Source organism: Haemophilus parainfluenzae (assembly GCF_014931395.1).
Taxonomy (GTDB): domain Bacteria; phylum Pseudomonadota; class Gammaproteobacteria; order Enterobacterales; family Pasteurellaceae; genus Haemophilus_D.
The window spans coordinates 1,050,849-1,281,534 of sequence record NZ_CP063120.1 but is presented as its reverse complement, the minus strand read 5'-3'; the positions used below and the strand labels follow the sequence as shown (position 1 = coordinate 1,281,534).

General features: G+C 39.1%; 227 protein-coding genes, 18 tRNA genes, 1 other RNA gene, 4 pseudogenes and 2 other annotated features (2 of these 252 only partly in view). Of the genes and pseudogenes, 96 read left to right on the top strand and 154 right to left on the bottom strand.

The window, feature by feature from the left end; translation table 11 throughout:
- Window positions 1-740: the 5' portion of a DNA internalization-related competence protein ComEC/Rec2 gene (locus INP94_RS06390; RefSeq protein ID WP_197543039.1), read on the bottom strand. Its footprint begins 1,663 nt before the window's first position; 740 of the gene's 2,403 nt are visible here — the first part of the coding sequence; its start codon is at window positions 738-740; its stop codon lies off the left edge, out of view.
- 262 nt (window positions 741-1,002) lie between these two features.
- Between INP94_RS06390 and dksA the strand changes: the two genes are divergently transcribed.
- From dksA to folK, 3 genes are all read left to right on the top strand, one after another.
- Complete coding sequence (gene dksA / locus INP94_RS06385; protein ID WP_049384440.1) at window positions 1,003-1,440, top strand: RNA polymerase-binding protein DksA; 438 nt, start codon at window positions 1,003-1,005, stop codon at window positions 1,438-1,440.
- Window positions 1,441-1,773: 333 nt separating this feature from the next.
- Window positions 1,774-3,033 carry a polynucleotide adenylyltransferase PcnB gene (gene pcnB, locus INP94_RS06380; RefSeq protein WP_232087385.1) on the top strand — a complete coding sequence of 420 codons (1,260 nt, stop codon included), beginning with the start codon at window positions 1,774-1,776 and terminating at the stop codon, window positions 3,031-3,033.
- Complete coding sequence (gene folK / locus INP94_RS06375; RefSeq protein ID WP_197543038.1) at window positions 3,033-3,536, top strand: 2-amino-4-hydroxy-6-hydroxymethyldihydropteridine diphosphokinase; 504 nt, start codon at window positions 3,033-3,035, stop codon at window positions 3,534-3,536. Before pcnB ends, folK begins: the two co-directional genes overlap by 1 nt.
- 54 nt (window positions 3,537-3,590) lie before the next feature.
- Here the strand turns inward: folK and dcuC are convergent, their stop codons facing one another.
- The gene (gene dcuC, locus INP94_RS06370) at window positions 3,591-4,949 is read right to left on the bottom strand and encodes an anaerobic C4-dicarboxylate transporter DcuC (RefSeq protein WP_197543037.1); all 1,359 of its coding nucleotides are present in this window, start codon (window positions 4,947-4,949) and stop codon (window positions 3,591-3,593) included.
- Window positions 4,950-5,157: 208 nt separating this feature from the next.
- On the opposite strand from dcuC, the pseudogene INP94_RS06365 reads away from it, so the two are divergent.
- Window positions 5,158-5,474 (top strand): annotated as a pseudogene (locus tag INP94_RS06365) (integrase core domain-containing protein); the annotation flags it as partial.
- A 59-nt stretch (window positions 5,475-5,533) separates the two neighbouring features.
- Here INP94_RS06365 and INP94_RS06360 read toward each other — a convergent pair.
- The 4 genes from INP94_RS06360 to INP94_RS06345 form a co-directional block, all read right to left on the bottom strand.
- Window positions 5,534-6,058: a toxin-antitoxin system YwqK family antitoxin gene (locus tag INP94_RS06360; RefSeq protein ID WP_197543036.1), complete on the bottom strand. Its 525-nt coding sequence runs from the start codon at window positions 6,056-6,058 to the stop codon at window positions 5,534-5,536.
- A 104-nt stretch (window positions 6,059-6,162) separates the two neighbouring features.
- On the bottom strand, window positions 6,163-10,077 hold the full coding sequence (gene hrpA / locus INP94_RS06355) for an ATP-dependent RNA helicase HrpA (protein WP_197543035.1): 3,915 nt from the start codon (window positions 10,075-10,077) through the stop codon (window positions 6,163-6,165).
- A 2-nt stretch (window positions 10,078-10,079) separates the two neighbouring features.
- The gene (locus INP94_RS06350; protein ID WP_197543034.1) at window positions 10,080-10,463 is read right to left on the bottom strand and encodes a DUF423 domain-containing protein; all 384 of its coding nucleotides are present in this window, start codon (window positions 10,461-10,463) and stop codon (window positions 10,080-10,082) included.
- Window positions 10,464-10,916, bottom strand: coding sequence for a DUF441 domain-containing protein (locus INP94_RS06345; protein WP_197543033.1), 453 nt, complete (start codon window positions 10,914-10,916; stop codon window positions 10,464-10,466). It abuts the gene before it with no gap.
- A 167-nt stretch (window positions 10,917-11,083) separates the two neighbouring features.
- Here INP94_RS06345 and INP94_RS06340 point away from each other — a divergent pair, with 167 nt between their 5' ends.
- Window positions 11,084-12,988, top strand: a complete 1,905-nt coding sequence (locus INP94_RS06340) for a monovalent cation:proton antiporter-2 (CPA2) family protein (RefSeq protein ID WP_197543032.1) — start codon at window positions 11,084-11,086, stop codon at window positions 12,986-12,988.
- A gap of 36 nt (window positions 12,989-13,024) precedes the next feature.
- Here the strand turns inward: INP94_RS06340 and rlmKL are convergent, their stop codons facing one another.
- The 4 genes from rlmKL to mltA all read right to left on the bottom strand — a co-directional run bounded on the left by rlmKL (window position 13,025) and on the right by mltA (window position 18,315).
- On the bottom strand, window positions 13,025-15,160 hold the full coding sequence (gene rlmKL / locus INP94_RS06335) for a bifunctional 23S rRNA (guanine(2069)-N(7))-methyltransferase RlmK/23S rRNA (guanine(2445)-N(2))-methyltransferase RlmL (protein ID WP_197543031.1): 2,136 nt from the start codon (window positions 15,158-15,160) through the stop codon (window positions 13,025-13,027).
- A gap of 118 nt (window positions 15,161-15,278) precedes the next feature.
- Window positions 15,279-16,259, bottom strand: a complete 981-nt coding sequence (gene znuA / locus INP94_RS06330) for a zinc ABC transporter substrate-binding protein ZnuA (RefSeq protein WP_197543030.1) — start codon at window positions 16,257-16,259, stop codon at window positions 15,279-15,281.
- 167 nt (window positions 16,260-16,426) lie between these two features.
- Window positions 16,427-17,188, bottom strand: coding sequence for a tRNA cyclic N6-threonylcarbamoyladenosine(37) synthase TcdA (gene tcdA / locus INP94_RS06325; protein WP_197543029.1), 762 nt, complete (start codon window positions 17,186-17,188; stop codon window positions 16,427-16,429).
- Complete coding sequence (gene mltA, locus INP94_RS06320; RefSeq protein ID WP_197543028.1) at window positions 17,188-18,315, bottom strand: murein transglycosylase A; 1,128 nt, start codon at window positions 18,313-18,315, stop codon at window positions 17,188-17,190. The genes tcdA and mltA overlap by 1 nt, the downstream gene beginning before the upstream one ends.
- 191 nt (window positions 18,316-18,506) lie before the next feature.
- Between mltA and INP94_RS06315 the strand changes: the two genes are divergently transcribed.
- Window positions 18,507-18,583, top strand: a tRNA-Met gene (locus tag INP94_RS06315).
- A gap of 98 nt (window positions 18,584-18,681) precedes the next feature.
- Here INP94_RS06315 and INP94_RS06310 read toward each other — a convergent pair.
- The 3 genes from INP94_RS06310 to metC form a co-directional block, all read right to left on the bottom strand.
- Window positions 18,682-19,188 carry a DUF2301 domain-containing membrane protein gene (locus INP94_RS06310; protein WP_197543027.1) on the bottom strand — a complete coding sequence of 169 codons (507 nt, stop codon included), beginning with the start codon at window positions 19,186-19,188 and terminating at the stop codon, window positions 18,682-18,684.
- A 74-nt stretch (window positions 19,189-19,262) separates the two neighbouring features.
- A complete protein-coding gene (gene mpl / locus INP94_RS06305; RefSeq protein WP_197543026.1) occupies window positions 19,263-20,618 on the bottom strand; it encodes a UDP-N-acetylmuramate:L-alanyl-gamma-D-glutamyl-meso-diaminopimelate ligase in 1,356 nt (451 codons plus the stop codon).
- A gap of 91 nt (window positions 20,619-20,709) precedes the next feature.
- Window positions 20,710-21,900: a cystathionine beta-lyase gene (metC, locus tag INP94_RS06300; protein ID WP_197543025.1), complete on the bottom strand. Its 1,191-nt coding sequence runs from the start codon at window positions 21,898-21,900 to the stop codon at window positions 20,710-20,712.
- Between the two features lie 140 nt (window positions 21,901-22,040).
- Between metC and INP94_RS06295 the strand changes: the two genes are divergently transcribed.
- The 5 genes from INP94_RS06295 to INP94_RS06275 all read left to right on the top strand — a co-directional run bounded on the left by INP94_RS06295 (window position 22,041) and on the right by INP94_RS06275 (window position 23,707).
- Window positions 22,041-22,643, top strand: a complete 603-nt coding sequence (locus INP94_RS06295; protein ID WP_197543024.1) for a peroxiredoxin C — start codon at window positions 22,041-22,043, stop codon at window positions 22,641-22,643.
- A gap of 90 nt (window positions 22,644-22,733) precedes the next feature.
- Window positions 22,734-23,291: a CDP-diacylglycerol--glycerol-3-phosphate 3-phosphatidyltransferase gene (gene pgsA, locus INP94_RS06290; protein WP_049365349.1), complete on the top strand. Its 558-nt coding sequence runs from the start codon at window positions 22,734-22,736 to the stop codon at window positions 23,289-23,291.
- A 155-nt stretch (window positions 23,292-23,446) separates the two neighbouring features.
- Window positions 23,447-23,522 (top strand) — tRNA-Gly (locus INP94_RS06285).
- Window positions 23,523-23,526: 4 nt separating this feature from the next.
- Window positions 23,527-23,613, top strand: a tRNA-Leu gene (locus INP94_RS06280).
- Window positions 23,614-23,631: 18 nt separating this feature from the next.
- Window positions 23,632-23,707 (top strand) — tRNA-Lys (locus INP94_RS06275).
- A 135-nt stretch (window positions 23,708-23,842) separates the two neighbouring features.
- Here INP94_RS06275 and miaB read toward each other — a convergent pair.
- The 6 genes from miaB to INP94_RS06245 form a co-directional block, all read right to left on the bottom strand.
- The gene (miaB, locus tag INP94_RS06270; RefSeq protein ID WP_197543023.1) at window positions 23,843-25,267 is read right to left on the bottom strand and encodes a tRNA (N6-isopentenyl adenosine(37)-C2)-methylthiotransferase MiaB; all 1,425 of its coding nucleotides are present in this window, start codon (window positions 25,265-25,267) and stop codon (window positions 23,843-23,845) included.
- A 151-nt stretch (window positions 25,268-25,418) separates the two neighbouring features.
- Window positions 25,419-26,243 (bottom strand): 3',5'-cyclic-AMP phosphodiesterase, encoded by an 825-nt coding sequence (gene cpdA, locus INP94_RS06265; protein ID WP_197543022.1) that lies wholly within the window; start codon window positions 26,241-26,243, stop codon window positions 25,419-25,421.
- A gap of 7 nt (window positions 26,244-26,250) precedes the next feature.
- Complete coding sequence (gene nudF, locus INP94_RS06260; RefSeq protein WP_197544273.1) at window positions 26,251-26,874, bottom strand: ADP-ribose diphosphatase; 624 nt, start codon at window positions 26,872-26,874, stop codon at window positions 26,251-26,253.
- Window positions 26,875-27,034: 160 nt separating this feature from the next.
- A complete protein-coding gene (xseA, locus tag INP94_RS06255; protein ID WP_197543021.1) occupies window positions 27,035-28,354 on the bottom strand; it encodes an exodeoxyribonuclease VII large subunit in 1,320 nt (439 codons plus the stop codon).
- Window positions 28,354-29,565 carry a ribosomal protein uL16 3-hydroxylase gene (locus INP94_RS06250; protein ID WP_197543020.1) on the bottom strand — a complete coding sequence of 404 codons (1,212 nt, stop codon included), beginning with the start codon at window positions 29,563-29,565 and terminating at the stop codon, window positions 28,354-28,356. The genes xseA and INP94_RS06250 overlap by 1 nt, the downstream gene beginning before the upstream one ends.
- Before the next feature lie 3 nt (window positions 29,566-29,568).
- Entirely contained in the window at window positions 29,569-29,895 is a 327-nt protein-coding gene (locus INP94_RS06245) for an RnfH family protein (RefSeq protein ID WP_005696455.1), read from the bottom strand.
- Between the two features lie 81 nt (window positions 29,896-29,976).
- Here INP94_RS06245 and INP94_RS06240 point away from each other — a divergent pair, with 81 nt between their 5' ends.
- The 4 genes from INP94_RS06240 to tesB all read left to right on the top strand — a co-directional run bounded on the left by INP94_RS06240 (window position 29,977) and on the right by tesB (window position 33,115).
- Window positions 29,977-30,393 (top strand): EamA family transporter, encoded by a 417-nt coding sequence (locus tag INP94_RS06240; protein ID WP_049381608.1) that lies wholly within the window; start codon window positions 29,977-29,979, stop codon window positions 30,391-30,393.
- A 60-nt stretch (window positions 30,394-30,453) separates the two neighbouring features.
- A complete protein-coding gene (gene pth, locus INP94_RS06235; protein WP_014065080.1) occupies window positions 30,454-31,038 on the top strand; it encodes an aminoacyl-tRNA hydrolase in 585 nt (194 codons plus the stop codon).
- Window positions 31,039-31,105: 67 nt separating this feature from the next.
- The gene (gene ychF, locus INP94_RS06230) at window positions 31,106-32,197 is read left to right on the top strand and encodes a redox-regulated ATPase YchF (RefSeq protein WP_005698295.1); all 1,092 of its coding nucleotides are present in this window, start codon (window positions 31,106-31,108) and stop codon (window positions 32,195-32,197) included.
- Between the two features lie 57 nt (window positions 32,198-32,254).
- Window positions 32,255-33,115 carry an acyl-CoA thioesterase II gene (gene tesB / locus INP94_RS06225; RefSeq protein WP_197543019.1) on the top strand — a complete coding sequence of 287 codons (861 nt, stop codon included), beginning with the start codon at window positions 32,255-32,257 and terminating at the stop codon, window positions 33,113-33,115.
- A gap of 24 nt (window positions 33,116-33,139) precedes the next feature.
- Here tesB and rnhA read toward each other — a convergent pair whose 3' ends face one another.
- Window positions 33,140-33,601 (bottom strand): ribonuclease HI, encoded by a 462-nt coding sequence (gene rnhA / locus INP94_RS06220; RefSeq protein WP_005699219.1) that lies wholly within the window; start codon window positions 33,599-33,601, stop codon window positions 33,140-33,142.
- Between the two features lie 59 nt (window positions 33,602-33,660).
- Here rnhA and dnaQ point away from each other — a divergent pair, with 59 nt between their 5' ends.
- The 4 genes from dnaQ to der all read left to right on the top strand — a co-directional run bounded on the left by dnaQ (window position 33,661) and on the right by der (window position 36,322).
- Window positions 33,661-34,422: a DNA polymerase III subunit epsilon gene (dnaQ, locus tag INP94_RS06215; RefSeq protein WP_070775763.1), complete on the top strand. Its 762-nt coding sequence runs from the start codon at window positions 33,661-33,663 to the stop codon at window positions 34,420-34,422.
- Between the two features lie 87 nt (window positions 34,423-34,509).
- Window positions 34,510-34,586, top strand: a tRNA-Asp gene (locus tag INP94_RS06210).
- Between the two features lie 27 nt (window positions 34,587-34,613).
- Window positions 34,614-34,690: transfer RNA gene (locus INP94_RS06205), tRNA-Asp, on the top strand.
- Between the two features lie 111 nt (window positions 34,691-34,801).
- A complete protein-coding gene (gene der / locus INP94_RS06200; protein ID WP_197543018.1) occupies window positions 34,802-36,322 on the top strand; it encodes a ribosome biogenesis GTPase Der in 1,521 nt (506 codons plus the stop codon).
- 67 nt (window positions 36,323-36,389) lie between these two features.
- Here der and hpt read toward each other — a convergent pair whose 3' ends face one another.
- Window positions 36,390-36,929, bottom strand: coding sequence for a hypoxanthine phosphoribosyltransferase (gene hpt, locus INP94_RS06195; RefSeq protein ID WP_005696465.1), 540 nt, complete (start codon window positions 36,927-36,929; stop codon window positions 36,390-36,392).
- A gap of 203 nt (window positions 36,930-37,132) precedes the next feature.
- Window positions 37,133-38,488: a metalloprotease PmbA gene (gene pmbA / locus INP94_RS06190; RefSeq protein WP_197543017.1), complete on the bottom strand. Its 1,356-nt coding sequence runs from the start codon at window positions 38,486-38,488 to the stop codon at window positions 37,133-37,135.
- Window positions 38,489-38,576: 88 nt separating this feature from the next.
- On the opposite strand from pmbA, the gene yjgA reads away from it, so the two are divergent.
- The 6 genes from yjgA to rapZ all read left to right on the top strand — a co-directional run bounded on the left by yjgA (window position 38,577) and on the right by rapZ (window position 42,442).
- The gene (gene yjgA / locus INP94_RS06185) at window positions 38,577-39,113 is read left to right on the top strand and encodes a ribosome biogenesis factor YjgA (RefSeq protein WP_197543016.1); all 537 of its coding nucleotides are present in this window, start codon (window positions 38,577-38,579) and stop codon (window positions 39,111-39,113) included.
- An 81-nt stretch (window positions 39,114-39,194) separates the two neighbouring features.
- Window positions 39,195-39,803: an LPS export ABC transporter periplasmic protein LptC gene (lptC, locus tag INP94_RS06180; protein WP_197544272.1), complete on the top strand. Its 609-nt coding sequence runs from the start codon at window positions 39,195-39,197 to the stop codon at window positions 39,801-39,803.
- A complete protein-coding gene (gene lptA / locus INP94_RS06175; protein WP_005696469.1) occupies window positions 39,784-40,302 on the top strand; it encodes a lipopolysaccharide transport periplasmic protein LptA in 519 nt (172 codons plus the stop codon). The genes lptC and lptA overlap by 20 nt, the downstream gene beginning before the upstream one ends.
- 3 nt (window positions 40,303-40,305) lie before the next feature.
- Window positions 40,306-41,031, top strand: coding sequence for an LPS export ABC transporter ATP-binding protein (lptB, locus tag INP94_RS06170; protein WP_005696470.1), 726 nt, complete (start codon window positions 40,306-40,308; stop codon window positions 41,029-41,031).
- A 3-nt stretch (window positions 41,032-41,034) separates the two neighbouring features.
- A complete protein-coding gene (ptsN, locus tag INP94_RS06165; RefSeq protein ID WP_049370125.1) occupies window positions 41,035-41,553 on the top strand; it encodes a PTS IIA-like nitrogen regulatory protein PtsN in 519 nt (172 codons plus the stop codon).
- Between the two features lie 31 nt (window positions 41,554-41,584).
- A complete protein-coding gene (gene rapZ, locus INP94_RS06160) occupies window positions 41,585-42,442 on the top strand; it encodes an RNase adapter RapZ (protein WP_197543015.1) in 858 nt (285 codons plus the stop codon).
- Window positions 42,443-42,482: 40 nt separating this feature from the next.
- Here rapZ and INP94_RS06155 read toward each other — a convergent pair whose 3' ends face one another.
- The 11 genes from INP94_RS06155 to INP94_RS06105 form a co-directional block, all read right to left on the bottom strand.
- Entirely contained in the window at window positions 42,483-43,163 is a 681-nt protein-coding gene (locus INP94_RS06155) for a M15 family metallopeptidase (RefSeq protein ID WP_197543014.1), read from the bottom strand.
- A gap of 1 nt (window position 43,164) precedes the next feature.
- Window positions 43,165-44,298, bottom strand: coding sequence for a succinyl-diaminopimelate desuccinylase (dapE, locus tag INP94_RS06150; protein ID WP_197543013.1), 1,134 nt, complete (start codon window positions 44,296-44,298; stop codon window positions 43,165-43,167).
- Between the two features lie 118 nt (window positions 44,299-44,416).
- The gene (locus tag INP94_RS06145; RefSeq protein WP_197543012.1) at window positions 44,417-46,372 is read right to left on the bottom strand and encodes a TonB-dependent copper receptor; all 1,956 of its coding nucleotides are present in this window, start codon (window positions 46,370-46,372) and stop codon (window positions 44,417-44,419) included.
- Between the two features lie 178 nt (window positions 46,373-46,550).
- Entirely contained in the window at window positions 46,551-46,946 is a 396-nt protein-coding gene (locus tag INP94_RS06140; protein ID WP_070591340.1) for a hypothetical protein, read from the bottom strand.
- A gap of 86 nt (window positions 46,947-47,032) precedes the next feature.
- Complete coding sequence (locus INP94_RS06135) at window positions 47,033-47,482, bottom strand: hypothetical protein (protein WP_197543011.1); 450 nt, start codon at window positions 47,480-47,482, stop codon at window positions 47,033-47,035.
- A gap of 78 nt (window positions 47,483-47,560) precedes the next feature.
- On the bottom strand, window positions 47,561-47,905 hold the full coding sequence (locus tag INP94_RS06130) for an ArsC family reductase (RefSeq protein WP_102703779.1): 345 nt from the start codon (window positions 47,903-47,905) through the stop codon (window positions 47,561-47,563).
- A 155-nt stretch (window positions 47,906-48,060) separates the two neighbouring features.
- Window positions 48,061-48,579, bottom strand: coding sequence for an opacity family porin (locus INP94_RS06125; protein WP_178164573.1), 519 nt, complete (start codon window positions 48,577-48,579; stop codon window positions 48,061-48,063).
- Between the two features lie 50 nt (window positions 48,580-48,629).
- Window positions 48,630-49,145, bottom strand: coding sequence for a SprT family zinc-dependent metalloprotease (locus tag INP94_RS06120; RefSeq protein ID WP_197543010.1), 516 nt, complete (start codon window positions 49,143-49,145; stop codon window positions 48,630-48,632).
- A 56-nt stretch (window positions 49,146-49,201) separates the two neighbouring features.
- Window positions 49,202-50,356, bottom strand: coding sequence for a methionine adenosyltransferase (gene metK, locus INP94_RS06115; RefSeq protein WP_197543009.1), 1,155 nt, complete (start codon window positions 50,354-50,356; stop codon window positions 49,202-49,204).
- A gap of 187 nt (window positions 50,357-50,543) precedes the next feature.
- Entirely contained in the window at window positions 50,544-52,220 is a 1,677-nt protein-coding gene (recN, locus tag INP94_RS06110) for a DNA repair protein RecN (protein WP_197543008.1), read from the bottom strand.
- Between the two features lie 76 nt (window positions 52,221-52,296).
- Window positions 52,297-53,187: an NAD(+) kinase gene (locus INP94_RS06105; RefSeq protein WP_197543007.1), complete on the bottom strand. Its 891-nt coding sequence runs from the start codon at window positions 53,185-53,187 to the stop codon at window positions 52,297-52,299.
- Between the two features lie 130 nt (window positions 53,188-53,317).
- On the opposite strand from INP94_RS06105, the gene grpE reads away from it, so the two are divergent.
- The 9 genes from grpE (at window position 53,318) to cydC (ending at window position 65,608) form a co-directional block, all read left to right on the top strand.
- Window positions 53,318-53,893: a nucleotide exchange factor GrpE gene (gene grpE, locus INP94_RS06100; RefSeq protein ID WP_197543006.1), complete on the top strand. Its 576-nt coding sequence runs from the start codon at window positions 53,318-53,320 to the stop codon at window positions 53,891-53,893.
- A 267-nt stretch (window positions 53,894-54,160) separates the two neighbouring features.
- The gene (gene nrdD, locus INP94_RS06095; RefSeq protein WP_197543005.1) at window positions 54,161-56,287 is read left to right on the top strand and encodes an anaerobic ribonucleoside-triphosphate reductase; all 2,127 of its coding nucleotides are present in this window, start codon (window positions 54,161-54,163) and stop codon (window positions 56,285-56,287) included.
- A gap of 75 nt (window positions 56,288-56,362) precedes the next feature.
- A complete protein-coding gene (locus INP94_RS06090; RefSeq protein WP_197543004.1) occupies window positions 56,363-56,944 on the top strand; it encodes a uracil-DNA glycosylase family protein in 582 nt (193 codons plus the stop codon).
- A 164-nt stretch (window positions 56,945-57,108) separates the two neighbouring features.
- Window positions 57,109-58,506: a DASS family sodium-coupled anion symporter gene (locus tag INP94_RS06085; RefSeq protein ID WP_197543003.1), complete on the top strand. Its 1,398-nt coding sequence runs from the start codon at window positions 57,109-57,111 to the stop codon at window positions 58,504-58,506.
- Window positions 58,507-58,641: 135 nt separating this feature from the next.
- Entirely contained in the window at window positions 58,642-59,958 is a 1,317-nt protein-coding gene (locus INP94_RS06080; RefSeq protein WP_111328547.1) for a nucleobase:cation symporter-2 family protein, read from the top strand.
- Between the two features lie 113 nt (window positions 59,959-60,071).
- Window positions 60,072-60,929 (top strand): co-chaperone YbbN, encoded by an 858-nt coding sequence (locus INP94_RS06075; protein ID WP_197543002.1) that lies wholly within the window; start codon window positions 60,072-60,074, stop codon window positions 60,927-60,929.
- Window positions 60,930-61,018: 89 nt separating this feature from the next.
- A complete protein-coding gene (gene trxB, locus INP94_RS06070) occupies window positions 61,019-61,972 on the top strand; it encodes a thioredoxin-disulfide reductase (RefSeq protein ID WP_197543001.1) in 954 nt (317 codons plus the stop codon).
- A gap of 145 nt (window positions 61,973-62,117) precedes the next feature.
- Window positions 62,118-63,878: a heme ABC transporter permease/ATP-binding protein CydD gene (cydD, locus tag INP94_RS06065; protein ID WP_197543000.1), complete on the top strand. Its 1,761-nt coding sequence runs from the start codon at window positions 62,118-62,120 to the stop codon at window positions 63,876-63,878.
- Entirely contained in the window at window positions 63,878-65,608 is a 1,731-nt protein-coding gene (gene cydC / locus INP94_RS06060; protein ID WP_197542999.1) for a heme ABC transporter ATP-binding protein/permease CydC, read from the top strand. Before cydD ends, cydC begins: the two co-directional genes overlap by 1 nt.
- A gap of 26 nt (window positions 65,609-65,634) precedes the next feature.
- Here the strand turns inward: cydC and ffs are convergent.
- Window positions 65,635-65,733, bottom strand: an RNA gene (gene ffs / locus INP94_RS06055) — signal recognition particle sRNA small type.
- A gap of 127 nt (window positions 65,734-65,860) precedes the next feature.
- Here ffs and nrdG point away from each other — a divergent pair.
- Window positions 65,861-66,328 (top strand): anaerobic ribonucleoside-triphosphate reductase-activating protein, encoded by a 468-nt coding sequence (gene nrdG / locus INP94_RS06050; protein ID WP_197542998.1) that lies wholly within the window; start codon window positions 65,861-65,863, stop codon window positions 66,326-66,328.
- Here the strand turns inward: nrdG and INP94_RS06045 are convergent.
- On the bottom strand, window positions 66,325-67,113 hold the full coding sequence (locus INP94_RS06045) for a TatD family hydrolase (RefSeq protein ID WP_049366231.1): 789 nt from the start codon (window positions 67,111-67,113) through the stop codon (window positions 66,325-66,327). The genes nrdG and INP94_RS06045 overlap by 4 nt on opposite strands.
- A 58-nt stretch (window positions 67,114-67,171) precedes the next feature.
- A complete protein-coding gene (locus INP94_RS06040; protein WP_005699853.1) occupies window positions 67,172-67,681 on the bottom strand; it encodes a peptidylprolyl isomerase in 510 nt (169 codons plus the stop codon).
- Window positions 67,682-67,792: 111 nt separating this feature from the next.
- On the opposite strand from INP94_RS06040, the gene cysS reads away from it, so the two are divergent.
- The 7 genes and pseudogenes from cysS to INP94_RS06005 form a co-directional block, all read left to right on the top strand.
- Window positions 67,793-69,172 carry a cysteine--tRNA ligase gene (cysS, locus tag INP94_RS06035; RefSeq protein WP_065244317.1) on the top strand — a complete coding sequence of 460 codons (1,380 nt, stop codon included), beginning with the start codon at window positions 67,793-67,795 and terminating at the stop codon, window positions 69,170-69,172.
- Between the two features lie 71 nt (window positions 69,173-69,243).
- Window positions 69,244-69,480 (top strand): annotated as a pseudogene (locus INP94_RS06030) (integrase core domain-containing protein); the annotation flags it as partial.
- Between the two features lie 234 nt (window positions 69,481-69,714).
- Complete coding sequence (locus INP94_RS06025; protein WP_005699852.1) at window positions 69,715-70,155, top strand: HvfX family Cu-binding RiPP maturation protein; 441 nt, start codon at window positions 69,715-69,717, stop codon at window positions 70,153-70,155.
- A gap of 34 nt (window positions 70,156-70,189) precedes the next feature.
- The gene (gene hvfA, locus INP94_RS06020; RefSeq protein ID WP_005699875.1) at window positions 70,190-70,462 is read left to right on the top strand and encodes an oxazolone/thioamide-modified RiPP metallophore HvfA; all 273 of its coding nucleotides are present in this window, start codon (window positions 70,190-70,192) and stop codon (window positions 70,460-70,462) included.
- A 77-nt stretch (window positions 70,463-70,539) separates the two neighbouring features.
- A complete protein-coding gene (locus tag INP94_RS06015) occupies window positions 70,540-71,460 on the top strand; it encodes an HvfB family MNIO-type RiPP peptide maturase (RefSeq protein WP_009501044.1) in 921 nt (306 codons plus the stop codon).
- Window positions 71,450-72,163, top strand: a complete 714-nt coding sequence (locus tag INP94_RS06010) for an HvfC family RiPP maturation protein (RefSeq protein WP_014065046.1) — start codon at window positions 71,450-71,452, stop codon at window positions 72,161-72,163. Before INP94_RS06015 ends, INP94_RS06010 begins: the two co-directional genes overlap by 11 nt.
- Window positions 72,148-72,612 (top strand): annotated as a pseudogene (locus INP94_RS06005) (DALR domain-containing protein); the annotation flags it as partial. The gene INP94_RS06010 and the pseudogene INP94_RS06005, both read left to right, overlap by 16 nt.
- A 62-nt stretch (window positions 72,613-72,674) precedes the next feature.
- On the opposite strand, the gene INP94_RS06000 reads toward INP94_RS06005, so the two are convergent.
- Window positions 72,675-73,016 carry a hypothetical protein gene (locus tag INP94_RS06000; RefSeq protein WP_197542996.1) on the bottom strand — a complete coding sequence of 114 codons (342 nt, stop codon included), beginning with the start codon at window positions 73,014-73,016 and terminating at the stop codon, window positions 72,675-72,677.
- 112 nt (window positions 73,017-73,128) lie between these two features.
- On the opposite strand from INP94_RS06000, the gene INP94_RS05995 reads away from it, so the two are divergent.
- Window positions 73,129-73,677, top strand: a complete 549-nt coding sequence (locus INP94_RS05995; protein WP_197542995.1) for a sigma-70 family RNA polymerase sigma factor — start codon at window positions 73,129-73,131, stop codon at window positions 73,675-73,677.
- Window positions 73,678-73,688: 11 nt separating this feature from the next.
- Window positions 73,689-73,856, top strand: a complete 168-nt coding sequence (locus tag INP94_RS05990) for a zf-HC2 domain-containing protein (protein ID WP_049366225.1) — start codon at window positions 73,689-73,691, stop codon at window positions 73,854-73,856.
- A 33-nt stretch (window positions 73,857-73,889) separates the two neighbouring features.
- Here INP94_RS05990 and INP94_RS05985 read toward each other — a convergent pair whose 3' ends face one another.
- A complete protein-coding gene (locus INP94_RS05985; RefSeq protein ID WP_049366223.1) occupies window positions 73,890-74,450 on the bottom strand; it encodes a YtfJ family protein in 561 nt (186 codons plus the stop codon).
- A 110-nt stretch (window positions 74,451-74,560) separates the two neighbouring features.
- On the opposite strand from INP94_RS05985, the gene INP94_RS05980 reads away from it, so the two are divergent.
- Window positions 74,561-74,887: a zinc ribbon domain-containing protein YjdM gene (locus tag INP94_RS05980; RefSeq protein ID WP_049371882.1), complete on the top strand. Its 327-nt coding sequence runs from the start codon at window positions 74,561-74,563 to the stop codon at window positions 74,885-74,887.
- Between the two features lie 68 nt (window positions 74,888-74,955).
- Here the strand turns inward: INP94_RS05980 and pheA are convergent, their stop codons facing one another.
- The 19 genes from pheA to INP94_RS05885 all read right to left on the bottom strand — a co-directional run bounded on the left by pheA (window position 74,956) and on the right by INP94_RS05885 (window position 97,823).
- The gene (gene pheA, locus INP94_RS05975) at window positions 74,956-76,113 is read right to left on the bottom strand and encodes a prephenate dehydratase (RefSeq protein ID WP_070868835.1); all 1,158 of its coding nucleotides are present in this window, start codon (window positions 76,111-76,113) and stop codon (window positions 74,956-74,958) included.
- A gap of 8 nt (window positions 76,114-76,121) precedes the next feature.
- Window positions 76,122-77,762 carry a bifunctional UDP-sugar hydrolase/5'-nucleotidase UshA gene (gene ushA, locus INP94_RS05970; RefSeq protein WP_197542994.1) on the bottom strand — a complete coding sequence of 547 codons (1,641 nt, stop codon included), beginning with the start codon at window positions 77,760-77,762 and terminating at the stop codon, window positions 76,122-76,124.
- Window positions 77,763-77,882: 120 nt separating this feature from the next.
- Window positions 77,883-78,800, bottom strand: coding sequence for a UDP-3-O-acyl-N-acetylglucosamine deacetylase (gene lpxC, locus INP94_RS05965; protein ID WP_049384409.1), 918 nt, complete (start codon window positions 78,798-78,800; stop codon window positions 77,883-77,885).
- Between the two features lie 41 nt (window positions 78,801-78,841).
- The gene (gene ftsZ, locus INP94_RS05960; protein ID WP_005696524.1) at window positions 78,842-80,149 is read right to left on the bottom strand and encodes a cell division protein FtsZ; all 1,308 of its coding nucleotides are present in this window, start codon (window positions 80,147-80,149) and stop codon (window positions 78,842-78,844) included.
- Window positions 80,150-80,235: 86 nt separating this feature from the next.
- Window positions 80,236-81,510 carry a cell division protein FtsA gene (gene ftsA / locus INP94_RS05955; protein ID WP_005697680.1) on the bottom strand — a complete coding sequence of 425 codons (1,275 nt, stop codon included), beginning with the start codon at window positions 81,508-81,510 and terminating at the stop codon, window positions 80,236-80,238.
- A gap of 28 nt (window positions 81,511-81,538) precedes the next feature.
- Window positions 81,539-82,324, bottom strand: coding sequence for a cell division protein FtsQ/DivIB (locus tag INP94_RS05950; protein ID WP_197542993.1), 786 nt, complete (start codon window positions 82,322-82,324; stop codon window positions 81,539-81,541).
- A complete protein-coding gene (locus INP94_RS05945) occupies window positions 82,324-83,244 on the bottom strand; it encodes a D-alanine--D-alanine ligase (RefSeq protein WP_197542992.1) in 921 nt (306 codons plus the stop codon). Before INP94_RS05945 ends, INP94_RS05950 begins: the two co-directional genes overlap by 1 nt.
- A 58-nt stretch (window positions 83,245-83,302) precedes the next feature.
- Window positions 83,303-84,730 carry a UDP-N-acetylmuramate--L-alanine ligase gene (murC, locus tag INP94_RS05940; RefSeq protein ID WP_197542991.1) on the bottom strand — a complete coding sequence of 476 codons (1,428 nt, stop codon included), beginning with the start codon at window positions 84,728-84,730 and terminating at the stop codon, window positions 83,303-83,305.
- Between the two features lie 74 nt (window positions 84,731-84,804).
- Window positions 84,805-85,857, bottom strand: a complete 1,053-nt coding sequence (gene murG / locus INP94_RS05935) for an undecaprenyldiphospho-muramoylpentapeptide beta-N-acetylglucosaminyltransferase (RefSeq protein WP_197542990.1) — start codon at window positions 85,855-85,857, stop codon at window positions 84,805-84,807.
- Between the two features lie 8 nt (window positions 85,858-85,865).
- On the bottom strand, window positions 85,866-87,050 hold the full coding sequence (ftsW, locus tag INP94_RS05930; RefSeq protein WP_197542989.1) for a putative lipid II flippase FtsW: 1,185 nt from the start codon (window positions 87,048-87,050) through the stop codon (window positions 85,866-85,868).
- A 15-nt stretch (window positions 87,051-87,065) separates the two neighbouring features.
- Complete coding sequence (gene murD, locus INP94_RS05925) at window positions 87,066-88,379, bottom strand: UDP-N-acetylmuramoyl-L-alanine--D-glutamate ligase (RefSeq protein WP_197542988.1); 1,314 nt, start codon at window positions 88,377-88,379, stop codon at window positions 87,066-87,068.
- Window positions 88,380-88,440: 61 nt separating this feature from the next.
- Entirely contained in the window at window positions 88,441-89,523 is a 1,083-nt protein-coding gene (gene mraY / locus INP94_RS05920) for a phospho-N-acetylmuramoyl-pentapeptide-transferase (RefSeq protein ID WP_014065029.1), read from the bottom strand.
- Window positions 89,517-90,887 carry a UDP-N-acetylmuramoyl-tripeptide--D-alanyl-D-alanine ligase gene (gene murF / locus INP94_RS05915; protein WP_197542987.1) on the bottom strand — a complete coding sequence of 457 codons (1,371 nt, stop codon included), beginning with the start codon at window positions 90,885-90,887 and terminating at the stop codon, window positions 89,517-89,519. The genes mraY and murF overlap by 7 nt, the downstream gene beginning before the upstream one ends.
- A 7-nt stretch (window positions 90,888-90,894) precedes the next feature.
- Entirely contained in the window at window positions 90,895-92,364 is a 1,470-nt protein-coding gene (murE, locus tag INP94_RS05910; protein ID WP_197542986.1) for a UDP-N-acetylmuramoyl-L-alanyl-D-glutamate--2,6-diaminopimelate ligase, read from the bottom strand.
- A gap of 14 nt (window positions 92,365-92,378) precedes the next feature.
- Window positions 92,379-94,199, bottom strand: coding sequence for a penicillin-binding transpeptidase domain-containing protein (locus tag INP94_RS05905; RefSeq protein WP_197542985.1), 1,821 nt, complete (start codon window positions 94,197-94,199; stop codon window positions 92,379-92,381).
- 14 nt (window positions 94,200-94,213) lie between these two features.
- Window positions 94,214-94,534, bottom strand: coding sequence for a cell division protein FtsL (ftsL, locus tag INP94_RS05900; RefSeq protein ID WP_005696538.1), 321 nt, complete (start codon window positions 94,532-94,534; stop codon window positions 94,214-94,216).
- 1 nt (window position 94,535) lies between these two features.
- Window positions 94,536-95,504: a 16S rRNA (cytosine(1402)-N(4))-methyltransferase RsmH gene (gene rsmH / locus INP94_RS05895; protein ID WP_049375242.1), complete on the bottom strand. Its 969-nt coding sequence runs from the start codon at window positions 95,502-95,504 to the stop codon at window positions 94,536-94,538.
- Window positions 95,505-95,581: 77 nt separating this feature from the next.
- Window positions 95,582-96,040: a division/cell wall cluster transcriptional repressor MraZ gene (gene mraZ, locus INP94_RS05890; protein WP_005696540.1), complete on the bottom strand. Its 459-nt coding sequence runs from the start codon at window positions 96,038-96,040 to the stop codon at window positions 95,582-95,584.
- Window positions 96,041-96,248: 208 nt separating this feature from the next.
- A complete protein-coding gene (locus INP94_RS05885) occupies window positions 96,249-97,823 on the bottom strand; it encodes a carbon starvation CstA family protein (protein ID WP_054418168.1) in 1,575 nt (524 codons plus the stop codon).
- A gap of 202 nt (window positions 97,824-98,025) precedes the next feature.
- Here INP94_RS05885 and INP94_RS05880 point away from each other — a divergent pair, with 202 nt between their 5' ends.
- On the top strand, window positions 98,026-98,259 hold the full coding sequence (locus INP94_RS05880; RefSeq protein ID WP_054418169.1) for a zinc ribbon domain-containing protein: 234 nt from the start codon (window positions 98,026-98,028) through the stop codon (window positions 98,257-98,259).
- Window positions 98,260-98,302: 43 nt separating this feature from the next.
- On the opposite strand, the gene INP94_RS05875 is transcribed toward INP94_RS05880, so the two are convergent.
- From INP94_RS05875 to lpcA, 16 genes are all read right to left on the bottom strand, one after another.
- On the bottom strand, window positions 98,303-100,360 hold the full coding sequence (locus INP94_RS05875; RefSeq protein ID WP_197542984.1) for an AAA family ATPase: 2,058 nt from the start codon (window positions 100,358-100,360) through the stop codon (window positions 98,303-98,305).
- Window positions 100,361-100,423: 63 nt separating this feature from the next.
- Window positions 100,424-102,352, bottom strand: a complete 1,929-nt coding sequence (locus tag INP94_RS05870; RefSeq protein WP_197542983.1) for a DUF262 domain-containing protein — start codon at window positions 102,350-102,352, stop codon at window positions 100,424-100,426.
- On the bottom strand, window positions 102,339-103,640 hold the full coding sequence (locus INP94_RS05865) for a DUF262 domain-containing protein (RefSeq protein WP_197542982.1): 1,302 nt from the start codon (window positions 103,638-103,640) through the stop codon (window positions 102,339-102,341). Before INP94_RS05865 ends, INP94_RS05870 begins: the two co-directional genes overlap by 14 nt.
- Window positions 103,641-103,677: 37 nt before the next feature.
- Window positions 103,678-104,430, bottom strand: a complete 753-nt coding sequence (locus INP94_RS05860) for a PP2C family protein-serine/threonine phosphatase (RefSeq protein ID WP_197542981.1) — start codon at window positions 104,428-104,430, stop codon at window positions 103,678-103,680.
- Window positions 104,430-105,275, bottom strand: coding sequence for an SIR2 family NAD-dependent protein deacylase (locus tag INP94_RS05855; protein ID WP_197542980.1), 846 nt, complete (start codon window positions 105,273-105,275; stop codon window positions 104,430-104,432). Before INP94_RS05855 ends, INP94_RS05860 begins: the two co-directional genes overlap by 1 nt.
- Window positions 105,272-105,472 carry a DNA translocase FtsK gene (locus tag INP94_RS05850; protein WP_049370092.1) on the bottom strand — a complete coding sequence of 67 codons (201 nt, stop codon included), beginning with the start codon at window positions 105,470-105,472 and terminating at the stop codon, window positions 105,272-105,274. Before INP94_RS05850 ends, INP94_RS05855 begins: the two co-directional genes overlap by 4 nt.
- A gap of 314 nt (window positions 105,473-105,786) precedes the next feature.
- On the bottom strand, window positions 105,787-106,503 hold the full coding sequence (locus INP94_RS05845; RefSeq protein WP_054418178.1) for a hypothetical protein: 717 nt from the start codon (window positions 106,501-106,503) through the stop codon (window positions 105,787-105,789).
- 13 nt (window positions 106,504-106,516) lie between these two features.
- The gene (locus tag INP94_RS05840; RefSeq protein WP_054418180.1) at window positions 106,517-107,011 is read right to left on the bottom strand and encodes an opioid growth factor receptor-related protein; all 495 of its coding nucleotides are present in this window, start codon (window positions 107,009-107,011) and stop codon (window positions 106,517-106,519) included.
- 78 nt (window positions 107,012-107,089) lie between these two features.
- Complete coding sequence (locus INP94_RS05835; protein WP_054418183.1) at window positions 107,090-107,800, bottom strand: SIR2 family NAD-dependent protein deacylase; 711 nt, start codon at window positions 107,798-107,800, stop codon at window positions 107,090-107,092.
- Window positions 107,801-107,803: 3 nt separating this feature from the next.
- A complete protein-coding gene (locus INP94_RS05830) occupies window positions 107,804-108,694 on the bottom strand; it encodes a 5' nucleotidase, NT5C type (protein ID WP_054418185.1) in 891 nt (296 codons plus the stop codon).
- 58 nt (window positions 108,695-108,752) lie between these two features.
- A complete protein-coding gene (locus tag INP94_RS05825) occupies window positions 108,753-109,709 on the bottom strand; it encodes a helix-turn-helix transcriptional regulator (protein WP_196332328.1) in 957 nt (318 codons plus the stop codon).
- 89 nt (window positions 109,710-109,798) lie between these two features.
- On the bottom strand, window positions 109,799-110,482 hold the full coding sequence (gene artM, locus INP94_RS05820; RefSeq protein WP_054418188.1) for an arginine ABC transporter permease ArtM: 684 nt from the start codon (window positions 110,480-110,482) through the stop codon (window positions 109,799-109,801).
- The gene (gene artQ, locus INP94_RS05815) at window positions 110,482-111,153 is read right to left on the bottom strand and encodes an arginine ABC transporter permease ArtQ (RefSeq protein ID WP_049370085.1); all 672 of its coding nucleotides are present in this window, start codon (window positions 111,151-111,153) and stop codon (window positions 110,482-110,484) included. Before artQ ends, artM begins: the two co-directional genes overlap by 1 nt.
- A gap of 3 nt (window positions 111,154-111,156) precedes the next feature.
- Window positions 111,157-111,876 carry an arginine ABC transporter substrate-binding protein gene (locus INP94_RS05810; protein WP_049370084.1) on the bottom strand — a complete coding sequence of 240 codons (720 nt, stop codon included), beginning with the start codon at window positions 111,874-111,876 and terminating at the stop codon, window positions 111,157-111,159.
- Between the two features lie 11 nt (window positions 111,877-111,887).
- Complete coding sequence (gene artP, locus INP94_RS05805) at window positions 111,888-112,625, bottom strand: arginine ABC transporter ATP-binding protein ArtP (RefSeq protein ID WP_049370083.1); 738 nt, start codon at window positions 112,623-112,625, stop codon at window positions 111,888-111,890.
- Between the two features lie 149 nt (window positions 112,626-112,774).
- Window positions 112,775-113,359, bottom strand: coding sequence for a D-sedoheptulose 7-phosphate isomerase (gene lpcA / locus INP94_RS05800; protein WP_014065007.1), 585 nt, complete (start codon window positions 113,357-113,359; stop codon window positions 112,775-112,777).
- A gap of 200 nt (window positions 113,360-113,559) precedes the next feature.
- Here lpcA and INP94_RS05795 point away from each other — a divergent pair, with 200 nt between their 5' ends.
- Window positions 113,560-114,369, top strand: a complete 810-nt coding sequence (locus INP94_RS05795) for a DNA ligase (RefSeq protein WP_197542979.1) — start codon at window positions 113,560-113,562, stop codon at window positions 114,367-114,369.
- A gap of 52 nt (window positions 114,370-114,421) precedes the next feature.
- Here the strand turns inward: INP94_RS05795 and trxA are convergent, their stop codons facing one another.
- Together trxA and INP94_RS05785 are read right to left on the bottom strand one after the other, a co-directional pair.
- Window positions 114,422-114,745: a thioredoxin gene (gene trxA, locus INP94_RS05790; RefSeq protein WP_005696559.1), complete on the bottom strand. Its 324-nt coding sequence runs from the start codon at window positions 114,743-114,745 to the stop codon at window positions 114,422-114,424.
- Window positions 114,746-114,862: 117 nt separating this feature from the next.
- Complete coding sequence (locus INP94_RS05785) at window positions 114,863-115,972, bottom strand: methionine biosynthesis PLP-dependent protein (RefSeq protein WP_111326697.1); 1,110 nt, start codon at window positions 115,970-115,972, stop codon at window positions 114,863-114,865.
- A gap of 255 nt (window positions 115,973-116,227) precedes the next feature.
- Here INP94_RS05785 and INP94_RS05780 point away from each other — a divergent pair.
- The 3 genes from INP94_RS05780 to INP94_RS05770 all read left to right on the top strand — a co-directional run bounded on the left by INP94_RS05780 (window position 116,228) and on the right by INP94_RS05770 (window position 116,499).
- Window positions 116,228-116,303, top strand: a tRNA-Gly gene (locus INP94_RS05780).
- 7 nt (window positions 116,304-116,310) lie between these two features.
- Window positions 116,311-116,384: transfer RNA gene (locus tag INP94_RS05775), tRNA-Cys, on the top strand.
- Window positions 116,385-116,412: 28 nt separating this feature from the next.
- Window positions 116,413-116,499: transfer RNA gene (locus tag INP94_RS05770), tRNA-Leu, on the top strand.
- A 158-nt stretch (window positions 116,500-116,657) separates the two neighbouring features.
- Here the strand turns inward: INP94_RS05770 and INP94_RS05765 are convergent.
- The 7 genes and pseudogenes from INP94_RS05765 to thrA all read right to left on the bottom strand — a co-directional run bounded on the left by INP94_RS05765 (window position 116,658) and on the right by thrA (window position 126,146).
- A pseudogene (locus tag INP94_RS05765) lies at window positions 116,658-118,046 on the bottom strand (cytochrome-c peroxidase).
- Window positions 118,047-118,277: 231 nt separating this feature from the next.
- Window positions 118,278-119,165 carry a protease modulator HflC gene (gene hflC / locus INP94_RS05760; protein ID WP_197542978.1) on the bottom strand — a complete coding sequence of 296 codons (888 nt, stop codon included), beginning with the start codon at window positions 119,163-119,165 and terminating at the stop codon, window positions 118,278-118,280.
- Entirely contained in the window at window positions 119,165-120,406 is a 1,242-nt protein-coding gene (gene hflK, locus INP94_RS05755) for an FtsH protease activity modulator HflK (RefSeq protein WP_197542977.1), read from the bottom strand. The genes hflC and hflK overlap by 1 nt, the downstream gene beginning before the upstream one ends.
- Before the next feature lie 128 nt (window positions 120,407-120,534).
- Complete coding sequence (locus tag INP94_RS05750) at window positions 120,535-121,245, bottom strand: 4'-phosphopantetheinyl transferase family protein (protein ID WP_197542976.1); 711 nt, start codon at window positions 121,243-121,245, stop codon at window positions 120,535-120,537.
- A 144-nt stretch (window positions 121,246-121,389) separates the two neighbouring features.
- Complete coding sequence (gene thrC, locus INP94_RS05745) at window positions 121,390-122,664, bottom strand: threonine synthase (RefSeq protein ID WP_197542975.1); 1,275 nt, start codon at window positions 122,662-122,664, stop codon at window positions 121,390-121,392.
- Between the two features lie 77 nt (window positions 122,665-122,741).
- Window positions 122,742-123,686: a homoserine kinase gene (gene thrB / locus INP94_RS05740; protein ID WP_197542974.1), complete on the bottom strand. Its 945-nt coding sequence runs from the start codon at window positions 123,684-123,686 to the stop codon at window positions 122,742-122,744.
- 12 nt (window positions 123,687-123,698) lie between these two features.
- On the bottom strand, window positions 123,699-126,146 hold the full coding sequence (thrA, locus tag INP94_RS05735) for a bifunctional aspartate kinase/homoserine dehydrogenase I (RefSeq protein WP_197542973.1): 2,448 nt from the start codon (window positions 126,144-126,146) through the stop codon (window positions 123,699-123,701).
- A 31-nt stretch (window positions 126,147-126,177) separates the two neighbouring features.
- Window positions 126,178-126,293: a sequence feature (Thr leader region), on the bottom strand.
- Between the two features lie 163 nt (window positions 126,294-126,456).
- Here thrA and INP94_RS05730 point away from each other — a divergent pair.
- On the top strand, window positions 126,457-127,161 hold the full coding sequence (locus INP94_RS05730) for a YggS family pyridoxal phosphate-dependent enzyme (protein WP_197542972.1): 705 nt from the start codon (window positions 126,457-126,459) through the stop codon (window positions 127,159-127,161).
- 57 nt (window positions 127,162-127,218) lie between these two features.
- On the opposite strand, the gene murA is transcribed toward INP94_RS05730, so the two are convergent.
- The 12 genes from murA to galT all read right to left on the bottom strand — a co-directional run bounded on the left by murA (window position 127,219) and on the right by galT (window position 137,874).
- Window positions 127,219-128,499 carry a UDP-N-acetylglucosamine 1-carboxyvinyltransferase gene (gene murA / locus INP94_RS05725; protein ID WP_197542971.1) on the bottom strand — a complete coding sequence of 427 codons (1,281 nt, stop codon included), beginning with the start codon at window positions 128,497-128,499 and terminating at the stop codon, window positions 127,219-127,221.
- Between the two features lie 8 nt (window positions 128,500-128,507).
- The gene (locus INP94_RS05720; protein ID WP_049380103.1) at window positions 128,508-128,765 is read right to left on the bottom strand and encodes a BolA family protein; all 258 of its coding nucleotides are present in this window, start codon (window positions 128,763-128,765) and stop codon (window positions 128,508-128,510) included.
- Between the two features lie 13 nt (window positions 128,766-128,778).
- Window positions 128,779-129,114 carry an STAS domain-containing protein gene (locus INP94_RS05715; protein WP_197542970.1) on the bottom strand — a complete coding sequence of 112 codons (336 nt, stop codon included), beginning with the start codon at window positions 129,112-129,114 and terminating at the stop codon, window positions 128,779-128,781.
- 4 nt (window positions 129,115-129,118) lie between these two features.
- On the bottom strand, window positions 129,119-129,766 hold the full coding sequence (gene mlaC / locus INP94_RS05710; protein ID WP_049384365.1) for a phospholipid-binding protein MlaC: 648 nt from the start codon (window positions 129,764-129,766) through the stop codon (window positions 129,119-129,121).
- A 21-nt stretch (window positions 129,767-129,787) separates the two neighbouring features.
- Entirely contained in the window at window positions 129,788-130,294 is a 507-nt protein-coding gene (gene mlaD, locus INP94_RS05705) for an outer membrane lipid asymmetry maintenance protein MlaD (protein WP_005699261.1), read from the bottom strand.
- 12 nt (window positions 130,295-130,306) lie between these two features.
- The gene (gene mlaE / locus INP94_RS05700; protein WP_049355494.1) at window positions 130,307-131,092 is read right to left on the bottom strand and encodes a lipid asymmetry maintenance ABC transporter permease subunit MlaE; all 786 of its coding nucleotides are present in this window, start codon (window positions 131,090-131,092) and stop codon (window positions 130,307-130,309) included.
- Window positions 131,089-131,883 (bottom strand): phospholipid ABC transporter ATP-binding protein MlaF, encoded by a 795-nt coding sequence (mlaF, locus tag INP94_RS05695; protein ID WP_049369220.1) that lies wholly within the window; start codon window positions 131,881-131,883, stop codon window positions 131,089-131,091. The genes mlaE and mlaF overlap by 4 nt, the downstream gene beginning before the upstream one ends.
- A gap of 72 nt (window positions 131,884-131,955) precedes the next feature.
- Window positions 131,956-133,488, bottom strand: coding sequence for an apolipoprotein N-acyltransferase (gene lnt / locus INP94_RS05690; protein ID WP_197542969.1), 1,533 nt, complete (start codon window positions 133,486-133,488; stop codon window positions 131,956-131,958).
- Window positions 133,489-133,562: 74 nt separating this feature from the next.
- The gene (gene corC, locus INP94_RS05685; RefSeq protein ID WP_014064936.1) at window positions 133,563-134,459 is read right to left on the bottom strand and encodes a CNNM family magnesium/cobalt transport protein CorC; all 897 of its coding nucleotides are present in this window, start codon (window positions 134,457-134,459) and stop codon (window positions 133,563-133,565) included.
- A gap of 141 nt (window positions 134,460-134,600) precedes the next feature.
- Window positions 134,601-135,626: a galactose-1-epimerase gene (gene galM, locus INP94_RS05680; RefSeq protein ID WP_197542968.1), complete on the bottom strand. Its 1,026-nt coding sequence runs from the start codon at window positions 135,624-135,626 to the stop codon at window positions 134,601-134,603.
- Window positions 135,620-136,774, bottom strand: coding sequence for a galactokinase (galK, locus tag INP94_RS05675; RefSeq protein WP_197542967.1), 1,155 nt, complete (start codon window positions 136,772-136,774; stop codon window positions 135,620-135,622). The genes galM and galK overlap by 7 nt, the downstream gene beginning before the upstream one ends.
- Window positions 136,775-136,827: 53 nt before the next feature.
- On the bottom strand, window positions 136,828-137,874 hold the full coding sequence (gene galT, locus INP94_RS05670) for a galactose-1-phosphate uridylyltransferase (protein WP_049380413.1): 1,047 nt from the start codon (window positions 137,872-137,874) through the stop codon (window positions 136,828-136,830).
- Between the two features lie 215 nt (window positions 137,875-138,089).
- Between galT and INP94_RS05665 the strand changes: the two genes are divergently transcribed.
- The 4 genes from INP94_RS05665 to mglC all read left to right on the top strand — a co-directional run bounded on the left by INP94_RS05665 (window position 138,090) and on the right by mglC (window position 142,895).
- Window positions 138,090-139,097 carry a substrate-binding domain-containing protein gene (locus tag INP94_RS05665; protein ID WP_197542966.1) on the top strand — a complete coding sequence of 336 codons (1,008 nt, stop codon included), beginning with the start codon at window positions 138,090-138,092 and terminating at the stop codon, window positions 139,095-139,097.
- 180 nt (window positions 139,098-139,277) lie between these two features.
- Window positions 139,278-140,273 carry a galactose/glucose ABC transporter substrate-binding protein MglB gene (gene mglB / locus INP94_RS05660; protein ID WP_075915614.1) on the top strand — a complete coding sequence of 332 codons (996 nt, stop codon included), beginning with the start codon at window positions 139,278-139,280 and terminating at the stop codon, window positions 140,271-140,273.
- Between the two features lie 78 nt (window positions 140,274-140,351).
- Window positions 140,352-141,866 (top strand): galactose/methyl galactoside ABC transporter ATP-binding protein MglA, encoded by a 1,515-nt coding sequence (mglA, locus tag INP94_RS05655; protein ID WP_065244232.1) that lies wholly within the window; start codon window positions 140,352-140,354, stop codon window positions 141,864-141,866.
- Window positions 141,867-141,884: 18 nt separating this feature from the next.
- On the top strand, window positions 141,885-142,895 hold the full coding sequence (gene mglC / locus INP94_RS05650; RefSeq protein WP_049373959.1) for a galactose/methyl galactoside ABC transporter permease MglC: 1,011 nt from the start codon (window positions 141,885-141,887) through the stop codon (window positions 142,893-142,895).
- A 114-nt stretch (window positions 142,896-143,009) separates the two neighbouring features.
- On the opposite strand, the gene iscX is transcribed toward mglC, so the two are convergent.
- The 25 genes from iscX to INP94_RS05525 all read right to left on the bottom strand — a co-directional run bounded on the left by iscX (window position 143,010) and on the right by INP94_RS05525 (window position 159,592).
- On the bottom strand, window positions 143,010-143,204 hold the full coding sequence (iscX, locus tag INP94_RS05645) for a Fe-S cluster assembly protein IscX (RefSeq protein WP_197542965.1): 195 nt from the start codon (window positions 143,202-143,204) through the stop codon (window positions 143,010-143,012).
- On the bottom strand, window positions 143,204-143,545 hold the full coding sequence (gene fdx / locus INP94_RS05640; protein WP_197542964.1) for an ISC system 2Fe-2S type ferredoxin: 342 nt from the start codon (window positions 143,543-143,545) through the stop codon (window positions 143,204-143,206). Before fdx ends, iscX begins: the two co-directional genes overlap by 1 nt.
- A gap of 44 nt (window positions 143,546-143,589) precedes the next feature.
- The gene (hscA, locus tag INP94_RS05635; RefSeq protein ID WP_197542963.1) at window positions 143,590-145,446 is read right to left on the bottom strand and encodes a Fe-S protein assembly chaperone HscA; all 1,857 of its coding nucleotides are present in this window, start codon (window positions 145,444-145,446) and stop codon (window positions 143,590-143,592) included.
- A 38-nt stretch (window positions 145,447-145,484) separates the two neighbouring features.
- A complete protein-coding gene (locus INP94_RS05630) occupies window positions 145,485-146,171 on the bottom strand; it encodes a DUF2625 domain-containing protein (protein WP_197542962.1) in 687 nt (228 codons plus the stop codon).
- 74 nt (window positions 146,172-146,245) lie between these two features.
- Window positions 146,246-146,767, bottom strand: a complete 522-nt coding sequence (gene hscB, locus INP94_RS05625; RefSeq protein WP_197542961.1) for a Fe-S protein assembly co-chaperone HscB — start codon at window positions 146,765-146,767, stop codon at window positions 146,246-146,248.
- A 9-nt stretch (window positions 146,768-146,776) separates the two neighbouring features.
- Window positions 146,777-147,100, bottom strand: a complete 324-nt coding sequence (iscA, locus tag INP94_RS05620) for an iron-sulfur cluster assembly protein IscA (RefSeq protein ID WP_197542960.1) — start codon at window positions 147,098-147,100, stop codon at window positions 146,777-146,779.
- A 9-nt stretch (window positions 147,101-147,109) separates the two neighbouring features.
- The gene (locus INP94_RS05615) at window positions 147,110-147,577 is read right to left on the bottom strand and encodes a hypothetical protein (RefSeq protein ID WP_197542959.1); all 468 of its coding nucleotides are present in this window, start codon (window positions 147,575-147,577) and stop codon (window positions 147,110-147,112) included.
- Window positions 147,578-147,595: 18 nt separating this feature from the next.
- Complete coding sequence (locus INP94_RS05610; protein ID WP_197542958.1) at window positions 147,596-148,048, bottom strand: hypothetical protein; 453 nt, start codon at window positions 148,046-148,048, stop codon at window positions 147,596-147,598.
- Window positions 148,049-148,132: 84 nt separating this feature from the next.
- Entirely contained in the window at window positions 148,133-148,516 is a 384-nt protein-coding gene (iscU, locus tag INP94_RS05605) for a Fe-S cluster assembly scaffold IscU (protein ID WP_005696665.1), read from the bottom strand.
- Window positions 148,517-148,570: 54 nt separating this feature from the next.
- On the bottom strand, window positions 148,571-149,785 hold the full coding sequence (locus tag INP94_RS05600) for an IscS subfamily cysteine desulfurase (RefSeq protein ID WP_049366378.1): 1,215 nt from the start codon (window positions 149,783-149,785) through the stop codon (window positions 148,571-148,573).
- A gap of 62 nt (window positions 149,786-149,847) precedes the next feature.
- Window positions 149,848-150,303 (bottom strand): Fe-S cluster assembly transcriptional regulator IscR, encoded by a 456-nt coding sequence (gene iscR, locus INP94_RS05595; RefSeq protein WP_197542957.1) that lies wholly within the window; start codon window positions 150,301-150,303, stop codon window positions 149,848-149,850.
- Window positions 150,304-150,362: 59 nt separating this feature from the next.
- Window positions 150,363-151,082, bottom strand: coding sequence for a tRNA (cytosine(32)/uridine(32)-2'-O)-methyltransferase TrmJ (gene trmJ, locus INP94_RS05590; protein ID WP_197542956.1), 720 nt, complete (start codon window positions 151,080-151,082; stop codon window positions 150,363-150,365).
- Between the two features lie 121 nt (window positions 151,083-151,203).
- Window positions 151,204-151,279, bottom strand: a tRNA-Lys gene (locus INP94_RS05585).
- Window positions 151,280-151,309: 30 nt separating this feature from the next.
- Window positions 151,310-151,385 (bottom strand) — tRNA-Lys (locus INP94_RS05580).
- Between the two features lie 25 nt (window positions 151,386-151,410).
- Window positions 151,411-151,486, bottom strand: a tRNA-Lys gene (locus INP94_RS05575).
- Window positions 151,487-151,662: 176 nt separating this feature from the next.
- On the bottom strand, window positions 151,663-152,130 hold the full coding sequence (gene pal, locus INP94_RS05570) for a peptidoglycan-associated lipoprotein Pal (protein ID WP_005696669.1): 468 nt from the start codon (window positions 152,128-152,130) through the stop codon (window positions 151,663-151,665).
- Window positions 152,131-152,155: 25 nt separating this feature from the next.
- Window positions 152,156-153,439 (bottom strand): Tol-Pal system beta propeller repeat protein TolB, encoded by a 1,284-nt coding sequence (gene tolB, locus INP94_RS05565; RefSeq protein WP_197542955.1) that lies wholly within the window; start codon window positions 153,437-153,439, stop codon window positions 152,156-152,158.
- Between the two features lie 41 nt (window positions 153,440-153,480).
- Window positions 153,481-154,752 carry a cell envelope integrity protein TolA gene (gene tolA, locus INP94_RS05560; protein ID WP_197542954.1) on the bottom strand — a complete coding sequence of 424 codons (1,272 nt, stop codon included), beginning with the start codon at window positions 154,750-154,752 and terminating at the stop codon, window positions 153,481-153,483.
- 18 nt (window positions 154,753-154,770) lie between these two features.
- On the bottom strand, window positions 154,771-155,190 hold the full coding sequence (gene tolR, locus INP94_RS05555) for a colicin uptake protein TolR (RefSeq protein ID WP_032803822.1): 420 nt from the start codon (window positions 155,188-155,190) through the stop codon (window positions 154,771-154,773).
- Between the two features lie 75 nt (window positions 155,191-155,265).
- Entirely contained in the window at window positions 155,266-155,952 is a 687-nt protein-coding gene (gene tolQ, locus INP94_RS05550; protein WP_005696675.1) for a protein TolQ, read from the bottom strand.
- Between the two features lie 20 nt (window positions 155,953-155,972).
- Window positions 155,973-156,401, bottom strand: coding sequence for a tol-pal system-associated acyl-CoA thioesterase (gene ybgC / locus INP94_RS05545; protein ID WP_178162665.1), 429 nt, complete (start codon window positions 156,399-156,401; stop codon window positions 155,973-155,975).
- 71 nt (window positions 156,402-156,472) lie between these two features.
- A complete protein-coding gene (gene ybgE / locus INP94_RS05540) occupies window positions 156,473-156,760 on the bottom strand; it encodes a cyd operon protein YbgE (protein WP_197544271.1) in 288 nt (95 codons plus the stop codon).
- Window positions 156,761-156,762: 2 nt separating this feature from the next.
- Window positions 156,763-156,861, bottom strand: a complete 99-nt coding sequence (locus INP94_RS05535) for a cytochrome bd oxidase small subunit, CydX/CbdX family (RefSeq protein ID WP_101494276.1) — start codon at window positions 156,859-156,861, stop codon at window positions 156,763-156,765.
- Window positions 156,862-156,872: 11 nt separating this feature from the next.
- A complete protein-coding gene (cydB, locus tag INP94_RS05530; protein ID WP_197542953.1) occupies window positions 156,873-158,012 on the bottom strand; it encodes a cytochrome d ubiquinol oxidase subunit II in 1,140 nt (379 codons plus the stop codon).
- Window positions 158,013-158,026: 14 nt separating this feature from the next.
- Window positions 158,027-159,592, bottom strand: coding sequence for a cytochrome ubiquinol oxidase subunit I (locus tag INP94_RS05525; RefSeq protein ID WP_005696679.1), 1,566 nt, complete (start codon window positions 159,590-159,592; stop codon window positions 158,027-158,029).
- A 461-nt stretch (window positions 159,593-160,053) separates the two neighbouring features.
- Between INP94_RS05525 and INP94_RS05520 the strand changes: the two genes are divergently transcribed.
- A complete protein-coding gene (locus INP94_RS05520) occupies window positions 160,054-160,365 on the top strand; it encodes a DUF5339 domain-containing protein (RefSeq protein WP_005696680.1) in 312 nt (103 codons plus the stop codon).
- 55 nt (window positions 160,366-160,420) lie between these two features.
- On the opposite strand, the gene ruvB is transcribed toward INP94_RS05520, so the two are convergent.
- From ruvB to aspS, 9 genes are all read right to left on the bottom strand, one after another.
- Window positions 160,421-161,428: a Holliday junction branch migration DNA helicase RuvB gene (ruvB, locus tag INP94_RS05515; protein ID WP_197542952.1), complete on the bottom strand. Its 1,008-nt coding sequence runs from the start codon at window positions 161,426-161,428 to the stop codon at window positions 160,421-160,423.
- 13 nt (window positions 161,429-161,441) lie between these two features.
- The gene (ruvA, locus tag INP94_RS05510; protein ID WP_049366387.1) at window positions 161,442-162,053 is read right to left on the bottom strand and encodes a Holliday junction branch migration protein RuvA; all 612 of its coding nucleotides are present in this window, start codon (window positions 162,051-162,053) and stop codon (window positions 161,442-161,444) included.
- 58 nt (window positions 162,054-162,111) lie between these two features.
- Complete coding sequence (gene ruvC, locus INP94_RS05505) at window positions 162,112-162,684, bottom strand: crossover junction endodeoxyribonuclease RuvC (RefSeq protein ID WP_197542951.1); 573 nt, start codon at window positions 162,682-162,684, stop codon at window positions 162,112-162,114.
- Window positions 162,685-162,735: 51 nt separating this feature from the next.
- Complete coding sequence (locus tag INP94_RS05500; RefSeq protein WP_049376483.1) at window positions 162,736-163,170, bottom strand: ACP-like domain-containing protein; 435 nt, start codon at window positions 163,168-163,170, stop codon at window positions 162,736-162,738.
- Between the two features lie 30 nt (window positions 163,171-163,200).
- A complete protein-coding gene (locus tag INP94_RS05495) occupies window positions 163,201-163,623 on the bottom strand; it encodes an ACP-like domain-containing protein (protein WP_197542950.1) in 423 nt (140 codons plus the stop codon).
- Between the two features lie 18 nt (window positions 163,624-163,641).
- Window positions 163,642-164,382: a YebC/PmpR family DNA-binding transcriptional regulator gene (locus INP94_RS05490; protein WP_005696686.1), complete on the bottom strand. Its 741-nt coding sequence runs from the start codon at window positions 164,380-164,382 to the stop codon at window positions 163,642-163,644.
- Window positions 164,383-164,431: 49 nt separating this feature from the next.
- Window positions 164,432-164,890, bottom strand: coding sequence for a dihydroneopterin triphosphate diphosphatase (gene nudB, locus INP94_RS05485; RefSeq protein WP_197542949.1), 459 nt, complete (start codon window positions 164,888-164,890; stop codon window positions 164,432-164,434).
- Window positions 164,891-164,991: 101 nt separating this feature from the next.
- Window positions 164,992-166,260: an NRAMP family divalent metal transporter gene (locus tag INP94_RS05480; RefSeq protein ID WP_197542948.1), complete on the bottom strand. Its 1,269-nt coding sequence runs from the start codon at window positions 166,258-166,260 to the stop codon at window positions 164,992-164,994.
- A 269-nt stretch (window positions 166,261-166,529) separates the two neighbouring features.
- Complete coding sequence (gene aspS, locus INP94_RS05475) at window positions 166,530-168,296, bottom strand: aspartate--tRNA ligase (protein ID WP_197542947.1); 1,767 nt, start codon at window positions 168,294-168,296, stop codon at window positions 166,530-166,532.
- Window positions 168,297-168,480: 184 nt separating this feature from the next.
- Between aspS and cmoA the strand changes: the two genes are divergently transcribed.
- A complete protein-coding gene (gene cmoA, locus INP94_RS05470; protein WP_049381649.1) occupies window positions 168,481-169,206 on the top strand; it encodes a carboxy-S-adenosyl-L-methionine synthase CmoA in 726 nt (241 codons plus the stop codon).
- A 68-nt stretch (window positions 169,207-169,274) separates the two neighbouring features.
- Here the strand turns inward: cmoA and INP94_RS05465 are convergent, their stop codons facing one another.
- Window positions 169,275-171,902, bottom strand: coding sequence for a GDYXXLXY domain-containing protein (locus INP94_RS05465; RefSeq protein WP_197542946.1), 2,628 nt, complete (start codon window positions 171,900-171,902; stop codon window positions 169,275-169,277).
- Window positions 171,903-172,068: 166 nt separating this feature from the next.
- Here INP94_RS05465 and gloA point away from each other — a divergent pair, with 166 nt between their 5' ends.
- The 4 genes from gloA (at window position 172,069) to priC (ending at window position 175,498) form a co-directional block, all read left to right on the top strand.
- On the top strand, window positions 172,069-172,476 hold the full coding sequence (gene gloA, locus INP94_RS05460; RefSeq protein ID WP_197542945.1) for a lactoylglutathione lyase: 408 nt from the start codon (window positions 172,069-172,071) through the stop codon (window positions 172,474-172,476).
- A 10-nt stretch (window positions 172,477-172,486) separates the two neighbouring features.
- A complete protein-coding gene (gene rnt, locus INP94_RS05455) occupies window positions 172,487-173,176 on the top strand; it encodes a ribonuclease T (RefSeq protein WP_083327180.1) in 690 nt (229 codons plus the stop codon).
- A 117-nt stretch (window positions 173,177-173,293) separates the two neighbouring features.
- Window positions 173,294-173,421: a sequence feature (His leader region), on the top strand.
- Between the two features lie 103 nt (window positions 173,422-173,524).
- The gene (locus tag INP94_RS05450; protein ID WP_197542944.1) at window positions 173,525-174,877 is read left to right on the top strand and encodes a Na+/H+ antiporter family protein; all 1,353 of its coding nucleotides are present in this window, start codon (window positions 173,525-173,527) and stop codon (window positions 174,875-174,877) included.
- Window positions 174,878-174,916: 39 nt separating this feature from the next.
- Complete coding sequence (priC, locus tag INP94_RS05445) at window positions 174,917-175,498, top strand: primosomal replication protein PriC (RefSeq protein ID WP_197542943.1); 582 nt, start codon at window positions 174,917-174,919, stop codon at window positions 175,496-175,498.
- A gap of 68 nt (window positions 175,499-175,566) precedes the next feature.
- Here the strand turns inward: priC and INP94_RS05440 are convergent.
- Together INP94_RS05440 and rne are read right to left on the bottom strand one after the other, a co-directional pair.
- Window positions 175,567-175,656: transfer RNA gene (locus INP94_RS05440), tRNA-Ser, on the bottom strand.
- Between the two features lie 155 nt (window positions 175,657-175,811).
- Window positions 175,812-178,625 (bottom strand): ribonuclease E, encoded by a 2,814-nt coding sequence (gene rne, locus INP94_RS05435; RefSeq protein WP_197542942.1) that lies wholly within the window; start codon window positions 178,623-178,625, stop codon window positions 175,812-175,814.
- A 427-nt stretch (window positions 178,626-179,052) separates the two neighbouring features.
- Here rne and rluC point away from each other — a divergent pair, with 427 nt between their 5' ends.
- The 3 genes from rluC to hflX all read left to right on the top strand — a co-directional run bounded on the left by rluC (window position 179,053) and on the right by hflX (window position 181,769).
- On the top strand, window positions 179,053-180,033 hold the full coding sequence (rluC, locus tag INP94_RS05430) for a 23S rRNA pseudouridine(955/2504/2580) synthase RluC (protein ID WP_197542941.1): 981 nt from the start codon (window positions 179,053-179,055) through the stop codon (window positions 180,031-180,033).
- Window positions 180,034-180,119: 86 nt separating this feature from the next.
- Complete coding sequence (gene hfq / locus INP94_RS05425) at window positions 180,120-180,404, top strand: RNA chaperone Hfq (RefSeq protein ID WP_197541744.1); 285 nt, start codon at window positions 180,120-180,122, stop codon at window positions 180,402-180,404.
- A 9-nt stretch (window positions 180,405-180,413) separates the two neighbouring features.
- The gene (gene hflX / locus INP94_RS05420) at window positions 180,414-181,769 is read left to right on the top strand and encodes a ribosome rescue GTPase HflX (protein WP_197541743.1); all 1,356 of its coding nucleotides are present in this window, start codon (window positions 180,414-180,416) and stop codon (window positions 181,767-181,769) included.
- Here hflX and INP94_RS05415 read toward each other — a convergent pair.
- The 6 genes from INP94_RS05415 to mepM all read right to left on the bottom strand — a co-directional run bounded on the left by INP94_RS05415 (window position 181,759) and on the right by mepM (window position 188,019).
- The gene (locus INP94_RS05415; RefSeq protein ID WP_197541742.1) at window positions 181,759-182,709 is read right to left on the bottom strand and encodes a sigma 54-interacting transcriptional regulator; all 951 of its coding nucleotides are present in this window, start codon (window positions 182,707-182,709) and stop codon (window positions 181,759-181,761) included. The genes hflX and INP94_RS05415 overlap by 11 nt on opposite strands.
- A gap of 120 nt (window positions 182,710-182,829) precedes the next feature.
- Window positions 182,830-183,738, bottom strand: a complete 909-nt coding sequence (locus INP94_RS05410) for a siderophore ABC transporter substrate-binding protein (RefSeq protein ID WP_197541741.1) — start codon at window positions 183,736-183,738, stop codon at window positions 182,830-182,832.
- A 14-nt stretch (window positions 183,739-183,752) separates the two neighbouring features.
- Window positions 183,753-184,514 (bottom strand): iron ABC transporter ATP-binding protein, encoded by a 762-nt coding sequence (locus tag INP94_RS05405; RefSeq protein ID WP_197541740.1) that lies wholly within the window; start codon window positions 184,512-184,514, stop codon window positions 183,753-183,755.
- Entirely contained in the window at window positions 184,505-185,464 is a 960-nt protein-coding gene (locus INP94_RS05400; protein WP_197541739.1) for an iron chelate uptake ABC transporter family permease subunit, read from the bottom strand. The genes INP94_RS05405 and INP94_RS05400 overlap by 10 nt, the downstream gene beginning before the upstream one ends.
- The gene (locus tag INP94_RS05395; protein WP_269475093.1) at window positions 185,457-186,410 is read right to left on the bottom strand and encodes an ABC transporter permease; all 954 of its coding nucleotides are present in this window, start codon (window positions 186,408-186,410) and stop codon (window positions 185,457-185,459) included. Before INP94_RS05395 ends, INP94_RS05400 begins: the two co-directional genes overlap by 8 nt.
- Window positions 186,411-186,543: 133 nt before the next feature.
- Entirely contained in the window at window positions 186,544-188,019 is a 1,476-nt protein-coding gene (gene mepM, locus INP94_RS05390; protein WP_197541738.1) for a murein DD-endopeptidase MepM, read from the bottom strand.
- Between the two features lie 178 nt (window positions 188,020-188,197).
- Between mepM and znuC the strand changes: the two genes are divergently transcribed.
- The 5 genes from znuC (at window position 188,198) to tilS (ending at window position 193,096) form a co-directional block, all read left to right on the top strand.
- Window positions 188,198-188,992, top strand: a complete 795-nt coding sequence (gene znuC / locus INP94_RS05385; protein WP_070591540.1) for a zinc ABC transporter ATP-binding protein ZnuC — start codon at window positions 188,198-188,200, stop codon at window positions 188,990-188,992.
- Window positions 188,993-189,001: 9 nt separating this feature from the next.
- Window positions 189,002-189,787, top strand: coding sequence for a zinc ABC transporter permease subunit ZnuB (znuB, locus tag INP94_RS05380; protein ID WP_054418308.1), 786 nt, complete (start codon window positions 189,002-189,004; stop codon window positions 189,785-189,787).
- 87 nt (window positions 189,788-189,874) lie between these two features.
- Complete coding sequence (accA, locus tag INP94_RS05375; protein ID WP_049369151.1) at window positions 189,875-190,822, top strand: acetyl-CoA carboxylase carboxyl transferase subunit alpha; 948 nt, start codon at window positions 189,875-189,877, stop codon at window positions 190,820-190,822.
- A gap of 115 nt (window positions 190,823-190,937) precedes the next feature.
- Window positions 190,938-191,804: a pyridoxal kinase gene (pdxY, locus tag INP94_RS05370; RefSeq protein WP_054418311.1), complete on the top strand. Its 867-nt coding sequence runs from the start codon at window positions 190,938-190,940 to the stop codon at window positions 191,802-191,804.
- The gene (gene tilS, locus INP94_RS05365; RefSeq protein ID WP_197544243.1) at window positions 191,804-193,096 is read left to right on the top strand and encodes a tRNA lysidine(34) synthetase TilS; all 1,293 of its coding nucleotides are present in this window, start codon (window positions 191,804-191,806) and stop codon (window positions 193,094-193,096) included. The genes pdxY and tilS overlap by 1 nt, the downstream gene beginning before the upstream one ends.
- A gap of 16 nt (window positions 193,097-193,112) precedes the next feature.
- Here tilS and mutH read toward each other — a convergent pair whose 3' ends face one another.
- The 3 genes from mutH to INP94_RS05350 form a co-directional block, all read right to left on the bottom strand.
- Window positions 193,113-193,784, bottom strand: a complete 672-nt coding sequence (gene mutH, locus INP94_RS05360; RefSeq protein ID WP_197544242.1) for a DNA mismatch repair endonuclease MutH — start codon at window positions 193,782-193,784, stop codon at window positions 193,113-193,115.
- Window positions 193,781-194,320 carry a methylated-DNA--[protein]-cysteine S-methyltransferase gene (locus tag INP94_RS05355; protein WP_197544241.1) on the bottom strand — a complete coding sequence of 180 codons (540 nt, stop codon included), beginning with the start codon at window positions 194,318-194,320 and terminating at the stop codon, window positions 193,781-193,783. The genes mutH and INP94_RS05355 overlap by 4 nt, the downstream gene beginning before the upstream one ends.
- An 89-nt stretch (window positions 194,321-194,409) precedes the next feature.
- Complete coding sequence (locus INP94_RS05350; protein ID WP_197544240.1) at window positions 194,410-195,777, bottom strand: porin; 1,368 nt, start codon at window positions 195,775-195,777, stop codon at window positions 194,410-194,412.
- A 209-nt stretch (window positions 195,778-195,986) separates the two neighbouring features.
- Here INP94_RS05350 and INP94_RS05345 point away from each other — a divergent pair, with 209 nt between their 5' ends.
- From INP94_RS05345 to INP94_RS05285, 13 genes are all read left to right on the top strand, one after another.
- Entirely contained in the window at window positions 195,987-196,274 is a 288-nt protein-coding gene (locus tag INP94_RS05345) for a YfcZ/YiiS family protein (RefSeq protein ID WP_197544239.1), read from the top strand.
- Window positions 196,275-196,426: 152 nt separating this feature from the next.
- Window positions 196,427-197,464: a phosphoribosylformylglycinamidine cyclo-ligase gene (gene purM / locus INP94_RS05340; protein WP_197544238.1), complete on the top strand. Its 1,038-nt coding sequence runs from the start codon at window positions 196,427-196,429 to the stop codon at window positions 197,462-197,464.
- A 68-nt stretch (window positions 197,465-197,532) separates the two neighbouring features.
- Complete coding sequence (gene purN / locus INP94_RS05335) at window positions 197,533-198,171, top strand: phosphoribosylglycinamide formyltransferase (RefSeq protein WP_197544237.1); 639 nt, start codon at window positions 197,533-197,535, stop codon at window positions 198,169-198,171.
- A gap of 111 nt (window positions 198,172-198,282) precedes the next feature.
- On the top strand, window positions 198,283-199,062 hold the full coding sequence (locus INP94_RS05330) for a beta-methylgalactoside transporter (RefSeq protein WP_197544236.1): 780 nt from the start codon (window positions 198,283-198,285) through the stop codon (window positions 199,060-199,062).
- A gap of 1 nt (window position 199,063) precedes the next feature.
- Complete coding sequence (locus INP94_RS05325; RefSeq protein ID WP_197544235.1) at window positions 199,064-199,618, top strand: septation protein A; 555 nt, start codon at window positions 199,064-199,066, stop codon at window positions 199,616-199,618.
- Window positions 199,618-200,088, top strand: coding sequence for an acyl-CoA thioester hydrolase YciA (yciA, locus tag INP94_RS05320; protein WP_049368042.1), 471 nt, complete (start codon window positions 199,618-199,620; stop codon window positions 200,086-200,088). Before INP94_RS05325 ends, yciA begins: the two co-directional genes overlap by 1 nt.
- A gap of 11 nt (window positions 200,089-200,099) precedes the next feature.
- Window positions 200,100-200,396, top strand: coding sequence for a YciI family protein (locus INP94_RS05315; protein WP_197544234.1), 297 nt, complete (start codon window positions 200,100-200,102; stop codon window positions 200,394-200,396).
- Window positions 200,397-200,462: 66 nt separating this feature from the next.
- Window positions 200,463-202,655, top strand: coding sequence for a transglycosylase SLT domain-containing protein (locus tag INP94_RS05310; RefSeq protein WP_197544233.1), 2,193 nt, complete (start codon window positions 200,463-200,465; stop codon window positions 202,653-202,655).
- Between the two features lie 32 nt (window positions 202,656-202,687).
- On the top strand, window positions 202,688-202,996 hold the full coding sequence (trpR, locus tag INP94_RS05305) for a trp operon repressor (RefSeq protein WP_049366422.1): 309 nt from the start codon (window positions 202,688-202,690) through the stop codon (window positions 202,994-202,996).
- Window positions 202,974-203,720 carry a monofunctional biosynthetic peptidoglycan transglycosylase gene (gene mtgA / locus INP94_RS05300; RefSeq protein WP_005696740.1) on the top strand — a complete coding sequence of 249 codons (747 nt, stop codon included), beginning with the start codon at window positions 202,974-202,976 and terminating at the stop codon, window positions 203,718-203,720. Before trpR ends, mtgA begins: the two co-directional genes overlap by 23 nt.
- Window positions 203,721-204,304: 584 nt before the next feature.
- Window positions 204,305-204,517: a helix-turn-helix transcriptional regulator gene (locus tag INP94_RS05295; protein WP_010129411.1), complete on the top strand. Its 213-nt coding sequence runs from the start codon at window positions 204,305-204,307 to the stop codon at window positions 204,515-204,517.
- A complete protein-coding gene (locus tag INP94_RS05290; RefSeq protein WP_010129410.1) occupies window positions 204,510-204,788 on the top strand; it encodes a hypothetical protein in 279 nt (92 codons plus the stop codon). The genes INP94_RS05295 and INP94_RS05290 overlap by 8 nt, the downstream gene beginning before the upstream one ends.
- A gap of 40 nt (window positions 204,789-204,828) precedes the next feature.
- On the top strand, window positions 204,829-206,547 hold the full coding sequence (locus INP94_RS05285) for a hypothetical protein (protein ID WP_197544232.1): 1,719 nt from the start codon (window positions 204,829-204,831) through the stop codon (window positions 206,545-206,547).
- A gap of 42 nt (window positions 206,548-206,589) precedes the next feature.
- On the opposite strand, the gene INP94_RS05280 is transcribed toward INP94_RS05285, so the two are convergent.
- On the bottom strand, window positions 206,590-207,177 hold the full coding sequence (locus tag INP94_RS05280; RefSeq protein WP_005644465.1) for a hypothetical protein: 588 nt from the start codon (window positions 207,175-207,177) through the stop codon (window positions 206,590-206,592).
- Window positions 207,178-207,406: 229 nt separating this feature from the next.
- Between INP94_RS05280 and merR the strand changes: the two genes are divergently transcribed.
- The 4 genes from merR to INP94_RS05260 all read left to right on the top strand — a co-directional run bounded on the left by merR (window position 207,407) and on the right by INP94_RS05260 (window position 210,909).
- Window positions 207,407-207,799: a mercury resistance transcriptional regulator MerR gene (merR, locus tag INP94_RS05275; protein WP_005644354.1), complete on the top strand. Its 393-nt coding sequence runs from the start codon at window positions 207,407-207,409 to the stop codon at window positions 207,797-207,799.
- Between the two features lie 28 nt (window positions 207,800-207,827).
- Window positions 207,828-209,468, top strand: a complete 1,641-nt coding sequence (merA, locus tag INP94_RS05270; RefSeq protein ID WP_001031935.1) for a mercury(II) reductase — start codon at window positions 207,828-207,830, stop codon at window positions 209,466-209,468.
- 225 nt (window positions 209,469-209,693) lie between these two features.
- Window positions 209,694-210,617: an ISL3 family transposase gene (locus INP94_RS05265; RefSeq protein ID WP_005644441.1), complete on the top strand. Its 924-nt coding sequence runs from the start codon at window positions 209,694-209,696 to the stop codon at window positions 210,615-210,617.
- 31 nt (window positions 210,618-210,648) lie between these two features.
- Window positions 210,649-210,909, top strand: coding sequence for a hypothetical protein (locus INP94_RS05260; RefSeq protein WP_005644566.1), 261 nt, complete (start codon window positions 210,649-210,651; stop codon window positions 210,907-210,909).
- A 522-nt stretch (window positions 210,910-211,431) separates the two neighbouring features.
- Here the strand turns inward: INP94_RS05260 and INP94_RS05255 are convergent.
- The 3 genes from INP94_RS05255 to gltX form a co-directional block, all read right to left on the bottom strand.
- Window positions 211,432-212,631 carry a tyrosine-type recombinase/integrase gene (locus tag INP94_RS05255; RefSeq protein WP_005644386.1) on the bottom strand — a complete coding sequence of 400 codons (1,200 nt, stop codon included), beginning with the start codon at window positions 212,629-212,631 and terminating at the stop codon, window positions 211,432-211,434.
- Window positions 212,632-212,870: 239 nt separating this feature from the next.
- Window positions 212,871-212,946, bottom strand: a tRNA-Ala gene (locus INP94_RS05250).
- A gap of 80 nt (window positions 212,947-213,026) precedes the next feature.
- The gene (gene gltX, locus INP94_RS05245; protein ID WP_049366423.1) at window positions 213,027-214,469 is read right to left on the bottom strand and encodes a glutamate--tRNA ligase; all 1,443 of its coding nucleotides are present in this window, start codon (window positions 214,467-214,469) and stop codon (window positions 213,027-213,029) included.
- Window positions 214,470-214,641: 172 nt separating this feature from the next.
- On the opposite strand from gltX, the gene INP94_RS05240 reads away from it, so the two are divergent.
- The 4 genes from INP94_RS05240 to INP94_RS05225 all read left to right on the top strand — a co-directional run bounded on the left by INP94_RS05240 (window position 214,642) and on the right by INP94_RS05225 (window position 215,095).
- Window positions 214,642-214,717: transfer RNA gene (locus tag INP94_RS05240), tRNA-Val, on the top strand.
- A gap of 44 nt (window positions 214,718-214,761) precedes the next feature.
- A tRNA-Val gene (locus INP94_RS05235) sits at window positions 214,762-214,837 on the top strand.
- A gap of 59 nt (window positions 214,838-214,896) precedes the next feature.
- A tRNA-Val gene (locus INP94_RS05230) sits at window positions 214,897-214,972 on the top strand.
- Between the two features lie 47 nt (window positions 214,973-215,019).
- Window positions 215,020-215,095 (top strand) — tRNA-Val (locus INP94_RS05225).
- 118 nt (window positions 215,096-215,213) lie between these two features.
- Here the strand turns inward: INP94_RS05225 and INP94_RS05220 are convergent.
- The 3 genes from INP94_RS05220 to INP94_RS05210 all read right to left on the bottom strand — a co-directional run bounded on the left by INP94_RS05220 (window position 215,214) and on the right by INP94_RS05210 (window position 218,359).
- Window positions 215,214-216,206 (bottom strand): amidohydrolase family protein, encoded by a 993-nt coding sequence (locus INP94_RS05220; protein WP_005696743.1) that lies wholly within the window; start codon window positions 216,204-216,206, stop codon window positions 215,214-215,216.
- A gap of 190 nt (window positions 216,207-216,396) precedes the next feature.
- Window positions 216,397-218,139 (bottom strand): DUF3413 domain-containing protein, encoded by a 1,743-nt coding sequence (locus INP94_RS05215; RefSeq protein WP_197544231.1) that lies wholly within the window; start codon window positions 218,137-218,139, stop codon window positions 216,397-216,399.
- Window position 218,140: 1 nt separating this feature from the next.
- The gene (locus INP94_RS05210; RefSeq protein WP_005698664.1) at window positions 218,141-218,359 is read right to left on the bottom strand and encodes a YejL family protein; all 219 of its coding nucleotides are present in this window, start codon (window positions 218,357-218,359) and stop codon (window positions 218,141-218,143) included.
- A gap of 138 nt (window positions 218,360-218,497) precedes the next feature.
- Between INP94_RS05210 and yejK the strand changes: the two genes are divergently transcribed.
- The 4 genes from yejK to cpxA all read left to right on the top strand — a co-directional run bounded on the left by yejK (window position 218,498) and on the right by cpxA (window position 222,167).
- Complete coding sequence (yejK, locus tag INP94_RS05205; RefSeq protein ID WP_193451323.1) at window positions 218,498-219,514, top strand: nucleoid-associated protein YejK; 1,017 nt, start codon at window positions 218,498-218,500, stop codon at window positions 219,512-219,514.
- Window positions 219,515-219,576: 62 nt separating this feature from the next.
- The gene (bamE, locus tag INP94_RS05200; protein WP_049373200.1) at window positions 219,577-219,990 is read left to right on the top strand and encodes an outer membrane protein assembly factor BamE; all 414 of its coding nucleotides are present in this window, start codon (window positions 219,577-219,579) and stop codon (window positions 219,988-219,990) included.
- 63 nt (window positions 219,991-220,053) lie between these two features.
- Window positions 220,054-220,764: a response regulator gene (locus INP94_RS05195; RefSeq protein ID WP_197544230.1), complete on the top strand. Its 711-nt coding sequence runs from the start codon at window positions 220,054-220,056 to the stop codon at window positions 220,762-220,764.
- A complete protein-coding gene (cpxA, locus tag INP94_RS05190; RefSeq protein ID WP_197544229.1) occupies window positions 220,764-222,167 on the top strand; it encodes an envelope stress sensor histidine kinase CpxA in 1,404 nt (467 codons plus the stop codon). The genes INP94_RS05195 and cpxA overlap by 1 nt, the downstream gene beginning before the upstream one ends.
- Window positions 222,168-222,206: 39 nt before the next feature.
- Here the strand turns inward: cpxA and INP94_RS05185 are convergent, their stop codons facing one another.
- Together INP94_RS05185 and INP94_RS05180 are read right to left on the bottom strand one after the other, a co-directional pair.
- On the bottom strand, window positions 222,207-224,375 hold the full coding sequence (locus INP94_RS05185) for a heavy metal translocating P-type ATPase (RefSeq protein ID WP_197544228.1): 2,169 nt from the start codon (window positions 224,373-224,375) through the stop codon (window positions 222,207-222,209).
- Complete coding sequence (locus INP94_RS05180; RefSeq protein WP_197544227.1) at window positions 224,362-224,571, bottom strand: heavy-metal-associated domain-containing protein; 210 nt, start codon at window positions 224,569-224,571, stop codon at window positions 224,362-224,364. The genes INP94_RS05185 and INP94_RS05180 overlap by 14 nt, the downstream gene beginning before the upstream one ends.
- A gap of 80 nt (window positions 224,572-224,651) precedes the next feature.
- Between INP94_RS05180 and cueR the strand changes: the two genes are divergently transcribed.
- On the top strand, window positions 224,652-225,038 hold the full coding sequence (gene cueR, locus INP94_RS05175) for a Cu(I)-responsive transcriptional regulator (protein ID WP_005699815.1): 387 nt from the start codon (window positions 224,652-224,654) through the stop codon (window positions 225,036-225,038).
- Window positions 225,039-225,040: 2 nt separating this feature from the next.
- Here the strand turns inward: cueR and metJ are convergent, their stop codons facing one another.
- On the bottom strand, window positions 225,041-225,358 hold the full coding sequence (gene metJ / locus INP94_RS05170) for a met regulon transcriptional regulator MetJ (protein WP_005696757.1): 318 nt from the start codon (window positions 225,356-225,358) through the stop codon (window positions 225,041-225,043).
- 227 nt (window positions 225,359-225,585) lie between these two features.
- Here metJ and aqpZ point away from each other — a divergent pair, with 227 nt between their 5' ends.
- Window positions 225,586-226,275, top strand: coding sequence for an aquaporin Z (aqpZ, locus tag INP94_RS05165; RefSeq protein ID WP_197544226.1), 690 nt, complete (start codon window positions 225,586-225,588; stop codon window positions 226,273-226,275).
- A gap of 108 nt (window positions 226,276-226,383) precedes the next feature.
- Here aqpZ and galU read toward each other — a convergent pair whose 3' ends face one another.
- The 4 genes from galU to uspA form a co-directional block, all read right to left on the bottom strand.
- Window positions 226,384-227,271: a UTP--glucose-1-phosphate uridylyltransferase GalU gene (gene galU / locus INP94_RS05160; protein WP_193451318.1), complete on the bottom strand. Its 888-nt coding sequence runs from the start codon at window positions 227,269-227,271 to the stop codon at window positions 226,384-226,386.
- 221 nt (window positions 227,272-227,492) lie between these two features.
- On the bottom strand, window positions 227,493-227,684 hold the full coding sequence (gene csrA / locus INP94_RS05155; RefSeq protein WP_014064854.1) for a carbon storage regulator CsrA: 192 nt from the start codon (window positions 227,682-227,684) through the stop codon (window positions 227,493-227,495).
- 78 nt (window positions 227,685-227,762) lie between these two features.
- Window positions 227,763-230,387 (bottom strand): alanine--tRNA ligase, encoded by a 2,625-nt coding sequence (gene alaS, locus INP94_RS05150; protein ID WP_197544225.1) that lies wholly within the window; start codon window positions 230,385-230,387, stop codon window positions 227,763-227,765.
- A 187-nt stretch (window positions 230,388-230,574) separates the two neighbouring features.
- Window positions 230,575-230,686: the final stretch of a universal stress protein UspA gene (gene uspA / locus INP94_RS05145; RefSeq protein WP_005698692.1), read on the bottom strand. 314 nt of this gene lie beyond the right edge of the window; the window shows 112 of its 426 coding nt (coding positions 315-426); its start codon lies beyond the right edge, outside the window; its stop codon occupies window positions 230,575-230,577.

The following is a 230,686-nucleotide window of genomic DNA, read 5'->3' as shown; positions in this document are numbered from 1 at the left end:
GCTAAACCGATATGTAACCCTGAAATCGCAATCAAATGTGCTGTATTCGTTTGTTGATAAATCAACCACGTTGTATTATCCAGCCAAGCCCGCTCACCAAATGCCAATGCAATAAGCAAGCCTTGCAAAGAAAGCCCCTCTGTTTGCTTGAGGCTATTCTGTAGAAAATGTGTGCGGTAAGAAAAATCTTCACCAATTTTGACCGCACTTTTCACATATCCAACGGCAATAATCCTTTTGGGAAAATACCATTGCTGTCGATCAAATCCACCATGATTAAGTCTTGCAGAAATAGGGCGAAGTTTTACATCAGCCCGCCAAATTTCACCTACTTGTGGCTTTTCCGGCGCTTTCCAATTAATAAAAATCTGTTGTTCTTTCCCATCAAATAATGACGTTGTCGCAACCAACGTTTGATAATCTTGTTGATGAAGAATCTCTAAAATATGGAGATCTAAGGTGATGTTATTCGGTAAACTTGAAATCCTCTCTGCTTGTCCCAATAATGATAAGGCTGGTAAATGGGCATAAGCCAACGTAAGCAAAAACAAAATACTGCTTATGCAAAAATTTCTGGCTTTAAAATAATTGAACCAATGGAAACAAAGTGCGGTCATAACCAACATTAAAATGCTCAGCCCAGCCTGTTGCCAAGTGAACAGTAAAAAATCTGGCACGACAAGCAAGGATAAGGCCGAGACAATGAGCATCATGCACAGTTGAAATAGCGTGATTTTCATTTTAAGTGTGATTTATAGCAAGAAAGTAAGGCAAACTAGCCTTAACTTTACAAATAAGCAAGTAAACATACCGTTTTTTGCGATCACGATCGCAAATTCGAAATTTCTAGACTAAATTTATTTGCTAAATAGGCAAAGTTCTGCTATTTATATCGCCCTTAAAAAACAGGGTTCTTATGTCAGCTATTTTTTAGCTGATAAGAATCAATCAAAACAACAAGACAGGAAGTCGTAAAAATCTGTATTACATTAGGAGTTATCAATGTCTAAGGCATCTCTAAGTTTGCTAGATTTAGCCGGCGTTAAGCCTTATCAACCAAAGAAAGATGAAGAATACATGAATGAAGATCAGATTCTTCATTTCAGAAAAATTTTAACTGCGTGGCACGAGCAAATTGTGGAAGAAGCATCAAGAACGGTTGCTCATATGCAAGATGAAGCATCAAACTTCCCTGATCCGGCTGACCGTGCGACGCAAGAAGAAGAATTCAGTCTTGAATTACGCAACCGTGATCGCGAGCGTAAATTAATGAAAAAGATTGAATACACATTGAAAAAATTAGATACCGATGATTTCGGCTATTGCGATTCTTGTGGCGAAGAAATTGGCATTCGTCGTTTAGAAGCACGCCCTACTGCTGATCTTTGTATCGATTGCAAAACGCTTGCTGAAATTCGTGAAAAACAAGTCGCAGGTTAATTTATTCAAATAACCCAACCAAAAGTGCGGTCAAAAACAACCGCACTTTTCGTGTTTTTATCAAATGCGCATTGAACATCGAGAATGGAGTAAATTATTCTTACTTATATAAAAAATTTATTTGGTAAAAAAACTAAAAAAGAAACCGAAACCAATATAAATTCGCCTGTTCCAAAAACGGCGCCCAAAACCAAAAAATCAAACGTTTCAAAAACAGAGCGTTCACAACCCAAGATCGCCCCGTCCTCTTCTCACCATAAAAAAACCAACACTCAAGCATCTCGTTACGACAAACATAGCGTGAAAGCCTCTCATTTCGGCATTAATCCACGTATGTTTAGCCGTAATGCCATTACTGTGGTAGAAAAATTGCAACGCCAAGGTTATGAAGCTTATATCGTTGGGGGCTGTTTACGTGATTTATTATTAGGTAAAAACCCAAAAGATTTTGATGTAGCAACGAATGCACGTCCAGAGCAAATCCAGGCCGTATTCCAACGTCAGTGCCGTTTAGTCGGTCGTCGTTTCCGACTTGCGCATATTATGTTTGGTCGCGACGTAATCGAAGTAGCGACATTCCGTGCTAACCATTCGGATGCGCGCAGCGAAAATCAAGCGAAACAAAGCGATGAAGGAATGTTACTGCGTGATAACGTGTACGGCACCATTGAACAAGATGCCGAACGCCGTGACTTTACTGTAAATGCCCTTTACTACAATCCGCAAGATAATACATTGCGTGATTACTTCAACGGGATTGATGATCTGAAAAACGGAAAATTACGTCTTATTGGTGATCCAGTGACTCGTTATCAAGAAGATCCTGTGCGTATGCTACGTTCCGTGCGCTTTATGGCGAAATTGGATATGTTCTTGGAAAAACCAAGTGAACAGCCCATTCGTGAACTTGCACCACTGCTGAAAAATATTCCACCGGCGCGTTTATTCGATGAAAGCCTAAAATTATTGCAGTCTGGCAATGGTGTAAAAACCTATAAATTACTTCGCCAATATGGCTTATTTGAACAGCTTTTCCCAAGCTTAACGCCTTATTTCACCGAAAAAGAAGACAGCCTTGCAGAGCGCATGATTTTAACTTCGTTAAATTCAACCGATGAACGTATTACCGATAAATTGCGCATTAATCCTGCCTTTTTATTTGCGGCATTCTTCTGGTATCCATTACGCGAAAAAGTGGATGTGCTGAAAAATGAAGGTGGCTTAAACAATCACGATGCCTATGCCCTTGCGGCAAATGAAGTGCTTGATCAATTATGCCGATCATTAGCCGCACCTCGTCGTCATACATCCGTCATTCGTGATATTTGGATGTTGCAGTTACAACTGCTTAAACGCACGGGTTCTCACCCTGCTCGCACGATGGAACATCAAAAATTTCGTGCGGCCTTTGATTTATTGGCGATGCGTGCTGAAGTGGAAGGTGGCGACACCGTTGAATTGGCTAAATGGTGGCATGAGTACCAACTCAGCAATCAAGAACAACGTCGCCAGTTGGTTCAAGAGCAACAAAAATTGCATCCTGCACCGAAGAAAAAATATTACCGTAGACGTAAACCTAAGGCGGCTAACTAATGGTTCAAGTTTATATCGCCCTAGGCAGCAATTTAAATACGCCTACAGAACAATTAAATTCGGCATTAGAGGCAATTTCTGCGCTACCTAATACCGAATTAAAATCAGTGAGCGGATTTTATCAAAGCAAACCATTAGGCCCGCAGGATCAACCGGATTATGTAAATGCAGTGGCGATGATCGAAACCACTCGCCCACCTTTAGCTTTACTCGATGAATTGCAACGTATCGAAAATGAACAAGGTCGCGTGCGTTTACGTCGTTGGGGTGAGCGTACACTGGATTTGGACATTCTGCTTTATGGTGATCAAATCATTCAAAATGAACGCTTAACCGTGCCTCATTATGATATGAAAAACCGCGAATTTGTGATTGTGCCGCTTAATGATATCGCACAAGATTTGGTTTTACCGGAAGGCGAAAAAGTCGCTGATTTGGTAAAAGCGTTCGAAAATCATCAAATGTATAAAATCAAAAACAGCGAGAAAATTGACCGCACTTAACTCAAAATAAAAGGGCTGATATTTACTATCAGCCCTTCTTTTTTACCTATCAAATTAGGCAGCAACGGAAACAAAGATTTCTGTGCCGATAATCACACAAATAAAACCGACCAACATTGGGACAGACATACGTTTTACGATTTCAAATGGTGAGATTTTTCCCATACCTGATACAGCCACAACCACGCCAGAAACTGGTGATAAACCACGACCTAAGTTCGAGGCTTGTAACATTGGAATGGTTAAGAATGCTGGGTTGACGCCCATTTGAGTGGCTAATTTTGGAATTAATTCTGCAAAAGCATAGAACGCCGCGTTACCTGAACCTGTCGCCATGGTGGCTAAAATGGTAATCACCGCAAGCACTAACATCATAAAGAATGCTGAACCACCGAAGGTTTGTGCTGAGTCGATTAAATTAGTGATAAAGCCGATTGTACTTAAACTTTGTGCAAATACACCTGCAGCAACTAAAAGCATTACCACGCCCGCAAAGGCATCTGCCATACCGCGATATGCCACCACAAGATTATCAAAGGTTTGTTTTGCGTTAAAGCTACGTAAGAAATCTACCGCAGCAGTAATGATAAAGCAAAGCACCATCACGGTAACAATGTGTAAATTTGGTAAGCCCCATTTACCATCAAAAATCAATACGCCAATAATGGGTAATAATGGCAAAATCGCGTAGTAATTTGGTGCTGTGGTTTTAATTTCATCTGCATTCAAACGTTCTACTTGCACGCCTTCTTTTTTATCTAAATAACGCTGCCAGAAGAAGTGCGCGACAGCAATCCCTAGAATCGCAAAAATCGAAACCGGCAATGCAGTGCCAAAGGCAAACTCACCTAAAGGAATTTTTGAAATTTCAGCAGAAAGCACCACGTCGCCCGATGTTGGAGAAAGGATAATCGAAATTGGCGATGCACAAATTGCCGCTGCAGCCCCACGTGAAATCCCCACGTTGACCATAACAGGGAATAATGTTGCCATTAATAACACGCCTAAACCTGTTGCAGATGACACCGCAAAAGACATCAAACATGCAAGGAAATAAGCAAACACCATTAAAATATAAGGTGAACGGATATTTTTCAGTGGTTTTGAGACTAATTTTACCACCACATCGTTCGCGCCAAGATGAGTCATGTACACGGAGAAACCGCATAACACCATGATCATCAAGCCTAAGCCGCCACCACGATTACCGAGTAGATATTTCACATATTCTAAAATATCAAAATAGGTGGAACCGGTGCTTTTCACGCCTTCTGGTAAAATCGAATGTCCCATCAGCACTGAAATTAATAACAAGACCAAGCCCCCGAACATCAACACACCAGTCGCTGAGTAGCCTTTCACGATATAATATGCCACTAAGACAATGGCAATCAAACCTATAATCAGATCCATAACTTACCTCTTTATTAAAATAATAATATCAGCAAGATAGCGATTGAATTGGCAGTTGTAAATCAGTTCAATACGAAAATTTGAGATAGATCACAAAAAGATTTTGGGGAGAAAGTGCGGTTGGTTTTGGTGGTGTTTTAAACCTAAAAAATTAATAACGTTTCAAAAGAAAAATGATAGCGTAAGAATGACCTTACACCATCATAACAAAGTGGAAAATCACGATTATGAGCTTTATTTAACGATTAATGATATCGAACACACAAAGACGCAGGTCAAACATCCACAAACCGATGGCATCTACGAGCGTTTTCATAAAACGATTTGCAGGAATTTTATCAGGTTGCCTTTAGGACGCGAATTTATATAGATTTAAAGACAATACAAGCGGACTTAGATGAATGGATATTGTATTATAACCGTCGTCGTACCCATCAAGGTAAAATGTGTTGTGGAAGAACACCGATGGAAACATTACTTGATGGGAAACCTATTTGGGCAGAAAAGAATCTAAGCTCAAATTAATCTGACAACCCTAAGTTTTTAAACGGGAGACTGTCAGATTGGGTTTGATTTTCTACACATTATTCTGTTTGTTCTTTAACTTTTTTACCGTTATTCCATTCGATTACGCGGTAGGGGGTCGCAACACCGTTTTCATTCCGGAAAAACACTTCTTTACCATGTTTTACTTTACCGTTCATTTCTTGCATATGTACTTCTAGGTCATGCTTATATTGCCAAATAACAACTAGCTTACCACTTTCATCGTATTCGTAGGAAAAACCATCTGCTAAATTATTTTTATAGTCAATAGCCGCTTTTACTTTGCCATTTTCCCAGTAGTGCATAATTTTTCCGTGTATTTCACCTTGATCATTATAGCGCATGGTGCTTTTTAGTTTGCCGCTCGGATAGTAAATCGGAGATTCACCAATAACTCTGCCATTTGGACCAATAGTGAATACATTTTTAACCACATTTGAACCGTAATGATAAACGACACAACGTTGGTTGCCATGGTTATCAAATGTGCAGTCGCCTGTTGGATCAACTGCATAAACATTTCCAGCAATCGTTGCTAATGAAATTAACCACCATTTTTTCATAAATTTTCCTTTTAAAGAGAGAAATGAATTCGCTCCATTTTAACATAGTTTTCTAAAAGTTGAGTGAATTTCTATAGTATATTGAGATGACTTTTTATTATTGCCTATTTTATTTCAGTAATTACATTCAAAATCCGCTTATCCGACACCTGATACTTCGTGCCTAATTGCTGCGCAAATAAACTCACACGCAATTCTTCAATCATATAACGAATTTCCGCGACTTCATCAGAAATTGGTTTAGATTTCGGTAGTTTTGCGAGCAATTGTTGGTAAGCCTGTTGTACTTGTTCCACGCGTAACATAGCCGCACGATCGCGATTTACATCTTGAGCCAGTTTATCGATACGTTTATCAACGGCTTGCAGATAACGCTGTAAATCAGGTAGGCGATCATAACCGCTCTTTTGCACAAAACCTGGATAAATCAGCCCGCTTAATTGCGACTTAATATCAGAAAAAGCAAAGGCCATAGTGAAATCCATTTTGCCTTTTAAACGTTGGTTCAAGGCATGGTTAAGGGATAGGATTTGCTCTACTTTCTGCGCGATATCTACGGTCACTTCGTTAAGGTTTTCTCTCACGAAATCACGCAATTTCTCAAAGCCTGCTTCATCCCAAACAAAACCACCAAAATCGGCAATCAGTTTATCCACCGCACAAGCGATACAGTCATCAATCAAATCTAACACGCGACCGAACGGGGTAAAATACAGCCCCAATTTAGCTTTATTCGGCAATTTTTCATGCAGGTATTTAATCGGTGACGGCACATTGAGTAGCAACAATCGGCTCAAGCCTTGTTGCATCGCCACCGCTTGCTCAAACTCTGTTTCAAATAGCTTAATACCTACCGCATCTTTTTCATCCACAATAGCAGGGAACGCTTTGACGCTGAAACCGCGTTGTTTTTGTTCATAACATTGTGGCAGCTCTGCAAAGCTCCAAATATGCAATCCACTTTGCTCAATGCCATCATCTGCTACAGCAGAAATACTTTCCTGCACACGATCTTTTAAGTTGAATTTCAGCTCATCCAAATTCATCGATTCGGCAATTTTCTTACCGTTTTCATCCACCACACGGAACGTCATTTTCAAATGGCTTGGAATTTGTTCCCAATTCCAATGTTCCGCTTCTACAGTAACGCCCGTCATACGACGCAATTCATAAATCAGCGTATCTAATAACGGTTTTTCCAACGGCACGGCACGACTTAAAAAAGCTTGAGCATAATTAGGTGCTGGCACGAAGTTACGACGATAAGATTTCGGCAACGATTTAATCAACGCAATCACCAGCTCTTCACGCAAGCCTGGAATTTGCCAATCAAAGCCCGTCATTTCCACTTGGTTAAGCAATGGCAATGGAATATGCACGGTTACCCCGTCCGCATCAGTACCCGGTTCAAATTGATAAGTTAATTTGAGTTTTAAATTGCCTTGATGCCAGAAATTTGGGAAGTCCAGCTTGCTCACTTGCTCCGCATCATCGTTAATTAAGAATGAGCGTTCAAAATTAAGCAATTCAGGATCTTTTTGCTGCGCCTTTTTCCACCAGGTATCAAAATGTTTTTGGGAAACCACTTCCGTACCAATACGCTGATCGTAAAATTCAAAAAGCGTGCGATCATCCACCAAAATATCGCGGCGGCGGCTTTTGTGTTCCAACTCCTCTACTTCTCGAACAAGTCGTTGATTTTCTTTGAAGAATTTATGTTTGGTATTCCAATCCCCTTCCACTAAGGCAGATTGAATAAAGATCTCACGGCTTACCGTCGGATCAATAGCACCGTAATTCACTGGTCGCGCAGCCACAATCGGCACACCGTAAAGCGTGACTTTTTCATCGGCAATCACCGCCCCACGAGATTTCGACCAACGCGGTTCGGAATAGGATTTTTTAATTAAATGCTCGGTAAGTGGCTCAATCCATTCTGGCTCGATTTCCGCCACCATGCGCCCCCAAAGTTTGGAGGTTTCCACTAACTCTGCCGCCATCACCCATTTCGGTTGTTTTTTGAAAAGCACAGAATTGGGGAAAATCGCAAAATGGGCATTACGTGCGCCAAGATATTGCTGTTTTTCTGCTTCTTTTAAGCCTATATGAGAAAGCAAGCCGCTTAAAAGTGCGGTGTGAATTTGCTGATATTCTGCTTTTTCCGAATTAATCGGCAAGCCCATTTCACGCACGGTTAAACGAATTTGATGATAAATATCCTGCCATTCGCGAATACGTAAATAATTTAAGAAATCCTTTTGGCATTGACGACGGAATTGGTTTTTACTCAATTCTTTTTGTTGTTCTTGTAGATAACGCCAAAGATTGAGGAAAGCCAAGAAATCCGATTTTTTATCGGCAAAACGACGATGTTTTTCATCGGAAGCTTGCTGTTTTTCTTGTGGGCGCTCGCGCGGATCTTGAATGGATAACGCAGCGACAATAATCATCACTTCATGTAACGCACCTTGTGAGACAGCACTCAGCAACATCTTCGCCAAACGAGGATCCACAGGGAGTTGAGCTAATTGACGACCTACTGCGGTTAATTGACGTTTCTCACCCGCTTTGGTGCGAACCATTTCAAACGCACCTAATTCTTCCAACAGTTTTATCCCATCTTGAATATGGCGTTTATCTGGCGCATCCACAAACGGGAACGCTTCAATATCATCTAAGCCCAATGCCGTCATTTGCAAAATAACAGAGGCTAAATTGGTGCGTAGAATTTCAGGATCGGTAAACTCTGGACGAGAATTAAAATCCTCTTCCGAATATAAACGAATACAAATCCCTTCACTTACACGACCACAACGGCCTTTACGCTGGTTAGCAGATGCCTGTGAAATAGGTTCAATCGGTAAGCGTTGTACTTTAGTGCGATAGCTATAACGGGAAATGCGTGCGGTACCTGGGTCAATCACATATTTAATGCCCGGCACAGTCAATGAAGTTTCCGCGACGTTGGTCGCTAATACAATGCGATTTAAACCACTTGGATGGAAAATTTTATTCTGTTCTTGCGCAGACAAGCGTGCAAAGAGCGGTAGAATTTCCGTGTGTTTTAGATTTTGTTTTTGTAAAGCTTCGGCTGTATCACGAATTTCTCGCTCACCGTTCATAAAGATCAAAATATCGCCACGACCTTCTGCTTGCAGTTCATCCACCGCATTAAGAATGCCTTGTAGCTGATCTTGATCGTCTTCCTCCACTACGGGACGATAACGTACTTCAACGGGATAGGTTCTACCTGAGACTTCGATAATTGGGGCATTGTTGAAATGTTTGGAAAAACGTTCCACATCAATGGTCGCGGAGGTGATGATAAGTTTTAAATCACGACGACGTGGTAAAAGCTTTTTCAGATAACCAAGAATAAAATCGTTGTTTAGACTGCGTTCGTGGGCTTCATCGATAATCAAACAAGAATATTGATTGAGGAAACGATCGTTTTGAATTTCTGCTAGCAAAATCCCGTCGGTCATCAACTTGATTTGCGTATCATCACTGATTTGATCGTTAAAACGGACTTTATAACCGACTAAACCGCCAAGCTCTGTTTCCAGCTCTTCTGCAATACGCGCTGCCACCGAACGAGCGGCAATTCGACGAGGCTGAGTATGACCAATCATGCCTAAATTGCCAAAGCCCAGCTCCAAACACATTTTTGGCAGTTGGGTGGTTTTACCTGAACCGGTTTCACCTGCCACTACAATGACCTGATGTTCAGAAAGTAGTTTTTGAATTTCTGCTTTACGTTGGCTAACGGGCAAACTCTCTGGAAAAACAATCGGATTTTTAACCGCACTTTTACGATTTTCTACACGCAATTGAGCCTGTTCAATTTGCTGTTGGATTTCAGCAGCCACTGCTTGCTGAGCTTCTTGGCTTTTAATTTTTCCAATCCCATGAATACGGGCAGATAAACGACGTTGATCCACCAGCATGATATCCTTGAGTTTCGAAAAGAGAGATTGTTGTATCGGGTTTAATTCACGTTTGACTGATTTATTCTTCATATCTATTTACTTTTAAAACCACCGTAAGCCAAACAAAGCCAACCAATTAAAAATAACGTTCCGCCAATTGGCGTTACCCACACAAGGAACTTTCCCGCTCCAAGGGCAAGTGCATAAAGACTGCCGCTAAAAAGAAGAATACCGTACGCCCAAGCGCCTGCAACAAGATTAACTATTTTGTTTGCAACCAATACTTCACGGCACAATTGCAAAATGCCAATCGCAAAAATCGCAATGGTGTGGAACATTTGATATTTCACACCTGTTTCAATCCACGCTAATTCTTTAGGCTCTAAAACCTTGCTTAATCCATGAGCCGCAAAAGCACCAATCGACACACATAAAAAACCGCTTAATCCCGCGATAAATAACCATTTGTTTTTCATTTAAAATTTTCCTATTAATACAGCTAAAATACCTGCGGCGATTAGAGGTCCCACCGGAATACCACCTAAGAAAGACACACCTATAATCGTACCAATTAATAATCCTGTCACCAAAACAGGTTGTTCACTCATTAATGGCACCCCCTTCCCCGCAAGCCATGCGACGAATACTCCCGTTAAAATAGAGACCCCCATTTTCCAGTTTAAAAATGAACTGAGATCGGGCAGTTGAATTTTTCCCGACACTAACGGTGCTAGGACACCAATCGTTAAAATGATGATCCCGATTTTGACACCGTATTGTTCGAGTATGGGAATGTATTTGGATAATAAGGTTTGTTGCATGATTAACAGCACGGCGGCTGAGATGGTAATCGCGCTATTTTGGCTAATTAAACCTAAAACGATTAAGAAAACCAATAACAACGCGACCATATTGAATTGTAATGACATAATACCTCTAAAGTGCGGTCAGAAAAATGACCATTTTTGGCATGTAAAGTTTTTGTAAATTATACCAATTTCTTGCTTTTCTGTGTTTTTTATTTACCCAAAAAAAGCTAGAATACAAAAGAACTTACTTCTCATCCTCCCTGTTTTTACTAAGGTTCCTTTGCCCTATGTCGAATGTCGTCAGCCCTGAATTGATTAAAACTGTTGTTCTACTCGCCACCAGCGTAACCATCGTGCCGCTTTTTAAGCGTATTGGCTTAGGTAGCGTCTTAGGTTATTTAGTGGCGGGCTGTTTAATTGGTCCTTCGGTGTTCGGCGTAATAAAAGATGCAGAATCAGTTCTCCATATGGCTGAACTTGGCGTGGTGATGTTCTTATTCATTATCGGGTTGGAAATGCATCCTGAACGCTTATGGGCAATGAGAAAAGCAATCTTCGGGCGAGGTTTTCTACAAGTCGGGCTATGTGGTGCACTGCTTACCTTTGCCGGTATCTATATTTTAAATCTTCCTAAAGAAGTGGCGTTTATTGCAGGGATGGGTTTTACGCTCTCCTCTACGGCTATCGTAATGCAGGTATTAGAAGAACGCGGGATTACGAACACACCAAAAGGCCAACGGGTGATTTCAACCTTAATTTTTGAAGATTTATCCATTGTGCCATTATTGGCTTCTATTGCCTTTTTAACGCCTGAAACCAAACACATTGAACATCAAACTAACTGGACATCTATTGCTATTGCTCTCGGTGCCGTTGTCGGTTTAGTGGTTGCGGGCAAATGGTTAATGAACCCTATTTTCCGCTTAATTTCAAAAGCTCACATTCGTGAAATGATGACAGCTGCTGCCTTGCTTGTGGTATTAGGCGCAGCCTTAGCCATGGAAGCGAGTGGACTTTCAATGGCGATGGGCGCATTCGTCGCCGGTGTGATGCTTTCAGAATCTGCATTCCGTCACCAACTCGAAGCGGATATTGAACCGTTCCGTGGTCTATTACTCGGTCTTTTCTTTATGGGCGTAGGGATGTCACTTGATCTAAGCTTAGTCTTCAATGATGCGCTTTGGTTATTGGGTATCGTATGCCTTTATATCATTGGCAAAGCCCTAGCCGTTTACACTGTTGCACGTATTACGAAACTTGATCGAAAAGAATCTATTGGTCGTATGACGATTATGGCGCACGGTGGTGAATTTGCATTCGTACTCTTCTCTGCCGCGACTACGGCGGGCGTGATGACAAAAGATCAAAATGCGACCTTTACCGCCGCAGTAATTATCTCGATGTTATTCTCCCCATTAATTGGTTTATTAATGCGTAAAATTAGCCAACGTAAATCCGTGAATCAAGATGAAAAAGTCGATACCAGCGATCTTGATCCAATTGTGGATTTAGAAGATAGCGTACTCGTGATTGGTTTTGGTCGTTTCAGCCAAATCGTCTGTCAATCGCTTCTTGTTCGTGGTATTAATGTATCGGTGATTGACCGCAACATCGAAAATATCCGTGCGGCAGCCAAATTTGGTTTTAAAGTTTATTACGGTGATGGTATTCGTCTTGATGTGTTACGTGCTGCCGGTATCGAAAAAGCGAAATGTGTCGTCATCGGGATTAACGATACAGATCGTATTGAAAGCATTGTTCAGAACTTGAAAGATGCTTATCCTAAACTCCCTATTTTGGCGCGAACTTATGACCGTAAAACAACAGTAAGCCTGATTAAACGAGACGTAGACTTTATTGTACGTGAAACCTTTGAGTCTGCACTTACGCTCAGCCATGCAACATTAATGCAATTAGGTGTCAATAAAATCGAAGCTGATGAAGTGATTGCAGAAGTTCGTTACTTAGACCAAGAGCGCTTAAATGAAGAGGTTTTACACGGTTTTTCAACGGACATCATCCGAAAATATTGGATGCCTAAGCCCTTCATCAAACCTCATATTAATGCCGAAGCATTAAATGAAGAAACGGCTGAAATCTTAGAAAAAGAAGATGATATCAATGATGAAGCCGCCGTTGAAACGCTTCTTCATGATGATTCAGAAACTGAGAAACAAAAAGAAGTTGAATAACAAAAAAGCCCGATAAATCATTATCGGGCTTTTCTATTAGGCTTTCATTGTCACAATCCAGCAATTGTGGATTTGCTTATTCCGCTCAAAATCAAGTGGCAAGGTTTTAGCAGAAATTTCAACCGCACTTAATCCCAATTCATCTAACGCCTCAAAATCCATTTTAAAACCACGTTTATTGTTTGAGAACACGATGGTGCCGTTAGGATGTAAAATACGTTTAAGATTACGCATTAATTTGATGTGATCACGTTGTACATCCCAGCTGTCTTCCATACGTTTAGAATTCGAAAATGTTGGCGGATCCACAAAAATCAGATCAAACTGACGATCGCATTTCTCTAGCCATTGTAAGCAATCTGCTTGAATGAGCTTGTGCTGCTTACCTTCAATATCATTTAAAATCAGGTTTTGTTCTGCCCAGTTTAGATAGGTGTTTGACATATCCACGGTTGTTGTCGATTTTGCCCCACCTAATGCAGCATGCACTGTTGCAGAACCGGTATAAGCAAAAAGATTGAGGAAATCTTTGCCTTTTGCCATTTCACCAACCATTTTACGGGTTAAACGATGATCTAAGAATAACCCTGTATCCAAGTAATCCGTTAAATTCACCCAAAGCTGTGCGCCGTATTCATTTACATAGAAATATTCGCCTTTATTGGCCAATTTTTCATACTGATTGGTACCTTTTTGTTTTTGACGGACCTTCAAAATCAGTTTATTGGTTTCAATACCAGTGACTTGCAAGGTTGCAGTCACTGCATCCAATAAACGCTGACGGGCTTTATTTTCATCAATATTTTTCGGTGCAGCATACTCTTGCACCACAATATGATCGCCATAACGATCCACCGCCACATTGTATTCCGGTAAATCAGCATCATATAAACGATAGGCATCAAGGCCTTGCTGTTTCGCCCATTTTTCAATTTTCTTGATATTCTTCTGTAAGCGATTCGCAAAATCCACCGCGACCGTTGAAGTGCGGTCAAATTCAAGTGGATTTTCAGCCGCACTTTCTTTGCGTTCAGAAATTTGATAATTCTTCTGAACACAATCTAATGGGCCGTTTTTCGCTTTAAATTGACGATGAGAACGCATACGCAAGCAATCAAGCAAGGTTGATTCACTACTGAAAATTGACGCATTCCAACCACCAAATTCATTTTTAAGGCGTTGTCCAAAGACTGAATATAGTGCAATCAAAGCAGGCGTTGTGCCTAAACGTTCACCGTAAGGCGGGTTACAAATCACCGTTCCTACTTCATCTGGGCTTGGATTTTTTAATGCGGCGACATCACCTTGTTTCCACTGAATTAAGTGTGCTACGCCTGCATTTTGTGCATTCTTTTGCGCTTTTTTCAGCACACGATGATCGAGATCGAAACCATAAAAATGCGGTTTTGGATTTTGATTAAAATAAGTTTCCGCTTGTTGTACGGCTTCTGCTTTCACCTTATCCCAAGCATCTTGATTATGCCCTTTCCAGCAATCAAAGCCCCAATGTAAACGATGTAATTGCGGTGCAATTTGTGCTTCCATCTGTGCCGCTTCGATTAACAAGGTACCTGAACCGCACATTGGATCCACTAAAGGCGTCCCTTTTTTCCAACCTGAACGCAGCACTATCGCAGCGGCTAAGGTTTCACGTAAAGGCGCTTGGCCTGTATCTTCGCGATAACCTCGTAAATGTAATGCTTCGCCACTTAAATCGAGTGAAACGACGAGCTCTTCTTTATTCAAATAAACATGAATTCGCACATCTGGATAGTCTTTATCCACATTTGGACGTGCTTTCCCTTGGCGTTCAAAATAATCCACAATGGCATCTTTCACACGCATCGCACCAAATTGAGTGTGACGAATTTCTTGGTTTGTCCCGTTGAAATCAACAAAAAATGTGGCTTTCTCGTCAGAATAACTTAACCAATCTTGCCCTGTCACAATTGAATACAAGTCTAAATCACTGTATACCTTGCCATTTACAATAGGTAACAAAATACGTGAAGCTAAACGTGACCATAATAAGCTGCGATAAAGCGTTTCATCATCAGCTTGAAAATGTACACCGCCTTGTGCAATTTTACATTCCGTTGCACCAAGCTCTGTCAGTTCGACTTTTAAGAGTTCTTCAAAACCACGGGCAGTTGTGGCAAATAATTGTTTCATGCGTTTTCTCGATAGGGAAAAATTGGGCGGATTATAGCACGAAAGTGCGGTTAAATTTGGGGATATTTCAAGAATATTCCCCCTCTTTTGTAAAGAGGGGGCGAGGGGGAGATTTTAATTATTTACTTAAACATTGTGCATAGCTATCAGCGGTGGCTTGAAGGAAATTCGCATAAGAATTTGGACCAAGCTGTACGTTATCGCCAATAGGATCTAAACGACCAACATTAACTTTTGTACTTTGTGCAAGCGAATCAATCACTTTTGGTGTGAATTGAGGCTCAGCAAAAAGACAGTTCACATGGTGTTCTTCAATCTCTTCTTTGATGTGAGCAATGGTTTTTGCACCTGGTGCCACTAATGGATTAATGGTGAAATAACCGGTTTGATTTAAACCATAAGCATCATTGAAATAACTATAAGCATCATGGAACACAAAGAAACCTTTATCTTTAAGTGGCGCTAATTGTGCTTTGATCTTGTCGCTTTGCTCTGTCAAAGTGCGGTTAAAATCAGCTAAGTTTTTCGCAATGAGCTCTTTTTTATCTGGGTGTTGTTCTGTTAATTTATCCGCGACTTTCTGTGCCACAATTTGGCTAATGGCTGGTGAATACCATAAGTGCCAGTTTACACTTAACCCATTTTCATCAACATCGTGGTCGTGATGGTCATGACCATGCTCGTGTTTATGATCGTGTCCATGTTTGTGATCATGGCCGTGCTCGTGTTCATCGCCTTCATGATAATGCTCATGATGCACTTTGCTTAAAAGTGGTTTAATTTCTGGAATCTCCGAAATATTGATGACTTTTTTGCTATCAATTTGGCTAATTGGTTTTGCTAAGAAAGCATCAATATCTTCACCGACCCAAAGCACTAAATCTGCAGATTTTACTTTTTGCACATCTGAAAGTTTTAAGCTGTAATCGTGTGGGGAAGCACCTGCTGGCACTAAAATTTGCGTATCTGTTACACCATTAGCAATAGACGATGTAATAAAACCGAGCGGTTTCACGGATGCCAATACATCTGCATTTGCTATCATTGGAAGGGTTAAAAGTGCGGTAGAAATTGCACTCATTTTTAATACTTGTTTCATTTTGTTTCCTTACTTTTATTGGGAATTATTCTCAAAGCCAACATAGACTACGCCTTTTTGATAAAATTGCAACATTTCAAATTAAAAAAATGAAGTGATATTTCTTCATCTTATTGAATACTTTTATTCATAAAGAAAAAGCAACGTTTTCACGTTGCTTCATTTCTTTATTTTAATAACTTGTCTATTACCCTAGAAACGGCAAAAAATCCAAAGGTTGCGGTGATCATGGTTGCCGCACCAAAACCATTTGCACAATTCATGGTGGCTGATACTTCACAGCCCTCGCCCATTTTAGGGAAAATCAAAGGCTGGGTTGAAAACACCGCATCAACTGCAAATTTACGTTGTGGATTTTGGGTAAAATTAAAATCCTTACGTAAAACTGACCGCACTTTCGCCAATAATGGATCTTGAATCGTTTTGCTTAAATCAGCAATTTGGATTTTGGATGGATCTGTCTGACCACCTGCGCCACCAATAGTAATAATCTTGATTTTATTACGTTTGCAATAGGCAATCATGGCTGCTTTGGTTTTCACATTATCAATGGCATCAATGACATAATCATAACCACGATTTAAGTATTCGGCTTGATTATCCGGTGAAATGAAATCATCGATAATATTCACCACACATTCTGGATTAATCAGCTTAACGCGTTCTGCCATCACTTCCGTTTTAAGCTTGCCAATATTGCCGCTTAATGCAGGAAGCTGACGATTAATATTAGTGACACAAATATCATCCATATCAATCATAGTGATCTGCCCTACGCCACTTCGCGCAAGCGCTTCCACCACCCACGAACCTACGCCACCAATACCAATAACGCACACATGAGCCTGACGCAAACGCGCCAAGCCTTCTGGTGTATAAAGGCGACCAATGCCGCCAAAACGTTGTTCGTAGTTATCAACACGAGCCATTATTGTAGAACCCAAACGCGTCCATAATGTTTTGATAACCCCGCGATATGACCCGCTTGATCGCCAATACCACGGTATAAGTCAAAGTGATGACCATTTACTGCTCCGCCCACATCGAGTGCCACCATTAAGTATAATTTGTGTGTGCCCATCCAGTTACCCTCATTATCAATATCAGGTACTTCAACCAATAATACGGTTCCAGAAGGAATCACATTGCGATCAGAAGCAACAGCAGCCATTGGCACTAAAGGCACACCTGCAGAACCTTTCACTTTACCTGTTGGATCGTTTTTAAAGAAAACATAAGATGGATTACGTTCTAACAATTCTCGTACGCGAGATGGGTTTGCTTTCCCCCATTCACGAATCGCTTGAATGGACATTTTTTCTTTTGGAATTTCACCATCCTCTACTAACAAACGACCAACCGCTTGATATTTATAGCCATTTTGTCCCGCATAGGCTAAATAATTTAAATTGCCATCACCGTAATCAACATAGCCACTCCCCTGCACGCCTAATAGGAAGTTATCCATCATTGAATCACTGTAAGCGAGCTCTAAGCCTTGTCCTGCCAATGCACCATTATAAATTTCTGCACGGCTATAACGTTTATAGCTTGGCATCGCATAAATTGGATGTTGATATTGACCTTGTGCAGTACGGCGTGCATGAATCACTGGCGAATAATAACCTGTCATCAATACGTTTTGATAACCATCAAAACCTTTCATAATCTGAGGATTAATGCCGTATTGTGCTAATTCATTTACATTTGCTCCTGCAAGCACCCAGTTAGTGATTTTGCCATAATTCGCCGCAAAGCGATTTGTTAATGAATTTGAATAATCACGAACATTCGTCAACTGCGTTAAAAAATCACCTTGGTTAACGACCGCACCTTTGTTCTCCACGGAAGCCACTGGGCTTAAAATAGCTTGTTGATAAGTACGTCCACTATACTTTGCTCCGAATTTTTGTGGATCGTCGCCTGTCGCAGTACGCGGCAAGCTAGAATTATTTTTTGAAGAGACTTTACTTGGTGCCGAGCCACATGATGCAAGCACCGAAACAGCCGCCATCACAGAGAGAATTTTTACGGCGAGATTTTGACGAAATTTCATTCTTATTTTCCTAAATTAAACTAACTAATACAAAGTTGCATACGCTATCAAAAATTCCCTTTTAGGACTAGCACTATTTCATAAAATGATTAATTAATATTCACATTGTTTATTTTCTTAACAAACAGAAAGTCAAATTCAGTTTAAATCTTGCAATAATTTTTGAAACGAGTATATTACGCGCCATCAGACGCGGGGTGGAGCAGCTTGGTAGCTCGTCGGGCTCATAACCCGAAGGCCGTCGGTTCAAATCCGGCCCCCGCAACCAAATTATAAAGCACTGAAATTTCGGTGCTTTTTTCGTTTTTAGATCGAAATAAAAAGACACAATGTCCTGAAACATTATGCCTTTATCCATCAATCCTATTAGATTTGATACTTTGTCTTATCGCCAATATCAAAATGCAATGGCATTCGCCATTTTTGAACCGCAAGAATCAATAATAATCCACCGACGATCAACGATAAAATTCGGACAATCCAACCACCTTCAAATACCCAAGCAAACCAAAGTGCGGCGACAAATGCAGGTTGTAAATTTAACAATGGTACTCTAAAACAGAAGTATTCTTTAAAGCATAAACCGCCCAGTGTGACCAATGCACCACCTAACGCTAATTCATGCCAACCTAACAGCGCACATAAGAGTGCAAGCCACGTGGCAAATTGGAATGTTAAGCGGAAATGCTTTAAATAAATATGAAGGGATGATGCACAACAAGTTGCCGCAATCAACACGGCAATTTGAGCCTGTTGAGGATACCAAGTTAAAGCCAAGATGCTAAATGCCGCAATGACAAAGCCTGTGCGATAAATAATGACAGTGATTTTATCCCAAACATCCATTGGAGATTGAATATGTGGATCAGCCATGTAATTTCCTTATTTTTGATGATAAAAAGTGCGGTCAAAAATACGCTCATTTTTGACCGCACTTTACATTGAGATTATTTTAATCGATCTAAAATCTTTTGATGAATGCCGCCAAAGCTACCGTTTGACATCACAAGAATGTGATCTGTTGGTTTTGCTTCTGCCACAATCATATCGACTAATTTATCAACATTTCCTGTGTAATGTGCCGGTTGCACACATTGTCCTGCAATTTCAGCCACATCCCATGGAATATTATCTGGTTGTAGCATAAACACCGCATCAGCACGTCCAAGCGCTGGCGCAATTTCATCTTTATGCACGCCCATTTTCATGGTGTTTGAACGAGGTTCTAATACGGCAAGAATACGTACGCCACCGCCTACTTTGTCACGCAACGCAGTAAGTGTCGCAAGAATGGCTTCTGGATGGTGAGCGAAGTCATCATAAACTGTAATACCGTTTACTTCGCCCTTCACTTCTAAACGACGTTTTGCATTGATAAAGCTGCCTAATGCATGACATGCATCTTCAATTTTCACACCTGCATGGTAAGCCGCCGCAATCGCCATTAAAGCATTGTGCATATTGTGCTGCCCAACAATATTCCATTTCACTTCAGCCACTTTTTTACCATGATGGAATACGACAAATTGAGAGCAATCATTGGTAATACGTTCCGCAAACCATTCCTTATCTTTACCGATAAATTGCTGTTCTGACCAACATCCCATATTGAGGGTTTCTTTCACGCTCTGTTCATCTGCAAAAGAAAGAACGCGTCCTGTAGAAGGAATGGTGCGGATCATATGATGGAATTGACGCTGGATCGCGTGAAGATCATCGAAAATGTCCGCATGATCGAAGCTAATATTGTTAATGATCAAGGTTTTTGGATTGTAATGTACAAATTTAGAACGTTTATCAAAGAACGCTGTATCGTACTCATCCGCTTCAATCACGAAGAACTCACTTTCCCCTAAACGAGCTGACGTACCAAAATTCCCCGCAATACCACCGATTAGAAAACCGGGTTTTAATCCATTTTGTTCTAAAATCCAAGTTAACATGCCCGTTGTTGTGGTTTTACCATGTGTACCCGAAACCGCCAATACCCAACGATTACGCAACAAATGGTCGTGTAACCATTGCGGACCTGATGTGTAAGGCAAGGCATTATCTAAAACATATTCCACGCAAGGATTACCACGTTTCATGGCATTGCCAACAATCACCATATCGGGTTCAGGCTGAAGTTGAGCCACATCATAATTAGGAATAATTTCAATACCCTGCTCTTGTAAAAAAGTGCTCATTGGCGGGTAAACATTGGTATCGGAGCCTGTGACTTTATAACCCATTTGTTTGGCAATCATCGCGACACCGCCCATAAAGGTCCCGCAGATGCCTAAAATATGAATATGTTTCATTGTTCTTCTCTAGTTGCTAAAAATGCTGACTATGATAAATCAACTCAAAGATTGAGTAAATAAGGGCTGTTTACATAAACAGCCCTCTTTATTATTTGATTCGGTCAAAGCCTGCTTGAAGATCGGCTATTAATTCATCCGTGTCTTCAAATCCAATATGCAGACGAATTAATGAGCCTGTTAATTTACGTTCAATACCCGGGCGAATTTTCGCAATTTCTTCTGGTTGATTACATAAAATGAGCGATTCAAACCCACCCCAAGAATAAGCCATCGTAAACAGTTCAAAGTGATCCATAAAGGCTGAAAGCTCTTCGTCATTTAAACGCTTATGTAATTCAAAAGAGAATAAACCGCTTGCACCAGTAAAATCACGTTTAAAGTTTTCATGACCTGGACAGCTTGGTAACGCTGGATGATAAACTGCTTTCACTTGTGGTTGTTCACTTAACCATTTGGCCACTTTTAAACTACTTTCATGATGTTGTTTTAATCGCACACCTAAGGTACGAATACCACGAGCAGTTGTATAAGCAGAATCGGCATCAACCATTTGTCCCATTAAATAAGAATGTTCGCGCAATTTATCCCAAGTACGTGCATTAGCCACAGCAGTACCAATCATAATATCAGAATGCCCTACTAAATATTTGGTCCCAGCTTGAATAGAGATATCAATACCGTGTTCTAAAGCTTTGAACAGTACGCCTCCAGCCCATGTATTATCGATCATAATGACAATTTCTGGGCTTACAGCTCTAACCACTTTAACAATCGCGAGGATATCAGGCACTTCCATCGTTAAAGAGCTTGGCGACTCTAAAAATAAGACTTTCGTGTTTGGTTGCACGAGTTTGGCAACATCAGCACCTATCATGGGATCATAATAGGTCGTATCAATGTGCATTTTTTTCAAAATCACATTGCAAAAATCTTGTGTCGGCTCATAGGCAGCCCCTGTCACTAAAACGTGATCGCCCGTTTCAACAAATGATAAAATGGCATTGGTTACTGCTGCGGCACCACAAGGATAAAGATAACAGCCAGCGCCCCCTTCCATTTCACACATTAAATCTTGAAGCGCAAAATGCGTTAACGTGCCACGGCGTCCGTAGAAAAGCTCTCCCTTATAACGATTTTTTGTGCAATGTTTTTTATCTGCAATAGTGTCAAACACTAAAGAAGATGCACGTTGAACCACGGGGTTAACAGAGCCTTGACTAAAACGTTTTTTACGCCCGGCATGAACCAGTGTGGTCGATAAAGTATGATGTTCTGACATATATTTCACCTGTAACTTAGACAATATTAATTAATTCAATAGATAAAAACAGCTGTTAAAGTGCGGTTAATTTTTTTAAAATATTCTCCGCATTTTGCATCCGCAAAATTTTTATTAACATTCATATAGGAATTATGACTATGGTATTAGTAACTCGTCAAGCTCCAGATTTTACTTCCTCTGCAGTTTTAGGCAATGGTGAAATCGTTGATAACTTCAATTTCAAAAAACACATCGAAGGTAAAGCAGCGGTATTATTTTTCTACCCATTAGACTTCACTTTCGTTTGCCCATCTGAGTTAATCGCATTCGACCACCGTTATGAAGAATTCAAAAAACGTGGTGTTGAAGTGGTTGGTGTATCTATTGACTCTCAATTCACTCATAACGCATGGCGTAATACCCCAACTGAAAACGGCGGTATCGGTGCAGTTAAATATGCATTAGCAGCTGACGTTAAACACGACATCGCTAAAGCATACGGTATCGAACATCCAGAAGCTGGCGTTGCATTACGTGCTTCATTCTTAATCGACAAAAACGGTGTTGTTCGTCACCAAATCGTAAACGACTTACCATTAGGTCGTAACATCGATGAAATGTTACGTATGGTAGATGCGTTACAATTCCACGAAGAACACGGTGAAGTTTGCCCAGCTCAATGGGAAAAAGGCAAAGAAGGTATGAAAGACAGCCCTGAAGGTGTTGCTAAATACTTGAAACAAAACGCTGACAAACTTTAATTTTTAAGAAAAAGCCACATTAAGTGGCTTTTTTTATTTTTGTAGATCCTTTAAAATGAACGTATCTTTAACCAAAGTACGGTTATTTTTATGAAATATAATATTCCCATTTTCCTGACGATTCTCCGAGTGATTTTAATCCCATTCTTCGTCTTGGCGTTTTATCTCCCTATCCCTTCAGCGCCTTTTATTACCACTCTTATTTTCTTTATCGCGGGTGTCACTGACTGGTTTGATGGCTATCTTGCTCGAAAACTAAAACAAACAACTCGCTTCGGTGCTTTCCTTGATCCTGTAGCCGATAAAGTGATGGTGATTACCGCGCTTGTATTAATTGTGGAATATCAACATTCTTTCTGGATTACTATCCCCGCGATTATTATGATTTCACGTGAAATCATTATCTCTGCTTTACGTGAATGGATGGCTGAATTAGGCGAACGTAATAAAGTGGCTGTTTCATGGCTGGGAAAAGTAAAAACCACCTCTCAAATGCTAGCTTTAGGTGGATTACTCTGGCGATATAACGTTTATATGGAAACATTGGCAATCATACTACTCTACTTGGCGGCAATTTTAACAGTGTGGTCAATGCTCCAATACTTGAAAGCAGCGAAAGGTAGTTTGTTAGATAACATTGAATTATAGAATTGACTAAATTTTAAATAAAAGGTGCGGTTATTTTAATCGCACCTTTTGTTTTTGAATTATTTTTAACCAATCAAAAAATTTTTTTACGAATTTTATTTGACACAATAAGATAAATCCGTAAAATACGCCCCGTTGTTTGGCAACAAGCAAACGCGGGAATAGCTCAGTTGGTAGAGCACGACCTTGCCAAGGTCGGGGTCGCGAGTTCGAGCCTCGTTTCCCGCTCCAATTTGCCCGAGTGGTGGAATCGGTAGACACAAGGGATTTAAAATCCCTCGCCTTTCGAGGCGTGCCAGTTCAAGTCTGGCTTCGGGCACCATTTCAAAATCATACCAGTGGGTCGTTAGCTCAGTCGGTAGAGCAGCGGACTTTTAATCCGTTGGTCGAAGGTTCGAATCCTTCACGACCCACCACTTTAAATCAGCACCTTAACGGGTGTTTTTTTATGCCTAAAATTTAGGATAAAGACTTTCCTACTCTCTTTTCTAAAAAATACATAAAAAAATAACCGCACTTTCGTACGGTTACTTATCTATATTCTAAAATGATTAGCCGTGATAACGTCCTACGCCTAATTCATCTTCTTTACGAGTTCGGTTCATCACCTCTTGTGGTGATTGTGCAATACGTAATCCCATTTGATCTTCTGTACGCACTACTTCACCACGTAGAGAGTTAGTATAAACATCAGTAATCTTGATATCGACAAACTTACCAATCATATCTGGTGAGCCTTGGAAATTAACAATACGGTTGTTTTCAGTACGTCCTGTTAATTCCATAATATCTTTCTTAGACGGCCCTTCTACCAATACACGTTGCTCTGTACCAAGCATACGGCGACTATATTGTGCCGCTTGTTGGTTGATACGCTCTTGTAAAAGATAGAGACGTTGTTTTTTCTCTTCTTCAGTAACATCATCTGGCATATCGGCAGCAGGTGTACCTGGACGCGCGGAATAGATAAAGCTGAAGCTCATATCAAAGTTAACTTGCGCGATGAGATTCATTGTTTGTTCAAACTCTTCATTGGTTTCACCCGGGAAGCCAACAATGAAATCTGAGCTGATTTGAATATTTGGACGCACCGCACGTAATTTACGAATGATCGATTTATATTCTAACGCAGTATGACCCCGTTTCATCATGGTTAAAATACGGTCTGAACCAGCTTGTACTGGTAAGTGTACGAAGTCTACCAACTCAGGCGTATCACGATACACATCAATAATATCATCTGTAAATTCGATGGGGTGGCTGGTAGTAAAACGTAAACGGTCGATACCGTCAATAGATGCCACTAAACGTAATAATTCAGCAAATGTACAGATACCACCATCAAATGTCGGGCCGCGATACGCGTTTACGTTTTGGCCTAATAAATTAATTTCACGTACACCTTGCTCTGCCAACTGCGCAATTTCAAATAACACATCATCAACAGGACGGCTCACTTCTTCACCACGGGTATAAGGCACCACACAGTAAGTACAATATTTATTACAGCCTTCCATAATAGACACAAACGCGGTTGAACCTTCTGCTCGAGGCTCTGGTAAGCGGTCAAATTTCTCAATTTCTGGGAAACTCACATCCACCACCGAACTTTTACCGCCACGAATTTGGTTAATCATTTCTGGTAAGCGATGTAAAGTTTGCGGACCAAATACGATATCCACATAAGGTGCTCGATGACGAATATGCTCACCTTCTTGTGAAGCCACACAACCGCCCACACCAATCACTAAGTTTGGATTTTGTTTTTTTAATTCTTTCCAACGACCTAACTGATGGAACACTTTTTCTTGTGCTTTTTCACGGATAGAACAGGTGTTAAGAAGTAACACATCTGCTTCTTCTGGAATATCTGTCAATTCCAAACCATGTGTATTTAAGAGAAGATCGGCCATTTTTGATGAATCGTATTCATTCATCTGACAGCCCCATGTTTTAATATGTAATTTTTGCGTCATATTGCTTAAAAAATAAAGATTAGTAAAAAGATAAAATCGGTCGGCTATTGTACAGATTTGTGGGAATTCTGGCTAGTGTAAAATGGACTTTTACCTATTTCGGTATAGAAAAAGTGCGGTTAAAATCATCTAAATTTTAACCGCACTTTGTTTAGTATCCTTCTTCTTCCATATTGGGTAGGAATGTTTTTTGTTTGATTCGTTTTACTCTCGTTTCAATTCGTCCATCTGGGTGTAGCTCAATTTCACGCCAACCTGGTTGTAAGGTATCTAACGCAAAATGATTACTATCTGGCTTAAATTGAATACAAGTCGCTGGCGTTGCCATGGTTTGATACCCCTGCCAATAACCATCAACCTGTTGATGAATATGCCCGTATAAAATCCCTTTTACATTGTTGAATTGAGCAAGAACGGCTGAGAAGCTATGCGCATTACGCAAGTTATGCTGATCAAGCCATGCTGAATTCGTCGGTAATAAATGATGATGCAATACGACTAAGCTATGACGCGCTGGATTTTCTGCTAATTTTGTTTTTAACCAATCTAATTGGTAAGCACTTAATTCACCATGAGGCACACCGGATACTTGGCTATCTAACAAAATCACTTGCCAGTGTTTACCTAGAAGTAAATGTTTTGACGCATTAATAGGCGATTGGCTTAAATGCTCTGCCATTTTAGGTTGGAAATCATGATTACCCGGAAGCCAAAATACTGACTTATTTAACGGTTTAACCATTTCAACAAATCGTAGATAACCTTCATCGCTACTATCTTGTACCAAATCCCCTGTTGCAAGCACGACATCGTACTCAAAAGACTCCAACTGAATTTCTTTTAACACCTGAGAAAAACTTTCGTGCGTGTTGATACCTAATAACTCTTTGCTTGTATCTTTAAACAAATGAGGATCGGTGATTTGTAATAATTTGACGATTTCACTCGCGGGTTCGTATTCAAATCTATTGTTCATGGGACTCCTATTGCCAGCGTTGCTGCAATTGGGCGTAATTTAATTGGAGCCATTGCAAGCCCATTACTGCAATGCCATTATCAATTTTGCCATCACACATCCATTGATAGGCTTGCTCACGTTTCACCACATGAACACGGATGTCTTCATTCTCTTCAGCTAAACCATGAAGCCCTTTGGCTTGCGAACTCTGTACTCGTCCGACAAACAAATGAATACGTTCGACGACACCGCCCGGGCTATCCCACACGCTTAAACAATGTGTGAGATCTTGAACAGATACACCGGCTTCCTCTTCACTTTCACGCAAAGCCACTTCTTCAGGTTGTTCGCCTTCTTCGACCATCCCGGCGATCAATTCTAATAACCAAGGGGAACGAGCTGATTCAGGTTGATATGCACCAATACGTACTTGCTCAACTAAAACCACTGCATCTTCTTCCGGATCGTAAGCAATCACTGCAGAAGCGGCACCTTTGACTAATAATTCACGTGTCACAACGCCACTTTCGCCACCGGCAAAAAGCTTATGTTTAAACTGTACTTTCTTAAGTGTAAAAAAACCTTTATAAACAGTTTCTTCATTAAGAACTTCTATATCATGCTGACTAAACTGTTGAATTTCTGACATCATTACTCTCCTAGTATCGAGGTCGCATAATACTCCCATAAAAAAATAAAAAAAACTGAACCCTCTATTTTTTTGTCGAAACTTTGAAGCTGGTCACAAAAAAAGAAAACCTATGATGATTTCTTATTCATCATAGGTTTACATTAAAAATTTATTTAAATTAACAAACGCGACTGGTTATCTCCCCATCTGCTACCTTCGTTTTAATGGTGTCGCCTGTTTTGACTTGCTTCACACTCACAATGGCATGTCCTTTGTCATCCTCTGCAATGGAATATCCTCGTGCCAATACTTTTAATGGGCTTAATCCATCTAACTTGCCACACAATGTTGCCAATTTATTTTGACGTTCCGTGACTTGACGATTCGCCCCTAAATTTAACCGCACTTGTAACTGAGCTAAATATTGGGATTGTTTTTGCAAGCGATAAGGCAATGGATTTTGTTTTAAGCGCGCTGAAAGTGCGGTCAATTTTTGCTGCGTTTTATTCATTTGGCGCTGCATTGCCAAAACTAAACGATGATGTAATTGTTCTGTTCTGGCTTTTTGCATCAACAATTGATTTTGCGGATGCTGGTTTTGCAGGCGTAAACGTAACTGTTGTAAACGTTGTTGTTGATGACTAAAAATACGATCTAACGCCATCTCTAAACGCTGTTGTTTATAAGCTAACTGTTGAAGTAATTCCTGCTGATTGCGACTCACTAACTCCGCCGCTGCAGACGGTGTCGGCGCACGTAAATCAGCCACAAAATCGGCAATGGTGACATCTGTTTCATGACCGACCGCACTGATAATCGGTAAATTAGAACGAAAAATCGCACGTGCCACTTCTTCTTCGTTAAAGCACCAAAGATCTTCTAAGGAACCACCACCACGGCCGACGATCAATACATCCACTTCTTGACGCGCATTAGCGAGTTCAATCATTTGGACGATTTCAGCCGTTGCTTCTTTGCCCTGCACTGCCGTTGGATAAATCACCACTTTTAAACTGGGATCTCGGCGAGCCAAAATATGCAGAATATCTTGCAATGCGGCACCAGTCGAAGAGGTAACAATACCCACCGCTTTAGCAAAGTCCGGTAAGCTTTTCTTCAAGTTTTGTGCAAACAACCCTTCAGCCGCCAATTTCATTTTTAGCGCTTCAAATTGCTGTTGCAATAATCCTTCGCCAGCAGAGTGCATAGATTCAATAATCAGCTGATAATCACCGCGAGGTTCATATAAACTGACATTTGCCCGCACCAAGACCTGCATACCATTTTGCGGACGAAATCCCACCCGCAAATTTTTCATGCGGAACATCGCACCGCGAACTTGGGCATTCTCATCTTTTAAGGTCAAATACCAATGTCCCGACACCGGTTGGGTGAAATTGGAAATTTCACCGGTGAGCCAAATTTGTGAAAAATGCCCTTCCAGCATTTGCCGGGCTGCGCTGTTTAATTGGGAAACGGAGTAAATGTTTTCAGACATTATTCAATCAACACCCAACCGTCATCTAACCAGTTACAAATCGAATCGAGCAATAATTCCATTGTACTTTCAGGATCTTCTGTATCATTCACTAAATTATTTAAGAATGCCCAATCTAGCGCTTCACCATCGGAAAGACGTTTCAACACTTCCGCTTCAATAACATTCACTTCATCTAACCATTCGCCATTAGCATAAATGCGGAGCGGATTTTCGGTGTAAAGTAATTTGCAGTTATTGTCCTGCATTAATACACCTTGTTCCTCTTCTAAAATTGACCGCACTTCGTCAGGATCGGACATCTCATCCGATACTAACATTTCATAACGACGTGAACTCACTGTGCCTGCTACTGCTTGTTTGAACAAGGCATCAAAGGCTTCTGACTCAGCCAATTTCGCTAAGAATTGTTTTTTCATTGCCTGGATATTTTCATCTGCCAACTTGCCCGTGCTCTGCTCTGATTGCGTTAAGCGTAACGGTAATTGGAATTCGCTTAAATTCAATTCAGGATCTTGATGACAAAACGCTTTATTCACGTTATCGAGAATGTCCGCTAAATTCGGGTAACGCAAACCAAAAGAAAAGGTCAAACAATCATCTTCTGCCACACCGTAATGCGACATACGAGCCGGAATATAAAGAATATCGCCTGGATTCATCACTTCATCAATCACCAAATCGCCCATATCATCGAAAATACGAATCGGCTGATTCGGTTTGAATTCTGTGGAAGAATCACACCATTTGCCTAACTGCCAGCGACGATGGCCATAGCCTTGCACTAAGAACACATCATATTCGTCATAATGCTTACCTACGGAACCACCTTTAGGTGCATAGGACACCATAATATCGTCGCGTTGCCATTGTGGAATAAAGCCAAATTTATTCCAAAGCTGACCGAGTTCTGTACTCCATTGCTCTAAGTTTTGGACGAGCACTGACCATTTCTCCGGTACATCCGCAAAATCTTCTTCAGATAACGGACTGAAAAACACTTTCCAATTATCATCTGAAAAAGTTTTGACTAAACGCGCGGTCACATCTTCGCCTTGTGCTAATTCGATAATATCGTCAGGCTCGAATTGGCCGACAATTTCAGGTAAACCATTACGAATAATCAATGGTTTTTTCTGCCAATAATCACGCAGGAAAATTTCAGGGGTAATGCCCTCAGACAGACAATATTGGTTGGAAAGTGCGGTCATTTTTTACTCCTTTTCCTGTTTTTCTTGTTGGGCTTTTTCTTGTGCAGCTTTGGCTTGTTCTGCTGCACGTTTACGACGAATCTCTTTAGGATCCGCTAACAATGGACGGTAAATTTCAATACGATCCCCATCTTTTAACTGATCCGTTAATTTGGCTGGACGGGAATAAATCCCCACTTTATTCTCACGCAAATCAATCTCAGTAAACTGTTGCAAAATACCTGATTGTAAAATAGCCGTTTGGATCATCGTGCCTTCATCCACTTTGAAGGATTTTAAATAATAGCGATCCGGCAAGGCATAGGCGATTTCAATATTAATTTGGTTCATGTCTTATTCTGTCTTAATGAGTTTTCCGTTATTATAGCGGAAAAGTGCGGTCAATATTAACGATAAAATCAGGAGTTCATCATGAATTGGGTATTTTTTGCCATTGGTTCAGCCTTTTTCGCTGGGCTTACCGCTATTTTAGGAAAATTAGGGGTTGAAGGCATTAACAGCAATCTCGCGACCTTTATCCGTACGATTGTGGTTTTACTAGTCACGGCTGGCATCATTAGTGCCCGCAATGAATGGCAACTGCCACAACATATCGCAGCAAAACCACTCACCTTTTTAATTCTTTCTGGTGTTGCTACGGGCCTATCTTGGCTTTGTTATTATCGTGCTTTGCAAATGGCGCCCGCCTCTTGGGTTGCGCCCATTGATAAACTCAGTGTCGTGATTGCCATTATTTTAGGTGTGGTATTGTTAGGTGAACCTTTAAGTATGAAATTAGTTATGGGAAGTCTATTAATTCTCTCAGGCGTTTTAGTCTTAGCCTTATAGATTGAGAAATTAGCCCTTTTTCGCTACAATACGCCACTATTTTTATTCAAGCGGAAAACTATGTCTGAAATTAAACTCATCGTGGGGCTAGGAAACCCTGGCGATAAATATGCAGAAACCCGCCACAATGCAGGTGAATGGCTGATTGAGCGTTTGGCTCGTCGCTTTAATGTTTCGCTTAATGCAGAAAATAAATTCTTCGGTTATGTAGGAAAAACACTGATTAACGGCAAAGAAGTCCGTTTTTTAGTGCCAACGACGTTTATGAATTTAAGCGGAAAAGCCGTGGGTGCACTTGCTAATTTTTATCGCATCAAACCAGAAGAAATTTTAGTACTACACGATGAATTAGACTTACCGCCGGGCACCGTAAAACTCAAACAAGGTGGCGGACATGGCGGACACAATGGTTTAAAAGATATCGTGGCTCAGCTTGGTAACAGCAACAATTTCTATCGTTTACGCATTGGTATTGGTCATCCTGGACACCGTGATTTAGTTTCAGGTTTTGTGCTTAACAAACCTGCGCCTGCAGAAAGAGAAGCACTCGATAAAGCGTTAGACGAAGCCACCGATTGCATTGAATTGCTTTTCAAAGAAGGCATGGTGAAAGCCACCAATCGCTTAAACAGTTTTAAAATTTAACTCAAAAGTGCGGTGAAAAAACACCATAAACTTTAACAGCACTTACGCTCACAATAAGGAAAACATCATGGGATTTAAATGTGGTATCGTTGGTTTGCCAAACGTCGGTAAATCTACCCTTTTTAATGCATTAACCAAAGCAGGTATCGAAGCGGCAAACTATCCGTTCTGTACCATCGAACCGAATACTGGCGTGGTACCAATGCCGGATCCGCGTTTAGATGCGTTAGCGGAAATTGTTAAACCAGAACGTGTGTTGCCAACCACCATGGAGTTTGTGGATATTGCTGGTTTGGTTGCGGGTGCAAGTAAAGGTGAAGGCTTAGGGAATAAATTCTTAGCTAACATCCGTGAAACTGATGCAATTGGTCATGTTGTTCGTTGTTTTGAAAATGATGACATCGTGCACGTTGCAGGTAAGATCGATCCATTAAGTGATATCGAAACCATCAATACCGAATTAGCCCTTGCTGACTTAGACAGCTGTGAACGTGCAATCCAACGTTTACAAAAACGTGCTAAAGGTGGCGATAAAGACGCAAAATTTGAGCTATCTGTGATGGAAAAAATCCTTCCTGTACTTTCTGAAGCAGGCATGATTCGTTCTGTTCCTTTAGATAAAGATGAGTTATTAGCAATTAAAAGCTATAACTTCCTCACATTAAAACCAACCATGTACATTGCGAACGTGAATGAAGACGGTTTTGAAAATAACCCATATTTAGACAAAGTGCGGGAGTTTGCAGAAAAAGAAGGCTCTGTTGTGGTGCCTGTATGTGCAGCGATCGAAGCAGAAATTGCTGAACTTGATGACGATGAAAAAATCGAATTTTTACAAGATCTTGGGATTGAAGAACCTGGCTTAAACCGTGTAATTCGTGCAGGTTATGCCTTATTAAATCTTCAAACCTACTTCACTGCGGGTGTGAAAGAAGTTCGCGCATGGACGGTTTCTGTTGGCGCAACCGCCCCTAAAGCGGCCGCTGTCATCCACACAGACTTTGAAAAAGGCTTTATCCGTGCAGAAGTAATTGCTTACGATGACTTCATCCAATTCAAAGGTGAAAATGGTGCAAAAGAAGCAGGTAAATGGCGCTTAGAAGGTAAAGACTATATCGTCCAAGATGGTGATGTCATGCACTTCCGCTTTAACGTATAAAAACAATTCAGACCGCATAACTATGCGGTCTTTTTGTATTTCTAAAAGGAAAAAACAATGTCGGATAAATTAAATCAACTCATCGAATTGTTAAAATTAGAAAAAATTGATGATCTTATCTTTCGCGGAGCCTGTGAAGACTTAGGTTTTCGCCAAGTATTTGGCGGTCAGGTTGTGGCACAATCGCTTTCTGCCGCGATGCAAGTTGCCCCGCCTGAGCGCGTACTCCACTCTTGCCATGCTTACTTTTTGGCACCTGGCGACAGTCAATACCCGATTATTTATGACGTGGAAACTTTACGTGAAGGGCGCAATTTTTCTGCATTACGCGTAAAAGCTATTCAGCATAAAAATGTGATTTGTCACGTCACCGCCTCATTTCAAGTACCTGAAGAAGGCTTTGACCATCAATCCGTTATGCCGCAAGTGCCGGGGCCAGAACAATGTATTGATGAGCACGAAATCATGTTAAAAGTGGCGCAAACTTTGCCTGAAAGCTTGAGTGAAAAATTTGCCCAAGAACGACCATTTCAAATTCATAGCCGATATTTGAACAATCCATTTGATGGTCGAGAACTCCCCCCTGAACAATATGCTTGGTTTAAAACCAATGGAGAGGCACCATTAGATTTGCAAACTCAACAATGTCTCTTGGCCTATTTTTCTGATTTCCACTGTATTTTGACCGCACTTCACCCACATGGGAAAGGCTTTTTACAGAAAGGGATGAAAGTGGCCACAATCGACCACAGTATTTGGTTCCACCGCCCTTTCAATTTAAATAATTGGCACTTACATGCCATTGAAAGTAACAATGCTTTTGCCGGACGTGGTTTAGCGAGAGGACAAATTTTTGCTGCAGATGGCACACTAATTGCCACCACGCAGCAGGAAGGTTTAATTCGTTATCAAGAATAGCCGCACTTTAAAACCAGGTGCAGACTAGCCTTCGTAACCAATATCTTCGAAAGTTGGATTTTCTGCACCTTGTTTGGCTAATTCATCACAAATTTCATTTTCACGATGACCTGAATGGCCTTTCACCCACTGCCAATCAATGTTATGGGTTTGAATCGCCTGATCTAATGCAATCCATAAATCCTGATTTTTTACCGCTTTGCCCGTGCTGGCTTTCCAATTGTTTTTCTTCCAATTGTAAATCCATTGTGTGATGCCATTTTTCATATATTGGCTATCGCTATAAAGCGTTACATGGCAAGGCTCTTTCAAGCTATTTAAGGCCTCAATCACAGCTCGTAATTCCATGCGATTATTCGTGGTTTTGAAATACCCTTTTGAAATATGTTTTTCATGCTGTTTATAGCGAAGGACAATTCCTATGCCACCGGCTCCCGGATTGCCGAGGCAAGATCCATCCGTAAAAATTTCAATCTGTTTTTGCATAACTAATTCGAGCTTGTGTAAAATAGGCAGTATTTTAAAGGAAAGAGATAGGTAGAACAATGATAAATCCGGATCGCCAAATTGTACTGGATACTGAAACCACCGGTATGAACCAAATTGGTGCGCATTACGAAGGACATTGCATTATTGAAATTGGCGCGGTGGAAATGATCAACCGTAAATATACGGGCAATAATTTCCATATTTATATTAAGCCGGATCGTTTGGTTGATCCCGATGCCATTAAAGTTCACGGTATTACGGATGAAATGCTTGCAGATAAACCGGATTTCAAAACGATTGCACAAGACTTTATTGAATATATTCGTGGTGCTGAACTGCTGATTCACAACGCTCCCTTCGACGTGGGCTTTATGGACTATGAATTCCGTAAACTTGGGTTAGATATCAAAACGACCGACATTTGCCTCGTCACCGATACGTTGCAAATGGCGCGCCAAATGTATCCTGGGAAACGTAATAGCTTAGATGCGTTGTGTGATCGTTTAGGCATTGATAACAGCAAACGCACACTCCACGGCGCGTTACTGGATGCGGAGATTTTAGCCGACGTTTATTTATCCATGACAGGCGGTCAAACCAGCTTATTTGATGAAGAGCATGCGGATAGTTCGATTATCCAAACGACAGCCAATGTTCAAGATCTTCAAAGTGCGGTCAATTTTTCGCAAAATTTAAAAGTGTTACAACCCACTGATGATGAACTCCAAGCCCATTTAGATTTCCTTAAATTGGTCAATAAAAAAAGCGATGGCAAATGTTTTTGGTCTATTCGTACGGGGGATGAAACCTCACATTAATCGGTTATCTATTAATCAGATAAACATAAAAAAGAAAAAAAAGATTGACGGTTTTAACGTTCATCATTATTATACCCAGCACTTAGCGGAGTGGTAGTTCAGCTGGTTAGAATACCTGCCTGTCACGCAGGGGGTCGCGGGTTCGAGTCCCGTCCATTCCGCCAATTTAAAACTTGTCTTAATATGCTCACGGAGTGGTAGTTCAGCTGGTTAGAATACCTGCCTGTCACGCAGGGGGTCGCGGGTTCGAGTCCCGTCCATTCCGCCAATTAAGCCGAGATAATGAAGCACCTGAAGGTGCTTTTTTTATGCCCGAATTTTACCTGCCAGCCAACATTCGCTATAATTAACCAAATTTACACTTTACAGAGATATTTTTATGACAACTCCTGTCGTTGCCTTAGTGGGTCGCCCAAACGTAGGCAAATCCACCCTATTCAACCGTTTAACCCGTACTCGTGATGCGCTTGTCGCAGACTTCCCTGGTTTAACCCGAGATCGTAAATACGGTCATGCCAATATTTCTGGCTATGATTTCATTGTAATCGATACCGGCGGTATTGATGGCACTGAAAAAGGCGTTGAAGAAAAAATGGCGGAGCAATCCTTATTAGCGATTGAAGAAGCCGATGTGGTGCTTTTCTTAGTAGATGCGCGCGCAGGTTTAACGGCTGCAGACATTGGCATTGCCAATTACTTACGCCAACGCACTAATAAAACAACCGTAGTTGTAGCAAATAAAACTGACGGTATTGATGCAGACTCACACTGTGCGGAATTTTATCAATTAGGCTTAGGTGAAATTGAACAAATCGCCGCATCACAAGGCCGTGGCGTGACTCAATTAATGGAGCAAGTACTTGCCCCTTTAGCGGAAAAATTACAAGAAAACGAAGCAGAAAATGACCGCACTTCTGATGAAGAAGAAAAAGATGAATGGGATCACGAATTTGACTTCGATTCAGAAGACGATACATTATTAATTGATGAGGCATTAGACGAAGAGCTTGAAGAAGAACAAGATAAAAATATCAAAATTGCGATTGTAGGCCGTCCAAACGTCGGTAAATCCACATTAACCAATCGTATTTTAGGTGAAGATCGCGTGGTCGTTTACGACATGCCAGGCACAACGCGTGACAGTATCTATATTCCAATGGAACGCGATGGTCAGCAATACACCTTGATTGATACAGCAGGTGTGCGCAAACGTGGTAAAGTGCATTTAGCCGTTGAGAAATTCTCTGTCATCAAAACATTACAAGCAATTCAAGATGCAAACGTGGTATTACTCACAATTGATGCGCGTGAAAACATTTCAGACCAAGATCTCTCTCTACTTGGCTTTATCTTAAATGCAGGACGCTCACTCGTGATCGTCGTGAATAAATGGGATGGCTTAGATCAAGATGTGAAAGATCGCGTCAAATCTGAATTAGATCGCCGTCTTGATTTCATCGACTTTGCCCGTGTACATTTTATTTCTGCTTTACACGGTAGTGGCGTGGGTAATCTTTTTGATTCGATTAAAGAAGCTTATGCTTGTGCGACGCAAAAAATGACGACGTCCCTTCTCACCCGTATTTTACAAATGGCAACGGATGAGCATCAACCACCAATGATTGGCGGTCGTCGTATTAAATTAAAATATGCTCACCCAGGTGGTTATAACCCACCAATTATCGTGGTGCATGGTAACCAAATGGATAAATTACCGGATTCATACAAACGTTATTTATCTAATTATTATCGTAAGAGTTTGAAAATTATTGGTTCGCCAATTCGCTTGCTATTCCAAGAAGGTTCAAACCCATTCGCGGGTAGAAAAAATAAACTCACACCAAACCAATTACGTAAACGTAAACGCTTGATGAAGTTTATCAAAAAAGCAAAACGCTAATCTTAACAAACAAAGAGCGGTCAAAAATCACTGTGAATTTTGACCGCTCTTTTTATTGAAAAATAAATTATTCGTCTATAACCACTTTACCAATATAGCCTAGATTACGATAACGTTGAGCGTAATCAATACCATAGCCGACAACAAATTCATCCGGAATAGAAAAACCAATCCATTCAACAGGCACTTCAACTTCTCGACGAGAAGGTTTATCTAACAAGGTACAAATCGCCAAGCTTGCAGGATCGCGTAAATTTAAAATACCACGCACTTTTTCAAGGGTGTAACCCGTATCAATAATGTCCTCAACAATTAGCACGTGTTCATTACGAATATCCCCTTCAAGATCTTTCGTAATTTTCACATCGTGATTACTTGTCATTCCGCTACCATAGCTTGAAGTGGTCATAAACTCGACTTCTACCGGCAATTTTAATTCACGCACCAGATCGGCCATGAACATAAATGAACCACGTAAAAGACCGACAACAATCAGTTTATCAATGGCTTTTTGTTGATAAAAATGCGTAATTTCCGCGCCAAGTTCAGCTATGCGACTACGGACATCCGCTTCTGAAATCATAATATCGACGTGGTGTTTTTTCATGGTCTTTCCTTTTTAATTTAATCGTTTGCGTATTCTACAATAAAAAAGGCTGAAGTTTAAACCTTCAGCCTTTTTAACCCTAACGAATTTACTTTCTACTCTACCTGTTGAAGCAACCTGCAATCGCTACGAAACAGATGTGCGTATAGTAGCAGAAAGAAATCATCTGTCAATAAGAATTATTATCATTTTTATAAAATTTATTAATTCCCTGAAATTTTCATCTTGTCGAGTAAGATTGAACCAGTTTGGATATTGGATCGATGCTCAACATCATCTGCTACTGCCACAATATTTTTCAACATATCTTGTAATTGACCGGCAATGGTAATTTCAGCAACAGGATATTGGATTTCACCGTTTTCCACCCAGAAACCGGCTGCACCACGGGAATAATCACCGGTTACAATATTTACGCCTTGCCCCATGACATCGGTAGCCAATAAACCAGTGTCCATCTGACGTAAAAGTGCGGTCAATCCCCCCATTAAATTTGGTTTTACAAGCCAGTTGTGAATACCACCTGCATGACCAGTACTTTGCATGCCCATTTTTCTACCGCTGTAACTGGTGAGCAAATAGGTTTGCAACACGCCATCTTGAATAATCTCAAGATTCTGTGTGCGAACCCCTTCGCTATCAAAAGGCGTAGAGGCTAAACGTCTTAACAAATGAGGGCGCTCACTGATTTGGAACCAATCTGGCAATACTTGTTTTCCAAGATGATCGAGCAAGAAACTGGATTTACGATATAAGCTGCCGCCACTAATCGCCCCCGTTAAATGAGAAATTAATCCTGTTGCCACATCATTTAAGAAAATCACAGGTACTTCACGTGTTGTTAATTTTTGTGGATTTAAACGCGCAATCACTTTTTTCGCACAATTTTGCCCAACCCAATCCGGTGAAGAAAGCGCTTCAAACTCACGTGAAACCGTGTATTCGTAGTCATTTTCCAGTTGATCTAGCTCGCCACCAATCACCGAACAAGATAAAGAATAACGGCTAGATAAGTAACTTTGTAACATGCCGTGTGTATTGCCATAAACACGCACGCCTGTATGTGAATTAAAGCTTGCTCCATTACTATTCACGATTTTAGCATCGTATTCCAACGCTGATTTTTCAGCCTCTAAAGCTAATTTTGTAGCCTGTTCAACATCAACACTTGCCTCATGATAAAGTTCTAAATCGGGGGCTTCAAAAGCCATTAGTTCTTTATCTGCTAGCCCTGTGCAATCATCTGGCGAAGTATATTTTGCAATAGCGAGCGCGGCTTCGACGGTGTTTTTAATCGCTTCTTCACTTAAATCTGAGGTGGACGCATTGCCTTTTTGTTGGCCTAAATAAACAGAAATACCTAATGCCCCATCGTTAGTAAATTCAACATTTTCAATCTCTTGCAGACGGGTTGAAACCGATAAACCACTCACTTTTGTCACACCTACTTCAGCGGTGGCGCCCGCTTTCTGGGCGGTTTCAATAGCAAAACTGACTGCATCTCGCAATGTTTGCTCTTGAGATTTTAAAAGTGCGGTTAAATTTTCTGCTGTTTTCATGGTGATAATCCTATTAAAAATTTGCGCCATTTTATCTTATTTTGAAAGTTTATGCTAAAATGCACCAAATTTTTCATAAGGTAACAGAATGGCAAAACGTAAGAAAAAAGAAGCCTTTGATTGGGAAGATGAAGACCAAGAAGAGATTATTTGGGTAAGTAAAAGTGAAATCAAGCGCGACGCAGAGGATTTAAAACAGCTCGGCGAGAAATTGGTGAACTTAACCAAAGCAAATCTGACTAAGGTTCCACTAGACGATAGCTTAAAAAATGCCATTGAATTAGCGCAACGCCTACAAAAAGAGGCGCGTCGTCGCCAATTGCAATATATCGGTAAGCTCTTACGCTCAATTGATGCAGAGCCTATTCGTGAAGCTTTAGAAAAAATTGAAAATAAACATAATCAGCAGCAAGCGATGTTGCATAAATTGGAAATCTTACGTGATGAATTAGTTGCGAAAGGTGATGCAGCACTGACTGATTTGTTAAATGAACATCCTTCTGCGGATCGCCAACAATTACGTAATTTGATTCGTGCAGCACAGAAAGAGAAGGAACAAAATAAGCCGTCAAAAGCTTATAGAGAGATTTATCAGATCTTAAAAACACTTATTTTAGAAGACTAAAATACCGCTATTTTTGAGCGCACTTTGTGTCAAAAAAGTGCTATGATTGGCTACCCTTTTTATAAGGAAAAAACGTTATTTATGAATATTCGTTGGAATATTATTTTAGGTGTCATCGCTCTTGCTTTATTGGGCTGGTATTATTCGCTTAATCAAGATCATAGCGATTTACAAAGCCTCATTAAAAAGCCTGATAGCCCGGAATACGTCGGTAATAAAATGGAAACCACTGTATTCTCACCTGAAGGTAAAAAACAGTATCTCGCGATTTCCGACAAAGTGGAATATTACACACAAGACGGTCGTACGGATTTTATTTCGCCGTTAGTCTATCTTTTTGATGTCTCTTTGGACAATAAAGATAAAGAAGCGAAAACCGATAAAATTCAATTAGAAAAACAAAATTGGAAACTTAGCGCGAAAAAGGCAAAATTAACGAAAGATCAAATGCTCTATCTTGAAGGTGGTGTGGTTGCTGAGAGCCTTGATCCTTTATCTCGCCTACAACGTGTTGAGACTGAAGCCGCAGTAATTAATTTAAAAACACAAGACATTACTTCCGATACACAAGTAAAAATTAACGGATTAAACTTTAACTCTAGCGGATTGAAGCTCGTCGGAAATTTACGTCAGCAAGTTGCAACTCTAAAGGAACAGGTAAAAACATACTATGAAATCAACAAACAATAAAATTCTGCTTTTAACAGCGTTAATGATGACTTCTTTGTCTGCTTTTGCGTTAAAAGATGATACCAATAAACCGATTAATATTGTCTCAGATAATCAATCTTTAGATATGGAAAACAGCGTCGTAACCTTTACGGATAACGTTGTAATTACGCAAGGTTCCATTTTGATTAAAGCCAATAAAGTGGTTATTACTCGCCCACCAGAAAATTCAGGTAAAAAAGAAACTGTTGAAGCATTTGGTAGCCCTGTTACCTTCCACCAGCAACTTGATGATGGTAAACCTGTTGACGGTAGAGCGAATAAAGTTCACTACGATTTAGGCACTGAATTCTTAACATTGACCGGTAATGCTGAATTAAAACAATTAGATAGCAAAATTAACGGTGAACGCATCACTTATGATGTGAAAAAACAACAGTTAAAAGCCAATGGTAATGGAAAATCACGTGTGCAAACCGTCTTAATTCCGACCCAATTACAACAAAAAGGTAAAAAATAACCGATGTCTGTATTACAAGCTGAATTTCTCGCAAAAAGCTATAAGAGCCGAAAAGTGGTTTCTGATGTGAGTTTAACCGTAAACTCCAATGAAATTGTTGGTCTACTTGGTCCAAATGGTGCAGGTAAAACCACTACTTTCTACATGGTCGTCGGTTTAGTGCGTCACGATCAGGGAAAAATCACCATTGATGGCGATGATATTAGCGTATTGCCTATGCATGAACGTGCACGCAGAGGAATTGGCTATTTACCACAAGAAGCTTCTATCTTCCGTCGTTTAACGGTGTATGAAAATCTTATGGCGGTATTAGAAATTCGCAAAGATCTAACTGCAGAACAACGCAGAGAGAGAGCGGATGAGTTAATTGATGAATTCAATATTGGCCATATTCGTGATAGCCTGGGACAATCTCTTTCTGGTGGTGAACGTCGTCGTGTGGAAATTGCACGTGCCTTAGCGGCAAATCCTAAATTCATTTTATTAGATGAACCTTTTGCCGGTGTTGACCCAATTTCGGTCACGGATATTAAGAAAATAATCACGGATCTCCGTAATCGTGGTTTAGGCGTGTTAATTACCGACCATAACGTACGCGAAACCCTTGATGTTTGTGAACGAGCTTATATTGTTGGCGAAGGGAAAATTATCGCGACCGGCACACCGGAAGAAGTCATGAATGATGAGCACGTTAAACGTGTCTATTTAGGCGAACAATTTAAACTATAACCGATGAAATTTACGACATTGCTCTCCCCTGATGATATTCGTCAGGGGGTTGCTTTTTCTAGCAAGAAACGATTATTTGAATCTATTGCCGCTTTCGTTGTGGAAAAACTTCACTGCGAAAATGGTGAGCAGGCTTGTTTTGAATGTTTATTTGAACGGGAAAAATTAGGTAATTCAGGATTAGGTAATGGTGTCGCTATGCCTAAAGCCAAGTTACCTACTACCGTGTCAGATAAGATCCTAACGGTATTTATGCAATTAGAAACGCCTGTCGAATATGATGCTGCCGATAATAAACCAGTGGATATCGTTTTTGCTGTGCTCGTACCCGAAAATCACTGTCAAGAATATATTCCTGTTCTGGCAGAACTCAATGAAAAATTAACTGATAAAAACTTAATTAAGCAACTTCGTTCAGCACAAAGTGCGGATGAAATTTGGCAAATTTTTGAATGTGCCGATCATTCAGAGGAATCTGAAGACGACACAAATTTAGATAATATTGAACCTCAAGAGGTATAACCTAACCAACTAACCATAAGGAATCACGCAGATGGAAATTATTATTATCAGCGGTCGCTCCGGCGCGGGGAAATCTGTCGCATTACGAGCTTTGGAAGATATGGGCTATTATTGCGTGGATAATCTCCCTCTCGATTTACTTCCTCAACTCACCAATATTCTCGCCAAAACTCAAACGGCTGTTGCCATCAGTCTCGATATTCGAAATCTTCCCCATTCAAGTGCTGATTTAGACAAGATTCTGACAGATATTCAAGCCTCTTATTCTGTCAAAATCATCTTTCTGGACAGCGATCGTAGTACACTTATTCGTCGTTACAGCGATTCACGCCGTCTTCATCCCCTTTCAGCGCAAGATCTCCCACTTGAATCAGCGATTGATTTAGAATATCAGCAACTTGAGCCTCTAATTCAACATGCTAATTTTATTATTGATACCGCACCACTTTCTACTCATTCGTTATCTGAACGATTAAGAGAAGTTTTACGGGGTAATACGGATAAAGAACTTAAAATCGTGGTTGAGTCGTTTGGCTTTAAATATGGTATTCCGCTTGATGCCGATTATGTCTTCGATGTGCGTTTTCTACCTAACCCGCACTGGAATCCAGAACTTCGTCCAATGACGGGGCTTGATGAACCTGTTGCGCAATTTTTACTTGCGCATGATGAAGTGAATAATTTTATCTACCAAACGCGTAATTACATCGAAACATGGTTACCGATGTTAGAGCAAAATAACCGAAGCTATCTCACTATTGCCATCGGCTGTACAGGTGGTAAACATCGTTCTGTTTATATTGCTCAACAAATTGGTGAATATTTCCAAGCCAAAGGCAAGAATGTAAAAATTCAACATAAATCCTTGGAAAAGAATAAAAAGAATTAATCAAACCATAAAAAAACGCAGCGACTTGCTGCGTTTTTTGTTAAACCACATACTGCTCAAAAATCTCAGGCAAATGTGCAATTAACGTTTCTTTTCCCGCCACGGTTTCATGCTGCCAAACCTGCAATAGCACATCTGGCGTAAATAATCGTGATGCCTGCTCTGCCAACGGTAAATAGCTAATATGCCAAGGCTCTCGACCAACTTTTTTACCTTCAGGTTGGCTGATAAATGGCAAAACAAAATCAAAGTGCGGTAGATTTTCAGTAAGAAATTCACTAAGTTCAAAGAAATAACCACCCTTTTCATATTCCCAAGGTTCAAGTTGTAAAGATTGACCTTGAGGCAAAAGATCGGGATCAAAAATATCGATTTCTGTTCCCCAATGATGACGACTGCCACCTGGGAGCGCTGACCAACGTAAAATGGCCTGTGCTTTTTGCCAATCATCTAACGACGCTAAATCTAATGGATTTCCCGCATCATCATGAACCTTGCGTTCACCGTTAAATTTACCGTTCCAAATGAGTTGTTGACGCTCAAAATCACGAAAGCTACTCGCGGGCTGCAAATTAAAGCCATTTTTGACCGCTCTTTGCTGCAATCCTTGAAACGCTTTCATTGCCTCTGCTTGCAAAAAATGATTCGGAGAATGAGGGGCAGGCAAATTGATCAAATGTTCACGAGATTTGCCGGTTAACATTTCTGGCGTTAATTTCATCTTACTTGTCCAATAAATTCACTAACATTTGATGATAAATCTGATTGCACTTGGCAAGATCATCAACGTTTACACATTCATTCACTTTATGAATCGTTGCATTAAGCGGCCCAAATTCCACCACTTCAGCACCCATTAATGCAATAAAACGTCCATCAGAGGTGCCACCGCCTGTTTCTGCTTGTGGTGTAATGCAGGTTGTTTGCTCAATAGCCGTCGTTAATGCATCTAATAATTTACCTGGTTTAGTTAAAAATGGTTTACCCGATAAATTCCAATCAATACGGTATTTCAAGCCATGCTTTTCGAGCATTTCTGCCACTTTCTGCTTAATGCTTTCGTCTGTAACTTCCGTACAATAACGTAAATTGAATTGCACATAAAGCTCACCAGGGATGACATTATTACTCCCAGTGCCTGCATGAATATTTGCAATTTGCAAACTGGTCGGCGGGAAAAATTCGTTGCCATTATCCCATTGATAAGTGGTTAATTCCTGCAAGAAAGGTGCGGCTTTATGAATTGGATTTTCCGCTAAATGAGGATAAGCCACATGACCTTGAATACCTTGAATGTAGAGGTTACCTGTAATCGACCCCCGACGACCATTTTTGACTACATCGCCTAATGTTTTTGAACTAGATGGCTCCCCCACCATGCAATAAGTGATTTTCTCACCGCGCGCCATTAAGGTTTCGACAACACGTACGGTGCCATCTTTCGCGGCTGCCTCTTCGTCAGAAGTAATCAACAAAGCAATCGTTCCCTTATGATTCGGATTGGCTTTCACATATTCTTCTGCCGCCACAATCATTGCTGCTAATGAGCCTTTCATATCTGCCGCACCACGACCATAAAGCATATCATCTACAATTTCGGCAGAAAACGGCGGATAAGTCCATTGCGTTTCATCTCCCGTTGGCACCACATCGGTATGCCCTGCAAAGGTGATGACTGGCTCACCAACACCATGTTTTGCCCATAAATTTAACGTATCGTTGAAAGGCATCCATTCAATTTGAAAGCCAAGTTTTTCCAAACGCTCAGCGATTAGTTGCTGACAGCCCTCATCATTTGGGCTAATAGAGGGGCGACGAATTAATGCTTGTGCAAGCTCAATAGTTTTTTGTTTCATAATATTCAGTGACGACTAAAAGTGCGGTCTAATTTAACAAAATTTTCCTTTAATTTAAATCTGTTCAAATAAAAAACGGATAACCTCGTTATCCGTTTTTATTAGTTTATGAAGAATCCTAGAATTGAACTTGTAAACGTAACCAATATTGACGTCCTGGCTCGTTCACTCGAACAGTTTGAAGCCCCGCTGAAGGATCTGCGCCTTTACTCACAAATTCTGCATAGGATTTATTAAATAAGTTATCAATTCCGCCCTGCAAAGTGGCATATTTATTAATTTTCCACCCTGTATTAAAGGATAACGTTCCAAAGCCTGCTGAAGCACCGATGTCTTGCCCAATAATGTTGCCTTGTCCCGTTGCATAGCGTTTTTGTGCCGAAACCACTCGCCATAATACTCCCGCACTCAAGGCTTCATTATCCCAAGTTAATGCGTTTTTCCATTCTAATGGCGGTGTTTGAGCGAGTGGACGGTCGTCCGTGCGATTTTTACCATAGGTATAAGCGAGACTACTACCGATTTCCCAGTGACGTGCAAATTTCCATTTGCCTTCAATTTCGCCGCCTAATCGAGTTGCCTTGATATTACGAGCCGAGACATCTTTACCTACTCGTTCTAACATAATGAAATCGCGGACATCACTGCCAAATAGCGACACAGAAAAATCAAAGGTGTCATTCTTCCACATCAATCCCGTATCAATTTGACGGTTTTGCTCTTTATCTAAAACTTGGCTTGCACGGCGTTCCCAATAATCTGGCGCTCGCTCTGCAATCCCTACACCAGCATAATATTTAATGCCATTGATTTCTTCTTCCCAACGGAAGAAACCTGAATGTAAACCGTACGTATGGTGTTTATTTGGGTGATTTGCCATTAAAGTGTCGTATTCAGCTTTCACTTCATCATAACGATAACCAGAAATAAACTTACGACTATCGCTTGCCGTCCAGGTCCCCTCAACAAATCCGCCCCATTGAGTAAAGTTTTGCTGTGGTTGATAAGGCTTGTGTCTATAGCCCTCACCATTCATTTCCATGCGTGAAAGGTGTTTATCACGCATATAATCAATGCCTGTTTGCAAATTAATATCCGGCCAATCAAAGGTTGCTTTCAAATGCCCTGTATTGGTTTCACGTTTTGGATTCATTGCTTTTTTAACTTGATTTCCCATCATGCTTAAATAACGCATACTATAAGTATCCATCACGTGATCAATCTTGCTTTGACCGTAACGTAATTCAAGTTCAGTGAACCACGGTGTAATATTGCGTTGTACAAATCGAACATTCCACGCATCACGATCAAACTTACTCCCATCCATCATTCGATCTGCATAAGCTGCTTCGCCTCGACTACGTTCATAAGTTCCAGTCAATAAGGTGTTTTCTGTCGGTGTGAAACCGAGCTGTAACATTTGATTACGACGCTCAAAAGAGGAATGAACTCGATTGCCATCGCCATCTTTGTAATTACCCGCCTCATTGTGTGACATACTCGTACGTAAATAACCATATTTACCACCCGCCATCGCATCGAAATAAGCATCTCTACGTTTGTTTCCGCCAAGTGTGACACTGCCGTTTAAATAGGTATTTTGAGTATCAAATTCAGGCTCTTTACGCACAAAACGAACTGCGCCAGCCACCAAGCCAGAACCTTCAGTTACAGTTTGGGGACCTTTGGTCACCACCACTTCATCATAAGCTGATGGGAAAATATAAGCTGTAGGCGGATCCATTCGGTTGCTACACCCACCATAAATGAATTGGTCGTCTGCTTGAATATTCAAGCGAGAGCCCCCTAACCCGCGAAATAACGGATCGCCAGAACTCCCACCTTTACGAATCACGCTCATATTTGCCACAGATTGCAATAAATCTGCACCATCACCAGCAGGTAAAGGTTGAAGTGTTGTTTTAGGATTAAGTTTGACTGAATTGGTATTCGTCTGAGTAACACCTGTTACCACAATAGGATCCAGTAATGTTACAGACTGCGTATCCTCAGCAAAAGCATTAGATATAAAAAATGAAAGAGGAAGGAGGGCAAAATAAGATTTGTTATGCATAATCAATCCCTTGTTTTGGCACTTGAGTCATAAAAACCACAATTCAACCACATAAAATCTTTCAAACAAATACGCAACCGTTATGAAACATTTATCACATTAATGATTGAGATTGTAACAATACTGTAATGAATATTATTCTTATTAAGTGCAAAAGGCAAGGTTAAAAGATGGCTATTTACTTATGCATTTCTGGTAAACATACTACTGCCAGCACTAATTGAGCTAACGCCAAAATAGTGCAAGGAAGACCTAATAAAAAATAAGCTCCTATAATTGTATCAATAGTGCTATCCCAGTTTAAATCAACAAAATGCAAAGATAATCCGACGATAATAGGGATTAAAAAAGGCATAAAAAATGCCACCAATAAATACCGCCCATAGTAGCGACTTGCTTTTTCCCGAGTAACAAAAAAGATAAGTGTTGTCATCACCCCTGGTATAAATGAAATAAGAAAAGAAAGAAAAAATGCATCTCCAACAAACTCAGAAATAATGACTGCACATAATAATGCAATAAAAAAACTCCCAATAAAAAAACGTGGTATAGTCTTTTGTAATGCATTATTCATCTTTATATTTCCTTTCAAATAAAATTAATAACTCTAATAAGCAGATAAGAAAGCCTCCAGCTTTAATAAAGAACAAGGTTAAGAGGTTACTGTGTGTCCCATATTTTTATAAAACACGCTTGTGCTAACACCAGTTGAGCTACTCCCAATATACAAGCCAAAATACCGTGCGTTAGATAATACTCTACAAGCGTATCAATAGCATCATGCCAACTGTTTAAATAAATCAAATCGAATAATGTGGTCAGGATCGGAATTAAAAAGGGTGGCATCAAAAATGCCAGTAACAAATACCGCGAATAGTAGCTACTTGCTTTTTCCTGAGTGATGTAAAAAACAAACGTTGTAATCGCACTAGGTATAAATACGATAAAAAAAGTATAAAAAAATACCCATACCACGTCATCTGATGAGCTGCCATCCATTGAAGCAAGAAATAAATCAACGACGACTGCGCATAATAATGCAATAAAAAAACTCCCAATAAAAAAACGTCGTATGGCTTTTTGCTGTTCATTTTGTTGTTCATTATTCATTTTTATATTTCCTTTTAAACAAAATTAATAGCTCTAAGAAGTAGATAAACAAGTAAAAATAAATTCCCTACTTTAATACTACTTAAATGCTGCAATATATTCTTTTTCGTTGAAGCCAATCAATGCCTTACCATCTTGCAAAATAATCGGGCGTTTGATTAACGTCGGATTTTCAGCTAATACGGAAAGTGCAGTAGATTTCGAGAGTGTATTTTTCACATTTTCATCAAGATTACGCCAAGTCGTACTACGTTTATTGACTAAATTTTCCCAGCCAAATTGTGCTTCTGCTTGTTGTAAGAATTGAGTATCTAATCCATCTACACGGTAATCATGCAATTTATGTTCAATATTATGTTCAGCTAGCCACTTCAATGCTTTTTTCACCGTATCACAGTTTTTAATGCCATAAACGATAATCATATTCTCACCTCTAAAAATAAAAAATCCTCGATTTCATTTAGAACGAGGATTTTAACTGCTACATGAATTAATCACAAATAGATTAACACGATACAAACTTTTACATCCCACAAAAAAAGTGCGGTGAAAATCAACCGCACTTTTAAAAAGGGAAATTAGAATTCGTAACCTACGCCCACTTTAGCGCCATAGTTATTCACTTTAGTATCGTCAAAGCTACCTAAACGGTTATATTCTAAACCGCCATTTGCATACACTTTGTCTGCTAATTTATATTTAGCACCCGCGACCACACCATAACCCACTTTGGTTTCAGAAGAGCTTTTATAGCGTTGATCCGCACGTTCTTCAAATTTGAAACGGTTTGCCGCAAGACGAGCACCAACATAAGGTTCAATTTGAGAGTTGGTATCGAAGTCATAGAATACTGTCGCACCTAAACCTTGAACTTTAGTTCCTTGGAAGTTACCGTGATGAGTATAATCACCTGCTACACGCACATTACCTAATTTGTAGCCTACTGCAACACGAGGCTCAATTTTAGTTTTGCTTGAACCACCATTGCTTAATTTAGTTCTTGAAAGACCAAGATCACCTTCCGCATATAAACCTGCATTTGCAGTTGAAGCAACCGCTAATGCCCCGACAACGATAGCTAATAATGATTTTTTCATTGGATAACCCCTGTTATTTGATTGAAAACACTAGAAATATACCATACTGCTTATGAATTTTCACTATGAAAAACCAATTTTCCCTGACATTTTCGGCATAAATAGGCAATTTTATCTCGTTGAATACGATTATGCCGACGAATCGTTAAGTAATGGGTCTGACATTCACATTGATAAGCAAACATTTTGCCTTGCACATTCTCTACATCAAATTGATGACAAGTATCGGCAGGGAGATTAAACAACTGTGTCATCACTGCTTGCCATTCCTGTCCATGCGGTTTCACTCGACCAAATACTTGATACACAATAAGATGGGCTAATTCATGGGGAATGACCTGACGAATAAATTCATCTGAGTTCTCAAGTAGCAAAGTGCGGTTAAATTTAATCTCATTTTTCTGCAAATAAGCGACCCCAGCCTTTACACCCCGCAAATCATAACTGATTGTCGGAACAGGAAATTTCCGTTGAAAGTGATTTTCAGCGAGTTGTAATGTTTCTGCAAGCTTGCGTTGCACCTGCATTTTTAAATGCCGAAACTGAGTTTGAGATGACATCATCATACTAAGTAAACAAAAACCGCTAAATTAGCGGTTTTTATCATATACATGTAATTTACTTATTTTAGACCTGCTGCTGCACGTAACTCTTCAGCGCGCTCCACTTTTTCCCATGGGAACTGTTCACGGCCGAAGTGTCCATACGCGGCAGTTTGGCGATAGATTGGTTGAATTAAATTTAACATTTTAATTAAACCATAAGGACGTAAATCAAAGAATTCACGCACTAACTTAACCAATACTTCGTTTGATACTTTTCCTGTACCAAAGGTTTCTACCATGATAGAGGTTGGCTCAGCCACGCCAATAGCATAAGAAAGTTGAATTTCACAACGATCTGCAAGGCCTGCCGCAACGATATTTTTTGCCACATAACGTGCTGCATAAGCGGCTGAACGGTCTACTTTTGATGGATCTTTACCAGAAAATGCCCCACCACCATGACGAGCTGCACCGCCGTATGTATCGACAATGATTTTACGACCCGTTAAGCCACAGTCCCCCATTGGGCCACCAATCACAAAACGACCGGTTGGATTGATGAAATATTTTGTTTGTTGAGATAACCATTCACTTGGCAGAATTGGCTTGATGATTTCTTCCATCACGCCTTCATAAATTTCTTTTTGTGACACTTCTTCACTGTGTTGTGTAGAAAGAACAACGGCATCCACGCCCACGATTTTGTTATCTTCGTATTTTAAAGTGACTTGGCTTTTCGCATCAGGGCGTAACCATGCTAATTTGCCACTTTTACGCACTTCAGCTTGTTTTTCCATTAAACGATGCGCATAAGTAATCGCCGCAGGCATCAAAACTTCCGTTTCATTTGTCGCATAACCAAACATGATCCCTTGGTCACCCGCACCTTGATCTAATGGATTCTCACGATCCACACCTTGGTTAATATCAGATGATTGTTTACCAATCGCATTTAATACCGCACAAGAATTGCCATCAAAACCCATATCTGAGTGTTTGTAACCAATATCACAAATCACTTGGCGAGTGAGATTTTCAATATCAACCCATGCTGATGTCGTAATTTCACCACCGACTAACGCCATCCCTGTTTTTACATAGGTTTCGCAAGCCACGCGTGCTTTAGGATCTTGTTTTAAAATTTCATCAAGTACCGCATCAGAAATTTGATCGGCAATCTTATCTGGATGTCCTTCTGAAACCGATTCAGAAGTAAATAAATAGCTAGACATAAGTTCTCTTCTTTTGGATGTATTGACGTATTGACGTATAGACGTCTATAATACGCTTTTTTGACTAATAAGCAAGCATTCCTATCAAGTATTTTTGAAATGTGACAAGAAGAATCTAAGCTTTACGACAGAATTCAGCTCATTAATGCATTAAATGGGCGACAAGCTCCCATTTATTTACCTGATTTTAGTTCACTAAATCCAACATTTCTTGCGCATTCGCCAAAGCAAGCTCTGTAATTTCACTGCCACCCAGTAATCTTGCAAGAGCTGGAACTCTCTCTTCTTGAGAAAGTGCGGTCATTTTAGTTTCTGTTTTATCATCAACGGTAAATTTCTCAACATTAAATTGATGATGTCCATGGCATGCGACTTGTGGTAAATGGGTCACACAAAGCACTTGGCATTTATCGCCTAATTGGCGCAACAATTTACCCACTACACTCGCCGTTTTACCGCTAATACCAACATCAACTTCATCAAAAATTAACGTTGGAATCGCCGATTGATCGGACGTTAATACTTGGATCGCTAATGAAATACGAGAAAGCTCACCACCTGATGCCACTTTTGCTAGCGGTTGTGCCTGCTGTCCTAGATTACTGCGTAAAGTAAAGACGATATTATCTGCCCCATTTGCCGTCACTTTAGTTAAATCTGAATTCACTTCAATGAAAAACTCGGCATTCTCCATTGCAAGCCCTTTGATGGAATGTGTAACCTGTTGCGCTAATTTTCCTGCAGCTTGGCAACGACTTTCATGTAATTGTTTTGCCGTATGTTGCATTTTCTCAAAGGCAGCTTTTTCTTCTAAAATCAGGCGTTCTTCACTTTCTGAAAAATCTAAAAGTGCGGTCAATTCTGCTTTTAATTTTTGATGCCACTCCACTAACTCTTCAGGTTTCACATTGTGCTTACGTGCAAGTTGTAAAACTTGCCCAAAACGTTGTTCAATCTCTTGTAATAACATCGGATCTTGCTCAATGTGAGAAGCAAGATGCTGCACTTCACTTGTCGCCTCTTGCACTTGAATAAGTGCATCATTCAACATTGTTTGAACGGAAGCATAGCGAGGATCTAAGTCGCTTAATTCATCAATATACTGTGTAGCACGATAAAGCATCGAATCGATACTCACCGTCTCATTTTCACTGAGGAGCTGTAGGGCTGATTGTGATAACTGTGTCAGCTGCTCGCTATTTGATAGACGACGTTGATCCTCTTCTAATTCTAAATATTCATTTGGACGAAGCGCAAACTCATCCAACTCTTCTACCTGATATTGTAAAAGTTGTTTCTTCGCTTCATTTTCGGCAACTTTTTGTTGGAAGGTTTTAACTTGCGTTTGAAGATTTTTCCACGCGCGATAATCTTCTCGCATTTGAACGAGCAAATCATTGTGATGCGCAAATGTATCCACCAACTGAAGTTGGTAGTCATTTTTCAATAATAATTGTGAAGCGTGCTGCCCATTAATATGAATAAGATATTGTCCTATTTCTTTTAATTGGGAAGCCGATACGGGTGTTCTATTGATAAAGGCTTTAGAACGACCATCTGCATTAATGACACGACGTAGAATACAATCAGAAGGATTATCAGGATCTTGCAATTCTTGCTCTTGCAACCATTGATAAGCGGGGTTCGTTGGTTCAATAAAAAATGTGGCGCAAATTTCAGCTCTTTCCTGCCCTTCTCGAACCATAGACGTTTCAATACGCTGCCCCAAACATAATTCTAACGCATCAATAGCAATGGATTTCCCTGCACCGGTTTCCCCCGTGATCACAGACATTCCTTTCGCCAATTCAATCTCTAATTGACGAACAATTGCAAAATTATTGATGGTAAGTTGGGTTAGCATAAAAAATCTCCTTAACTGTATATTCATATATTATAACTGATATAATATACAGTAAAGAGATTTTTAACTTTTTGGATTAGAAATTTTTAAGCCAGCCTAATTTCGTGCTTAATACATTGTAATAATTATAATTTTTTAGATGTAATAAACGTAGCTTGTGCGGGCTTTTTTCAATATGAACAATATCATCAGGAGAAAAATCTAGCGCAATTTGACTATCACAGCCTAATTCCAGCTGTGAAGTGTTATGTTCTGCAAAGCGAATTGAAATTTTACTGTCGCCATCAATTACTAATGGTCGAGAAGAAAGCGTATGCGGGAACATCGGCACAAGGGCAATCGCATTTAAATTTGGCGTTAAAATCGGGCCACCTGCGGAAAGTGAATAAGCCGTTGAACCTGTTGGAGTGGAAACAATCAAACCGTCCGAACGTTGAGAGAAAGCAAATTTATCATTTATATAAACATGGAAATCAATCATGTGCGCAATTTTAGCTGGGTGAATCACCGCCTCATTTACGGCATTACTACTGGAGATAATTTCTCCGTTTCGTTCAATTTTAGCTTCCAATAAAAAACGCTCTTCTACAAAAAATTCACCATGTTCTAAACACGCTTCGAGCTGTGAATAAGCATTTTTCGGGTCAATATCGGTCAAAAAGCCTAAGTTGCCTCGGTTAATACCAATCATTGGAATATTATATTTAGCCAAAATGCGAGCACGCCCTAGCATATTGCCATCACCACCGATCACAATCACGAGTTGAGCTTGCTCTCCAATTTCTTCAACCGTTGCTAACACCTCTTCCGGTAAACCGAATTTTTCCCCCACTTCTTTTTCAACTAAAACTTGATATCCTCGCTCTTTCAGCCATTGATACAAGTTTTTATGCATTTGCAAATTAATGTCGCGACGTGGTTTTCCCATCAAGGCGATGGTTTTAAATGATTTGACTAATTCATCCATAACTATGATTGCTCCCAAGTACAGACTTCCTGATTTTTGACCGCACTTGAATTTAAAATTTTAGCCATTATATTACATAGCAATTCAGTTTTGCTAAAATAGCACTAATTTTTGATAAATGGAGAAAAAGATGTCAGAACAAGCACAAAACTTAAATGAAAATGAAGAACTTGTTGAAGAAGTTCAGCAGGAAACCACCGCAACGGAAGATCCGTTAGAAGAAGCGATTGCCCGTGTACAAGAACTTGAAGAACAATTAAAAGCACAAGTAGAAGAAACCTCTAAAAAAGAGCAAGATTTATTGCTCCGTACGCGTGCAGAAATTGATAATATGCGTCGTCGTAGCGAACAAGACATCGAAAAAGCACATAAATTTGCGCTCGAAAAATTCTCAAAAGACATTTTAAATACCATTGATAACTTAGAGCGTGCGCTTGCCACACCAGCCAATAAGGAAGATGAAAACATCAAAGCCCTATTCGATGGTGTCGAGCTGACTTTAAAAGAGTTACTCTCAACGGTTTCTCGCTTTGGTGTCGAGCCTGTTGGTGCAGTAGGTGATACCTTTAATCCGGATCTTCACCAAGCTATCTCTATGCAACCAGCTGAAGGGTTTGAAAGCAACCAAATCACCACTGTGTTACAAAAAGGTTATACCTTAAATGGTCGAGTGATTCGCCCAGCCATGGTAATGGTTGCAGCTTAATTTCTTTTCTATGACTTAAAGAGCGGACGATTTTTCGTCCGTTTTTTTATTGCCAAAAACCTTGATATAGATCAAATTTATTAAAAAAAATAATTTGAGAATAATTCTCAACAAAAATACATATTCTTTCCAGATTTAGCAAGGTTTCGACTCAATTTCAAGCATCAAAAAATACAAAATAACACTACATATTGTGTGTTGACTGAAAAAATAAAACTATATATAGTGCCTTCGTTTTTTTTAAGTTAGCTATATAGGAGTCATAAAATGAATGCTTTCTTCGTGATTAAGCGTGATGGTTCACGAATTGGGTTTGACCTACAACGCATTACTAATGCAATCAGAAAAGCGGCAAGTGCGGTCAATATTGTTGATGAAATTTATATCCATGATCTGAGCCAGCGAATTAATACCGAGATTTTTAGTCACTATCAGCATGAAATTGATATCAACCAGATTCAAAAAATCGTTGAAGATCACTTAATGACAAGCAAATATCCACAAATTGCACGTGCTTATATTGAATATCGTCACGATCGTGATCTTGCTCGTGAAAAACGCAGCCAATTAACCAAAGAAATTGAAGGGCTGATTGAGCAAAGCAACGTCGAATTGCTTAACGAAAATGCGAATAAAGATGCGAAAGTGATCCCGACCCAGCGGGATCTACTGGCAGGTATTGTGGCCAAACATTATGCTAAACGTCACATTCTGCCAAAAGATGTCGTGGAAGCTCACGAAAAAGGCGAAATCCATTATCATGACTTAGACTACGCGCCATTTTTCCCAATGTTTAACTGCATGCTGGTTGATCTAAAAGGCATGCTTTCACATGGCTTTAAAATGGGTAATGCTGAAATTGAACCACCGAAATCTATCGGCACAGCAACAGCGGTTACTGCACAAATTATTGCTCAAGTAGCCAGCCATATTTATGGCGGTACAACCATTAATCGCATTGATGAAGTGCTTGCGCCTTATGTTCAACTCAGTTTTGAAAAACATTTGAAAAACGCTGCACAATGGCAAATTCCAGATGCGGAAGGTTATGCAAAAGCACTAATTGAAAAAGAATGTTTTGATGCGTTTCAATCTCTTGAATATGAAGTTAATACACTTCATACGTCAAATGGCCAAACGCCATTTGTCACCTTTGGTTTTGGCCTAGGCACAAGTTGGCAAGAACGTTTAATTCAGCAATCAATTTTAAAAAACCGTATTCGTGGTTTGGGTAAAAATCATAAAACACCGGTCTTCCCTAAGCTGGTCTTTACGATTAAAAAAGGCGTGAACCAAAACGAACAAGATCCGAACTATGATATTAAAAAACTGGCATTAGAATGCGCATCAAAACGCATGTATCCGGATATTTTAAACTATGATCAAGTGGTTAAAGTTACAGGCTCATTCAAAGCCCCAATGGGTTGTCGTAGCTTCTTGGGTGCTTATGAAGAAAACGGTCATGAAGTGCATGATGGTCGCAATAATTTAGGCGTAGTGAGTTTGAATCTACCTCGTATTGCTCTTGAAGCACAAGGAAACGAAGAAAAATTCTACCGCACTTTAGATGAACGCTTAGCCCTTGCGAAGAAAGCCTTGCTTACACGTATCGCTCGCTTAGAAAATACCAAAGCTCGTGTCGCACCAATTCTCTATATGGAAGGTGCTTGTGGCGTTCGATTAAAAGCCGATGATAACGTTGCCGATATTTTCAAAAATGGCCGAGCATCAATTTCTTTAGGCTATATTGGCATTCACGAAACCATCAATGCGCTGTATAAAAAAGGACATATTTTTGACGATGAACAACTACGCGAAAAAGGCATCGCGATTGTGCGTCGTTTAAGCGAAGCGGTAAAACAATGGCAGAAAGAAACCGGCTATGCATTTAGTCTTTATTCCACACCAAGTGAAAACTTGTGCGATCGCTTCTGTCGTTTAGATACCAAACAATTTGGTGTGATTGAAGGCGTTACCGATAAAGGTTACTACACTAACAGCTATCACTTAGATGTAGAGAAAAAAGTGAATCCATATGATAAATTAGACTTTGAAATGCCTTATCCTGAATTAGCGAGTGGCGGCTTTATCTGTTATGGCGAATACCCTAACATTCAACATAACCTGAAAGCACTCGAAGATGTGTGGGATTATAGCTACGATCGCGTGCCTTATTACGGCACCAACACGCCAATTGATGAATGTTACGAATGTGGCTTTACGGGAGAGTTTAATTGCACAAGCAAAGGCTTTGTTTGTCCGAAATGTGGCAACCATGACAGTGCAAAAGTCTCTGTAACCCGACGGGTTTGTGGTTATCTCGGCAGTCCTGATGCTCGTCCATTCAACGCTGGCAAACAGGAAGAAGTAAAACGTCGAGTGAAACACCTATAATGTCGCAACATTGATTATGATAAAATAACTCATCAAAAGTGAGCTATTTTTATTTCAATAAATTAAGGAAGTACCATGCCAACACTTACACAAATCACGCAATCCATCATGCAAGATCCCGATAATCAATCGTTCGCAGCAAAAGGCATTGAACCGCTTTTTGCCGCACCAACCACGGCTCGTATTAATATTGTCGGACAAGCCCCGGGAATTAAAGCCCAAGAAAGTCGTTTATATTGGAATGATAAAAGCGGTGATCGCCTACGTGAATGGCTAGGTGTGGATCGCGATACCTTTTATCACTCGGGTATGTTTGCCGTGATTCCAATGGATTTTTATTATCCAGGCAAAGGAAAATCCGGTGATTTACCACCGCGCAAAGGTTTTGCGGAAAAATGGCATCCAGCAATTCTTGCTAATCTACCCAATATTGAGCTGACGATTCTGATTGGACAATATGCACAAAAATACTATTTGCCAGAAAATAACCTTAATGTAACGGAGACTGTTCATCATTTCCGTGATTTTCTCCCTCACTTTCTCCCGCTCGTTCACCCTTCTCCACGCAACCAAATTTGGCTCAAGAAAAATCCATGGTTTGAACAAGAAATAGTACCAACATTACAAAAACAAGTGAAAGCGATTTTATCCCGTTAAACAAATATTCCACGAATAAAGAGCGGTCAAAAATATCTGATTTTGACTGCTCTTTGCTTTAATACTAATCAATTTTTAGTACCTCCCTATTTTCTGATTAAACGCACTTATGCTAGAATCGCCAACTTCTTAAAATATATAGAAAAATATATAGGAAAAAATATATGCAACAAACCCCTATTACGGACTCGCAATCTAAAGCTTGGAATAAAAATGCAGTGGTATTCCTTGCTGATGTGATTCTCTTTTTTGTTTTATTAAACGTCCTTCCTTTTGAGCCTGCAGCCAATAAAGGCTTAGCATTATTGGCATTCGTGGCGATTTTATGGTTAACAGAAGCAGTAAACGTGACTATCACGGCGCTATTTGTTCCAATTTTGTCGGTATTACTCGGATTGGTAAATAGTCGTGAGGCGCTTGTTGCCTTTGCTGATCCTACCATTTTCTTATTCTTTGGTGGTTTTGCGATTGCTACCGCATTAAATGTGCAAAAGATCGACAAAATGATTTCTAATAAAATCATGCAATTAGCAAAAGGTCGTCTCTTTGTTGCGGTGCTTTACCTTTTCTTAGCGACGGCATTTTTATCCATGTGGATGAGTAATACAGCAACTGCAGCGATGATGATTCCACTTTCAATGACCATTTTGAGTCAATTAGATCAAAAAGAAGAACATAATACTTATGTATTTGTGCTTTTAGGGATCGCTTATAGTGCGACCATCGGTGGAATGGGAACGCTTGTGGGAAGCCCGCCTAATGCCATTGCCGCTTCACAGCTCCATTTAGACTTTGCTGACTGGTTAATGTATGGCACGCCAGTGATGTTAATTTTATTCCCGCTTATTATTGGTTGGTTATATCTTGTATTTAAACCTAAATTAGTCCTTCGTTTTGCTGCTGAATTTGAAAAAATTCACATGACTAAACAACGTATTTTAACGTTGGTTATTTTTATCACAGTGGCGATTCTTTGGATTTTTGGTGGCTACATTAACCCTATTCTTTCTCAATTATTAGGCTTACCAAAACCAATTGGTAGTTTTGACAGTATGGTTGCACTCTCCGCAGCAATTGTCATTTGTGTAACGGGGATCGCAAGTTGGAAACAAGTACAAGAAAATACAGAATGGGGCGTGCTGTTCCTCTTCGGTGGCGGTTTAACCTTAAGCTCGGTATTGACTCAGTCTGGTGCAAGTAAAATCATGGCGGATGGTATTGTCTTCATCATTGAAGGCGGTCACTACTATGTGATGGCATTAATTGTTGCAGCCTTTATTGTCTGCTTGACTGAATTTACGTCAAACACTGCAAGTGCGGCTTTACTGGTTCCAATCTTTATTTCCATCGCACAAGCACTGAATATGCCACCGCTTGGTTTTGCGATGATTATCGGCCTAGGGGCATCTTGTGCCTTTATGATGCCAGTTGGTACCCCACCAAATGCGATTGTATACTCGACAGGTTTTGTGAAACAATCCGAAATGATCCGCGTGGGTAAATTTATTGATTTAACCTGTATGCTAATTATCGGGACAATCGCTTATATTTTCTGGATGTAACCTTTAAAATCGAATAAGTGCGGTTAAAAACAAGATGATTTTTAACCGCACTTTTTTTATTTTATTTACGCAAACGTTTGCCTGAAATAAAAATTAACGTATAATTCGCACAATTTTTTTACTTAGGGAAACCAAATGAATAACAACCTGCTTTATACGGTGGAAGACAAACCACCTTTCGGATTGAGTTTACTCCTTGCCGCACAACATTTACTTGCTGCACTAGGGGGAATTATTGCCGTACCATTGGTCATTGGTAACGTCTTAAAATTACCGACCGAAGATACCATTACGTTAGTTAATGCGGCACTTTTAATTTCCGGCGTAGTGACCGTTATCCAATGTAAAGGCTTGGGGCCTATTGGTATTCGTTTACCAAGTGTAATGGGGACCAGTTTTACTTTCGTTGCTGCTGCTCTTGCCATTGGTTTCAGTGAATATGGCATCGCTGGTATATTAGGCTCTTCTCTCATTGGTTCCTTAGTGATGATTATCGGCAGCTTTTTCATGCCGTATATTCGTAAATTATTCCCACCACTTGTGACGGGAACTGTCGTTATGATGATCGGCTTAAGCCTTATTCCAGTTGCCGTTGACTGGTTTGCAGGTGGTCAACGTGGTGATGCAAATTATGCGACGCCAGAAAATTTAATGATGGCGAGCTTTGTATTAGTGATCGTGGTAGCCCTCGTACAATGGGGAAAAGGAATTTTCTCTGCAGCTGCGATCGTTATTGGGATGATGACTGGTTATATCGTTTGTTTAGCCATGGGCTGGGTAAGCTTTGAAGGCGTAAAACAAGCACAAACTTTTGCGATTCCACAACCTCTACACTTTGGTTTAGCCTTCCCTATTTCAGGGATTATCGGCATGTCCATTGCCTATTTAGTGACAATTGTTGAATCAAGCGGTAACTTCTTAGCACTAGGTAATGCCACCAAAACCGAAATTACTGGCAGACATTTACGAGGCGGGGTTTTAGCCGATGGTTTAGGATCAGCCTTAGCCGCCATTATGTCCACCACGCCATTCTCATCATTCTCACAAAACATTGGTGTCATTTCTCTAACTGGCGTGGCAAGCCGTCACGTGGTTGCGCTAACCGGTGTGCTTCTAGCACTAGCGGGCCTATTCCCTGTATTCGGTGCATTAATTGTATCAATTCCATTACCAGTATTAGGTGGTGCAGGCTTAATGATGTTCGCGATGATTATCGCTGCGGGTATTCAAATGTTGGATAAAGTCGCACGTAGTAAACGCAATGGTTTAATCATCGCCATTTCTATTGGCTGTGGCTTAGCGGTAACAACTCGTCCTGAATTGCTTGATAAATTACCGCACTTTTTCAAAGAAGTGCTCGGTTCAGGCATTACCGTAGGTTCATTACTTGCCTTAATTCTTAACCTCGTGCTTCCTGAAGATAAAGTGGAAGAAACAAAAGAATCAAAATAGATAGCGAATAAGGGCAGATTAACACTGCCCTTTTCTTTTCCTGTAAAACATTTCTAAAACTGACCGCACTTTGTTAAAATCATGCATCATTTTCCATTTATGAAGGAATAAAAATGGCAGATTTACCTTTCTTCGTTGAGCTCAACGAACAAAATCTTACTGAAACGTTGCAACGTTCTGTTGAAACCCCACTTGTCATTAACTTTTATGCACCAAGCCATAAAGAATCAGCTGATTTTGCCAAAGTTCTACAACGTGTTGCAGAACAACATCAAGGACAATTTATCCTCGGCTTAGTCAATTGTGAAACAGAGCAAATGATTGCTGCTCAATTTCGTATTCAAGCGTTACCAACAACCTATCTTTTCAAAGAGGCTCAAGCAATAGATGCGTTCCCTGGTGCATTAGATGAGGCCAGTTTATTGCAACGTTTGAGTGCAATTTTGCCAAAAGAAGAAGATTTAAAATTCCAAAAAGCCTTGGATTTTTTACAAGTAGAAGATTACAACTCAGCCCTTCCATTACTGAAAGAAGCCTGGGAACTTTCGGATAAGAAAAACAGCGATGTGGCATTACTTTATGCGGAAACCTATATCGCCATGAAAAAAACAGAACCTGCGGCAGATATTTTAGCGCAAATTCCTATTCAGGATCGCGACAGCCGTTGGCATGGATTACAAGCGCAGATCGAGCTTTTAATTAAAGCAGCTGACACGCCAGAAATTCAGCAATTACAAGCGGATTATGCAAAAAATCCAACGCCTGAAATTGCGTTGAAATTGGCAGTTCAGCTACATCAAGCCAATCGAAACGAAGAAGCATTGGATTTATTATTTAGCATTCTTAAACAAGATCTTTCTGCAGAAAATGGTGAAGTAAAACAACAGTTTTTATCTATTTTATCAGCCATTGGCAATGCAGATCCTATCACCAATAAATATCGCCGATTGCTGTATTCATTGCTTTACTAATACGATCAACTATTTTTTTATGCATGAAGGCTTTATAATGAACGAATTCCAAAAGCCTCATGCTTTATTTTATAAACAAAGGATTCTTTATGTCAGACGTTAAACACAGCAAATTATTAATTTTAGGTTCAGGCCCTGCAGGTTATACCGCCGCTATTTATGCCGCACGTGCAAACTTAAAACCTGTTTTAGTGACCGGTCTTCAACAAGGCGGGCAACTTACTACCACGGATGAAATTGAAAACTGGCCGGGTGATTTTGAAATGACAACTGGCACAGGTTTAATGCAACGTATGTTGCAACACGCTGAAAAATTTGAAACGGAAATCGTGTTTGATCATATTAATAAAGTCGATTTATCTTCTCGCCCGTTCAAACTTTATGGCGATATGCAAACCTTCACATGTGATGCATTAATCATCGCAACAGGGGCATCAGCACGTTATATCGGATTAGAATCTGAAACCGCTTATAAAGGCCGCGGCGTTTCAGCTTGTGCAACCTGTGATGGTTTCTTCTATCGCAATAAACCGGTTGCTGTTGTCGGTGGCGGAAATACCGCGGTTGAAGAAGCGCTTTATTTAGCTAATATTGCTTCTGAAGTGCACTTAATCCACCGTCGCGATAGCTTCCGTGCGGAAAAAATCTTAATCGATCGCTTATACAAAAAAGTCGAAGAAGGCAAAATCGTGCTTCATACTGACCGCACTTTGAATGAAGTGTTAGGTGATAACATGGGCGTAACCGGTGTACGTTTAGAAAACGTGAAAACCGGTGAAAAAGAAGACGTGAAATTAGACGGTTTATTTATTGCTATCGGTCATGCACCAAACACTGAAATCTTCCAAGGTCAGCTTGAACTTAATAATGGTTATATTGTGGTTAAATCAGGTCTTGAAGGCAACGCAACAGCAACCTCTGTGGAAGGCGTATTTGCTGCAGGTGATGTAATGGATCACAACTATCGCCAGGCGATTACTTCAGCAGGTACAGGCTGTATGGCGGCATTAGATGCTGAACGTTATTTAGATGCACAAGAATAAATAAATTTCCTTATTTATTTTCCCCTCTTTAACAAAGAGGGGTTAGGGGAGATTTTAAAGAATCAATTCTGTATGAATGAACTCGCCCTTCAAACTCCCTCTCAATTGAGAGGGAGAACTTTTTAAATACTAATTCTACAAATCTATGGACAAACTTCGCCAAAAATATTTACAAAAATGGCTTCGTGCGCAGCAACAACCTGTTAAAAAATTAATGCGCACCAATATTGCCCTTGCCACACTTTCCTCCTTAATTCTTGTGGCTCAAACCTATTTTCTTGCGACATTGCTCGACAAGCTCATTATGCAACATGTCGATCGCGCTGAACTGGTTCCCTATTTTATTGCATTAATCATTACTTTTGCGTTGCGTGCGGCCATTTTATGGCTACGCGAAAAAATTGGCTTTAAAGCAGGTCGATTACTACGCAATCATATGCGCCAAAAGATCTTAGATAAAATCCACCAAGTAGGACCTGCGACTATCAATAACAAACCTGCTGGAAGCTGGGCAAGTATCATGCTTGAACAAGTGGAAAATCTGCATAATTTCTATGCACGATTCTTACCACAACAAAGTTTGTCTGCCATTGTACCAATGGTGATTTTAATTGCCGTATTCCCGCTCAACTGGGCAGCTGGACTGATTTTGATGATCACTGCACCGCTTGTACCAATTTTTATGATTCTGGTAGGGATTGCCGCAGCAGATAGCAGCCAAAAAAATATGGCTACCCTTTCTCGCTTGAGTGCACAATTCTTGGATCGCTTACGCGGTTTAGAAACCTTGCGTCTTTTTAACCGCACTTCAGAACAAACTCAACATATTGAAAACACAACGGAAGACTTCCGTGAAACGACCATGACAGTACTTAAAATGGCGTTTCTCTCTTCTGCCGTGTTAGAGTTTTTCACCTCCATTTCCATTGCTTTAATGGCGGTGTACTTTGGTTTTAGCTATTTAGGCCAAGTCGAATTTGGTACTTATGGCACCACGCTGACCTTATTTACCGGCTTTTTCTGCTTAATTCTGGCGCCAGAGTTTTATCAACCATTGCGTGATCTCGGGACTTACTATCACGATCGTGCAGCTGGTATTGGTGCAGCTGATGCCATTGTCGATTTCTTAGAAGCAGATTATTTAATTGCACATCAAGGCAATGAACAAATTCCAGCACAAAGTGCGGTCGAGATTCAGGCTGAAAATTTAGTGGCGCTTTCTCCACAAGGTCAACCATTAACGAAACCGCTTTCATTTCATATTCCGAAAGAAAGCCATATTGCCCTTGTGGGCCAAAGTGGTGCAGGAAAAACCTCTTTAATCAATGTATTACTCGGTTTCTTACCTTATGAAGGCAGCTTAAAAATTAACGGTATGGAACTGAATCAAAGCCGCTTAAGCGACTGGCGTAAACAAATTGCATGGGTAGGTCAAAACCCATTACTACTACAAGGTAGCATCAAAGAAAATCTACTTTTAGGTGATATTCAAGCAACTGATGAGCAAATTGAGCAAGCCTTGATTTCTGCGCAAGCGAAAGAGTTTACCGAGAAATTAGGCTTGGATAGCGAAATTAAAGATGGTGGGATGGGTGTATCTGTAGGCCAAGCTCAACGCTTAGCTATCGCACGCGCTTTACTGCGCAAAGGCAATTTATTATTACTCGATGAGCCAACCGCTAGCCTTGATGCTCAATCTGAAAATCTGGTACTTGCTGCCCTTGCTGAAATGAGCTATAACCAAACCACCTTAATGATCACACACCGCATTGAAGATCTAAAACAATGCGATAACATTTTAGTGATGCAAGAAGGTGAAATTGTTCAACAAGGCCATTTCAACCAATTAAAAAATCAAGGCTTCTTTGCCGAATTATTGGCTCAACGAAAAGAGGATATTCAATAATGCATGCTTTACTTCCCTTTTTACGTTTATTTAAATTCGCCAAGTTGCCTTTATTTTTAGGCTTAGTTTTGATGATTACAGGCCTTGCATCTAGCATAGGCTTGCTGACCACATCTGGTTGGTTTTTAGCCGCAACAGCTATTGCAGGTCTTGGCACGTTATTTAATTTCTTCTATCCCTCTGCTTCTGTGCGTGGGCTTGCTATTAGCCGCACCCTTTTCCGCTATTTCGAAAAGTTGGTCACTCACGATGCGACTTTCCGCATCTTGGCTAAATTACGGGTACAAGTTTTTGAGAAGATTATTCCATTAAGCCCTGCGGTGTTAAATCGCTACCGTAACAGCGATTTATTAAACCGCTTAGTGTCTGATGTAGATACCCTCGATAGCCTTTATCTTCGCTTAATTGCGCCATTTATTACGGCTATTTTTGTGATTCTAGCTATGTGTATTGGCCTAAGTTTCGTCAATACTCCTTTAGCCTTAGGTTTAGGCATTAGCCTACTTTTATTGGTATTCGTTATTCCAACCGTTTTCTACCAACTGGGTAAAAAATTTGGCGACAAACTCGTGCATTCACGTGCACTTTACCGCACACAATTCCTAGAATTTATCCAAGCGCAAGCTGAATTATTGCTCTTTAATGCCGAAGATAAATTGAAAAATAACATGGCAAAAACCGAAACTAACTGGCAAGCAGACCAACAAAAAGAAGCCAATTTAAGCGGATTTTCAACCGCTCTTTCACTCTTCTTAAATGGTTTGATTATTGCCGCAATGTTGTGGTTTAGCTCACAAGCTGAGTTTGGTAACGATGAATACCGTATGGCGTTTATTGCGCTTTTCACTTTTGCTGCTTTAGCTTCATTTGAAATCTTAATGCCATTAGGCTCGGCATTCTTACATATCGGGCAAGTAATTGCTTCAGCTGAACGCGTGACAGATATTATCGAACAGCAACCATTAGTCGTTTTTAATGGTAAGACGGAGTTCGATCAAAATGCGACTACATTAATTGAAGCGAAAGATCTTTCTTTTACTTATCCTGAACGTCAAAATCGTGCTTTAGACAATTTGAATTTAACCATTCAAAAAGGTAAAAAAGTCGCGATTTTAGGTAAAACAGGTAGCGGGAAATCCACGTTATTACAGCTTTTAGTGCGTAATTATGATGCTAATCAAGGAGAATTAAGCCTTGCTGGTAAACCAATTTCTGATTATGCAGAAGATACATTACGCAGCCAATTCTGCTTTTTAACGCAACGTGTTCATGTATTTAGCGATACACTTCGTCAAAATCTGCAATTCGCAAGTGCGGTCAATATTTCAGATGAAAAAATGATCGAGGTGTTAAATCAGGTTGGTTTAGGCAAATTGTTGGAACAAGAACAAGGCCTAGATATTTGGCTAGGCGATGGCGGCCGTCCACTATCTGGTGGAGAACAACGTCGTTTAGGCTTAGCACGTATTTTGCTTAATGATGCGCCAATTTTATTATTAGATGAGCCAACCGAAGGTTTAGACCGCGAAACTGAACGCCAAATTCTGCGTTTAATTCTTGCCCATGCTGAAAATAAAACCTTAATTATGGTGACTCACCGCTTAACGGCGATTGAGCAATTTGATGAACTTTGTGTGATTGATGAAGCGAAGCTAATTGAAAAAGGCACTTATACAGAATTATTGCAATTAGAAAAAGGGTTCTTCAAACAATTAGTTGAGCGAGTGTAAAATAAGAAAGGATAAGTTGGGTGGAAATCTTCCCAGCTTATTCTCGGCACACAGAAATTCCGACTTTGGCTGCTTTCTTCCGAACCTGACCGAGTAAACCGGACACCGTTGCGAGAGACCGAGAAGATTTCCATTGATATCGCAATGCGATTAGGTGGGCTATTATGCAAGAATTGGCCCTGTATTGCAAAGGTTAATTTATCAATTCAGTGAATTTGACGAGAAAATCAACCGCACTTTTAAGGTAAAACCATGAACTATCTCCAATACTACCCTACCGATGTTGTAAATGGCGAAGGCACCCGTTGTACCCTTTTCGTTAGCGGCTGTACACATGGTTGCCGAGGTTGTTACAATCAAAAGAGTTGGTCTTTTGATAATGGCGTATTATTTGATCAGGCGATGGAACAACAAATCATCAATGATTTAAAAGATACGCGCATTAAACGTCAAGGGCTCACACTTTCTGGTGGGGATCCGATGCATCCACGTAATGTCGAAGCCTTACTTCCTTTTGTACAACGTGTAAAAAAAGAATGTCCCGATAAGGATATTTGGGTGTGGACGGGTTATAAACTGGATGAACTTGATGATTATCAACGTCAAATGTTGCCTTATATTGACGTGCTCATTGATGGAAAATTTATACAAGAACAGGCTGACCCAAGCTTGGTTTGGCGTGGTTCAGCCAATCAAGTGATTTATCGTTTTAAGGTTTAACCAAATAAGGTTAAGCTATTCTGCCAAGCCGTTTCTTTGATCACTTCAGCATTTTCACTTCTTAAACTACATAAAGCGTCAAAGGTGTGAACAATCCGCTCTGGTCGGTTAGGTTGCCCTTGAAAGCCAAATACGGGCATATCTGGTGTATCCGTTTCTAACACCAATGCCTCTAATGGTAACTTGGCAATCGCTTGACGCGTTTTATTCGCGCGTTCATAAGTAATTGTGCCGCCTACGCCAATTTTATAGCCTAAATCCACAAATCTTTTTGCTTGCTCATAACTTCCTGAAAAACCATGCACGACACCACATTTTGGCAAATTGGCTTGTTTTAAAAAGCGGAATAATTGCTCGTGGGATTTTCGACTATGTAAATTAACCGACAGATTGTACTTCTTCGCTAAATAAAGCTGGCTCTCCAAAAAGAGCTGTTGCTTTTGCCATAATTCATCCATCAATAACTCTGGAATCGCACACTCTAAACCAATTTCTGCTACGGCTGTACAATTTTGATCACGTACAGATAACGCCGCATCCAATTTCTCTAAATCATGCTCTTGATGTTCTTTGATATAAAGAGGGTGTAACCCAAGTCCACAATAAAGATGCTCAGGGAAAAGTGCGGTCATATTTTGGATTGTTTTAAAATCCGATTCTTTTACCGCCACAATCAAGATTTTCTGCACATCAGCTTGCTTAGCGTTCTCTACGAGCTGAGCTAATGGCTCTCCCGTGTCATGATGAAGATAATCGAGGTGGGTATGAGTATCGAAGAAAGGCATAACGTTATTTCACTTAAGAAAAAAGGTGTGTAGATTACGCATCCACACACCGAATTAATTATTCAACAGAAACGGATGTAATCACCACATCTTCGGTCGGAACATCTTGGTGGAAGCCTTTATTACCGGTTTTTACTTTTTTGATTTTATCAACCACATCCATGCCTTCAACCACTTCACCGAATACGGCATAGCCCCATTCTTGTACCACTTCACGGCCAAACATCTCTTTTGAACGGTAGTTTAAGAAGTCATTATCTGCCACGTTAATGAAGAATTGTGCCGTTGCAGAATGTGGATCAGAGGTACGCGCCATGGCGATTGTGCCACGTTTGTTACTTAAACGATTGTTAGCTTCATTTTGGATCGGTGCGTTTGTTGCTTTTTCACGCATTCCGCTTTCCATACCACCACCTTGAATCATAAATCCATCAATAACACGATGAAAAATTGTGTTATTATAGAAACCGTTTTTACAATAGTTTAAAAAGTTTTCTGCAGTGATTGGCGCTTTATCAAAATCAAGTTTAATTTTAATATCGCCAAAATTTGTGTGTAATGTAACCATTTTGTTTTCCTCTTGAAAATTAAGGCATTCATTATTCCACAAATGGCGAGAAAGTGCCACAAGGAGCAGAAAAAGTACGGTCGTTTTCCAACTAGTTTTAAGAGAAAAAATATGTTAAAGATTTTTAATACCCTCACTCGTGAAAAAGAAGTGTTCAAACCTATCCATAAAGGAAAAGTGGGTATGTATGTGTGCGGCGTGACCGTTTACGATTTATGCCATATTGGCCATGGTCGTACCTTTGTATGTTTTGATGTGATTGCCCGCTATTTACGTTCTTTAGGTTACGATTTAACTTATGTGCGTAATATCACTGATGTGGACGATAAAATCATTAAACGTGCATTAGAAAACAAAGAAACCTGCGATCAACTTGTAGATCGCATGGTGCAAGAAATGTATAAAGATTTTGATGCGTTAAACGTACTACGTCCAGATTTTGAGCCTCGTGCGACGCATCATATCCCTGAAATTATTGAGATTGTGGAAAAACTGATTGCACGTGGTCATGCTTATGTTGCAGACAATGGTGATGTCATGTTTGACGTGGAAAGCTTTAAAGAATACGGCAAATTATCGCGCCAAGATCTTGACCAATTACAAGCCGGTGCACGTATTGAAATTAATGAAATCAAGAAAAATCCAATGGATTTCGTGCTTTGGAAAATGTCGAAAGAAAACGAACCAAGCTGGCCATCGCCATGGGGTGCTGGTCGTCCAGGTTGGCACATTGAATGTTCAGCGATGAACTGTAAACAACTTGGTGAACATTTTGATATTCACGGCGGTGGTTCTGATTTAATGTTCCCGCACCACGAAAATGAAATTGCGCAATCTTGCTGTGCTCATGGTGGTCAATATGTGAATTATTGGATCCATTCTGGCATGATCATGGTAGATAAAGAAAAAATGTCGAAATCCCTCGGCAACTTCTTCACTATTCGTGATGTATTAAACCACTACAATGCAGAAGCGGTGCGTTATTTCTTACTAACAGCACACTATCGCAGCCAGCTCAACTACAGTGAAGAAAACCTGAATTTAGCACAAGGTGCATTAGAACGTTTGTACACCGCTTTACGTGGCACCGATCAAAGTGCGGTTGCTTTTGGTGGTGAAAATTTTGTGGAAGCCTTCCGTGAGGCAATGGATGATGATTTCAATACACCGAATGCCCTTTCTGTCTTATTTGAAATGGCGCGTGAAATCAATAAATTGAAAACTGAAGATGCAGAAAAAGCCAATGGTCTTGCTGCTCGTTTACGTGAATTAGCGGGTATCTTAGGTTTACTTCAACAAGATCCAGAAAAATTCTTACAAGCTGGTTCTGACGATGATGAAGTCGCAAAAATTGAAGCGCTTATCAAACAACGAAACGAAGCCCGTGCCGCTAAAGATTGGACTGCAGCAGATGCGGCACGTAATGAACTTACGGCAATGGGTATCGTGTTAGAAGATGGCGCCAACGGCACGACGTGGCGTAAACAATAATCTCGCAATTTTTCACATCAATTTTCCATTTTTTCAAACTCAAGGTGTAGCTATTCCGCTCAACCTTCATTCAGGTAACTCAAAGTATGAGTCGCCTAGGTAACTGTTGGGATAATGCTCCAATGGAGCGTTGGTTCCGCAGCTTTAAATATGAATGGATGCAAGAGGGCGACTATCTAACCTTGGGGCAAGCGATGGACGATGTGAGAGCTTATGTGATGTATTACAATTTTGTTCGCCCACATCGTTACAATCAAGGTTTGGCGCCTGTTTTAACAAAAAAAACCTATCGGGGACTGTTGAATTAGCTGATCACTACATTAATCAGTAAAAGATAAAAGGGCGAAGATTATTAGAATCTTTGCCCTTAATGTTATCTGCATTTTTACAAAAAATAATATTTTCAATTTTTTGAAAAAAAGTGTAAGAAAAAAGGCTTATCTCCGACTAATAGAATAACTAGGAAGCATTTCCTACCATAATGAACTAAATAGTTTCATAAAATAGGTAATCAATCAGAGGAAAAAATGAAAGATTGTAAGATGCAAGGTATCAGCAGCGGCGTGAGTTTATTGATTTTACGCTTTTTTCTTGCGTGGGAATTTTTAGAGGCAGGGTTAGAAAAATGGAATGGTCAAAATTGGTTTACTGAAATACAAGATCGTTTTCCTTTTCCATTTAATCTTATTCCAGCCGATATTAATTGGCACGTTGCAATGGGATCTGAATTAATTTTCCCATTCTTGCTGATATTTGGGGTGCTAACACGTTTTAGTGCATTAAGTTTAACGATTTTAATCTCTGTCGCGTGGTATAGCATTCACGCCGATTCAGGTTATAACGTTTGTGATAATGGTTATAAATTACCCTTAATTTATGTGGTAACTTTATTAATCTTAATTACGCAGGGAGCAGGGAAACTCTCTTTAGACACGCTTATTAAGAAGGTTTATCCAACTAAAAGCTGGTTGAAATTCCTCTAACTATATATTCAATATCAAATTCTAGGAGATTTAAATGAAAAAATTATCCACTTTAGCCGCATTAGCAGGAGCATTAACGATGACAGTAGCTACTGTTGCACACGCTGAGCCAAAATCAAGCAGTACAGATAAAGCTGCAACACCTTGTGTGGGTGATAAATGTGTGAAAACAAAAGCAGCAGAAGGTAAATGCGGAGAAGGCAAATGTGGTGCAAACGAAACGAAAGCCGCAGAAGGTAAATGTGGTGCGAGCAAACCAAAAGCTGCAGAAGGTAAATGTGGTGAAGGTAAATGTGGCTCTAAATAATCGTATTTTAATCTAGATGCCATCCATAACACTGGTGTAAATTTACATCAGTGTTGTATTAAAAGGAGTAAATAATTATGTTACAAGGTGCAGGATTAGGGTATCGTCGAGATTTAGCGGATGATTTTTTGAATTTATCATCAAATAATGCGATTCAGTTTATGGAAGTTGCTCCAGAAAATTGGGTAAAAATGGGAGGAGCTGCTCGTTATAAATTTGATCAAGCCGCTGAAAGATATCCACTTGCGGTACACGGACTATCACTTTCATTAGGCGGGCAAGCACCACTTGATCGCGAGTTATTAAAAAATACTAAAGCATTAATGACTCAATATAATTCGACATTTTTTTCTGAACATTTGAGTTATTGTGAATGTGAAGGGCATTTATATGATTTATTACCTATGCCATTTACTGAAGAAGCTGTAAAACACGTAGCACAGAGAATCCGCTATGTGCAAGATTTTTTAGGATTACAAATTTCATTAGAAAATACCTCTTATTATTTACACTCTCCCACCAGCACAATGAATGAAGTAGAATTTTTAAATGCTATTGCACAAGAAGCGGATTGTAGTATTCATTTAGATGTGAATAATATTTATGTAAATGGCATCAATCACGGTTTACTTGATCCTTATGTTTTTTTAGATCAAGTAGATGTGAAACGTGTCAATTACATTCATATAGCAGGACACGACGAAGAACATTCTGCCGCACAAGTTGTGGAGGATTTAGAAGGAGAATCATTTAATAAAATAAAAGGGGCATATCGCTATTTACCAGAGTTATTAATTGATACACACGGTGAGGCAGTAAAAGGTACTGTGTGGGATTTATTAGAATATGCCTATCAACGACTACCTGTCATTCCGCCAACATTATTAGAGCGTGATTTCAATTTCCCTCCATTTGCAGAACTTTATGCTGAAGTTGAACATATTGCACAACTACAGCAAAAATATGCTCAAAAAGAGGTAATATCCTATGCAGCCTAAACCTTCGCTTATTGAAACACAAAAAGCACTTGCCACAGCAGTTCGATTGGCTAATGCTCAACCTCTAAATGGTTATGCTCCGAATCGCCTTGCTGTTTATGCTCGTTTAGTTCGAAATAACATCTTTGGTTTTATTGACCGTTGTTTTGTTGAAGCGCCTAAACACGTTTCTGCTGAGAGTTGGTCTCAGACAAAAGAATTTTTTGTATTAAAAGGAAAATCACATTCGCCTTATTTTCAAGATATTGCTGGAGAATTTCTCTTATTTTGTCAAGAAAAAGAGAGTTTTGACGCCAATATACTGGCATTGATGGATTTTGAAAATACTCAATTACTTGCAGAAGTTTCTTTAGCAAAAGTACCTGAAAAATTTGAGTGGAATAAGTATAGCGTAATGCAGTTATCTGATGCAGCTTATTTAAAAAGCTATGAAGTCGATTTTTTATCAAGCGATTTTAAACAATTTGATGAAAACCCTATGCAAGCTGTTATATGGCGGGATAGCGATTTTAATATTCTGCAACAACGCTTATCTGAACTTGACTTTTGGCTATTAAGTTATATACAAGAACAACCTTCGTCTTTAGAAGAGGTATTATCTGCCTTAAATACAGTTGTTGAAGATAGCACTCCCTTAATTCCATTATTGGAAAACACCTGGGTGAATTGGATTAATGCTGAAGTGCTTTATCCCAAAGTATGAGTCGCCGAGGTAACTGTTGGGATAATGCCCCAATGGAGCGTTGGTTTCGCAGCTTTAAATATGAATGGATGCAAGAGGGCGACTATATAACCTTGGGGCAAGCGATGGACGATGATTTCAATACGCCGAACGCTCTTTCTGTCTTATTTGAAATGGCTCGTGAAATCAATAAATTGAAAACTGAAGATACAGAAAAAGCCAATGGTCTTGCTGCTCGTTTACGTGAATTAGCGGGTATCTTAGGTTTACTTCAACAAGATCCAGAAAAATTCTTACAAGCGGGCTCTGACGATGATGAAGTCGCAAAAATTGAAGCGCTCATCAAACAACGCAACGAAGCGCGTGCTGCTAAAGATTGGGCTGCTGCAGATGCGGCTCGTAATGAACTCACTGCAATGGGAATTGTGTTAGAAGACGGCCCTAACGGCACGACGTGGCGTAAACAATAATCTCACTTTGATACAAAAACTGCGGTCAAATTGACCGCAGTTTTTCTTTTAAGAAGAAAGCATTACATTTTCGGTTTTTCCATTGTTTTTGCTTTTTTCTTCATTTCTTTTGCTTTCATTTCTTTTGTTTTCATATCATCAGATTTCATTCCTTCTGATTTCATATTATCCATTTTCATGTCGTGAGATTTCATATCATGAGATTTCATCATCCCATCAGATGCCATTTTGTCATTTTGCATTGGCATAGCGTCTTTTGTCATCGGCATGGAATCTTTTGTCATCAGCATGGAATCTTTTGCCATCGACATTTCATTAGATTTCATATCGGTCGCATAAAGACTGGTTGCGAAGAAAAGTGCAGCAATAGCAGTAAAGGTTGTTTTTGAAGTAATATTTTTCATTTTGAATCTTCCTTAATTTGTGAATAATTAGCATTGGATGGAAAGGTTTCCCCTTTCATTATCATTAGACGAATGAGAAATCTATTTCTTACACTTTTTTCAAGGAAAAAATATGGACACTGGAATTTCCAATAAAGACTTGGCTCAAATTAGAGAGCAAATGCTGAAATTTGCCACATTACAGGTGGGCGATTCTGTATTAGCTGAAGATTTGGTGCAAGAGAGTTTTTTAAGTGCATTTAACCATCTTGAGCAATTTAAACGACAAGCGGCATTTAAGACCTGGGTCTTTGCTATCTTAAAAAATAAAATCATTGATTTTCTTCGCCAGAAAGGCAAATTAGTGCTAGAAACCGAAATTGAAGATGAAGAACAAACTAATCATTTCTTTGATGAAGGGGGCCACTGGAAAGCTGAACATTCTCCACTCGATCTCGAACTGAGCGAAAGTGCGGTCTATTCTGAAGAATTCTGGCTGATTTTTGAAACTTGCTTAACTTGCCTGCCAGCCAAACAAGCCAAGATTTTTATGATGAGAGAGTTTTTGGAATTATCTTCCGAAGAAATTTGCCAAGAAAATCAACTAAGCATAAGTAACTTGCACACGACACTCTATCGTGCTCGCTTACAACTTCAAAACTGCTTATCTCATAAACTTTAAGGAGTGATTTTATGAAATGTCGCCAAGCGACTCGACTCATTTCAGATGCGCAAGAACGCTCATTAATGACTAAAGAAAAAATTGGGCTCAATTTGCATCTTGCCATCTGTACACATTGCCGTAAATTTCAACGAAATTGTGGCACATTGAGAAAATTAATGAAGGATTTCAAAGGATAAAAAAGCGGAAGAGAACTTCCGCTTATTACTCTATTACTTCGCCATTAATGCTGTTGCACGTGAAATCACTTCTTTGACTTCATCATCCGTCAATTTACCTTCTTTCACAAATTGCACCTTGCCGGTTTTATCAAGCAAAATAATCACGCTGTCTTTTTCACGTAATCCCCACGCATTTTTAACCGCACTTTTATCATCTAAAATCACTTGGCTATGGGCATTTTCTTTTTTGCCTTTTTCTGCGCTACTTTTCACAAACATACCCGTGCCCACAACGGCATCATCAGCATTAATAATGGTCGTGGTTTGATATTTGGCTTGGTTAAAATGAGCTGCTTTGATGGCTTCGATCATCGCTTGATTTTTCTCTTTTGCCGCACTTCTGCCTGCAATATGCTGAATCACACGGACTTTGCCAGGTAATGCCGTTGAGCTCCACGATTTATACGCTACATCATTGCCATTTAAAGTGATTTCGCCTTTATCCGAAACCGTTACATTGGCTAAAAGTTGATTAGGTTGAATATTGTGAGCGAATGTATTGGCTGAGATTAAACTCCCCATCACAGCGCTCAAAAGCATGATTTTTTTCATAAATACCTCATAAATTCCGTGAAATGCCCATTTTTTGGCGAATAGTCACTTTTTTGTTATACTCCGTGCGCATTATACTTTGCTTAAATCAGATAAAGAAGGAAAAAGAAATGGATCAAATGCCAGCTTGCCCAAAATGTAAAGGTGAATATGTTTATCACGATTCTGTGAATTTTGTTTGCCCTGATTGCGGTAATGAATGGAATGGTAACGAAGCAGTTGAAGCCGATGAAGATCAACTGATTGTTAAAGACAGCAACGGTAATTTATTAGCCGATGGTGATGATGTACTTTTGATTAAAGATTTGAAATTAAAAGGTTCATCTGAAGTGTTGAAGAAAGGCACGAAATTCAAAAATATCCGTTTAGTTAACGGAGATCACAATGTCGATTGTGGCAAAATCATGTTGAAATCAGAGTTCTTGAAAAAAGCTTAAGAATTCTCAATAAAAAGAGCGGTCGATTTTAACGTTGTTTTAAATCGACCGCTCTTTTTTTATTTTCGTTATACCTTCGCAGGCTTCACTATTTCACTTGGATAACAACCAAGCACTTTCAGATAATTACTGAATTGCTTAAGCTCTTCCAAGGCAATTTGGGTATCTGGATGATGAATATTTCCTTCAATCTCCAAATAAAACATTTCCTCCCAAGGCTTGCCATAAATAGGACGAGATTCAAGCTTGGTCATATTAATACCGTGCTTTTTAAACACAAGTAAAGCATCCACCAAAGAACCCGCTTGTTGCGATGTTGTCATCAACAATAAAGTTTTCGTGTGAATTTGCGGTGAAACTTCTCGAGCTTGTTTTGCCACTACAATAAAACGAGTAATATTGTTTTCTTGATTCGCAATATTATGTTTTAACACATGTAAGCCGTAAAGCTTGCCGCCATCTTCATTGCCCAGTGCCGCAATATTCGGTTTATTCAAGCTTGATACAAGCTGCATTGCATGAGAGCTACTTTCGCAAAACTCAATATGAACACGCTCAAGGCTTTGAATAAATTGACTACACTGCTGGATTACCTGTGGATGGCTATAAAGCGTATCAATTTTGCTTAAATCATCTTGCTCATTCACTAAAACACAGTGCTTGATAGGATAAGCCAGCTCGCCTACCAAAGATAAGGTGGTATGTTGAAGCAAATCATAAACTTCATTAATTGCACCTGACGTAGTGTTTTCTAAAGGCAGTACACCATAATCAGCTTCTCCACTTTCAACCTTTTCAAAAATTTGAGCAAAGGAATCACAACTGATTTCAGCAAACTGCTGATTATAACGAGCCGCATAATTACGTGCAGCCAAATTAGAGTAAGAACCACGCTTGCCTAAAAAAGCAATATGTAACGTTTCTTCTCGTTGCTCATTGAGTTTTTTCTGCAAATACACTTGCTGTGTGAGCACAGAATCTTCAATGATTTTTTGGAAGACTGATGTAATATACTGTGGTTCAAGCTGATAATTTTGACTTTCAGCAAATTGCACAAGCTCTTGTAAGAGCTGTTGCTCACGCTCTAAATCGCGCAATGCTTTTTGCGTCACTTCTTTACTTCTTACTACATCATATGCCAGTCTATGGCGCTCTGAAAGCAGCTTTAACAAGCTGCGATCAATTTGCGTAATTTGCTGACGAATTTCTGATAAATCTAATGCCATTTCATTCCTTATTTAAAGGTTACTTCATTATGAGGGATGTATTTTTCAGCATTAATAGGTGAATTTTTCTCAAAAAATTCTTTTAAAACATCCGCATCAATAAAACCAGTGTTTACGAAAGTTGGATTTTTTGTCATGACTGGATAACCATCTCCACCCGCCGCATTATAACTTGGTAAAGAAATACGGTAAGTTTTATTTAAATCTAATGGTTTACCTTGAATTTTCACATTTTCAACTTTCTTATCTGCACGATTCACTGTCATGCTGATACCTGAATATTGCGCATAGGCACCAGAATCTACTTCTTTCAATGCCACCACATTTAAATAATCCAGTAATTCTTTACCGGTTAGTTCAAAATAACTCACAATATTACCAAATGGATGGATTTTTAAAATATCTTTATAAGTTACATCACCTTCTTGGATAGAATCACGAATACCACCTGAGTTCATGATACCAATGTCTGCTTTCGCTTTTTGACGTTGTGCTTCTGCAATTAAGTGACCAAGGTTAGTTTGTTCAAAACGAATAATGGTACGGTCGCCTTCTAACTTACCTTTTAGTTTACCCACTTTTTGGCTTAATAAAGCATCACCTTTATCTTGGTAAGATTTTAAAAGTTTTTCCATTTCTGGATCTTGTGGAATCTCTTCTGCGTAATTTACGTATTCCGTTTTACCGTCTTCTTTTTTCACTTTCTTCTTCAAGTTCACTGGAATTAATTGATAATTCACTAATTTTAATTCACCATTTTTGAACTCAAAGTCAGCTCGACCAACATATTTGCCCCATTCAAAGGCCTGCATAATCCAAGTACCATTTTGGAAATCTGGTTTACATGGCTGAGTAGGTTGATAATCTTTAATCCATACGCCTTTTTCATCCACGCAAATCGGATCATGGCTATGGCCACCGATAATCATATCGAATGCGCCTTTATCTAAATTACGTGCAAGGCTCACATCACCCGGCGCATTTGAACCATGTTTCGCATCATAATAATAGCCCATATGTGTTAAAGCGATTTTTACATCTGGCTTAACTTTTTCATTTAGCTCTTTTAATGTGGCTTTTGCTACCGTTGTTGGATCTTCAAACTTCACATTGTGAAGGTATTCTGGGTTACCTAATTTTGCAGTATCTTCTGTGGTTAAACCGACCACTGCAATTTTAAGATCTTGTTTATTTAAAATCGTATAAGGCTTAACTAAGGTTTTACCTGTTTTCGTATTAATCACGTTTGCAGATAAGAATGGGAAGTTTGCCCATTTTTCTTGCATATCAAGAATTTGTAGTGGATTATCAAACTCGTGGTTACCTAATACAGTTGCCTCATAGCCCATTGCGTTCATTGCTTTAATATCAGGTTCTGCTGTTTGCATATCTGACTCAGGTACACCAGTATTAAAATCACCTGCATTTAATAAAATGAGCGAGCCACCTTTTTGCTCGACTTCAGCTTTTACGCGATTAACAATTGTTTTGTGAGCAGGAAAGCCATATTCACCTTTTGCATTCGGCCAAAAATGTCCGTGCGTATCATTCGTGTGCAATATGGTAAATTGATAGGTTTTATCCTGTTCATATGCCATTGCCGCAGAAGTTGCTAGCACAAGAGGAAGCACGGTAAATAATTTTTTCATATAAAAATACCTCTATTTTTGACCGCTCTTTACCTTCGCATAAAACAAAAATAACAGAGCAAGATAGGAAATAAAAAAGCTATACTCCCGAAAGAAGTATAGCTTTTCAACAAAACATTGTTAGATGAGTACCTGTGCAGGTGCAACATAACCTTGTGGAACTTGTTTCTTATCTTCAAAGGTAACAAATTCCCACGCTTCCTGATCAGCTAGTACTGCACGGAGTAACTTATTATTTAAACCGTGACCCGATTTATAAGCTTTAAAATCACCGATGATGTTATAGCCACACATATAAAGATCACCAATTGCATCAAGCATCTTGTGACGAACTAATTCATCTCTGAAGCGTAATCCGTCTTCATTTAAGATTCGGTAATCATCTAATACGATAGCATTATCTAGGCTACCACCCAACGCAAGACCTTGAGATTGAAGATACTCAATATCTTTCATGAAACCAAAGGTTCTTGCACGACTGATTTGATGTACGAACGCTTGTGCAGAGAAATCCATCACATAATTACGTACATTTTTACTAATCGCTGGATGATTAAAGTCGATTGTGAAATCTAAACGGAAACCATTGTAAGGTTTAAATTCTGCCCATTTATCACCGTCTTCTACTCGTACATTTTTCTTAATACGAATAAATTTTTTCGGTGCATTTTGTTCTTCAATACCTGCGTCTAAGAGCAAGTAAATGAATGGGCTTGCACTACCGTCCATGATTGGAATTTCAGGTGCATCAACTTCAATAATAATATTATCGATACCTAAACCTGCTAATGCTGCGTTCAAGTGTTCTACGGTTGAAACACGCACACCTTGTTCATTCACAAGTGCAGTACAAAGCATCGTATCACGCACAGAATCCGCATTCGCAGGAAAAGTCACCGGCGGATTAAGATCAGTACGGCAATAAATCACACCAGTATTCGGCATAGCCGGGCGCAACGTTAATGTTACTTTTTTACCGCTATGTAAGCCTACACCTGTGACTTTAATGCTTTGTTTTAATGTTCTTTGTTTAATCATCTCTTTTACCTTATTGCTTCACAACAAGATTACTTCTACTCTTATTTCTCATCACGACCAAATGATGCCGGATTAAAGAAATTAGGATTATTTCTTAACTGTTCTAAACGGCTTGGATCAAGCGGTTTATTTAAGTTACCGTATTGCGGATTTTGTTCCTGTGCTGGTTCTGGCTGTGGATTATGTCTTAATGCATCTAAACCATGTAAACCAACTGGCGGTTGTGGTTGAATCGTTTCTTGTGCTACTGGTTGTTGAACTGGCGCTTGTTGTACTGCTGCTTGAGGACGAGCAATAACAACTGGCTCAGCCGCAACAACATCACCTAAACCTGTTGCAACGATCGTGACACGAATTTCATTGCTCATTTCAGGAACTAAACTGGTACCCACAACGATAGTTGCGTCTTCTGATGCAAAGCTACCTACTGTGTCACCCACCACGTTAAATTCGTCAAAGCCGAGATCCATACCTGAGGTAATATTAACAAGAATACCTTTAGCATTAGAAAGATCGACTTTCTCTAATAAATCATTTTTAATCGCAAGACGCGCCGCTTCTTCTGCACGACCTGCACCTGGTTCACTTTGAGCTGAACCGAAACCAATCATTGCTTGGCCCATTTCCGACATAACGGTTCTTACGTCTGCAAAGTCCACGTTGATTAAACCAGGAGAGGTAATCATATCGGAGATGCCCATAACAGAGTTACGTAATACGTCATTTGCAGCAGCAAAAGCATCAATTAACGTTGCATTTTTCGGGAGAACTTTTTGGATTTGTTGGTTAGGAATAATGATCATTGAATCCACGTATTGTGAAAGATCTTTAATCCCTAATTCAGCAAATTGCATACGTTTTTTGCCTTCAAAGCTAAATGGCTTAGTAACAACAGCAACAGTTAAAATACCTAATTCTTTCGCAACTTTAGCGACGATTGGTGCGGCACCAGTACCTGTACCACCGCCCATACCGGCAGCGATAAAGACCATGTCTGCACCTTCAAGCATTTTACGGATTTCTTCTTGGTCATCTTCAGCCGCTTTACGACCTACATTTGGGTTTGCCCCCGCTCCAAGACCTTTCGTTGTTGCTCCACCGATTTGTACAGTTTGTTGAACTTGGCTTTTGCGTAATGCTTGCGCATCGGTATTCACCGCATAGAATACGATTTTACCGTGTTCTTCGCTATCAATTGCACTTTCGCCCAAGAAATTACCATTGAATTCTTGTTGCACCATGTTAGCAACCATGTGGTTAACTGCGTTACCGCCGCCTCCACCGACACCGACAACCTTAATCAGTGCACCTGTTTGCTCTTCAAAATCACCATACTCTGGGTATAACATTTGCTGTTCTCCGTTACTGCTAATACTCTGCTAGCACATTAATAAAAGTTAAATTTTTTCTATTGTAAATGAAAAAGCCAAAATGATCAAAATTCTGATTTCACTTTATTGAAAATATTTTTAAGGCCTTTCCAGAATTTTTTGCCTAATGCTTCATCACCATAGTTACTATCCACAGGATCATTATCACTATTTTGATGATGGTATTGTAGTAATCCCACTACAGTTGAATATTGTGGGCGATTCACATAATCGGTTAACCCCGTAATATTTAATGGACTACCAATACGTACCTGACAACCAAATACACTTGATGCACAATCTTTTAAGTCTTCAATCTGTGCACCACCACCGGTGATAACAACACCCGCAATTAATTCAAATTTAATATGTTTGGTTTCTAAATCTGCTTTGAGCTTATCTAATTCGTCCTTAACAACGCCTAATAGTTCAATATATCTTGCTGAAGTGATTAAAGATAAATCACTTTTTGTTAAAGCGCGTGGTGCTCGACCACCAATGCTTGCCACTTCAATTTTCTTATCACCATGTAAACGTGCCGGATACAATGCACTCGCATAATTCACTTTAATGCGCTCTGCCTCTGCACGAGAAACGGTACATGCATGAGCAATATCGTTCGTTACAATATTTCCTGCGTAAGGAATAACCTTGCTGAAACGCAATGAGCCATTAGTGTAAACCATCATATTCATGGTGCCTGCACCGAAATCAACTAAGCAAACACCAAGATCTTTTTCATCTTCAGTTAAAACAGAATGTGTTGCTGCAAAGCCGGAGAACACAACTTTATCAACTTGTAATCCGCAACGCTCAACTGCTTTTTTCAAATTATTTTGCCAGTCTTGATGACAAGCAATTAAGTGTACGTTTGCTTTTAAACGAACACCTTGTAAACCTAATGGATTTTTAATATTAACTTGTTTATCTACGGCATATTCTTGTGGAATGATGTGTAATAAAGAAAGACCCTCAGGTAATTTCACTGAGCTCGCTGTATGTAAAGCATCATCAATTTCATCTTGAGTTACTTCATTTTCAGAAATAGCAACAAAGCCGCTCTCATTCAGGCTTTGAATATGTTCACCTGTAATCGCAAGAGTCACGCTCATAATTTGGCAATCGGCCATTGATTCAGCTGCTTCAATGGCACGTTGGATAGAATTAACAACGGCATCTAAATCAGTAATACTGCCACGATCAATCCCTTTTGATGGACAACTGCCCACGCCAAGTACATTTACTACGCCATCAGGAAGGACTTCCCCAACGACAGCAACAACTTTTGATGTACCAACTTCAAGACCTACAATTACTTTCGGTTCCAACTCTTTTGCCATTTTCTTATTACACCCAATGAATTATTTTTTATTTCTCTGTCAATCCAACCGCTGCTGATGCAGATGCATAGCGCAAATCTACATAATCAATTCGTTTACCTTCAGGCACTTCAATTTGTGGGTAAATCGTTACAAATCGATCTAATTTTGGTTTCCAATCTCCACGCCCAAGTTTCAATACTATATCATTATCTAGCGTAACTTGCCACGCACCGCGATCATCAATTCGAACACCTTTAACCACTAAATTTTTGGCTTTAAAATCGGCGAAAATTTGATTCCAAGCTTCTAATACTTTCAAGCTCTGATAATCTGGGCCACCTAAATAAGGTAAAGCTTTTTCTTTTAACTTATCCATTGGTAATTGGAAAACCGTTCCCTCTTTTGTGACGAACTCTGTTTTATTCCAAATTGCAACTGGCTGATATTCTGATAGCCAAATACTTAAACGATTTGGCCAAATTTTACGGACTACCGCACCTTTTACCCAAGGAATCGTTTCAAGCTGCTCTTGAATTTGCTTAACGTCTTGTCCCCAAAAGCCCTTGAGAGAGCCCATTTTGAGCAACACATCTTGCACATCCGGATAAGTGGTAAATTCATTTTGGCCCACTAATGCATAGGCAGTAATTTTTCTATCACCGTCTAAGCTTTCAAGCCAACTCTGCCAGTTTGAATAAACGAAATACCCTAGCCCCGCACAAAGTAACACCAAAGCAAGTTTAATCTGCAACATAAAACGGAATTTACTTTCTCCGTTAAATGAGCGACCAAATTGCGTTGGCGGTGTATTTTTGCGCTTAATTACATTCATTACGCACTCAACTCCAAAATTTTCACGACGAGTTGTTCAAATGAAATACCGACTGTTGACGCAGATTTAGGGAACAAACTGTGACTTGTCATGCCAGGGTTCGTATTTACTTCGACTAAACGGAAATTACCTAGTGCATCAGTCATCACATCAATGCGGCTCCAGCCACGACAACCCACGACGTCATAAGCTCGTTTAACTAATTTCGCTAATTCTTCTTCACCTTCAGCTGAAAGGCCGGCAGGACAAAAATATTGAGTATTATCTGAAATATATTTCGCATCGTAATCATAAAACTCACCTTCTGGCACAATGCGAACAGCAGGCAATACTTCGCCACCTAAAACAGGTACCGTTAATTCATCGCCAGCCAACCATTCTTCAATCAAAATGGTATTATCAAATTTAAGTGCATAATCGACCGCACTTTTTAATTCTTCGACTGCTTTTACTTTCGTTAAACCCACACTTGAACCTTCAAGAGATGGCTTAACCATCAAAGGTAAACCTAACTTTTCGACCACAGCTTGTGGGTTTAGTTCGTGAGCGTTTTCTTTGGTCACGATCTCCATATCGGCAACAGGTAAACCGAAGGCTTTCCATAACATTTTGGTACGCATTTTATCCATGGTTAACGCTGAAGCCATCACGCCACAACCAGTGTAAGGCAAACCGATTTGTTCTAATAAACCTTGCATGGTGCCATCTTCACCACCACGACCATGTAAAATGTTAAAGACACGATCAAAACCATCAGCCTTTAAATTCGCGACATTATATTCTTTAGGATCGATACCATGTGCATTATAACCTTGGCTCACTAATGCGTTTAACACGGCTGCGCCAGAATTAAGAGAAACTTCACGTTCAGCTGATGTGCCGCCTAACAACACAGCAATTTTTTCTTGTTTTAAATTCATTGTTTTATCCTGTTTTCTTTTTATTCTTCATCAAAAGTGCGGTTATTTTTCAGTGTATTTATGCTTTCCAACGCTCAGCTAAACCACGAGAAATTTTGCTTACACTTCCCGCACCTTGGGCAAGAATTAAATCACCATCTTGAATAATTTGATCTAATACATCGCCAAGTTGTTCCGTATCAGAAACTAAAATAGGATCGACTTTTCCTAGATTACGAATAGAACGACAAAGTGCTTTACTATCTGCACCGACAATCGGCGCTTCACCTGCCGCATAGACGTCTAACATAATCAATGCATCCACTTGGGATAATACTTGCACGAATTCATCAAATAAATCGCGAGTACGTGAATAACGGTGAGGCTGGAAGATCATGACTATACGTTTATCCCCCCAACCTTCGCGTGCCGCTTTAATTGTTACATCAACTTCTGTTGGGTGATGGCCATAATCATCTACTAAGCGTACTTTACCATTTGGACGAATAAACTCACCTAATTGGTCAAAACGTCTGCCCGCACCTTGGAAATCAGCAAGTGCTTCTAAAATCGCATCATTACCAATGCCTTCTTCTTTTGCTACTGCAAGTGCTGCCGTCGCATTTAACGCATTGTGTTTACCTGGCACATTCAATAATACATTGATGCGTTCACCACTTGGGCAAACTACGGTGTAATGGCCTTGGAAACCCGTTTGTTCATAATCTTCGATACGATAGTCTGCATGTTCACTGAAACCATAGGTTAACACTTGGCGTCCAACTTGAGGAACAAGTTCCATTAATACCGCATCATCTGCACACATAACCGCTAAACCGTAGAATGGTAAGTTATGTAAGAACTTCACGTAGGTGGCTTTCATTTTTTCAAAATCACCGCCGTACGTATCCATATGATCCGGTTCAATATTGGTTACCACAGAAACCATTGGTTGCAAGTGTAGGAAAGACGCATCACTTTCATCTGCTTCTGCGATTAAATAACGGCTTGCACCTAAATGCGCGTTTTTACCGGCAGATTTAACTAAACCACCATTAACGAAAGTTGGATCCAGTTTCGCTTGAGTATAAATCATCGAAATCATGGCTGTCGTTGTGGTTTTACCATGGGTACCAGCTACTGCAATACCATGACGGAAACGCATAATTTCAGCTAACATTTGTGCTCGCTGAATCACGGGAATACGATTTTGTTTAGCGGCAATTAATTCTGGATTATCTTCATGGATCGCGCTTGATACAACAACAACACTTGCCCCTTGCACATTTTCCGCTTGGTGACCAATGAAAATTTTTGCGCCAGCTTGAGCAAGACGCTGAGTCACGACACCATCTGCAATATCAGAACCAGAGATATCATAACCTTCATTTAATAAAATTTCGGCAATCCCACTCATACCGGCACCGCCGATACCAATGAAATGAATTTGTTGAACCCGACGCATCTCAGGAATAATTTTTCTAATCTCGTCCGAAATATGTTTCATATTATTTCACCTTTATTTTTAACCGCACTTTTAGGTTAAGGGTTTTTATTTACTATCCCTCAACTTCTCTGTTCTTATTTCGCATTCTCTACAATGACATCAGCTACACGTTTAGCCGCTAATGGTGCTGACATTTCTTTTGCCTTAATCGCCATCGCTAACAAGGTTTCACGATCTGTTTTTTCTAAGAAATCAACTAACACATCCGCATTTAATTCATTTTGCTGAACGATTTTTGCTGCACCGACATCGGCAAGATATTTTGCATTTAAATATTGTTGTTGATCTTTGTGCTGGAATGGCACAAAAATTGCTGGAGTCCCCACTGCAGCTAATTCACATACTGTTAAGGCACCAGAACGACAAATCACCACATCCGCCCACGCGTAAGCTTCTGCCATATCATCAATAAATTCTGTAATTTTGACCGAACCAGCGTGTTCACCATAAAGTGCGGTCACACTTTCAACTGAACCTTTACCCACTTGATGACGCACTTCTAATTTATCGGCTAAACGCGCAACCACTTGTGGAATCGTTTGATTGAGTACTCTAGCCCCTTGGCTTCCCCCCACGACGAGCACTCTCAATTTTCCACTTCTTTCTGAAAAACGCGCTTGTGGTGATGGCATTTCAAATAAATCTTGGCGAACCGGGTTTCCTACCACTTCAGCATCTTTGAATGCCGTTGGGAAAGCTTGTAAAACTCGGGTTGCAATTTTTGCTAACCATTCATTGGTTAAGCCAGCTACGGCATTTTGTTCATGTAAAATAACCGGCACACCACAAAGTTTTGCCGCGATGCCACCTGGGCCAGATACATACCCCCCCATACCTAATACGGCATTAGGTTGATATTCTTGAATAATTTTACGAGCTTGCAATACTGCTCTTAAAATAGCAAAAGGCGCGCCAAGTAATGCTTTAATGCCTTTACCACGCAACCCTGAAATTTGAATAAAACGAATTGGAATACCATGTTTTGGTACAAGTTGTGCTTCCATTCGATCTTTTGTGCCTAACCAGCAAATTTCCCAACCTTCTTTTTGTAAAGTTTGAGCAACCGCGATGGCGGGGAAAACATGTCCACCAGTACCACCCGCCATAACTAATAATTTTTTACTCATAAATATTCCTAATCATCTCTCAAACGAGCTTGACCACCTCGTTGTAATCTATTTTCATGGTCAATACGCAATAAAATCCCTACAGTCGCCGACATAATAATGATACTTGAACCACCGTAACTCACTAATGGGAAAGTTAAACCTTTTGTTGGTAACATCCCTAAGGCCATGCCTAGATTGACAAAACCTTGGAAGAAAATCCAGAAACTAATACCTAAAGCAAAAAAGCCACGGAAACGTTGTTCTAACATGAGTGATTCTCTTCCGATTTTCATCGCTCGGAAAATCAGTAACCCTAAGAGAATCACAACCACTAAAATACCAATAAAACCGAACTCTTCACCAATAATCGCCATGATAAAGTCAGTATGTGCTTCAGGAAGATAATCGAGTTTTTGAATCGAGTTACCGAGTCCTTCCCCACTAATTTCACCACGACCAAAGGCCATCAAAGAGTTAGTCAGCTGAAATCCTGTTCCGTAAGGATCTTTAAACGGCTCTAAGAAACCGGTAAAACGTTTTAAACGATAAGAGGCGGAAAGAACCAACCAAACAAAGAGAAGTATGCCTGTACCAATTAGCAAAATAAATTGCCAAAAATTTGCACCGACAATAAAAAGCATGCCAAAGGTAATAACGAAAAGTACAACAGTACTCCCTAAGTCTGGTTGAGCTAATAAGAATACCCCTAATACCCCCATCACAATGAAAGGCTTAGCTGCACTGAATTTTTTACCACGTACTTCATCATAACGACGCGTAAAATAGCTCGCGAGGAAACAGGTTAACGCTAACTTCGCAAATTCTGCGGGCTGGAAATTTAAAATCCCTAAAGAAATCCAACGTTTTGCCCCATTAACAGAAGTACCAATACCAAGAACCAGTATTAATAAAACAATGGCTAATAAGAAAATTTTAGCGTGCCACTTTTCCCATTGAGAGGAAGAAATTTGGAGCGTTAAATAGCAGGTTGCAAAAGAAAGCAAAACATAAACGGCATCACGTTTTGCAAAATAGAATGTATCATTAAATACGCGTGCACTGTAAGGCATCGAAGCAGAAGTTACCGCCACTAAACCAATCAGCAAGAGCACGACAAAAAGCCAAAACAATGCGCGATCGTAAAGTAATCCTTGAGGAGTCACTCTCGCCCATTGTTCATAATGTTGTTTAATTTTATTGATAAATTCCATTACTACCCTAATTCTTTAAGCTAATTTTGCTAAACGAGTAAACTCTTCGCCACGTTTTTCAAAAGAGGCAAATTGATCCAAACTTGCACAAGCAGGAGATAATAACACCATATCACCTGATTTTAAACGTGGTCGTAAAAATGAAATGGCTTGTTCCATGGTTTCAAACAAATGGCTTTGACTTGAAAGTGCTGCAAGTTGTTTACCATCACGACCAAAACAATATGTTGAAATATGAGGTTGATTGATTAAATCAGCGAGTTCAGAAAAATCTGCGCCTTTACCATCACCACCTAATAAAAGATGTAATGTTCCTTCAACATATAAACCAGCCAATGCCGCAACGGTACTGCCGACATTAGTCGCTTTAGAATCATTGATCCAACGAACACCATTCGCTTGATGGGCCAATTGGAAACGATGATCTAGGCCTTTAAATTGACGAAGTGCGGTTCGAATTGCCTCTAAATTTATGCCTACTGCTTGCGCTAATGCTGTTGCGGCTAAAATATTCATGTAATTATGACGACCAACTAAAGTGGCTTCACTACAAGGTAAAATCACTTCTTCTTTCGCCATTAAGTACTGTTTACCGTTTTCGGTTTTTAGCCAGTAATCAGCTTGATTTTCAGCAAAAGACACTACTTTCTTAGCTTGATTTTCACCTTCGCCAAAAGTGAGTTTGTCTTCTAAATTCACCACCGCAGTTTCTGCATTGTGGTAAATGCGTAATTTGGCTTGACGATAATCTTCTAAATCCACATAGCGATCCATGTGATCTTCAGTCACATTAAGCACAGTCGCTGCAGCCGCTTTCAAACTGTAAGTAGTTTCAAGTTGGAAACTGGAAAGCTCTAATACATAAAGATCGCAATCTTCATTTAATAATGACAACGCAGGGATGCCAATGTTTCCACCCATGCCCACTTTTATTCCCGCAGCTTTCGCCATTTCATAGACTAATGTTGTTACAGTGCTTTTACCGTTAGAGCCTGTAATCCCGACAATTGGCTTGGTGGCAGCTCGACAGAATAACTCAATATCCCCAATCACTTCCACACCCGCTGAAAGTGCGGTCTGAATTTCAGGTGTTTTTACTGCGAGCCCTGGGCTAATGACAATAATATCACTTTCAAGTAACCATTGTTGATTTAGGCTACCTGTATGTAAGGGAACATTTTTAGGTAATTTATCCGCACCTGCTGGATGTTGGCGTGTATCAATCACACGAATATTAGCTTGTTGAGATTGAAGATATTCAACGCAAGAAAGGCCTGTTTTTCCAAGGCCTATAATGGTGATAGTTTTATTTTGATATAGAGTTGTCATGTTGTTTTTCTTCTCTCGTATTCTGGGATCACGCAGGGTGCAACAAGTGCACCCTACAAAATTATCTTAGTTTGAGCGTTACAAGCCCCATCAACACCAACATCAAGGAAATAATCCAAAACCGGATAATCACTCTAGGTTCTGGCCAACCTTTTAATTCAAAGTGGTGATGAATTGGTGCCATTCTGAAAATACGTTGTTTTCTTAACTTGTAAGAACCTACTTGTAAAATTACAGACAAGGCTTCAACAACAAATACACCGCCCATAATCACTAATAAGAATTCTTGACGAACAAGGATGGCAACGACACCAAGTGCACCACCTAGTGCAAGAGAGCCGACATCGCCCATAAAGACTTGAGCCGGATAAGTATTAAACCATAAGAATCCTAAGCCTGCACCTACGATTGCGGTACAGAACACCACGACTTCTGAGCTATATTTGATATAAGGGATATGTAAGTATTCTGCGAAATTCACGTTACCGGTCGCCCATGCAATCAAAGCAAATGCACCAGCCACTAACGCTGTTGGCATAATTGCAAGACCATCCAAACCGTCGGTTAAGTTTACCGCATTCCCTGTGCCCACAATCACAAAGTAAGACAACACAATATAGAATAGACCTAATTGTGGCATGATATCTTTAAAGAATGGAATTACTAAACGAGTTGCATCGGTATCATGACCTAACCAATACAACCAAATGATCGCCACTAATGCCACCACTGACATCCAGAAATATTTCCAACGCGCAATTAAACCATCGGTATTTTTACGTGTAATTTTACGGAAATCATCCACAAAGCCAATGGCACCATAGCCAAACAATACAAATAAGCAAATCCAGACGTAAGGATTCGCTAAGTTAGCCCATAATAAAGTACTAACACCGATGGAGAATAAAATCATCACACCGCCCATGGTTGGCGTACCTTTTTTCGCAAAGTGACTTTCAGGACCGTCATTACGCACTTCTTGGCCAAATTTTAAAATTTGAAGGCGTTTGATCACTTTCGGACCAATCCATAAAGAAATAAAAAGTGCGGTTAATAATGCCAAAATCGCACGTACGGTAATATAGGAAATGGCATTGAATGCCGTTTCATAGCGAACTAAATATTCAGCAAGCCAAACTAACATAAGCTATCCTTTAATGAATAAATCGTCTCTTCCATTTTCATTGAGCGCGAGCCTTTCGCTAATACGACGACTTTTTGGTTTTCTTGTAATTTCTGTTTAATAATATCTAACGCATAAGCTGTCAATTCAGCTTTATCTGTAAAATGTTTTCCCAAAACAGCCTCAGAAATGACCGCACTTTCTGTTCCATAAGAAAGCACTAAATCTAATTTAGCTTGTTTTGCATGCTCGCCCACTTGTTGATGACATTTTAGGCTATCCTCGCCTAATTCTTTCATATCGCCCACAAGTAGAATACGGAAAGCATCGTAACCTTTTAAAACATCAATCGCCGCTTGTAAAGAATCCACATTTGCATTGTAAGTATCATCTAATAGCAACAGATTTTCATTCACTTGAATCGGGAATAAACGCCCTTTTACTTGAGAACGGTGTTCAAGTCCTTCTTTAACATCAGCAAGACTTGCGCCGACATTCATAGCAAGTGCGGTCGCTGCCAAGGCATTTTTTACATTATGCTCACCTAAATAAGGTAAATTAATTTCAATGCTGCCTTTGGGTGAAACTAGCGTAAACGTTGAGCCATTAGGTGAATGTTTGACATTTTCAGCTTTGTAATCGCCACCATTAAAATATTGAGTAGCATGTGAACCAATTTCTTTTTGCCACAATTCAATATAATTATGTTCACTGTTAATAATGGCTACACCATTTGGGGTTAAACCACGATAGATTTCCCCTTTCGCACGAGCAACACCTTCAATTGAACCAAAACCTTCTAAATGTGCGGCTGCTACATTATTCACTAATGCGGCTTCTGGTTGCGCAAGATGCGTGGTGTAATCAATTTCGCCTTGATGATTTGCACCTAACTCAATAACAGCAAATTTATGTTGTTCTGTTAAGCGTAATAACGTTAATGGTACGCCAATATCGTTGTTGAAATTACCGTTTGTGAATAACATAGCTTCAGGATTGCCTGCTGTTTGTTGCAGTATGGATGCTGTCATCTCTTTCACCGTAGTTTTACCCGATGAACCTGTCATCGCCACGGTACGAGGATTAATTTTTTCACGTAACCATTTTGCTAATTGACCAAGAGCTAAGCGCGTATCTGCAACAACTAATTGTGGCGTTGCAATTTCGGTGTTGGCTTGTTGCACAACTAAGGCTGTCGCACCTTGCTCAACGGCTTTATCTAAGTATTGATGTGCATCAAAATGCTCACCTTTTAATGCAAAGAAAAGCGAGTTGGATACCGCTTTACGCGTATCCGTATTGATATTTTCAACAACGACCTGCTCATCGCCAATAAGATCAGCATTTAAAATTTGGGTAAGTTGTTGGGTAGTAAGTTTAATCATTCTGTTTTTATTTTTTCGTTAAATAGGCTTCAGCCACTTCTTGATCAGAGAAATGAAGTGTTTTATCCCCAATGATCTGATAGTTTTCATGACCTTTACCCGCAATCACAATCACATCGTTTTCAACCGCATTCTCAATGGTAAATCTGATGGCTTCTTCGCGATCCGGAATCACACCAACATCTTCCATTCGACTAAAACCCGTAAGGATATCAGCTTCAATTTTATTTGGATCTTCTGTACGCGGATTATCTTGGGTTACGATCACTAAATCTGCAAACTGCTCAGCCGCTTTTGCCATCAACGGACGCTTGCCTGCATCACGATCACCGCCACACCCAAAGATACACCAAAGTTTACCTTTGCAGTGTTCACGCGAAGCATTTAATGCCTTTTCTAATGCATCCGGAGTATGGGCATAATCAACAATAACTGTTGGTTTTCCTGCTTTTTTAATCAATTCCATTCTTCCATTTACCCCTTTTAGCTGTGAAACCGTACGGATAAGATCGTCGAAAGAATAACCTAAAGCCAATAAAACAGCCGTGGCTAACAGCAGATTACTCACGTTAAAAGCACCAATTAATGGGCTATGTAATGTGCCATTCCCCCAACTTGAAGCAACATCAATCACCGCACCTTCGTGAGTAAAACGAATCTGTGTTGCATAAAGCCATTGTTTAGAAGTTGGATGGAAATCTGAGCGGCAGCTAACTGCAATACCATTTGGTAATTCGCTTAACCACGCAGCTCCAATTGGATCATCAGCATTAAGAATTTGTAATTCGGGCGCCAAATCAATGAAAAAGCGTTTTTTAGCTTCGGCATACTTTTCCATTGTCTCGTGATAATCCAAGTGATCTCGACTTAAATTGGTAAAAATAGCAGCCTTAAATTTAAGGGCTTCAACGCGATGTTGAACTAAACCATGTGAAGATACTTCGATAGAAGCAAAATCTGCCCCTTTCTCTACAAAATCAGCGAGGTTTTCTTGAACTTCAACGGCTGAACCTGTGGTGTTTTTTGCTTCTTTGACTTGACCTAATAAACCATTGCCAATGGTGCCCATGACAGCTGCTTTGTGGCCTAATAGCGTAGCCCATTGAGCTAATAATTGAGAAACCGTAGTTTTACCATTTGTTCCAGTGACACCAACTAAAGTCAATTTTTCGGAAGGATTGTCATAAAATTGACCTGCCAATGCAGAAAGATTGGCAGATAAATGATAATGATGAATCACAGGCACATTATTTTGCCATTGGATGTTCAAATGCTCGTTTTCTAAATCTGTTTCTAAAACGATCGCACTTGCACCAGAAGAAATGGCTTGAGGAACAAATTGACTCGCATCAAAACGATGCCCTTTTACTGCCACAAACAAATCACCTTGGGTAACCTTGCGGCTATCTAACACCATCGCCTTCACATTAATGTCTGAAAGCACCGGAAGATCAAAAAGTGCGGTCAATTTTTTCATTGTTTTGCCTTTTCTTAATTCATTTTTTCAAATTTTTGATCGCTTAAGCGAACAGTACGTCTTGCTGTTTTTTCTGTTGGTTCTGCATCTGGTGCAATACCGTTAGCACGTAAGGTATAACCCATAATGCTCGAGAATACTGGTGCTGATACCGCACCACCATAGTACTGCCCTGCTTTCGGATCGTTAATCAAAATAACTAATGCATAACGTGGATCGCTAATTGGTGCAATACCCGCTGTAAATGCCACATATTTCTTAACATAGTGACCATTTTCAATTTTACGCGCTGTACCTGTTTTCGCACCAACACGATAACCTTCAACCATCGCACGTTTATTTTTGATCGCGACTTTTTCTAACATACCCACTACGTCTTTCGTGATTTTCTCAGAGAATACACGTTGACCAATGACTGGCGGATCGACTTTTGTGATAGAAAGCGGACGATAAATCCCGAAGCTGCCTAAAGTGGCATAAGCGCGTGCAATTTGTAATGGTGTAGAAGTGATACCATAACCATAAGCCACAGTAGCACGTTCAATATCTGCCCAACGTTTACGGTTTGCATTTAATACACCACGTTGTTCACCAATTAAGCCTAACTCTGTATCTTTACCTAAGCCCGCATTTTGGTAAGTTTCCATTAATGCAGAAGGTGGCATACGTAACGCAAGACGACTCACACCACGGTTACTGGAGTTAATCAAAATTTCATCTAAGGTTTGTTGTGGGCGAGGTGCCACGTCGACAATTTCTTTACCACTTACGGTAAATGAACCTGTATTAATTACCTCATCACGTCTCACTGCGCCACGTTGAAGTGCGGTCAATACAACAAAAGGTTTTACGGTTGAACCGGGTTCAAAGGTATCGGTAATCGCACGGTTACGTTTTAATTCATCTTTGACATTAGCCAAATTATTTGGGTTATAAGAAGGTGCAGTTGCCATAGCTAATACTTCACCCGTACGTACATCCACCAATACGGCGGTGCCTGATTCTGCTTTGTTCTCTGTTACCGCTTTTTTGATTTCACGATACACCATGGATTGTAACTTTTCATCAATACTTAAGGTGACATCTTGTGCATCGTATTTTTTCTCATCAGCAATATGTTCAATCACGTTACCACGTTTGTCTTTACGTACAACACGCGCACCGTCTTTCCCCACTAACATTGAGTTGAAACTTGCCTCAACGCCTTCAATCCCTTTACCATCAATGTTGGTAAAGCCGATTAATTGAGCCGCTTCTTCTACACGTGGATAAAAACGACGTGGTTCAGTTTCTAATGAAATACCTTTAATTTTGAGATCGCGGATATAATTTGCTTTGCCCGCTTCTACTTGACGTGCTAAATACAAGAAACCTGATTTTGGATTTTTCTCAATTTTTTTCACCAACTCAGCAGGTGTCATATTTAATTCGTTAGCAAGCGCTTTGATACGTTCTTTATCCTCTAATGCATTTTCTTTTAACATTAAGCGAGGTTCAGCCACAATTGCACTCATCGGCACACTCACCGATAACAATTGGCCATTACGATCTAAAATTGAGCCACGAACAGAGAGGACATCATCTTTACGTAGTGAACGTTTGTCCGCTTCACCAGAAAGGGTTTCAGAATTAACAGATTGCACATAAGCAGCACGAGCCACTAATGCGCCTAAGCCTAAGAAAATAAAACTTGTCGCGATGAGATAACGACCACGAAGGAAGCATCTCTCAAACACCATCTTCGGTTTGTTTGGTTTTACTGACGCAGGTTGAGCCAATTTTCTAATTGTTTTCTTTGGCTTTCCTGGTTTCTTAGAGGAATTAAATCTAACCATTTTATTCAAAATCCCTATTCAAAAATAACTACTTCTTGTTCACTTTGAACACGTTGCATTTTTAATGTACCAATCGCAATGGATTCAACTCTTGTATTATCACTTTCGGTTGCTTCTTGTAATTGTAAATTGCGATATTCGTTTTCAAGGGCTTGGTGTTGTAATACCAACTGCCCGTTTTCAGAAATTAGGCCCCGTGTTTGATGCGTCATCCAAATTGTGCCCATTGCAGAAGCTAAAATTAATAAAAGTAAGACGACAATTAATTTATTAGAAGAAAAAATATCTTCCACGAGAATATGTTGTAAAGGATAACGTTCGCTATTTTCTAACATCTTATTTCACCCTTTCCGCAATACGTAAAACCGCACTTCTTGAGCGTGGATTTGCCGAAATTTCTGCCTCACTCGGCTGAATAGCTTTACCAATGATTTTTAATTTTTGATTACGTTGAATTTGATCTTCACGTAATGGTAAGCCTCTTGGAATATCCTCGCCTTTGCTTTGCTTACGCATGAAATGTTTTACCATTCTGTCTTCAAGTGAATGGAAACTGATAATCGATAAACGTCCTTCAGGGGCCAACATATCTAATGCAGAATTTAATACACTTTCTAACTCATCTAATTCCGCATTAATATAAATTCGAATTGCTTGGAAGCTACGAGTTGCTGGATGCTTATGTTTATCTTTAAATGGCACAGCTTGAGCAATTAACTCAGCGAGTTGAGAAGTACGACTTAAACATTCTGTGCCATTTTTGACCGCACTTTTATTAAATTCTACGATGGCAGTGGCAATTCGTTTTGCAAAACGCTCTTCGCCGAAGGTTTTTAACACCCAAGTTAAATCATCAACGGATACTTGTTTTAGCCACTCTGCTGCTGATAAACCTTGTGTGGTATCCATGCGCATATCTAACGGACCATCTTTCATAAAACTGAAACCACGCTCAGCTTCATCAAGCTGTGGAGATGACACCCCTAAATCCAGCAAAATGCCGTCAATTTTACCAACTAAATCGAGTTTTTGACAGATGTCTGGGATGTGAGAAAAGCTATTATGTTCAATATGAAAACGAGGGTCTTGAATTTTTTCGGCTTCAGCAATCGCACGCGGATCACGATCAACCGCAATTAAACGACCATTTTCAGAAAGTTGGGAGAGAATTAGACGAGAATGACCACCACGACCAAAGGTACCATCGATATAAATTCCATTTTCTTTCAACGCCAAACCATTCACCGCTTCGTGAAGCAAAACCGTGATATGTTCAGGTGCAGAAAAGGAATTTTGCATAGTCATAAGTAAACGTTAAATCAAAATCGATAAAGAGAAGATAGAGCGGCGCAAGCACCGCTTATCCTGCTAGTGCTGCTGTTCTATAATGACAGCATTTTTAGTTCTTCAGAAGCTCCGAATTCAGCACTTGAGCCAATTTCGATATCTTCATCAATTTGTGCATACCATTCGGTATCACTCCAAATTTCAAATTTATTCAACTGCCCTACCAACATTAAGCCTTTTTCTAATTTTGCGTGTTGACGTAATGGACCACTTAATAAGATACGACCTTGCGCATCCATTTCACATTCTGTGGCATAACCGAGCATTACACGTTGTAAGCGTCGTTGATTTGGGTCAAAGTTGGAAAGTGAAAGTAGTTTTTGTTCGATTTTTTCCCATTCATCTAAAGGATAAAGTAATAAACAAGGCTGACGAATATCAACGGTACAAACCATTTGGCCTTGGTTCTTTTCCATGATTTCAGCACGATAACGAGTAGGGATCGCTACACGACCCTTCGCATCTAAATTTACCGCTGCTGCACCACGAAACATTTCTCTACCTTTAAACGTCTATTTTTGTAAAAATTTGGCAGAATTTTCCACAAAATTCCACTTTTCACCACTTTGCGTAAGTTTATCGGTTGTAGCCTTAACTTGCAAGCAATTAAAACGTAAAGATTGGTAAATTTTGGCAATAAATAAACAAAAAAACCGTTTAAGGTTTCCCTCAAACGGTTTTTCAATTTTTAACTCAATTTAATTAGTTATTTACATACGCTTCTTCGTCACGATCACCTAATGGTTTAAGCTGTGTGAAGAATAAAACTAAACAAAGAACTGTTAAGCCTAAGCCGATATAAACAGATAATTGATAGTCTAAACCGAAACCGATTTTGTTGTATGCAAGATAAGTAAAACATACAGTACTGATAAATGCCGCAGGGATTGTACATACCCAGTGGAATTTATTATAACGGTATAAGTACGCTGCTGCAGTCCATAACATAACCATCGCAGTAGTTTGGTTCGCCCAAGTGAAGTAACGCCATAAGATAGAGAAATCCACTTTTGATACGATATAACCAACCACGAATAATGGCACAGCAATAATTAAACGTTTAGCTAAGGTTTTTTGTTCTAAATGGAAAAATTCTGCAATAACAAGGCGTGCTGCACGGAATGCCGTATCGCCTGATGTAATTGGAAGAACAACCACACCTAATACTGCAAAAATACCACCAACAAGACCTAAGAAGTGGATTGAAGAATCATAAACCACTTTAGAAGGCGAACCCGCTTTAATCGCAGCTAACAAATCTGGTAAAGAATCATAGAAACTTAAACCAACTGCACACCATACTAATGCAATCACACCTTCACCGATCATGGCACCGTAGAAAATGAAACGCCCTTCTTTTTCGTTTTCAGTACAACGCGCCATTAGCGGGCTTTGTGTTGCGTGGAAACCAGATAATGCACCACAAGAGATAGTTAAGAACAAGAGTGGCCATAATGGTAAATCTGCACGAGTTTCAAAGTTTTGGAAGAATTTCTCAAAAGACATACCGTCCACAGAACGATAGAAAGAAATTGGATCTGCTGAGCTAAGATCTGCACTTACTAAACCATATACCATACCTACAGACATAAAGAGTAATAATGCACCGAAGAATGGGTAGATACGACCGATGATTTTATCAACTGGAAGTAATGTCGCAAGAATATAGTAAATGAAGATGATACCAGTCCAAACACTGATAACTGTCGCTTTATCCATACCCCAAACTGTAATACCACCTGCTTCAGCTACTTGATGGATTTCTTCCGCATTGCTAATAGAAATGCTACCTGATGCGGCACCGAACACATCCATTGTAATCGTACCCATTAATTGAGCTGGACTTGCAACGAATACCACACCCACTAATAATAAAAGTACAACTGCTAGGATGTTAATAAATGCTTTAACTGGACGACCTAAGTATTTACCTGCTAGGTTAGGCATAGATGCACCGCCATTACGCACACTTAACATTCCGCAGAAATAATCGTGTACCGCACCAGCAAAGATACAACCCACTACAATCCAAAGCATTGCAACTGGTCCGTATAACGCACCAAGAATCGGACCAAAGATTGGACCTGTACCAGCAATGTTTAATAATTGAATTAACCAAATCTTAGTTTTAGACATTGGCATATAGTCAACGCCATCATTCATGGTATAAGCTGGCGTTTGACGGTTTGGATTGATCACAAAAATGCGCTCAATTACACGACTATAAATGAAATAACCTGCTAGCAATAACGCCACGCAGAAGAAAAACCACAACATAAAAAATACTCCTCAGGAATAAATGAATACCGAAATTTAGTCATATACTAGACTTCGTCGGCGGTATTCTAAGTGAAAATCATCAAAATCAAAATTTTAATTTTTACATTGTTTCAATTTTGTGATCCATGTCACGTTTATCATTCCGTTTTTTTCACTTACAATAGGCATATAAATTAAAATAATTAATAAAGGATCATCAATGGCTCTCACCCGCTGCCCTGAATGTCGTAAAAAAATCAGCGAATCTGCTCAATTTTGTCCAAATTGTGGGTTCTCTTTTAAAAAAGAAGATCTTGAAATTTACAAACAAAAACTCGAACAAAGACGCCAAAAAAATGCCGAAATTAATCGAAAAAGCACTAAACTTCACCTTATTTGGTTGGCTATTTTTACTATCGTTATCTTATTGGCAAGTTGGCTAACTGGAGAATAAAAAGTGCGGTCAAAAAACAATGAGAATTTTGACCGCGCTTTAATCAGAACCCTATCCGCCTTGTCGTTGCAGAAAACGCTGGTTTCACTTCACATTCACCTTGTAATGCGCTCAGCCAATCTTGCACCTTTTGAAAAGGAGAAAATTGATGACGACGAGCCACTGCAGCAAAATCTCCAGGTGTCAGCAGATTAAGCGATTCAATCTGAACTAAATCCTCTTCCGATAACAACGGCAATCCTAAAATTTCAGCCTGTTGTTTAGCAAAATCTAAACGTTGTTTCAGTGTTAAATAATCAAACTTCAATTTTAAATCAAAACGGCGTAAGGCTGCAGGATCGAGTACCTCAATTAAATTTGTCGATACCACCATTAAGCCCTCAAAGCGTTCAATCTGTGTCAACATTTCATTCACTTGTGAACGCTCCCAGCTTCGGTTTGCCCCTTCTCGAGAAAATAAGAAGGTATCCACTTCGTCCAGCACTAACAAACAATTATCACGCTTTGCTGATTCAAATGCCTCAGCAATATTTCGTTCCGTTCCACCTACATAAGGATCGAGCAAATCAGACCCTTTGCAAAGCAACAACGGCATATCTAACTGCTCGGCAAGCCAACCTGCCCAAGCGGTTTTCCCTGTGCCCGGCGGACCATAACAACAAATTCTGCCTTTTTTGGTTCGCATTAATCCTTCGGTGATTTTATGAATATTTTCATTGCAGGAAACCCACTCAAGCTGATAACTCAGTTTACTTTCCACCAACGGCTCAATTTTCTTTTTGCCTTGTGCCTGTAAGGCTTCATTAAAGAGCGTAAGCAAGACCTCAGGAAAAGCTTTTTTGCCGTTATCAACCGCATTTGCCACATTGAACACGCGCGTTAAAATCGCCGGCGAAAGTGACCGCACTTTGGCAAAATGTTGCACATATTCCGCCGTTAATTTACCGCCTGCCAACTGCGAAATTAACGCCGATTTATTTTTCAACGGCAAATCCGGCATTTCAAATACAAAATCAAAACGACGCAAAAAAGCCGCATCTATACTGTTTACAAAATTGGATAACCAAATCATCGGCACGTTATTGTTTTCCAACAACTGATTTGTCCACGCTTTATTTTTTTGTGCAACAGAACGCTCCATAAACGAGCCGTTAAACACATCTTCAATTTCATCAAAAATTAAAAGCGCCTGCTTCCCGTTCAATAGCGTTTGAGCAAGACGACTATAGTTCAGGCGTTGCTCTGCCTTCACAACATCTCCGTCAGAATCCATATAAGTAATGTTATACGCCGAAATCCCTAATGCCTGTGCAAGCAACCCGGCAAATTCGGTTTTACCGGTGCCGGGCACGCCATAAATTAAAAGATTCACGCCTTTCCGATGATGTTTTATTGCCTGTTGTAAATAGGTCAACATCATCTCTTTCATGCCGGCAATATGGGCAAAATCATCCAGTTCCAAACTTGGCACTTGAGCGACTTCCGTACAAGATTTTAATAGGACGTTTTCGTTTAATGGTTGTGTCACAAATTCATCAAAATCTAAGGTTTCGCCCCAATCTAAATAATCATGCACACTATCGGGGCGATAATCGCGATCAATCAGACCATAAGCATCGAGTTTACTGCCTTTCTTTAAGGCGGATAGAATCTGATTTTTCGGCTGCTTCAGTAAATCCGCCATGATCGCAGCCGTTCTTTGCAAATCCGATTTCGGCAAGTAGCCAAACAAATCTCGCATAGCTCCTTCACTGCGTAAATGCATGGCAAAGCGGAGAAGTTCCTGTTCAACGGGATTCAGTTGCAAAAATTCTGCCAACGTTACCAAATTTTCATACGCCTGTTTCCATAACTCCGGTAAAAGTGCGGTGGATTTTTGGAGTGTTTTATACCGCGCTTTTAAAAGCCGACGAGCAACCGTGCGTAGATTTTTATCATTCTCTAATTCTTCAGGCAGTCCAAACGCACTGGCAATTTCATCACTTCGCCAGCTACTCTCCCGAAACACTTCAGAAAAACCTTTATGCTCAAATAAAACTTTAAGCATCATATTTTCAGTATAAGAAGACACTGTTGGTGGATTTAATTTATATTCGGACATAAAAAATACTCCTTACTGGGTTGGTAAGGAGTATTTTAATGAGGGGTGCGACAAAAGGTGTCGTTAAGAATCAGTTTTGGATAAAGGTTGATTTAGAATTTCGAGCATTTCTTCTCCATGCTTTAATATCTCCTCGTTTTTCCAATTATTAAGCTCTTTTGTTTTTTCCATCATTAAAGCCTGTTTTAGGCTATCATAATTTTTATTCTTATAATAACTACATTTAGCTTCAGGTGTTAAATTGCTTAAACGAGAATTTTTACTTTGAGATAGCAAATATAAGTTTCCAAAATTATCTAGAATCTTTTTCTCTAATCTCTCTAATCCATATTCTTCAGATGGATGTTGGGGATAATGATGCTCAACAGAACTTCTAAAAGTAAATCGAAACTTAGGGTACTTTTCTTTATACTTTTTCCATAGTTGGTAATCTAATCGATTAAATACAAAGTTAGGAACCAGAACTCCATCATTCCATTTTTTATTATTTGAATAAAAATTAATTTTCTCTTCTCCTAAGATAATATCGGTAATATCTTTTTCTTGGCAATTATTACCAAAATAGAAGTTATCGCATAATTTCTCTAAAAATCTTATATAACTATTAAATCTAATTTTCTCCCTATGCGTATATAATGCTCGTAGCACTGCATATAGCCAGTTTTTATAAATACGAGATGGATTAGAAACATGAAACATTGAAAGTAACATTATTGCAGTTTTTGTTTGCTCATTACTTTCAGTGTCATTCGATTCATTATTATCACCACCAAAAGTATTTTTATAGTAATAATTATTTGAACTTCCTTTTACAATCTTCCATAAAGACCAATGCTCATCTTCTGAACGTAATGTGCTTGATTTAATAACATATTTATCAAATAAATATCTGCAAGATAACAATGTATCAATAAAGTCAATAACATTTTCTTTGCTCCAGTCTTTACCAAATGAATTTAATAGTTCTCTTTCATCTAAAGAAACATCTTTAAATCTACTGTCATCACAACGCAGTTCTAAATAAATTCTTAATACATGCATCAAGAAGTTAGGAAAGTCAATAACAGAGTTAAAGCTACCTTCAGAAAATTCGTTATTTTGTATAGGTTGAACGATTTGCTCGTTAGATTTATCAATTAAATCAAGAATCGATAATTGGCCTCCTGTACTATCTGCATCTTGTTGAACCTTTACCTTTTTATTAGTATTTTCAACATTAATCTTATAATCTTGAATAATGTCGTTAAATAATTTCGGAATGCCCTGCCAATCTTTACCAAAAATATTACTTCTAAGACCTGATTCTATTCCAATTAAAGCATACCGACTCATGTCAGAACAGGCATCCCAAATCTGGGCAAAAACAGAACGTTGGATTCCTTCAGGTAAAATCTCCAATAAACGAGCTTTAAGAATTTCATGTTTCTCCAATTGCTCTCCTCGTATATTCATAATCTCAAAATAATGATTGAGATCTGTATCCTTAGGTACTTCTGTTCTAATAATTTCAACTTTTTCAAGCAGAAAATAGGCTAAGTCTCTTTCTTTTCGCTCAGTAGCTTTTACTGCTATTTCCCAATGTTTTTTAATTAATTTTAAAGCATTTTTAAATATAAAAGGAATATTATCTGATTCTAAATATTCCAAAGCCAAATCAGAATCCTTTCTATGCTCGAAGTATACATTTCTAGCGAAATTAGTCTCGTGTAAATAATTCTTGCACAAATAGTACATAATCAACGTTAGAGTAGTTAATCGCTGCTGACCATCTATAACCTCAAAATCTCCATTTTCTCTTTTATAGACGACTAAACTACCAATATAATAATTTTCTTTAGATTTTTGGCAAGCATTACCAAGATCTTGAATAAGAAGGCTAATCTCTTTATCTTCCCATGCATAATTACGTTGATAAATAGGAATAATATATTTATCGTTATCTAAGAGTTCATTTATCTTTAACGGTTTTACATAATTATTATTTTTTCTCATCTCTAACTCCAAAAATTTCTTTTATTTTTCTATCTACATTATCAAATCTAACTCCATCTAATTTTGGAATAAATCGCAGAACTTGTACTGGTGTAATAGATTTTTCAATGTAAGATAGAAATCCATTACTATCGTGGGCCGCATCTTCTATTGTTTTAAAACTAATACGTTGATATTCAAAACGAAGACGATAAACCCAAAGAAAAGCTTTTGTCATAAACTCAGAAAAATTATTATCTCCAAACTTATCAAAATAGAATAAAAGTGTACATTCAAATAAATTTCTAAGGAATTTATCACCAACTCGATCACTATGTTCATAATTATTTAAAAAGCTTATTAAACCAGTTTCCAAATCAATACCATTAATTTCATTAAACCGTTCTAGAAAACCAGTCTCTTTTCTAAATAACTGCTCATAGATAACAGAATAATGTTGAATATAATCAAAAAAATACTTTCCATTAACTAATCTTTGATTAGCTTGAAATGGAGATATTGAACGATATAAGAAAGGATTCTCTGCAGACATTTTTTGTATCGCATTTGTAGCTAAAACACCATTCAAATAAGGGTATTCAACATTTTCACTAACACCTTTAAATGTATCCAATTCATTAGCCGAAAATACTTCAGCATGTTCTTGATAATGCCAACGGCGCAATCTAAATAGAATAAAGTTAATAATTTTATTTAAATTATTAATATCATCAGACATTGCTGCTCTTTCCCAGCATTCAACACACTGATGAATAATTTGGTCTGGCTTGTTTCTCATCTCTCTTAAATGGTATGCCTTTAAGAGATCATATGATTGAAGAGGTTTTCCTCTTGCATTTTGTGAATCAAAAAACTGAAAAGCCTCATCTAAATCATCAAGTTCAATACGAACCATTTCGCATATTTTTAAGATGTACTCCTCAAATCCTAAAGGAAATTTATAGCCATTAATAAATTTATAATTCTCTATAATATTAAATTTACTAATACTATGACTTAATTCTTCCTTCAAAAATAAAATATCTTTCCTACCTAATTTATGAAGCACTAACGATAATGTAGTAAGTCTCTGTTGCCCATCAACTATTTCATACTTGCCACCATTTTTATATAAAACAATTGTACCAATTCGATAAACTTTGCTATCACGGAAATGCGTAAGCAAATCATCTATAAGTTGCTGAACATTTTTCACAGTCCATTTGTATGGTCTTTGATAATCTGGAATACTCAAATTTAATTTGAATACATCATCAATCTTGAGTATTTTTGCTTTTTCTTCACTCATAATAATTAAGGTTCCTTAGAATATTTTTAAACATAAATCAAAACGTACAGATTATAACCGACAAATCATCATAAAACCTTTGTTTCTCAATTAATTTACGATATACCGTCAATCTAGATTTATCATTATCATATTGTTTCCAAATCTTTTCTCTTACTTCAGCAGAAAGCCCATCTGTTAATCCATCAGAACACAGTAATAAACTTTCCCCTTGCTGAATTTCAATTTCTTGATAAAAAATTTTATCTTGGAATTCAGAATAATCCGCGACTAAACAAGAAGAAACACCGCCATAAATCGTGGCAAAATCTTCTTCTTTTTTATCGGGGAAATCAGCTAACAATTCAGAAAGAATTGAATGATCTTGTGTGATTTGTTGCCATTTTCCTTGAGCGTCAATTAAATAAGCACGGCTATCGCCTACGCTGAGAATTTTGGCTTTACGGGTCATTTGATCAATTTCAGCCGCCACAAAAGTGGTTGCTGCGCCAAAATAATCCTCCGCTAATTCTGCTGATAAACTGGATTGTAAATCGTAGATCGTTTGACGACTTATACTTTCCATTTGGCTTAATAACTGCATAGCCAACTTGCTCGCTTTTTCAGGTCGGTTACTATTGGAAATACCGTCTGCCACGCCCACAATAAAGTGCGGTCGGTTTTCAAGGCGTTTTTCAGCCGTTTTGAGTTTATATTGAAACACCGCCTCGCCATTAAAAAGGGCATCTTGATTGTGTCGCTTGTTGCTGCCAATTTGTTGGCAGAAGGTAATTTCACAAAAATTTTCCATTATTCAACCGCTTGTTGAGAAGGATTTAGAAGGTTATCAATCGCTTTTAGCGCATCTAACGCCTTCATTTCTAGACTTAAAAAGTGCATTTTCGGCACGCCTGCATCTTGCGGGTTAATACGGATAAGTCCGCCCTTTTTTGCTTTCGCCGTACGCTCAGAAAATCGACGCACAGTTGGAATGGCTTTCCCTGCCCCCAGTTCGATGACGACGAGATTTTGCACTTCTTTTAGCCATAAATCGAGCTTATTTCGTTTTAAATTTTGATAATTACTGCTGTAAAAATAATCGTCAAACATAAGCACATTTTGTCTTGCCAAACGCTGACAATAAGGGCAACGAGGCGGCTCACTCAATAAGCGCAACTTTTCGTTATCCACCACAGGTTGAAATTCTTTTGCTGACCAACTTAAATCGCGGCAATTATGCGCACACTGCAAACGCTCTAGTGTGCCATGCACTTCATAAATGCGCCCTTCTTCAAACCCCGCCTTCTGAAAATGCCCATCTACATTACTTGTAAAAACAAAATAACCATGCGGTTTGCTTTCTGCCCAACGTTTTAAAATTTGGTAGCCCTCATGCGGGATTGTTGCGCGATATTGCAATAAACGATGCCCATAAAACCAATAAGCTAACTCTTGATGGGTTTCATAAGCCAATGGCGTCGCAATATCTTGGAAATTGATATTTTGCCCTTTAAACATTGGGTAAGCATTCCAAAACCCGCCGACACTTCTAAAATCCGGCAAACCTGAATCCACACTCATTCCTGCACCAGCAGTAATTAAAATGCCATCAGCCTTATGGATAAGTTCCACTGCATAATTTAAGTCATTTTTCATAATACTTTTCTCTGTCCATTTTTCATTGATGAAATAACGCCTGCTTCTTCTAGTTGTTCTACAATTCTCGCAGCTCGATTAAAGCCTAAACTAAATTTGCGTTGAATCCGTGAACCAGATGTAAATTTTTCTTGTTGCACGAATTTTTTTACATCCTCAAAAAGCGGATCTCGTTTAAAAGTGACTTTCATTGCCATAAGTTTTCTCCTGTGTTGTTTCTATAAAAAGGGCTTAAGCGTGTTGTAAGAGGTAAAAAACTCTCTTTTATGGAAAAATTATAGGGAGGAGAGCGACAATGCGTGTCGTTAGTGAATATTACAAGCGGTTATTTTTAGGACTGGTTCAGATAATATCTGCCTACACTTTAAAAATATTTTTAATAAAGCTAAGCTTGATGACTATTTAACTACCGAGGATTTCTCAGTAGTTTACCAAGATATGCACATACTTAAGAAAGATAAATAGCGACCAAAGTCGCTATTTATCTATCAACGTTAAACTTAAAAAAAAATTATTTACATAATTCTTTTACTGACTCCACTAATGCTTCCATTTTATCGTAAGAATTAATACCACTTGGGCCACCAAAAAATGGGCAAACACAAATTAAAGTATCATTATACTTGCGATAGAAGATATTAAATTCTTCCAATGCTTTAGTTTCATATAAAGCTTCTCCAGTAAAAAACTTAAAGAAGTTATCTTTTTCAGTGACTCCTGTGCAAATAATAACTTTAGGATTACATTCATCTATAAGTTGACGATAAAAAGCACCGCGATTTTGAACGCACCACTCTCTATATTCATCGAATGTTTCAAATCCAGTCATCTTAATAAATTGTTCATTCCATTTAATCGATGCTCTATTTTTAAAATTGATTGGTAACATATTTAACTTGAAACCAATACCTTGTGGGTAAAGCACATTGTATGTTCTAACAAAATGGTCCGTACTTTCTCCATTTTTCCAATCTAAATTGTAGTAGTACCACAAAAACCAACATATTTTCCGATTATATTGAGTAGTCCAACTACCATCAAAATCATCCTCTATCCAAGAATGCGGTATTAATTTCGGGCTTAAACTAAATTTCTCATAAAAATCATCAGGAGAAGCTTCATCACCAATTCCCCATTCTAGCCCGCAAAACCATACTTCAGACTTAGGATTTCCACCATCGCCCCCAGCAAAAGATACCGCTATTTTTCTAAATTCATCTGTTACCATTATTCTATCCTCATTATTTAAGTAGATTCGTCCAAATCCCTATGGTTTCTTCTTGAATTACACCTTTTTCTTGACCTAGTTTTATCGCCAGTTGTTGTAAACTTTTGGCTAGTTCTGGATGGCCGCAATAATTTAAACTACGAATGATGCGAGAAATTTTCTTACTTTCATGCCCAATATTCCGTAGCCAAACTTTTCGCTCCGTTAATTCTGATTTAGGGAAAATTTGATTGCATTCACGGTATAAACTGAAATAATCCAAAATAAAATCAATAGAATGTAAATATTTATTTTGAATTGCTTCATCTCCAATAAAAATAGCCAGATCTTCTTCATTAAAAACTGGTACTGAACGATTCCATTTGGAACTTTCAGTGACAGGTAAAAGCCAAGGAATATATAAATAAGCATCACCAATCATTCTTTTGGGCATTGCCCACATATCTTGCAAAGATAAATTATGCTGGCTTTTTCTTTGTTCTAAATAAAATTCAATTACTGGGTGCATATGTTTCCCGTTAATTCATCAGTTATGTAGTATAGCGATACAAAACTTATTATTTATGTAAAAAGTGCGGTCGATTTTCTATGATTTTTTAATTTTATCCAATAACTCGGCGACCACTTTCGGTACGCCCTCACCCGCTTTTTCTTTGATTGCAGTCACTTTCTTACGGACAAATCCTGTATTGGGATTAGGATCGATCAAATAGATAAGTGAACCATATGGAGCGAGATTTACCAATCCATTAGCAGGATAAACTTGTAATGAAGTGCCAATAACAATCACAATATCTGCCTTTTTCACTAACTTTTCTGCTTTAGGAAACATGGGTACATTTTCCCCAAAAAAGACTATATGTGGACGCATTGGATGACCGTGATTATCCTTATCCTCTAATAATTGATCGCCCAAACATGGAACAATGTAATCGGTATTAAAACTGCTGCGAGCTTTATTCAATTCACCATGTAAATGGAGTACGTTAGTACTTCCTGCTCGCTCATGTAAATCATCCACGTTTTGAGTGATTATATGAACTTCATAAAACGCTTCCAATTCAACCAAAGCCAAATGTGCTGCATTAGGTTCTGCCGCTTGAGCATTACGACGTCGTTCATTATAAAACTCTAATACTTTTGCTCGGTTTTTCTTTAAGGCTTCAGGTGTGCAAACTTCCTCTACTTTATGCCCAGCCCACAAGCCATCTTCCGCTCTAAAAGTAGGAATACCACTTTCGGCACTAATTCCTGCCCCAGTTAATACCACGCAAATTGGTTTATTTTTCGCCGTCATTTTTCAGGCTCCTTTTTCTTCTAAAATTTCATCAATCTGTCTATCTCTAGCCATCATGCCAAAAATATTCCCTGCTTTATAAAGGGGTTGATAAGCATAGCTTTCAATGTGCAAGAATGGCTTATCTGAAAGGCGTTGGAAATATTGTTTTAGCTGTGATTTTGAGCGTAATAACTCGTCATATTCGGCTTGAATATGGGCACTCATTGCTTCAATACGCATTTTAAATTCATCACTGAGATAAGGGCTGATAATTAAATAGACCGTTTTGTGTTCAGTTGCTGTTTCATCCGCATAAACACATGCCAAATTAAACACTTGCCATTTATAACGATCGGCAAAAGCACCAATGATTCGGCTTTGCTCCTCATTTTCAACTTGCACGAGGGCTGCTGGCTTTTTCAAGCAATCTTGCAAAATATCACTTGGCGTAAAAGGGCCACAGTCCAAATAAGATAGTACGCAGTTCCAGTTAGCAAATTGTTCAGTACCAAAATGTAAGTGTTTACCTTCGAATTTATCCGCCCCATTTTTAGTGCGATCATCAATTAAATAATCGCCTTGGTTTAAGTTTTTATGGTGAGATAAAATTAACCGCTTGTATAATGCTGAGCCTTTTTCTTCGCCGAAATAATGCTGGATCCATTTTACTTTATCGCTCCAAGCGGATGGATTATGCCAAGGAGCGGTAGAAAGTGCGTAAATATGATATTTCTTCATCAATTTATGGACGGCAGAAATCGCGTTTGGCATGGGTTCCATTAAGCTAAAAATGCCCTCAACCTCATCATATCGACCTTCATACTCTTGCTTGGTTTTCTCATCTAATTTTGCAATACCCGACGGAAAATCAACCATCACATTATCCATATCAATATAAACAATTTTCTTCATTTTAATGCCCTCTATGTTGATGGCTTAATGATAAAAGATGAAGCGACAATTCATGTCGTTAGGTATTTTTGTCTAAATAAGTGCGGTCAATTTCTTGGTAATCTTCACCAAAATGGGCAATCCACCACTCCAGCATGGCGCTCTCAATCACGGTCGCTGAAATTTCATATTCAGAGCCATAATCTTTTACTGTTTGATCAGTTGATAATGGCGTTTCTGTCAAAAATCTACCTGTTTCTTTATCAATACGGAAAGTTAGGCGAATTTTCTTACCCGAACTGAAACCAAAGTTTTGGCTTTCAATATGCATTTTTAGACTAAATTTCGGGCGTTCAAATTGCATCGTACTGACATTAACTGAAATAAATCGATGTAATGCAAGATGTCTAATCGCCCCACTCTCATATTGAACTACCAAATAAGTACTTGGTCCTTGTTGCACTAATGCAAGAGGTTTAACTTGAGCATCACGTATATTTCCATCATTCTTACGATAGCTCATGTTAATGTATTTATTATGATAAAGAGCAATACTTACTTTATTAAATACTTCAGGATCAATCTTTGCAGGTAATAATGGCTGGCTAGTTGGAGCAATCCCCGCTTTATTCAACCATTCAGAGGCTTCCTTTTTCTGATTTTTGCCATAAGCTAAATTATATTCTGCCTGTTTAAAAAAACCGTCCATCGACTGCATAATATTGGTTGGTAAAATACCGGTTAAATATTGTTTTGCCAGCATCAACACTAATGATTGCTGTTCATTTAAAATTGGCATATCCAACCCTTTTGCATCAGGCTTCCAACGATAGCTATAGGGTTTATCATTGGTATTGCAATCAATTTCAAACTGCTCACATAATGTATTCAATGCACGCTGAATACTGCGCAAATCACGCTCAATACCTAATGCGAGCAATTTTTCTCGCAGTTCTAATGAGCTGATGGAATAGTTTTTCGGAATTAAACGTAATAGTTCGAGGTGGAATTTTAGGGAAGATGATTCGGACATAATTGCCTCATAAATAGAAATATTTTCTTTAATCATATAAAAAATCGGGCAATTTTTAAACTGCCCGATTTGTCTCTATTTTTGACCGCACTTTATGCTTTGGCGGTATCAATACGTTCAAATGCTAACACTTTATTTTCTAACTGACGGAGTAATAAAGTGGCAATACCAGTAATGATGAGGTAAATACCGCCTGCGATACCATAGATAGTCAGTGCATCATATTCTGTTCCATAAAGTTGGCGTGCATATCCCATGATATCCATAATCGTAATCGTCGAAGCCAACGCTGTACCTTTAAATACCAAGATAATTTCATTGGTATAAGAAGGAAGTGCTCGCTTTAACGCATAAGGAATTAAGATTTTTAACGTCTGCATACGACTTAACCCTAATGCCGCACAGCTTTCCCATTGACCTTTAGAGATCGCTTTTACTGCCCCATGGAATAATTGGGTTGAATAAGCGGCACTATTCAATGCTAAAGCTAATGCTGCACAGAACCATGCGTTGGAGAATAATCCCCATAATGGACTGTCTACCAACCATTGGAATTGGCCAGGGCCTGCATAAATTAAGAAAAATTGCACTAAAAGCGGGGTCCCTGTAAATAAAACAAGGAATAAATTGACCGCACTTTTCACCAATTTATTGCCGATAGAAAGCAAGAAGGTTAGTCCCAATGCTAAGAAAAAGGCAATAAACAAAGATACGACTGTAAGCAACAGGCTAGTCGGAATGCCTTGAGCAATCACTGCTAAATACTCTTGAAACATTATTCGACTCCCCGTTCAAATCGAGTGAAACGTAATTCTAATTTGCGAATACCCGCTTGGCTGATCAACGTAATCACTAAATAAATCAACGCAGCAATACCATACCAAGTAAAAGGTTCATGAGTATTTGTATTAATGTATCCTGCCTGGCGCATTAAATCATCAACACCAATTAATGACACCAATGCCGTATCTTTTAATAACACGAGCCATTGATTGCTTAAGCCTGGTAAAGCGTGTCGCCATACTTGCGGCATAATCAAATGAATGAAAGTATAAGGTCGGCTTAATCCTAATGCTGCACCTGATTCCCACTGTCCTTTTGGAATAGCTTGGATCGCACCACGTAAGGTTTGTGAAGCATAAGAGGCAAAAATCAAAGACAATGCAAATACACCACAACCAAAGGCGCTGAATTCGATATACTCACCCGTCAGCATTTCCACAACTTGGGTTGAACCAAAATAAATCAGTAGAACCACCAAGATTTCCGGTAAACCACGCAATAAAGCGATCACAACAGAAACTGGTTTCGCAATAAAGACATATTTATTCGCTTCTAAAGCCGTAAAAATAATACTGAGCAATAAACCGACAATTAACGAGCAAATAGCAAGCCCTAAGGTCATTAGGGCTGCATGTCCAATTAATGTAAGATAATCATAAAACATAGATTATTTTGTCATCCATTTGTCATAGATTTTTTGGTATTCACCATTTGCTTTCACGGTTTCTAAACCTTTATTTAAGCTTTCTAGCAATTCTTTGCTTGATTTATTCACCGCGATACCTAAACCATTACCGAAATATTTTTTGTTAGTCACTTTCTCGCCAACAAATTGAATTTCAGGCTCTTTAGAAATCATATCAGACAATACGGCTGTATCACCGAAGATGATATCAATACGACCATTTTTTAAGTCTAAGATCGCATCTTGTAAGCTTGCATAAGATTTTGCATTATATTGCTTGGTTTCTGCTGCGGTATATTGTTGGAATGTTGTTCCGTTTTGAACACCAATTGTTTTTGCTGAAGCTAAATCTGCTTTGCCTTTTAAAGCGACATAACTTGCTGTGCTGTCATAATACGCATTAGAAAATGAAACTTGTTTTGCACGCGCTTCAGTAATATCCATTGCAGAAATCGCTGCATCAAAACGTTTTGCTTTCAAGCTTGGAATTAATGCATCAAAAGATTGGCTTTTGAAATGACAAGTCGCTTGGATTTCTTTACAAATTGCATTCGCTACATCCACATCAAAACCGATAATTTCACCTTTTTCATTTGTTGTTTCAAATGGCGGGTAGCTCGGCTCCATCGCGAAAGTGATTTCTTGTGCATTTGCAGCAAAAGCTGAGCCCATTAACATTGCGCTTAAAAGTAATTTTTTCATGTTGTGTTTCCTTATTCTGAGTGTGAAAGATATTGTTTAAATTGTTCGGTTTTTGGATTATCAAAGCAATCTGCACTGCCCATTTCAATAATCTTACCTTGTTCCATATAGACGACCTTGGTCGCCACTTTTTGTGCCACGTTCACTTCGTGGGTCACAATCACCTGAGTAATACCTGTTTGTTGAAGCTCTTTAATGATATCAACAACTTGAGCTGTAATTTCAGGATCCAGTGCTGCCGTTGGTTCATCAAACAGCAACACTTGTGGTTTCATCATTAATGCTCGAGCAATAGCAACACGTTGTTGCTGACCGCCTGATAAGTGAAGAGGAAAACGATCGGCATGCTCTTCCAAACGTAAACGTTTTAAAAGTTCTAATGCATCTTTTTTCGCTTCTTCTTCGCTAATGCCTAATACTTTTTGGGGCGCTTCAATTAGGTTTTCAATCACCGTTAAATGCGGCCAAAGATTGTATTGTTGAAATACCATGCCGACATCTTGACGAAGTTGACGAATGGCTTTCGGATTATTATTCGCTTGAGACAAATCAAAATGATTATTCGCAATATGCAATTCACCAGAGGTCGGCACTTCTAATAAATTTAATGTACGGATTAACGTACTTTTTCCTGCACCACTTGGTCCAAGTAACACCACGGTATCGCCTTCTTGTGCATCAAGATTGATATCAAACAATGCCTGTGATGAACCATAAAAGAAATTCAAATTTTTAACACTAATCGCCATACTAAGTTTACTGCTATCCTCTCTTGATTTCTAAGAATGAATAAATATTACTTTTTAATGATTAATTATGCAAGTGCTTTTGTAAAAAAATCCCAAAAAACTTTTTGGGATCTTTAAATCATTGAATTTTAAACCGCACTTATCGTGAATTAGGCCTCTTTCGCCATCTCAAATTCAACTAGCATCATCAAAATATGAATCACTTTGATGTGGATTTCTTGAATACGATCTGCATAACCGAAGTGTGGCACACGAATTTCAACATCCGCTAAGCCTGCCATTTTACCGCCATCTTTACCAGTCATCGCAATCACTTTCATGCCTTTTGCTTTCGCGGCTTCAATCGCATTTAAGATATTTTTAGAATTACCTGATGTCGATAATCCAAATAAAACGTCGCCTTCTTTACCCACTGCTTCAACAAAGCGAGAGAAAACATATTCATAACCAAAGTCATTACTTACACAGCTTAAATGACTCACATCTGAAATTGCAATCGCAGGATAACCTGGACGATTTTCACGATAACGACCAGTGAGTTCTTCTGCAAAGTGCATGGCATCACAGTGAGAACCACCATTACCGCAAGATAATACTTTACCGCCATTTTTAAAGCTTTCCGCTAACAATTTAGCTGCTTTTTCAATGAGTTTGATGTTGTTATCATCTGAAACAAACTTATTTAATACATCTTGCGCTTCCACAAGCTCAGCTTTAATTTGATCAAAATACATTTTATTCTCCTTAAAAATTAAAATTCGAAATAGCGTTGGCATTGTATAGCGTTCATTTCAAATAATCTAGCGCTCTTTCTTATCTATCTATTTTCCAGCCTACTTCTCATTATTTTGCGATATCTATCGCAAATCCAGTTAAAAACACTTCAAAAAATGACCACACTTTTTAAACTCAATAAATTTAAAAAGGAGAGATTATGCGAGTAGTTTATTTATTACTTTACCTTCTATTCAGCCAAATAACTTGGGCGAACGAGCGTGATTTAATGCTATTAGGCACTTATGAAAACCAAGATGTTCAAGGTTGGGTGATGTCTGAAAAATTAGATGGGATACGAGGTTATTGGGACGGCAAAACATTATTAAGTCGTCAAGGGCTGCCCTTGCCTGCGCCGACCTATTTTACCGCTCAATTTCCACCTTTTGCCATTGATGGCGAACTTTTTAGTGAACGTAATCAATTTGAAGAAATTGCTTCTATCACGAAATCCTTTAAAGGTGATAATTGGGCAAAATTAACACTTTATGTTTTTGATGTGCCTAATGCATCAGGCAATCTCTTTGAGCGTCTCAAAATCTTAGAAGATTATTTGAAAGATCATCCTACGCCTTATATCAAGGTTATTCCGCAAATTCCAATTCGAGATAAAACACATTTATTCGAGTATTTGCATGAAGTAGAATCGAAAAAAGGTGAAGGGATTGTGTTACGCAATCCTCATGCGCCTTACGAAAGAAAACGCAGTACACAAATTTTAAAGTTAAAAAGCACTTATGATGAAGAATGCACCGTGATAGCACATCACAAAGGGAAAGGACAATTTAAGAATATACTCGGCTCGCTCACCTGTGAAAATCATCGTGGGAAATTCAAAATTGGTTCAGGATTTAATCTGAGTGAGCGCGAAAATCCACCACCTATTGGCAGCACGATTACCTACAAATATCGTGGATTAACTAATTCTGGAAAACCTCGTTTTGCCACTTATTGGCGAGAGAAAAAATAAGAGCGGTCAAAACATCGCTATTTTTGACCGCTCTTTATATTTGATAACTCAATTATAGGTGTTGATTAATAAACGCCGCTAATTGATTTTTTGGTAATGCACCCACTTGTGTAGCAACAAGTTGGCCATTTTTGAAAAGTAGTAAAGTTGGGATACTACGTACACCAAATTGACCTGCCACTAATTGGTTGTCATCTACGTTGATTTTAACGATTTTTGCTTTACCTGCAAATTCAGGTGCGATTTCATCTAAAATTGGCGCAATCATTTTGCAAGGGCCACACCATGGCGCCCAGAAATCCACTAATACTGGAATATCAGATTGCACAACAGTAGTTTCAAAATCTGCATCATTAATATGTAATACTTCGCTCATTTTTGTTTCCTTATTTAATAAGGTGCTGACGAATCAACACCTAACGTTAATTAACGCTGTGCATAATAACACAAGGTATATTGGATTGCACAGATTAGTCCGATTGATAAAAACTAATTACTTAAGCTGTGCAAATGCCTGTAATAAATCGGCTTTGATGTCTTCTACATCTTCTAAGCCAACAGAAAAACGCAATAATGTGTTTGTAATACCACGAGCGACGCGTTCTGCTTCTGGAATATCCATATGGGTTTGGGTCGCAGGATAAGTAATAAAACTTTCTGTACCGCCTAAGCTTTCAGCAAAGGTAATCAACTTGATCGATTTTAAGAACGTATTTACCCAATTTTCATCTTTCAAACGGAAAGATAGCATTCCGCCTTTGTTTGGATATAACACGCTATCAATTTGTGGCTGTTCGCGTAAAAATTCTGCAATCGCCTTCGCATTATCTTGATGGCGTTTCATACGTAATGAAAGGGTTTTCATTCCACGCACGGTTAACCAAGAATCAAACGGCGAAAGTACGGCACCTGCACCATTTTGAATATAGGCGATACGATCACAAAGTTCTTGCCCTTTCGCAATAATCAAGCCCACTAAGCTATCATTATGACCCGCAATATATTTTGTACCGCTATGAATGACAATATCTGCGCCTAAATCTAATGGACGAGATAGTACAGGAGTTAAGAAAGTATTGTCTACAATCATTAACAAGTTGTGTTTTTTCGCTAATTTTGAAATTTCTACCACATCACACTCTTCCATTAATGGATTAGATGGAGTTTCAATAAAAATCGCTTTTGTATTCGCTGTAATCGCAGCTTCAATTTCAGCTAAAGAAGCTGTATTCACATAAACGGGTTTTACACTGTTGTTATTTTTATAGGCAAAATCCAATAAACGATAAGTCCCACCATATACATCACTTGACACAATCCATTCATCAGGGCCTTTAAATAGGTTCATTAACACTTGAATTGCCGCCATGCCGGAGGAAAAGGCAAAACCACGATCTCCATTTTCTAATTTTGCTACGGTATCTTCCAAAACACTACGCGTTGGGTTTTTCGTACGTGTATAATCAAACCCGGTACTTTCACCAATCCCGTGGTGGCCATAAGCCGTTGAAAGATAAATAGGTGTAGAAACCGCACCAGTGCGCTCATCACTGCGATTTCCCGCTTGGGCTAATAATGTATCGATAGAATATTGTTGTGTCATAATTTACCTCTAAAACATGCAAAAATTTGACCGCGCTTTTCTTGATTTAATGGCGAACAAAACGCTCCAATTTTGTCACAAACCCAATCACGATAAAAGTAGAAATTGAAAACTAAGCTAAAATTATATTCTTGTGTCAAATTTTGCTGTAATTTCAACCGAAACGAAGATTTTTTCAACATTTGAATTTTTTTTTAAGATCTTCGATTGACAGAATTTCAAATTCCCGTAAAATGCACCGCACTAACAGCGTATGCGGGAATAGCTCAGTTGGTAGAGCACGACCTTGCCAAGGTCGGGGTCGCGAGTTCGAGCCTCGTTTCCCGCTCCAAACTAACGGCGTGTTAGCAAAGCGGTTATGCACTGGATTGCAAATCCATGTAGCTCGGTTCGACTCCGGGACACGCCTCCATAACCACGCAGTTAGTTAATCACTCGATGCCCGAGTGGTGGAATCGGTAGACACAAGGGATTTAAAATCCCTCGCCTTTCGAGGCGTGCCAGTTCAAGTCTGGCTTCGGGCACCATTTTAAATATAAAAAGAAGATTGTCGCGTAAGCGGCTTTTTTTTATGCCTAAAATTTAGCTTTTCTGTTTTTTGACTAAGTCATTTATGATTTGTATCTAACTAAAACGCACAAAAAAACGACCGCACTTGCGGTCGTTTCTATTTACAGTTAAAGGATTATTTTAATTTTTCACCTTTAAATTCACCTGTTAAGCTTTCTAAGAAAGATGTGATATCTTCAATATCTTTTTGAGCTGGCTGTTTCACATTACTTTGGTATTTCAACATTGCACTAACCGCATCTTTTAATTCTTTTGCAGAAGCATCATGGAAATACGGTGCAGTAAGCACGACATTACGTAAAGTTGGCACTTTGAAGCGATGCATATCGAATGGATCTTTCGTTTGAGCAAAGCGACCTTCATCGGCATCAGTTAATGGCGTACCACGATCTTTAAAGTAATCGCCGTAGAGTCCCATGTACTCATAAGATTGTCCACCCATTGCTACACCTGTATGGCAAGTATCGCATTTATGCTGTTTGAATAACTCATAACCGCGAACTTGTTGCTCGGTTAAAGCTGTTTTATCCCCTTTTAAATAACGGTCGAAATCACTATTTGGCGTAATTAATGTTTTTTCATATTCACCAATCGCGTGAGTTAAGGTTTCTTTCGTCACTTGTGGATATTCTTTTAAGAATTCTTTTTTAAATTCTTCATCCATTTCAAAACGTGCAACGATGTCATCCCAAGAATGCGACCCCATCTCTACCGGATTTGTTGGAGGACCTTTAGCTTGATCCGCTAAATCTGCTGCACGGCCATCTCAGAATTGCACAAAGTTAAACGCAGCATTAAATACGGTTGGTGCGTTAATTGGACCTTTTTTACCTTCAATCCCTGTTGAGGTTTCAAGTCTATCCACACCACCTTTATCTAATTGGTGACAAGTGTGACATTGAATAGAACCATCGCCTGATAAACGACCATCAAAGAAAAGATCATGACCTAATGCAACCTTTGCTTCATCAGTCGCAATACTGTCTGGAATCGGTTGAACTAAACGATCGGCATCAACATTGGGTGTTTCTTTTGGTAAAGACATTTTACGTGCTTCACGAATCCAGTTAAGCAATGCCACTTTTTCTTGCTCATCTGGTTTACTTCCCCAGTGAAGATGTCTGAATTTAGCAATTGGCATTTCATTATTTTCAAGCACACGCTGTAGTTTTGCTAAATCAGCTTGGGATAATTTGCTCGGATCTTTTAAGCCTTCAAGTAAACGATCTAGGCGGAAAGCACGAAGCCCACTTTGAATATCCGATTGCATTTCATCACCCACAATCGGGAATTTTGAATAAAATGGAAGAGGTGTGTTTGGACTATGGCAATATTGGCAGCTATTATCAAATAAGGCTTTTGCCACTTTTTCTTGTTCGCCAGTATAGCGATTTTCCATTAAAAGTTGGGTCGCATTCTCTTTATCAAATTGGTGTAGATACCCCACAACGCCCAAATAACCTAAGATAGCAATGGCTGCACCGCCAATAATCAGTTTTTTCATCTAATAATCCTCCAAACGATCAATAAACATAAAAAAGAAACGTAAATCTTAAAGTAAGGTGATTATGCCAAAAAATTGACTTATATTTTGTATGGATTTAATTAACTTTGGCTATGGATTCGATTGATTGCATTAAAGACTGTTTTACTTTATAAATGAAAATTCCCTAAAAATTAAGCAATAAAAAATGCGGTTATTTCTAACCGCACTTTACTTTTCATTATCTCTTGTTTATTTCTTTGGCGCTTGCATAAAGCGGAAGAAATCACTGTCTGGTTTCAAAATCATCATATTATCTGAACCTTCAAAGCTGCTTTCATAGGCTTTTAAGCTACGAATAAAGCTATAAAACTGGGGTTCTTGTGCAAAAGCTTGAGAATACAATTTTGCTGCAGCTGCATCACCACTACCTCGTAATTCTTGTGCTGTTTTATTTGCATTCGCTAAGATCAAGGTGACTTTACGATCCACATCCGCTTGAATGAACGCCGCTTTTTCTTTACCTTGCGAACGATGTTCACGGGCAACCGCATCACGCTCTGCACGCATACGTTGGTAAATCGAAGAAGAGACTTCATCCGGTAAATTGATTTGTTTTACGCGAACATCAACGACTTCAATCCCTAATTCAGAGGTACTATCCTGCCCTGAATTTAGCGCTTTTTTCGCCCCCGCCATTAATTCACCACGCGTACCTGAAACGATATCTTTAATTGTACGAGTACCAATTTCTGAACGCAGACGGTCATTCACTTTACGGCTTAATAAGCTTGAAGCTTGGTTATAATCACCACCACCCGTTGCAGTATAGAAACGACCGAAATCGCTGATTCTCCATTTCACATAGGAATCCACCAACAAGTCTTTTTTCTCGACTGTCACAAAACGAGTAGCAGAGCCATCAAGGGTACGAATACGCGCATCAAGCACTTTAATGCTATCAATTAAAGGCAATTTAAAATGCAAACCTGGTTCATACACAACCACTTTGTTTTCTGCATCACGTTGTACTTTGTTAAAACGCAACATGATGCCACGAGTGCCTTCAGTTACAACCACCATGCTGGAATATAACACTGCAGCAATCACCACAATAATCGGAAGTAAGAATTTACGCATTAGTTAAATCTCCCTTGGCGAATGCCTTCATTTGGTTGAACCGGTTGAACCGCTTGTGTTTCTACACGACGTTCCTGTGTTGAAACAGGCGCAGAACTGACCGCACTTTCAGAAGTAGTGGTCACTGGCTTAGTCGTCTTTTTACCCATTAATTGCTCTAATGGCAATACGGTTAAATTGTTACCATTATTGCTATCTAGCATCACTTTAGGTGTATTTGCCATGACTTTTTCCATGGTTTGAATATAAAGACGCTCTTTTAACAAATCAGGCGCCGCTTTAAATTCAGGTAGAAGACGTTGTAAACGTTCTACTTCCCCTTGAGCATCAAGTACAACACGATCTTTATAAGCCGTTGCTTCTTCCACGATACGCTGAGCATCACCACGAGCGATTGGCTCTTTCTCACGAGCATAAGCTTCTGCTTCACGAATGTAACGTTGTTCGTCTTCCTGTGCTTTAATCGCATCATCGAAAGCATCTTTCACTTCTTCTGGTGGACGTGCAGATTGGAAGTTCACGTCAATCACTTCAAGTCCCATATCATAAGGTTTGATAATATCGTTCAAGGCTTTCCATGTATCTTCACGTACCACGGCACGACCAGTTGTCAGCACATCATTCATAGTCATATGACCAATCACATAACGAAGTGCACTGTCTGTCGCTTGCCCAAGGCTATTATCCGCATTGCTTACGCTAAACAGGTATTTTTCAGGATTTTGCACGCGATATTGTACGGTCATTTCCACTTTAACCATGTTTTCATCTTTGGTTAACATTGCACCTTGCGTTTTAAGCTCACGAACTTGTTCTACATTCACTGGAATCACTTTATCAATAAAGGTTGGTTTCCAGTTTAAACCGGGTTGAACGATAGAATGAAACTCGCCAAAACGTAACGTCACGCCACGTTCTGCTTCTTTAATAGTGTAAAAACCGCTTGCGCCCCAAATAATCCCTCCGATTACTGCGGCGATCGGTAAAATTTTACCTAAATTAAATGAAGGCATATTAGGCGAAGTATTATTTGAACCGCCTTTTTTATTGCCACCACCTAGTTTTTTCAACAGATTATTAAATACCTCTTCAATATCTGGCGGTGATTGCTCCTGATTCTTATTGTCTCGCGCGCCCCAGCCATTTTCATTTTGCTTATCTGATGAATTATCTGACTGTTTTGGACCGCTACTCTGTCCCGGTTTACCCCAAGGATCTTGATCTGGACCGTTTTGCGACATTACGTTCTCCATTTGTCTAAAATTTTTAATGAGTTTAACGAAATTAATGGGGTTAGTCTATGAAAATACAAGTGACAATGCAAATTTTACAAAATAAAAAATCCTTGAATATTTTCAAGGATTTTCTTTTATTCATTTACTTGGTAAATCAAGGATTTTTTTATATTTTTTTCTTCTAATTCTTTTCCATTCCATTGATAAAAGTGCGGTTGGATTTTTGACTGATTAATAAATGCCGCAAAGTAAAAAGGTAATTCATCGGTAAAAAGCAACTGCCCTTTCGGACAATAATCTGAAAAGATCTGTAACCGCGCTGGTAAATGTACCACACTTGAAAGTTTTACAATCCCAACACCTTGTGATTTCAATACCGCCTCACGCAAACACCAACAGCGATAAAAAGCCTGCTCCTCATTAAGTTGTTTAGCAAACCATTCTTGCTCTGCTTGTGGCGCAAAATGCGCCATGAGTGCAGAAAAATTTCGTTTTTGGGGAAATTCAATATCAATACTGACCGCACTTTTTTCTGATTTATTAATATGCAGCAATACAGCGACCCAATCGCCCGAGTGACTAATATTAAAATCAATATTCTCCACTGGAAATTGTGGTCTACCACTTTGCGTACGATAAATTTGCCCTAAAATTGCGGTTGATTTTCCCGCTTTTTTTAGCAACTTCCAAAGTAAAAAATGAGCCAATCGACGACATTGATGACGTTGCGTTATCCGAGAATTTCCCTGCGGTTCAGTACGCAAATTTTCAGGGACAAGATCCGTAGGGATTTCATCAAAAGGAAAAGGTTGTTGAATATTGGCATAGGCAATAAAAGTTGTCATAAAATAATGAATAAACACGCAAGTTTTCTTGCATTATAAAAGGAAATCCACCGCACGCCAACGGAACCCAAAAAGAAAGGGCGTTTATCCCGCCCTTTTGAGCAATAAAACAAAAGTGCGGTCAAAATCAACCGCACTTTTTTATTATTTCAACAAATATGCACGTAGTTGTGCAAAATCGTCATCCATTTCATCAGAAAGTAATGGCAATTTATTGTGTTTATCCAACGCTTCTGGCAATGGAAGATCGAGCGAAAGAATACGCTCAACAGACTCTTTAAATTTCGCTGGATGTGCCGTACATAAGAAAATACCGGTTTCATCCGCTTTAAGTTGATCTTTCAATACTTGATAGGCGATCGCGCCGTGTGGTTCACATAAATAACCTTTTGCATGCATCGCTTTTAAGGTTTCTTCTGTTTCGCTATCGCTTAACATACCAGAACCTAAATCACTTAAATTCCAACCGTTACGTTTAAATAACTCTTCGACACGAGGCCAGTTGTTCGGGCGACTAACATCCATCGCATTAGAAAGCGTCGCTACGGTCGCTTTAGGTGCCCAATTACCTGATTCTAAATAACGTGGCACGGTATCGTTCGCATTGGTTGATGCAATAAAGCGTTTAATCGGTAAACCCAATGTTTTTGCGATTAAACCTGCCGTTAAGTTACCGAAGTTACCACTTGGTACGGAAACCACGACATTATCACGTTTTTCTTGTGGTAACTGTGCGACCGCTTCAAAGTAATAACAAACTTGAGCCAATAAACGGCTGATATTGATGGAGTTCGCTGAGTTTAAACCAATCGCTTGACGCAGTTCTGCATCATCAAATGCTTGTTTGACTAACGCTTGGCACGCATCGAAATCGCCATTAATCGCCACAGTGCGAATATTGCCACCTAAAGTACAGAAGAGTTTTTCTTGTAATGGGCTGATTTTGCCTTTCGGATATAAAATCACCACATTGATATTTTCCAACCCGTAAAATGCGTGGGCAACCGCTGCGCCAGTATCACCAGATGTTGCCGTTAAAATGGTAATTTTGCCATCACCACGCACTGCAGCGAGCGCTTGCGCCATAAAACGACCGCCAAAGTCTTTAAATGCTAAAGTTGGACCATGGAATAATTCAAGCGCATAAATATTGTCTTCTACTTTTTCTAATGGTGCCGTAAAGGTGAACGCATTTTTCACCATTGCATCTAAAGTGGCTTTCGGTAATTCTTCACCGATTAATGCGCCAAGAATTTTTTGGCTACGTTCAACCAATGGTAAGGATAATAACTCGTCAATATTGGTTAAAGCGGGGATCGTTTCCGGAAAGAACAAACCTTGATCTTTGCCAAGTCCTTGACGTACTGCTTGCGCAAAATTCACTTGTTCTTCAGGGTGTTTGATGTTGTACAAATTCATTGTATATCCGTTAATTATAGAGTTTTAATAAAATGTTATTCCCCTCTTATAAAAGAGGGGATAAAGCGATTAGTTATTTAACCGAGCTCTCTCGCGCCATCATTATCGACCTTACAAACGTGCACAAAGCCTTCATTGTTTTGTAAATAATGATTTTCTAAATAAGTCGCCAGTTTTGTTGCCGTTTGTAAATCGGGTGCAATGGAGAAAATCGTTGGGCCTGAGCCTGAAATCCCCGTCGCTAACGCGCCTAAATCACGCGTAGCTTGTTTCACTTCTGCGAAGTTGGGTAATAAAGCCTCACGGTAAGGTTCTGCAATCACATCTTTCATCATCATCGCAGCAAGGTTTTCTTGATGCGTGTGACATGCGTGCACAAAGCCACCTAAATGACGACCATGAAAAATCACATCTTGACGCGTGTAGCTTTTCGGTAAAATTGCACGCGCTTCAGCAGTTGAAACCTCAATACCTGGATAAGCTAAGACCCAATACCAATTATCAAAAAATGGCAGTTTTTGGCAAATGTTACCGAGGGATTGTACCATAAATTGTACACCGCCTAAGTAACAAGGTGCCACATTATCATAATGGATAGAACCTGAAATACGACCTTCTAGCTCTCCCATCATTTCTAACAGTTCCATTTTTGAGAATGGTTCATCGTGGAATTTATTTAATGCCACTAATGCAGCCACGATAGAGCACGCACTTGACCCCAATCCCGAACCAATCGGCATATTTTTTTCAAGGGTTAAACGCAATGGTTTAACTCTCACATTGCGTAATTTTAATTGCTCACTAAACAGTACATAAGCCTGATACACGATATTTTTTTGCGGCTCTTTTGGCAATTTACGCACAAAATAGCCCGCACTTTCGAGCTCAAAACCACTTGGAATAGACTCAATCTGTACGACATCACCTAATAATGAACCATCAATCGGTGAAATGGCTGCACCTAATGTGTCAAACCCTACACTAATATTGGCACTCGATGCCGGAGCATAAATTCTTAACATGTTATGTCCTTCTTAGTGGTGTAATGTTCTTAAAATATCAGCAAAGATGCCCGCTGCAGTCACTGCATTACCCGCACCGTAACCACGTAATAACAATGGAATTGGTTGATAATAACGCGTGTAGAATGCAAGGGCGTTTTCACCGTCTTTCACCTTGTACAATGGATTATTTTGATCCACAGCGATGATTGATACCTTGCAGTGACCATCTTTAATTTGTCCTACGTAACGCAGTACTTTGCCTTCTGCTTTCGCCGCTTCAACGCGTGCTTTAAATTCCGCATCTAATTGTGGCAACATTGCCATAAATTCATCTGCAGATTTACCTTCAGAGAAGCCTTTTGGCAATACCCCTTCCACTTCCACATCGGAAAGCTCAAGTTCTAACCCTGCTTCACGCGCTAAAATAAGCAATTTACGTGCCACATCTTGCCCCGATAAATCATCACGAGGATCTGGCTCAGTAAAGCCTTTTTCACGTGCAAGTGCGGTCACTTCTGAAAGAGAAAGTCCTTCTTCTAATTTACCGAAGATGAAAGAAAGTGAGCCCGACAAAATGCCTTCGAAATACTCAAGCTCATCACCCGCTGCCAATAAATTCTGTAAGTTTTCGATAACCGGTAAGCCAGCGCCTACGTTGGTTTCGTACAGGAATTTATGTTGGCTTGCTTGTGCATTGCGACGTAATTCGTGGTAATAGGCTAATTCACGCGTATTCGCTTTTTTATTTGGGGTTACCACATGGAAGCCTTCTTTTAATGCGCGCGCATAAAGCCCAGCAACCGATTCAGCTGTTGTACAATCTACAAAGACTGGATTCACTACGTGATGCAACTTAATGAAAGATAACAACACATCGAAATCAGAAGGTTGGGTCGCATTTTCAAGATCTGCTTTCCAATTATCTAAATTCAATCCGTTTTCATTCAAAAGCATTTTTGTTGAATTCGCTAACGCACAAACTCGGATTTCAATGTCCTTCTTTGCGAGATATTCTTTTTGGTGTTTGATTTGTTCAATTAACTCACCACCAACGCCACCAACGCCGACTAGAAACATATCAACAACTTTTTTGTTATTAAAAAGCGCTTGGTGAGTCGCTTTTACAGCTTCAATCGCTTTATTTTGCGCCACTACGGCTGAAATTGAACGCTCAGAAGAACCCTGTGCAATTGCGACTAAGCTGATATTCGCTTGTGCCAATGCAGAGAAGAAACGAGCCGCGATACCTTTAGCTTGTTTCATACCATCACCTACAACTGAGATGATAGAAAGATCTTTTGCGACTTCAATAGGTTCTAAGTCATGCGCTTTTAATTCTGTCGCAAACTCTTGTTCTAAAACCGCTTTTGCTGCATCCGCTGATTTCACTGGTACACAGAAACTAATGCTGTATTCAGAGGACGATTGCGTAATTAAAATAACTGAAATACCGGCTTTTGACATCGCTGAGAATACGCGAGCTGCCATCCCCACCATACCTTGCATACCAGGACCTGAAACATTGAACATTGCCACGTTATCAAGGTTAGTAATCCCTTTTACTTGTAACCCTTCAGATTTCACATGGCCATCGATTATTGAACCCGGTGCAGATGAATTACCGGTATTTTTAATCACACAAGGGATTTGTTTTGGTAATAATGGACCAATTGTACGTGGATGGATCACTTTCGCACCAAAATAAGAAAGCTCCATCGCTTCACGGTAAGAAAGGCTTGGTAATAAACGTGCATCTGGTACTAAACGTGGGTCACAAGTATAAACGCCATCCACATCAGTCCAAATTTCACAAACAGATGCATCTAAACAAGCCGCTAAACAAGCCGCTGAATAATCAGAGCCGTTGCGGCCTAATAACACTAATTCACCTTTATCATTACATGCAGTAAAACCAGCCATTAGAACCACTTTATCTTTACCGATACTTTTCGCATCAACGCGTTTTGTGGATTCGTCAATATCAACTGAAGATTCTAAGTAACCACCTTGTGCTAATAATTGTTTAACAGGATCAACAATGTGAACACTATACCCACGTGCTTCAAACCACGCTTTCATCATCGCAATCGATAATTTTTCACCACGGCAGTCAATGGTTGCTTTAACTTTATCTTCTACTTTTCCTGCTTGGCGAATTTCTTCTAATAAACCTTTAATTTGAGCAAATTCCGCATCAATGAGGGCTTTGGTGCCCGCAAGATCAAATTTATTATTTTCAGCGTGTAAACCATTAATGATGTTATAGAAAATCTCAATGGCTTCGTTAAAGTGGGTATCAGTAGGTTGGTTTAATGCGGCTTTTTCAGAGAGGGCAACAAGATGGTTAGTAATTTTAGCTGGAGCGGATAAGACACCAGCCGCCTGCTCTTCTAAATGAGCTTTTTCGATTAATTGAGCCGCTTGCGAGAAACGCTCAGGGTTGGCTAATGAAGTGCCACCAAATTTTAATACGCGCATGATAATATCCTCAGATGTTGTGATTTTTAAATACTAAAAAACCCGCACTAGACTGAATGCGGGTTTTCTTGATCCTGTTTGTTATGCACTAACCCGCCCCATTAATTGTCGTAATGGTCATAATAATGGTGGTAATCGTGAAAGTGCGGTTATTTTTCATTGTATTTTTACCTTGAAAAAAAGATGTGTTTAGAAATACCGAAAAAGCGCAGGCTTGTCAAACACAAAATCAAAAAAATGAAGATTTTTTCTAAAAATCATCGCTTTGGTGTAGAATGAAGAGAGTTTCACATTGGTCAGGAAGGGAATTATGACAATTCAACAAGCACTCGAAACCATCCATCAAAAAATCCAAGACGCCACACAACTCGCTCATCGCCCTGAAAATGCGGTCACTTTATTAGCGGTTTCTAAAACGAAACCCAATGAAGCGATTTTAGAAGCCTATCATGCAGGACAAAAAGCATTTGGGGAGAACTACGTTCAAGAAGGTGTAGATAAAATTCAGTATTTTGAAGCACAGAATATTCAGCTTGAATGGCATTTTATTGGCCCATTGCAATCCAATAAAACGCGTCTTGTGGCTGAACATTTCGATTGGATGCAAACGTTAGAACGTGCAAAAATTGCCGATCGTTTAAATGAACAACGCCCTGCCAATAAAGCTCCGCTGAATGTTTTAATTCAAATTAATATCAGTGATGAAGCGAGTAAATCAGGCATTCAACCAAGTGAAATGATTGAGCTTGCAAAACACATTGAAAATCTACCGCACTTACGTTTGCGTGGATTAATGGCGATCCCTGCTCCAACAGACAATATTGCTGAACAAGAAGCGGCTTTTAGCCAAATGGAACAATTATTTGAGCAGCTTAAAGTCGCTTTCCCTCATCAACAAATTGATACGCTTTCGATGGGAATGACCGATGATATGCAAAGTGCTATAAAATGCGGTTCAACCATGGTTCGCATCGGTACGGCCATTTTTGGGGCGAGAGATTATTCGAAAAAATAATGAATAGAAAATAAAAGAGCGGTCAATATTGACCGCTCTTTTTTTATCTGGATTTCATTAAACTTCTTCGCTCTTTTCAGAGAAACGTTCAATCTTCGCACCTAAACAACGAAGTTTATCTTCAACGTGCTCATAACCACGATCGATGTGGTAAATACGATCTACGATAGTTTCACCACTTGCGATACAACCGGCTAATACAAGGCTGATTGATGCGCGTAAATCTGTTGCCATCACTTCGGCACCAGAAAGATGCTCAACACCATGACACACTGCAGTATTGCCTTCAATCTCCGCTTTACCACCCATACGAATTAATTCTGGAATATGCATAAAGCGGTTTTCAAAGATGGTTTCAGTGATGATACTTGTACCTTCTGCCACCATGTTTAACAAGGTGAACTGCGCTTGCATATCAGTTGGGAAACCTGGGTGTGGTGCAGTACGAATATTAACAGCTTTTGGACGATTACCGTGCATATCCAACATAATACTATCTTCTGTGACTTCAACTTCTGCACCTGCTTCACGAAGTTTATCAATCACAGCATCCATGGTATCCGCTTTGGTATTTTTACATACCACGCGACCACCTGAAATAGCACCTGCAATTAAGAATGTCCCGGTTTCAATACGATCTGGCACAATGCTGTGCTCGCAGCCAGTTAAACGCTCAACACCTTCAACGACAATGTGATCCGTACCGGCACCTGTAATTTTTGCGCCCATTTTGTTGAGGAAATCAGCTGTATCGACAATTTCTGGCTCACGTGCGGCGTTTTCAATCGTTGTTGTACCTTCAGCAAGCGTTGCAGCCATCATGATAGATAAAGTCGCACCAACGCTCACTTTTTCCATCACAATACGTGTACCCACCAGACGCTCTGCGACAACGGCTTTTACATAACCTTCATCAAGCTCAATCGTTGCGCCGAGTTTTTCTAAGCCGCTAATATGAAGATCAACCGGACGCGCTCCAATTGAACAACCACCTGGTAAAGAAACTTGACCTTGATGAAAACGAGCCACCAAAGGTGCTAATGCCCAAATAGAGGCACGCATGGTTTTTACTAATTCATATGGCGCAACGAAATGATCAATTTTAGAACAATCTAATAATACTGCACCTTCAGCATCACGCTCTGCCACCACGCCAAGTTTGCGTAAGATTTTTAAGGTGGTATCGATATCTTTGAGTTCCGGTACATTTGTTAATTTAACCGGCTCAGTCGCCAAAATGGCGGCAAAAAGAATAGGAAGTGCAGCATTTTTTGCACCAGAGATGGTTACAGTACCACTTAAGCGAGATTGCCCGCCATAAACACGAAATTTTTCCATAGAAAATCCTAGCTTGCTTGATGTAATAGACGATCCATTTTCCACTTTGCAGTGGTATAGGTTTTAATGGTTAAAGCGTGAATTTCGCCAGTTTGGAAATAAGGCATTAATGGCGCGTAGATAGTTTGTTGCTGTTTTAATTTAGAAAGTGCAGCGATCTCATCGCTCACCACAATCACACCAAAGTGTGCATTTTCACCTTGAGCATAAACCTCATCTACATTCAGGCTTTCTTTTAAAATACGTTCAATTTCTTGCAGTTCCATTAGGATTTCCGTTTTAATGATGATCAATAAAAGTGCTAATCCAATGAGATAAATTCACTAAATCAGCAAGGGTTAATAGCTGTTCCGGCGGATTTATCAACCGCACTTTTTTATTTGGTAACTGCTGACTATCATGTAGAAAATCACACAATAATGCAAAACCAGCTGAATCAATTCGTTTAATATTCGTTAAATCAAATTCAATGGTACTTTGATTCGCTAGCTTTTCTGATAAAAAAGAAGCACGTTGCTGCCATAATGGTAACAACGTGTTGCAGGATAGCTCCCCAGATAATTGGAGAGCTATCTTATCATTATTTTGGATTAAATCCCACTTTAACGCAGTCATTCGCTTATTTGCTCAATGTCACAGGTGCTGCAGCAGATTTTTGAATTTGAGCTGTTAAAGCATCAATACCTTGTTGACGTAAAATACCGCTCCATTCGTTTTGTTTGGTGACAACCATGCTCACGCCTTCTGCAACCATGTCATAGGCTTGCCATTCGCCCGTTTTACTGTTTTTACGCCATTTGAAATCTAATTTAATTGGCGCTTGTCCACCATTTTGCACGATGTTTACACGAATGCTTACAAGGTTTTTGTCGCCTACTTCTTTAGCCGGTTCAATTTGAATATTTTGATCGGTGTAAGCGGTTAACACTTGCGCGTAAGCTTGTTCGATAAAATCGCTGAATGCTTTAAAGAATTTTTCACGTTGTTCTGGTGTGGTTGATTTAAAGTATGAACCCAACACTAAAGAACCTGCATAGTTTACTTGCACGTAAGGTAATAAATCATTACGCACGATTGTACGTAAATAGTTTGGATCCTTTTTAATTTTTGCCTGATTGTTTTTGATATCGGCAAATAACTTATCTGATGCTTGTTGCATCAACACATAAGGGCTTGTTTCTGCACGTACAGTTTGAGTCACAAAAAGTGCGGTCACTGCAAATGCCATTACGCTAAACCATTTTTTAAACTGAGTAAATTTCATCATAAATCTCCTAAATAAAGATTATTATTTTACATCTGATTCTGCTTTGTCAGCATTACCGTCTGCTTTTTTATCACCGTAAAGGAACTGGCCGATTAAATCTTCCAATACCATTGCGGATTTAGTGTCTTGAATTTGGCTACCGTTTTTTAACATCGCGGTTTCACCATCATCAAAGCCCATACTTAAGGCGATATATTGTTCGCCCAATAATCCCGATGTTTTGATCGATAACGAACTGTTTTCCGGAATTTCTTTATATTCTTCATTAATCGCAATGCTTACTTTTGGCAAGTAAGATTTTTCGTCTAACGTAATGTCAGACACGCGACCAATGACTACCCCACCAAGTTTAAGTGGTGCACGGACTTTTAGTCCACCAATATTGTCAAAAGTTGCAGTTACTGTGTAAGATTTTGTTTCACCAAAACCTTGTACATTTGCCACACGTAAGCCTAAAAATACTAACGCAGCGATACCGAGTAGTAAAAATAAGCCTACCCAAAATTCATATTTAATTGTTTGTCGCATAAAAATACCCTATTAGCCTGCCCCAAACATAATGGCAGTTAAGATGAAATCGAGCCCAAGTACCACAAGTGATGCGTGGACAACCGTTCTGGTTGTAGCCTGACTGATACCTTCAGATGTTGGAATACAATCATAACCATTGAATAACGCAATCCACACCACCGCAATGGCGAAAAATACGCTTTTAATAAATCCGTTTAGAATGTCATAGCTCCAGCTGACGGCATTTTGCATCACAGACCAGAAGCTACCTGCATCCACACCTTTCCAATCCACGCCAACAAGCGAGCCGCCCCAAATACCAATCGCGGTAAAGAGAATCGCAAGAATTGGCATCGCAATCACGCCTGCCCAAAAACGCGGTGCAATCACACGACGTAGTGGATCGACTGCCATCATTTCAAGGCTGGAAAGTTGTTCTGTGGCTTTCATTAAGCCAATTTCAGCCGTTAACGCAGAACCTGCTCGCCCCGCGAATAAAAGTGCGGTCACTACTGGGCCTAATTCGCGTAATAAAGACAGCGCTACAAGTTGTCCAAGGCTGGTTTCAGCAGAAAAATCGACCAAAACTACATAGCCTTGTAAGCCCAACACCATTCCAATAAATAAACCAGAAAGCAGGATAATCAATAAAGACTGTACGCCTAATACATATAACTGCTTCACTAATAAAGGAAAATGTTGACGAATTTGTGGCTTACCCACTAATGCACCAAACAACATAAAGCCTGAGCGGCCTAATGCACGGAAAAATTTAATTACGCTTCGTCCAAGTGAAGAAATCATATCAACAATCATTTAAATAATTCCTCCACATAATCACCTGCCGGATAATGGAATTTTACCGGACCATCTGCTTCACCTTTCAAGAACTGCACAACTTGAGGATCTTGGCTCGCGAGCAGTTGTTCTGATGTTCCTTCTGCAATCACATGTTTATCCGCAATAATATAGGCATAATCAGCAATGCTTAATACTTCCTGAACATCATGGGAAACCACAATAGAGGTTAAGTTCAGCGCTTCATTTAAGCGTTTAATTAAGCTCACGATTACGCCCATGCTAATTGGATCTTGCCCCGTAAACGGCTCATCAAACATGATTAAATCAGGATCAAGTGCAATCGCTCGAGCCAATGCTGCACGACGCGCCATCCCACCAGAAAGCTCTGAAGGCATTAAATCTGCCGCACCGCGTAAGCCTACTGCTTCTAATTTCATCAACACAATTTGACGAATTAGACTTTCCGGCAAACGGGTATGCTCGCGAATCGGAAATGCCACGTTATCAAACGTGGAAATATCCGTAAATAAAGCGCCTGATTGGAATAACATTCCCATGCGTTTACGTACTTCGTAAAGCTCGCGATTTGAAAGACGACAAATATCTTGTCCATCAAACAAAATCTCGCCTTGTTCAGGATACAACTGACCACCAATTAATTTCAGTAGCGTAGTTTTCCCGATCCCTGATGGCCCCATAATGGCCGTAATTTTGCCCTGTTGGACTTTCAAATTCAGGTTATCGTAAATCACACGCTCACCTCGTTTAAAGGTCAGGTTTTTGACTTCGATTAGATTTTTATTCATTAAAATCTCATTGGTTTTACAAGAAGAAATTTATTTTCCTCTCACGTTAAAAAAGTGCGGTCGTTTTGACTGCTATTTTTGTGAAAGGTTCAAGCGGCGCTTTAATAACGTCGTGAAGCCACGTAATAACACAAAAATCAATGACAACACATAAATAGGTAAATTACCTAATGCTGCATAAGGTGTTTTGCCTTCTGTTGGCACCATTTTATGGGTCAGCGTTGTTTCCTCAAATTGAGGCGCTTGGGCTTCAATATTGCCTTTTGCATCAATAAACACTGAAATCCCTGTATTGGTTGCACGAATTAATGGTTTACCTAATTCGAGCGCACGCATTCTAGCCATTTGTAAATGCTGCCAAGGGCCAATACTATCACCAAACCAGGCATCATTAGAAATCGTCAGCAAATAATCCGTCTCTTTTTTCAGATTTTCACGAAGTTGCTCACCAAAAATAATTTCATAACAAATAGCCGGTGCAAAAGCATGTTGCTTCGCCATAAATGACGGTTGTACCGCATCGCCACTTTGGAACGCAGACATTGGCAAATTAAAGACAGAATTAAGTGGGCGCAACAAACTTTCTAACGGCACATACTCACCAAATGGCACGAGATGATGTTTACTGTAACGATTTTTTGTCGTTAATTCATAAGGGAAATCAGGATTCCCTGCCGTCACAATGGAATTTAATAATTTACCGCTTTCCTCATCACGATACACGGTGCCAATCATCACTTCCGTGTTTTTCTCTTTTGCGACTTTATCTAAAGCTTCAAAAAATGGCGTAATAGAATTTTCCAGAGTTGGCAATGCAGACTCGGGTAAAATAATCAAATCAGACTTGCCCAAATGTGCCAAAATTTGTTTTTGATAGATGTCTACCGTGGCATAAAGATATTCAGGATCCCATTTTAAATTTTGCTCAATATTGCCTTGTGCAAGCGTGATAGTTAGCCCTTTATCTTCTTTTGGTTGAACAAAATTCACCTTACCGGCATAAGCACTTAATCCGCCCACAACCAATAATAGCAATGCATTCACGCCGACTAAATTCCATTGTTTTTTCGATAATGAAAAAACAAGATTAAAAATGACCGCACTTGTCCAAACAGTAAAGAATGTCATCCCCGTGACACCAAAGATCGGCGCGATCCCATAAAATGGACTGTCGATTTGAGTATAACCAAATTGTAACCAAGGAAAACCGGTAAACACCCAACCACGCAAGAATTCTGTCAACGTCCAAATCGCGGCAAAAATGACTGCACTTTGCACCTGAAAACGTTGCACTAAATAAGTGAAAAGCATTGGATAAAGTGCAAGGTAGGCAGAAAGTAAGCCCACCAGGAGATAACTCACGCCAAGGGAAGCACCACCAAATTGATGAATGCTGACATTCAACCAGCTCACACCAAAACAGAAAAAGCCCATCGACCACAAAAAAGTGGCCAAAAGTGCGGTTGATTTTTTGGCATTTTTCGCCACAAACAGCAATCCACCCAAGGATACGTAGGCTAATCCCCAATAATCAAACGGCGAAAAGGCAAATACGCCAATCACACCAGAAATCAGAGCAATAAGATAAATCACTAACTTATTCATTTTATCCATATTATAAAAAAATATTCCCCCTCTTTAGCAAAGAGGGGGCTAAGAATACGGTCAAACTGAGTAACTTACTCAGCTTGCTCTTCCACGCCTTCCATATCCGACAAATGCTCATCTGGCACAGTTACGCGTACCTGAATCAAACGACGACTATCGGCTGAAGTCACTTTAAATTGAATATTTTCTAAGGTGATTTCTTCACCTCTTTTAGGCAAATACCCAAAGGCTTGCATGATTAAACCACCAATGGTATCTACTTCTTCATCATCAAAATGCGTATTAAATTGCGCATTAAAATCATCAATGTCCGTTAGCGCACGCACAGCATAAGTGTGACGAGAAAGCTGACGAATATCCGCAACATCTTCCTCATCGAACTCGTCTTCAATATCACCGACAATTTGTTCGAGAATATCTTCGATGGTCACCAAACCTGATACTGCACCAAACTCATCCACCACAATCGCCATATGGAATCGCTCAGAACGAAAATCTTTTAACATGCGATCGACACGTTTACTTTCCGGCACAATTACAACTGGACGTAACAACTTGGAAAGTTCAAACTCTTCCGCATCTTCACGTAAAAACTTAAGCAAATCTTTTGCGTGCAAAATACCTTCAATATTATCGCGATCATCCGTATCTGCAATCACAGGAAAACGAGAGTGAGCGGATTCAATAATCGTATTCAAACAGGCATCGAGATCTTGATTCGATTCAATAAATACAATTTGCGAGCGCGGGATCATGATATCGCGTACACGAAGCTCGGCAATTTCCATTACCCCTTCAATCATCTCACGAGTGTTTTGATCGATTAAATCGTTTTGTTCTGAATCGCGAATCACTTCCACGAGTTCTTCACGGTTTTTTAGCTCACCTTGGAAAAAGCGCCCAATAAGTGATTGGAAAAAAGACTTTTTAGTTGTTTCAGTTTGATTACTCGAATGTTCTTCGTTCATAAAATTAAATGTGTTACTGTCGGATTGACTGCGTAAAAAGTAGCATATTTTGACAAAAATCGCAAAAAACTTAAGCTAAATGGCTGAAAATAAAGTGCGGTTAAAAACACAATAGTTTTTAACCGCACTTTCAAGGATTACCTATTTAAACCTAAACTCTGTCCACTGGTAATAGCGTTCATCTGCTTTTTGAATACCGCCATAATTTTGCCATTCGGGATGGTTAGGGGTATCGGGAAGGCATTGCGTTTCAAGGGCTATGCCGCTGAAATCTTGATAAGTGCCACCTTCACGAGTTGGAGTGCCTGCAAGATAGTTTCCCGTATAAACCTGTAATGCAGCTTGGGATGTGAGCACTTCAAGGCTTAAATCTTCATTAGGGGAAGTCAATAATACGCAAGGTTTTTGCCATGCTTTATTGACGATAAAGGAATGATCATAACCTTTCGTTACCACTTGATCGCCTTGTTGGAAATCTTGTGCGATTGGTTTTGCCACACGAAAATCAAAGCTGGTATTCACCACATGTTTAAGTGGTGAATTCGGGATGCCTTCGCCATCAACCGGCAGATAGAAATCCGCATTAAGGCGTAGTGTATGATTTCGTACATCACTGCCCTGCTCTGTATTTTCTAAATTAAAATAAGCGTGGTTCGTTAAGTTCAGCGCAGTATCTTTATCGCTTTCTGCTTCATACTCAATTTTTACGCTATTTTCATCGGTCAGCGTGTAAAGCACATTAACTTGTACATTGCCTTCAAAACCTTGATCGCCATCTGGAGATACAAGGGAAAAACGCACAAAATTCTGACCGCACTCTTCCACTTTCCAACGGCGTTTATCAAAGCCTTCCTTACCACCATGTAATTGATGTTTGCCTTGATTAGCGACCAGATGGATTGTTCGCTCACCCAATTCAAATTGGGCGTTAGCAATACGGTTCGCATAGCGCCCTATGCTTGCACCCAAATAGGCAGTCTGATGAGGATAATCTTCCACTTTGCAGCCGAGTAACACTTCTCGCAACTCACCATTCACAGGGACTTTACAAGAAAGCCAAGTGGCTCCCCAATCCATAAATTGCACAGTCATGCCATTTGAATTGGTGAGTTGAACAAGTTGATAAGGCTGTCCATCTGGTGCATTGAACGCCGTTTTTTCTAGCATAGACTCACTCCTTGTGAGGCTGTGCAAACATAGAAATCTTCTTTTAAGCCCGTTTGTTTTTCATAATTATCGGCAATGATTTTACGCACGGCTTCGACTTTATCATGAGGAGCAAGGGCAACAATGCAACCACCGAAACCACCGCCGGTCATTCTCGCACCACCGGTTTTACCAATGACTAATTGAGCGAGTTCCACAAGATAATCAATTTGTGGCACGGTAATCTCGAAATCATCACGCATGGACTCGTGAGATTGCCCCATTAATTCGCCTAATTTTGTTAAATCGTTATGTTTTAATGCTTCAACGGCATCAAGTACTCGTTGGTTTTCAGTCACCACATGGCGTGCGCGTTTAGCCACTAAAACATTAAGTGCGGTCAATTCTGCTTCTCTTTTTTGGAATTCTTCTACTGACACATCACGTAAGGCTTTTACGCCAAAAAACTCTGCGGCTTTTTCACATTGCCAGCGGCGTGTGTTGTATTCACCTGTCACCAAATCATGCGGTACATTTGAGTTCACAATAATAACAGCGACATCTTTCGGTACCGGTGTTGGCTGTGTTTCTAAGCTACGGCAATCAATCATTAAGAGATGATCTTTTTGTCCTAAAGCCGAAATTAATTGATCCATGTTTCCACAATTTGCGCCTACAAATTTGTTTTCAGCTTTTTGACCAATTAAAGCAATTTCTGTATGTGTTAAAGGTAAATCACTGAGTTGTTGGCAGAACTTACCCGTCGCCACTTCAAGCGCTGCCGAAGAACTTAAACCAGAAGAATGTGGCACATTTCCTGAAATGACTAAATCAGCGCCTTGTTTAAATTGCGGGCAGCGTTCTTGAATAAATTTCACGACACCGCGCACATAATTCGCCCATTTTTGCTCACTTTGAGGGAAATCTTCATTAAGAGAAAAGGTATCCTCAAGATCAAGATCTGCGGCATAAACATTCCAAATATGATCAGCACGTTTTGATCCCGCAATGGCTGTACCATAATTGATCGCACAAGGCATCACAAAGCCATCGTTGTAATCCGTATGTTCGCCGATAATGTTTACACGACCAGGCGCATACACGGTCAGTTCTGGTTGCTTGTTATATTTTTGCGTAAAAATGTGTTGGGATTTTTGGATTGGAATCATAGCATTTTCCTTTATCTTTCACACCCCTCTTAACTCAAGAGGGAAATTATTTCTTAACGTTCTTTGTAATGCACTTCGCTTAACGCACGTAATCTTTCTGCAGCTTGTTCTGCGGTTAAATCACGTTGGCTTTCACCTAGCATTTCATAACCAACCATAAATTTACGTACTGTAGCTGAACGCAATAATGGTGGATAAAAATGCGCATGAACCTGCCAATGTTCGTTATCTTCGCCATTAAATGGTGCAGCATGGAAGCCCATCGAATAAGGGAAAGACGTTTCAAATAAGTTATCGTATTTTGTTGCCAATTTTTTCAAGATCACGGCAAGATCTTTAGCTTGAGCTTCAGTTAATTCTGTTAAGCGTTTTACATGCACTTTAGGCAACAACAAAGTCTCAAACGGCCATACAGCCCAATAAGGCACCACCGCAATCCAATGCTCGGTTTCCACCACAATACGTTCTTTTTTCTCTAATTCTTTTTGAACGTAGTCCACTAAAAGTACAGAACCGTGCTTTTCATAATAATTTCGTTGAGCAACATCTTCACGCGCGACTTCATTCGGTAAAAAGCTGTTTGCCCAAATTTGTCCGTGCGGATGGGGATTGGAGCATCCCATTGCCGCACCTTTGTTTTCGAAAATCTGAACCCACTGATATTTTTGACCCAGTTCACGCAATTGCTCTTGCCACACTTTAATCACTTCTTCAATTTCAAGTTCGGTCAATAATGGCAATGTTTTACTGTGATCTGGCGAAAAACAAATAACACGGCTTTCACCACGTGCTTGGCTCATTTGAAAAAGCGGATCGGCTGATTGTTCTGGCGCTGGTGTATCTTCTAATAAAGCCGAGAAGTCATTTTTGAATACATAAGGTTTATGGTAATCCGGATTAAGTTCACCGGTAATACGCTTATTACGTGGGCAAAGATAACAATTTGGATCGTGGCTTGGCTTTTGTTCCTCACCCACTTTTTCTTGTTGCCCTTGCCATGGACGTTTAGCGCGATGTGGTGAGACTAAAACCCATTGATCAATTAACGGATTATAACGACGATGCGGATGATCTGTCGGTTCAAATACGGTTTCGTTCATATTTTTGCTCCTAAAATGTAAACGATTACAAAATTTTCTTCATAAGATAACAAATTAAAAAAAATAAACCGTGATCATTATCACAAAATCAGGAAATAAGGCACTAGTCTAATCTCTTTTTTGTGACGAATGTAGCATTTTTGAAAGTAACCGCTTTCAATTTTATTCAAATTTACTATGATAATTACCATGAAAAAATGAATGAGAGCCCTGTTATGCCTACAATTCGAGATGTTGCTGAATTAGCTTGCGTGTCGGTTGCCACTGTTTCCCGGGTGATTAATCACTCTCCTTCCGTAAGTGAAAAAACCCGTTATTCAGTACAACGCGCGATGGAAGTCTTAAATTATCAACCCAATGCAAACGCACAAGCTCTAGCAGTACAAAATACTGATACCATTGGCGTGGTGGTTACTGATGTAACAGATCCGTTTTTTGCTATCTTGGTCAAATCAGTCGATAAAGTTGCTGAAGAGCATCAAAAAACGATTTTGATCGGTATTGGCTATCACCATGCTGAAAAAGAGCGTGAAGCGATTGATACCTTGCTACGCAAGCGTTGTAGCTGTTTGGTTGTTCATTCCAAAGCCCTTTCAGACGAAGAATTACGTCATTATCTCGAAAATGTACCGGGTATGGTTGTGATTAACCGTGTAATTGCAGGTTATGAAAATCGTTGTGTCAGCCTCGATAATCGCCAAGGTACCTATCTTGCTACTGAAATGCTGATTCGTTATGGCCATAAGCACATCGCCTACATTGGATCTAATCACGGTATTTTAGATGAAACTGAGCGCAAGGAAGGCTACTTAGAGGCCTTAGAAGCACATAACTTCCCCATTGTAGAACAAGCCATTGTGCATAATTCGCCTGATTTTGAGGGCGGTGAGAAAGCCATGATTGATTTATTGAGCTACAACTCCAATTTAACCGCAGTGGTGGCCTATAACGATACGATGGCAGCGGGGGCAATTTCCGTTTTAAATGAAAACAATATCAAAGTCCCGAAACAATTTTCCATTGTGGGATTTGATGATATGCCGATTGCTCGATATTTAATTCCGAAGCTCACTACTGTTCGATATCCAATTGATTTAATGGCAAATTATGCAGCAAAACTGGCATTAAGTTTAGTCGATTCATCTATTGTCACACCTACTGTTGTCCAATTTAATCCAACATTGGTGAGACGTTTTTCCGTAGAAAATGCAATAAAACCGTGATGGAGATCACAAATTTAAACATTGCTATGTAATCGTTTTCATTTATGTGAGTTTGATCACAGATTAACGGTTTTGATTTCGTTATGATGGATTCAGTTGCAATAGATGTACGCAACATTCCTCTATTTGATATATAAAAAATCAACAATAAAATCTCTTTCTCTACATAGGAGCGTTTTTATGAAAAAAACAGCAGTATTAAGTGCAGTCGCTTTAGCAATCGGTTTAGGTTCAGCAACTTCAGGTTTCGCAGCCGATAACCGTATTGGTGTTACCATTTATAAATATGATGACAACTTCATGTCATTAATGCGTAAAGAAATCGATAAAGAAGCGAAAGCGCTTGGCGGCATTGAGTTATTAATGAATGACTCTCAAAATGCACAATCTATTCAAAATGACCAAGTAGATGGTTTGCTTTCTAAAGGTGTAAAAGCTTTAGCGATTAACTTAGTAGACCCAGCAGCAGCTTCAACTGTTATCAAGAAAGCTAAACAAGATGACATTCCTGTTGTTTTCTTCAATAAAGACCCAGGTGCAAAAGCAATTGGTAGCTACGATCACGCTTACTATGTTGGTACAGACCCGAAAGAATCTGGTTTAATCCAAGGTGACTTAATTGCAAAACAATGGAAAGCAATGCCAGCCTTAGACTTAAACAAAGATGGTAAAATCCAATATGTATTATTAAAAGGTGAGCCAGGCCACCCAGACGCAGAAGCACGTACTAAATATGTAATTGAGCAATTAAATGCTAAAGGTATCCAAACCGAACAATTATTTATTGATACCGGTATGTGGGATGCAGCAATGGCTAAAGATAAAGTGGATGCATGGTTATCTAGCTCTAAAGCTAACGAAATTGAAATGATCATTTCAAACAATGATGGTATGGCGTTAGGTGCATTAGAAGCAACCAAAGCACACGGTAAAAAATTACCAATCTTTGGTGTGGATGCATTACCAGAAGTGCTTCAATTAATTAAGAAAGGCGAAATTGCTGGTACTGTGTTAAACGATGGTGTTAACCAAGGTAAAGCAGTTGTTCAACTTTCTGCAAACCTTGCTAACGGTAAAGCAGCAACAGAAGGTACACAATGGAAATTAGAAAACCGTGTGGTACGTATCCCTTATGTTGGTGTAGATAAAGATAACCTAAGTGAATTCTTAAAATAAGAAAATCTATTGCTTTTCTTTAATTTTAGGGGGAAAGGAAACCCAAATTCCCTTTCCCCCTTTTTGATGAGGTTGGATATGACAACTCAAACCCAAGACAGTGATGTACTACTGACAATGACGGATGTCAGTAAGTCTTTCCCCGGTGTAAAAGCCCTTGATCACGCCAATCTAACAGTTCGTTCTCACTCTGTTCACGCCTTAATGGGCGAAAACGGGGCGGGTAAATCTACATTATTAAAATGCCTCTTCGGAATTTATGCAAAAGACGAAGGTGAAATTTTATTCTTAGGCAAACCTGTTGATTTTAAAACATCAAAAGAAGCCCTTGAAAATGGGATTTCAATGGTTCACCAAGAACTTAACTTGGTGCGTCAAACTAGTGTAATGGATAACTTATGGTTAGGTCGCTACCCACTTAAAGGTCCTTTTGTGGATCACGCCAAAATGTATCGTGATACCAAAGCGATTTTCGATGAATTGGATATTGATGTTGATCCAAAAGAAAAAGTGGCCAAACTTTCCGTTTCACAAATGCAGATGATCGAAATTGCGAAAGCGTTCTCTTATAACGCTAAAATCGTAATTATGGATGAACCAACATCCTCACTTTCAGAAAAAGAAGTGGAACATCTTTTCAAAATTATTCAAAAATTAAAAGATCGCGGTTGTGGCATTATCTATATTTCACACAAAATGGATGAAATCTTCAAAATTTGTGATGAAATCACCATTCTTCGTGATGGTAAATGGATCAATACCGTTGAAGTTAAAGGCACCACCATGGAAGAAATTGTTTCAATGATGGTAGGCCGTGAATTAACACAACGTTTCCCTGAAAGAACTAACGTACCAAAAGAAATCACACTTGAAGTGGAACATTTAACTGCGGTGAACCAACCTTCTATTCAAGATGTTTCCTTTAATTTACGCAAAGGTGAAATTTTAGGTATTGCAGGTCTTGTTGGTGCAAAACGAACCGATATTGTGGAAGCCATTTTTGGTGTACGCGAATTAAAAGAAGGGACGATCAAGCTCAACGGAAAAATCGTGAAAAATCATACCGCACTTGAGGCGATTAACCACGGTTTTGCTTTGGTGACTGAAGAACGTCGTTCAACCGGGATTTATTCAAACCTAAGTATTGAATTTAACTCTTTGATTTCAAATATGAAATCTTACCTCACTCCTTGGAAATTGCTCAGCAACAAAAAAATGGCGAGCGATACACAATGGGTGATTGATGCGATGAACGTAAAAACACCTTCTCACAAAACAACAATTGGCTCGCTTTCTGGTGGTAACCAACAAAAAGTCATTATCGGCCGTTGGCTTTTAACCCAACCAGATATCTTAATGCTCGACGAACCAACTCGTGGTATTGATATTGGGGCAAAATTTGAAATTTATCAGCTCATTCAAGAACTCGCTAAAAAAGATAAAGGCATCATTATGATTTCATCAGAAATGCCGGAATTATTAGGCGTAACAGACCGAATTTTGGTCATGAGTAATGGTCGTGTTGCAGGCATCGTTGAAACGGCAAAAACGTCTCAAGAAGAAATTTTGCAACTTGCCGCAAAATATTTATAAATCATAAAGGAACAAATTATGAGTGCCTTACCAAAAAATAAATCATTCGATTTCTTAAAACAAAATGCGATTTATTTTGTGTTGTTGATTTTACTTGGCATCATCATCGCACAAGATCCAACATTCTTGAATGTTCGCAACTTTAGTAACATTTTAACTCAATCATCCGTCCGTCTCATTATTGCCCTAGGTGTTGCAGGCTTGCTTATCACTCAAGGTACCGACTTATCTGCCGGTCGCCAAGTAGGTTTAGCAGCGGTTATTTCTGCTACCCTCTTGCAATCAATGGAAAACATGAACCGCGTGTTCCCTGATTTAGGTGAAATTCCTATTCCAGTAGTTATCCTGACTGTTTGTGCAGTAGGTGCTGTAATCGGCTTAGTGAATGGTTTAGTTATCGCTTATCTCAATGTAACCCCGTTCATTGCAACCATGGGTACCATGATCATCGTTTACGGTTTCAACTCACTTTATTATGATGGCGTAGGTGGTTCACCAATTGCAGGTTTCAGTGAATCTTTCTCTAACTTCGCACAAGGCTTCTTCAGACTTGGTTCGTTCAAATTATCCTACATCACTATTTATGCGGCGATTTGTGCATTCTTAGTTTGGGTAATGTGGAATAAAACACGCTTCGGTAAAAATATCTTTGCTATCGGTGGTAACCCTGAAGCAGCAAAAGTATCTGGCGTAAACGTAGCACGTAACCTTGTTGTGATTTACATGATTGCAGGTATGTTCTATGCATTCGGTGGTATGTTAGAAGCTGGGCGTATCGGTAGTGCAACCAACAACCTCGGTTTCATGTATGAATTAGATGCGATTGCTGCCTGCGTAGTAGGTGGTGTATCTTTCGCTGGTGGTGTGGGTACTGTTATCGGTGTAATCACGGGTGTTATCATCTTCACCGTTATTAACTACGGTTTAACTTATATCGGTGTAAACCCTTACTGGCAATATATCATTAAAGGTAGCATTATCATCCTCGCGGTTGCTATTGACTCCTTGAAATACGCGAAGAAAAAATAATTAAAAACAGCAATAAAAATAACCGCACTTTAACAATAAAGTGCGGTTCTATTTTGGGGTAAATTCTTAAAACAAAAAAGCGAGCCTCTCAGCTCGCTTTATTAATCTCATTAATTACTCGTATTCATCTAACCATTTCAACAAAATCGCTTCAAGAATACCCTCATTAGATTTCATTGGATCATCATCAAAATCGTCTAGTTCACAAATCCACTTATGCAAATCCGTGAAACGTACTGTTTTAGGATCGAGATCTGGATTACGATCATACAACTCTTCTGCAATAAGTTGGGCATCAGTCCATTTCATTAGTGAGCCGCCTCATTCGCATGGTTGATATTATATTTAGGGATTTCCACCACTAAATCTTCATCACCCACGATACATTGGCAAGAAAGACGGCTATCCATTTCTAAGCCCCAGGCTTTATCCAACATATCTTCTTCTTGATCGCTGGCTTCATTTAATGAATCAAACCCTTCACGAATCACAACATGGCATGTTGTACAAGCACAAGAACCATCACAAGCGTGGTGGATTTCAACGCCTGCATTATGTGCCACTTCTAATAAGTTTTCGCCTGCTGCTGCATCTACTACCATACCCTCTGGACAGAATTCTTCATTCGGTAAAAAAATCACTTTTGGCATATTACTTTCCTCAATATAAAAACTCGTTAATTTATAACCGCACTTTACTGCTCAATATCTGACACAAATTTACCTGTCAGCGCTTGATGAATGGATTTATTCATGCGTCTTGTCGCAAATTCTTGAGTTGCCACATCAAGAGCTTTAATTCCCTGCGCAATCGCATGACGATCTGTACCTTCTTTTACATCCATTAATTGTTTCAATGCATGTTCAATTTGATGGAATTCAGATTCGGTTAATAAGTCCGCCCCATCTTGTTGCAATGCCACAATTACGCTATCAATCACACGATCAGCCTCAACGCGCTGCTCGGCTAATTCACGGGCTTGCATATCATCTTGAGCATTATCAAAAGAGGCTTTAATCATTGCGGTTACTTCTTCATCCGTTAAGCCATAAGAAGGCTTAATTTGAATCGATGCTTGGACTTTAGTGGATTTTTCCATGGCGGTTACACTTAATAAGCCATCCGCATCCACTTGATAAGTCACTCGAATATGGGCTGCACCTGCTACCATTGGTGGAATGCCACGTAACGTAAAACGACCTAAAGAACGGCAATCATCCACTAACTCACGCTCTCCTTGTACCACATGTACAGTCATCGCAGTTTGACCATCTTTAAAGGTGGTAAATTCTTGTGCGCGAGCCACTGGAATCGTGGTGTTGCGTGGAATGATTTTCTCCACTAAACCGCCCATGGTTTCAATACCTAAAGAAAGTGGCACAACATCGAGTAATAACATATCACTGTCATTCTTGTTGCCTACTAAAATATCCGCTTGAATTGCTGCACCTAAGGCTACTACTTTATCTGGATCAATCGATGTTAATGGGGTTTTACCGAAGAATTCGCCCACTTGCTCACGTACGTAAGGCACGCGAGTTGAGCCTCCAACCATAACCACTTCTTGTACGTCCTCAGCGTCAACATGCGCATCTTTCAATGCACGACGACAGGTTAATAAAGAACGTTTTACCAATGAATGGATTAATTCATTGAATTGCTCACGACTTAACTCACCTTCAAATCCGCGCCAAGAAATGACCGCACTTTGCTCACTCGTTAAAGTAATTTTAGTCTGAGTCGCTAAGCTTAAAAGCTCACGCTGCTCATTTACATTTTGTGGTTGAATACCCGTTTGTTCAATAATCCAATCTGCAATTAAATGGTCAAAATCATCACCACCTAAGGCAGTATCTCCACCCGTTGCTAACACTTCAAATACGCCTTTGGATAAGCGTAAAATCGAGATATCAAAGGTACCACCACCTAAGTCATAAACAGCGATGACGCCTTCTTTTCCGCTATCTAAGCCATACGCCACTGCTGCAGCAGTGGGTTCATTTAATAAACGTAATACATTTAACCCTGCGAGACGTGCCGCATCTTTTGTACTTTGGCGTTGAGCATCATCAAAATAAGCAGGTACGGTAATCACCACGCCAGAAAGCTCACCTGCAAGGCGTTGTTCTGCAATATGATTTAAACGAGATAAAATATCCGCAGAAACTTCAATCGGGCTTTTTTTGCCTTGATGTGTGACCAATAATGGCAAGCCATTTTCACTTGCCACAAACTCATAGGGTAAGTTTGTGTAACGTGATTGCACATCTGCAAGACTACGACCAATCAAACGTTTAACCGAAATAATCGTATTTTTAGGATCAATTGCAGCTTTGGCAAATGCTTCGGTACCCACAAGTTTTTCATTTTCACCATAATACACAACTGAAGGCACAAGGCTTCTGTCTTGTTCATCATTTAAAATGGTGGCTTGACCGCTACGTACAGCGGCAACTAAAGAATTTGTTGTACCTAAATCAATCCCTACCGCAAGACGATGTTGATGTGGTGCAGCCGTTTGTCCTGGCTCTGCAATTTGGAGTAATGCCATATCTCTTTATCTCTAATAATTAATTCGTTAAGGGCTCGTTATGCCACTGAATAAGCTTGTGCAAATTTATCTTGTTCGGTGAAACTTGCGTTGTAATGGGTTTCTATGTTGACTTCGCGTCGTTCACGCTGATTAATATCAGTCGTCTTATCTTCTGAAAGCTCGGGTGTAAAAACAATCATGTGGTTACCATCGAGTTGTTTTACATCCTCTTGCCAATTTTGCCAAAACAGATTTTGGTAAAATGCTTCAATGTCACCATTTAATGCCCAAGCCAAGAAATCTGTATAGGTAAAATTTAAATCATGCCAAGTTAAGTCTTTTGGTGAAAAATAATAAATCTTACCGAGATTAGAACCTAAAGAGCCACCATTTAAAGCAAAATAACCACCAATGACATCGTCTGCAACGAGCAAATATTTGGGTTTATCGCCTGATTGATTAAAGGATTTGCTGAAATTCCAGTCCATTAATCCACGTGGTAATTTAAAACTACCTGACCCCAATATACGTAACCAACCATGATGGATTAAAATGCCACCGGTTTCATAAATTACAGCGCCCATCGGAGAAGAAGTGGGCATTTGCATAGTGAAAAGCTCACGTTCTGAACTAGATTGATCTTTTTTAATCACCTCACAATGATTACGAGCGCGCTCAATCCATTGGGAAATGGTTACCCACGCAGATTTTGAGGCATCAGTCAGTTGTTCTAAAGTTTGCATAATCGGGTTTCATTAGTATGAGGGCGGCAGCCCATTTATCAATAGCGAAAAGGGCGTATTAAACGCCCTCAAGATTATAATTCAAATAGACGTTCTTCTACTTGGCTAATTTCATCTGCCAATTTTTTTAGAAAACGTAATTTATCGCAGAATTGTGCAGCAGTTGACCATTGTTGCTCATTAAGCTGTGTTTCAAGTGCAGTCAACATTTCTTTTGTTTCTTTTTTAACGCGTTTTGCAAAGGATTCTAATGCATTCTCATCCTGGCTTTGCTCAATATTTTCGAGCTCTTCTCGCCATTCTAATTGCTGCATCAAAAATGCCACATCTTGCGTGCTCTTTTGTTCTAAATCCTGTGCTTCGCCCGTATTTAACGCAATAATTGCTTCCGCACGTAAAATTGGGTCTTTCAAGGTTTTTAATGCATCATTAACTTCTGTCGACTTTTGCATTGCAATGCGTTGTTCTTGCGCATCTGCTGTAACAAAATTATCTGGATGCAAACTCTTTTGAAGCACTAAATAACGCTCAGATAAAAGGGCTTGATCAACATTAAAAGCAACGGGCAAATCAAAAATAGCAAAAGGATTTGTCATTTCTATTCCTTAAACGTGGAAACTCTCACCACAACCACAAGATTCTTTCACGTTCGGGTTGTTATATTTAAAGCCTTCGTTCAAGCCTTCTTTAACGTAATCTAGCTCAATGCCATTTAAATAAACTAAGCTTTTTGGATCGACGATGACTTTCACGCCATGCTGCTCAAAAACAAGATCGTCATCATTGAGCACATCAACGAATTCAAGCACATAGCCTAAACCCGAACAACCTGATGTTTTCACACCTAAGCGTAAACCGATGCCTTTTCCACGGTTTGTAAGAAAATTACGAACTCGTTCTGCCGCTTTTTCAGTTAATGTTATAGACATGATCTATTCCTACATAATTTTAAATATCATTATTGCTAAAGGTACCGCCAATAGGTTGATAATGAGTGTTGAGAAAAATGCTGATTTTGCGGAGCGGATAAAAATTGCAGGCTTAAAGAGTACAATTAAACTTGACAATACAAAACAAGCCGCACCCCAAACAGAATATAGAAGCCAGATAAATTCGCCACCTAAACCGCCATCTTTTGCAAGTAAATAAGAAAGTAATGCATGAAGAGCAAAAGCCAATAAAGCTGAAGCCGTTACAGCAGCACTACGTAATCTTGTATATAAAATAAACGATGCGATCATTGGGCCCCAAAACCAAGCTAGGTTACGAAAAAATAACTGAATCCGAAGTGAGGTTTTAATCTCATAGGGATTTGTAAACTCAAAATAGAGCAAAAGTGCAAGTGGTGTAAGCAAACATAATGCCACACTAGCAATAGCAATTTTTTTCTCTAATGTCATAGACATAAATTGTTCCTACATAGTCTAAAGTATCACAATTGATAAAGAAGCTGCGTTGATAATGAGTGTTGAGAAAAATGCTGATTTTGCTGAGCAAGTAAAAATTGTCGGCTTAAATAGCACTATTAAAATTGATAATCCAAAGCAAACTACACACCAAACAGAATATGCAAGCCAGATATATACGCCACCTGAAGCGCTATCTTTTACAAATAAATAAATAAGTAGCACATAGATAGCAAATGCAAGCAAAGCTGCCGCTGATACTGCTGCACTACGTAATCTCGTATATAAAATAAACGATGCAATCATTGATCCCCAAGACAAAGCTAGGATACCCAAAAATATCTGAATCCGAACTGAAGTTTCTTCTTCAACCAAATAGGAATCTGCAAAGACCAAATGAAGAGAAAATGCAAATGATGTAAGCAAACATAATACCACACTAGCAATCGCAATTTTTTTCTCTAATGTCATGACAACTGCACCTTCCTAAGGGCTTAATTTCTCGACGCTCATATATGAAGTATAAAGTGTGGTCATTTTCCACCGCACTTTTGATTACTTACCTTGTTTATTTTTATAGTCAGCAATAGCGGCTTTAATTGCATCTTCTGCTAAAATTGAGCAGTGAACTTTTACCGGTGGTAATTCAAGTTCTTCCGCAATTTGACTGTTTTTAATTGCGCCTGCTTCATCTAAAGATTTGCCTTTTACCCATTCGGTAATTAAAGAGCTAGAAGCAATCGCAGAACCACAACCATAAGTTTTGAATTTTGCATCTTCAATAATGCCGCTATCATTTACTTTAATTTGTAACTGCATAACGTCACCACAAGCTGGCGCACCAACCATACCCGTTCCTACTGAATTATCTTTTTTATCCATCGAACCTACGTTGCGTGGATTTTCATAATGATCGATAACTTTTTCGCTGTATGCCATATTATGTTCCTTTCCTAAATAAGTTGCTATCAGGCAGTCTAGCCGCCTTTAAAATTAGTGGGCTGACCACTCAATAGTATTTAAATCAATGCCTTCTTTGAACATATCCCAAAGTGGCGATAATTCACGAAGTTTTGCTACTGCATTACGTGTTAAATTAATGGTGTAATCAATTTCTTCTTCCGTTGTCCAACGACCAAGTGTGAAACGAATTGAGCTATGTGCTAATTCATCATTGCGACCTAATGCACGTAATACATAAGATGGTTCTAGACTCGCTGAAGTACAAGCAGAACCAGAAGAAACTGCCACATCACGCAATGCCATCATTAATGATTCACCTTCAACATAGTTAAAGCTGATGTTCAAGTTATTTGCTACACGGTGTTCCATTGAGCCATTTACATAGGTTTCTTCAATTTCTTTCAAGCCATTATATAAACGATCGCGTAAAGCTCTGATACGAGGAATCTCTGTCGCCATTTCTTCTTTTGCAATACGATAAGCTTCCCCCATACCCACAATTTGGTGTACAGGTAATGTACCAGAACGCATACCACGCTCGTGACCACCACCATGGATAATTGCTTCTAAACGAACGCGAGGTTTACGACAAACATATAATGCACCGATACCTTTTGGTCCGTACAATTTATGGCTAGACATTGACATCAAATCAACCGGTAATTCGGCAAGATTAATTTCGACTTTACCGACACTTTGGGTCGCATCTACGTGGAAAATCGTTTTATTTGCACGGCAAAGCTCACCAATTGCTTTAATATCCTGGATCACGCCAATCTCATTATTCACGTGCATAATTGATACAAGAATCGTATCTGGACGTAATGCCGCTTTGAATTTCTCAAGATCGATTAAACCATCTTCTTCTGGCTCTAAATAGGTCACTTCAAAGCCTTCACGTTCCAACTGACGACAAGTATCCAATACAGCTTTATGTTCAGTTTTGCAAGTAATGATGTGTTTACCTTTTGTTTGATAAAAATGAGCCGCACCTTTAATAGCAAGGTTATCTGCTTCTGTTGCGCCTGAAGTAAACACAATTTCACGAGAATCTGCACCAATCAAATCAGCAATTTGATTACGTGCAATATCAACCGCTTCTTCTGCTTGCCAGCCAAATTTATGTGAACGAGATGCTGGATTACCGAATACACCATCAATGGTTAGATATTCCATCATTTTTTTAGCCACACGTTCATCAACTGGACATGTTGCTGCATAATCTAAATAAATGGGTAATTTCATTTTCACTCCTAAAAACTACAAAAAATGCTATCAATTTGACCGCACTTTAATCTACTTTCCTATTATTGGTTAACGACAACCAAGTCATCAAAATCTTTATGAACTTTGTGCTTCCCTGATTTTTTCTCTACAAGTTCAGCTAACGTAATCTCATCTAAAAAATCAGAAATTCGATCACTTAAATCTTGCCATAAAGAATGAGTTAAACATTCAACGCCACCTTTACAGTTTCCTTTTCCAAGACATCTTGTGACATTAATGTTCTCATTGACGGCAGAGATCACCATACCGATAGAAATTTGATCGGCTGGCAATGCTAAACGATAGCCACCACCTGGGCCTCGAACGCTTTTTACTAATCCACCTCGGCGCAATTTTGCAAATAATTGCTCAAGATAAGAAAGTGAAATACTTTGACGTTCTGAAATATCTGCTAAACAAACCGGATCAGTTCCAGCATGTAATGCGATATCTAAAATTGCGGTAACCGCATATCGTCCTTTAGATGTAAGCTTCATAAAGCATCCCTATTAATCATCATTTAGATAGTTTACATATCTGACTATGATAGTCAATTTTACTCTTTTTGCAGAGCAAGGCGTTTTTCAACTGCACTTAACATTCCACGCAAAATATTTAATTCATTTTTTTCCAAAGAAGAACGGTTATAAAGCCGTCTTAATTTTTGCATAACCCCTTGATTTTGAATAAAACCAAGAGACTTATAAACCTGTTCCGTATGAGCAAAAAAATATTCTATTTCTTGTGCTGTTGGATAGATATTTTCTATTGTTGAAAGTGTACTTTCCGTTCTCTCTTTGACTAAAAATGCCATTCGCATTTCATAACTTACCAACTGCACTGCCATCGCTAAATTTAGCGAGGAATACTCAGGATTCGCAGGAATAGTTAAATGATAACGGCATTTAAGTAATTCTTCATTTGTGAGTCCAACACGTTCACGACCAAATACAATCGCCACTTGACCTTGATGTGCACAAGCTTTTTCTGCACATTCTCTCGGTTCAATCAGTGTACTCTGTAAATGGCGTAATCTCGCACTGGTACCAATCACTAATGAGCAATCTTCTATTGCTTGTTCAAAAGTATCAACGATGTGAGCATTACGTACTACGTCATCAGCGCCTGCAGCTAACGCAATAGATTGCTCATCTACCGATTTTGGTGACACTAAGTAAAGGTTGGATAATCCCATCGTTTTCATCGCGCGTGCTGCAGAACCGATATTTCCACTATGCGATGTTTCAACCAAAACAATACGAATATTTTGTAACATTTTAAGCCCGACTTAAATTTGTGGATATTCTACCATAATAACCGCCAAATATAGTCAAGAATTTTAAAAATATTTTACTTTTTTGTAAATTTATTGATAAACAGGATAATAAGATGTTGACTGGTGGGCTGTGAGAGGCTCGAACTCTCGACCGACGGATTAAGAGTCCGCTGCTCTACCAACTGAGCTAACAACCCAACCGGTTTAATCATGATTTGTAAAATAGGTGGTGGGTCGTGAAGGATTCGAACCTTCGACCAACGGATTAAAAGTCCGCTGCTCTACCGACTGAGCTAACGACCCATTTGGGAAATCTTCGAAATAAAAGTGGTGGGTCGTGAAGGATTCGAACCTTCGACCAACGGATTAAAAGTCCGCTGCTCTACCGACTGAGCTAACGACCCACATCATTTCGTAACAGGTGCGTATATTACCGATTTTATTTTCTGACGCAAGAAAAATCTGAAGAAATTGTGTTAATTGCGTGAATACTCGTCAATTTCTGACAATATCTTAGGGCAAATAAAAAAGGAGAGTATTTCTACCCTCCTTTTTTCTAAGAATCAAAATTCTCTAAAAATTAGTATGCTAACACTGCACGACGGTTTTTAGAGTATGCTGCTTCATCGTGACCTAACACTGCAGGTTTTTCTTCACCGTAAGAAACAGTTGATACTTTACCAGCGTCAACACCTTTACCAGCTAAGAAACCTTTAACTGCATCAGCACGACGTTGACCTAAAGCGATGTTGTACTCTGGAGTACCACGTTCGTCAGTGTTACCTTCAACAACAACTTTAGAAGCTGGAGTTGCATTTAAGTATGCAGCGTGCGCATCTAAGATTTGAACGTATTCACCTTCGATGTTGAATTTATCGAAACCGAAGTAAACGGTGTTGTAACGTTGTTGAAGATCTTCAACAGAGTAACCACCGAAAGTTTGACCGTTGTTAGCACCGTTGCCTGCTGCATCGTTGTTTGATGAGCTACATGCTGCTAATGCAGCTACTGAACCAGCAACTAATAATGATTTAACAAATTTGTTCATTAGATTTCTCCTCAATGAGTTTTTTTTATTTAGTCAAGTATGGAGACCAAGCTGGAAATTTCACTTGGCCATTACTTCCTGGAAGACTCGCTTTAAAGCGACCATCTGCAGAAACTAATTGTAACACCTTTCCTAGCCCTTGTGTAGAGCTGTAAATAATCATGATACCATTAGGAGAAATACTTGGACTTTCACCTAAGAAAGATGTACTTAATACTTCAGAGCTACCACTGGTGAGATCTTGTTTCACCACATTGTTATTACCATTGATCATCACAAGCGTTTTACCATCACTACTGATTTGCGCACTACCGCGACCACCAACTGGTGATGCACCACCACCACTTGCGCTCATGCGATAAACTTGTGGTGAACCACTTCTATCTGAAGTAAAGAGAATTGAGCTACCATCTGGAGACCATGATGGCTCTGTATTATTACCCGCACCGCGAGTTAATTGAGTAGGTGTACCGCCATTTGAACTCATTACATAGATGTTTAATAAACCATCTTGTGAAGACGCAAATGCGAGTTTAGAACCGTCTGGAGAGAACGCTGGCGCACCGTTATGTCCTGGGAAAGAAGCAACCACTTTACGAGAACCAGAACCTAAGTCTTGTACAACAAGTTGTGATTTTTTGTTCTCAAAAGATACGTAAGCTAAACGTTTACCATCTGGAGACCATGCTGGAGACATAATTGGTTGTGAGCTACGATTTACGATGAATTGATTGTAACCATCATAATCTGCTACACGAACTTCATAAGGTTGTGAACCACCATTTTTTTGCACTACGTAAGCAATACGTGTTCTGAATGCACCACGAATACCGGTTAATTTTTCAAATACTTCATCACTCACAGTATGTGCACCGTAACGCAACCATTTATTCGTCACTGTATAGCTATTTTGTGCAAGCACTGCACCTGGTGTACCTGATGCGCCCACAGTATCAACTAACTGATAAGAAATGTTATAACCGCTACCAGTTGATGTTACTTGACCAACCACAACAGCATCAATACCTAAAGCAGTCCAAGCTTCTGGTTTCACTTCTGCTGCAGTCGTTGGTTGTTGTGGCATTTGACTTACTGGAATTGGGTTAAATTTACCACTATTACGTAAGTCATCTGCAACAATTTGACCAATATTTTCAGGTGCAGAACCCGCGAAAGGAACAACTGCGATAGGACGAGCGCCATCAACACCTTCATCAATCACAATTCGAACTTCATCTTCTGCCATTGCTGTGCTTGCAAATGCAAACATCACCACAAATAGCCCCATAACACGTTTGATCAATTTCATTTAATCACCTTATTTTAACGTTGTTACTTTCCTAAAACCGATTATCGAGCATTGATATCAAAATCGATAGTCGGCGCTTTATATTTTTCATAAATAGCATCAGATGGTGCTGCTGGAACTTTTTTCGTTCTAGCTACCGCACTTAATGCTGCAGTACAAATATCATCAGGTCCTGAAACGCGTTGATAGCCTAAAATAGTACCATCTCGACCGAGTTGGATTTTAATGCTACAAACTTTACCGGCAAAGCTTGGGTCTTTTAAGAAACGGCGTTGAATTTCACGTTTAATGACACCCGCATATTGGTCACCAACTTTACCACCATCTCCAGCACCAAGTCCTGCACCACTGCCTTGTGTACCGCCTTTATTTGCATTACCACCTTTAGATGCACTACCACCACCGACATCTCCGCCGTTCATGAAGTCATCTAAAGCCGCTTGATCTGCTTTACGTTTTGCTGCATCAGCTTTTGCTTTCGCTTCTGCATCTGCCTTAGCTTTTGCTTCAGCCTTCGCTTTCGCTTCGGCATCCGCTTTCGCTTTTGCTTCAGCCTTTGCTTTCGCCTCAGCATCGGCTTTCGCTTTTGCATCAGCCTCAGCTTTTGCTTTCGCCTTCGCATCGGCTTCCGCTTTGGCTTTCGCATCGGCTTCTGCCTTAGCCTTCGCTTTTGCTTCGGCATCCGCTTTCGCTTTTGCCTCAGCCTTGGCTTTAGCATCTGCTTCCGCTTTTTCTTTCGCTTTTTGAGCTTCGGCTTGTGCTTTAGCTTTTGCCTCTTCCTCAGCCTGTTTAGCGGCTGCCGCTAAACGTTTCGCCTCTGCATCAGCTTTTAATTTCGCTGCTTCAGCCGCTTGTTTTGCTTTCGCTTCTTCAGCTTGTTTCTGCTTTTCTAACGCCTCTTGACGAGCAAGTTCTTGTTGCTGTTTTTGCTTTTCAATTTCTTGCTGCTTTTGTTTTTCAAGTTCTTTTTGACGTTGAATTTCCTGCTGACGCTTAATCTCTTCTTGTTTCGCAATTTCTTGCTGATTTGGTTCAGGTTCAGGCTCTGGTTTCTTCTCTTCGACTACAGGTTCTGGTTTTTTCTGTTTATCAGTTTGACCTTTTTTCTGTTGTTGAATACGTCCCCATTCCTGCGCTGCGCTGCCGGTATCGACCATCACAGCTCCCATGGCATCACCTTCACCTTCTCCACCACCCATTATTTCAACGGTTTGATAAAGAGAGCTCCAAATCAACAAAGCAAACAATGCAAGGTGCATCGCAATAGAGATGACAAACTCATTTGCACGTTTTTTTCGTCGATTATTCTGCACGGTTTTACCTACTTATTCTTAAATCGGGTTGGTCATTAAACCCACAGACTTAATGCCGGCAAGATGTAGTAAATTCAGTGCTTTAATCACTTCTTCATAAGGTACATCTTTTGCTCCGCCCACTAAGAACATTGTGTTATTGTCTTTATCAAATTCTTGTTTTGATAATTGGGTTACCATTTCTTCGTTAAGGCCTTCTTGGCGTTGACCACCAATAGAAATCGAATATTGCCCTACACCCGCTACTTCTAAGATAACCGGTGTTTTATCTTCATTTGATACATTTTGACTTTGCACCGAATCAGGGAGTTCCACTTGAACGCTCTGACTGATAATCGGCGCAGTTGCCATAAAAATTAACACCAAAACTAAAAGAACATCAAGAAATGGCACGATGTTAATTTCAGATTTAATGTCTTTACGCTGACGACGAGCCATAATTTCCTCTAAAACTTCGCTAAAATCCACCGCACTTTTTTAATTTATCAAGTGCGGTCAATTTTTCATTTATTTTTAATGGGGCGCTTTACCAAAAGCTTGACGATGTAAAATTGTGGTGAATTCATCGATGAAGTTACCATAATTTTGTTCAATCGCATTAACACGTAAGCTTAAACGGTTATACGCCATTACAGCTGGAATCGCCGCAAACAAACCGATTGCTGTTGCGATCAAGGCTTCTGCGATACCTGGAGCAACCATTTGTAATGTTGCTTGTTTCGCACCACTTAATGCCATAAATGCGTGCATGATCCCCCAAACGGTACCAAATAAACCAATATATGGACTTACAGAAGCCACTGTCGCTAAGAAAGGTACACGACTTTCAAGTGCTTCTACTTCACGATTCATCGCAAGGTTCATCGCACGAGTGGTACCTTTAATGATTGCTTCTGGCGCATCTGCGTTCACTTGTTTCAAGCGAGAGAATTCTTTAAAACCGACAAAGAAAATTTGTTCGCTACCGGTTAACACTTCACGACGATTAGATAAACCATCATAAAGTTTATTTAAATCTTCACCAGACCAGAAACGATCTTCAAAAGTATTCGCTTCTTTTAACGCGCTCGTCAAAATACGGCTACGTTGAATGATGATTGCCCAAGAAATAATTGAGAACGAAATCAAGATCACAATTACAAGTTGAACAACGATACTCGCTTTTAGAAAAAGATCTAAAAAGTTCAATTCTGCAGTCATTGCATACTCCGAAAAGTTATTTACTTTAAAAATGCCGCTTTTAATTCTTCAGGAATTGCGACAGGTTTCATTTTGCCTAGATCAACACAGGCTACCTTAACAGTAGCCTTTGATAACACCACTGCCTCACGAACTAACCGCTGTTCAAAGAGAATTGTTGCTCCTTTCACTGCCGTTATTTCCGTTTCGACAATAAGATAATCATCCAATTTTGCCGGAATACAATAGTCAATAGACATGGTTTTGACCACAAAAGCTAATTGTTGTTCCTGCAATAATGATTGTTGGGAAAAATTAAGCGTTCTTAAATATTCAGTTCGCGCACGCTCAAAGAAATGTAAGTAACGTGCGTGATACACTACTCCGCCAGCATCCGTGTCCTCATAATAGACACGAACCGGAAAGGTAAAACATTGGTTATTCAAAATAATGCTCAAATTATCAGCCATAACAAGCCGCTTATTTTAGAACCTGTTCATTAGATGTGCAAGCTCCAAATAATAATATTTGTCTATCGTTCTTATAAAAACCAATGCTGAACAATAGCAATTATTGTGGTGAAATAACCAATAAATGGCAAGAAAACGAGCTGCCATATTGCTCGTCGAATATCAAATCCGATACCGTGGATCCACAAATTAATCAATCCCAAAAAAATCGCAAGAATCCAAGCGGGATGTGCAGTACGAAGTGCGGTCGAAAATTGATTTAAATTTAAAAAGAAAGCCGCGGTTAAAAATAACGCTAAAATAAACGAAAGGGTTCGCAAGGAACCCTTATTACTTAATTGATAGAGTGAATTAATCATCATTATTCGTCAAATTTGCCTGACTTTTCTTTACCAATGGTCAATTTAGCACTCACCATAACTGCAGCCAACACACCCACTACCCAAATTACATATAACATATTGTTTCTCCTTAGTATAATGAGTTTTTGTTGTCTTCAACAAAGCTTTCATCCAAGCGACCAAACATTTTGTAGTATGACCAAATGGTGTAAAGTAATGAGATAGTAACAAATACTAATGCCAAGTAGAACATTAAAGTTAATGTTAATTCACTTGACGTTGCATCCCACATTAACAAGCTTTGTTCAGGGTGAGTACTTGAAGGCATTACAAATGGGAACATTGATACTGCCGCAGTAATAATCACACCAGCCATGGTTAATACAGAGAAGAAGAACGCAAAACCACAACGATTTGCTTTAGATGCAACTACATTTAATAATGCACCAACCACAGCTAATACTGGGAATGCCCATAAAGCTGGATTTTCATTGAAGTTTTTGAACCATGCACCTGCCTCAACTGCCACTTGTTTACCTGAAGCTGGCGCTGATGCTGCAAAGTGATCAATCATGCTAGTCACCACATAACCGTCTTTGAAAGAAAGCCACACACCTGCAAGCACAAAAGTAATTAATGTCACTAATGCACCGATTTGTGTAATTGCTCTTACGCGATCACGCAATGCAGCTGTGGTTTTCATTTGTAACCAGTTTGCACCGTGAGTCACTAACATTGCAAGGCTTAACACGCCGCAAAGTAATGCGAATGGGTTTAATAATGCAAAGAAAGAACCTGTGTAAGTTGCTTGTGAAAGCTCATTTAATTCGAATGGCACACCTTGTAATAAATTACCAAATGCCACACCGAATACTAATGCAGGTACAAAACCACCCGCAAATAAGCCCCAATCCCACACAGCGCGCCATGTTGGATTATCAATTTTCGCACGATATTCAAAACCAATTGGACGGAAGAATAACGCAGCTAACACAAGGAATAAGGCAATATAGAAGCCTGAAAACGCTACAGAATAAACAATCGGCCATGCCGCGAAGATTGCACCACCAGCAGTTAATAACCAAACTTGGTTACCATCCCAGTGCGGAGCAATAGAGTTAATCATAATACGTCTTTCTACTTCTTTCTTACCTGCTACGGGTAAAAGTGCGGTCACGCCCATATCGAATCCATCTGTTACAGAGAAACCGATAAGCAATACGATAACTAGCACCCACCAAATAATACGTAGAATTTCATAATCAAGCATAATTCATCTCCTGCTTATTTAGATGATTGCTCAAAATAGTATTTGCCGGTTTTCAATGCACTTGGACCTAAACGTGCATATTTAAACATCAAATACATTTCCGCAATGATGAAGAAGAAGTAAAGTACACAAATTAAACCGATAGAGAACCATAAGTCACCTACACTCAAGTTAGAGGCAGATACACCTACCGGTAATACTTCATAAATCGCCCACGGTTGACGACCAAATTCAGCTAAGAACCAACCAAATTCAATCGCTAAGATTGGCAATGGGATACCCCACAGCAATGCTTTAAGCAATAAGCGAGAAGATGTGACTTTATTACGTAAATTCTGAACAAATGCGCCAAAGGTTAATAAAATAATTAAACCACCTGCCGCTAACATACCACGGAACGCCCAGAAATTAGGACCTACATTTGGAATTGTATCACGAGCCGCTTGTTTAATTTGTTCATCTGTTGCATCAACAACTTTATCTGTGTAACGTTTTAATAATAAACCAAAACCTAAATCGCCTTTTACTTCATCAAATTTTGCTTTAGTTTCTGGATTTACGTGACCTGCTGATTTTTTCTCTGCTTTTAATTGCGTGAATAAATCATAAGCAACCATACCGTTACGAACACGACCTTCATTTTTCGCTTGAATCTCTTTCAAACCAACGATTTCAGTGTCTAAAGAACGCGTTGCAATTAAACCACCTAAATATGGGATTTCAACCGCAAAATCATTTTTCATTTCTGCCGTATTTGGAATCGCAACTGGGTGGAATGGCGCCGGCGCAGGATGAGTTTCGAACTCCGCTTCCATTGCAGCTAATTTCACAGGTTGTGCTTTACCGATGTCGTAACCTGATTCATCACCCATAATTAATACCGCTGATGCAGCGATAAAGCCAAAGGTTGCAGCAACAGAGAATGAACGTTTAGCAAAACCAATATCACGGCCTTTTAATAAATAGAATGCACTAATACCTAATACAAACATTGCACCGGTTGAATAACCTGCTGTTAATGTATGTAAGAATTTACTTTGAGCAACTGGGTTTAACCAAAGATCTAAGAAGCTGGTCATTTCCATACGAACGGTTTCAAAGTTAAATTCTGCCGCTACCGGATGTTGCATCCAACCGTTTGCCACTAAAATCCACATTGCTGAAAGGTTTGAACCAAAGGCTACGCAGTAAGTTGCGAGTAAGTGTTTACCTTTAGTTAAACGATCCCAACCGAAGAAGAATAGACCCACGAAAGTGGATTCTAAGAAGAATGCAAGTAATGCTTCGATCGCTAATGGTGCACCGAAAATATCACCTACATAGTGAGAATAATAAGACCAGTTTGTCCCGAATTGGAACTCCATAATAATACCGGTCGTCACCCCTAGAGCAAAGTTAATACCAAATAACTTACCCCAGAATTTAGTCATATCTTTATATACTTCTTTGCCCGTTTTAACATAAATGGTTTCCATGATCACGAGAACGAAAGATAAACCTAATGTTAATGGTACAAAAATGAAGTGATATAACGCAGTTAATGCAAACTGCAAGCGTGAGAGATCAACAACGTCTAACATCTCAACTCCTTGTATAAATCTACAAGATTTTCACTTTATGATTACCAAGGATAATCCCAAATAATCACCCCAAACTACTCAACAAAAATCGTTAAGAAACATTGAATTATTTACGTAATAATTGCTTCTTCTATCCTAAAAAAAGAATGCAGTAACTGATTACAGTATAATCATTCAAAATTTTGCCCTATTCTACTACTATTTATGCGGATAAAAAATAGAAAAAACCGTTATATTGATCACATTTTTTGATATAAATTACAAAATACCCCATTTTGCATAAAAGTAGTGAAATTGATCTGCATCAAATTTTGTATTTTTTTATCTAGGGAAGAAAAATTTGTCTCTACCGCAAGGAAACTTTATCGAAAAGAAAGAGACAAAATAACCACTAGACAGCGCGACAAGATTTTGCTATTTTTTAGCCTAATAATATTTGGAAAGATTTGTAGGGATTAATAATGAAGAAAATTTATTTAATTTTGACCGCACTTTTCGGTTCTGTGGCACTATCAGCCACTGCATCACCTCTTACAGAAAACAAAGCTGCGCTTCCACAACAATGTGCACAGCTATTTAAAGAAACAGAAAATTTAATTGCCCAAGCAGAAAAACAGCCTGGCACCCATACTCAAGTAGGTAAGATCAAAAGTAAACTTAATCAAAGCAAACAGCAAATTCTTGAAATGGAATTAGCCACTCAACAAAAAAGCTGTGATGTAGGTTTAGCAAGATTAAATAGCATGAAGAGCTATACTGAAGAAACTAACTAATCAAGTTTTAAAAAGAAAGGACATATTGATATCAATATGTCCTTTTTTATATCCCTTATTCTGACGGCTTATGAAGTCCGAAGTGTCGATAAGTTAACGAAGTCGCAATTCGCCCTCGAGGCGTACGCTGTAAAAAGCCTTGTTGGATCAAATAGGGTTCTAGCACATCTTCGATAGTGTCTCGTTCTTCACCTATTGCCGCTGCCAAGTTATCTAATCCAACTGGCCCACCATCAAAACGCTCAATTACAGCGGTAAGCAATTTTCTATCTAAGTAATCAAAGCCCGCATCATCTACATCTAACATTGAAAGCGCTTGTTTCGCAATGTCTGCCGAAATAATGCCATCATTACGCACATCAGCAAAATCTCGAACGCGACGCAATAAACGGTTTGCAATACGAGGCGTACCACGTGAACGACGAGCGACTTCAAAAGCCGCTTTATCTTCTAATTCTAGATTTAAGCAAAAGGCACTTCTTGTCACAATAGACGTTAAATCCTCAACGGAATAAAATTCTAAACGTTGAACGATACCGAAACGATCACGTAGTGGCGAAGTTAACGAACCAGCCCGAGTTGTTGCGCCAATTAATGTGAAAGGTGGCAAATCCAATTTAATTGAACGAGCTGCTGGCCCTTCACCAATCATAATATCCAGCTGATAATCTTCCATTGCTGGATAAAGCACTTCTTCAATCGCAGGGGAAAGACGGTGAATTTCATCAATAAACAACACATCATGCGGTTCAAGATTTGTCAGCATTGCCGCTAAATCGCCCGCTTTTTCAAGTACGGGCCCTGATGTGGTGCGGATATTCACACCCATTTCATTTGCCACAATATTAGCAAGCGTTGTTTTTCCTAAACCTGGAGGGCCAAAGATCAAAAGATGATCTAAGGCATCTTGACGTAACTTTGCGGCCTTGATGAAAATATCCATCTGCTCTCGCACTTGTGGCTGTCCCACATAGTCGGCTAAAAGCTTTGGACGAATCGCACGATCGATGACATCTTCATCCATTTTTGCCTGACTGCTAATAATTCTATCTGCTTCGATCATATCTGTTTAATCTTTATAATGCGGCTTTTAAAGCTTCGCGAATTAATTGCTCACTGGTTAAGTCTGCTTTAGCCACTTTTTTCACCATTTTTTCAGCATCGGTTGGTTTATAGCCTAATGCAATCAATGCAGCAATCGCTTCATCTGCTGAGCTTTCAGCTTGGCGTAATTCTGAAGTTGAAGGAATATGTTTGCTCTCCACAAAGAAATCACTTTGACGAACATCCTTAAACTTCCCTTTTAACTCCACCAATAAACGTTCAGCCGTTTTCTTGCCCACACCAGGAATTTTAACTAATTTTGACAGTTCTTCTCGTTCAATAGCATAAGCAAACTGCTCTACTGACATAGCTGATAAAATTGCGAGTGCCAATTTAGGTCCAACACCATTGGTTTTAATTAATTCACGGAATAAAGTGCGGTCAGTTTTTTGGGCAAATCCAAAAAGAAGATGAGCATCTTCACGCACAACAAGATGGGTAAATAAAGTAGTTTCTTGCCCGATTTCTGGTAAATCATAAAAACTGGTCATCGGTAACAATAATTCGTAACCGACGCCTTGTACATCAAGCAAAATTTCAGGAGGTTGTTTTTCTAATAAGATGCCTTTTAAACGACCGATCATAAGATTTCCATGTAAAAAATTTTTGCATAGAATAAAATAAAACTGGATATTAATCCAGTTAAATTTTTAATCTAAATCGACCTCGGCTGTACCTTGTTTTTAAAAGTTCGGTCATTTTTTCGTGTGTTTCTGTGGTTTTGACCGTGCTCGCAATATGCAAGGAATGTTGAATGGTATGAGCATGAGTGATGGCTATAGCTAAAGCATCTGCCGCATCGGCTTGTGGTTTATCGGAAAGCTTCAGAATTCTCGTCACCATGTCTTGCACTTGCACTTTATCTGCCGAGCCAATCCCAACGACAGTCTGTTTCACCAAACGAGCGGCATATTCAAATACCGGCAAATCATGATTCACAGCCGCCACAATTGCCGTACCACGTGCTTGACCCAGTTTTAAAGCTGAATCCGCATTTTTAGCCATAAACACCTGTTCAATGGCAAACATATCGGGCTGAAATTGCGTGATGATTTCTGTCACACCGGCATAAATTCGTTTTAATCGTGTAGGTAAATCCTCGACCTGCGTGCGGATTGCTCCACTGCCGAGATATTCTAATTGGCGACCATTTTGTCGAATCACACCATAGCCCGTTACACGAGAACCTGGGTCAATGCCTAAAATAATACTCATAAATTCTCAAAAATAAACGGCCGGTCAATGCCGGCCGTTTTTTAGCGTTAATTATTGATTTGCTTTTGCAGTTGCTTTTGCATCTACATCACAGTTTTTCACAACAATTTTGTCTGCTTTTTTGCCTTTGATTAAAAGATTTACTGGCGCAACAGAATCAAATTTATCTAAAGTTAAACCACTATCTACGTTCCAAACATATTTGCCTGAAGTAAATGAAGTGAAGTCTTTTTGAGCTGCATCACGAGCGAAATCTTTCGCAACAACTTTGTTGCCTACCATCACCATTGCCGCTGTTGGCTCTTGGTTTTCGAATTGATAAACTGCAGTTACAGTTTTCTTGTTACAAGTATAAACAACTGTTTTATCCGTTACAGTTGGTGCTGCAGTTTGCTCTGCTTTGTTTTCTACTTTTGGTGCTTCACTTGCACAAGCTGATAAAACAACAAGAGCGGCCATTGCTGGTAATACTTTAGCTAATTTCATTCTAAATCTCCTTCAGATCTTAAATAGATGTTATCGGTTTATTTTTTTCGTTTCTTTAAAGTTAATAAAGCAGTTTTTTGCTAACACCTTGCTTGATTTCTTTCCTCTTTGAATTAATGTGACAGCATCTACAGCTGCGACTTTATTCAAAGTTAAACCTGCATCAACATTCCAGATATACTTATCTGAGACAAACGATGTAAAGTCTTTTTTAGTAAAATCATATTCAAGCGATTCAGCAAGCAATTTATTTCCTAATACAATCTTCGCTTCAACAGGCTCTTGCCCTTGAAATGAATAAATAGCCTTAACAGCAGTTTTGTTACAAGAATACACAATAGTTCTTTCAGATTGAACTAATGCAGCCTTTCTTGCATCATTTTCTTCTCTTAGAGAAGAACATGCTGATAATGCTACAATCAGAAAAATAGGAAAAACTTTTATTAACATCATAAAAATAAATCCTACAAATTACAGCTGAGCTGCAACTTCATCACTAATTTCACCGTTATGATATACGTTTTGTACATCGTCACAGTCTTCTAACATGTCAATTAAACGCAACAATTTAGGCGCAGTTTCAAGATCAAGATCAACCGTTGTTGATGGAATCATTGTTACTTCTGCGTTATCAATTTTAAATCCTGCTGCTTCGATTGCATCGCGCACAGAACCTAAATCTTCCCACGCCGTATAGATTTCGAATGAACCATCATCTTGTGGTTGAACATCATCCGCACCGGCTTCAATTGCCGCTTCCATTAACGCATCTTCTTCACCTTCGCTAATTAAAATCAAGCCTTTTTTGCTGAATAAATAGCCCACAGAACCTTCAGTCCCTAAGTTACCACCACATTTAGTGAAACTTGGGCGAACCTGTGAAATGGTTCGATTTGCGTTGTCACTTAGACACTCAACCATCACAGCAGTTCCACCCGGACCATAACCTTCGTAAATTCTTGTTTCCATATTGGTGTCATCACCACCGCCCACACCGCGTTCAATCGCACGGTTAATGGTGTCGCGAGTCATGTTGCTTGATAAAGCTTTATCTACTGCTGCACGTAAACGCGGGTTCGCACCGACATCACCGCCACCAATTTTTGCAGCGGTTACTAATTCACGAATTAATTTTGTAAAAATTTTACCGCGTTGCGCATCTTGTGCTGCTTTGCGGTGTTTAATATTTGCCCACTTACTATGGCCTGCCATGTTGTTTTCCTTCTTATCTTAAAAACGTTTGTAAATTATATCCTCTTTTCTACAGAGGAAAGCCGTTCATCAAATATTTTTTGATAGCCTCGGCATTATTCGGTGATTTCGTCATTTGGATCACATCTTCTGGTAAAACCCATTGATACGCCAAATGCTCACTTAATATCGGTTCAAATTCCTGTTCAACTGCCAATAAAAACCAATGTTCATGACAGTGAGTCACATTCGGTGCGTATTTATAGCGGAAATGCGGGAAAATTTCAAATTCTATGCTCTCTTTGCAATCAAAAAGTGCGGTCGAATTTTCTTCTATTTTTAATCCTATTTCTTCCCAAACTTCTCGAATGGCTGTTTCTCTTGGTGTTTCATTGGTTTCCAATGTCCCCGTTACAGATTGCCAAAAAGTGGAATCATCTTGACGTTGAAGCATAAGAACACGATGCGTGCTTTCTGCATAAATTACCACGAGAACCGATTGATTATTTTTATATTGCAAGCTCGTCATCTACATAATTGAGAATGGGCAGCATCATACCTTTTCTACTAAAAACTTTCAAAAAAATTACCGCACTTTAAAACTAAAGTGCGGTAATTATCTCAATTATTTTAGTTTAACCAGCCAGCTTGTTGGGCAATAAACAATCCTGCAAAGGCTGTTAAGTAGAATAAGCCGATAAGGGATAACCACAATAAGCCGCCTTTTACACTGTGTTTCGCGTGCTTAGTCAGAGATAAATTCAGCCAAGCAAAGATTGGTGCAGAAACAAATGAAGCAATCATCGCAAATTTTAGCATTGGACCCACTGCATTATTAAAGTAGAAAATAATCGCTAAACCAGACAATGCGGCTAAAATCATGCCAATGTTTAAAACTCTTACTGAGCTTTCTTGTTTACCGAACAAAATACGTAACGCTTCAACATTAGTACGAGAATACCCATCAATTACCGTAATTGTTGTACCAAACATACACATGAACGCAATCACCGCAATTAATAAGCGTGACCATTCACCTATAGTACTGGCATACATATTGATAAGTTGCGCAATATATTTTCCGCCCACCATCTCTACGGTTTCAGGCGAACCATATTGTACCAATGCGCCAAGGGCTAAGAATACGACAGCTAAGATAGCTGTGCCGATGTACCCCACGTTGAAGTCAAATAAACCATCTTGATAAGACACTTTGGTTAAACGACGTTTTGCTACCACCCACATGGAGTTAATTGCAGAAATTTCAATTGGCGCAGGCATCCAGCCCATCAACGCAACTAAAAATGCTAACTTACTTAATTCCCATGGAGAAGGTGCGACAAAATTAGGTGCGGCTACACCATGGATACCATTACGCATAAAAGCAATCACGACAGCGCTCACGGTGGTTACCGTTAAAGCAATCATGATAATTTTCGATAAGCTATCTAATAAACGATATTTACCCAACAATAAAATACCGGTTGTCACAAGAATCACTAATGAGCTTAACACGGGCATAGGGAGAGGAATTGGCGTAATAAAGGTTAAAATTGCTGCTGTTAATAACCCTACTGCTGCAGTATTAATCACAGTTGCAAAAATGTTTAAAGCAAGGAATAACCAAAGGTAGAATTTCCCTTTTTGACGATAACCCTCTAGCAAAGTATTACCCGTATCTAAGGTATATTGAACACCAAAACGGAAGAAAGGATATTTGAATAAATTAGCAAGAATAACAATGCTCACTAATTCCCAACCATAGATCGCCCCCGCTTGGGTGGATGCAATAATATGTGAACCACCAACAGCTGCTGATGCCATCACGATTCCAGGGCCTAAGGCTGAGAATTTACTCGCCCATGTTGATTTTTCTACTGGAGTTAAAACTTCACTCATAAAATTTTCTCTTATAAATTGACCATAAACCGAAAAAGGTCTTATTTATAATAGAATTTTATCCTTGAGTAAAGTAAATAAAATCCACTTAAAAGCAGTAGTGAAAAATAAAAATCTGATTATTTTATTTTTTCAGAATATAACTTCAAAACAAATAAATTTCACAAGTATTCATACCGAAAAACTGATATCTTTAAGTGAATAAAATTTTTTCAATAAAAAGAAAGTGCGGTCAAAATTGACCGCACCCTATATTATAAATTTTAAACTTATTCAGCTTTCACAACCTGAATACTTAACTCACCTAACGCCTGCGGATTCGCAAAACTTGGTGCCTCTGTCATTAAACAAGCTGCAGCGGTGGTTTTAGGGAATGCAATCACATCACGGATATTTTCAGTGCCTGTTAAAAGCATGGTTAAACGGTCTAAACCAAATGCTAAACCTGCATGTGGTGGTGTTCCGAATTTTAATGCATCCAATAAGAAGCCAAATTTTTCACGTTGTTCTTGTTCATTGATACCAAGAATGCGGAATACCGTTTGTTGCATTTTCGGATCAAAAATACGCACAGAACCACCGCCAACTTCATAGCCGTTGATTACCATATCGTAAGCATTTGCTACCGCACTTGTTGGATCTGCTTCTAATTGTTCCGGCGTAAAATCTTTTGGTGAAGTGAATGGGTGGTGCATCGCGGCAAGATTACCCTCTTCATCACGTTCAAACATTGGGAAATCAATCACCCAAAGTGGTTGCCATTCATCTAAACGAGTTAAGCCAAGATCACGACCTAATTTCAAACGTAATGCGCCCATTGCATCCGTGGTGGTTTGCCATTTGTCAGCACCGAAGAATAAAATATCGCCAGTTTGAGCTTTCACACGTTCTGCTAACGCTTTCCATACCTCTTCATTTAAGAATTTCGCAATCGGGCTTTGTACGCCTTCAAGACCCGCATTGATATCGTTTACTTTCGCCCAAGCTAAACCTTTTGCACCATAAATACCCACAAATTGTGTATATTCATCAATTTGTTTACGAGTAATTTCTGCACCATTTGGTACACGAATGACTGCCACACGGCCGTTTGGATTGTTTGCTGGCTCATTAAATACTTTAAATTCAACGTCTTTAACGATATCTGCCACATCGACTAATTCAAGCGGGTTACGCAAATCTGGTTTATCTGAACCAAAACGAGTCATCGCTTCTTGCCAGGTCATTTGTGGGAATTTGCCTAAATCCACACCAATGATGTTTTGCCATAAACCATGCACCATGCGTTCCATGATCTCACGTACTTCTGGCGCTGTTAAGAAAGAAGTTTCCACATCGATTTGGGTAAATTCAGGCTGACGATCTGCACGTAAATCTTCATCACGGAAACATTTCACGATTTGATAATAACGATCAAAACCAGACATCATTAAAAGCTGTTTGAAAAGCTGCGGTGATTGTGGCAATGCATAGAATTTGCCTTTATGTACACGGCTTGGCACTAAATAGTCACGCGCACCTTCCGGCGTTGCTTTTGTAAGCATTGGGGTTTCGATATCAAGGAAACCATTGTCATCCATAAAGCGACGCACAAAGCTGGTGATTTTTGCACGAGTTTTCAAACGTTGTGCCATTTCTGGACGACGTAAATCTAAATAACGATATTTTAAACGTTGTTCTTCAGTGTTGTTTTGGTTGAAGTCTAACGGTAAAACATCAGAAGCATTGTAGATGCGTAATTCTTTCGCTAATACTTCTACTTCGCCTGTCGCCATATTTTTATTAATTTGATTGTCAGGACGCGCGATCACTTCACCTTTAATTTGAATACAAAATTCATTACGTAAGCCTGAAGCTGCGGTTAATGCTTCTTGATATTTTGGGTCAAAACAAACTTGCACGATACCATCACGATCACGCATATCAATAAAAATTAAACCACCTAAATCGCGACGACGATGAACCCAACCGCTTAATGTTACTTCTTGTCCAATATGGTTGCGGTTTAATGCACCGCAATAATGTGTACGCATCATTTCTGTATTCCTTTCATTTTTCTAAAAATGGATAATTAACGCGTTGATTATACGGAAAAAGACGGGGCATTTAAATTGAAAAGCGAAATTTATTTGATCCTTTAAAAACTTTCACTAAAATGACCGCAGTTTTTTGCATTTTATCTAAATAAATGCACTCTCAAGACAACAACAGAACTCAATCATGATGAAAGATACGATTTTTGCCGCCCCGATTGAAAAACTGGGCGATTTTACTTTTGATGAAAGCGTGGCGGAAGTTTTCCCCGATATGATTCAACGCTCGATTCCAGGCTACTCCAACATTATCACCGCGATTGGTATGTTGGCTGAACGCTTTGTGACGGCTGACAGTCAAGTCTATGATTTAGGCTGTTCACGCGGTGCCGCAGCCCTTTCTATGCGCCGTAATATTAAACAACCTAATGTGAAAATTATCGGTGTTGATAATTCTCTCCCGATGGTTGAACGCTGCCGTCAGCATGTCGCGGCTTATCATAGTGATGTGCCCGTAGAAATTCTTTGTGATGATATTCGTCAAATTGAAATCAAGAATGCGTCAATGGTGGTGCTCAACTTCACGTTACAATTTTTACCACCGGAAGATCGCGTAGCCTTGCTCACCAAAATCTACCAAGGTTTAAACCCAAATGGTGTATTAGTGCTCTCTGAAAAATTCCGTTTTGAAGATGAAAAAGTGAATGAGCTACTGATTGACCTCCACCACCAATTCAAACGTGCTAACGGTTATAGTGAGCTTGAAGTGAGCCAAAAACGCACCGCACTTGAAAATGTAATGCGTACTGACTCGATTAACATTCACAAAGAGCGGTTAAAAAACATCGGATTTTCACATGTAGAATTATGGTTCCAATGTTTTAATTTTGGCTCAATGATCGCGGTGAAATAATCATAATCCAATCAATAATCTAAAAAAATAAGGGCGTATCAAATACGCCCTTATTTATCACCAATGCTTTATAGCCCTTTTAAATCCTTATCCAATAAACGAGCTAGCAACAAAATACCGTCTTTAAAGCGATATTCTGCATATTCCGCTTGTGCATAATGTTCACCTTTCCCTTCTGCAAAGAAATAATCTTGGCTTGGTAATTCAGGAAGCCAACCTTTATAACGAATTGGCAAATAAACATTTGGTGTGCAATGTTTAAAATCTGTTGGTATCTCTGATTGCTCCTCACAAAATGTCGCAACATGATTTTTATCAAGATGAACAAGGATATACGCTTTTTTTCCCGAAGGACTTGATTCATCTATACCAGTGGTTTCATTAGATTCAACAGTATCAATAGGTTCATTGCTATCAAGGGATTCATTCGATTCAGATAAAACCTGACTTTGCTGAAACTCAGATAAAATAGCGTAATTCAATACCATATAATCGCCTTGCATCAATGAACGAGGATCCACAGGGGCGATTTTTAAGACAACAGGCTTACCGGTAGCTAGCACATCTTCAAATTGCTGTACTTTATAGTTCACCGCCCCCAATAAGGCAATCACAAAGACACCAACAAGCCAAATCGGTGCTTTAAAAACAGAATGGTTTTCGACCGCACTTTGTGAAGGCGTTTTATAACGAGCATGCAAGAATAAAGTAACAATCGCAAAAATAACGGCAAAGCTCACTAACAATGCTCCTTTATAGAGCAATGGGATGCTCAATTGGTAATAGAACCCACCTAAATAAACAACAAAGGCAAATACCAAAAGACCGAAGAACGCACGACTGTCTGTCCAATAAACGAGCAATAATAATGCTGTTAAATATAAAATGGCGGGTATTCCAACAAAGCCTAATGCAAACAAGCTTAATGCCAATAAAATTAGCACTGCTTCCGTGTGTTTGGATTCACTATGCTTATTCATTAGTGCATAGACAATTAACGGTAATGCACAGATAAGCAGATATAAGATATGGCTAACATCAAACTGAAAGTGTGTCCAAAATTGTCTACTTAAAACTTGCAATACATTATCAAGATTCATCGTGTCTGCTGACATGACATCACTTGAAACATCTGTATCAATAAGACCATAATCTACCCAAGGAAGCGCCATATACGACGGCATAGAGATCCATAGAGAGAATAATACGGTTCCCCAAGCAATAGGCTTTAAATGAATTCGCGCTGATTGATTAGGTCGCATGACCCAATAAAAGAGTGCAATCGAAATCAGTAGCTGAATTTTATTAAACCATGCGTTATTAAACCATATGTCATTCAAGCTGTAACTATGGAAATATAGATTATAGGAAACTTGCCAATAAACGAGAAGCTGGACAACCAATAAAATTCTCACCAAAGAATTCGGCATCAATTTGTAGCTAACGATAATAATGGCTGTAAAAATCAGTGTGGAGATAAAGATAGCGAAATTTGAACCTTCTCTATATTCATATCCGAATAAAAGAAAAAAATCATTAAATTTAACAAGCAAATAGAACCCTAAAAAACTATTTGCGATCAGAAAAAATAAACCTGCTAAAATTGTAGTGTATTCCTTTTTATCTTCATTTAAGGTAATCGACCAAGCTATACCAAATAAAAGAATACCAACAATGAATGTACTAGACTTATCTAAACCTAAAGAAAAAAATAACCAAACGCCTATCGTCACTAGCGCTGTCAATAAAGCTATCATCCATAGTATTGAAATCGCCCAATGGAATTTCTTATTATTTGGATATTCTTGTTTATAGCGTTTCACTAACCACTTGATTGCCATGACTGTGAAAATAAAGCCAATCAATCCTAAAACCACCCCCTCTTCTACACCACGAATCAAAAGAGATGCCAAAAAGCAATAAGCGCCAAGTAAGGCTATGACTGAAATAATTAAATTAATAAAATCAAAGCGATATTTGTGATATACATAAAGTGCGATTAAGGCAGGAATAGCAATTAGCAAAGAACTGAGTGATGAACGACCAAGCTCACCCCAAGCATAAGCATAAAAGTACACATCATAAATTACTATTAAACCGAATAAACTGGCAAAAGTCAGTACTAGAAATACTTTGGGTAAAATACGCCAATGTTGATCATGAAAAGTTTTACTGAATAATTCCGATATCACAAGTAATCCAGCATTAATCAACACGGCATAACACATTGAGTTATGTGAGTTTTGTTCATTAAATAAATAAAACGCAACATTGGCGGTGGCGGCAAATAATAATGCAGAGGCCACATTCGGAAATAATAATAAAAATGGAAGTTGGCAAAGTGTCCAAACTGCAAATAACTGCCATACATCAGCCCCCGTTTGATAGGTTTGGCCGACTAAGGCAAATAAACCGCCAATCAAGACAGAGACAACAAAAAAGATACTATATGTCTTCCACTTTAGTTTTTCTTTGGCTTGTCGATGACTCTCTCGAATAAAGCAATAAATACCTAATACCACTGTCACCACAAGCAATGTTTGTAAGCCATAAATTTTGGCTAAATCAGAAAAATAATCTAAATTAGCTGCAATTAACGTGACTACTCCACTCGTTAAAAACCCTACGGTTAATAATAAAAACAGTAAATTTAAATAACGTTGCCAAGAAAGATTAAAAAGGCCAGTTGTATTCATTCATTTTTTCCTTTTTATAAAAAGATTAGTATTATCTTAGCATAATAGTAAGGTAAATAAATAACTTAAAAAATGTAATGTAATTTACCCTATATTGAAGATTAATTCGCGCCAAATCGCATTCTATGGCATAATTTAGCAAACACAATTAAAGAAGGAAAACGACATGAGAATTTTACACACGATGCTTCGAGTAGGTGATTTAGACCGCTCTATTAAATTTTATCAAGATGTTTTAGGTATGCGTTTATTACGCACAAGTGAAAACCCTGAGTATAAATATACGCTTGCTTTTTTAGGTTACGAAGATGGCGAAAGCGCTGCAGAAATTGAATTAACATACAACTGGGGCGTAACGGAATATGATCTTGGTAATGCTTACGGGCATATTGCTATTGGTGTAGATGATATTTACGCAACTTGTGAAGCGGTACGTGCTCATGGCGGTAAAGTGACTCGCGAAGCCGGCCCGGTTAAAGGCGGCACAACTGTGATTGCATTCGTTGAAGATCCAGATGGTTATAAGATCGAATTTATCGAAAACAAAAGTGCAAAATCAGCTTTAGGGAATTAAGGAATATATTGTGTCAGATACACCTGAAATTCCTTATCATCACCAATTAAAAAATCGCTTCCGTGGCTACTTTCCTGTCATTATTGATGTGGAAACGGCTGGGTTTGATGCCAAAAAAGATGCACTTTTAGAGCTTGCGGCAATCACCTTAAAAATGGATGAAAATGGCAATTTACAACCTGATCAAAAATGCCATTTCCATATTGAACCATTTGAGGGGGCGAATATTAATCCCGAATCACTCAAATTTAACGGGATTGATATTCACAATCCATTGCGAGGTGCGGTATCTGAATTAGATGCGATCACGGGATTGTTCCAAATGGTGCGTCGTGGACAAAAAGATGCTGAATGTCAGCGTTCTATCATCGTGGCACACAACGCGGCTTTTGACCAAAGTTTCGTGATGGCGGCGGCTGAGCGCACAGGCGTAAAACGCAATCCATTCCACCCTTTTGGGATGTTTGATACCGCAACGCTTGCCGGTTTTATGTTTGGACAAACAGTGCTCGTCAAAGCATGCCAAGCGGCAAAAATTCCTTTTGATGGTAAACAAGCACACTCGGCGCTATATGATACCGAACGTACGGCAGAATTATTTTGCTATATGGTGAATCATTTAAAAGAGCTTGGTGGTTTCCCGCATATTGCTCAAACAAATGAAACGGAAAAAACAGCTGAAAATCAGACCGCACTTTAATTTTCAAAATTTTTTAGAAAAAAGGCTTGCAATCGTTTTCGGTTTACCGTATTTTAAAAAGTAATTCGATTTAGTTATCTAAATAAGAGAGTTTCAAATGAACTTTATCCTTCGTCACCATCATCGCCATTCAACTGAATAATCTTTCAGGCTGTTGGCGTGCTTGGAAGATTTCTTCCGAGCTGACAAGATAAAGATCAAAAAAATCTTACCCCTCGGAAGGCAACTTTCGAGGGGTTTTGTTTTATTATCAATTTACAGGAGTTTATTACTATGCGACATTTAACCTTAAATCAATTTTCTTTTATGCGACCTTTTAAGTTTAATTAATCAATAAGGAACAACAATATGCTATCGAATCCCGTTGTTATTTCAATTGTCGTACTACTGGCATTAAGCCTACTGCGCGTGAACGTGGTTATCGCACTGGTAATTTCCGCGCTTACAGCCGGCTTATGCGGAGACCTAGGTTTAAGCAAAACCATTGAAACCTTTACAGGCGGCTTAGGTGGTGGTGCTGAAGTGGCGATGAACTATGCGATGCTCGGTGCATTTGCCATTGCAATTTCAAAATCTGGCATCACTGATTTGCTTGCTTATAAAATTATTACTCGAATGAACAAAACACCAACCGATAAAAATTTAGCGTGGTTTAAATATATGCTACTTGGTATTTTGCTTTTATTCTCAATTTCATCCCAAAACTTGCTCCCAGTGCACATTGCGTTTATTCCGATTGTGGTACCACCTTTACTTTCTATTTTTAACCGTTTAAAAATCGATCGTCGTGCAGTCGCTTGCATTATTACCTTTGGTTTAACCGCAACCTATATGATCTTGCCGGTTGGCTTCGGGAAAATTTTTATCGAAAGCGTTTTAGTAAAAAATATCAATCTTGCTGGTGCCCCACTCGGTTTACAAACCAGTGTTGGTGAAGTTTCTTTCGCTATGCTTATCCCTGTTATTGGTATGATTCTTGGTTTACTCACCGCCGTATTTGTTACCTATCGCAAACCACGCGAATATGTTGTGACAACGGCAGAACCAACCACAACTGAAATTGAACAACACATTGCGAACATTAAACCGATTCAAATTACCGCAAGTGTAGTCGCCATTGTCGCCACGTTTGCTACCCAGCTTTTCACAAGTTCAACTATCATTGGTGGCTTAGTCGGTTTAGTGATTTTCGGTGCATTTGGTATTTTCAAACTCAAAGAAAGTAACGATATTTTCCAACAAGGTTTACGCTTAATGGCAATGATTGGCTTTGTGATGATTGCAGCTTCTGGTTTTGCCAATGTGATTAATAGCACAAGTGGTGTGAAGGAGTTAGTTGATGCACTTTCAACGGGTGTGATTCAAAGCAAAGGCGTTGCGGCATTCTTGATGCTACTCGTTGGGCTATTGATTACCATGGGGATTGGCTCTTCTTTCTCAACCGTGCCAATTATCACCTCAATTTATGTACCACTTTGTCTCTCTTTTGGTTTCTCACCACTTGCAACAGTGGCTATCGTAGGTGTAGCGGCGGCATTAGGGGATGCGGGTTCACCGGCTTCTGACTCCACACTTGGTCCAACATCCGGTTTGAATATGGATGGTAAACATGACCACATTTGGGATTCTGTTGTACCAACCTTTATTCACTACAACATCCCATTATTAGCATTCGGTTGGATTGCAGCCATGACCCTTTAATCGTTATAATCCCTGCATTCATCATGCGGGGATTTTTTTATGTCTATTCAATCATTACTCAATACGCTCGAACAAAAAGTACAGCAACTGACTCACGCCTATCAAGCTGACTCTGATAAAAAAATCAATGCTAAATTTAACCGCACTTTATTTACTGAAGATTTTGAAACTGTCGGTTTTTATCTCAAAGAAATCCAGCAAAGCTTAACTAAGCTATCTAATATCCCCCATCAAAATGAAGAGCAAATTGTATTTATGGCAGAACATCTTTTAGGGCAATGTACCGCCTTGACTGAAGCCATGAATCGCAAGCATAAAAAGCCCATTCAACCGAAAATAGCAGAGCCACAAGTTGCAAGTAGCAAATCACAACATAGCATTCATCGCCTCCCTCCAAGAGAGCGTTTAGAGAAATATTATGAAGCCTTGCAGCAACTCACGGAAAAATACGAAGAAGCTAAAGCACAAGCGGATACGGCACAAACAGATATTCAACGAGATATGCATAAGCAAACAGCCGCAATTTATTTAACGCGTCGTCAAAAATGTTTAGAAGCGATTGAGACCTTAGAAGAATACCTTGCCTTTAAAGAGGCCCAAGAAAGTGCGGTCAAAAAATAAGATATTTTTTAATCGACTAAAAAGTAAAAATCCCTAAATCTTTCGATTTAGGGATTTTTTGAATTTGATGGCGGAGGAAGTGAGATTCGAACTCACGGAGGGCGTAAACCCTCGCCGGTTTTCAAGACCGGTGCCTTCAACCACTCGACCATTCCTCCGTGATTTAAGCGAGGTGAATAATACGTTTTTTCCCCCACCCCGTCAAGCAAGAAAATAAAAAAATTATCTGACTGACTACTTTTAAATCACTATGTTTTAAAAATGCACAAAATAAAAAACGGAACCTACTGGCTCCGCTTTTATTATTGAGATATTACTCTGCTTTTGCTTGTGTCGCTTCAGAATAAATATGACTAATTGCACTATGATGGCCTGCGGCGCCTTTACCATTAAAGTAATAGCGAGACTCCGTCCATTCTACAATTGGGAATGGTTTAGACTCTTCATCTGGTGCTTTAGCTAATGTCATCGCTGCTTTTGTGTGCTGTACTGCTGAAATGGTGCCTGCACGACCAGTGAACACATAAGAGCGAACAAACTCTGTTTTCTCTTGTGGTTCAACTTCTGTCGTTGCAACTTGAGCAACAGGTTCTGATTTATGATGCAAGCGTTCTAATGATTCTTGCACTTTCTGTTGAACCGCTTCATTTGCCGGTTGAGTAATGAAATCTAACGCTGGTTGTGCTTCAACTGATTTTTCTTCCACGACAATACCTGTTGCCGGGGTAATTACACCTTTTTTCGTTTTTTCTTGCTCAAGTAATTCATCCACCGATAAGAAATTGCTTTCTTTCGCTGCATTCACAGCAGAATAATCGATGCATACTTTACCGCTTGCTAATTCAGGTGAAGCAACTGCCGCAAATAATGGCATTGGTGACTTCACTTCATTACGGCGGCGGCGTTGATTATTCGATGTACGTAAATGACGTGGAGTACGACGCTGACGTTCTTGACGTGGTTTATCTTCAGCATTATCTGCTACATTGTTTTCAACCACTTGATTTTGAACAGTCTCAACAGCTGGCACTTCAACTGCTTCAGTAACATTTTCAGTTACATCATTTGGATTGTCATCAATACGAACACGTTTACGTAAATCACGACGTTGACGACGCTCTGCTACTGGTTTTTCTGCTTTTTCTTCTTGACGATTATCATCAGAAACATTAGCAAAATTAACCGCACTTTCAGATGTCACTTCTTCATTCGCGTTACGACGATTGCGACGATTATTCACACGCTCGCGAGTTGGACGCGCATTTTCTTCATCTGTATTTTTCGCATTATCGTTATTTTCGTTATTGCGAGAACGACGATTATTACGACGATCTTGATTACGACGATTATTACGGTTGTTGTTACGATTGTTGCGGTTGTTTTGGTTTTTCTCTTCTTCTTTTGGTTCAGAAGCAAATAAACCTTTAATTGCGGCAACAATTTTTGCAAACAATGACGGTTCTTCCGATTTACGCTCAACTGGTGCTGGTGCAGCCGTTGGAATCGATAGAGATACTGCTGCACTTTCCATCACTTGCTCAGCGGTCACTGCTGCATTTTCGATATTGCGAGAAACAAGAGACTCTTCTGGTACAAATGTATCGTCTTGTGCATCATGGAATTTCGTTAAGTTATAGCTTAATTCATTTAGCTCTTCGCCCTCACGAACACGGAATACGCTGAAATGTGGCGTTTCCATTGCTTCATTTGGCACCACGATAATATCAACATCATGGCGTTTTTCGATGCTATGAACGGCTTTACGTTTTTCATTAAGTAAGTAAGACGCTATTTGTACAGGCACGATGGTGTGCACTTGTTTGGTGTTTTCTTTTAACGCTTCTTCTTCAATTAAACGTAAGATAGAAAGTGATAAACTTTCATTATCACGCACTTTACCCGTACCTTGACAGCGTGGGCAAACATGGTGAGAAGATTCACCTAATGATGGACTTAAACGCTGACGCGACATTTCCAATAAGCCGAAGCGAGAAATACGGCTGATTTGAATACGCGCACGGTCTTGACGTACCGCATCACGAATACGGTTTTCAACTTCACGTTGGTGACGAACAGGTGTCATATCAATGAAATCGATAACCACTAACCCACCTAAGTCACGTAAACGTAATTGACGAGCAATTTCATCTGCCGCTTCAAGGTTGGTATTTAATGCGGTTTCTTCAATGTCACCACCACGAGTTGAACGCGCCGAGTTGATATCGATCGCCGTTAACGCTTCTGTCACATCAATGACAATTGAACCGCCAGAAGGTAAACGCACTTCACGTTGGAAGGCTGATTCAATTTGTGACTCAATTTGATAGTGGCTAAATAACGGCACTTCACCTTGATACAGTTTCACACGATTGATGAAATCTGGACGTACAAGTTTGATGTGCGCTTTCGCTTTTTCAAATACTTTCGGGCTATCAATTAAAATCTCACCGATATCACGACGCAAATAATCACGGATCGCACGCACGATCACATCACTTTCTTGGTGAATTAAGAACGGCGCTGGACGACTTTGTGAAGCTTGTTTGATCGCTTCCCAATGATGTAAAAGTACTTTCAAGTCCCATTGTAATTCTTCTGGTGATTTACCTACACCCGCTGTACGCACGATAAGACCAACGCCTTCTGGTACATCTAAAGAACTCAATGCTTCTTTTAATTCGATACGTTCATCACCTTCAATACGGCGAGAGATACCACCTGCACGAGGATTGTTTGGCATAATCACCAAATAACTACCGGCAAGGGAAACAAAAGTGGTTAAGGCTGCGCCTTTATTGCCGCGTTCTTCTTTGTTTACCTGAACGATCACTTCTTGACCTTCGGTCAAAATATCACGGATATTTGGACGACCTTGGAACACATAATCAGCAGGGAAATATTCGCGGGCAATTTCTTTTAAAGGAAGGAAGCCATGGCGCTCTGCACCATAATCTACAAAGGCTGCTTCTAAACTCGGCTCTACGCGAGTGATTTTCCCTTTGTAAATATTCGCTTTTTTCTGTTCATGACCCGGACTTTCAATATCCAAGTCAAATAAACGCTGGCCATCGACCAACGCAACGCGCAACTCTTCTTTTTGAGTCGCATTGATTAACATTCTTTTCATTGTCAATTTCTCGTTTGAATTATCTAAAAATACCTTGAAAATTAACCGCACTTTACAGATTTACTGACCTTAGCCATCGACCTCGTGTTTCTCGCGAACAGTCAATCTCACGACTGTGTGTTGCTGGGTGCATTGATAGCATACTCAATTGTTATCTAAGACAATTTTCGTAAAACAATGCGGTGTGTTAATTACGCATTGCAAGGAAGCGTTAACCTTCAAGAAAAATATGTTGATTATCAATGTCTTATGCCATTCGCTGCATTGAGTTTTGACCAACATACAAAATCGCTTTCTAAATGCCAAATTTTAGGCGCAGAAGGACGCTCTATTATCCACATTCAGGGCTAAATTAGCAAGGCATTCTTGCTATTATCACTAGGGATATTGTGATATGATTCAGCCCAATTTTTAAAGGACAGATTCAATGACTGAAAAACAAGAAAAAATCATCAATCAATCCGTCAAAATGCTCACGATTTCTGAGGATGAAGCAGGACAACGCATTGATAATTATTTATTAGCAAAATTAAAAGGTGTGCCAAAAAGTTTGATTTATCGCATTCTGCGTAAAGGCGAAGTACGTGTGAACAAAGGGCGAATCAAACCTGAATATAAATTGCAAAATGGTGATGTGGTGCGTGTGCCTCCAGTTCGTGTTTCTGAAAAAAATACTGCCCCAATTTCTAAAAACTTGAATAAAGTCGCCTCCCTTGAAAACCATATTATTTTTGAAGATGATTGTTTATTAGTATTAAACAAACCTTCTGGCATTGCGGTTCATGGCGGGAGTGGTTTGAATTTTGGCGTGATTGAAGCCTTGCGTGCATTACGTCCTGAAGCCCGTTTTTTAGAATTGGTTCATCGTTTAGACAGAGATACATCAGGTATCTTATTAGTAGCGAAGAAACGCTCTACCTTACGCAACTTACACGAACAACTTCGTGTTAAAACCGTACAAAAAGATTATCTCGCACTCGTGCGTGGACAATGGCAATCTCATGTGAAAGTCGTACAAGCGCCTTTATTAAAAAATGAGCTGGCCAGTGGTGAACGCATCGTTAAAGTCAGTGAGCAAGGTAAACCTTCAGAAACCCGATTTGCCATTGAAGAACGCTATCAAAATGCGACCTTAGTAAAAGCGTCGCCTGTAACGGGAAGAACCCATCAGATCCGAGTTCATACTCAATATGCAGGTCACCCAATCGCGCTGGATGATAAATACGGTGATAAAGAATTCGATAAATATATGCAAGATCTCGGACTCAATCGTTTGTTTTTACATGCATTTTCTATTCGATTTGAACACCCTAAAACGGGCGAAACATTACGTTTCAATGCACAACTAGATAAAAAAATGAAAACAATTCTGAAAAAACTGCGTGAAAGCAAAGAGATAAACCCATAGACAAGAAAAATGTTTATTGCTATATTTGGCGATGGAGACAACTCGTTTCTATCATTAATTAACATATAACAACAAAGGATAGCAAAATGGCAAAAGGACAATCATTACAAGATCCTTATTTGAATGCGTTACGCCGTGAACGTATTCCTGTTTCGATTTATCTCGTTAATGGGATTAAATTACAGGGTCAAATCGAATCATTCGACCAATTCGTGATTTTATTAAAAAACACGGTTAATCAAATGGTGTACAAACACGCTATTTCAACTGTGGTTCCAGCACGTTCTGTTTCTCACCACAATAATAACGGCGGTCATCATGCAGCACAAGCTTCTGATGCTGTAGCGGAAGTAGAAACACAAGCAGAATAATTCTGTTCAATGAACGATTTCATCAGTTTAAGTGCGGTTGAAAATTCACCTGAAATTTCAACCGCACTTTCGTCATCTAAGACAAGCGACAATAGCCAATCGACAAAAGATAAAGCGGTCGTCGTGCATGTTTTCTTTTCTCAAAATAAAAACATTGAAGATCTACAAGAATTCCAACTTTTAGCAGAATCTGCCAATGTTGAGATTTTACAAATCATCACCACAAGCCGTGCCACGCCACAAGCAAAATACTTTATCGGTGAGGGGAAAGCACAAGAAATTGCGGATGCAGTGAAAACTTTAGATGCTGATGTGGTTTTGGTAAATCATCAATTAACGCCTGCTCAAACCCGTAATTTGGAAAGCATCTGCCAATGCCACGTAGTGGATCGCACGGGGGTGATTTTAGACATTTTTGCCCAACGAGCCCGCTCGCACGAAGGGAAATTGCAAGTTGAATTAGCTCAGCTTAAGCATTTATCCACTCGATTAGTCCGCCGAAAAACAGGTTTAGATCAGCAAAAAGGTGCGGTTGGATTGCGTGGTCCTGGTGAAACGCAATTAGAAACGGATCGCCGTTTAATCAAGGTTCGTATTGCACAGTTGCAAAATCGTTTGGCCAAAGTCGAAAAACAACGCAATCAAAATCGCCAAACCCGACAAAAAGCGGATATTCCGACCATTTCTTTAGTGGGTTATACCAATGCGGGGAAATCAACACTATTCAATTTCATCACGCAAGCCAATGTCTATGCGGCGGATCAGCTTTTTGCTACCCTCGATCCCACATTAAGACGTTTACAAATTCAAGATATTGGTACGGCAATTCTCGCCGATACCGTGGGTTTCGTTCGCCAACTTCCCCATGATTTAGTTTCCGCTTTTAAATCTACCTTGCAAGAAACGGTAGAAGCCAGTTTGTTATTGCACGTCATCGATGCGGCAGATGCTCGAAAAATCGAAAATATTGAAGCTGTGAATTTAGTGTTGGAAGAAATTAAGGCTGATAAAGTGCCTGCATTATTGGTGTATAACAAAATTGATTTATTGGAAAATGTGGCGCCTCATATTGAATATGATGACGAGAATAAGCCCGTTGCCGTTTATCTTTCAGCACATTCAGGTGAGGGATTAGATCTACTACTTGAAGCCATTAAAGTGCGGTTGAAAAACGAGATACTTTCTTTCACCCTCACACTGCTCCCACAAGAGGGAAAAATTCGCCACGCACTCTATCAATTAGACAGCATTCGTCACGAGCAAATTTCAGATGAAGGTGAATTTATCCTCAATGTACAAATTGATAAAGTCGAATGGCTCAAACTTTGTAAACAATTTCCTAAACTGTCAGAAATTATTTACTAATACCGTATTGTTTTAATTTATTGGCAATCGCCGTGTGTGATACGCCTAATCGTTGCGCCAATTTTCGCGTACTTGGATATTGTGCATAAAAAGCGCGGAGCACACTCGCCTCATATTGTCCCATGATCTCATCCAGTGTTTGCTCACCAAAATCATCCGCAGAAATGACCGCACTTTGTACAGGTTTTAAATTTAAACATTCAATATCAAGCTGGTTATTTTTCGCTAAAGAACAGGCGCGATACAAGACATTGTATAGTTCTCGCACATTGCCTTGCCAAGGCTGACCTTTTAAATAATTTAGAAAATTAGCATCATATTGAGGCATTGGAATCTTAAGCTGTGTGCTAATTTCTTGTAAAAAACCTTCCGTTAAAGGTTGAATGTCCTCCACTCGCTCACGCAATGGCGGCACATTTAGTGCTAAAACATTTAATCGGTGGAATAAATCACTGCGTAATTTCCCTTGTTCTAACAGTTTTTCCATCGGTTCTTGTGAGGTACAAATCACCCGAACATTTGCATGATGTTCTTTTTCTTCGCCCACTCGACGGAAAGAACCATCCGTTAAAAAACGTAATAATTTTGCCTGTAAACTTAATGAAAGCTCAGCAATACCGTCCAGCAACACCGTGCCTTCGTTAGCATATTCAAAAAAACCGATGGTTTCACTGTCACCCACTTTACGCCCAAACATTTCGCTTTCCGCATCTTCATCTGGCAAACCTGCACAGTTTACTGCAATGAATTTTTTCTCACGGCGCAAGCTCGCAAAATGACAAGCTTTTGCTAATAAGTCTTTACCCGTGCCCGTTTCACCTTGAATTAAAAGCGGCACATCAAACATCGCAAAACGTTGTGCATTTTCGACCGCACTTTTCATGGAAAAGCTTTGAGTGACAAAGCAAGAGAAAGGATCTTGTGGATTAAATGTCAGCATAAAATAAGCTCAATTTTATTGAATGATGCCGATATGATAGGGAGTTTATTGATATGTGTAAAGATTAATTTACATATAAAAAGGGCAATCCTTGACTGCCCTTTTAGATGATTTTTTGTATTATTTTTTCACTGCACGATCAAGTTCTTGTGCGATGATTTCCATGCTTTCTAAACCACCAAACGCAAGATACCAATTGGCAGCATCAAGATACACAATGTGTCCATCTTTATACGCTTTGGTTTGTTTGATGATATCGTTATCCAATACTTTTTGTGCATTGTTGGCTTTTTCTGTAATCGCCGCGGTACGATCCACGACAAGTAAAAAGTCTGGATTTTTTTCTAAGATATATTCAAAACCAACACTTTGGCCGTGCGTAGACGATTTGATGCTGTCATCAATCGGTTTAAAACCAAATTTTTGATACACCATACCATAACGAGAACCATCACCAAAGGCACTGATTTTACTTTCATTGACAAGTACCAATAAGGCGGTTTTGTCTTTCGCATCTTTGGCGACTTGGTCAATCTTACTTTCTAATGCTGAAAGTTTTTCTTTCGCAATATTTTCTTTACCAAAGATCCGACCAAGTGCGGTCACATTTTGTTGAAAACTCGGGTAGTAATTGTTGTAGTCATTTTCAACATTAAATACTGGCGCGATCTCTTTAAATTTGTCGATCATTTTTTCTTGACGTTTAGACGCGATGATCAAATCCGGATTGAGTTCATTAATTTGCTCCAATGATTGTTCTTTCAAATCGCCGACATTTTTATATTTTTTGTCTGCAAATTCTGAAAGGTAGCTTGGAATTTTTCCACTTTGTGGGAAGCCCACGATTTTATCTTGCACACCTAATGCACGAAGTGTGTCTGCGGCACCAAAATCAAGCACAATGACTCGCTGTGGATTTTGTGGCACAACCTGCTTTCCAGCGGCATTTTCAACGGTAATATCTGCTGCTTGAGCAACACCGACCAAAGCAAAAAGTGAAAGTGCTAATGTTGATAGTGTTTTTTTCATGAAGATTTCCTTATTTATCTAAAATAAACGGCAATTTTATGGTCGTCGATATCCTGAATAGGTATCGTCATATCGTAAATATCTTGTAGCACGGGTGATTGCATAATGTGGTTAACTTCCCCTTGGTGTACCAATTTTCCATTTTTCATGGCAACAATGTAGTCTGAGTAACAAGAGGCAAAATTAATATCGTGAATCACAATCACCACGGTTTTGTTGAGTTCTGTCGCTAATTTACGCAAAACTTGCATGATCTGCACAGAATGTTTCATATCCAGATTATTTAATGGTTCATCCAACAAAATATAATCCGTATCTTGTGCCAGTGTCATCGCAATATAAGCGCGTTGTCGCTGCCCACCACTTAAGTTATCAATATATTGATGACGAATATCATCTAAATTCATATAAGCAATGGCATTATCAATAAAAGTGCGGTCAGTTTGGGTTAAGTTTCCTTTGCAATAAGGGAAACGCCCAAAAGCGACTAAATCTTCAATGGTTAGACGCAAATTAATGTTGTTAGTTTGCTTTAAAATCGCAAGTTGTTTCGCAATATCGCTACTTTTCTTGCGATTGAGCAATTCACCATTGAGATGGATCTCGCCACTATCAGCATTCAACAAACGGCTCATAATAGACAACACCGTACTCTTCCCCGCGCCATTCGGCCCGATAAAAGACGTAATTTTCCCCGTAGGAATGGTGATGGACACATTATCCACCACCTTTTTGCTTCCGTAACTTTTAGTAATATTGCGAATTTCTATTGCCATTTTTTGTTTGCTCTTAATAACAAATAAATAAAATACACGCCACCGACAAAATTAACGATGATGCTTAATGTCGTGCGGAACGTAAAAATATGGGTCACTAATAATTGCCCTAAAACCAAGGTAATAATGGAAATTAACATCGCGGCAGGAATGAGTACCTTGTGGCGATAATCACGAACAAATTCAAAGGTCACATTCATCACCAATAACCCCAGGAAAGTAAGTGGACCAACAAGTGCGGTCGACACTGACGTTAAAATTGCCACGAGAATTAATAGGACTTTTAAGGTCTTTTGATAATCAATCCCTAAGTTAATCGCATTTTCTCTTCCTAACGCCAACACATCAAAGCAATGCCAATATCTCAGACTGAAAACAATCGTCGCCACTAAAATGGCTAATGCTACCCACAAGATTTGTGTATTGATTCGGTTGAAACTTGCAAAGCCAATATCTTGTGCGATCTGGAATTCATTTGGATCAATCAACACTTCCATAAACGTCGTTAAACTGCCAAAGAAGGTGCCGAAAATAATCCCAACAAGCAATAAGAAGAAAATATTTTGGTTTTCTTTCTTAAAGAGGAAGTGATAAAGCGCTAATGAAAATGCCATCATTAATCCCGTACACAATACAAACAAGGCAATAGAATTCATTGAAAGCAATGTGGTCGAACCGAAAAGGAAAATAATCGTCGTTTGAATCAGTAAATACAGCGAATCTAACCCTAAAATACTCGGGGTGAGAATTCGGTTATTCACAACCGTTTGGAAGATCATCGTAGCAAGTGCAATTGCAGCACCTGTGATCACAATCGCAATTAATGATAAGGCACGATTTTCCAAGGCATATTGCCAACGGTTTGGTAAGTTGTAGCCTAAATAAAGTGCAAGAGAAACCATGGCTAACAACGACAATACAATCAGTTGAGAAGAAGATTTCTTAGCCATTTCTATACCGTTTTAATAATAAAAATAAGAAGATACCACTACCAAATACACCAACCACGGCATTAATGGAAATCTCATAAGGATAAATCACACTTCGACCTAAAATATCACAGAATAAGACAAAGACGGCACCTAGCAAAGCGGTATGAGATAACACTTTCTTCAAGTTATCCCCTAAATAAAGCGTGACGATATTTGGAATAATTAGCCCCAAGAAAGGGATCACCCCAACAGACACGATAATAATCGAAGACACCACCGCCACAATGAGCAGACCGAGATAAAGTACCTGGTTGTAATTTAGACCTAGATTAACCGCAAAATCTTTCCCCATCCCGACAATAGAAAAACGATGGGCAAATAAATAAGCCACGATGAGTGTAGGAATACTGAAATACAACAATTCATAACGGCCTGACATCACAAGAGAAAAGTCCCCTTGTAGCCACCCGGATAAGTTTTGCAATAGATCTTCTTTATAAGCGATAAAGGCAGTAATTGAACTGATGATATTACCAAACATAATCCCCACTAAGGGCACAAAAATCGTGTCCTTGAATTTCAAACGGGACAGAATCGTCATAAATAATAATGTGCCAAGGAAAGACATGATGACCGCAATGGCGGTTTTTAACAACATTGAAGCTGTTGGGAAAAACAGCATGGCCATTAAAATGCCTAATCGTGCGCTGTCCATTGTGCCCGCCGTGGTGGGAGAAACAAATCGGTTTCGACTGAGTTGCTGCATCACTAAACCACAAATACTCAAGGATGCACCCGCAATCAAGATACTGATTAAACGTGGCACACGACTGATGAAAAAAATCTGCCACTGATTACCTTCAAAATTCAGTAATCCTTGTAAATTAACGGTACTTACCCCGAGAAAAAGTGAAACAAAGGAAAGCACGATTAAAAGAAAAATCAGATAACGCCGCTTAATCATAATAAATGAGAATAATTTCGAAATGCAAAAAGAATAGCATATTGAAGGAAAAGAAGAAAGGTGGAGAGCGGTCAGTTTTGGGTTAATTCTTAATCGAATAAAAATGCGGTCAAATTTGACCGCACTTCATTCGCTATAATTTTAACGTTCTTTCGACTTCTTTCGCTCGAACTAAGAATTGCTTACGTTCTGCCGTTGCCATTCCGCTGCTGGTGCCCGGCAATTTCACCGTAAGCGGGTTCACCGCACGCTCATTAATATGAAACTCGTAGTGCAAGTGTGGACCAGTTGAAATCCCTGTATTACCGGTTAATGCAATACGCTCCCCTTTCTTCACAGTTTGCCCCGCACGCACTAAAGCACGACTTAAATGCATATACACCGTTTGATATTCACGACCATGACGTATCACCACATAACGTCCTGCACCACCAGCTTGATAAGCGACTTTTTCTACTACACCTTCTGCTGGCGCAATAACTGGCGTACCTGGTGAAACAGCAAAGTCCACCCCTTTATGCGGACGAACACGCCCTGTTACCGGATGTCGACGATTTGGGTTAAATGGTGACGAAATACGCGCTTGACGTTGCAATGGATAACGCGCAAAGCCTTTACCAAGGGTTTCCCCTTGCTTATCGTAGTAACGACCATTGGCGGCTTGAATGCCATAATAGCTCTTACCGTCTGCCATAATATGAATGGCTTCAACGTTACCTTGACCGGTTAATTTATCGCCTAAATATTCACGTGATACCAAAATCGCAAATTTGGTGCCTTTGCTGAGTTTTTGAAGGCTTACCTGCCATTGTAACGCAGAACTTAATTGGCTAATTTGACGACCATCCAAGCCTAAATCACGCAAACTTGATGCAAAAGATCCGTTAATCGTGCCTTTTAACACCTCTTTCTTCCAGATACTTTTCTTCTCTAAGATTTGACGTTTAAATTTACCGTCTTCCGTGCGCTCATAAATGCGTTCTTCTTTTTCAGACACCAACCAGTTTAAATATTCCAGTTGATCTTCTTTATCTAAAATCCAATAGAACTGTTGACCTGCGCGCAAAGTTTTTAATTCAGGATACTCAGCGATTAAATTCTTCGCCGTATCATCTTCTAAACCTGAAAGCTCTAACACATCTTTTAATGAATCGCCACGCACCACCGTATGACTAAATTGATCGGTAATACGCAATGCCTGATCGGCTACATCTAAAATACCGCTAAGCGCATCTTGCGCATCTTTTGGTAAATCAGTTAGCTCATCAAACTGCGGTTTGATTTCATCTACTTCGTCATCTTTGGCTTGAAGTTCATCATCGTAAGAAGTCGCATCTTCCGTATTCGCATTCTGCTTCGTTTCAGGATGTTCGCCTGCTTGAGTTTGCGACTTATCAGATTCTGTTTTTTCAGGTGTAAGGGATTGATATTGAACGTTATCCACCATCTCTGGTTCAAGATTACTTTGCAGAGAAGGATCGTAATCCGCGGTATCTTTAAAGGCGAGAAAAATACCCGTTAAAATAAGCAAAAGTGCAGCAAAAAAAATCGCCGCTTTTATGCGGGATTTTCTTTTCCGTCGATCTCTAGCTAATTTAACGTGTTGCAAAATAGATACCTTTAAAATGAATAAAAAGCTTTTCGCTCTTCAGACTACAAACTCTAAAAAAAATTCATTTTACCCTAAAAATGCGAAATTTTATGCCTAAATATTAGGCATAGTCGGAATTTCTTGAGAAAAATAAGGAAATGAGCTATTTTAGTGAGCTATTTTTAAAGGGGGAATTATGCAAATTCGCGCCATTCAACCAGCCCAACCCACACCATTAATTACACTGAAAAATATCAATGTGGTCTTTGAACAAAAGACCGCATTGCGGGATATTAATCTCAGTATTTATCCTAATTCCATTATCACCATTGTAGGCCCAAATGGTGGAGGAAAATCGACTCTCTTAAAAACCTTATTAAAATTACAAACGCCAACATCCGGTGAAGTAATTTATAGCGCTAATGTCAGAATTGGCTATGTCCCACAAAAAATTCACCTCGATCACAGCTTACCGATGACGGTTGAGCGTTTTCTTGCGCTCAAAAAAGGTGTTAAAACGCAAGAAATATCAACCGCACTTGAGCAACTTTCTATTACGCATCTGAGAAAAAATAATATGCAAAAACTCTCTGGTGGCGAGATGCAACGTGTATTATTGGCCCGTGCGATTTTAAATAAACCCAATTTACTGGTGCTAGATGAACCAACTCAAGGCGTGGATATTAATGGTCAAGCTGAACTTTATCAGCTGATTCATCGTACTCAACAAACCTTAAACTGTGCGGTTTTAATGGTTTCCCATGATTTGCATATCGTGATGGCGGACAGTAAAGAAGTGTTGTGCATCAATCAACACATTTGCTGTGCCGGCACACCAGAAAGCCTATCCAATGATCCCAAATTTATGCGTCTTTGGGGCAATCAAATCTCACAAAATATGGGCTTTTATACGCACCACCATAACCATCACCATAATATGCACGGTGATGTTTGTAGTTGCAGTGCCAATCCATCAGAATGCCAACAATAAGGAAAAATCATGTTTGAGATTTTATTTCCCGCCTTGCTTACGGGCTTACTGCTTTCCTTAATTACCGCACCACTCGGTGCTTTTGTGGTGTGGCGTAAAATGGCTTATTTTGGTGATACCCTTTCCCACTCAGCCTTACTCGGTGTGGCGTTAGGCATTTTCCTACAAATTAACCCTTATGTTGCCATTGTAATTTTGACGATTATTCTCGCCGTATTAATGGTATGGCTCGAAAGTAACACGCAATTTTCAGTGGATACCCTTTTAGGCATTATCGCGCACAGTTGTCTTTCACTTGGCGTGGTTACGGTTGGCTTACTTAAAAATGTCCGAGTCGATTTAATGAGTTATCTTTTTGGGGATTTACTCGCCATTAATTTTAACGATTTACCTTATATTGCTGCTGGCGTAATCATTGTATTAGGCACTCTACTTTACTTCTGGCAAGCCTTACTCTCCACCACAGTTTCGCCTGAATTAGCCCAAGTAGAAGGCATTAACATTAAAAAAATGCGATTTATTTTAATGATTTTGACCGCACTGACGATCGCATTAAGTATGAAGTTTGTAGGGGCCCTGATTATTACATCGCTATTAATTATTCCAGCCGCAACAGCAAGACGTTTTGCCAAAACACCTGAACAAGTGGTGTTTATTGCGATTTTAATCAGTATGCTTTCCGTCGTTGGCGGGTTATTCCTTTCCGCCTTTTATGATACAGCTGCGGGGCCTTCTGTCGTGATTTGTTCCGCATTTTTGTTTTTGTTATCATTACTAAAAAAGGAATATTTATAATCCGCTCCAACCAGTGAAAACCATTTGCACCGCACCTTAAATCTTGATAAAGTGCGGGCAACTTTTGACGATATTTTAGGATAAGAAATGAGCCAAGAATATTTAGATTTTGAATTACCTATTGCTGAACTTGAAGCCAAAATTGAAGCACTACGTTCAGCATCTGATGACAAAATTGATTTACACGATGAAATTAAACGCTTACAAAAGAAAAGCGATGAATTAACCAAAAAAACCTTTGCAAATCTTGATGCATGGCAGGTTTCTCGTATGGCACGTCACCCAAATCGTCCATACACCCTTGATTATATCGAACATATTTTTACTGATTTCCAAGAACTTGCAGGCGATCGTGCCTTTGCAGATGATAAAGCAATCGTAGGTGGTCTTGCTCGTTTAGATGGTCGCGCGGTAATGATTATCGGCCACCAAAAAGGTCGTACAGTAAAAGATAAAGTAACACGTAACTTTGGTATGCCAGCACCTGAAGGCTATCGTAAAGCATTACGTTTAATGCAAATGGCTGAGCGTTTTAACTTACCTATTATTACCTTTATCGACACGCCAGGGGCTTACCCGGGCATCGGTGCGGAAGAACGTGGTCAATCTGAAGCAATTGCTCGTAACTTACGTGAAATGTCTACCTTAAAAGTGCCTGTTATCTGTACCGTAATCGGTGAAGGCGGTTCTGGTGGTGCATTAGCCATTGGTGTCGGCGACAAAGTAAATATGTTGCAATATTCAACTTATTCCGTTATTTCACCAGAAGGCTGTGCGTCTATCTTATGGAAAAGCGCAGAAAAAGCGTCAACCGCAGCCGAAGTCATGGGCTTAACCGCAACTCGTTTAAAAGAGTTAGGTTTAATTGATAATATCGTTCCAGAACCATTAGGTGGTGCGCATCGTAATTATCATGAAATGGCACGCAATTTAAAACAATGCCTTGTTGAAGAACTCAACGAACTTGATACATTCGACAAAGATGGCTTATTAGAAAGACGTTACGAACGTTTAATGTCTTATGGCTATTGTTAATAATATATAAAAAGAGCGGTTAATTTAACCGCTCTTTTTTGTGTTTTGAAAAAAATGTTGCATGGATGCAAGAAACAGCATCAATGCCTAAAATAATATAAAAGGAGAACTCAAAATGAAAAACGTATTAGCAATCCAATCTCACGTGGTTTATGGTTTTGCCGGTAATAAATCCGCCACTTTTCCAATGCAGCTATTAGGCGTAGATGTATGGGCACTCAATACCGTGCAATTCTCTAACCATACTCAATATGGCAAATGGACGGGCATGGTGATTCCACAAGAACAAATTGGTGAAATTGCTAACGGCTTAGATGCCATTGGAAAACTGCAAGAATGTGATGCATTGCTTTCTGGCTATTTAGGTTCAGCTGAACAAGTTGACAAAATTATCTATGCTTTAGAAAAAATCAAAGCGCGTAATCCAAATGCACTTTACTTATGCGATCCTGTTATGCCAAATGCCGAAAAAGTCTGCGTGGTCGCCGATGGTGTACGTGAACGCTTAATTGAAAAAGCCATTCCACGTGCAGACATCATGACACCAAACCTTTCTGAGCTTCGTACACTTTCTGATTTCCCTATCAACACCTTTGACGATGTGCTCAAAGCCGCTAATGCATTAGTTGCCAAAGGTGTGAAAAAAGTGTTAGTTAAACACTTAGGTAAAGCAGGTAAATTGAATGATCCTAATACCTTTGAAATTATTATGGCGACACCTGAAGGCGTATGGCATTTAAGTCGTCCACTTTATAAATTTAGCTTTGAACCTGTTGGTGTGGGTGATTTAATTGCGGGAACTTTCTTGGCGCATTACTTAAACTGTGGCAATGATGTTGAAGCTTTTGAAAAAATGAATAATGCTGTTGCTGGCGTAATGAAAACTACCTTTGATTTGAAATCTTACGAACTCCAACCTATTGCTGCGCGTTTTGAAATCTTAAATCCAAGCACAAACTACAAAGCTGTTAAAGTTGCCTAATGGATCTTTTTTCATTATTCCAAGCTCAAATTCCAACCACCGCCAATAAGCTTCTCATTGCTTTTAGCGGTGGTTTGGATTCTACTGCACTGCTTTCTTTAGTTAAAAAACTCAGCGAAAAACGACCGCACTTAAGTCTACGAGCTATCCATATCCATCACGGATTAAGCCCGAATGCGGATGCTTGGACGGCTCATTGCCAACAACTCTGTGAGCAATTTGCCATTCCACTTATTATTGAAAAAGTCAAAGTGGAAATGCACGATGGCATTGAAGCGGGCGCAAGAGAAGCTCGCTATCAAGCTATTTCAACACATATTCAACCAAATGAATATCTAGTCACTGCACATCATTTAAATGATCAAACTGAGACTTTTTTCCTGGCGCTAAAACGCGGAGCAGGATTGCAAGGTTTAGGTGCCATGCAAAAAGAAAGTCAATTGTTCGGGATGTCAATTCTGCGCCCACTCCTTTCTTTTAGCCGTAATGAATTAGAAAATTATGTTCAACAAGAAAATCTGTCTTGGGTCGAAGACGAAAGCAATCAAGATAATCATTACGATCGCAATTTCTTACGTAACCAAATTTTGCCTGAATTACGCCAACGCTGGGGGCATTTTGATCATGCTGTTCAGCGTGCCGCACAACATTGTTTTGAGCAACATCAACTGATTAATGAATTGTTACAAGATTGCTTTGAACAGCACATTCTTGAGGATCAAAAACAGTTTTTGCTCCTAAACTTTCTAGACTATTCACTGCAAAAACAAACCGCACTTTTGCGCATGTGGTTGGCTAAAAATCAGATTGCCATGCCAACGCAGGTTCAATTAATGCATATTATTGATGATGTTATTCAGGCTAAAGCGGATGCATCCCCACAATTTCAACTTGGGGAGCATATTATTCGCCGTTATCAGCAATGTCTCTATTTAACAGGAAAATTCGCTGATTTGTCGCAAACTTGTCTTGATATGCCGTTAAATCAACAGATTGCCTTGCCTGATAATCTTGGAACAATTTATGCAACCCACAATGCGACAGGCATTTTAGTCAATTGGAACGAAAAACAGGTTCAACTTGCTGATACACAAGAGCCGATTCAAATACGATTTGCTTATACTGGCAAAGTAAAACGACAACATAATCGCCCTGCCGAAACCATGAAAAAAATTTGGCAAGAGCTCGGCGTTCCGCCTTGGCAACGAAATTGTATCCCCCTCATTTTTTATGGTGAGACTTTACAAAGTGCGGTGGGTTTTTTCCGTGTTTTTCAAAACTTAGAGAAATAAAAAAATGGGTGATGATTCACCCATTTTTATGATTAAGAAAAGCGTTTAAAATGCCTGCCGTAAATTCTTTCCGTAAATAAAACCCCAACGGCAAGGTATCAATCACTTCTCCATTTTTACCAATGCCTTTCGTAATGGCTTTACTGTTTGCACCTTTTGGACGCAGCTGCATAACTTCACCAATACGCGCCGTAACCTGATCTAACTTCCCGAGCACAATATAATCCATCAACTCTTCCCAATCTTGGCGTAATTGATGTTCTTGTTCAGTCGAAGGTTGCCATAAGATAGGTTGGCCAATATGGCGCTCACGCAAAGGAATGCCTCGGCTGCCTTCAATGGGAATCCACAAAACTTTCGATAATTTATGACGAACGTGTGAATTTTCCCAATTTACCCCTGAATTTTGCACCAAGGGGGCAAGACTCACAAACGTGGTTTCCAACGGAAAACCTTCGGCATTGATGGGTAAGGTTTTTAATTCGATGCCTAAATGGGAAAAGTCCTGCTCTGCTTTACTACCAGCAGTCGCTCCTAATGCGGTTTCAAGCAACATTCCGACCCAACCTTTATCGCGTTTTAAATCTGGTGGAACGGGAATATTTAACTCATCTGCAAGTTCACCAAAGGTTAACCCCGCAATAGATTGGGCTTTTTCTAATAAGGCTTGTTCGGTTTGTGGGATCATTCGTGGTATTTCTTCAATAATTTTGGTTTAACGTATTCTACGCCTTTGTCGATGTAAGGAATATTTTCTAGTTTCAATAAAAAGCGTTTTGCCGGCAATCCACCACCAAAACCGGTGATTTCACATTTTTTCCCTAATACACGATGACATGGAATAATAATGCTAATGGGGTTACTCCCTACCGCACCGCCAACAGCTCGCACAGCCTTAGGGTTATTAATGCTTTCTGCTAAACCACCATAACTGGCTGTTTTACCATAAGGAATTTGACGCAATGCTGCCCAAATTGCTTGTTGAAATGCGGTACCTTTAGGCGATAAAGGAATATCGGAGAAACTTTCTGGCTCGCCATTAAAATAACGCCTTAAAGAACACTGCACTTTTTCAAAAAGCGGTAAATCTTCTCGTAAAATCCAATTTGGATTTGGCGTGGTTTGTTCTAACTCACAATCTAAATTTGTAAGATGTTCACCATCAGAAAGCATTAATAATCGACCAATTGGTGAATCCATATAAGCATAAAAAAGTGCGGTCATTTTTCTCTCGTTTTTATGGATTGATATAAGAAAAAAGCACACCGAACATACATTCGGTGTGCTGCGTATTATGCTAAATTTTTAACAAATTAGAAACTGTAGTTTAGGTTTAAACCGTAAAGGTTAGCACTTGCTTTAGACGTATAGTTTGCTGTAACAGTCGCTAAGTTGCCAATTGATTGTTTCTCGGTAAAGTTAAGTTTTTTACCACGTAAGTGAGCAAAGCCCGCATCAATAGAAAGATTCGGGGTAAATTTATAAGTTGCCCCTACGCTATACCACATACGATCAGTATCTGGAATAGATGCACTTGCATGTTCAGTTGGCGCAGCTGCTTCATCATAAGCAATACCTGCGCGAACTGTTAATTTATCATTCACGTCATAGGTTGCACCTAATGCATAACGAGAGTTGCTACGATATTTCTCATCTTTATGAAAAGCCACTTCACCGTCATTAAACGTTGCGTGTAACTCTTTGAAACGACTCCAGTGTGTAAATTTGTAGCTATAGTGTAATGCTAATTTATCTGTAACTTGGTGGAAACCAGATAATTCTAAATAATCTGGTAAATGTAGTGTTAATCCACCTTTTGCAGGGCCTTGGCCACGAAGTGTACGGCTCGCACTCACCGCATTAGAATCTTCAAAATCAATATCGACTTTTGAGTGATAGGCTAAACCAACTCGGTTGCGCTCATTAAACTCATAGGCTAAACCAGCGTTCCAACCAAATCCCCAAGCAGAGCCTTGTAAATGTGTTAATGTAGTATCTTTATTCACACCTTGTAATCTAGCTAAAGAAGCAGCTGCACTTGCTGGGATTTGCCCTGCTTTCACGAGCGAAGGAACTAATGGTGCAACATTTTTTACTGCATCACTTAAAATACCCGCGTGACGTTCCACTTCTGCTTTAGCATAAACTGCATTTAAACCCACACCAGCAGTTAAACCTTGAGAAACACGATATGAACCACTTAAATTTAGGTTAATCGCACTTAAATCCGTTTTACCGCCGAATACCCCCGCATTGTAATCTGATTCATATTCACTTTTTAATCCAAAATTCACATTCATACCACCACCAATGGCAAATTTGTCATTAATTGGTGCCACAAAATACATATTCGGAATCAATGAACCTGGAACAACACTGTTATGATCTGCAGAACCTACCGCAACAGTACGACCTAATGCATTAACGGTAACTGGACCACTCATATGAATTTTAGAATCTACATAAACGCCACCCACAGAGAATTGATTGCTTTTGAATAAGCTCATTAATGCAGGGTTAGTTGCAACCACTGCAGCATTATCAGCAATTGCTGCTTCACCCGCATAAGCACGACCAAGACCTGATGTAGAAACTTCCGCTAATTGGAATGCGGCTGCATTTGCACCGCTTGCTGCTAACAATGTGGTCATTGCTAATAGCGTTTTATTAAACTTTGTCATTTGGAACCTTTTGTTATTAATAATAATGAAAAAAGTCGCGAGATTCTAAAACTCCAATAAATGGAGTGCAAATTATTTTAGATTAATTTTTAAGTGTTCCGACCAGTGATAAATAAATGATATTTAAATTAAAAAAATGCGGCTACTTTGGCAGAGCGTTTCAAAAATGCTAGAATATGCCCAATCTTAATTTTAAATAAGGAAATCCTATGACAGTAACATGCAAAGCAGAAGAATCTCTCACTTGTAGTTGTGTTGATGTGGGGACGATTATTGACGGTTCAGATTGTTCTGTTGATATTCATCAAACCTATGCGAATAAAGCCGAAGCTGAAGCAGCACTTAATCGTTTCATTGAGAAAGCTCGCAAAACAGAAAGCGATCCTTGCGAAATTAAAAGTGAAATTACCGAAACTGAAAATGGTGCAAATTTAATGGCTCGCTTTACATTTAGCTGCCAAGCTGAAGCGATGATTTTTGAATTAGCGAATCGCTAAAAACACATTAAAAAATAACCGCACTTTATCATGCAAAATAAAGTGCGGTTATTTTTTTAGTTAAAACCCAATTAAATCACTATCGCAAACGTTTGCTTAATCTGATACAATCACGCTGTTTTATCATTTAACCTAAAAATATAGGATACATTGTGAGCAAACCATCATTAAGTTATAAAGATGCAGGCGTGGATATTAATGCCGGTAATGAATTAGTTGAACGTATTAAACCACACGTGAAACGAACCACCCGTCCTGAAGTCATCGGCGGATTAGGCGGCTTTGGTGCATTATGTGCTATTCCGGGCAAATATAAAGAACCTATCCTCGTTTCTGGTACAGACGGCGTGGGCACCAAATTACGTTTAGCCATTGACTTAAAAAAACACGATACCATCGGTATTGATTTGGTTGCAATGTGTGTTAACGATTTAGTCGTGCAAGGTGCCGAACCCTTATTCTTCTTAGACTATTACGCGACAGGAAAACTTGATGTGGATGTAGCTTCAGATGTGGTCAAAGGCATCGCTGAAGGCTGTGTACAATCTGGTTGTGCATTAGTGGGTGGCGAAACCGCTGAAATGCCAGGTATGTATCACGCTGGTGATTATGACCTTGCAGGCTTCTGTGTAGGTGTTGTTGAAAAATCAGAAATCATTGATGGTAGCCAAGTTAAAGTGGGAGATGCCTTAATTGCACTTGGTTCAAGTGGTCCACATTCAAATGGTTATTCTTTAATTCGTAAAGTCATTGATGTTGCTGGCGTCAACCCAGCCACTGAGCAATTAGATGGTCGTCCATTAAGTGAACAAGTGCTTGCGCCGACAAAAATCTATGTAAAATCTGTTCTCGCGTTAATCAAACAAACGGAAGTCCATGCTATCGCACACTTAACGGGTGGCGGTTTCTGGGAAAATATCCCTCGTGTATTACCAAAAAATACCAAAGCTGTCATTGATGAAAGCAGTTGGGAATGGCAACCTGTGTTCAAATGGTTACAAGAAAAAGGCAACATTGAAACCTATGAAATGTACCGCACATTTAACTGTGGCGTGGGCATGGTGATTGCATTACCACAATCGCAAGTGGAAACCGCTTTAGCGATTTTAAAACAATCAGGTGAAAATGCCTGGTTAATCGGTCATATCGAAAGTGCGACAGATGACGAACCACAAGTTATCATTAAATAATTTCACTTTTCCATTTACGGGCGAAAATTTCAGAATGAAAGGTTCGCCCTTCTTTTATGTTGAATAATATGAAAAAAATTGCCGTCCTGATTTCAGGTCAAGGATCGAATCTTCAAGCGATAATTGAGGCTTGTCAAACTGGTTTTATCCTAGGAAAGATTGTGACTGTCATCAGTAATAAAATCGATTCATTTGGCTTAGAACGTGCTGAAAGTGCGGGCATTCCTAGCCGCGTTTTTTTACGTCAAGATTTTACGTCCAATCTCAATATGGATAAGGCTATCGGTGATTATTTAGAGGATCTCAATGTTGATCTCATTGTGTTAGCCGGTTACATGAAAATCTTAACCAAACCATTCACACAACGTTTTACGGGGAAAATTTTAAATATTCACCCTTCCCTTCTGCCAAAATATCCAGGATTACATACTTATCAAAGAGCGCTTGAGAATGGCGACAGCGAACACGGCACAACTGTGCATTTTGTCAATGAAGAGATCGATGGTGGTGCCATTGTATTACAAGCCAAAGTGCCTATTTTTCCTGGCGATACTGTCGAGGAGATTGAGCTTCGAACTCGTGAACAGGAATATCACATTTATCCTTTAGTGATTAAATGGTTTGTCGAAGATCGATTAAAACTCATTGAAAATCAAGCCTATTTAGACAGCAAACCGTTGCCACAGAATGGTTACGCTAATGAGTAAAGCGATATACGCTCTTGAAAAGAGTGACTTAAATCACCATTAAACAACCTGATTTTATGAAAAAAACAATAAACCCTGTATAATCGGGATTTTATTATTGTGGGATATAGTATGCAAATTAACTTTACTCAGATTTTTCAAGATAGCCTCAACTTTATGCGTAATCAGCGAAAAACCGTGCTGCTTTTCGTTGGGGTTTTCATTGCATCACAATTTATCAATGCATTAGTCAGTGTCCCAATGCCGAGTTTGGGTAATAATCCTAATCCATCGCAACAGGATATTATTAATGCATTGAGCAAAGTGGAGCCAACTGCGCTGATTGGATCTTTTGTATTTCAACAATTGTTGATGTCTTTTATTGCAACCTTCGGTATTGCAACTATTCATCATATTAGTCAGCAAAATCAAAATCCGATTAATCAAGGTCTCATGCTGACATTGCGTCGTTTTTTAGGGGGGGTAGTTTTAGATATTTTTATGAGCTTGCCACTTTTATTTGGCCTTGCTGATGTCATGAGCTCATCTTTAAGCAAAGATGAGCTCTCTCCTTTAAGCCAAAATGCGCTCTCTCCCCTAGCCTTTGTTTCAATGGTATTTGGTTTATTTTTCTTTGTTCGCCTATGCTTATCGCCTGTGCATTACATTGCATCCAATCAATCTATAGGACAAACTGCTTTACAAGTGTGGCGTGCGGGTGTTAAACGTAATGGCATATTGATTATTTATGCTTTGATCACTTATTTACTTCTACCTTTATTAGTGAATAGTGTTGGTGCAATCCTAGGTACATCATTTCTAAGTGTGATTTTTGGCATTTTGGTAGCATTATTTCAAATATTTATTTTGGTATTTACTTACCGTTTTTACAGTTTATTTATGAAGGCATAATATGAAGCAACTTCTTGAATTTATTCCGCTTGTTCTCTTTTTCATCACTTACAAAATGTTTGGGGTGCGTGAGGCAGCTATTGTCTTAGTAATTGCGACCATCATTCAGATGGTTGTATTAAAACTGAAATATGGCGTGATTGAGAAACAACAAAAAATCATGGCAATTGCTGTCGTCTTTTTTGGTTTACTCACCGCTTACTTCAATGAAATCAAATATTTACAATGGAAGGTCACCATTATTAATGCCCTCTTCGCCATTGTTTTATTGGTTGCACAATTCCAATTCAATACGCCATTGGTGAAAAAGTTATTAGGCAAAGAAATCCAATTACCGGATAATGTGTGGAACAAATTAAATGTAGGCTGGGCAGGATTTTTCATTCTGTGTATGCTTGTAAATATTTATATCAGTCAAAATATGTCTGAAGATGCTTGGGTTGATTTTAAATCTTTCGGTTTACTTGGTATGACCTTTGTTGCAACAATCGTCAGCGGTGCTTATATTTACCGTTACTTACCTAAAGATGATCAAAAGAATGATGAGGATAAATAATGGTTACAAATCTTACTGATAAAAACGGTCGTCAATCTAAAGGCGTATTATTACTACGCACCTTAGCTATGCCTTCAGATACCAATGCAAACGGCGATATTTTTGGTGGCTGGATTATGTCACAAATGGATATGGGCGGCGCGATCTTAGCGAAAGAAATTGCCCACGGCCGTGTCGTCACCGTTGCAGTTGAAAGTATGAACTTCATTAAACCTATCTCGGTAGGGGATGTGGTTTGCTGCTACGGACAATGTCTTAAAGTGGGTCGTTCTTCTATTAAAATTAAAGTAGAAGTCTGGGTGAAAAAAGTCTCTAGCGAACCCATTGGTGAACGCTATTGTGTCACCGATGCGGTATTTACCTTCGTTGCAGTCGATGCGGATGGAAAATCTCGCAGTATTCCGCGTGAAGGTAACCATGAATTAGAGCAAGCCTTAAAAACGATTGAAGAATTACACTTAAGTTGCTAACGGGAGAAGCTATGTACTATGTAATTTTTGCCCAAGACATTCCCGGCACCTTAGAAAAACGTCTTGATGTACGTGAACAACATCTTGCTCGTTTAAAACAATTACAAGCAGAAGGGCGCTTATTAACAGCAGGCCCCAATCCAGCCATTGATGATGAAAATCCAGGCGAAGCTGGCTTTACCGGCTCGACAGTGATTGCTCAATTTGAAAGCCTGTCGGCAGCAAAAGACTGGGCTGCACAAGATCCTTACGTAGAAGCGGGTGTTTATGGGGATGTGATTGTGAAGCCATTCAAAAAAGTTTTCTAAATAAAACGAACTCTACACTCAAAGACGGATCTAAATATCCGTCTTTCTCTTTATATGGAATCTCCTATGCGAGCACTTAAACACACAACAATTTCATTATTTATTTTAACCGCACTTTCAGGTTCTGCTTTGGCCAATCAACATGCTCATAAAAGCAAAACTGAAACTACGCCACAAATTAATCTTGCAGAAGAACAAGCAAAATGGGCACAACAACAGCATGCTCATGAATTAAAGCTGATTGAACAACGTGCGACTTTTCTGCAATTAGAATCGCTCCTAAAAAGTGCGGTCAAAAATAATCATGTTTCTGATAATGCCAAATTATTCCTAGGTTTAATTGATTCCTTAAAAGGCTATCCATTGCAAACTGATGCTATGGCGGCTTATTTAGATGCACGTGTAAAAACCGTTAATCGCGATACGCCTCGTGAAGAAGTAAATGCATTACGAACAGACATTGAACAATTTATTCAGCAACATTCCTCTCATTTTCTACGCGGAAAATTAGAACAAAGCATTTTTACGTTATTAATCAATGCTGAAGATACTCAAGCGCTCGCTAAATTCACGCCAAATAATTTGGAAACACAAATTGCCGTGCTCTCGGCTAAATATCAAATAGAAGCAGCCAATACCACTCAAACAGCAGAAAACCAATCAAATGACAAAAATAAATCGGCTATTTTATCTGAGTATGAACAACTTTGGCTCAACAACGCTGAGCTTCCTAATGATGCTCAGCTATGGGCGGCTTGGTATTCACAAGGTGGACGCACTGAAGAGAAGATCTATCAAAAAGCGGAAATGCTTTTTAGTAAGAATGACGCGAAAGGTCTCGAAATACTCGCTAAAGAATTAGAAAAAGTTGATGGTGCGAAAGAAAATGCTCAGGTAAATATCGATTTGGCTCTTTATTTGGATCTCTTAAAAAATCCAGCTAATTTGAAAACACTCGCTGAGTCATTGCCATTAATTGATGGTAATACGAATAAAATTATCCATAGATTTGCCGTAGTGCTAGGTTTTTCTCGTTATTTGCGAACTATTCCGGAAAATATGAATGAGCCAACCTTCACCCCTTACGAGCAATGGGCGAAGACTTGGCAATTAAACGAAACTGAATTACGTGATTGGAAAATCGCCTTTATTAGCCGTTTCTTTGATAATGAAAGTCCTAATTTTGTGCAATGGCGCGATCAGGAAATTCTTAAACTCAATGCAGATAACCTCATTGAACGTCGTTTACGTACGGCTATTTGGCAACAAACAGATTTACTCGCCTGGTTAAATGCACTTTCAGATGAAGCAAAACAAAAACAAGAATGGCGTTATTGGATGGCTAAAATAGCTGCTCAAGCATCCGATAAAGATGCGAAACAACGATTAGAAGCTTTATCGAGAGAACGTGGGTTTTATCCAATGTTAGCAGCCGTCAAATTAGGTCATTCCTACAAACTGGAAATGCCTAAAATTCCTCAAGAGTCCAATATCCAAGAGAAGTATGCAACTGAATTAGCTGAGATTGCAGAACTACGTCAATTAGATCGATTAGGTGCAGCCAAACAACGCTGGCGTTCTCTATTAGAAAAACTACCGCAAGAGAAACAACTTGCATTAAGCCAATATGCAAATGAACAAAATTGGTTTGAATTGGGCGTAGATGGCTCGATTATTGCAAAAGCTTGGGATTATATCGACTTACGCTTACCAAATGCTTACAGTCAATATTTTGATATTGCCCTCAGTAACGTGAATCTCAGCGGAACAGAACCTCAAGCCATTGTGGATAATCGTGTCACCAAAACCTTCGCCATGGCAATTGCTCGCCAAGAAAGTGCTTGGAATCCAATGGCACAATCTTCCGCAAATGCTCGAGGATTAATGCAGTTATTACTGAGTACTGCGCAAAAAACGGCAGAAAATCAGCAACTTCCTTATAACGGTGAGTTAGATTTATTCAAACCGCTTAATAATATTTTACTCGGTACGGCTCACTTAAATGAGCTGAATGCCAAATATCCAAATAATCGCATTTTGATCGCCTCTGCCTATAATGCGGGAGCAAGCCGTGTAGAAAAATGGCTTGCGAGATCAAATGGCAAATTGGCTATGGATGAATTTATCGCATCCATTCCGTTCTTTGAAACTCGAGGTTATGTTCAAAACGTATTAACTTACGATTTTTACTATCAAAACCTACAAAACAAAGAAAAATTACAAACCTTTAGCAAAGAGGAATACGATCGGCTATACTAGTCGCACTAGTTTAATAGTATAGGATTGTTGATATGTATATTAGTCGCAATTTAGAACAATGGAATGCTTTCCTCACAACCTTGCAAACCGCATTTGAACAAGGGAAAGCACAAGATTTCTTAACGCTTCTGCTCACGCCTGATGAGCGCGATGCAGTGGGTTTGCGTTTACAAATCGTGGCACAGTTATTAGATAAAAATCTCTCCCAACGAGAGATTCAACAGAATCTCAATACCAGTGCAGCAACCATTACGCGTGGTTCTAATATGCTCAAAACAATGGATCCGGATTTTATAAACTGGGTAAAAAGCCAACTCGATGAGCAAGCTACAAAAAACTAAGCGAATTCTAACCGCACTTTTACCTCTTTTTCGACCCTCTTGGTGGAAAAAAAATTGGCAACGGGTTGCGTGGCGTTTCTCTCTCGCAATCCTGGCGTTTTTCATTTGTTTTCGCTTTATCCCTGTTCCCTTCTCTGCCTATATGGTACAGCAAAAAATCGGGCACTTATTACAGTTAGATTTTAGCTATTCAATCAAATATGATTGGGTGAGTCTTGATGAAATCTCACCGAATATGCAGCTTGCGGTGATTGCCGCTGAAGATCAAAAATTCCCCCACCACTGGGGCTTTGATTTTGAGGCAATTCAAAAGGCTTTTAAATTCAATGAAAAATCTCGCCGAACCCGAGGTGCTTCAACAATTTCACAGCAAACTGCGAAAAACCTCGTTCTCTGGCATGGACAAAGTTGGTTTCGTAAAGGGTTAGAAGTTCCCACAACGGCATTAATGGAAATCTTTTGGTCCAAAGAACGGATTTTAGAAGTGTATTTAAATATCGCAGAATTTGGTAATGGCATCTTTGGCGTAGAAGCAGCTAGTCGCTATTATTTCAAAAAATCGGCGAAGAATTTAACGCAATCAGAAGCGGCATTACTCGCTGCGGTTTTACCGAATCCTATCATCTATAAAGTGAATAAGCCTAGTGCATTAGTTCGTAAAAAACAAAGTTGGATTATGGGACAAATGAATGGATTGGGCTTGAATTATCTAAAAGAAATGTAGATTCCTCATAAAGAAAAAAACCTTGAAACCGGCTTCCAGTTTCAAGGTTTTAAATTTGGGGATAATCTCACTTGAACTAGCAATATAAGACTTTGATTTATAATAACTTTATTTGTTGGGTTTGTGTTCAGTGTTACTATTGGTGTTACTAAAAAATGAAGTGATAGATTATCTATAATAATTAAAGCACTGGTATGCTACCTTGTGAGTTAATGGTAGCACAACAATAGGAAAATATCTAAAAAAGTAAAATAGTATTATTCGACTATTTTTTAGACAGAAATTTTTAAAAATTTTCTTAATGAAAACATTAGTTATATATGAGAATGAATAAGATAAGTTTCCTATGTTGGAAAGCAGAAAATTTGTTCAAAAAATGCTTGCAAGCAATCTGGAGGAAGTATAGGATGGTCTCAAGTTGATTTTAGTTAGACCATACAACAGTAAGGATTTCTTATTAATATATGAAATAGAGGCTATACGCCTTATCAAAAGTGATATTACAGATCATTTTTTTAAACGCAATAATATAAGGGTATTACTAACTAAAGAGTAATACCCTTTTTATATATAGGGGTTTTACCATGGATAGAATAATCAGGGTAAAAGAATTTTTAACGATATTAGGAATATCTAAAAGTACATTCTACACTTGGCAGGATAAAAGTTCTGCTTATTATAAGCCTAATTTTCCCAAAAAAGTTAGCCTAGGAGCTAACTCCGTAGGCTACTTTGAATCTGATGTAAATCGGTACTTAAACAACATTAAAAACCTAAATGAGGTGATCTATGCTTAAAACAGTAGATGATAAGATTTTTTCAATTATTAATAGGAAATTGCCATTAGAGAAACGTTTTAAGAAGTTAACTAGCAATGCTAGAAATGTCTTATACACATTAATCATAAAAAGTAAAAATGAAAATAAAGAAATAACGTTAACTACTTTCAACTCGGAATCTGTTTTTAACTTAAAAAGAGATTTATTCATTAAAGCTATAAATGAATTGATAAAAGTAGATTATTTAAAAAGAACTGAAATAGATAATATCTATATGCTAAAAATTTAAATCCAAGCCACTATTTAGTGGCTTTTTTATGGAGATTATTATGAAGAAAGAAAATGTAAGTTTTCCAGATAAATGGAAGGGATGGAGATTAAAAAATAATGAGATTGATTACAATGTAGATGATAATAACTATCTACTTTCTAGGCGTAACTATTTACTAGATAAAGTAGATGATAGCAGTTACAAACTTAAGAATAGCATAGATAGCTATTCAAATAGGCAAGTCTTAGCTTGGGGTTGCGGCTCAGGGAAAACCACAAATTTAAAGGTTCTTTGTGCTAATACTGATAAGTCTACTTTGATTATTGTAAAAACAAATGAAGAAATTAAAAGGCTTGTATTTGATGTTAAAGCATTAAATCCTAAACAGTCCATTTGTGGAATTTATAAAGGAAGCGATACATTAAAAGAATTAGAATGTAATATTTATGCTTTGTCAAAATATAGAATAGTAGTAACTAATAACTGGAGGGCTTTATATGAATCAAGCAATATATTTATTAACTATGATGATCCCATAAAGAAAGAGATAACAAAGAGAGAATTAGTTATCTTTGATGAATTCCAGACCCCTTATACGGATATAGTAGTAAAACATGAGAAATTATTAGTAGAACTTTATAAGAGAGAGTTGATATACGGAAAAGAGATAAGGCTAAATAAGGAGACAATTAAGAATATAATAAATTTTGACAAAAATATATTTAATGAATTATTTAATGATTTACCTGATATAAAAAATGAAAAACTATATCATGAAAGAGTTAGCTGGCTATTCAATAAACTTATAGTATCTTTAGGAGATCTATCTAATACAGATATATCATCAGATATTATCATACACCAAGATATTAATGACTTTATAGATGAAGATACAAAATTAATTATTTTAGATGCCACAGCAGAATTTTTATTTGAAGGTAGTAATAATTGGAATATAGAAAGATATAATCAAAGTAAAGTAGTTATAAATAATAATATTTATTATGATACATTGTTATCAACACGAAGGACAAGAAAAAGTAATGAGAAACATAAAAAAGATATTGTTGAAGACATAAGAAAACTTGAGAAATATATTTCTATGAATAATGGAAATAAACATCTTGTTATTACATGGAATAATACATTTCATATAGAGAATCTACCTAACTTCATTAAAGAAAATATTAGTAAAGATTTGCGAGATAAATATGAGGTTATTCATTATAATTCAGGAAAGTGTAGAGCTACAAATGAGTATATAAAATATGATTCAATAATATTTTTTGGTGAGTGGTTTAATAATTCATTTCATGCAGAGAGACTTTCTGAAGTATTAAATACTAAAATAGAATCTAAAGATCTAGTAAAATCAGAAATAGTTCAAGCAATTTTTAGAACTCAAGCAAGAATAGGAAAGTCAGTATCTATCGCATTTTTTTACAATTATAATGAGAAATTATTGGATGGATACGATTCATTTGAAGAAAGTATTAATAGTATATTGAATATAGAAGATAATGATTTTAAAAGAATGGTTAAAATGAGAAGAATATTAAATATAATGGAAAATGAATTGAATAAGAATACACTAAAAAAAGTAAAAAGCTTCATTCGTAAAATGAATATTTTAGATTTAAAAAATGAAATTATGGAAATTAAAACCAGCCTTAAAGAATTAAATGATATTGTTGATCATAAATTTAAATCTAGGAGAGATGTTATACCACTTCAAAATGCTCTCATGGAATACCTTAATATAAATTTAACTTTATAAAATAAAAGCCTAATAGGGAGTTAATCTATTAGGCTTTATTTTTTATTGAATAGTTACATAAAAATCTTTTCCATTATCACTACTTTCAATTTTATAACGTATAGGTGCTTTTATGCCACTGTTATATTGATTTCTATAAACTTCTATTGCTTGTTCATGTTCTCTAACCATTTTATCTAACTGTTCTTTAGTTTCAGATAAATATTTATCCCTTTCTTGTTGATAATAAATTTTTACTCTATTAATATCTTGAGGGTAAGATTCTTCTAAAATCCTAAGATTATCTTCAATATTCTTAACCTTATCATCCCTTTCTTGATTGAATCTATTTTTATGATGATTGTAATTATTAGAAAGTTCCTTTTTGTTACGTTCTAAAGACTCAGACACTTCTTTATCACTTGCTCCTGCTCTTTTATAGTTTTTAGCATCTAATTCGATTTGGCTAGACATTCTTTTATAATGATTTTCATTTTCTAGTAATTTTTGTTCTGAATCAGAAATAGCTTTATTTTTATCTGAAGAAAGACTGTTCTTTTTACTAGAATATTTATTTTCTAATTCAGATAACTGTTCTTTTTCTCTTTTATCCATTTTTAATGAAAATTCATTAAATGCATTTTTTAGCATTATTTCTTTTTTTGGGTCTTCGGAATATATAATGGAATTACTTTCTTAATAGTTTAAAAACAACTGGTGTTTAAATTGGATTTTCTGGTGGGATGTTAGGATAATCAATAGTATTATATAAAAGTATCAATCACATACGAGTGATACTTTGGGAAAAAAATAAAATAGTCCAATTTACTTGACCGTGTACTATGGTACATGGTTTATAATATTCAGGGGGTGAAATAAGATGATTTATCGCATTAGTGAGTTTGCAGATAAATGTGGAGTTAATAAAGAAACGATCAGATATTACGAGCGAAAAAATTTATTACAAGAACCTCACCGAACGGAAGCTGGTTATCGGATATATTCATATGATGACGTTAAGCGTGTTGGGTTTATTAAACGAATACAGGAACTTGGTTTCTCTTTAAGCGAGATTTATAAATTACTTGCTGTTGTAGATAAAGATGAAGTTCGTTGTCAAGATATGTTCGAATTTGTTTCTAAAAAACAAAAGGAAGTGCAAAAACAAATAGAGGATTTAAAACGAATTGAAACTATGTTAGACGACTTAAAACAACGATGTCCAGCTGAAAAGCAATTACATTCGTGTCCAATAATAGAAACATTAACATGAGAGATTAATTAACGAAAGGAGCTTTTTTATGAATAAATTTAAGGTAAACATTTCAGGAATGACCTGTACGGGTTGTGAAAAACACGTAGAATCAGCACTTGAAAAGATAGGTGCTAAAAATATTGAGTCTAGTTATCGTCGTGGTGAAGCAGTATTTGAACTGCCCGATGATATTGAGGTTGAAAGTGCAATAAAGGCGATTGATGAAGCAAATTACCAAGCCGGAGAAATTGAAGAAGTATCATCACTAGAAAACGTGGCGTTAATTAATGAAGACAATTATGACCTTCTTATTATTGGTTCTGGTGCTGCTGCCTTTTCTTCGGCAATTAAAGCTATAGAATACGGTGCAAAAGTTGGAATGATTGAGCGTGGAACGGTTGGGGGAACCTGTGTGAATATTGGCTGTGTTCCGTCAAAAACTCTTCTTAGGGCAGGGGAAATCAATCATTTATCAAAAGACAATCCGTTTATAGGTTTACAAACATCCGCTGGAGAAGTGGATTTAGCTAGTTTAATCACGCAAAAGGATAAATTGGTGAGCGAACTTCGGAATCAAAAATATATGGATTTAATTGATGAATATAATTTTGATTTAATTAAAGGTGAAGCAAAATTCGTTGATGCTAGTACGGTTGAGGTCAATGGGGCAAAGTTATCTGCAAAACGCTTTTTAATTGCAACAGGTGCATCGCCTTCGTTGCCCCAAATTTCAGGACTTGAAAAAATGGACTATTTAACTAGTACAACACTTCTTGAGTTAAAGAAAATACCAAAACGATTAACTGTAATTGGTTCAGGATACATTGGAATGGAGCTTGGACAACTATTTCATCATTTAGGTTCAGAAATAACGCTTATGCAAAGAAGTGAGCGACTTTTAAAGGAGTATGATCCTGAGATTTCAGAGTCAGTTGAAAAAGCGTTAATTGAACAGGGTATAAACCTTGTCAAAGGGGCAACTTTTGAGCGTGTTGAACAAAGTGGAGAGATAAAAAGGGTTTACGTAACAGTAAATGGCAGTAGAGAAGTCATTGAATCAGATCAGTTACTTGTTGCCACTGGAAGAAAACCAAATACGGATTCTTTAAATTTAAGTGCAGCAGGTGTTGAAACTGGAAAAAATAATGAAATCCTGATCAATGATTTTGGTCAAACAAGTAATGAAAAGATTTATGCAGCAGGAGATGTGACTTTAGGACCACAATTTGTATATGTAGCAGCCTATGAAGGTGGAATTATTACTGATAATGCTATTGGTGGATTAAACAAAAAAATAGATTTATCGGTAGTTCCTGCTGTTACGTTTACGAATCCGACGGTTGCAACGGTTGGTTTAACAGAAGAACAAGCAAAAGAGAAAGGGTATGATGTGAAGACATCTGTATTACCTTTAGATGCTGTTCCAAGAGCAATTGTAAACCGTGAAACAACCGGTGTATTTAAACTAGTAGCAGATGCAGAAACACTAAAAGTATTAGGGGTTCATATTGTATCTGAAAATGCAGGAGATGTCATCTATGCAGCATCATTAGCTGTTAAATTTGGCTTAACGATAGAAGATTTAACAGAAACCCTAGCACCATATTTAACAATGGCTGAAGGGCTAAAATTAGTTGCACTTACGTTCGATAAAGATATTTCGAAATTATCTTGTTGTGCAGGCTAAGGGAACTTTTTTACAACTCCCTATTCAAGTGAACCAGCTAATGCTTTAAGGGATTTTCTAAGTGCATTTGTGGTCACAAAAATAATTTAACACTGATGATTTCGACATCAAATCTATAATTGATACCTTAACACCGCAGAGTAATAAAGGATGAATAATATGTCAGACTTATTATCCCTACCAGACATTAAAACAATAGAACCGCCACAATAAAATGAAACCGATATGATGTTTAAAGTTGAAGCAGTCGGACCACCTGAACGTTGTCCTGAATGTGGTTTTGACAAGTTGTACAAACACAGTTCAAGAAATCAACTAATTATGGATTTGCCCATTCGTTTAAAGCGAGTGGGCTTACAATTGAACCGTAGACGATACAAGTGTCGTGAATGCGGATCTACCTTCTGGGAACGCCTAATATCTGTAGATGAAAAGCGTAGTATGACCAAAAGGCTTTTAAAGTCCATTCAAGAGCAATCCATGTCTAAGACCTTTGTAGAAGTCGCAGAAAGCGTTGGTGTTGACGAGAAAACCATTAGGAACGTTTTTAAGGACTATGTGGCACTCAAAGAACGTGAATACCAGTTTGAAACTCCTAAGTGGCTTGGGATAGACGAGATACATATTATCCGTAGACCTCGGCTTGTATTGACTAATATTGAACGCAGGACTATTTATGACATCAAGCCTAACCGTAACAAGGAAACAGTCATCCAACGTCTTTCAGAAATCAGTGACAGGACTTACATTGAGTACGTCACAATGGATATGTGGAAGCCCTACAAAGACGCAGTGAACACTATCCTTCCACACGCTAAAGTTGTCGTAGATAAGTTTCATGTAGTTAGAATGGCTAATCAAGCCTTAGATAACGTCAGAAAGTCTTTGAAAGCCCATATGAGCCAAAAAGAAAGACGTACCCTTATGCGTGAAAGGTTTATCCTTCTAAAGCGTAAACACGATCTAAATGAACGTGAATCATTCCTCTTAGATACTTGGTTAGGTAATCTTCCTGCTTTAAAAGAAGCCTATGAACTCAAAGAAGAGTTTTACTGGATATGGGATACTCCTGATCCAGATGAAGGTCATCTTCGTTATAGTCAATGGAGACACCGTTGTATGTCCAGCAACTCTATATGCAAAAATTGAACGTGGAGAAACTAAGCTCAATCTTCATAAATTGGAGCAAATTGCCAATATCTTTAATATTGATGTTTTAGAACTAATCAAAAATGATGATAAGAATGTATTGTTCTTTATGAATGATCATAATACTAACTACTACGGTTCAAATGAGAATTTGACATCAGAAATCGATCGATTAAAACTAACTATTTCGCATAAAGATGAGCTATTGAAACAAAGAGATCTAGTGATTGAACAAAAAGATAGCGAGATTTCAGCATTGAAAGAGATTATTTCTTTGCTTAAATCGAAATAGACACTATCTATAATATACTTATTTTATCTAAATTATTTAACTATCAGAAAACGCTGTATAACCTATCTAAATCACTGCTAGCAGCATTATTTAGGGATAGATGAATTGCCCTACGTGTTTTTTTATCTTTCCTGCCATAAGCGTCTCTCGCATTATATTGACTATATATTCTATATCTAAGCGATTTTCTATTTTTAAGATCCCATATTATTAGAATTCTATTAATTAATAAAAATTATAGATCAAGGGCTGATGATTCTCATCATCAGCCTTAGCTCTCTATATAGATCTATAATGATAATCTTCTTCAAAAATAAACGTAGCTAAGAGATCTTAATATATAGTAAAAGCTACAATTTGTATTTGTAGCTTTTACATAGGTAAGTAATCATATCTATCAAGATAGATACTCATTAAGTGTTTTTAACTAATTTATAAATAAATTTAGTTGTTTTTTTTATTATTAATAGAGGCAGGTCAAAAAAAAACAACTCCGTTTAATGGTAATTTCTCCTAAAAAATTTAAGATTGAGAACATTTCTCAATATAATCTCCCCACATTTGCATAATATCCCTTCTTTTCTCCAAATAATTAGCATGATTATAAGCTAGGCTAACTTGGCTTCCTGTTTTATGTGCTAGACAAGCTTCAGCATGCTCATGTTGAACGCCTTGTTCTGCTAAAAAAGTTCTAGCCAATCCCCTTAATCCGTGTGCAGTCTGTTTATCTTTGTAACCCATCCTTTTTAGTGCCATATTAACAGTAGATGAACTCATTGCTTTCTTTAAATCACTTCTATGAGTAAACAAATATTTATTATGACCCGTCATTGGTCTTAGCTGTTCTATCAAAGCCATTACTTGGGATGATAATGGTACTGTATGTAGAAACCTCACTTTCATTCTTTCAGCAGGAATATTCCATTCTTTTTTATCAAAATCAAATTCGCTCCATGAAGCGTTACTTGCTTCACTAGGTCGAACCATTGTTAATAATTGAAATAAGATTAATAATTGAGTTTTCTTTTCAATCTTAGCACTATGTATTGATTTTATAAGGGTAGGAATTTCTTCAATACTTACTCTAGGGTTATTTCTTTGACGAACAGACTTGAATGTAGAGCTAATTTTTAGGCAAGTATTACTTTCAATTAACCCACTATTAACCGCAAAATTTAAGATTTCATTTAGATGACCGCATAGTCTATGAACCATATCTGGAGATCCATTTTCCTCCACTTTCTTTAACATTTGGACTACTAAAGAAGGCTTAATTTCTTTAATAGAATATCGACCTATCAAAGGAAAAAGATGAAGCTCTAAGTTTCGCCAATATTTATTGATCGTTTTCTCTTCAACTTCTGAACTTTTTTTCTCTTTCCAAAGTTCTGCAACTTTCTCAAAGGAACTTTGAGTATCCATAAGCTGCTTTCTTTCTAGTTCTTCTCTATGTTTTTTAGGATCAATTTGTTGAGCTAATAATTTACGACAGTCATCTCTTAACATTCTAGCTTCAGCTAAGCTAACTATCGGATATGTACCTAGCCCTAAATTAGTCCTTGTACCAAGAATAGGTCGTATATAATTAAATAGCCATAATTTAGAGCCGTTAGGCTTAATTCTTAATAAAAGCCCATAACCATCACATAAGCTATACTCTTTTTCTTTTGGCTTAGCTTTTTTTATCTCCGTATCTGTTAAGGGAGTTGTTCTTCTTGCCATTAGATACCTCCAAAATGAAGTAACACTAAAAACTTTATAAATTTATTTTATAAATCATAAAGTTATAATTAATTTAGTAACACTATATGATCCTATCATAGCATGGTGTTACTATTAGTGTTACTAGAATTTGTGGATTTGGTTGGTTTCTATCGGACTTGTTAGAACAACAAAAAAGCCTTGATATGCTATATATCAAGGCTTTATCGGACTATATCATACTATATAAAATTAGAATTTGGTGGAGATAATCGGGATCGAACCGACGACCTCTTGAATGCCATTCAAGCGCTCTCCCAACTGAGCTATATCCCCAAATAACGCAAGCTATGATAAATTTCGGCTGATAAACTGTCAATATTGAAGTAATCAAATCCCGCTTATCAGCCTAAATATTAAGCGTTTTGAGATTTAATAAAATCAATGGCACGTTGGATACGCGCTAACACACGTTCACGGCCAATGCCCACTAATGTCACGTCCATAGAAGGTGATTGACCTGAGCCTGTTACGGCCACGCGTAATGGCATCCCGACTTTACCCATACCCACACCTAATTCAGCAGCGGTTTGTTCAATCGCTTCATGGGTAGAATGTAAATCCCAGCTAGAAAGTGCGGTCAATTTTTCTTTTACTTTTTCAAGTGGTTCAATCGCCGCCGCTTTAAAGTGTTTCTTCACCGCTGCTTCGTCAAAACTCTCAAACTCTTCAAAGAAATAACGACTTGCTGATGCCATTTCTTTTAAAGTTTTGCAACGTTCTGCAAGCATCGTCACGATTTCAGTTAATGCAGGGCCATTTGAAGTATCAATGCCTTGATCTTTATAATGCCATGCAAGATGTTTTGCCACATATTCAGGTGGTAATTCACGAATGTAATGGTGATTTAACCACAATAATTTTTCCGTGTTAAATGCACTTGCTGATTTACTCACATGATCTAATTCGAAGTATTTAATCATTTCTTCACGCGTAAAGATCTCTTGGTCACCATGACCCCAACCTAAACGAACAAGATAGTTGATTAAGGCTTCTGGTAAATAACCGTCATCACGATATTGCATCACACTTACCGCACCATGACGTTTGGATAGTTTTTGGCCATCATCACCATTAATCATGGAAACGTGCGCATATACTGGAATTGGTGCGCCTAACGCTTTTAAGATATTAATTTGACGCGGGGTGTTGTTAATGTGGTCTTCACCACGCACAACGTGAGTAATACCCATATCCCAGTCATCTACCACCACACAGAAGTTGTAGGTTGGTGAACCGTCGGTACGACGAATAATTAAATCATCTAATTCGCTGTTGCTGATTTCAATACGACCACGCACCGCATCATCAAACACGACTGAACCTTCTGTTGGGTTTTTAAAACGTACTACGTGTGGCTCATCGGCTGCATGATTGTGATCATGTAAACAATGACGGTCATAACGTGGTTTTTCTTTGTTTTGCTCTTGTGTATGGCGTAATTCTTCTAAGCGTTCTTTAGAGCAATAACAACGATAAGCTAAGCCTTGCTCAATCATTTCATCAATCACTTGATTGTAACGATCAAAGCGTTTGGTTTGATAATAAGGACCATGTTCCCAAGCAAGGTTTAACCACTCCATCCCTTCAATGATTGCCGCTGTTGCTTCCGGTGTAGAACGCTCTAAATCGGTATCTTCAATACGTAATACAAACTCACCGTTATTATGTTTTGCAAATAACCAAGAATAAAGGGCTGTACGTGCGCCGCCTACGTGCAAATAACCTGTTGGACTTGGAGCAAAACGCGTACGTACTTTGACATTCGGATCTAATTCAAAAGGAGGATCAATTTTCATTTTCTTAATAACCTATTCATTTACAAAAATTACCTTTATTTTACTACGACTTGCGTGAGTTCTAAATAAAAAATCTGATTTTATGCCTATTTTTGCAACAACTAGACGCTTTTTCATAAAAATATATTGACTGAAATCTCATTATACTTATAATGCCAATCCACAACATTAAGGGCGATTAGCTCAGTTGGGAGAGCACCTCCCTTACAAGGAGGGGGTCACTGGTTCGAGACCGGTATCGCCCACCACTTTTTCCAAAGTTGGCTTTAATGTTGTAAAAGTTTGACCAAGCGGGCGATTAGCTCAGTTGGGAGAGCACCTCCCTTACAAGGAGGGGGTCACTGGTTCGAGACCGGTATCGCCCACCACTTTTCTAAAGTGTTCTTTCCGCTCAAACTTTCCCATTATTTAAACGCTTTTCTTATGTGGGCGATTAGCTCAGTTGGGAGAGCACCTCCCTTACAAGGAGGGGGTCACTGGTTCGAGACCGGTATCGCCCACCACTTAATTTTAGTGTTTAAATAAATCCGAATATCTTTTCAGGTGCATCGGGCGATTAGCTCAGTTGGGAGAGCACCTCCCTTACAAGGAGGGGGTCACTGGTTCGAGACCGGTATCGCCCACCACTTTTCTTAAAGTCCTTTTTTAAATCAGTCAAATTAGCATTAGTTCTGTTTTCTCTTATAAATAAAAACGGCCACAAAACGTTTCGTTTTATGACCGCACTTCTATCTAACTTTTGGATTAAACTGGCTCTAAACCTAACACTTTACGTCCGTTGATACTCGCAATATCAACCATCGCATCAAGATGTGGGAAACGACAGCCTGCAGCAAGTAAGCTTAGTTCTTGCCATAAATCCCCTTCGCAAAGTGGCACCATGTAATCACAGATATTATCCGTACCTAACGCGACTGTAATTCCTTCTGGAATCATTTCATCTGCAGGTGTCAAGGCATTATGGAAAGGCATCAAATCTTCTTTTCGATTACTATCAATCCATGCCATTGGGCAAGCAATCATCATCATTTTTGCCTGACGCATTTTTTCATAAAGTTTATAACGATATTCTCTGCTATGTGCACCGATAGAAATACCATGGATCGCTACGACTCGACCTTCCATTCCATGTTCAATAGTTTTATCGCAAAGTTGTTCTGTTTCTTTTTCTTTCGGAGAGTTGAATTGATCCACATGCACATGGCACATAATGCCGCGAGATTTAGCTGCATCAAGTAAAATATCCATTGCTTCAAGGCCGCGACCATAATCCAGCTCATCGCGATAAGGTAAGCCTCCAATCATATCCACCATATCAGAGCCAATATCAAACCATTTGCGTGCTTCTGGCTCAATCACCCCTTTTAAGGTCTGATTCGCAAATTTCAAAATAATGTCATGCTTATAAACTTCGCGAGCTTTGTGTGCGGCAATAATGGCTCGGTCTTCACAAATCGGGTCGATATCCACAAAAGTCCCAAATGCCGTCACCCCTTGGGAAATCATCAATTCAATCGATTGACAGAAACGGGCGTAATAATCATCAACACTTGATGTACGTTTAACTTCGTCCACTAAATCCCATTTTTGTTGAAGATTACTATTGTGATAAATGCCAATTTTTTCAGGTGTCATTGTAAAAGCACGATCCGCGTGAGCATGGGCATTAACCCAGCCACCTTTTTTAATGATTTCGTCTCGAATAAACGTTTTAAAGCTACGAACGTGATTTCTCATAATAACTCCGCCAAAAAAGAAAGGAAAAGAGAGACGAGAAGTGTATTAATTGAAAAGCAAACCCAATAAGGATCTGGTCTATTGTGAATTGTTTGCAATGTTATGAAAAATTCGCAGATTTTAATTAATAACATCTTTTCAGTCTTTCAACTGAGTGCAAAGTATAAGATTTTAAGCGCAAAAAAGCTATCTATTTATTGACAAAAGAACGCTCTTGTTTGAAAACGTCTAAGAATAATCCGAGCGGTGGACGGCTTGAAGATTGCTCAGTATAAGTGCGGTCAAATTTCTTATAGTTTCCTTTGCGATCAATATGATACTGTGTGCCATCCGGCTGAATAATGACATTCCAACGGAAATTCGACGCCAACACCCAAGGATCACCATTAAGCTCAAATAAATTACGGCCTTGTGCATAATCCGAAACTGGATTTTTCACTTTAAAGATCGATGACATCAATGCCGGTAATAAATCCGTATGGCTCGTTAATTTCGAGACTTCTTGCACCGGTAAATCTTTCCAGTAAACAATAAATGGCACTTGGATTTCATCACGACCGAAATAGTTTTCTTGTGCTTTTTCATCCAGTTTATTAAACATTGTACCATGCTCTGCCGTAATGATGACAATCGTATTCTCTAAAGAAACTGATGCTAAAGTGTCATCAATTTGTTGATCAATCTCCACAAGCGATTTGGTGTAATTTTCTTCCGTTTGGTCCGCAATATCTAAATCCACATAAGCAAACCAAGGTTTATCCTCTTTTAAGAGAGATAAAACGCCATTTATCGCCTCTTTTGGCGAAGAAGCTTTCACTTTAGGTAATTTCACATTACGGAACAAGGCTTGTTTAAATAAGCTATCTTTAAATGCCGTAGACGAATAAGCGACAAATTGATATTTCTCGTCTTGTAGCTTTTTAATTAACACCGATGGTGTGTGATTACTCAAAATACTGTCCGTGTAATTCGCATTCAGCCCATAGAATAAGCCTACTAAGCCAGCATTGTTCGTATTGCCACTACTGTAATGATTCGTAAATTGAGTAGAACTTGTGGCAAACTCAAACAATTTAGGCATTTTCTCGCTAGTTAACGCATCATAACGTAAGCCTGAAACGGTAATCACGAGAATATTTGGTTTGTTTTCAACTTGATCAAACTGAAGATCTTTTTTCGGATAATCAATTTTTAATGCATCCAGACGCCCTTCTTGCTCTAAGCGCTGAGAATATGTTTCCGCATTAATAAATCCTTGTTTTTCCAAAAAGGTTCTTGCGGTCATTGGATAAGAAAGTGGGAAGTTTGAACGCTGCATAGTAATCGGACGATATAAAAATGCATCCGCCCAAGCGTAAATTAAGTGTGTCGCGACAAACGTGGAAGTCAGCACTAATCCCACTTTCTTCAGCCATTTTTGACGCTCTAAACTACGTAATTTTTCCCAACTCCAACGGGAGAAAAGCATTTGGATTAGCAAAATAATCGGCATTGGCGCAAAGAAAATTTGCCAATCCCGTGAGAGATCGCCCTTTTCAGGGTTCACTAACAAATTCCAAACAATAGAAGAAAGGTGGATATTAAAGCGATTAAAAACTTCCGTATCAAACAGTAATAAAGTGGTGCAAATTGTCGCGATAATCACTGTTAGTCCACGGAAAGTGCGGTGATTTTTGATAATGAAACTCAGCGGAAATATAACCAGCAAATACAAGGCAAAAACACAAAAACTGAAATGCCCTAATAAGCTGATAAAGAAATAAATTTTGCCGAGTAAAGTGTCTGGCCAGTCAATGAGAAAAGCGTAACGACTACCAATAAGAATTGCGATGATAATGTTAAAAAAAGCAAACCAGTGTCCCCACGAAATTTTTCGTGAGGTTTCTTCACGGTATTCACGTCCGTTGAATTTGCTTTTCTTAAACCAAAACATTTTATTTTATTTTTACCGAATTCATTAGAGAGTTGGCAAAGGCTTGAGCTAGTGCTTCACGCTGTGCGGCGGGTACGCTAGTGGTCAATAAATTACTGGCCATATTGCCTAAAGCGATAAGCGAAAGATCAACGGGTGCTTTGTGAGTTTCAAGTACGCTAATCATGTCGTTAATGATGGCATTAACTTGCCCATCGGAATACTTTGAATGTTGAGCCATTTGGAATGTTTAAGCCTGTTCTAAATACAAAAAACTTCTCATATCATACCCGATAATTTGTCCAATCTGAATAATTTCTTTTTTCTTGCTTAAAAAGTGCGGTTATAATTTAAGGTAAATTTTACGAAGGAAAAAATTATGAGCATTACGGTTAATCAAATCGTGCTACATCAATTAGTTAAGCACACTGAAAATGAAACCACTACAATGGAAAGCGTGTTGCGTGATGAACTTCTCACCATTACGCCAGAAGTCGAACAAATGATGTTGCAATTACATCAAGGTTATCAAAATAAAGGCAAAGCATTTGGTGTCTTCCAAGAGAATTCCATTTTTGCACAAGATCTGAATCGTTTATTAGAAAATGAAATCAACTTTTTAAATTTCAGCCAACAATCCACAAAATTATTAGCGCAAGAATTGGGCAAATATAATTTTGCAGACAGTGGTACGCTTATTCTGTGCCAATATAACTTCTTAGCGACGGATTACCTATTCATTGCACTATTAGATAGCCGCATCAGTATGTTAGTTGATGAAAATCTTGAAATTCGCCGTACGGAATATTTAGATATCACACAGTTTGATATTGCTGCACGTATCAACTTAACGGATTTGCAAGTGAATGCAAACTCAAACCGCTATCTCACCTTCATTAAAGGTCGTGTTGGTCGTAAAATTAGTGACTTCTTTATGGATTTCTTAGGTGCAGAAGAAGGTTTAAATCCACAAGTTCAAAACCAATGCCTATTACAAGCAGTCAGTGACTACTGTGAACAAGGTGAATTGAACAAAGAACAAACTCAAGCGGTAAAAAAACAGGTCTTTGAATACTGTAAAGGTCAATTAGCAAGCGGTGATGAAATTGCCTTAACTGAACTTTCAGCGAATTTGCCGACTCTAAACGAGCGCCCTTTTGTCACCTTTACAGAAGAGCAAGATTACGGCTTGGAGGAAACCATTCCACCAGTACGTTCAGCCTTAAAAACATTAACGAAATTTTCGGGTTCTGGTAAAGGTGTGACATTAAGTTTTGATGCGGATTTATTAAATAACCGTATTGAATGGGATCCACTTACAGATACTTTAACAATCAAAGGGATACCACCAAATCTGAAAGATCAACTTCAAAAAGCATTAAAGTGCGATAATTAATTTGGCAAGATCATAAAGTTTCGGTATCATTCGACATAATTTTGCAGTAAAAGGTAAAAAATATGCAATTAAGAACATTTTTAGGTGCAGTTGTTTTAGCATTAAGTTTAACTTCTTGTTCAACAGTGCAAAAAGTCGTTTATCGTATTGATGTTCCACAAGGTAACTATTTAGAAGCAGCGACTGTGGCGCAAGTTAAACCAGGCATGACCGCACAACAAGTACAATATTTGCTTGGTACACCAGTTTTAATCGATCCTTATAATAACCTAACTTGGTATTACGTGTTCTTACAACAACACTCTTACCAAAAACCTGAACAGCACACATTTACAGTAAAATTCGATCAGAATGGTTTAGTAAGCAGTGCTGAATTAGATAAGCCATTACCTGAAGTGGCAAAACAAGACGAAAATAATACTATTATCAGCACTCCTGAAAACGCAGGTAAGAAAAGCTGGTGGAAATTCTGGTAATCATTAAAAAATAACACCTGCTTGTCATATCAAGCAGGTTCGTTATATTACAAGGGAATGAAAATGTCAAAGATTCTATTAGTTGATGATGATATTGAACTAACAGATTTACTTGCTGAAGTTTTACGACTGACAGGTTTTGAAGTCGAGGTTGCCAATAATGGCCAAGAAGCGCTAGATAAGCTAAATGAAAGCCATCAGTTAGTGTTATTAGATATCATGATGCCTGTATTAAACGGGATTGAAACACTCAAGAAAATTCGCCAAACATCAAATGTCCCTGTGATGATGCTTACTGCACGTGGCGAAGAGATCGATCGTGTTCTAGGCTTAGAACTTGGTGCCGATGACTATTTACCAAAACCCTTTAACGATCGTGAACTAGTTGCTCGCATTAAAGCAATTTTACGTCGCGCTACGCCAGCAGAGAAAGAAAACACACAAAATTCGACCGCACTTTCATCAGAAGAAAATACATTGGAATTTTGTGGCTTAGTACTTCACTCTGGCCTTCAACAAGCTTCTTATAAGGGTCAAGATCTTGGTCTAACTGGCTCTGAATTTGCACTACTTCATAAACTAGTACTTCGCCCAGGACAAATTGTCTCTCGCGAAGAATTAAGCATGAATGTACTAGGCAAACACCTTTCCCCTTTTGATCGCTCGATTGATATGCATATGTCAAACTTGCGTAAAAAACTCCCAGAAAGAGACAATGGCTTACCGTGGCTGAAAACGCTACGTGGTCGTGGTTACTTGTTGGTTTGTGAATAATGCTTATCAAAAAATTCAGCTTAAATCAGCTCACAATACGCACATTTACTGTCTTTTGGTTGGCATTCTTTGCTATGACTGCCCTTTTAGTCGCACTTCCTTATTTTGATAGTCGCTTATATTCTGACTTAAATCAAAATGAAATATCAAGCTATCAAAAGAAACTCGTTGAATCTATTCGTAACAATAGAATCACCGGTATCCTCGCTGGCGTGCCAGTTCTTCCAACCGATAAATTTGACTCTGCACGTCCTGTCATTATGACACCAGAAAAAGAAATTTTCGGTGCTTTAGGCGAAGAGAAAATGCATATTGCCCAATTTGCTCAAGAATCGAGTAACTTTGCCCAACCACAACGTAAAACCTTCAAAGATATTCAAATTGCAGGCCCTTTTAAAGTCTATATTGGTGATTCTGACCAAGCATCCGAATTATTCTTTGTGTCTCGAGCAAACGGTCAACAAGAAATTTTACGGTATATGCTTGACCACCCTTGGATCTTATTGCTCTTAACCTTAATTATCACAACACCTTTACTTTGGTGGTTTACGCATACTATCGTCAAACCGATTACTAACTTACAAAAGGCCGCAAATAGCGTGGCGTTAGGAAACTTTAAAGTTGATAATGAATTAGCAAATCACGGTCCAACAGAATTACGAGAAGTAGGACAAAGCTTTAACAAGATGTCGATCGCGATTGATAATCTAATCTCAAACCAACATAATCTACTGTCCTCTATTTCTCACGAATTGAAAACACCATTAACACGTTTGCAGCTTTCCACTGCTCTGGTTCGTCATCAAACGGGTGATATTGAGCCGGTTAAACGTATTGAGAAAGAAATCCAACGAATGGATAAAATGATCAGCGAGTTGTTACTCATTTCTCGCCAACAAATGCATTCTCAAATGGAGCATAATTTATTTCCTATCAATCATCTTTGGGATGATGTGATAAAAGATGCCTTATTTGAAGCGGAGCAGCGTAAGATCATCTGCGATGTCAATATTTCTATTTTACATCCTGAAAAACATATGATTTATGGCAACCTAAGCTTGCTCACCAGTGCGATTGAAAATATTATTCGAAATGCACTGAAATATACGAAAGATCGTATTTTCTTAACCATTGATTTACATAAAAATGAACAGGATGATAATTGTCTGCAAATTCGAGTAGATGATAATGGCTTGGGCTTACCACCCGAAGAGTTCGACAAAATCTTTAAACCATTCTATCGAGTCGATGAAACTAGAACTCGAGCCACTGGCGGAACGGGATTAGGTTTAACGATTGTCTATAACGTTGTGAATGAACACAATGGAAAAGTATGGGCCGAATCCAGCAACTTGGGCGGGCTTGCCGTCACGATTCAACTTCCCTTATGGAAGCAACATTAATCAAAAAATAAAAGGCGATATTTTCATATCGCCTTTTTCTTATTTAATTTTCACTCGTTTTAATCGCAATGCATTGGATAGCACCGAAAGCGAACTCATCGCCATGGCTGCCCCCGCCAAAACAGGACTTAAGTAGCCCAATGCGGCAAGTGGAATACCTAGCACATTATAAATCAAGGCAAAGAATAAATTTTGTTTGATATTCTTTAATGTTGCTCTGGAAATCATTAATCCATCAACTAACTGATCAACCGAATGCTGCATAAGTGTCGCCGATGCGGTTTGCTCTGCAACATCAGACCCCGATTTCATCGCAAAACTTACATTAGCCATCGCTAACGCTGGTGCATCATTCACACCATCACCCACCATTGCCACCACTTTACCTTGCTGACGTAATGTTTCAATATAGGCAGCTTTATCACGTGGACTACAATTACCCCGTGCGGTTTTCACACCGACTTGTTGGGCAACATAATCAACGACAGATTGCTGATCGCCACTCATTATCACCACATCAATATTATGTTGATGTAAACGCTGAACCGCTTGCAAACTATCCTCTTTCAGACTGTCTGCTAATGCAAATGCACCGATTGGGTTATTATCTACAGATACCGCAACAATACTCGCAATTTTCCAAATTTGAGGCATATTATCTGGTAAGGTTAATTCACAATAAGCCGGCTTACCGACTTTAACAAAACCTATCCCATCAATATGAGCTGAGATGCCCTGCCCCACTTCTGAATGAACTGAAAGTGCAGTCGGAATTTCAAGTGATTTTTCCTGTGTCGCCAAGACAATCGCTTTAGCTAAAGGGTGATTGGCATTTTGCTCAACGGAAGCTGCAATACGATACAAATCTTCCTCAGAATAGACCGCACTTTGTGGTTGCCAAACAGCGGCTATTTTTAGGTCTCCATGAGTTAACGTACCTGTTTTGTCTAATACCACCGTATCCACATGGGCTGCCTCCTCCATAGATGCCGCATCTTTAAACCAAATCCCTGCATTGACTGCTTTTCCCATACCAACCATTATGGCAGCAGGTGTAGCAAGCCCTAACGCACAAGGACAAGCAATAACTAACACAGCAACCGAATGAATTAAGGCGGTTACCCAATCCCCTTTTATCCACCAGGTTAATACAAATGTTATTGCGGAAATTAATAACACGGCAGGTACAAATACTGCAGCGACTTTATCAGCAAAACGAGCAATCGGTGCTTTTGTACCTTGCGCCTCAGAGAGCGCTTTCATCATGTCGCCTAATAGCGTTTGCTGACCGAGTTGATTGGCTCGATAAATAAGACTACCTTGTGTCACCATTGCCCCCGCAAGCACCGGGCTTTGAGACATTTTTTCTAATGGCTGAGATTCACCAGTTAAATGACTTTCATCACACCAACCACTACCCTGTTCAACTACGCCATCAGCTGCAATACGTTCACCTTGATTAGCCCGTAAAATATCGCCTATTTTTACTTGATCGAGAGGAACCGTTTCCCAACGATTTTCACGTTGAACACTGACTTGTTTTGGAGTGAGTTGTAATAATAGCCCTAAGCTGTTTAAGCTTTGTTTCTTCGTTCTTTCCTCAAGAAATTTCCCAAGACTGACGAAACCGATGACCATCACCGATGCTTCAAAATAAACATGAGATGCGCCATCATGCCCCATTGACTGATGATAAAACAGCATAAAGACCGAATAGAGATAAATCGCCAATGTACCAGTGCTCACCAGTACATCCATATTGGCTAAACCACCTCGAATACTCCCTATCGCCCCTTTATAAAATGGGATGGCTAACCCAAATTGCACAACGCTCGCCAGAACAAATTGCCACATTGGCGGCATCATCCAAGAATGATGATTAAACATCATCCCGATCATTCCGATCAAAAAAGGAATGTTAATGAACAAAAGCAACCATAAACGCGGACTAATCTTTGTTTCATTGGGTGCGCTAGACAACACATTTTGTTTTATAATGCCATTAAATCCCGCCTTTTGAATAATCGTCAAAATATCTTGTTCTGAAGCCTGAGATGAATCAAATACGACATGCGCTTCCTCCGCAGCGAAATTCACACCAGCTTCAGAGACAAAATCTTTTCGATTCAACACCTTTTCAATCCGGTTAGCACAGGATTGACAGGTCATCCCCTCGATTTGAATGGCTATTTTTTTATTCTGTTGCATCGAAACCTGCGTCTTCAATTGTTTCAATTAATTGTGGAATACTGACCGCACTTTCATCAAAGGTAATCACCGCTTTACCGTCATCAAGTGTTACAACGGCTTTTTCTACGCCATTGAGCTCTTCCAACACTCTTGTGACGCTTTTCACACAACCACCACAAGTCATTCCTGTTACATGTAATGTAATTGATTTCATATTTACTCCTTAGTTATTGATATAGATTGAAATTGAGCTTACTATAAACCTTAACATAAGGTTAAGGTCAAGGATTTTTTATGAACATTAGCGAAGTGGCAAAATTAGTGGGTTTATCAAGTAAACAAATTCGGGATTATGAGAAGTCCGGCTTATTAAAACCAGCACAGCGAAGCCTTTCTGGTTATCGCCATTATGAAGAAAAGGATTTAGAGCGGTTACGTTTTATTCGTCACTCTCGAGATGTCGGGTTTTCACTCCAACAAATTCACCAACTTTTGCAATTACAGGATAATCCCAATCGTAGTAGCCGAGAAGTGAAAGCACTCACGACACAACATATTAAAACATTGAATGAGCAAATTCATCACTTGCAAAAAATGGTAGAGGAATTGGAGCGATGGCATAACGCTTGTCAGGGCAATGATTGCCCTGAATGCAGTATTTTGGAAGGATTAAAAGGATGAAATTAATATTCCCAGCTTTCAGGATCAATGCCTAAATCACGCATGATTTCTTTAGCATTTTCAGGAATCTCATCATGGCGTTCTTTCATTAAATCCGCATCCGTCGGTAATGGCTGTCCTGTAAAAGCATGTAAGAACGCCTCACAAAGTAATTCACTGTTTGTTGCATGGCGCAAACTTTTTAGCTGACGACGCGTGCGTTCGTTTGTCAAAATTTCTAATACTTTAATCGGAATCGAAACGGTAATTTTTTTGACTTGTTCGCTCTTTTTGCCATGTTCTGCATAAGGGCTAATATATTTGCCATCCCAGTTTGCCATAATGCACCTTAAATAACCTGATAATTTGTCTGTATTTTAATGAAAAATAAGCAAAATGACAATCTAGACGGCTAAAAGTATAGCATGCTATTTCCCTTACATTTGCTTACAAACATTTACAATAATTTGCAGAACTAAAAAACATTCCCTTTGACTAAATGCCTGTTGCATCCGCAATACATTATTGTTATTTGAAGATAACGACATATTTAATATTGAGGTCTATTATGTCAAAAAAACTTTTTGCTGAATTTTTCGGTACATTTTGGTTAGTTTTCGGTGGTTGTGGTAGTGCAATCTTTGCGGCTTCTGTCAACCTAGGTATCGGTTATGTGGGCGTTGCATTTGCCTTCGGTTTAACCGTATTAACCATGGCTTACGCTGTAGGTCACATTTCTGGTGGTCACTTTAATCCAGCTGTGACACTTGGTTTAGTGGCTGGCGGTCGTTTCTCTGCAAAAGATGCCCTTCCATACATTATTTCTCAAGTAGTTGGTGGTTTAGCAGCGGGTGCTGCACTTTATCTTATCGCATCAGGTAAAGCTGGTTTCGATGCGACTGCTGGTTTCGCATCTAACGGCTACGGCGAACATTCTCCTGAAGGTTATTCTTTAGAAGCCGTATTCGTAGCGGAAGTATTATTAACTGCATTCTTCTTATTAATCATCATGGGTTCAACTCATAAAAATGCAGCTGCAGGTTTTGCGCCAATCGCAATCGGTTTAGGTTTAACCCTAATCCACTTAATCAGCATTCCTGTATCAAATACCTCTGTAAACCCTGCTCGTAGTACTGCAGTTGCGGTATTCCAAGGTACTTGGGCAATCGACCAATTATGGTTATTCTGGGTGGCACCGATTATCGGTGGTATTTTAGGTGGTATTATCTACCGCACTTTATTAGCGAAAAATAACTAAGATTTCGTTTCATAGAAAAAAGAAGGCATCATCACGATGCCTTCTTTTTTATCTTTATTCGTAATCCAAATATATAAATAAAAACCACCTTTCGGTGGTTTCAGTCAATTATAAGGTTTTTACAAGATCTTTTAGGAAAGCTTTAAACTCTTTGCCTAATTTATCATGACGAAGACCATATTCTACAAAGGCTTCCATATAGCCAATCTTGTCACCACAGTCAAAGCTTCTGCCTGTCATATGGAACGCTTCAACGATCTCTTTCTCGATAAGCATATCAATTGCATCCGTTAATTGGATTTCATCACCCACACCAACTGGTGTTTTTTCTAATAAATTCCAAATCGCCGCAGAGAATACATAACGACCGACAACAGCAAGATTTGATGGAGCTTCTTCAACAGATGGTTTTTCAACAATGCTATTAATCTTAACGCTATCACCGCCTTTTAACTCTACACCACCACAATCCGCGATACCATAGCTACTCACTTCATCGGCAGCAACAGGCGCTACCATGATTTGGCTTGCTTGTGTTTCTTTAAAACGTTTAATCATTGCTGAAAGATTTTCTTTCTTTTGATTTGCCGTAAAATCCGCTAAAAGCACATCAGGTAACACCACTGCAAACGGCTCGTTTCCAACGACAGGACGACCACATAACACCGCATGGCCCAAGCCTTTCGCATTCCCCTGACGAACATGCATGATAGTTACATCTTTAGGACAAATAGAACGCACTTCTTCTAGAAGCTGACGTTTAACACGTTTTTCAAGCATGGTTTCCAACTCAAATGACGTATCAAAATGGTTTTCAATCGCATTTTTAGAAGAATGTGTGACTAACACGATTTCTTTGATACCAGCAGCCACACACTCATTCACAACATATTGAATCAGTGGTTTATCCACAAGCGTTAACATTTCTTTTGGAATTGCTTTTGTTGCTGGTAACATACGAGTACCTAAACCAGCTACGGGAATAATAACTTTCATTGATTTTCCTTTTTGTTTTAATATGGAATGACCACACTTCTATGCTAAAAGTGCGGTCATTATTTATTAAATTTTGATAGATTTAAGTTGGAAAAGTTCCTTCTCTACCTTTATAACTCAAATTTCCGTTATTTAAAATCTTGCAAACCAATGGGTTTAATTTTTGAAAAAACGTTAATTAAATTATAAATAGAATGTAAAACATTCATAAAACTCTAGGTCTAAGATGCCTCATCTATATGTTCATCTTTTGACTGCAGAATTCGTTGGTAAATTTCCTCTCGGTGAACGGATACTTCTTTAGGCGCTTGCACACCGAGTTTGACTTGGTTTCCACGTACACTCAAAACCGTGATAGAAATATCGTCTCCAATGAGAACACTTTCGCCAACTTTTCGAGTTAAGATTAACATCTTTTATCTCCTTAGTTTGCATTTATTAGATATCCCTATCAATCAAGTAAAGATCGGCATCCCACCGACCTGCTTGTACTACAGATTATTGCTTAACCAGTTTTGTGCGACAGTTAATGCTAGATTCACATTTTCTGGTTGGGAGCCTCCTGCCATTGCCATATCCGGGCGACCACCGCCTTTCCCACCAACTTGCTGAGCCATTAAATTCACTAGCTCACCAGCCTTCACTTTAGTAGTTAAATCGCTTGTTACGCCAACGACGAGGTTGACTTTATCATCTAAAATAGATGCAAATACAATTACGCCTGAACCAAGTTGATTTTTTAAATCATCAACCATCACACGTAACGATTTAGTTTCAATTCCGTCTAGTTGATGTACGATTACAGAAACATCATTAATTTTAACCGCACTTTTCACTAAATCGGACCCCGCTTGCATTGCGGCTTTTTCTTTTAATCCTTGTAATTCTTTTTCTGCTTTCTTCGCTTTATCTTGAAGTTGCTGAATTTTCTCAACAAGGGTATTAACGTCAGATTTAAACAAATCTGCACTTTGAGTAAGAATACGTTGTTGGTTATGTAACCAATTAATTGCATTTTCACCCGTTACCGCTTCAATACGACGAACACCTGCTGCAACTGCAGTTTCCGCCACAATTTTAAATAAACCGATATCACCGGTACGTTTAGCATGAATGCCACCACAAAGTTCAACGGAGAAATCTCCCATTGTTAAAACACGTACCACATCAGCATATTTTTCACCGAATAACGCCATTGCACCTTTTGCTTTTGCCGCTTCGATATCCATTACGTCCGTTTGAACCACAAAATTCTCACGTACTTTTTGGTTTACCAACGTTTCAATTTCGTTAAGCTGTGCTTTGGTAATCGCTTCCGGATGAGCAAAGTCAAAACGTAATGCCGTATCAGATACTAACGATCCTTTTTGCACTACATGGTGACCTAAAACTTGACGCAATGCGGCATGTAATAAGTGTGTAGCTGAATGGTTAAGTGACGTTTGATGACGTCTTGCTGCATCTACAACCGCATTGACTGTTTGTCCGACTTTTAAAGTACCTTGCTCTAACTCACCAATATGACCAAATACTTGACCATATTTTTGAGTATCTTTTACATTAAACTGAGCATCTTGAGAAGTTAAATAACCGCTGTCACCAATTTGACCACCTGATTCCGCATAGAATGGAGTATTTTCTAAAACCACCACGGCACTTTGGCCTGCAGTAATACTCTCTACTGATTTTCCATCATGGAAAAGTGCGGTCACTTTGGCTAAAGATTCTGATTCAGTATAACCTTCAAATTTTGTTTCGCCTTCTACACGAATAACATTGTTGTAATCCATGCCGAATTGGCTTGCAGATTGTGCGCGTAAGCGTTGTGCTTCCATTTCACGCTCAAAACCTGCTTCATCAATTGCAATATCACGCTCACGACATACATCTGCAGTTAAATCAAGTGGGAAGCCATAGGTATCATAAAGTTTAAAGGCTACTTCACCTGACAACACACCATCTTTCACTTGAGCAAGCGCATCGTCTAATAAGCTTAATCCGCGCTCTAATGTACGAGCAAATTGTTCTTCTTCTAAACGAAGTAATTTTTCAACATTCGCTTGTTTTTCTTTAACTTCTTTGCCGGCTTCCGCCATGACTTCAATTAAAGTCGGCACAAGTTTATAGAAGAACGCTTCTTTGGCACCTAACAAGTGACCATGACGTACTGCACGACGGATAATACGACGTAATACATAACCGCGACCTTCGTTTGATGGAATTACGCCATCTGCAATTAAATATGCACAAGAACGAATGTGGTCTGCAATTACGCGTAATGATTTATTGGTTAAATCTGTTGTTCCTACAATTTCTGCTGTTTTGGCAATTAATTTTTGGAAAATATCGATCTCATAGTTAGAGTTTACGTGCTGTAATACAGCAGAAATACGCTCTAACCCCATCCCGGTATCAACCGATGGACGTGGTAATTTTTCCATTGTGCCGTCTGCGAGACGGTTAAATTGCATGAATACCACGTTCCAAATTTCGATATAGCGGTCACCATCTTCTTCTGGTGAGCCTGGAGGACCACCCCAAATATGCTCACCGTGATCGTAGAAAATTTCGGTACATGGACCACAAGGACCGGTATCACCCATTGCCCAGAAGTTATCTGATGCATAAGGTGCGCCTTTGTTATCACCAATACGAATAATGCGCTCCGCAGGGACACCGACCTCTTTATGCCAAATGTCATAAGCTTCATTATCGGTTTCATACACGGTTACCCATAATTTTTCTTTTGGTAAGCCGAGCCATTGTGGAGAGGTTAAGAACTCCCACGCAAAATTAATCGCATCATGTTTGAAATAGTCACCAAAGCTGAAGTTGCCGAGCATTTCAAAGAAAGTATGGTGACGCGCCGTATAACCGACGTTTTCTAAGTCATTATGCTTACCACCTGCGCGCACACAACGTTGTGCAGTTGTCGCACGTGAGTAAGGACGTTTATCCATACCAAGGAACACGTCTTTAAATTGGTTCATACCGGCATTAGTAAAAAGCAATGTCGGATCATTTTCAGGCACAAGTGAACTACTTGCGACGACCTGATGCCCCTTGCTATGGAAAAAATCAAGGAATGACTGTCTAATTTCTGCTGTTGTTTTCATTGATAAAACCTTGTGTCTCTATCTCGATCACGATTTATAAAAAAGCTCACTATTCTTGCATATTTTGACCTAGAGAAAAAGGCTTTTTCACTGATCTTAAAAAAGAAAACCGCACTCTACTGCATTAATTGAGAAGTGCGGTTAAAATTTACGTTATTTTAATAGGGCTAAAAATAATTTTTGATCACTATTCGTCGCGAAGTGGCACAACCAACATATCAATTTTAATCGTATTCATCACTTGACGTGTTGAAGACATTAATTTACTCCAGAAATCTTGGTGATGACCTGTCACTAGT

Coding starts and splice junctions, on each gene's coding strand:
- INP94_RS05630 (WP_197542962.1), bottom strand. CDS start 146,171: ATGCAAACTTTAGAACAACTGACTGATGCCTCAAAATCTGCGTGGGTA.
- INP94_RS06135 (WP_197543011.1), bottom strand. CDS start 47,482: ATGAATAATGAACAACAAAATGAACAGCAAAAAGCCATACGACGTTTT.
- hflK (WP_197542977.1), bottom strand. CDS start 120,406: ATGTCGCAAAACGGTCCAGATCAAGATCCTTGGGGTAAACCGGGACAG.
- INP94_RS06155 (WP_197543014.1), bottom strand. CDS start 43,163: ATGAAATTAACGCCAGAAATGTTAACCGGCAAATCTCGTGAACATTTG.
- INP94_RS05180 (WP_197544227.1), bottom strand. CDS start 224,571: ATGAAATCAATTACATTACATGTAACAGGAATGACTTGTGGTGGTTGT.
- cmoA (WP_049381649.1), top strand. CDS start 168,481: ATGATGAAAGATACGATTTTTGCCGCCCCGATTGAAAAACTGGGCGAT.
- galK (WP_197542967.1), bottom strand. CDS start 136,774: ATGATTCCAATCCAAAAATCCCAACACATTTTTACGCAAAAATATAAC.
- lnt (WP_197542969.1), bottom strand. CDS start 133,488: ATGAATAAGTTAGTGATTTATCTTATTGCTCTGATTTCTGGTGTGATT.
- galT (WP_049380413.1), bottom strand. CDS start 137,874: ATGAACGAAACCGTATTTGAACCGACAGATCATCCGCATCGTCGTTAT.
- INP94_RS05905 (WP_197542985.1), bottom strand. CDS start 94,199: ATGGTTAGATTTAATTCCTCTAAGAAACCAGGAAAGCCAAAGAAAACA.
- mraZ (WP_005696540.1), bottom strand. CDS start 96,040: ATGTTTCGTGGTGCAGCAGCGGTAAATTTAGATGCGAAGGGTCGTGTA.
- INP94_RS05405 (WP_197541740.1), bottom strand. CDS start 184,514: ATGGCAATAGAAATTCGCAATATTACTAAAAGTTACGGAAGCAAAAAG.
- murA (WP_197542971.1), bottom strand. CDS start 128,499: ATGGAAAAATTTCGTGTTTATGGCGGGCAATCTCGCTTAAGTGGTACT.
- INP94_RS05880 (WP_054418169.1), top strand. CDS start 98,026: ATGGCTCTCACCCGCTGCCCTGAATGTCGTAAAAAAATCAGCGAATCT.
- mtgA (WP_005696740.1), top strand. CDS start 202,974: ATGAGCAAGCTACAAAAAACTAAGCGAATTCTAACCGCACTTTTACCT.
- INP94_RS05835 (WP_054418183.1), bottom strand. CDS start 107,800: ATGACGGCGAAAAATAAACCAATTTGCGTGGTATTAACTGGGGCAGGA.
- tolB (WP_197542955.1), bottom strand. CDS start 153,439: ATGAAATTGATCAAACGTGTTATGGGGCTATTTGTGGTGATGTTTGCA.
- merA (WP_001031935.1), top strand. CDS start 207,828: ATGAATAAATTTAAGGTAAACATTTCAGGAATGACCTGTACGGGTTGT.
- mlaF (WP_049369220.1), bottom strand. CDS start 131,883: ATGAATAAAAATCTAATCGAAGTCAAAAACCTGACCTTTAAACGAGGT.
- INP94_RS06145 (WP_197543012.1), bottom strand. CDS start 46,372: ATGCATAACAAATCTTATTTTGCCCTCCTTCCTCTTTCATTTTTTATA.
- ftsA (WP_005697680.1), bottom strand. CDS start 81,510: ATGGCAAAAGAGTTGGAACCGAAAGTAATTGTAGGTCTTGAAGTTGGT.
- INP94_RS06105 (WP_197543007.1), bottom strand. CDS start 53,187: ATGGATGAATTAGTCAAATCATTTAAAACCATCGCCTTGATGGGAAAA.
- INP94_RS05395 (WP_269475093.1), bottom strand. CDS start 186,410: ATGATTAAGCGGCGTTATCTGATTTTTCTTTTAATCGTGCTTTCCTTT.
- dksA (WP_049384440.1), top strand. CDS start 1,003: ATGTCTAAGGCATCTCTAAGTTTGCTAGATTTAGCCGGCGTTAAGCCT.
- INP94_RS06250 (WP_197543020.1), bottom strand. CDS start 29,565: ATGACCGCACTTTCCAACCAATATTGTCTGTCTGAGGGCATTACCCCT.
- INP94_RS05310 (WP_197544233.1), top strand. CDS start 200,463: ATGCGAGCACTTAAACACACAACAATTTCATTATTTATTTTAACCGCA.
- INP94_RS06350 (WP_197543034.1), bottom strand. CDS start 10,463: ATGAAAAACAAATGGTTATTTATCGCGGGATTAAGCGGTTTTTTATGT.
- pheA (WP_070868835.1), bottom strand. CDS start 76,113: ATGGCATTAGATTTATCAGAAATTCGTCAGCAAATTACGCAAATTGAT.
- ybgE (WP_197544271.1), bottom strand. CDS start 156,760: ATGATTAATTCACTCTATCAATTAAGTAATAAGGGTTCCTTGCGAACC.
- merR (WP_005644354.1), top strand. CDS start 207,407: ATGATTTATCGCATTAGTGAGTTTGCAGATAAATGTGGAGTTAATAAA.
- INP94_RS06240 (WP_049381608.1), top strand. CDS start 29,977: ATGAATTGGGTATTTTTTGCCATTGGTTCAGCCTTTTTCGCTGGGCTT.
- iscA (WP_197542960.1), bottom strand. CDS start 147,100: ATGTCTATAACATTAACTGAAAAAGCGGCAGAACGAGTTCGTAATTTT.
- INP94_RS06310 (WP_197543027.1), bottom strand. CDS start 19,188: ATGGCTGATCCACATATTCAATCTCCAATGGATGTTTGGGATAAAATC.
- yjgA (WP_197543016.1), top strand. CDS start 38,577: ATGGCAAAACGTAAGAAAAAAGAAGCCTTTGATTGGGAAGATGAAGAC.
- ftsL (WP_005696538.1), bottom strand. CDS start 94,534: ATGTTAGAAAATAGCGAACGTTATCCTTTACAACATATTCTCGTGGAA.
- rlmKL (WP_197543031.1), bottom strand. CDS start 15,160: ATGAAACAATTATTTGCCACAACTGCCCGTGGTTTTGAAGAACTCTTA.
- INP94_RS05315 (WP_197544234.1), top strand. CDS start 200,100: ATGTACTATGTAATTTTTGCCCAAGACATTCCCGGCACCTTAGAAAAA.
- murG (WP_197542990.1), bottom strand. CDS start 85,857: ATGAGTAAAAAATTATTAGTTATGGCGGGTGGTACTGGTGGACATGTT.
- INP94_RS05525 (WP_005696679.1), bottom strand. CDS start 159,592: ATGTTAGACGTTGTTGATCTCTCACGCTTGCAGTTTGCATTAACTGCG.
- INP94_RS05535 (WP_101494276.1), bottom strand. CDS start 156,861: ATGTTATATGTAATTTGGGTAGTGGGTGTGTTGGCTGCAGTTATGGTG.
- artM (WP_054418188.1), bottom strand. CDS start 110,482: ATGTTTCAAGAGTATTTAGCAGTGATTGCTCAAGGCATTCCGACTAGC.
- INP94_RS05480 (WP_197542948.1), bottom strand. CDS start 166,260: ATGAGTGAAGTTTTAACTCCAGTAGAAAAATCAACATGGGCGAGTAAA.
- INP94_RS05715 (WP_197542970.1), bottom strand. CDS start 129,114: ATGACTGCGTTAAAGTGGGATTTAATCCAAAATAATGATAAGATAGCT.
- INP94_RS06085 (WP_197543003.1), top strand. CDS start 57,109: ATGCAACAAACCCCTATTACGGACTCGCAATCTAAAGCTTGGAATAAA.
- INP94_RS05255 (WP_005644386.1), bottom strand. CDS start 212,631: ATGGCAAGAAGAACAACTCCCTTAACAGATACGGAGATAAAAAAAGCT.
- INP94_RS05500 (WP_049376483.1), bottom strand. CDS start 163,170: ATGAAATTAGCTAAAGTATTACCAGCAATGGCCGCTCTTGTTGTTTTA.
- thrA (WP_197542973.1), bottom strand. CDS start 126,146: ATGCGCGTATTAAAATTTGGTGGCACTTCATTAGCCAACCCTGAGCGT.
- purN (WP_197544237.1), top strand. CDS start 197,533: ATGAAAAAAATTGCCGTCCTGATTTCAGGTCAAGGATCGAATCTTCAA.
- tesB (WP_197543019.1), top strand. CDS start 32,255: ATGTCGGATAAATTAAATCAACTCATCGAATTGTTAAAATTAGAAAAA.
- recN (WP_197543008.1), bottom strand. CDS start 52,220: ATGCTAACCCAACTTACCATCAATAATTTTGCAATTGTTCGTCAATTA.
- grpE (WP_197543006.1), top strand. CDS start 53,318: ATGTCAGAACAAGCACAAAACTTAAATGAAAATGAAGAACTTGTTGAA.
- lptC (WP_197544272.1), top strand. CDS start 39,195: ATGAATATTCGTTGGAATATTATTTTAGGTGTCATCGCTCTTGCTTTA.
- artP (WP_049370083.1), bottom strand. CDS start 112,625: ATGGCGATTAGTGTTAAAAATTTGAATTTCTTTTATGGTTCATCACAG.
- hpt (WP_005696465.1), bottom strand. CDS start 36,929: ATGAAAAAACACCACGTCGATATTATGATTTCAGAAGCGGATGTCCGT.
- INP94_RS06015 (WP_009501044.1), top strand. CDS start 70,540: ATGTTACAAGGTGCAGGATTAGGGTATCGTCGAGATTTAGCGGATGAT.
- ftsZ (WP_005696524.1), bottom strand. CDS start 80,149: ATGTTATACCCAGAGTATGGTGATTTTGAAGAGCAAACAGGTGCACTG.
- INP94_RS06360 (WP_197543036.1), bottom strand. CDS start 6,058: ATGAAAAAATGGTGGTTAATTTCATTAGCAACGATTGCTGGAAATGTT.
- INP94_RS06245 (WP_005696455.1), bottom strand. CDS start 29,895: ATGAACCAAATTAATATTGAAATCGCCTATGCCTTGCCGGATCGCTAT.
- INP94_RS05950 (WP_197542993.1), bottom strand. CDS start 82,324: ATGAATGTAATTAAGCGCAAAAATACACCGCCAACGCAATTTGGTCGC.
- iscR (WP_197542957.1), bottom strand. CDS start 150,303: ATGAAGCTTACATCTAAAGGACGATATGCGGTTACCGCAATTTTAGAT.
- INP94_RS05465 (WP_197542946.1), bottom strand. CDS start 171,902: ATGAATACAACTGGCCTTTTTAATCTTTCTTGGCAACGTTATTTAAAT.
- nrdD (WP_197543005.1), top strand. CDS start 54,161: ATGAATGCTTTCTTCGTGATTAAGCGTGATGGTTCACGAATTGGGTTT.
- INP94_RS06080 (WP_111328547.1), top strand. CDS start 58,642: ATGAATAACAACCTGCTTTATACGGTGGAAGACAAACCACCTTTCGGA.
- ftsW (WP_197542989.1), bottom strand. CDS start 87,050: ATGGAATTTATCAATAAAATTAAACAACATTATGAACAATGGGCGAGA.
- pmbA (WP_197543017.1), bottom strand. CDS start 38,488: ATGAAAACAGCAGAAAATTTAACCGCACTTTTAAAATCTCAAGAGCAA.
- hflC (WP_197542978.1), bottom strand. CDS start 119,165: ATGCGTAAATTCTTACTTCCGATTATTGTGGTGATTGCTGCAGTGTTA.
- pgsA (WP_049365349.1), top strand. CDS start 22,734: ATGAAATATAATATTCCCATTTTCCTGACGATTCTCCGAGTGATTTTA.
- INP94_RS06140 (WP_070591340.1), bottom strand. CDS start 46,946: ATGAATAATGCATTACAAAAGACTATACCACGTTTTTTTATTGGGAGT.
- INP94_RS05495 (WP_197542950.1), bottom strand. CDS start 163,623: ATGATGTTAATAAAAGTTTTTCCTATTTTTCTGATTGTAGCATTATCA.
- ruvA (WP_049366387.1), bottom strand. CDS start 162,053: ATGATCGGTCGTTTAAAAGGCATCTTATTAGAAAAACAACCTCCTGAA.
- INP94_RS05600 (WP_049366378.1), bottom strand. CDS start 149,785: ATGAAATTACCCATTTATTTAGATTATGCAGCAACATGTCCAGTTGAT.
- mutH (WP_197544242.1), bottom strand. CDS start 193,784: ATGATCCCACAAACCGAACAAGCCTTATTAGAAAAAGCCCAATCTATT.
- nudF (WP_197544273.1), bottom strand. CDS start 26,874: ATGTCAGAAATTCAACAGTTTAGTCAGCATGATATAGAAGTTCTTAAT.
- lpxC (WP_049384409.1), bottom strand. CDS start 78,800: ATGATTAAACAAAGAACATTAAAACAAAGCATTAAAGTCACAGGTGTA.
- murC (WP_197542991.1), bottom strand. CDS start 84,730: ATGAAACATATTTCGGACGAGATTAGAAAAATTATTCCTGAGATGCGT.
- mglA (WP_065244232.1), top strand. CDS start 140,352: ATGACAACTCAAACCCAAGACAGTGATGTACTACTGACAATGACGGAT.
- pal (WP_005696669.1), bottom strand. CDS start 152,130: ATGAACAAATTTGTTAAATCATTATTAGTTGCTGGTTCAGTAGCTGCA.
- INP94_RS05265 (WP_005644441.1), top strand. CDS start 209,694: ATGATGTTTAAAGTTGAAGCAGTCGGACCACCTGAACGTTGTCCTGAA.
- accA (WP_049369151.1), top strand. CDS start 189,875: ATGAGCCAAGAATATTTAGATTTTGAATTACCTATTGCTGAACTTGAA.
- tilS (WP_197544243.1), top strand. CDS start 191,804: ATGGATCTTTTTTCATTATTCCAAGCTCAAATTCCAACCACCGCCAAT.
- pdxY (WP_054418311.1), top strand. CDS start 190,938: ATGAAAAACGTATTAGCAATCCAATCTCACGTGGTTTATGGTTTTGCC.
- alaS (WP_197544225.1), bottom strand. CDS start 230,387: ATGAAAACAACAGCAGAAATTAGACAGTCATTCCTTGATTTTTTCCAT.
- folK (WP_197543038.1), top strand. CDS start 3,033: ATGGTTCAAGTTTATATCGCCCTAGGCAGCAATTTAAATACGCCTACA.
- corC (WP_014064936.1), bottom strand. CDS start 134,459: ATGAACGAAGAACATTCGAGTAATCAAACTGAAACAACTAAAAAGTCT.
- fdx (WP_197542964.1), bottom strand. CDS start 143,545: ATGCCAAAAGTGATTTTTTTACCGAATGAAGAATTCTGTCCAGAGGGT.
- nudB (WP_197542949.1), bottom strand. CDS start 164,890: ATGACGAGCTTGCAATATAAAAATAATCAATCGGTTCTCGTGGTAATT.
- miaB (WP_197543023.1), bottom strand. CDS start 25,267: ATGACGCAAAAATTACATATTAAAACATGGGGCTGTCAGATGAATGAA.
- mraY (WP_014065029.1), bottom strand. CDS start 89,523: ATGTTAGTTTGGCTTGCTGAATATTTAGTTCGCTATGAAACGGCATTC.
- INP94_RS05615 (WP_197542959.1), bottom strand. CDS start 147,577: ATGTCTATGACATTAGAGAAAAAAATTGCTATTGCTAGTGTGGCATTA.
- INP94_RS05980 (WP_049371882.1), top strand. CDS start 74,561: ATGGATCAAATGCCAGCTTGCCCAAAATGTAAAGGTGAATATGTTTAT.
- cysS (WP_065244317.1), top strand. CDS start 67,793: ATGTTAAAGATTTTTAATACCCTCACTCGTGAAAAAGAAGTGTTCAAA.
- znuA (WP_197543030.1), bottom strand. CDS start 16,259: ATGAAACAAGTATTAAAAATGAGTGCAATTTCTACCGCACTTTTAACC.
- metJ (WP_005696757.1), bottom strand. CDS start 225,358: ATGGCAAACTGGGATGGCAAATATATTAGCCCTTATGCAGAACATGGC.
- INP94_RS05285 (WP_197544232.1), top strand. CDS start 204,829: ATGAAGAAAGAAAATGTAAGTTTTCCAGATAAATGGAAGGGATGGAGA.
- INP94_RS06025 (WP_005699852.1), top strand. CDS start 69,715: ATGCAAGGTATCAGCAGCGGCGTGAGTTTATTGATTTTACGCTTTTTT.
- cpdA (WP_197543022.1), bottom strand. CDS start 26,243: ATGAACAATAGATTTGAATACGAACCCGCGAGTGAAATCGTCAAATTA.
- ruvB (WP_197542952.1), bottom strand. CDS start 161,428: ATGATCGAAGCAGATAGAATTATTAGCAGTCAGGCAAAAATGGATGAA.
- INP94_RS05830 (WP_054418185.1), bottom strand. CDS start 108,694: ATGAAGAAAATTGTTTATATTGATATGGATAATGTGATGGTTGATTTT.
- INP94_RS05990 (WP_049366225.1), top strand. CDS start 73,689: ATGAAATGTCGCCAAGCGACTCGACTCATTTCAGATGCGCAAGAACGC.
- aspS (WP_197542947.1), bottom strand. CDS start 168,296: ATGATGCGTACACATTATTGCGGTGCATTAAACCGCAACCATATTGGA.
- INP94_RS05325 (WP_197544235.1), top strand. CDS start 199,064: ATGAAGCAACTTCTTGAATTTATTCCGCTTGTTCTCTTTTTCATCACT.
- INP94_RS05730 (WP_197542972.1), top strand. CDS start 126,457: ATGACAATTCAACAAGCACTCGAAACCATCCATCAAAAAATCCAAGAC.
- INP94_RS06120 (WP_197543010.1), bottom strand. CDS start 49,145: ATGATGATGTCATCTCAAACTCAGTTTCGGCATTTAAAAATGCAGGTG.
- lptA (WP_005696469.1), top strand. CDS start 39,784: ATGAAATCAACAAACAATAAAATTCTGCTTTTAACAGCGTTAATGATG.
- rnhA (WP_005699219.1), bottom strand. CDS start 33,601: ATGCAAAAACAGATTGAAATTTTTACGGATGGATCTTGCCTCGGCAAT.
- INP94_RS05220 (WP_005696743.1), bottom strand. CDS start 216,206: ATGAGAAATCACGTTCGTAGCTTTAAAACGTTTATTCGAGACGAAATC.
- hvfA (WP_005699875.1), top strand. CDS start 70,190: ATGAAAAAATTATCCACTTTAGCCGCATTAGCAGGAGCATTAACGATG.
- mlaE (WP_049355494.1), bottom strand. CDS start 131,092: ATGATTGTTGATATGATTTCTTCACTTGGACGAAGCGTAATTAAATTT.
- INP94_RS05215 (WP_197544231.1), bottom strand. CDS start 218,139: ATGTTTTGGTTTAAGAAAAGCAAATTCAACGGACGTGAATACCGTGAA.
- hflX (WP_197541743.1), top strand. CDS start 180,414: ATGAACGATTTCATCAGTTTAAGTGCGGTTGAAAATTCACCTGAAATT.
- INP94_RS06010 (WP_014065046.1), top strand. CDS start 71,450: ATGCAGCCTAAACCTTCGCTTATTGAAACACAAAAAGCACTTGCCACA.
- znuB (WP_054418308.1), top strand. CDS start 189,002: ATGTTTGAGATTTTATTTCCCGCCTTGCTTACGGGCTTACTGCTTTCC.
- csrA (WP_014064854.1), bottom strand. CDS start 227,684: ATGTTAATCTTAACTCGAAAAGTTGGCGAAAGTGTTCTCATTGGAGAC.
- INP94_RS05785 (WP_111326697.1), bottom strand. CDS start 115,972: ATGACACAACAATATTCTATCGATACATTATTAGCCCAAGCGGGAAAT.
- lptB (WP_005696470.1), top strand. CDS start 40,306: ATGTCTGTATTACAAGCTGAATTTCTCGCAAAAAGCTATAAGAGCCGA.
- cydB (WP_197542953.1), bottom strand. CDS start 158,012: ATGCTTGATTATGAAATTCTACGTATTATTTGGTGGGTGCTAGTTATC.
- INP94_RS06090 (WP_197543004.1), top strand. CDS start 56,363: ATGCCAACACTTACACAAATCACGCAATCCATCATGCAAGATCCCGAT.
- thrC (WP_197542975.1), bottom strand. CDS start 122,664: ATGAATTTGTACAACATCAAACACCCTGAAGAACAAGTGAATTTTGCG.
- cydD (WP_197543000.1), top strand. CDS start 62,118: ATGGACAAACTTCGCCAAAAATATTTACAAAAATGGCTTCGTGCGCAG.
- INP94_RS05810 (WP_049370084.1), bottom strand. CDS start 111,876: ATGAAAAAATTACTTTTAAGCGCAATGTTAATGGGCTCAGCTTTTGCT.
- trxA (WP_005696559.1), bottom strand. CDS start 114,745: ATGAGCGAAGTATTACATATTAATGATGCAGATTTTGAAACTACTGTT.
- INP94_RS05290 (WP_010129410.1), top strand. CDS start 204,510: ATGCTTAAAACAGTAGATGATAAGATTTTTTCAATTATTAATAGGAAA.
- INP94_RS05750 (WP_197542976.1), bottom strand. CDS start 121,245: ATGACAACTTTTATTGCCTATGCCAATATTCAACAACCTTTTCCTTTT.
- INP94_RS05280 (WP_005644465.1), bottom strand. CDS start 207,177: ATGCTAAAAAATGCATTTAATGAATTTTCATTAAAAATGGATAAAAGA.
- INP94_RS05210 (WP_005698664.1), bottom strand. CDS start 218,359: ATGGCTCAACATTCAAAGTATTCCGATGGGCAAGTTAATGCCATCATT.
- INP94_RS05720 (WP_049380103.1), bottom strand. CDS start 128,765: ATGGAACTGCAAGAAATTGAACGTATTTTAAAAGAAAGCCTGAATGTA.
- dnaQ (WP_070775763.1), top strand. CDS start 33,661: ATGATAAATCCGGATCGCCAAATTGTACTGGATACTGAAACCACCGGT.
- dcuC (WP_197543037.1), bottom strand. CDS start 4,949: ATGGATCTGATTATAGGTTTGATTGCCATTGTCTTAGTGGCATATTAT.
- nrdG (WP_197542998.1), top strand. CDS start 65,861: ATGAACTATCTCCAATACTACCCTACCGATGTTGTAAATGGCGAAGGC.
- INP94_RS05855 (WP_197542980.1), bottom strand. CDS start 105,275: ATGAAAAATGACTTAAATTATGCAGTGGAACTTATCCATAAGGCTGAT.
- INP94_RS06345 (WP_197543033.1), bottom strand. CDS start 10,916: ATGTCATTACAATTCAATATGGTCGCGTTGTTATTGGTTTTCTTAATC.
- INP94_RS05355 (WP_197544241.1), bottom strand. CDS start 194,320: ATGACCGCACTTTTTTATGCTTATATGGATTCACCAATTGGTCGATTA.
- INP94_RS05450 (WP_197542944.1), top strand. CDS start 173,525: ATGCTATCGAATCCCGTTGTTATTTCAATTGTCGTACTACTGGCATTA.
- INP94_RS05850 (WP_049370092.1), bottom strand. CDS start 105,472: ATGGCAATGAAAGTCACTTTTAAACGAGATCCGCTTTTTGAGGATGTA.
- trmJ (WP_197542956.1), bottom strand. CDS start 151,082: ATGTTACAAAATATTCGTATTGTTTTGGTTGAAACATCGCATAGTGGA.
- INP94_RS05330 (WP_197544236.1), top strand. CDS start 198,283: ATGCAAATTAACTTTACTCAGATTTTTCAAGATAGCCTCAACTTTATG.
- tolQ (WP_005696675.1), bottom strand. CDS start 155,952: ATGACTGCAGAATTGAACTTTTTAGATCTTTTTCTAAAAGCGAGTATC.
- ruvC (WP_197542951.1), bottom strand. CDS start 162,684: ATGAGTATTATTTTAGGCATTGACCCAGGTTCTCGTGTAACGGGCTAT.
- ybgC (WP_178162665.1), bottom strand. CDS start 156,401: ATGGCTGATAATTTGAGCATTATTTTGAATAACCAATGTTTTACCTTT.
- yciA (WP_049368042.1), top strand. CDS start 199,618: ATGGTTACAAATCTTACTGATAAAAACGGTCGTCAATCTAAAGGCGTA.
- mlaC (WP_049384365.1), bottom strand. CDS start 129,766: ATGATGAAATTTACTCAGTTTAAAAAATGGTTTAGCGTAATGGCATTT.
- hscA (WP_197542963.1), bottom strand. CDS start 145,446: ATGGCATTACTCCAAATTGCAGAGCCAGGACAAACGGCTGCACCACAT.
- cueR (WP_005699815.1), top strand. CDS start 224,652: ATGAACATTAGCGAAGTGGCAAAATTAGTGGGTTTATCAAGTAAACAA.
- xseA (WP_197543021.1), bottom strand. CDS start 28,354: ATGTCTGAAAACATTTACTCCGTTTCCCAATTAAACAGCGCAGCCCGG.
- INP94_RS05995 (WP_197542995.1), top strand. CDS start 73,129: ATGGACACTGGAATTTCCAATAAAGACTTGGCTCAAATTAGAGAGCAA.
- INP94_RS05865 (WP_197542982.1), bottom strand. CDS start 103,640: ATGAGTGAAGAAAAAGCAAAAATACTCAAGATTGATGATGTATTCAAA.
- mltA (WP_197543028.1), bottom strand. CDS start 18,315: ATGAAATTTCGTCAAAATCTCGCCGTAAAAATTCTCTCTGTGATGGCG.
- tcdA (WP_197543029.1), bottom strand. CDS start 17,188: ATGGCTCGTGTTGATAACTACGAACAACGTTTTGGCGGCATTGGTCGC.
- metC (WP_197543025.1), bottom strand. CDS start 21,900: ATGTCAGAACATCATACTTTATCGACCACACTGGTTCATGCCGGGCGT.
- INP94_RS05295 (WP_010129411.1), top strand. CDS start 204,305: ATGGATAGAATAATCAGGGTAAAAGAATTTTTAACGATATTAGGAATA.
- hrpA (WP_197543035.1), bottom strand. CDS start 10,077: ATGAAGAATAAATCAGTCAAACGTGAATTAAACCCGATACAACAATCT.
- INP94_RS05860 (WP_197542981.1), bottom strand. CDS start 104,430: ATGGAAAATTTTTGTGAAATTACCTTCTGCCAACAAATTGGCAGCAAC.
- rapZ (WP_197543015.1), top strand. CDS start 41,585: ATGGAAATTATTATTATCAGCGGTCGCTCCGGCGCGGGGAAATCTGTC.
- znuC (WP_070591540.1), top strand. CDS start 188,198: ATGCAAATTCGCGCCATTCAACCAGCCCAACCCACACCATTAATTACA.
- lpcA (WP_014065007.1), bottom strand. CDS start 113,359: ATGTATTTTGATCAAATTAAAGCTGAGCTTGTGGAAGCGCAAGATGTA.
- ptsN (WP_049370125.1), top strand. CDS start 41,035: ATGAAATTTACGACATTGCTCTCCCCTGATGATATTCGTCAGGGGGTT.
- INP94_RS06295 (WP_197543024.1), top strand. CDS start 22,041: ATGGTATTAGTAACTCGTCAAGCTCCAGATTTTACTTCCTCTGCAGTT.
- metK (WP_197543009.1), bottom strand. CDS start 50,356: ATGTCTAGCTATTTATTTACTTCTGAATCGGTTTCAGAAGGACATCCA.
- bamE (WP_049373200.1), top strand. CDS start 219,577: ATGCAATTAAGAACATTTTTAGGTGCAGTTGTTTTAGCATTAAGTTTA.
- INP94_RS05195 (WP_197544230.1), top strand. CDS start 220,054: ATGTCAAAGATTCTATTAGTTGATGATGATATTGAACTAACAGATTTA.
- mglB (WP_075915614.1), top strand. CDS start 139,278: ATGAAAAAAACAGCAGTATTAAGTGCAGTCGCTTTAGCAATCGGTTTA.
- INP94_RS05185 (WP_197544228.1), bottom strand. CDS start 224,375: ATGCAACAGAATAAAAAAATAGCCATTCAAATCGAGGGGATGACCTGT.
- INP94_RS05410 (WP_197541741.1), bottom strand. CDS start 183,738: ATGAAAAAAACACTATCAACATTAGCACTTTCACTTTTTGCTTTGGTC.
- aqpZ (WP_197544226.1), top strand. CDS start 225,586: ATGTCAAAAAAACTTTTTGCTGAATTTTTCGGTACATTTTGGTTAGTT.
- murD (WP_197542988.1), bottom strand. CDS start 88,379: ATGACAACTCTATATCAAAATAAAACTATCACCATTATAGGCCTTGGA.
- hscB (WP_197542961.1), bottom strand. CDS start 146,767: ATGACAAATCCTTTTGCTATTTTTGATTTGCCCGTTGCTTTTAATGTT.
- mglC (WP_049373959.1), top strand. CDS start 141,885: ATGAGTGCCTTACCAAAAAATAAATCATTCGATTTCTTAAAACAAAAT.
- ushA (WP_197542994.1), bottom strand. CDS start 77,762: ATGAAAAAATTATTTACCGTGCTTCCTCTTGTGCTAGCAACTTCTGCG.
- tolR (WP_032803822.1), bottom strand. CDS start 155,190: ATGGCTCGTCGTCAGCGTAAAGACATTAAATCTGAAATTAACATCGTG.
- pth (WP_014065080.1), top strand. CDS start 30,454: ATGTCTGAAATTAAACTCATCGTGGGGCTAGGAAACCCTGGCGATAAA.
- murF (WP_197542987.1), bottom strand. CDS start 90,887: ATGATTAAACTTACTACCCAACAACTTACCCAAATTTTAAATGCTGAT.
- INP94_RS05945 (WP_197542992.1), bottom strand. CDS start 83,244: ATGAATTTAAAACAAGAAAAAATTGCTGTGTTGTTAGGCGGCACATCA.
- dapE (WP_197543013.1), bottom strand. CDS start 44,298: ATGAAACAAAAAACTATTGAGCTTGCACAAGCATTAATTCGTCGCCCC.
- gloA (WP_197542945.1), top strand. CDS start 172,069: ATGAGAATTTTACACACGATGCTTCGAGTAGGTGATTTAGACCGCTCT.
- der (WP_197543018.1), top strand. CDS start 34,802: ATGACAACTCCTGTCGTTGCCTTAGTGGGTCGCCCAAACGTAGGCAAA.
- rsmH (WP_049375242.1), bottom strand. CDS start 95,504: ATGACTATGCAAAATTCCTTTTCTGCACCTGAACATATCACGGTTTTG.
- INP94_RS05870 (WP_197542983.1), bottom strand. CDS start 102,352: ATGAGAAAAAATAATAATTATGTAAAACCGTTAAAGATAAATGAACTC.
- INP94_RS06040 (WP_005699853.1), bottom strand. CDS start 67,681: ATGGTTACATTACACACAAATTTTGGCGATATTAAAATTAAACTTGAT.
- yejK (WP_193451323.1), top strand. CDS start 218,498: ATGAGCATTACGGTTAATCAAATCGTGCTACATCAATTAGTTAAGCAC.
- INP94_RS05875 (WP_197542984.1), bottom strand. CDS start 100,360: ATGTCCGAATATAAATTAAATCCACCAACAGTGTCTTCTTATACTGAA.
- galU (WP_193451318.1), bottom strand. CDS start 227,271: ATGAAAGTTATTATTCCCGTAGCTGGTTTAGGTACTCGTATGTTACCA.
- INP94_RS06125 (WP_178164573.1), bottom strand. CDS start 48,579: ATGAAAAAATCATTATTAGCTATCGTTGTCGGGGCATTAGCGGTTGCT.
- trxB (WP_197543001.1), top strand. CDS start 61,019: ATGTCAGACGTTAAACACAGCAAATTATTAATTTTAGGTTCAGGCCCT.
- gltX (WP_049366423.1), bottom strand. CDS start 214,469: ATGAAAATTGATCCTCCTTTTGAATTAGATCCGAATGTCAAAGTACGT.
- rluC (WP_197542941.1), top strand. CDS start 179,053: ATGACTGAAAAACAAGAAAAAATCATCAATCAATCCGTCAAAATGCTC.
- INP94_RS05665 (WP_197542966.1), top strand. CDS start 138,090: ATGCCTACAATTCGAGATGTTGCTGAATTAGCTTGCGTGTCGGTTGCC.
- iscX (WP_197542965.1), bottom strand. CDS start 143,204: ATGAAATGGACTGATGCCCAACTTATTGCAGAAGAGTTGTATGATCGT.
- INP94_RS06340 (WP_197543032.1), top strand. CDS start 11,084: ATGTCGAATGTCGTCAGCCCTGAATTGATTAAAACTGTTGTTCTACTC.
- INP94_RS06075 (WP_197543002.1), top strand. CDS start 60,072: ATGGCAGATTTACCTTTCTTCGTTGAGCTCAACGAACAAAATCTTACT.
- INP94_RS05520 (WP_005696680.1), top strand. CDS start 160,054: ATGAAGAAAATTTATTTAATTTTGACCGCACTTTTCGGTTCTGTGGCA.
- trpR (WP_049366422.1), top strand. CDS start 202,688: ATGTATATTAGTCGCAATTTAGAACAATGGAATGCTTTCCTCACAACC.
- murE (WP_197542986.1), bottom strand. CDS start 92,364: ATGAAAAAATTGACCGCACTTTTTGATCTTCCGGTGCTTTCAGACATT.
- galM (WP_197542968.1), bottom strand. CDS start 135,626: ATGCTAGAAAAAACGGCGTTCAATGCACCAGATGGACAGCCTTATCAA.
- INP94_RS05400 (WP_197541739.1), bottom strand. CDS start 185,464: ATGGCTAAGAAATCTTCTTCTCAACTGATTGTATTGTCGTTGTTAGCC.
- INP94_RS05795 (WP_197542979.1), top strand. CDS start 113,560: ATGCGAGTAGTTTATTTATTACTTTACCTTCTATTCAGCCAAATAACT.
- cydC (WP_197542999.1), top strand. CDS start 63,878: ATGCATGCTTTACTTCCCTTTTTACGTTTATTTAAATTCGCCAAGTTG.
- INP94_RS05885 (WP_054418168.1), bottom strand. CDS start 97,823: ATGTTGTGGTTTTTCTTCTGCGTGGCGTTATTGCTAGCAGGTTATTTC.
- pcnB (WP_232087385.1), top strand. CDS start 1,774: ATGTTTAGCCGTAATGCCATTACTGTGGTAGAAAAATTGCAACGCCAA.
- priC (WP_197542943.1), top strand. CDS start 174,917: ATGTCTATTCAATCATTACTCAATACGCTCGAACAAAAAGTACAGCAA.
- INP94_RS06130 (WP_102703779.1), bottom strand. CDS start 47,905: ATGATTATCGTTTATGGCATTAAAAACTGTGATACGGTGAAAAAAGCA.
- hfq (WP_197541744.1), top strand. CDS start 180,120: ATGGCAAAAGGACAATCATTACAAGATCCTTATTTGAATGCGTTACGC.
- INP94_RS05610 (WP_197542958.1), bottom strand. CDS start 148,048: ATGACATTAGAGAAAAAAATTGCGATTGCTAGTGTGGTATTATGTTTG.
- artQ (WP_049370085.1), bottom strand. CDS start 111,153: ATGTTTTATGATTATCTTACATTAATTGGACATGCAGCCCTAATGACC.
- iscU (WP_005696665.1), bottom strand. CDS start 148,516: ATGGCATACAGCGAAAAAGTTATCGATCATTATGAAAATCCACGCAAC.
- INP94_RS05350 (WP_197544240.1), bottom strand. CDS start 195,777: ATGACAAAGTTTAATAAAACGCTATTAGCAATGACCACATTGTTAGCA.
- INP94_RS05345 (WP_197544239.1), top strand. CDS start 195,987: ATGACAGTAACATGCAAAGCAGAAGAATCTCTCACTTGTAGTTGTGTT.
- INP94_RS05840 (WP_054418180.1), bottom strand. CDS start 107,011: ATGCACCCAGTAATTGAATTTTATTTAGAACAAAGAAAAAGCCAGCAT.
- mlaD (WP_005699261.1), bottom strand. CDS start 130,294: ATGCGACAAACAATTAAATATGAATTTTGGGTAGGCTTATTTTTACTA.
- INP94_RS06000 (WP_197542996.1), bottom strand. CDS start 73,016: ATGAAAAATATTACTTCAAAAACAACCTTTACTGCTATTGCTGCACTT.
- INP94_RS05845 (WP_054418178.1), bottom strand. CDS start 106,503: ATGGTAACAGATGAATTTAGAAAAATAGCGGTATCTTTTGCTGGGGGC.
- mpl (WP_197543026.1), bottom strand. CDS start 20,618: ATGAAACATATTCATATTTTAGGCATCTGCGGGACCTTTATGGGCGGT.
- cpxA (WP_197544229.1), top strand. CDS start 220,764: ATGCTTATCAAAAAATTCAGCTTAAATCAGCTCACAATACGCACATTT.
- INP94_RS05490 (WP_005696686.1), bottom strand. CDS start 164,382: ATGGCAGGCCATAGTAAGTGGGCAAATATTAAACACCGCAAAGCAGCA.
- INP94_RS06045 (WP_049366231.1), bottom strand. CDS start 67,113: ATGCCTTTCTTCGATACTCATACCCACCTCGATTATCTTCATCATGAC.
- INP94_RS05985 (WP_049366223.1), bottom strand. CDS start 74,450: ATGAAAAAAATCATGCTTTTGAGCGCTGTGATGGGGAGTTTAATCTCA.
- rne (WP_197542942.1), bottom strand. CDS start 178,625: ATGAAAAGAATGTTAATCAATGCGACTCAAAAAGAAGAGTTGCGCGTT.
- ychF (WP_005698295.1), top strand. CDS start 31,106: ATGGGATTTAAATGTGGTATCGTTGGTTTGCCAAACGTCGGTAAATCT.
- thrB (WP_197542974.1), bottom strand. CDS start 123,686: ATGTTAAGAATTTATGCTCCGGCATCGAGTGCCAATATTAGTGTAGGG.
- INP94_RS05415 (WP_197541742.1), bottom strand. CDS start 182,709: ATGCTGACATTTAATCCACAAGATCCTTTCTCTTGCTTTGTCACTCAA.